This window comes from Stenotrophomonas maltophilia (assembly GCF_023518235.1).
GTDB lineage: Bacteria > Pseudomonadota > Gammaproteobacteria > Xanthomonadales > Xanthomonadaceae > Stenotrophomonas.
This window is the reverse complement of sequence record NZ_CP090423.1, coordinates 1,712,575-1,931,837: the sequence shown is the minus strand read 5'-3', so window position 1 is coordinate 1,931,837 and position 219,263 is coordinate 1,712,575. Positions and strand designations below refer to the sequence as shown.

The window sequence follows — 219,263 nt, the reverse complement described above, 5'->3', positions numbered from 1 at the left end:
CCAGGTGACTCTGAAGCGCGTGCGCGACGACTTCGCCCGCCGCAAGGACCTGGCCGCCACCGGCGCCATTTCCAACGAAGAACTGGCCCACGCCCGCGATGAGCTGGCCGCCGCCGAAGCGGCCGTGGCCGGTTCGCGCGAGACCGTCGAGCGCAACCGCGCGCTGGTCGACGACACCGTGATCGCCACCCAGCCGGACGTGCAGGCCGCTGCCGCGCAGCTGCGCCAGGCCTTCCTCAACAACGCCCGCGCTGGCATCGTCGCGCCGGTCACCGGCTACGTCGCCCGTCGTTCGGTGCAGGTCGGCCAGCGCGTGCAGCCGGGCAACGCCCTGATGGCCGTGGTACCGACCGAGCAGATGTGGGTGGAAGCCAACTTCAAGGAAACCCAGCTGCGCCACATGCGCCTGGGCCAGGAAGTGGAGCTGAAGTCGGACCTGTACGCCGGTGACGTGAAGTACAAGGGTCGCATCCAGAGCCTGGGCCTGGGCACCGGCTCGGCGTTCTCGCTGCTGCCGGCACAGAACGCCAGCGGCAACTGGATCAAGATCGTGCAGCGCGTGCCGGTGCGCATCGCCATCGATGCCAAGCAGCTGGCCGAACACCCGCTGCGCATCGGCCTGTCGATGAAGGCCGAAGTGAGCCTGCGTGACCAGAAGGGTGAAGTGCTGCCGAGCGCTCCGGCCAAGGGCACGGTGTTCGACACCGACGTGTATGCCAAGCAGCTGCATGATGCCGACGAGGTGATCCACACGATCATCCAGGGCAACCTGCCGCAGCAGCAGGCGAAGGTGGGCTGAGGTCGCCATGTCCGCACAAGCTCCAGCCGTGCCCGGCGCTCCGGGTGCACCGGCGGCGCCGGGTGCGGCCTCCGGGTTCCTGCCGCCCAGCGTCGCCCTGTGCACCGTGGGCCTGGCGATGGCCTCGTTCATGCAGGTGCTCGACACCACCATCGCCAACGTCTCGCTGCCGACCATCGCCGGTAATCTCGGCGCCAGTTCGCAGCAGGCGACCTGGGTCATCACTTCGTTCGCGGTCAGCACGGCCATTGCGCTGCCGCTGACCGGCTGGCTCAGCCGCCGCTTCGGCGAACGCAAGCTGTTCGTCTGGGCCACGCTGGCCTTTGTCATCACCTCGCTGCTGTGTGGCCTGGCGCAGAGCATGGGCATGCTGGTGCTGTCGCGTGCGCTGCAGGGCTTCGTGGCCGGCCCGATGTATCCGATCACGCAGTCGCTGCTGGTCTCGATCTACCCTCGCGAGAAACGCGGGCAGGCGTTGGCATTGCTCGCGATGATCACGGTGGTGGCACCGATCTGCGGCCCGATCCTCGGTGGCTGGATCACCGACAACTACAGCTGGGAATGGATCTTCCTGATCAATGTGCCGCTGGGCATCTTCGCCGCGCTGGTGGTGGGCAACCAGTTGAAGGGCCGCCCGGAGCAGATCGAGAAGCCGAAGATGGACTACGTCGGCCTGGTCACCCTGGTGATCGGTGTCGGCGCGCTGCAGCTGGTGCTCGATCTGGGCAACGATGAGGACTGGTTCTCGTCGATGAAGATCGTGGTACTGGCCTGCGTGGCGGTGGTAGCCCTGACCGTGTTCCTGATCTGGGAACTGACCGACAAGGACCCGATCGTCGACCTGAAGCTGTTCCGGCACCGCAACTTCCGCGCCGGTACGCTGGCGATGGTGGTGGCCTATGCGGCGTTCTTCAGCGTGGCCCTGCTGATTCCGCAGTGGCTGCAGCGCGACATGGGTTACACCGCGATCTGGGCCGGCCTGGCGACAGCACCGATCGGCATCCTGCCGGTGATCATGACGCCGTTCGTGGGCAAGTACGCCTCGCGTTTCGACATGCGCATGCTGGCCACGATCGCGTTCGTGGTGCTGTCGATGACCAGCTTCCTGCGTTCGGGCTTCAACCTGCAGGTGGACTTCCAGCACGTGGCCGGCGTGCAGCTGATCATGGGTATTGGTGTGGCGCTGTTCTTCATGCCGGTGCTGCAGATCCTGCTGTCGGACCTGGATGGGCGCGAGATCGCGGCGGGCTCCGGCCTGGCCACGTTCCTGCGTACGCTGGGCGGCAGCTTCGCGGCATCGCTGACGACCTGGCTGTGGGCGCGTCGGACCCAGGTGCACCATGCCGACCTGACCGAACACATCTCGGCCTATCAGCCGGGCATGCAGGACCAGGTGGCAGCGATGGGGCAGGGTGACCTGCAGCATGGCGCAGCGGTGCTCAACAACATGATCAACCACCAGGCATCGCAGATGGGCTTCAACGACATCTTCTTCCTGCTGGGCTGGATCTTCCTGGTGATCATCGCGTTCCTGTGGCTGGCCAAGCCGCCGTTCGGCGCCGGTGCCGGTGCGGCGTCTGCCGGCGGCCATTGATCGATCATTGCCGTTGAAACGCAAAACCCCGCCGCAAGGCGGGGTTTTTGTCTGGAGCGCATCCACGCATGGCGTGGATCTACTGCCGGTGCGTCATTTCCGAACGCCGGAAACGAAAAAACCCGCTTTCGCGGGTTTGATCATCTTGAGTCGTGGTGCCCAGGAGAGGACTCGAACCTCCACGGTTTTACCCGCTAGTACCTGAAACTAGTGCGTCTACCAATTCCGCCACCTGGGCGACTCAGGAGGTGAATTGTGCGGTACGGCAGAGAGTGTGTCAACAAGATTTCACAGTTTTTTCTGTGGCTGCACGCCCAGGTGTTGCAGCAGGCTGCGCATCGCCGGCGACAGCTGCGTCCACTCGGCAAAACAGGCGCATAGACGGCGTTGTGCCCACGCATCGGCAAGTGGCACCGCGACGGTGTGCGTGCTGCGCCGATGCAGGCGGGCAACTGTGCGCGGCACGATGCCGACACCAATGCCGTGGCCGACCATGATGCACACGCCTTCGAAGGTTTTCATGCGGATGCGCATGTCCAGGCGGTGGCCGATGTCGCGGGCCTGGTCTTCGATGTAGGTCTGCAATGCGTTGCCATCGGCCAGGGCAACGAAGGTCTCGCCGGCAACGTCGGTGAAGGACACGCTGCGGCGCGAAGCGAAACGATGAGCGGCCGGAAGCAGCATCACCAGCGGGTCCTCGGCGACCACATGCCGCTGCAGGCCCGCAGCGTCGATCGCGTCGCTGATGATACCGGCCTCGGCCTGGCCAGCGTAGATCGCGCGCACGACCTCCGGGCTGGTGCGTTCCAGCAGCTCCACGTGCAGGCGCGGGCGCTCGGCCAGCCACGGTGCGAGGCGTACGGGCAGGTAGTGGGTCAGTGCGGCGGTGTTGGCATACAGGTGCAGGGTGCCGCGCGCGCCGTGCGCGAATCCCTGCAGTTCGCCGCGCAGCTGCGCCTGCTGCTGCAGGATCAGGCGCGCGTGGTGGGCGAGGGCGGCGCCGGCTTCGGTCAGGCTGACGCCGCGCGGGTGGCGGTTCAACAGTGCGGTGCCGGCATCGGTCTCGATCATGCGCAGGCGCTCGCTGGCCGAGGCCAGTGCCAGGTTCGCCTGCGCCGCGCCGGCCGTGATGCTGCCGGCCTCGGCAATCGCCAGGAACAGGCGCAGGTCGGCGATATCCATCCGCATGGGGGGGCCCTCATCGAAACGCCGGCGCCTTCGGATCAGCCGAAGGCAGAGGCGGGAAGACCGCATTGTGCGCCGAGGGTCCGCCCGATCCAATGAGGGCATGAACGAGACAACGTATTTCTACGTGCTGTTGGTGGTGGTGTTCGTGCTGGCCGGCGTCGTCAAGGGCGTGACCGGCATGGGCCTGCCGACGGTGGCGATGGGCCTGCTGGGCGGTGCGCTGTCGCCGGTGGCGGCAGCCTCGATGCTGTTCATTCCCACCTTCGTCACCAATGCGTGGCAGCTGTTGTCCGGCCCATCGCTGGCCCACATCGTGCGGCGACTGTGGCCGATGATGCTGGCGGTGGTGGTGGTGACGCTCGGCTCCGCCGCGCTGCTGGTGCGGGTGGACCGCACCTGGTCGCGTGCAGCGTTGGGCATGGCGCTGGTGGTGTATGCACTGTACGCGCTGATCGCGCCGGTGTTCCGTGTGCCGCAGCGGCGCGAGCGCTGGCTGGGGCCGCTGGTCGGCGCGTTGTCCGGTGTGGTCACCGGCGCGACCGGTGTGTTCGTGATGCCGGCGGTCCCGTATCTGCAATCGCTGGGGCTGCAGCGCGAGGAGTTGGTGCAGGCGCTCGGGCTGGCGTTCACCGTGTCGACGATCTCGCTGACCTTCGGGCTGGTGCTGCATGGTGCGTTCGGCATCCAGCAGCTGGGCCTGAGCGCAGTGGCGGTGCTGCCGGCGCTGTTGGGCATGTGGCTGGGGCAGGTGATCCGGCAGCGCATCAGTGCGCGGGTGTTCCGCGCCTGTTTCCTTGGGTTCCTGCTGTTGCTCGGGCTTGAGCTGGTGCTGCGGCCACTGTTCTGATGCCGGATTCCGGGCATGAAAAAACCCGCTTTCGCGGGTCTTTTTCATGTCTCGACGTGGTGCCCAGGAGAGGACTCGAACCTCCACGGTTTTACCCGCTAGTACCTGAAACTAGTGCGTCTACCAATTCCGCCACCTGGGCGTCGAGGAGCGATATTATGGGGTGTTGTTACGGGGGTGTCAACACCTTTTGCAGCGCCGGGGTCGGATCCCGTTTCGCTTGCGAAAGGGGCTCTGACCCCAGGGCCAGAGCGCTGGATTGCAGGCAAAAAAAATCCCCGCCGAAGCGAGGAGTTTTTTCGTTGGTGCCCAGGAGAGGACTCGAACCTCCACGGTTTTACCCGCTAGTACCTGAAACTAGTGCGTCTACCAATTCCGCCACCTGGGCGTTCCAGAGGCGCAATTGTGAAGATGAATCCGGGGGCTGTCAACGACTTCCTGAAATTATTTCATCCAACGCCTTCAGGGTGCCCCCTGACCCGTTCTGCACGCCATCACCGGCTACCATGTAGGGCGATGACTACCAAAAAACCAAGCAAGGGCGGGAGCAAGTCCCGCAGCCAGGCCCCGAAGAAGGGCGCCAAGGCGGGCGCAGCCCGCACCACCAAGCCGGGCAAGCCGCTGCCGGGCTGGTTCCCGGAATTGAATGAAGGCGGTGCGCCGCCACGCGGCCGCAAGGTTCGCAGCGCAGAGGCCAGCGCACCGGGCCCGGCCCCGGGCCGCAAGCTGCCGCCGACCGGCAAGGTGATCAACGATCCCTATGCCGCCCGCGAAGCCGAGAAGTACGAACAGCCCATCGCCAGCCGCGAGGCCATCCTGGCGCTGCTGGAGCGTTGCGAAGGGCCGCAGACCGCCGAGGAACTGGGCGCGCGCCTGGGCCTGACCGCTCCGGACCGGGCCGAGGCGCTGTCGCGCCGGCTCGGCGCGATGGTCCGCGATGGCCAACTGGTGCAGAACCGCCGCGGCGGCTTCGCTCCGATCCAGACGCTGAACCTGGTCACCGGCGTGGTGATCGCCAACCCGGAAGGGTTCGGCTTCCTGCGCCCGGTCGAGGGCGGCGACGACCTGTTCCTGCCGCCGTATGAAATGCGCAAGGTGATGCACGGCGACAAGGTGCTCGCCCGCGTCAGCGGTATCGACCATCGCGGCCGCCGCGAAGGCAGCATCGCCCGCGTGCTCGAGCGCGGCATGACCCGCCTGATCGGTCGCTTCAGCGTCGAGATGGGCATCAACTACGTGGTGCCCGATGACAAGCGGATCCAGCGCAACGTGCAGGTGCCGCCGGACCAGACCGGTGGCGCGCGCGATGGCCAGCTGGTGGTCTGCGAACTGACCCAGGCCCCGGACAGCCGCCGCCCGCCCATCGGCCGCATCATCGCCGTGCTCGGCGACAAGCTGACCGCCTCGCTGGTGGTGGAAACGGCCATCCACGGCCATGAACTGCCGTTCGAGTTCCCGCAGGAGGTGCTGGACGAAGCCGCCTCGGTGCCGCTGGTGGTGGAGCCGGCGATGATCGGCAACCGCGTCGACCTGCGCAGCACGCCGCTGGTCACCATCGATGGCGAGGACGCCAAGGACTTCGACGACGCGGTGTACTGCGAACCGAACGCCGACGGCTTCCGCCTGGTGGTGGCCATCGCCGATGTCTCCAACTATGTTCGCCCCGGCACGCCGCTGGACGAGGAGGCACAGAAGCGCGCCACCTCGGTGTATTTCCCGGGCTTCGTGGTGCCGATGCTGCCGGAGACGTTGTCCAACGGCATCTGTTCGCTGATGCCCAAGGTCGACCGCATGTGCTTCGTCTGCGACATGCAGATCGACCGTGACGGCGTGGTCAGCCACTCGCGCTTCTACGAAGCAGTAATGAACTCGCATGCGCGCCTGACCTACACCCAGGTCTGGCAGGCGGTGGGTGAGGATGACGCCGGCGCCAAGGCCGTCATTGGCGATCTGCTGCCGCAGGTGCAGCGCCTGCACCAGCTGTACAAGGTGCTGGCCAAGGCACGCGCCAAGCGGGGTGCCATCGAATTTGAAAGCAGCGAAGTGCGCTTCGTGCTGGACAACCGCGGTGAAGTGACCCAGGCCGGCATGCTGGTGCGCAACGATGCGCACAAGCTGATCGAAGAATGCATGATCGCCGCCAACGTGGAGGCGGCCAAGTACCTGCTGTCGCGCCACGTACCGGCGCCGTACCGCATCCACGAGAAGCCGCCGGAAACCAAGTACGCCGACCTGCTCGAATTCCTCAAGGAGTTCAAGCTGAGCCTGCCGCCGTGGTCGAAGGTGCGCCCGGGCGATTACACCAAGCTGCTGAAGAAGATCCGCGACCGTCCCGATGCCACGCTGCTGGAATCGGTGCTGCTGCGCAGCCAGAGCCTGGCCATCTACAGCCCGGACAACCAGGGCCACTTCGGTCTGGCGCTGGAAGCCTACGCGCACTTCACCTCGCCGATCCGTCGCTATCCGGACCTGCTGGTGCACCGCGCGATCAAGCACGCGCTGTCGGGCAAGCCGCTGGACGCGTTCACCTACAACGCGCGCGAGATGGCTGCGCTGGCGCTGCAGTGCTCCGAGCGTGAGCGACGTGCCGACGAGGCCGAGCGCGAAGTGGACGAGCGTTACCGCGCGGCGTGGATGGAAAAGCACGTGGGCGGCCAGTTCGACGGCGTGATCAGTGGCGTGACCAGCTTCGGCCTGTTCGTGGAACTGGACGAGTCGAAGGTGCAGGGCCTGGTACATGTCACCCAGTTGCCGCAGGACTATTACAAGTTCGACGCGACCCGCAAGACGCTGACCGGCGAACGCCGCGGCAGCAGCTACCGGCTCGGCGACCGCGTGCGCATTCTGGTGCTGAAGGCCAGCATGGAAGAGCGCAAGATCGACTTCCGCCTGGTCGAGCACAAGGGAGAGGACGAAGGCGACGGCCTGCCGCCGCTGCCCGAGCGCGGCAAGCCGGCCAAGCGAACCAAGAAGCAGTATTGAAAGGTGTGCCGACCAACGGTCGGCACCCACCTCACCCGGTGGGTGCCAACCTTGGTTGGCACGCCGTTACGGAGGAACCCACCATGCAGGGCCAACCCGAGTACAGCGGCGGCTGCCAGTGCGGCGCGATCCGCTTCCAGGCGCGCGGTGAGCTGACCGACAGTTCGATCTGCCACTGCCGGATGTGCCAGAAGGCGTTCGGCGCCTATTACGCACCGCTGGTCTCGGTGCGCGGGGTGCAGTTCAGCTGGACCCGAGGCCAGCCGCGCTATTTCCAGTCGTCCAACGTGGTGCGGCGCGGCTTCTGCGCCGACTGCGGCACGCCGTTGACCTACGAGGCGCCAGACGGCGTGGCAGTGGCGGCAGGGGCCTTCGACCAGCCTGAACGCCTGCCGCCCACCCTGCAGTACGGGGTGGAGCGCAAGCTGCCGTTCGTCGACACCTTGGCCAGCCTGCCGGCCAGGCGCACCGAGGACGACGTCGCTGCCCTCGCGTTCCTGGCCACGATCGTCTCCCACCAGCACCCCGACCACGACACCCCGCACTGGCCGCCGCGCAGCCGATGACGCTCTGTAGAGCCGAGCCCACGCTCGGCTGGCGGGTCGCCGCAGCCTGAACCCAGGACAGCCGAGCGCTGGCTCGGCTCTACGGAGGGCCCGCCGCAGCGCCCGGCCCGCCGATGCTCTACCATAGCCACCCCCTTTCCGGTCCCCGCCCGCATGAGCAAGAACAGCCAGTGGATCGTCGGCGTCAACGCCGTCGCCTCCTCCATCGAGAACGACGCCGACAACGTCCGCGAAGTGCTGGTCGAGGCCGGTGCGAAGAACCCGCGCCTGACCGAAATCGAAGAGAACGCCCGCCGCAAGGGCATCGACGTGCGCAAGGTCAACAGCCAGGCGCTGGACGGCGTGGGCGGTTCGGTGCGCCACCAGGGCGTGGCCGCGCGTTATGCCGCCGCCCGCACCTACAGCGAGAACGAGCTGGAAGGGCTGGTGACCGCAGCAGAGGGCAAGGCCCTGCTGCTGGTGCTGGACGAGGTGCAGGACCCGCACAACCTGGGTGCCTGCCTGCGTTCGGCGGCAGCGTCCGGTGCCACTGCGGTGATCATTCCCAAGGACAAGTCGGCCACGGTGAACGCCACCGTGCGCAAGACCTCGGCCGGCGCTGCCGACCGCATTCCGGTGGTGGCGGTGACCAACCTGTCGCGCTGCCTGAAGGACCTGCAGAAGCAGGGCGTGTGGATCTACGGCCTGGCCGGCGAGGCGACCGCCTCGCTGTACGACCTGGACCTGAAGGGCAACATCGCGCTGGTGCTGGGCGGTGAGGCCGATGGCCTGCGCCGCCTGACCCGCGAGAACTGCGATGGCCTGGTCAAGATTCCGATGCCGGGCGAGATCGAAAGCCTGAACGTCTCCGTCGCCGCCGGCGTCAGCCTGTTCGAAGCCGTGCGCCAGCGTGGTTGAGCGCGGGGTCAGATCCCTTTCCCATGGAAAAGGGCTCTGACCCTTTTCTCATGCCGCGCTGCGCGCTCGCCGGGCATGGCCCGACGCTACCGAGTCGACCAAGGTCGACACCTACCGCGGCGGTGCATGACGCCATTCCGACAGCAGACGGGAAACGGTCAAGGGCGGGGTGGGTCCGGTGGCAGGGGTGTGAGCCGCATGGATGCGGCGACCAAGCCCCCAGGGATGGGTTCACGGCGTCCCCTGCCATCGGACCCGCCCCGCCAGTCAACGGAATGCCCCGTTGTTGAGGTTGATGTTGACGTTGTTCTGGCGGGTGCGGGGCGCAGCCCCGCATCGCGTTACCCCGCGCTGCCGCCCAGCGCCTTGAACAGGGTCACGTCGTTGTTCAACTGGCCCTGCCGCACGCGCGCCAGCGACAGCTCGGCATCGCGCCGGGTCTGCTGTGCTTCCAGCCAGGTGCGCAGATCGGTGGCGCCTACCCGATAGCGCACTTCCTGCGCGCGCTCCACTTCCACCGCTTCGTCGTACGAGGCCTGCGAGGCCGCCACCTGGCGTGCCAGCTGTTCGCGCGCAGACAGCGCGTTGTCCACTTCCGAGAGCGCGGTGTACAGCGTCTTGCGGAAGTTGGTCGCCGTGATCTGGTAACTGGTGCCGGCGATATCGGTGTCCAGCTGCGCGCGCTGCAGGTTGAGGAACGGCAGTGACAGGCCGGCGCCCAGGGTGGCCACCGGATTGCGCAGCACGTCGCCCAGCGAGGTTGCACTGGAGCCGAGGCTGCCGGTCAGGCTCAGCGCCGGGTAGTACTGGGTCGCGGTGACCTTGATGGTCTTCAGGCTGTTGCGCAGGCGCAGTTCGGCCGCGCGCAGGTCCGGGCGGCGGCCCAGCAGGTCGGTCGGCAGACCCTCCGCGATCTGCGGGCTGCGCGCGCCCAGCAGATCCTGCGGTTCGTCCTGCTGCGGCCACGGCATGCCGTCCAGCAGCACGGTCAGCGCATTGCGCACCTCCACCCGCTGCTGTTCCAGCGCGCTCTGCGAGGACCGCTGCGACTGCAGGTTCTGCAGTGCCTGGCGCACTTCCAGACGCGACACCGCACCGGCATCGAAGCGCGCCTGCACCAGTTCGCGGGTGCGTTCGAGCCGCTCCAGGTTCGCCTGCCCGGTGGCGATCGACTGGTTGAGATAGGCCAGGTTCCAGTACTGGGTGATGGTGTCGCTGATCACCAGCAGCGCAGTGTTCTGCCGGTCTTCTTCACTGGCCTCGGCTTCCCAGCGGGCGATGTCGCGCTGCGTGCGCAGGCGGCCCCACAGGTCCACTTCCCAGCCCAGCGAAACCCCCGTGGAATAGCTGCGGCGCCAGTCGTCGGCCTGGTCGGTGGCGCGGCTGGCGTTGCCGCTCACGCCGGACGAGGAAGGCTGCGGCCACAGCGCGTTGCTGGCCAGCCCGGCCTGCAGGCGCGAGCGCTGCACGGCCAGGCCGGCGGCGGCAAGGTCGCTGTTGGCGGCCAGCGCGCGGGCGACCAGACGGTCCAGGCGTTCATCGCCGAAGCCGGTCCACCAGGTGTCCTGGCGGATGTCGCGGCCGGGGGTATCCAGGCTGCTGCGCGGGTCGTCGGCCGGTGCATTGAGCGTGGCATCGCCACGCCCGTAGCGGGCCGCCACGTCGGGGTCCTGCACCGGATAGCGACCCACCGAGGCACACGCGGACAGGGCGAGCAGGACAGCGCCGGCCAGCAGCAGGCGCGAGGGAGCGGGGAAGGGCAGTGGGGTCATCATCGTCATTCGCGGGCCAGGGCCTCGACCGGGTCGAGCTGCGCGGCGTTGCGCGCGGGCAGGAAGCCGAACGCCACGCCGATCAGGGTCGAGCAGGCGAACGCGGCAACAATCGAGGCGGTGGAGAACAGCACCTGGAAGTCACTGGCGAAGCGGCCGATCATCGAGCCCAGCAGCAGCGCCAGGCCGATGCCGAGCACGCCACCGAGCAGGCACACCAGTACCGCTTCGATCAGGAACTGCTGGCGGATATCACTCTGGCGGGCACCGACGGCCATGCGCACCCCGATCTCGCGGGTGCGTTCGGTCACCGACACCAGCATGATGTTCATCACGCCGATGCCGCCGACCAGCAGCGCGATGGCGGCGATGGCACCGATCAGCAGCGTCATCGTGCGCGTGGTCTGCTCGATGGTGTCGCGGATCTCGGCGCTGTTGCTGAGGAAGAAATCCTCGGTGCCGTGGCGCAGGGTCAGCAGGCGGGTGATGGCTTCCTGCGCGGCGTCCATCGGCGTGCTGTCGTCCACGCGCACGGTGATGCTGGAGACATGGCTCTGGCCGAGCATGCGCGACATCACCGTGGTGTACGGCACCCACACGCTGAGGCTGGTACTGCCGCCGAAGCCGAAGCTCTGCCGCTTGGCCACGCCGACCACGCGCGCCGGCACGTTGCCGAGCAGGATCACCTGGCCGATCGGATCGACATCGGGGAAGAACTGGGTCTGGGTGTTCTCATCGATCACCGCCACCTGGCCAAGGCCCTTCACCGCATCGGCATCGAAGAAGCTGCCGCTGAGCAGGGTCACGCCCTTGACCCGGAAGAACTGCTCGCCGACGCCGCTGACCTGGGCAGTGGAAGACTGGTTGCGGTAGCGCGCGGTGACCGAACTGGACACGCTGGGCGTGGCGCTGTCCACATAACTCTGCCGGGACAGGGCATCGGCATCGCTGGCCTTTAGCGTCTGCACGCGTGCCGATCGCATGTCGCCGAAACCACGGCCGGGATAGACGTCGATGGTGTTGGTGCCCAGCGCGCTGATGTTCTGCAGGATCTGCTGCTGCGAGCCGTTGCCCAATGCCACCACCGACACCACCGAGGCAATGCCGATGATGATGCCGAGCATGGTCAGGAAGGTGCGCAGCCGATGCGCGTTCATCGCCAGCAGGGCCATGCGGAACGCTTCGGTGAAGCGGTCGCGGGCGGCGCGCCAGCTGTTGCCATGGGCGACGCCGGTGCTGGCTTCGCGCTGGGCGCGGTAGCTCGGCGCATCCGGGTTGGCGCGGTCGGCGATGATCTCGCCGTCGCGGATCTCGATGATGCGCTGCGCGTGCTCGGCCACGCTCATGTCGTGGGTGACGATGATGATGGTGTGGCCTTCGGCATGCAGCTCGCCGAGGATCGCCATCACTTCCTCGCCGGATTTCGTGTCCAGCGCGCCGGTCGGTTCGTCGGCCAGGATCACCTCGCCGCCGTTCATCAGCGCACGCGCGATCGACACGCGTTGCTGCTGGCCGCCGGACAGCTGGCCCGGCTTGTGGTGCATGCGGTCGCCCAGGCCCAGCCGTTGCAGCAGCTGCTCGGCGCGCGCGTTGCGCACCGGGCCGGGGCTGCCGGCATACACCGCGGGGACTTCCACGTTGCCACGTGCGTCCAGGTCGCCGAGCAGGTGGTAGCGCTGGAAGATGAAGCCGAAATGCTCGCGGCGCAGTTCGGCCAGCTCGTCCGGTTCCATCTGGCCGGTCTCGCGGCCGGCCACCTGGTAGCTGCCGCGGGAGGGACGGTCGAGGCAGCCGAGGATGTTCATCAGCGTCGACTTGCCCGAGCCGGACTGGCCGACGATGGCCACCATCTCGCCGGCGTGGATGTCCACGTTGACGTCGCGCAGTACGGCGATGACATCATCGCCGGCCGGGAATTCGCGTCGCAGGTCGCGCAGGCGCAGCAGCGGCGCCGTCGTGCTCATCGGCGCGGGCCCATGCCCGGGCCGCCGACCCGCATCTGCATGCCACCACGGTTGCCACCGCCGCTGCCGGCTGCAGCGGCACTGGCTTCACCCACCACCACACGCTCGCCTTCCTGCAGGCCGGACAGGATCTCGGCCGAAGCGCCGTTGTTGATGCCGACCTTCACCTTGCGCGGCTGCGGCTGGCCCTTGTCATCCAGCACCCGCACCATGCGCTCGTCGCCGCGACGCTTCGGCCCCAGCGCCACCGCCGGCACCATCAGCACGTTCCTGGCCTGCTTCAACAGCACCGAAACCTGCGCGGTCATGTCGATGCGCAGCGTGCCGTCCGGGTTTTCCACATCGAACAGCGCGTTGTAGTAGACCGCGCTGCTGGAGCTGGAACTGGACGAACTGCTGGAACTGGAAGAGTTCTCGTTGGCGATCGAGGCCGGCGCCGGATTGATCTGGCGCAGCGTGGCGTGGTACTTGCGGTCCGGGTCACCCAGGGTGGTGAAGTACACCGGCATGCCGGCCTTGATCTTGACCACGTCGGCCTCGGAGATCTCGGCATTGACGGTGACCACGTCCAGCCGGGCCAGCATGACGATGGTCGGCGCGGTCTGGTTGGCGTTCACCGTGCGGCCTTCCTCGGCCACCACCGCCACCACGGTGCCATCCATCGGCGCGGTGATGCGGGTGTAGGCCAGGTTGGCGCGGGCGGTGCCCAGTTCGGTCTGGCGGCCCTTGATCTGCGCCTCGTAGGACTGCAGCTGGGCACGGGCGGTCTTCAGCTGGGCCTCGGCGGCATCGTATTCCTGGCGCGAGGTGGCTTCGGCGGCCAGCATCTGCTGCTGGCGCGCGAATTCCAGTTCGGCCTGGCGCAGGGTGGCCTGCTGCACGGCGCGCTGGGCGGTAACCTGGTCCAGCGAGGCCTGCGCGTTGAGCACCTGGTTCTGCTGGGTGGTGGCGTCGATCTCGGCGATCAGGTCGCCTTCCTTCACCGTATCGCCCAGCTGCACCTTCAGCGACTTGATCTGGCCCGAAGCCTGGGCACCGACGCTGACCAGCTTGTAGGCGTCGATCACGCCGGTGGCGTCCACCGTCTGCTCGATGTCGCCGCGGCTGACCGCAGTGGTCGCCACGGCCGGGCCGGCGGGCTTGCGCAGCAGCCACCAGGCGGCCACGGCAACGATCAGGGCAAGCAGGGCGATCAGTATCAGGCGACCCCGGCGGGTCGCAGGCAGCAGGCGGAACGTCACGTCGTGGCTTCACTCTCGGGGCCGCGCGGGCGGCGTTGGTGGGCATTGTGAAGACCGGGCAGCGGGCCACTCAATCCTCGGGGTATGTCTGTATGTAACACTGTCGGTGAATACGCGTAACCACAGGTATCGCCCCCTTCGGCAGATACACTGGTACGCATTGCCCCGGATGCGGTTCAGCTGCCGACACGGGATGATCGCGCCATGGAGACCGAAAACCCGATGCACCGACTGCTGATCGTCGATGACGACAACGACATCCGCACGCTGCTGGCCGAACAGCTCGGCCGCGCCGGCTACCAGGTGAGCACCGCCGCCGATGGCACCGCCATGCGCCAGCTGCTGGACCGTGAGCATGTGGACCTGATCGTGCTCGACCTCAATCTGCCGCGCGAGGACGGCCTGACCTTGTGCCGCGACCTGCGCGCGCGCTCGAACACGCCGGTGATCATGCTGACCGCGCGCGCCGAGCCGATCGACCGCGTGCTGGGCCTGGAAATGGGCGCCGACGACTACCTGGCCAAGCCGTTCGAGCCGCGCGAGCTGCTGGCGCGCATCCGCAACGTGCTGCGCCGGACCGAGGCGCTGCCGGCCAACCTGGAACCGCTGGCGGTGCGCCGCGCGCGCTTCTCGCGCTGGGTGTTCGACCTGGAGCATCGCCACCTGGTCGATCCGGATGACCGCGTGGTGGTGCTGTCCGGTGCCGAATTCCGCCTGCTGCGGGTGTTCATCGCCCATGCCAACAAGGTGCTGTCGCGTGAGCAGCTGGTCGCGCTCAGCAGTGGCCGCAACTACGAGGCGCAGGACCGGGCGATCGACCTGCAGGTCAGCCGGCTGCGCAACAAGCTCGGTGACGATGGGGGCCCGGACGGCCTGATCAAGACCGTGCGCAACGAAGGCTACGTGCTGGCTTCTTCGGTGAACCTGGAATAAGCCACGATGAATCGCCTGCGCCATTTCCTGTCCTCGATGGTCGGGCGGTTGTTCGTGATCCTGCTGCTGGGCATGAGCGTGGCCGCGATCGGCGCGACCATGCTGGCGACGTCCAAGCGCCAGCAGGAATTCGAGCGGCAGAATCTGAACCGCATTGCCGACCGCTTGCAGGGCTACGTCAACCTGCTCGATGGCAACCCCGAGCTGCGCGAGCGCCTGCTTGAAGTCGGCGGGCCGAGCGTGCGCGCGCTGCAGCCGGGCGCGCGGCTGGGGCGTGCCGACACCGCGTTGATGGAAGTGCTGGAGGACCGGCCCGGCCCGGTGTCGCGTGCGCATGTGCACTTCGCCTCGTTCCGGTCCTGCATTCCCAAGCTGCAGGACCTGTTGCCGCCGCCCAAACCCGGCCATCGCAAGCCACCGCGCGAGCGCGATCCTGCGTTCATCCCGCCCAAGTGCCGCGCAGTTGACGTGACGCTCAACGATGGCACGCTGCTGAAGCTGGCGCTGGATTCGCCGGCGGTGGCGCACAACGGCATCCTCGCCGTCGACCCGTGGTTCCTGACCCTGCTGGTGCTGGCGATCGCCGTGCTGGCCTACATCGTGGCGCGCATCGCCAGTGCGCCGCTGCAGGAACTGGCCGCCGCCGCTGAAGACCTGGGCGATGACCTGCAGCGCGACCCGCTGCCATTGCGTGGGCCGCGCGAAGTGCAGCGTGCGGCCGAAGCCTTCAACGCCATGCAGCATCGCCTGCAGCGCCACCTGGCCGAACGCACGCAGATGCTGGCGGCGATCACCCACGATCTGCAGACGCCGCTGACCCGGCTGCGCCTGCGCCTGGAGAATGTGACCGACGAGGCCCTGCGCGAGCGCCTGATCGGCGATCTTGCCGCGATGCAGGCGCTGGTGCGCGAAGGCCTGGAGCTGGCACGCAGCGCCGAGAGCTCCGAGCAGCGCGCCGCGCTGGACCTGGATTCGCTGCTGGAAAGCATCGTCGAAGATACCGCCGAGGGCGGTGGCGACGTGGTGTTCGAAGGCGGCAGCGGCTCGGTGCTGATGCTGCGCCCACTGGCCATGCACCGGCTGTTCTCCAATCTGGTGGACAACGCGGTGATGTACGCGCAGCGGGCGCGGGTGCGCGTGGAGCGCAGCGGCGGCGCGATCACGGTGGTGGTGGCCGACGATGGCCCCGGCCTGGCCGATGAGCAGCTGGAGGCCGTGTTTGATCCATTCGTGCGGGTGGAAACCTCGCGCTCGCGCGAGACCGGCGGCGCCGGCCTGGGCCTGACCATTGCCCGCGCCTTGGCCGAGAAGGACGGGGCGCGACTGTGGCTGCGCAACCGCGCCGAGGGTGGGCTGGAGGCCGTTGTGCAGTGGCCGGCCAGTGCCCAGGTGGTGGCACCCGGGCGCGCCGGCTGAGCCGGGCAAGCGGGCAACGGTGACGCCGGGGCCTGGCTTTGCCCTATCATCTGCGTATCTCCCCAGCCTCCCCCCGATGAGCCAGCCCGTTCCCGCCGGCATGCCGCCCCGCGCTGTCCGGCTGTTCCCGCACGCTGCCGTGTCCTGCAGCCGCACCTGGCCACCGCTACTGCGGTGATGGGCGGTCAAGGGGACAACGGGCGCTGGGTGGAGCGCCGCGTAACGGCCGTCAGGCAGGCCCTGCGCCGCGGCCTGTTGTGGCTGCTGCTGGCCATGCTGCTGCCGCTGCCGGTGGCCGCGCAGGAAGGCGCGCCGCCGCTGCGTGACTACGCCATCGACGTATGGACCTCGCGCAACGGCCTGCCGCACAACTCGCTGCGCGACATCGCGCAGACGCCGGAAGGCCACCTATGGTTCGCCACCTGGGAAGGGCTGGTGCGCTACAACGGCCTGGATTTCACCGTGTTCGACCGCAGCACGCGTCCGGGCCTGCGCGACAACGGCATCGGCGCGCTGTTCGTCGATCGCCAGGGCGGGCTGTGGATCAGCGATTCGCGCGGTAATGTCAGCCATCGTGGCAGCGACGGCCAGTGGCGGGTCTGGGAACACCAGGCCGATACGCCGCAGGTGCTGATCCAGTCGATGCAGATGGACAGCCAGGGCCGCCTGTGGCTGTTGTATGAAGGCAAGGGCATCGGTTACCTGCTTCCCGACCGCGGCATGGTCTACCAGGCGCCAGCGGCCGATCTGCCGATGGCGATGAGCTTCACCAAGCTGGTGGTCGATGCGCAGGACCGGGTCTGGATCGGCACCCTCGACGGCCTGGTGCTGCGCGACAACGACGGCGTGCTCAAGCGCGCGCCGGCGGCGTGGGGGCTGGGTGCCGGCAGCGGCCTGTCGTGGCCGTACCGGGCGCCGGATGGTGCGCTGTGGATCGTCGCCGGCGAGCGCCTGTACCGGGTGGAGGATGACCGGCTGGTGCTGGTGCATCGCCTGCCGGGCCAGCTGCACATGACCGCGATGCTGCAGGATCGCCACGGCGATCTGTGGCTGGGCACCGAGAACCAGGGCCTGCTGCGCATTTCCGCGCACGGGCTGGAACGGCTGCCGGCCGGCCTGAACCTGCCGGGCGGGCGGGTGGTGAGCCTGCGCGAAGATGCCGAGGGCAGCATCTGGGTAGGCGCCAACGGTGGCCTGTACCGCCTGCGCGAAACGCTGTTCAGCAGCTATACCGAGCGCGATGGGCTCAGCGGCGACTATGTGCGCACGGTGTTGGAGGATCGCGACCGCCAGCTGTGGGTCGGCAGTGCCAGTGGCCTTGACCGGCAGACCGCCGACGGTCGTTTCCAGGCGATGCCGCTGCACAACCGTGGTGGCAAGGCGCCCTCGGTGCTGAGCCTGGCGCAGGGGCCGAATGGCGACCTCTGGGTCGGCACCTTTGGCGATGGCGTCTACCGGCTTGGCCGCGATGGCAGCCTGCGCCACAACTACGCCGCCGCCGACGGCATGCCCGGTGGCAACATCCGCGCAATCAGCGTGGATCCGCAGGGCGTTGTCTGGGCCGGCACGCAGAAGGGCGTGGTACGCATCGATGGCGACCGGGTGCAGGTCTCCAACGTGCCGGGGATGCCGGGCGGCCTGATCACGGCGCTGGAGCACGACCATCAGGGCAACCTGTGGATCGGCACCATCGAAGGCATCCGCGTACTGCGCGGCGACCGCGTGCAATCGATCAACCTGGCCCCGCTGGGCGGCGGCCGCAGCGTGTTCGGCTTCCACCAGCTGGGCGATGCGATGTGGATCAGCAGCGACCGCGGTCTGTACTGCTGGCAGAACGGGACGTTGGCACGGGTCGGCCTGGAACAGGGCATGCCGGTGGACGCGGTGTTCCAGCTGGTGCCGGACCGGCTCGGCAATGTGTGGATCAGCAGCAACCGCGGCGTGCTGCGCACCGACATGGCCACGCTCAATGCAGTGGCCGATGGACGCACGCCGCGAGTGGTGGTGGAGCGCTACAACGAGATCGACGGCATGGCCAACGCGCAGGCCAATGGCAGCTCCGGGCCGTCGGCGATCCTGCGCCAGGACGGCACGTTCTGGGTGGTCACCGCCGGCGGCCTGAGCACGGTCGACCCGCAGCGCCTGCAGCGTTTCCGCGAGCGCCCCTCACCACCGGCGGCGATCGAGAGCGTGCAGGTGGACGGCGCGCCGGTGCACTGGGAAGGCCCCGAACGCAACCACATTCCGGGCGGGCGCCGGCTGGCGGTCAGCTACGTCGGCCTGAGCTACCTGATGTCCGACCGGATACGCTACCGCACGCGGCTCGATGGCCTGGACAGCGGCTGGGTCGAGCGCGGCCCGCAGCGCAGCGTCGAGTTCGTTGGGCTGCCGCCGGGCGACTACACGCTGCATGTGGCGGCGGCACATCCGGGGGGCAGCTGGGGCCAGCAGGAAGCGGTGTGGAGCTTCAGCGTCGAGCCGTTCTGGTGGCAGCGACGCAGCGTGCAGGCGCTGGGCGGATTGTTGCTGCTGGCCGGCCTGGTGGCGCTGTACCGCCTGCTGCTGCAGCAGCTGAAGGCCAGCAACCTGCGCCTGGCCCGGCGGGTGGACGAGGCGACCTTCGACCTGCAGGCCAAGACCGTGCACCTGCAGGCCCTGAACCAGGAAAAGACCGAGCTGGCCGAGCGCCTGGCGCGGCAGGCCGAAGCGTTTGAGCGCCAGGCCCGCGAGGATGCCCTGACCGGACTGGCCAACCGCCGTGGCTTCGACGAAACGCTGGCCCGCGATTTCGCCCGTTCGCAGCGCAGTGGCCACTCGTTGTGCCTGGTGGTGCTGGACATCGACCACTTCAAGGACGTCAACGACCGGCACAGCCACAGCATCGGTGACGCGGTGCTGGTGCAGGTGGCGGCGGTGATCGGCGCGGCCTGCCGCGCATCGGATCTGCCGGCACGCACCGGTGGCGAAGAGTTCGCGCTGCTGCTCAACGACACCCGGCTGGAAGAGGCTGCACAGCTGTGCGCGCGCCTGCGCGGGTTGTTCCACGATCACCCGGACTGGGCCGGCGTGCCGGGCCTGCGGGTGACCTTCAGTGCCGGCCTGGTGGAACTGGATGCCGACGATCGCACGCCGGCCTTGCTGTACCAGCGCGCCGACCGTGCGCTGTACCGCGCCAAGAGCGACGGGCGGGATCGCACCTGCATCGGGTGAATTCATCCACGCATGGCGTGGATCTACCGCCCGGTGGGGGGCGGATCGTTGGTCCGCACTGCCTGATGGGATGCGCCGTCGCGGTTTACCGCGGCCAGGCGTTGGCGATGGTGCAGAACAGCCGCGCGGTCTGCTCGGTGTCATACACCGCGCTGTGTGCCTCGTTGGCGTCCCAGCCCAGCCCGGCGGCATGGGCCGCGCGCGCCAGCACGGTCTGCCCGTACGCGATGCCGGCCAGGGTGACCGTGTCGAACACGCTGAACGGATGGAACGGATTGCGCTTGTGGCCGGTGCGTGCCACCGCCGCATTGACGAAGCCCAGGTCGAAATGGGCGTTGTGGCCGACCAGGATCGCGCGCTGGCAGCCGTACTTCTTCATCGCCGCACGCACCGGGGTGAAGATGTGGTCCAGCGCCGCCTTCTCTTCCTTGGCCAGCCGGAACGGATGGTCGAGGATGATGCCGGTCACCTCCAGCGATTTCGGGTCGATCTCCAGGCCCTCGGCCGGCACCACATGGGCACTGGCGGTCTGGCCGGGGTAGAGCAGGCCGTTCTCGTCCATCTCGATCGGCACCGCGGCGATTTCCAGCAGGGCGTTGCGCTGGCTGTCGAAGCCGCCGGTTTCCACGTCCACCACCACCGGCAGGAAGCCGCGGAAGCGCTGGGACATCGCGCGCTGCGCCGGGGATGTTGCGGAATCGGGGGCGGCGGCAGGTGCGGGGGTGGGGTCAGTCATGGGTGAATTCTAGCAGAGCGGCCCCGAGTGCCCGGCCATGCTCAAGCGCCCACGCCGACCAAGGCCGGCGAGCCCGGTAGGTGCCAACCTTGGTTGGCACAACCCGCGCCGACCAAGGTCAGCATCTATCGAACCGCAGGCCGTGCCAGCACGGCGTCCACGCTCAGCTTGCCGGCGCCGGTGAACAGCAGCGGCAGCAGCATCGCCATGAACAGCGCGGGCAGCTTGAAGTTGCCGAAGCCCTGGTCGCTGATCGCATAGCCCATCGCCAGTTCGCCCAGCGTGTCCCATTGCATCGGCCAGTGCACGGCATAGGTGGCCACCACGGTCAGCACCAGCAGGCTGGCCGCCGCCAAACGCGTGCCGAAACCGAACAGCAGGCAGGCTGCGCCGACCAGCTCGAACCAGGTCGCCAGCTGCCAGTTCAGTGCCGCGGGTACCTGATCGAAGGGGAACGGGAAGGCGTCCTGCAGGTCGGCAAACCAGTTCTGGCCCTGCAGCTTCTCGCGGCCGGATTCGAAATATTCCCAGGCCAGCAGCAGGCGCAGGCCGAGCGGGGCCAACCAGGGGGCGAGACGGTCCAGCTGGCTGCGCGTGGCAGCCAGGATCGGCAGGTTCATCGGCGGAATCTCCGTGGAAGGGGTGTCAGCGCGGTGGAGCAAGCGGGCCGATCACGCCGGCGCGCAGGAACTGCTGCAGCAGCGCGGCACCGGGTTCGGCCAGCGCATCGGCGCCCAGGCCATGGTCGGTGGCGAGCTGCTGGAGGTAGCGATGGCCATCCAGGCCAGGCTGTTCGCCGATCCGGGACAGCAGGTGCACCGCCAGTGGGCTGAGCGCAGCGAACCGCACCTCACCGTCGGGGTCGCGGCGCACCAGCAGGCCAGTCGGTTCGGACGGCAACGCGCTTGGCGCATCCTCGGCACCCAGGCGATGGACCGGCCACCCGTACAGCAGTGGCCAGGCCAGCGGCGAGCGCTGCAGCGGCACCCGCAACGGATCGACATCGCCAGGCGCGGGCAGGGGTTCGGCGGACAACTGGTACAGGGCGGTTTCCACCCACTCGTAGTGGGCCAGTTCGGCCAGCGCCGGATGCGGCAGCGTGGGCTGCGCCTGCAGCCACTGCACGAACTCGGCGGCCAGTTCGGTGAACAACGGTGTCTGGCAGCGGTGGGTGGCGAAGTAGTGGCGCACCAGCGTGTTCCAGGCCGGTTCGCCGAGCAGGCGCATGCAGACCGGGAATCCAGTGCTCAACAGGCCGAGCAGGTTGTTGAACAGCAGGCGCTGATACACCGCCACCCGGCGCGGGTCCAGCCCGGCCGGTGCGGACACCGCCTGCGGGTCGCGCAGATGCGCGGTGAAGGCGTGCTGCTGTGCGCGCAGCGTGGCGGGAGCCTCAGCCATGTGCCGCTCCCGCGTGCATGGCCTGCAGGCGGCGGATGGTCTGCAGCTCGCCCTGCAGCTCGGCGTAGGGCGGGAAATTGAAATCGCGTTCGAGCAGGGTGGGGCGCGGACCGATGCGCGCATAGGTGCGCGCCAGCAGTGCCCAGACCGGGTCGATCACCGCGCTGCCATGGGTATCGATCTTCAGGTCCGGCGCTTCGTCCAGGTGCCCGGCAACGTGCAGGCAGACGATGCGGTCGGCGGGCAGGCCGGCGATGAAGGCATCGGCATCGTAGCCGTGGTTGCAGGCGTTGACGTAAACGTTGTTGACGTCCAGCAGCAGGTCGCAGTCGGCTTCGGCGAGCACGGCCGTGGTGAATGCCAGCTCATCCATCGCCGGTTCCGGCGCCAGGTAGTACGACACGTTCTCCACGGCGATGCGGCGACCGAGCAGTTCCTGTACGCGGGCAATGCGCGCGGCGGTGTGGCGCACGGCTTCGTCGGTGAACGGAATCGGCAGCAGGTCGTACAGATGACCTTCGTCGCTGCAGTAGCTCAGGTGTTCGCTGTACAGCGGCACGCGGTGTTTTTCCAGGAACTGGCCGACCTGTTCCAGCAGCTGCGTATCCAGCGCTGCGCTGCCACCCAGTGATAGCGACAGCCCATGGCAGCTCAGTGGATGGCGCTGTGCCAGTTCGGCCAGCGCATCACCGGCCGGGCCGCCAACGTGGATCCAGTTCTCCGGCGCACATTCGAGGAAATCGAAGTCGCCGGCCGGTGCATCGCGCAGGTCCTGCAGCAGCGCCCGGCGCAGGCCCAACCCCGCGGCCGCCGCGCGAAGCGGCGACCGTGGGTGGACGACGCTGGCGCGGACGTCAGTGCTTGCCACCGCACTTGCCTTCGCCGCACTTGCCTTCGGCTGACTTCTTGTCGCCGGTCTTGGCGGCGGCCGCACCGGCAGCCTTGCCTTTGTCGGCGCCGCACTTGCCTTCGGCGGTCTTGCCGTCGGCGCCACATTTGCCTTCGGCGTGCTTGCTGGCGTCAGCGGCCATCTTGGTGTCGGCGGCCTTGGCGTCGGTGCTGGCCTTGGCCGCCTGACCGGCCACCAGGTAGCCCTGGGCCAGGTCGCTCATGCTCAGGGCCGAGGCACTGGCGGTCATGCCCAGGCCGGCGGCCAGGGCGGTAGCCGTCAGCAGGGACAGGGTCTTGTTGGAACTGCTCATCGGTCGTGCTCCTGGGTGGTGTGGGCAGATGCCCGGGTGGCCGGCAGGAATGCCGGTGGAAGCGATGGTGCAGCGATCCTACTCAACGAATCCTCGCCAAGAACTCAAATTTTCGTGAGGTTTGTTACAGAAGCATCCGGAAGGTCCGTACCGGGCAAGCCCGGCGCCCACGATGCCGGGGGGAATACCCCAAAAAAGAAGGCCGCTGTCACCAGGACAGCGGCCACCTTGGAGTCAACTCCGGTGTTGCAGTGCAGCGTCAGATCTGGCCGGTGCTGGAGGTCTCATCGCGCTTTTCACGCGGCGGCAGCGGCTGCTCGCCGTGCACCAGGAACCACACGTTCTCGGCAATGTTGGTGGCGTGGTCGCCCACGCGCTCCAGGTTCTTGGCCATGAACAGCAGGTGGGTGCACGGGGTGATGTTGCGCGGGTCTTCCATCATGTAGGTCAGCAGCTCGCGGAACAGCGCGGTGTACTGCGCGTCCAGGCGCGCGTCGTCTTCGCGCAGCGCAAGTGCGGCGTCGGCGTCGTTGTCGCGGTAGGCGGCGATGGCGCGGCGCACCTGCTGCGCGGCAAGGCGGCCCAGCGCGCGCAGGCCCTGGATCTGCGGCAGCGGCGGCACCTTGCCCAGCGCGATCGAGCGCTTGGCCACGTTGGCCGCGTAGTCGCCGATGCGCTCGATGTCCGCCGGGATGCGCAGGCCGGCGAGGATCTCGCGCAGGTCGCGCGCCATCGGCCCACGCAGCGCCAGGCGCATCACGTCGTGGCTGATCTGCTGTTCCAGCGCGTCGATCGCTTCATCATTGGCAATGATGCGATGGGCAGCGTTCTCGTCGCGCTTCTCGATCACGTCCATCGCCGCTTCGAGCTGGGCGACGGCCATCTCGCCCATGCGGACGATTTCGGCCACCAGGCGCTGCTGTTCTTCGTCGTAGCTCTTGACGATGTGGTCGTTGGGAAGATTCATGGTTGTTCCACTCTGTAGAGTCGAGCCATGCTCGACTGCCGTTGTCTGTAGAGTCGAGCCACGCTCGACTGCCGTTTCAGCCGAAGCGACCGGTGATGTAGTCCTCGGTCTGCCGCTGAGACGGCTGCGAGAAGATCACTTCGGTACGGTCGTGCTCGATCAGGTCACCCAGGTACATGAAGGCGGTGTAGTCGGACACGCGCGCGGCCTGCTGCATGTTGTGGGTGACGATGACGATGGTGTACTCGTTCTTCAGCTCTTCGACCAGCTGCTCGATGCGGCTGGTGGAGATCGGGTCCAGCGCCGAGGTCGGCTCGTCCAGCAGTAGCACCGACGGGCGCAGGGCCACGGCACGGGCGATGCACAGGCGCTGCTGCTGGCCGCCAGACAGGCCCAGTGCGCTCTGCCCCAGCTTGTCCTTCACTTCGTCCCACAGCGCGCCCTGGCGCAGCGCCTGCTCGACGCGGTCGGCCATGTCGGCCTTGCTCAGCTTCTCGTGGTGGCGGATGCCGTAGGCCACGTTCTCGAAGATGGTCATCGGGAACGGCACCGGCTTCTGGAACACCATGCCGACCTTGCTGCGCAGGCGGTTCATCGGGTACTTCGGCGACAGGATGTTCTCGCCGTCCAGCAGCACCTCACCGCGCGCTTCCAGCTTCGGGTACAGCGCGTAGATGCGGTTGAAGATGCGCAGCAGGGTCGACTTGCCGCAACCGGAGGGACCGATCAGCGCGGTCACGCGCTTTTCCGGAATCTCCAGGTTGATGCCCTTCAAGGCATGGAACTTGTCGTAGTAGAAGTCCAGTCCGCGCGCGGCAAGCTTGACCGGAGCCGGCGTGTGCAGGCTCTCGTGCGAGGACGGCACGGCGATGCGCTGCATCGGCACGGCGTTGGAAAGGTCGTTCATGGCGTTATCCACGGAAAGGTCAGTCATGGGAGATACGGTTGCGCAGCAGGATGCCGCGGGCGGCAAGGCTGACCAGCAACACGAAGACGGTGAGCACCAGGGCACCGGCCCAGGCCAGCACCTGCCAGGATTCATACGGGCTGCCGGCGAACTGGTTCATCACCACCGGTACCGAGGCCATCGGCTGGAAGATGTTGTTGTTCCAGTACTGGTTGCCGAAGGCGGTGAACAGCAGCGGCGCGGTCTCGCCGGAGATGCGGGCCAGCGCCAGCAGGATGCCGGTGATGATGCCGGCCGACGCGCTGCGGTACAGCACCTGCACGATCACCTTCCACTGCGGGATGCCCAGCGACAGCGCCGCTTCGCGCATCTGCGAGGGCACCAGGCGCAGCATCTCGTCGGTGGTGCGCACCACCACCGGCAGCACGATGAAGGCCAGCGACAGCGCACCGGCGAAGGCCGAGAAGTTGCCGCCGGTCTGCATCACGTACAGCGTGTAGACGAACAGGCCGAGCACGATGGACGGGGCCGACAGCAGGATGTCGTTGACGAAGCGGACCACGGTGCCGGCCTTGCGGGCGTTGCCGTACTCGGCCAGCCAGGTGCCGGCCAGCACGCCCAGCGGGGTGCCGATGCCGATGGCCAGTGCACACATCACCGCACTGCCGAAGAAGGCGTTGGCCAGGCCGCCTTCCTGCATCGGCGGCGGTGTCATCTTGGTGAACAGATCCCAGTTGATGCCGGCCAGGCCCTTCGAGGCCAGGGTAAACAGGATCCAGCCCAGGAAGAACAGGCCGAACAGGGCGGTGGCGCAGGACGCCGCGATGGCAACGACATTGCCGATGCGGCGGCGCAGGTACAGTGAATCAGCGGTAGTGGACATCAGTTGCCCTCCTTGCGGGACAGGCGCATCAGCATCAGGCGGGCGATGGCCAGCACCACGAAGGTGACGATGAACAGGACGAAGCCGAGCAGCAGCAGGGCCGAACGATAGGTTTCAGTGGCTTCGCCGAAGTCGTTGGCGATCAGCGCGGCGATGGTGGTGCCCGGTTCCAGCAGCGACGGCGACAGGCGCACGCTGTTGCCGATCACGAAGGCCACCGCCATCGTCTCGCCCAGGGCGCGGCCGAGGCCGAGGAAGATGCCGCCGATCACCGCCGAGCGGGTGTAGGGCAGCACGATGTCCCAGCTCACTTCCCACTTGGTGGAACCCAGCGCATAGGCCGATTCCTTAAGGCGGGTCGGCACGGTCAGGAACACTTCGCGCATCACCGAGGAGATGAACGGGATGACCATGATGGCCAGCACGAAACCGGCGGTGAGCATGCCGATGCCCAGCGGCGGGCCCTGGAACATCGGGCCGATGATCGGCCATTCGCCCAGGGTTTCGTTGAGGAACGGGGTGACGTACTCGGTCATCACCGGCACCAGCACGAACAGGCCCCACATGCCGTAGATGATCGAGGGGATGCCGGCCAGCAGTTCGATGGCGGTGCCGACCGGGCCGCGCAGCCAGCGCGGAGCGACTTCGGTGAGGAAGAAGGCGATGCCGAAGCTGACCGGCACGGCGATGACCATCGCGATCAGTGCGGTGACCAGGGTGCCGTAGATCGGAGCGAGGGCGCCGAACTTGTTTTCGACCGGATTCCAGTCGGCCGAGAAGAAGAAGCTCAGGCCCTGCATCTGCAGGGCATGGCGGCCGCCCCACAGCATCGACAGCGCGGCGCAGGCCAGGGCGATCAGGACGAAGACGACGGTGCCGACCAGCACCCATCGGAACAGTTTGTCGTTGCGGGCATCACGCGCATCACGCGTGGACGGGGCGGCTACAGGCTGGGCGATGGCATTCATGGGGACGGCAGGGCCAGGAAGGGGCGGGGCGGTACGGCGTGGAAGCAGCGGTGCCCGCGCGGGGCGGGCACCGTCGTGTCCATCACTTCAGGTCGGTCGCCCAGTAGGCCTCGATCTGCTTGACCAGCTCGGCCGGCAGCGGCACGTAGTGCAGCTCGTTGGCCTGGGCCTGGCCGTTCTCGAAGGCCCACTTGAAGAAGGCCAGGGTGTCCTGGTTGCGCTTGGCGTCCTTCGGCTGCTTCTGCATCAGCATGAAGTTGGTGGCGGTGATCGGCCACGCCTGCTCGCCCGGGGCGTTGGTGATGACCAGGTTGAAGTCCTTGGCGCTGGCCCAGTCGGCGCTGGCTGCTGCGGCGGCGAAGGTTTCCGCGCTCGGCGCGACCCAGTTGCCGGCCGCGTTCTGCATGGCGGTGTACGGCATGCCGTTCTGCAGCGCATAGGCCAGTTCGACGTAGCCGATCGAGCCCTTGATCTGCTTCACGTACGAAGCGACGCCTTCATTGCCCTTGCCACCGACGCCATCCGGCCACTGCACCGAGGTGCCTTCGCCAACCTTGCTCTTCCACTCCGGGCTGACCTTGGACAGGTAGTTGGAGAAGTTGAAGGTGGTGCCCGAACCGTCCGAACGGTGGACCAGGGTGATCTTGCCGTCCGGCAGCTTCACGCCCGGGTTGGCGGCGACGATGGCCGGATCGTTCCAGGTCTTGACCTTGCCCAGGAAGATGTCGGCCAGCAGGGCGCCGCTCAGGCGCAGTTTGCCGGCTTCCAGGCCTTCGATGTTGACCACTGGCACCACGCCGCCGATGGCGGACGGGAACTGCGCCAGGCCGGCCTGGGCCAGCTCTTCGCTGCTCAGCGGCTTGTCGGAGGAACCGAAATCGACGGTGCCGGCCTTGATCTGGGCGATGCCGCCGCCGGAACCGATCGACTGGTAGTTGATCTTGGCGCCGGTGGTGGCGTTGTAGTCAGCCGACCATTTGGAGACCAGCGGGAAGATGAAGGAGGCGCCCGCGCCGGACACTTCAGCGGTCACCTTGGCACCGGCGGCGGCCGGAGCGGCGGCACCGTCGGCAGCCGGCTGCTGCGCGGCCTGCTTGTCGCCACCGCAGGCCGACAGGCCCAGGGCGATGGCCAGGGAAAGGGCGGCAAGGCCGGCCGAGTGCAGTTTCATGGTCACTCCATAGCGGGGTAGAGCCGACGTGGTCGGCGGATGCGGCTATGAAATGATGTTTTTGTTACAGCCGTATTACGACCATGACAGAGGTGTCCTGGATCACGTTCTGACAGGGGTTTCACGGGGTTGGCCCCATCCCGCAGAGCCCGGGATGCCCCGGATCTGCGCACCGATATGACGGCAAGCGCGCTGGGTAGAGTCGAGCCATGCTCGACTGCTCCCTGTCCTCGGTAGGTGCGGACCGTTGGTGGGCACGCTCCAGCACCCAGCCGAGCGTGGGCTCGGCTCTACAGAGGCAGATGCATCCCCAAAAACAAGAAGAGCGCGGGATCTCGAGGATCTCGCGCCCGGTTGGGGCCGGCGGGGGAGAGAGGACCCGCCGGCCCCGTTCCTGCGGGGGAACGCTTACTTCAGGTTCTGCGACCAGTAGGTCTCGATCTGGCGCACCAGGCTGTCCGGCAGCGGCACATAGTCCAGCTGGCGGGCCTGAGCGTCGCCGCTCTTGTAGACCCAGCGGAAGAATTCCTGGGTGGCCTTGCCATTGGCCGCATTCTTCGGCTTCTTGTGCACCAGAATGAAGTTGGTGGCGGTGATCGGCCAGGACTCGGCACCCGGCGCGTTGGTCATCACCAGGTAGAAGTCCTTGGCGCTGGCCCAGTCGGCGCTGGCGGCGGCCGCAGCGAACGAGGCGTCGCTCGGCTGCACGAACTTGCCGGCGGCGTTCTTCATCGCGGTGTACGACAGCTTGTTCTGCAGCGCGTAGGACAGTTCGACGTAGCCGATACCACCCTTGATCTGCTTCACGTAGGCGGCAACGCCTTCGTTGCCCTTGCCGCCGATGCCGGCCGGCCACTGGACCGACGTGCCTTCACCGACCGAGCTCTTCCACTCCGGGCTGACCTTGGACAGGTAGTTGACGAAGTTGAAGGTGGTGCCCGAGCCGTCCGAACGGTGCACGACAGTGATTTTGGCGCTCGGCAGGGTCACGCCCGGGTTCAGCGCGGCGATGGCCGGGTCGTTCCAGGTCTTGATCTTGCCCAGGAAGATGTTGGCCAGCACGGTGCCGTCCAGCTTCAGTGCGCCCGGGGCGATGCCGGCCACGTTGACCACCGGCACCACGCCGCCGATCACCGACGGGAACTGGGCCAGGCCCGAGGCGGCCAGTTCTTCCGGCTTCAGCGGGGCGTCGGAGGAGCCGAAATCAACGGTCTTGGCCTTGATCTGCGCAATACCGCCGCCCGAGCCGATCGACTGGTAGTTGACCTTGTTGCTGGTGGCGGCGTTGTAGTCGGCCGACCACTTGGACATCACCGGATAGATGAACGAGGCGCCCGCGCCGGTGATTTCAGCGGCGTTGGCGGCGAACACGGACGACGCTGCGAAGACGGCAACGGCAACGCGCGACTTGAAGGCGTGGATCACGGGGTGGCTCCTGGGTTGATTGGGATGCGGGGTTACCCGCCCGGCGCACATTCCATAACGATTCGATGACAGCGCAGGGACCGTTGTATGACGCAACCGTTACAGCGCTGGCCGCTGCGGTTGCGACGCAGTCCGTGAAGGTTTCGCGCGCGCTCCCAGGATGCGGGGAAGCGCACCACCACCCTCTATCTATATGTCGTCAACGGAGCATCTGGACCGACGCGTGCGCATCCCGGGAATGCGCATCCGGCAGCGATGCCAGCGCCACGAACGTGGCCGCACGGCGCCGCGCTGCAGGTTGAGGGCGATACATCACGCCCTGTACCGCAAGGCCTCGACACAGGCCACGACCGAATTGCGTCGTCCGCATGACCGCACGAAGAAACCTGTGTTTGGTGCGCAGTTTGTCATTCGACTGTCATGGTTTTAACGGAACGTTCGCAAAACGCTTGACCGGCCTGCCGGCGTGGCGTTCTGCCCAAGCCATTCCAACCCTCTGGAGAGATCCAAAATGCGTTCCCATTTGCTCGCCGCCGCGGTCGTTGCAAGCCTCGGTCTGGTTTCCGCCGACGCCTTCGCAGCCCCCGCCAGCTCGGGCGTTTCCCAGGCACAGCTGCAGCAGCTGCAGGCACAGATCGCCGCGCTGCAGGCCCAGGTCCAGCAGTTGCAGAACGATTCGCAGGCGCTGCAGGCGCAGTCCGACGCGCAGTCCGAAGTGAACATCACCCAGGCCCAGGCCCTGGAAACGGCGCAGAAGACCCAGACCAGCGTCGACAAGCTGGCCAAGCTGGTCAATGACAACAAGATCGGCGGTCGCATGTTCTTCGACCTGACCAACATCGACAAGACCAGTAACGGCAAGGACACCGCCGCCAGCGGCACCGGTCTGGACGTCAAGCGCTTCTACCTGACCGTCGACCACAAGTTCAACGATATCTGGTCGGCCAACCTGACCACCGACTTCCAGTACAGCTCGGCCATCGGCAACACCGAACTGTTCGTCAAGAAGGCCTACGTGCAGGGCAGCTTCGACCCGGCCTTCAACCTGCGCGTCGGTGCCGCCGACATGCCGTGGATTCCGTACGTCGAGAAGTTCTACGGCATGCGTTATGTCGAGAACACCCTGACCGACCGCCTGAAGTACGGCAACTCGTCCGACTGGGGCCTGCATGGCTTCGGCAACCTGGGCAACAACTTCAACTACGCCGTCTCGGTGGTGTCCGGCGCCGGCTACAAGAACCCGACCCGCAGCAAGGGCATGGACGTGGAAGGCCGCGTGGCCTACACCCCGAACGAGAACTTCGTGGTCGCCGTCGGTGGCTACAGCGGCAAGCTGGGCAAGGAAACCGACATCCAGAGCGCCGAGAACACCTACACCCGCGCCAACGCGATGGTGGCCTACGCCGACAGCGACTTCCGTGTCGGTGGTGAGTACTTCCAGGCCAAGAACCTCAACAACGTGACGACCGTTGCCACCGACAAGTCCAGCGGCTGGTCGGTGTGGGGCAGCGTGCGCGTGACCGACGGCGGCATCAACGTGTTCGGTCGCTACGATGACACCGACGTCAGCAAGACCCTGGACCCGACCCTGAGTGACAAGTACTGGAACGTCGGTGTCGAGTTCCCGGTCATGAAGAACCTCAAGCTGTCGACCGTGTACAAGTACACGCACCTGGCCAACGCCAGCGACAAGAAGAACGACAAGACCAAGGAATTCGGCGTCTGGGGCGACCTGTCGTTCTGATGGCCTGAAGCCTGGTTGTCTGCAAACGGAAACGGCGGGCCTTGTGCCCGCCGTCTTCGTTTGATCACACACCTGGTGCTGCGTCACGCCGGCGCGGTGGTCTTTTCCTTGAACCGGCACAGGTCGGCGATCACGCAGCCCGGGCAATCCGGCTTGCGCGCCTTGCACACATAGCGTCCGTGCAGGATCAGCCAGTGATGCGCGTCGAGCAGGAACTCGGCCGGAATCACCTTCACCAGCTTGTCTTCCACTTCGCGCACGTTCTTGCCCGGGGCCAGGCCGGTACGGTTGGCCACGCGGAAGATATGCGTATCCACCGCCATCACCGGTTCACCGAACGCGGTGTTGAGCACCACGTTGGCGGTCTTGCGGCCGACGCCGGGCAGCGCTTCCAGCGCGTCGCGATCGCGCGGCACTTCACCCCCATGCTTTTCCAGCAGGATCGCGCAGGTGGCGATCACGTTCTTCGCCTTGGCGTTGAACAGGCCGATGGTGGCGATGTACTGCTTCAGGCCATCCTCGCCCAGCGCGAGGATCTTTGCCGGCGTGTTGGCCACCGGGAACAGGCGACGGGTGGCCTTGTTGACGCCGACGTCGGTAGCCTGCGCCGACAGCGCCACCGCCACCAGCAGTTCGAACGGCGAGCTGTATTCCAGTTCGGTCTTCGGGTGCGGGTTGAGTTCGCGCAGGCGGGTGAACATCTCCACCACGTCGGCGCGCGGCATCGCGCCGGCACGGCGCGCCGGGGCGCGCAGGGTCTTTTTCGCGGTGGCCATTACTGCTCCTTGCCGCTGGCGCGGGCCTTGGCCCGGGCGAGGATGGCGGCCGCCGCAGCGGGCAGGGCGGGCTTCACATCCGGCGCCGGGGCCGGCGTGCGGCGTGCGTCGCGCTCGGCCTCGCGTCGTGCCAGGCGCACCGCACGGGCGCGGTAACGCTCGCGCGCGGCCCAGGCCGTATGCAGCTGCTGCTGGGCCTGCTGCAGGCGCTGCGGAAGCTCGGGGTGGCCGGGCAGCAACTGTTCGTCACCGGCACGGGCCACATAGTCCATCAGCCCGGCCTGCAGGGCGCCATCGAGATCGTCTGCCTGGACCCGGGCGAACAGCTGCGCGGGATTGGGTCGGGATGCCATGGCGTCAGCGGTTCTGGAAGGCCGGCGGGCGGCGCTGCAGGAAGGCGCTGGTGCCTTCGCGCATGTCCTCGGTGGCGAACAGCAGGCCGAACTGCGCGCTCTCGTATTCCAGGCCGGCCTCCAGGCTGCATTCGCCGCCTACGTGCACCGCATCGAGCAGGCCACGCAGGGCCAGCGGTGCCGAGCGCGCCAGCTGGCGGGCGACATCCTGGACGCGGTTGTCCAGCGCGTCGGCCGGCACCACTTCGTTGACGATGCCCAGTTCCAGCGCACGCGCGGCGGTGATCGGCGCACCCAGCAGGCACAGCTCCAGGGTGGCGGCGCGACCGCACAGGCGCAGCAGGCGCTGGCTGCCGCCGAAGCCGGGAATCAGGCCGAGGTTGATCTCCGGTTGGCCGACCTTGGCGGTATCGGCGGCAATGCGCAGGTGGCAGGCCATCGCCAGCTCCAGGCCGCCGCCCAGTGCAAAGCCGTTCACGCGGGCGATCACCGGCTTGGGCATGCGTTCAATCTGGCGCATCAGGGCCTGGCCCAGCAGCGAGAAATCACGTCCCTGAACCGCGCTGAGTGTGTTCATCTCCGTGATGTCGGCGCCGGCCACGAAGGCCTTGGGGCCGGCACCGGTCAGCACGACCACGCGCACGTCCGGGTCGGCGGCGGCCGCGCTGAACGCCTCGGCCAGGGCCTGCAGGGTCGCGGCATTGAGGGCGTTGAGCTTGTCCGGGCGCTGGACGGTCACGGTGCGGATGGCGCCGTCGTCGGCGACGGCGATCAGGGCATCGGCCACGGGGAAACTCCTGGAACGTTAAAAAAAAGTGATATTGAACTCTGCAAACGCAGACGGGTCATAGCCTGCATCGTGAGTAGCGGTTACACGTTGCGCCCGTTATCCTAACCCGTCGCCTCAGGGCGGCGCAGAACGTCCCTGAGTTACCACCCCTGGAGAACTGTTTGATGAAGTTGCGTTCTATCGCGGTCGCCGTCGCGGCCCTGGCCCTGACGGGCAATGCCTTCGCCCAGGACGTTTCGTCCGAAAAGGGCAAGCTGAGCTACTACTTCGGTTACGACTACGGCAACAACCTGGCGGAGCTGACCGGTCGCGGTGAGCAGCTGGACATCAACTCGGTGGTGAAGGGTCTGCAGGACGCCTACGCCAAGAAGCAGCCGGCGATCACCGCCGAGCAGCTGAAGCCGGCCGTTGAAGCGTTCCAGAAGCGCGAGCAGGGCCGTGCCCAGGCCGCCAAGGCCGAGTACGAAAAGGCTGCTGCCGAAAACAAGACCAAGAGCGATCAGTTCATCGCGGCGAACAAGGCCAAGGCCGGCGTGCAGTCGCTGCCGAGCGGCGTGCAGTACCGCGTGATCGAAGCCGGCAAGGGTGCCAAGCCGACCCAGGCGAGCACCGTGCAGCTGGAAGTGGCCGGTCCGTTCCCGTACGGCCAGCGCCCGACCGAAGCCCGCCCGGCCCAGCAGATCCCGTCGATCAAGGTCAGCGAAGTCGAAATGAAGGCCATGCGCGAGACCCTGCTGCAGATGCCGGCAGGCTCGAAGTGGGAAGTCACCCTGCCGCCGGACCAGGCCTACGGTGCCGACCCGCGCACCCCGTTCCCGCCGAACGTGGCTGTGCAGTTCGAGATCAAGCTGGTCAGCGTCAAGTAAATCGAAGCAGTAAACCCAACGCGCCGGTGATCTCACCGGCGCGTTTTTGTTTGCGCAAATCCCGCCCATTCGCGCTACTGTTGCCAGGTGCAAACAATGGAAGAATCGGCGCGTGTTGTCGCAAGTCCCTGCATCGGAGTGTGCACGCTGGATCCGCACCGGCAGTGCACCGGCTGCGGGCGGAACCTTGATGAGATCGCGCGGTGGTCGTCAATGAGCAATGACGAACGCAGCCGCATCCTGCATCGCGTGCAACCGTTGCGCGCGCAGCTTCAGCAGTCGCTGCACGGCTCGCTGGCCGACCATGAACGATTGATGCGCGCGCTGCATCCGTTGGCCGATCCCCCGGCCGGCGATGGCTGGAACCGCAGTGAACTGATCGATCTGTTGCCGCCGGGGCCCCCGGTGGAAGCGGCGGTGCTGGCCGGTATCGTGCCGCGCGCCAACGGCGCCCAGGTGATCCTCACCCGCCGTACCGAAACGCTGCGCACGCATGGTGGCCAGGTCGGCTTCCCCGGTGGCCGCACCGAACCTGACGACCGCGACGCGCTGGCGGCCGCACTGCGCGAAAGCCAGGAAGAAATCGCACTGGCGCCAGGCCAGGTGCAGGCACTGGGGTATCTGGATCCCTTCGTGACGATTACCGGCTACCGGGTCACCCCGGTGGTGGCGGTGGTCGATCCGGACTTCGTGCCGGTACCTCAGCCCAGCGAAGTGGCCGAGGTGTTCGAGGTACCGCTGGACTACCTGATGGCTGCCGACAATCTGCGCCAGGTCGAAATCAACCATCGCGGCCGCATCCGCCACGTCCTTGAATACAGCTGGCCGGGCCAGCGCATCTGGGGGGCGACCGCGGCCATTCTCTACAACCTGCGTCGCCGCCTGGAGCAAGTGCAATGAAGCCGATCGATCCGCCGTGGACCACCCTGGTCGATGTCGCTACCCTGGCCGCTGCAGTGGGCGAGGGCGTGCGCGTGGTCGATGCACGCGCTACCGCCAGCACCGCCGTGCGCGTGGTCGATGCGCGGGCCTCGCTGGCCGATCCGCAGGCAGGTGGTGGCCAGTATCTGGCAGGGCATGTGCCGGGTGCGGTGCATGCCGATCTCAATCGTGACCTGTCCGATCTGTCGCGCGTCGGCCATGGTCGCCATCCACTGCCGGACAGCGATGCCTTTGCCGCAAAGCTGGGGCAGTGGGGCATCGGCCCCGACACCCAGGTGGTGGTCTATGACGGCAGCGACGGCAGCATGGCCGCCTCGCGCCTATGGTGGCTGTTGCGCCTGATCGGTCACCGCCGGGTGGCCGTACTCGACGGCGGCATCGCCGCCTGGCAGGCGGCCGGCCATCCGCTGGCGACCGGCCAGCAAACGGTGACAGCGCTGCCCGCCTATCCAGGTCGTTTCGACACCGCACAGATCGCAAATGCCGATGAAATCAGCGCACGCCTGAAGCACGCACCGGGTTGGCTGGTCGATGCGCGCGCCGGCGAGCGTTTCCGTGGCGAGGTGGAGCCGCTGGACCCGGTGGCGGGCCACGTGCCGGGGGCGGTCAACCGCCCGTTCGCCTTGAACGTGCTCGACGGCCGCCTGCGCGATGCACAGGAACTGCGCGCCGAACTGCAGGGCGTGATCGGCAATCGCGATCCAGAGCAGGTGGTGCTGATGTGCGGCTCCGGCGTGACCGCCTGCCATCTGTTGCTGGCGATGGAAAGTGCGGGCCTGAGCGGCGCGCGCATCTATGCCGATTCCTGGAGCGGCTGGGTCAGCGACAGCAGCCGCCCGGTTGCCACCGGTGCCTGAGCGATCCGAGCAAAAAGCAGTCGAGCATCGCTCGACTCTACAAAGGCACCCTTCGATCGATTCGACCCCGTGCCGACCAACGGTCGGCACCCACCAACAGCAGCGGGAAACTATCGAAGGCGGAGTGGGTCCGGTTGTGAGGGTGTCCGCGGCATGGATGCCGCGGCCAAGCCCCCATGGACGGGTTCACGGCGTCCCTCGCAACCGGACCCACCCCGCCATCCCACGCAATGCCAGCGTTTGACGTTGACGTTGCCTCTGCGGGTGCCGGGCGCAGCCCTGCCGCTTACCCAACAGGCTGCAACGGCACCTTCGCCAGCACCCGCGCCCACGGGAACATCGGCCCCGGGTCACGCTTGCGGGCCACCGTCAGCGCCGGATCATCACTGGCCGGCACCTGCTCCCGGTCCAGCTGGTCGTGCCCGGCAATCCGCCGCAGCGACGGGTAGCGCGCCACCAGCGCCAGCAGCAGCCGCTCCAGCGCGTCCAGCTGCGCCTCGGTGTAGGGCTCATCCATCGCCTGATGGCGGCTGTCGAACCAGTCCGGGTAGCGCCCGCTATTGACCAGTTCGATGCCCAGCGTATGCGCGTTCATGCCGCGAACGTGGTGGGCGACCCGCTCCGGCGCCACGTACTGCACCACGCGGCCATCGCGGTCGATATAGAAGTGGCCACTGTTGCCGGCGCCGCTCTCGTACAGCACGCGCTCGCCGTACTCGCGGGCCATGGCCAGGTCGGGCAGCTCGGTGCAGTGGATCACCACCAACTCCAGCGTGGCCGGGTCGCGCAGCGGCAGGCGGTCGTGGTAGGGCAGGGGCTGCAGCTGCAGGCCGGGCAGGAGCGGGTTGGGCATCCGGCGATGCTAGCATTGCGGCATGAACCTGCCTTCCCTTTCCTCCTCGCTGCGCGCGCACGGAGCCTGTGCATGAGCCGCGGCCACTGCATCCTGTCCCACGGCTTCGAGAGTGGCCCGGAAGCGACCAAGGTCACCGCGCTGGCCGCGGTTGCGCAGCGCCTGGGCTGGACCCATGAGCGCCCCGACTATACCGACCTGGACGCGATGAGCGAGGTGAGCCGTGTGGGCGACGTGCCCACGCGCCTGCAGCGCCTGGTGGAACGTGCTGCTTTGGCCGCCCAACAGGGTCCGGTGGTGCTGGCCGGTTCCAGCCTGGGCGCCTACATCTCCGCCATCGCCTCGCTGCAGGTGCCGGTGGCCGGCCTGTTCCTGATGGTGCCGCCGACCACCATGGGTCCGATGCCGGCGCTGGATGCTGCTGCGGTGCCGACCACGGTGGTGCAGGCCTGGCATGACGACGTGGTCCCGGCCGCCGGGGTCATCGCTTGGGCGCAGGCGCGCGCGGCGCAGCTGCTGCTGGTTGACGATGGGCACCGCCTGGAGCGCCACGTGGAGGCCTCCGCACAGGCCTTCGAGCGCCTGCTGCGGCAACTGTGAAGCCCGGGCGCACGGCGCGCCCGCCCGCTTTGACTACAATGGCAGCCCCGCCGCCCCTGGCGCGGGCCTGCCGGCCGTGCTTGCGGCCCTCCTTTCCGACCGGCCCGGCCCCTGTGCCGCGCCCGACCACCTGCGAACCGATCCCGTGAAATTCTTCGTCTCCTGCGCCAAGGGCCTGGAATACCTGCTTGCCGATGAACTGTCGGCCCTGGGCCTTGGCAAGGCCACTGCCACCATTGCCGGCGTCAACGCCGAGGGCGAACTGGAGCAGGCGCTGCGGATCGTGATGTGGTCGCGCCTGGCCAGCCGCGTGCTGTGGCCGATCGACGAGTTCGACTGCCCGGACGAGCAGGCCCTGTATGACGGCGTGCGCGCGCTGCCGTGGCATGAGCACATCAAGCCGGAGATGACCCTGGCGGTGGACGCGCACGTGTCCGGCGACAAGATCACCCATGCGCGCTTCGCCGCACAACGGATCAAGGACGCCATCGTCGACCGCATGCGCGATGAGGGCCTGGAACGCCCCTCGGTCAACACAGACCTGCCGGACGTGCGCGTGAACCTGTCGCTGCGCAAGGGCCGTGCTTCGCTGTCGATCGATCTCGGCGGTGGCCCGTTGCACCGTCGTGGCTGGCGTGGTGCCGCCCACGAGGCGCCGCTGAAGGAAAACCTGGCCGCCGCGCTGCTGCTGCGCGCGCAGTGGCCGCGCCTGCACGCCGCCGGCGGTGGCCTGCTGGACCCGATGTGCGGCAGCGGCACGCTGCTGATCGAAGGCGCGCTGATGGCCGCTGACGTGGCTCCCGGCCTGATGCGCCATGGCAGCCTGCCGCCGAGCCGCTGGCTGGGCTTCGACAAGGCCGCCTGGAAGGCGATCCAGAGCGAAGCGCGCGATCGCGAGGCCGCGGGCCTGGCCGCGCTGAAGCCGGTTATCCATGGCAGCGACATCGACCCGACCGCGATCCAGGCCGCGCGCGAGAATGCGGAAGTGGCGGGCGTCGCCCACGCGATCCGCTTCACCCGTGCCGACGTGGCCGACCTGGCTGCGCCTGAACAGGAGATCGGCGCGGTGGTCTGCAACCCGCCATACGACGAACGCCTGGCCGCCGATCCGGCGCTGTACCGCGCACTGGGCAATGCCCTGCAGAAGGCGGTGCCGCAGTGGCGTGCCAGCCTGCTGTGCGGCAATGATGAACTTGCTTTCGCCACCGGCCTGCGCGCCGGCAAGAAGTACCAGATGTTCAACGGCGCGCTGGAGTGCGCGCTGATCGTCTGCGATCCGATCGCTGTGCCGGGCCGCGATCCGGCGCAACCGCGTGAGCTGAGCGAAGGCGCGCAGATGGTGGCCAACCGCCTGCGCAAGAACCTGAAGAAGTTCAAGAGCTGGCGCGCGCGCGAGGACATCACCTGCTTCCGCGCCTATGACGCCGACCTGCCGGAGTATGCGGCCGCCATCGACGTCTACGAGGAGGACGGCGGCAAGCGCCGTACCTTCCTGCATGTGCAGGAATACGCGGCACCGGCGGCGATTCCGGAGAACGACGTGCGCCGTCGCCGCAACGAACTGCTGGCCGCCGCGCGTGAAGTGTTCGGCGTGCCGCCGGAACAGGTCTCGATGAAGTCGCGCGAGCGCGGCAAGGGCGGCAGCAAGTACGGACGCTTCGAGCAGCGCGATGAGTTCATCGTGGTGCGCGAGAACAACGCGCTGCTGCAGGTGAACCTGTTTGACTATCTGGACACCGGCCTGTTCCTCGACCATCGCCCGCTGCGCCGGATGATGGCCGAGCAGGTGCGTGGCAAGCGCTTCCTCAACCTGTTCTGCTACACCGGCGTGGCCAGCGTACAGGCCGCCGTGGCCGGTGCCGCCAGCACCACCAGCGTCGATCTGTCGGCCACCTACCTGCAGTGGTGCTACGACAATCTGGCCTTGAACGGCCAGGGCGGCAACCAGCACCTGCTGGTGCAGGCCGATGCGATGGCCTGGCTGGAAGCGGACCGTGGCCAGTACGACGTGATCTTCTGCGATCCGCCGACCTTCTCCAATTCCGCGCGCGCCGACGACTTCGACGTGCAGCGCGAGCAGCTGAAGCTGCTGCGTGCGGCCGTTGCGCGCCTGGCACCGGGCGGCGTGTTGTACTTCTCCAACAACTTCCGCCGCTTCAAGCTGGAGGAGAACGCCATCGCCGAATTCGCCCAGTGCCGCGAGATCACCGCGCGCACCATCGGCCCGGACTTTGAGCGCAACGCGCGTATCCACCGCGCGTGGGAGCTGAAGCGGTTGGGGTGATTCCAGCCGAAACGGAATGCCGGCCAGCGGCCGGCACTACCCATGTGCGCGCAGAACGGTAGTGCCGGGCCATGCCCGGCGAGCGTGGGCCCGGTAGATCCATGCCCTGCGTGGACGGCTCTACAGCACCAACAAGCGCCCCGGCGCATGGGCCAGCGGCCAATGTCCCCGTTCGTACAGCGCAAGCACGGGTTCCCAGTGCGCCGGCAGGCCGAGGTGCGTTTCCGGCAGGCGTTGCCGGAAGGCGAACATCGCTCCATCGCGCGCCACCAGGTGCAGGTCATGCGCACCGCAGCGCAGTGCCGGCAGATCCAGTGCCGAAAGCGCGCGCATCAACCTCCGGTTGAGTTCGCGTCGGGCGTCGGCCAGCTCGGGCGGGCGGGGCAGGGCGCCGTGAAACGGATCCGAATCGCCCAGTGCTGTGGGCATCCATTCGAAACCACCGGTATCGATGGTCCGCAGTGCTTCGGCCAGCGATCGAACGGCGACGACGCCGGCCGTCGCGGGCAGTGTTTCACCCAACCGGGAAAAGAAGCCGATTCCAGCCGTCCGTTGCATCACGCTATCCATGCAGCCATTGTAGACCCACGTCATGCGTGGATGACGCAGACCCCGTCCTGCGGCTACAGCAACCCCACCACCAGCCCGACCACCGGCAACGCGATCGCCAGCGGGGCGATCCACTTCGGCCGGTACGGGTACAGACCGAACGACAGTGCCACGCCGCCCACGGTCATCGCGCCCAGCCACAGCACCGGGCCCATTGCCCAGCCGTGGTCTGCCACGCACAGCGCGAAGGCCACCGTCAGCAACGCCCAGCCCAGCACCCGCCATTGCGTGCGCCGTGCCGGTGCGGCAGCGGCCTTGCCATGCAGGTCGTGCTGGTGCTTTTCCATCGCCAGCGACAATGCGGTGAACGCGGAGAACGACAGCGTCAGTGCCAGCAGCATCATGCGCTGGCCTCCGCTCCGGTCGTTTCTGCAGCGTTCACCGATGCCTTCGGTGCAGCCGCAGCGGCAGCACGCTTCTTCTTCTCGGCCGCACTCAGCGGCGGCGTCCAGCGCTGCATGCGCCAGCCGCACATCGCCAGCATCGCGCCGAATGCAATCATCGACAGGTCGATGCCAGCCAGCACCCAGTCACCGTTGCGCAGGGTGACGCCGAGGTGCGCGTGTGTAGTCAGCGCGTTGACCACCGGAACCAGCGCGAACGCCGCTGCACCGAGGTACAACTGCCACGCCCACATCATCCGCTTGGGCCAGATGAAGGCGGCCAGCAACGCCGCGCCCCAGGCGTAGAAGAAGACGTTGGCCTCGGCACTGGAACGCTCGGCGATGTCCAGCGGCAGCAGGCGGTTGCCCCAGAAATAGGCCGCGAAGGCGATCGGAAGGCCGGCCACGGTGCCGATGTTCAGCGCATCGACCAGGCGCAGGCCGAAGCCGGTGCGCCCGCTCTTGGCATGCTTCGGCCGTTCCTTCACCGCCCACAGCACCACGCCACTGGCTACCATCAAACAGCCGACCAGGCCGGACAGGAAGAACAACGCGCGCAGGCCCCAGTCGGCGAAGCGGGCCAGGTGCAGGCCGTACAGCACGCCCCGAGTGGCGGTGGCGCCACCGGACGGCGGCGTTTCTTCCAGCAGCGCGCCGCTGACCATGTTGTAGCGCACGGCCGGGGTGTCGGTGGACAGGCGCTTGCCGTCGCGCTGGCGGATGTCGATCACCGCATTGGCCGCGCCCGGGTTGGACACAGTGAACCCGGCCACTTCCACGCCCTGCCAATGCGCGCGTGCGCTGTCCAGCAGCTGTGCGATCGGCAGCGGGTTGGCGCGTCCTTCGGCCGGCGCGGTCACTTCCGGCATGCCACCGAAGGCCTCGAAGAAGAACTTGTCCTCATCCTGCGGGTAGGCCACCTTCACGCCCCACGGCAGGTACATGATCATCAGGGTGACGATGCCGGTGTAGGTGATCATCGCGTGGTACGGCAGCGCCATCACCGCGCTGACGTTGTGGAAATCCAGCCAGGAGCGCAGGCCCTTGTCCTTGCGGAAGGTGAAGAAGTCCTTGAAGATCTTCTTGTGGGTGATGACGCCGGTGATGATCGCCACCAGCATGAACATCGCGCAGAAGCCAACCAGGTAGCGCGCCCACAGCACCGGGATGTAGTGCAGGTCGAAGTGCAGCCGGTAGAAGAAGTCGCCGCCGCGGGTCTCGCGCGCCTTCAATGCCTGGCCGGTGTTCGGGTCCAGCGTGGCATCGCCGAAGCCACCGCGGCGGCCACGGCTGGGGTCGGCCAGCTCCGGCGGCAGCCGCCAGAACATCTGCATGGCCGGGTTGCGCGGCTGCGGCAGGGTGACGAACCAGTTCTCGGCCTGGCTGGCATTGACCTGCAGGTAGTCCACCGCGCGCTGCGCGGCGACATCGATGCTGACCTTGTTGGCCGGCAGCTCCGGACGCATCCAGCGGCTGATTTCCTCGCGGTAGTAGCTGGCGGTGCCGGCCATGAAGATCAGCAGCAGCAACCAACCGACCAGCAGCCCGGTCCAGGTGTGCAGCCAGGCCATCGACTGGCGGAATCCGTTCTTCATGCCCAGGCTCCCATCAGGCGTGCGATGCCGGCCATCAGCAGGGCCGGGACGAGGATGCCGACCCAGGCGCGCAGCGCGCTGCGGGTGGCAAACGCCCACAGTGCGGCGCAGGCGGCAACCAGGATCGCCAGCAGCATGCCGGTCAGCACGGTCTGGCCGCGCGCGCCGGGCAACGCCACCGCGCAGAACACGCTGGTCATCGAGGCCAGCGCATAGCCGCCGAAGATCGCGGCCAGCGAACGTGACAGCACGCCCCAGCGCGGGTTGGAGAAGAAGGGGCGGGGGCTGGCGGTTGCGGGCGAGCGGTCCACGGCGATCCTGCAGGTTTCAAGGGAAGAAGGCCGGCGCACCGAAGCGCGCCGGGGTTGGCCATCCGTGGCCGGGTGCCGGTCGCAGAACCGGCGCCATCCATCGGGGTCAGAGCTTCCAGCGCAGCGTCACGGTGACATTGCGTGGTTCGCCCCAGTACACGCCGTTGTAGAAACCGACATTGTTGAAGTACTTCTTGTCCAGCAGGTTGTTGATGTTGAGCTGGGCGCTGAAGTTCTCATTGAAGCGGTAGCCGCCGGCGAGGTTGACCAGATGGAACGCGTCCTGGGTGATCCTGGCCTTGCTGCGGTCGGGCTTGGTGCTGGTGTTCCAGATGCGGCTCTGCCATGTCACGCCACCACCCAGCCAGAAGCGGCCGTCGATACCGCCGGGGCGCCAGCTGGTGTTGAGCCGGAAGGTGTCCTGCGGGGCGGTGGTCCGCTGCAGCACGCCGTCCTTGTTGCGGATGACGGTGTGGGCGAAGCCGGCCGAGATGTTCCACTGCTCGCCGATGCTGCCCTGGGTTTCGATCTCCCAGCCCTTGACCTTGTTGCCCTTGCCGGTGGAGCGGTAGGCCTGGCTGCCATCGGGCAGCGAGTTCACCGGCACCGAATCATCGATCTCGGCGACGTTGTCCTGCTTGCCCTCGAACACGGCGGCCGAGGCATTGAGCAGGCCGCCGAAGAACTCGGCCTTGACGCCGGCTTCGTACATGCTGCCGACCACCGGCTCGAGATAGTTGCCGTTGCGGTCGCGGTAGTTCTGCGGCTTGAAGATGTCGGTATAGCTGACATAGCCGCTGAAAATGGAGTTGAAGTCGTAGATCAGGCCGGCATACGGGGTGAGCATGTCGTCCGGCCGGTAGCCGGTGCGGGTGGTGCGGTTGCGGTTGCCATTGGCATCGTAGCCATAGGCCCAGCTGCGGGTTTCCCAGCTGCCATAGCGCGCGCCGACCACGGCCAGCAACGGATCGGCCAGGCGCAGGCGTGCGGCGGCATAGGCTGCGCGCTGGCGCAGTTCATTCTGCGACGACAGGCGGCCGAGGCGGGTGACGGGCAGCACCGGCACCTCGCCGGTCCAATGGCGCCAGTCCGGCACCACGGCATAGGCATCGTCATAGTCGAAATCCATGCCTTCCGATTCGCCCTTGCGCACCGCCTGGCCGAGCCCGAACACCAGTTCGTGCTCGCGGCCGAACAGCTGGAACGGGCCACCAACGTTGACATCGAACACGTCCATCGTGCTGTGTTCGTTGAAGTGCGAGATGTAGGCGGTGACGCCGCTGCCATCGGCGCGCGGGTTGCCGGCCGCGCCGTACCAGACGCTGCCATCGGTATCGCGCACGGCGTGGCTGAGGTTGCCCTTCACCGACCAGCCGTTGCCCAACTGCTGCTCCAGGCGCGCGAAGCTGGTCTTTTCCACGATCGGCCAGGCGCTCCACGAGGCCGACAGATTGGTCGAGCGTGGCAGGTTTGCCGGCGCGCCATCGGCGCCCCAATACGGCACCACGCCCCAGGTCACGCCGGTGGTGCGCGGCGACTGGTACTCGTAGCCCACCTCGAACAGCGTGCTGTCGCTCAGGTCGGCCTGCACGATGCCGTAGAACACGTCCTTGTCCAGCGCATAGACATCACGGAACGAATCGCTCTGCTGCTTGGCCGCGACCAAGCGCGCACGGATGCGTCCGTCCCAGGCGACCGGGCCACCCAGGTCGGCTTCCAGACGGCGGTTGTTCCAGCGGCCCACGGTGAGGTTGGCGCCCATCTGGAAGGTATCGGTGGGGCGCTTGCGGATCATGCTGATGGTGCCGGACGGATCGCCGGCGCCGGTGGTCAGGCCGGTGGCACCACGGATCACTTCGATACGCTCGTAGATCACGTTGTCGGTGTTGGTCTTGACCGAGCCACCGAAGGTGTTGAGCATGCCATCGATCTGGAAGTTCTCGATGGTGTAGCCGCGCGAGACATAGTTGATGCGCTCGCTGTCGGTGACCGACACGCTGACCCCGGTCACCTGGCCCATCACGTCCGACAGCGAGAACAGACCCATGTCGTCCAGGCGCTGGCGGGTGATCACCGTCACCGATTGCGGGGTTTCGCGCAGCGACAAGTCCAGCTTGGTCGCACTGCGCGCGCCCTTGACCGCATAGCTGTTGGGAATCTCGCCGTCGGCGGTCACCTTCACCGTATCGAGCGTGCGCGCGGAAGGATCGGCGGTGCCGTCGGCGTGGGCCAGCGGAGCGATCATCAGTGCGGTCACGGCCAGGGCCAGCAGAGTAGGACGGGGGGAGTTGAGCGGCGTTGCCATCGGTGCGGTTCCATGCAGAACGAAACAGGCGATGGAATGCGCAGACGCAGCGGCCGTGCGCTTCGCGCACGTCGCCCAGCGAGTCCCATCGACGGGGCGCCACCCGCGCAGTGCGGGCGACCCGGTAGTCGGGGGATGTACACGGGCGAAGGGGCGGGTGGGTGCGTGCTTCCGTGCCCCGCTTGGCTAAGCGTACAACCGATCAGCAAATGATAGGCATTCGCATTTCGTTAATCAAGCGTGAGGGTGGCACTCGTCGGCGCAGGGCGCATCTCAGAAGCGGAAGAGCACAGTCGCGGCGTGCAGCAGCAGGCCGATCAGACCGCCGACCAGGGTGCCGTTGAAGCGGATGAACTGCAGGTCGCGGCCCACGCTCAGTTCCAGCTGCTCCACCAGGTGCCGCTCGTCCCAGCCCTTCACGGTCTGCGCGATATGCGTGGTCACGCCCTCGCGCAGGCGTCCGGTCAGGCGTTGCGCACCTTCCAGCAGATGCTGGTTCAGCGCCTCGCGCAGGGCCGGGTCGGCCTGCAGGCTGGCACCGAGCGAACCCAGGCTGCGCTGCAGGTGGCCAACCAGTGCCGAATCCTCGCGCTGCAGGTCCGCGCGCAGGCTGGCGTGGATGCGCGCCCACAGGCCCTGCACGTACTCCTGCAGCGCGGGGTGGTCGATCATTTCCTGCTTGAGCTGTTCGATGCGCTCGGCCAGCGCCGGGTCTTCGCGCAGGCGCTGCACGTAGTTCTGCAGCCAGGTCTCGTAGTCCTGGCGCAGCGGGTGCTGCGGCTCGGCCAGCACCTGCTGCAGCTCTTCGAGCACCGCACGCGCCAGGCGTTCGGCCAGGCTGTCGCCGATCTCGTCGATCGGCTTGACCCAGTTCACCGTGCTCGACAGCGTCGGCCATTCGCGCTGGATGTAGCGCACGATCAGCTGCGAGGCGCGCTCCTTCACTTCCGGCTGCTCCAGCCAGCGCCCCAGTCGTTGCAGGCCTTCGTCCAGCACGCGCTGGTGGCGTCCATCGGCGGTCAGCAGGGCCAGCAGTTCGCCGGCGGTGGCGGCGGCATTCCACTGCCGCAGCTGCTGTACCACGAAGGCATGCAGCTGCCGGCGTACGGCCGTCTCATCGAAGAAATCCAGCGCCTGCAATGCCCAGCCGCGGGCCATGTCGGCCAGCATCCGCGAGCGCGCCGGGTCGGCCAGCCAGCTACCGAGGCGGCTGGCCGGATCGAACACCTGCAGCTTGGCCAGCAGCACACCCGGCTCCAGGAACTGGTCGCGCACGAACAGCGCCAGGCTGTCGCCGATGCGCTCCTTGCTGCGTGGGATGATCGCGGTGTGCGGAATCGGCAGGCCCATCGGCCGCCGGAACAGGGCAACGACAGCGAACCAGTCGGCCAGCGCACCGACCGCCGCGGCCTCGCAGAAGGCCGAGACCCAGGCCCAGATGCCGCGCTCGCCCTGCCAGTGGCTGACCGTGAAACCGGCCAGCATCAACAGCAGCAGGCCCAGCGCGAGGGCTTTCAGGCGCCGCAGCTGGGCGCGGCGCGGATCATTGGCAAGCGTCATGCCGGAAGTCTACCTGCCAGTAGTGCCGGCCGCTGGCCGGCAACTACAACGCACCGGGAACGTTCATGGGGTTGCCGGCCAGCGGCCGGCACTACCCAAAGGTTCAGAGCGCTTCGAGCTGCTTGCGCAGCGCGGCCAGCTGCGCACGCAGGGTATCGTTCTCGCGGGTCAGGGCGACCACGCGGCGGCGCAGCGCCGGTGCGTCCTCACCCAGCTGCTCCAGCGCCGACAGCACTTCGGCATCGCGGCTGGCGATCTCGTCCTCGTCTGCTTCCTCGAAGTCCATCTCGGCCGGTTCAGGCTTCGGTGCGCGCGGCTTGCGCTTGGACTCGCGCACGCGCTTGGCGGCCTGTTTCAGCTCGTCCTTGCCGCCGGCAGCGGCGGCGCGTTGCTCGTCTTCCGGCAGATCGGCCACGGCGGCAGCAGCGCTGATCGAGATCACACCGGCCTTGACCGCTTCCACCACTTCGGCCGCGGCCTGGGCATGAATGCGTTCGATCATGCCGACCTGGCTGGTGCTCAGCTTGGCTTCGCGGGCCAGCTCGGCGCGGCTGATCTTAGGTGCCGGTTCCCACGGCGGGCTGTCTTCGCCGCCCTCGTCGATGATGTCGGCAGTGCCGTCGCTTTCGCGCTGCAGCTGGGCCTGCTCGACCTGCTTGCGGGCGGCCAGGATGTCGCGCTTGCGCAACGCCAGCACGCCACGCTGGAAATCGGAGACGCTGCGCCGGCCCAGGTGCTGCTCGATCATCCACAGGTGCACGTCTTCCATGCTCTGGAAGCGGGTGTTCTGCACGGTGTTGAACGGCAGGCCGTGCTTGCGGCAGATACCGAAGCGGTTGTGGCCATCGACCAGCACGTCGCCCCACAGCACCAGCGCATCGCGGCAGCCTTCAGCCAGGATGCTGCGCTCCAGCGCGTCATGTTCGTCCGCGGTCAGCGGGTCGATATAGGCCTTGAGTTCTTCTTTGACGACGATATCCATGGGCGCGGCAACGAGCAGGAGCGGAACCGCCCATTGTACCTGCTCGCCAGCGCCGGTCCGGGCTCAGGCGGTGGCCCGGATCATCTCGCCCAGGGTGCCGGTGATCTGGTCGATCTGCGCCTTGTCCACGATCAGCGGCGGCGACAACGCGATGATGTCGCCGGTACAGCGCACCAGCAGCCGGCCGTCGTGGAAGCAGCGCCGGAACACCTCGTAGCCGCGGCTGCCGGGCATGTCCCGGCGTGGCGCCAGCTCGACCGCCCCGACCAGCCCGAAGTTGCGGATGTCGATCACATTGGGCAGGCCCTGCAACGCATGCAGCGATTCCTGCCAGTATTCGCCCAGTTCGATGGCACGTTCGAACAGGCGCTCCTCGGCGTAGACCTCCAGTGTGGCCAGGGCCGCCGCGCAGGCCAGCGGGTGGCCCGAATAGGTGTAGCCGTGGAACAGTTCGATGGCCTGTGGCGGTGCCTGCATCAAGGTGGCATGCACGGCGTCGCTGACCAGCACGCCGCCCAGTGGCACCGCGCCGTTGCTGACGGCCTTGGCGAAGGTCAGCAGGTCCGGCGTGACCCCGAAACGCTGCGCGGCGAAGGGCATGCCGAGCCGGCCGAAGCCGGTGATGACCTCGTCGAATACCAGCAGGATGCCGTGGTGGTCGCACAGCTCACGCAGGCGCTGCAGGTAACCCGGCGCGGGCAGGATCACCCCGGCCGACCCTGCGATGGGCTCGACGAACACGGCCGCAATCGTCGAGGCATCGTGCAGGGCGATCAGCCGTTCCAGGTCATCGGCCAGTTCAGCGCCCTGGCGCGGCAGGCCTTTGCTGAACGCATTGCGCTGCAGGTCCAGGGTGTGCCGCAGGTAATCAACGCCGCCCAGCTGCAGGCCGAAGGCCCTGCGGTTGTTGGACAGCCCACCCAGCGCCATGCCACCGAAACCCACGCCGTGGTAGGCCTTCTCGCGGCTGATGAAGCGTGTGCGCTGGCCCTCGCCGCGCTGGCGGTGGTAGGCCAGCACCGTCTTCATCGCGGTATCCACCGCTTCGGAGCCGGAGCTGGTGAAGAACACATGGTTCAGCGGCGTCGGCGCCAGTGCGGCCAACCGCTGCGCCAGCGCGAACGCCGGTGGCGAGCCCATCTGGAACGCAGGCGAGTAGTCCAGCGTACGCGCCTGTTCGACGATGGCGTTGACGATCCGTGGGCGCGCATGGCCGGCATTGCAGCACCACAGGCCGGCCGTGCCATCGAGGATCCGGTGGCCGTCCACATCCTCGTAGTGCATGCCCTCGGCCCGCACCAGCAGGCGCGGCGCGGCCTTGTACTGGCGGTTGGCGGTGAACGGCATCCAGTACGCCTCCAGTGACTCGGGGCGCTGGGTGGTGAGGTCGTGCAGGTCGCTTTCAGGGCGCTTCATGCCGGCTCCATCGGGTCCGATAGGGTGAATGTAGCGCAGCCGCGTCACGGCGGAGTCGCGGCCACGCCGGTATAACCGGGGACACTGTTCCAAGGAGCCCGACATGGCCGACTTCCCCGACCGCAGCTACTGGCAGGCGCTGTCCGAGCGCCTTTCGATGCCGGGCCAGGCCTTCATCGATGGCCGCTACGCCGATGCCGCCAGCGGCGCACGCTTCGACTGCATCAGCCCGATCGACGGGCGGATACTGGCGGCGGTCGCCGACTGCGACGCGCAGGATGTGGAGCGCGCGGTGCTGGCCGCGCGGCGCGCCTACGAGGCCGGCCACTGGTCGCAGGCCAGCCCGGCCCATCGCAAGCGCGTGCTGCTGGCGCTGGCGGCGCTGGTGGAAAAGCACGCCGACGAGCTGGCCCTGCTGGAAACCCTGGATATGGGCAAGCCGGTGCGCGACGCCCGCCGCATCGACCTGCCCGGCGTGGTGCGCTGCCTGGCCTGGACCGCCGAGGCGGTGGACAAGCTGTACGGCGAGATCGCACCCACCGGTCCGCATGAGCTGGGCCTGGTCACGCGCGAGGCCGCCGGCGTGGTGGCCGCGATCGTGCCGTGGAATTTCCCGCTGCTGATGGCCTGCTGGAAGATCGCACCGGCGCTGGCGATGGGCAATTCGGTGGTGCTCAAGCCCTCCGAGCGTTCGCCCTTGAGTGCGCTGCGGCTGGCGGCGCTGGCCGCCGAGGCCGGCCTGCCGGACGGCGTGCTGAACGTGCTGCCCGGCCACGGCGCGCGCGTCGGCGAGCCTCTGGCCCTGCACATGGATGTGGACGTGCTGGCCTTCACCGGCTCTACGGCCACTGGCGCGAAGCTGCTGGAGTACGCGGGCCGCTCCAATCTGAAGCGGGTCTGGCTGGAGTGCGGTGGCAAGAGCCCGCACCTGGTGTTTGCCGACGCGCCGGATCTGGACGCGGCGGCCAAGGGCGTGGCGCAGGGCATCTTCTTCAACCAGGGTGAAGTCTGTACCGCCGGCTCGCGGCTGCTGGTGCAGCGCTCGATCCGCGAGGACTTCGTGCGCCAGGTGGTTGCCTACGGCCAGCACATGCAGCCTCGTCATCCGCTGGACGCCGATGCGCCGATGGGGGCGCTGGTTGACGCCGCGCACGCGGACAAGGTGCTGGCCGACATCGCCCGCGCCGAGGGCGAGGGCGCCCGTCTGCTGCTGGGTGGCCATCGGGCGGAGGTGGAGGCTGGCGGCTGCTACGTGCAACCTACGGTGTTCGACCAGGTGCGGCCGGAGCAGGCGCTGGCGCGGGAGGAGGTGTTTGGCCCGGTGCTGGCGGTGCTCGGCTTCGATGACGAGGCCGAGGCGGTACGCTTGGCCAACGACAGCCGTTATGGACTGGCGGCAGGGCTGTGGACGCGCGATCTCGGCCGCGCCCATCGGGTAGCGCGCCAGCTGCGCGCCGGTAGTGTGTGGGTGAACGGCTGGGACGGTGGCGACATGACCGCGCCGTTCGGCGGTTACAAGCAGTCCGGCAACGGTCGCGACAAATCGCTGCACGCGTTCGACAAGTACAGCGAGATCAAGGCCACCTGGATCCAGCTCTGACCGCGCCCGGTTCTGCGCTGTTCCGTAGCGTCGAGCTTGCTCGACGGCCCTTCCTCAAAAGAGCAAACAGCCGTCGAGCAAGCTCGACGCTACGGAATGGCGCCCGCCCCCTTCTTCGGCATCGGTGTCGGCTGAAACCATTGGCCCGTGCAGCCACCGGCCCGTGGCAGAATCGAACGATCCACCGTTGCCCGTACTGCCGATGTCGACGATCACCGCTGCCGCGCCACCCGTGAATTCCCCCCGTCGTGTCCTGCTGGCCAGCCTGATCGGCACCACCATCGAATTCTTCGATTTCTACATCTACGCCACGGCGGCGGTGCTGGTGTTCCCGCACCTGTTCTTCCCGGACAGCAGCGAACAGGCGGCGCTGCTGCAATCGCTGGCGACCTTCGCGGTGGCCTTCATCGCCCGCCCGGTCGGCTCGGCGGTGTTCGGGCACTTCGGCGACCGCATCGGCCGCAAGGCCACCCTGGTCGCCGCGTTGCTGACCATGGGCCTGTCCACGGTGCTGATCGGCCTGCTGCCGACGCACGCGCAGATCGGCCTGTGGGCGCCGGCGCTGCTGGCGCTGTGCCGTTTCGGGCAGGGCTTGGGGCTGGGCGGCGAGTGGGGCGGGGCGGTGCTGCTGGCCACCGAGAACGCGCCGCCCGGCAAGCGCGCCTGGTATGGCATGTTTCCGCAGCTGGGCGCGCCCATCGGCTTCCTGCTGTCGGCCGGCATCTTCCTGCTGCTGGGGCGTTACCTGAGCCAGGACGACTTCCTGCAGTGGGGCTGGCGCATTCCGTTCGTGGCCAGCGCGCTGCTGGTCGGCCTTGGCCTGTGGGTGCGCCTGAACATCCACGAGACCCCCGACTTCAAGCAGGCGCTGGAACGCAAGGCGCCGGTGCGGCTGCCGATGTGGACGGTACTGCGCGATCATCCGGTGCCGATGCTGCTGGGCACGCTGGGCGCGTTCGCCACGTTCGTGCTGTTCTACCTGATGACGGTGTTCAGTCTCGGCCATGGCACCGCCGTGCTTGGCTACAGCCGCGAGCAGTTCCTGCTGATGCAGATGGCCGGCATGCTGTTCTTCGCGCTGGGCATCCCGCTGTCGGCGCGCTATGGCGACCGCTGGGGTACGCGCCGCACGATGATCGTCGCCAGCGTGCTGATCATCGGCTTCGGCGTGCTGTTCGCGCCGCTGTTCCAGCCGCACAGTCCGTGGCTGGTCACCGCCTTCCTGTGCCTGGGGTTGTTCCTGATGGGCCTGACCTACGGCCCCTGCGGTACCTTCCTGGCCGAGATCTATCCGGTGGAAGTGCGCTACACCGGTGCCTCGCTGTCATTCAACCTGGCCGGCATCCTCGGTGCGGCGCCGGCACCGTACCTGGCCACCTGGCTGGCCGAACGTTTCGGCCTGGTCGCAGTGGGCTACTACCTGTGCCTGACCGCGGTGGCGACCCTGTGCGCGCTGGTGGCCCTGCACCGTCGCGCGCTGTGGCTCAGCCAAAGAAGCGCTTGAGCGTGCGCCCCAGCCAACCGCCGCCCTGGTGTTCGCGGGCGAACTGGTTCAGGTGCGCCTTGACCTGCTCGGCATAGGCCTGGTCGTCGCCGCGGATGTGGTTGAACAGCCAGCGTGAGAGCATGGTGCGCAGCTCGTCGCTGATGTCCTCGCCGGCCTGGAAGCGCAGCCGGTACTCGGCCACGCGCTTGATGAAGACCTCATGCACGCGCTTGTGCGCGGCACAGAACGGGTAGCCCGCTTCCTCCATCAGTTCTTCCTCGAACGCGAAGTGCGACATGGTGTAGTCCACCACCTCGTCGATCACCTCGCCCACCGCCGCACGCTGCAGACTGGCCTGGGCCACGTGCAGGTGGTTGAGCATCTCGATGATGCGGCGGTGTTGTTGATCGATCACATCGATGCCGATGTTCAGATCGTCCTGCCAGACCAGTAGTGCCATCCCCGGCGCCCCTTCATGCGTATGTCGGGGCCGACTGTAGAACCGCCAACCGCAGGCGGCGTTGATCTGGATCAAAGCGCGGCAATCAGGACAGCGCAGGCTCGCGCGGGCGCAACGGGCTGGCCACCGTGGTGCAGCTGACCCGGTTGCGGCCGCCGGCCTTGGCCAGGTACAGCTGGCGGTCGGCTTCGGAGATCAGCCGGTGCAGCGCATCGCGCTGCGGGCGCAGGCAGCACAGGCCGATGCTGACGGTCATGCGCAGGGTGGCGGTGCCGATGTCCACCTCCAGCGCGGCGATGCGCTGGCGCAGTTCCTCGAAGTACAGCAATGCCTCGTCCTGCTCCATGTCCGGCACCAGCAGGCAGAATTCCTCGCCGCCGAAGCGCGCGATCAGGTCCTGGCTGCGCGCATGGGCGGCCACCGCGCCGGCCACGGCGCGCAACGCATCGTCGCCGGCCTCGTGGCCGTAGGTATCGTTGATGTGCTTGAAGTGGTCGATGTCGATCATTGCCACCGCCACGCACTGCCCGTGCAGCTGCAGCTGCGGCAGCTGGCGCTGGCTCTGCTCCAGGAAGCAGCGGCGATTTGGCAGGCCGGTGAGGAAATCACGGGTGGCCAGATCCTGCAGGGTGCCGATCAGCTCCAGCTGATCCACGTTCTGCGAGACGCGGCAGAAGAATTCCTCCCGTGAGAACGGTTTGCGCAGGAAGTCGTTGGCGCCGTTCTTCAGGAAGCGCGGGATCAGCGAGGCGTCGGTGTTGCCGGAAATGCCGATCACCGCGACCTTGTCGCGCGAGCGCAGGGTGCGCAGGCGGCGGGTGAACTCCACGCCCTGCATGCCCGGCATTTCCTGGTCGACCACCGCCAGCCGGATCGCCGGGTGGGCTTCGATCGCCGCCAGGCCCTCGTTGCCATCGGCGGCTTCATGTACTTCATGGCCGTACATGCGCAGCAGAGCGGCGGCATAGCCGCGCGCGGACGGCGAGTCATCCACCACCAGCGCGGCGATGCGCCGGTTGCGCTCCAGCCGTTGCACCAGCCATACCAGGTAGTCGATGCTGCCAGGGGTGTTCTTCAGTACGTAATCGATGATCTGCTGCTGCAGCACGCGCTTGCGCAGGTCCTCGTCATACACGCTGCTGACCACCACGGTCGGCAGGCCACGCTTGAGGAAGAACTCCACCACCGTGTCGCGGTCGCCGTCAGCCAGCACCAGTCCGGTCAGCACCAGGAACCAGCCGGCGCCTTCGCTCAGCAGACGGTCGGCCTCGGCCAGGGTGGGGGCAACCACAACGGGCAGCTCCAGGCGTTGCTCGATCGCCTCGCGCAGCATGCCGGTGAACGCGCGGGAGTTTTCGACCAGCAGGATCCGCTGTGGCAGTGGATCGGCGAGGTCGCCATCGACGGCGGCCTGCGGCAGCACGGGCATGATGCGGTGGCTCACGAGGGAGGGGCTCGGCACGGATAACGGCGGTTTCGGGTGAAACTTTAGCCGCGAATGCTGCGCACCTGGCCTGTTCCGCGATCAGGCTGCCGCCTGCGAAGCGTGCACGGCCGGCTCATGCAGGACCAGCCGCAGGCGATTGCCGCGGCAGCGCAGCGCTCCGCCATAGGCCAGCATGCGTCCGGACAGGCGTTCGACGGCCTGGTGGGCGGTACCGGCCGACAGCGTGCAACTGCGGTCGAGCAGGCCCACGACAACCACGATGCCACGGCGATCGCCTGCCCGGCCGCTGCGGGCACGCACGCGCACCTGCCCGCTCTCCAGCTCCAGCAGCAGCGAGACCGCTTCGATCAGCGTGCGGTAGATCGCCAGCTGCAGATCCACGGTCAGCAGGCAGGGGTTGCCCGCCAGCCTGGGTGGCGTCACGCGGTGCGTGCTGTTCCAGATCTCGCAGGCACCACCGGCCTGCAGCGCGATGTACAGGCCGACCTGCTCCAGCCCGGTGGGATAGACCAGACTGGCCTGCTCACGGAACAGGCGCGAGTGCACCGAGCAGGCGTGCTGCAGGCTGTTGGCCACCGCATGGTGGCCCTGCGCCCTGAGCCAGCTGACCATTTCGTTGAGCGAACTGTCCATGCCTTCACCCAGGTGCTTCAGATGGGTGGCGCGCTGGCGCAGCTCGCGCTCGCTGGTCTGGTGCGAACTGCGGGTCAGGCGCAACGTGGTTTCTTCGGCCAGGCCGCGGGACCGGGCGCGTTGGTGGTGATAGCTGATGCTCGATCCCAGTGCCAGCAGCGCGACACTCATCACCGCCATGTTCTGCTGGGTGGCGAACGTGCCCAGGTCGAACGAGGAGGGCAGGCCGGTGCTCGGCGTTGCGCCATGCAACGGCAGGTTCAGCAGGGGAATTGCGATGGCCGCGCCGCGCCATCCATGCATGAAAGTCAGGGCGATGGCGGGCAGCGCCGCCAGCAGCACCAGATGGGTTCGCGTGGTGTGGGCGCTGCTGGCTGTCAGCTGCATGCCCAGCCCCAGGATCAGCATCACCAGGATCGCTGCAACGGTCGGCAGGGCAAAACGGGTGCTCCATTCGGGATCGGCATGCCGCCGCGCCCACAGGAACGCCAACGGCACCAGGGTGATGATGGCGGCGAAGTGGCCGAAGATCGTCCGGTCGACCGCATCCAGCAGGTTGCTTGGCGGCGGGTTCGACCACAGCACATAGGAAATGCCCAGGTTGAGACCTGGTACGAACAGTGCCGTGCCGAAGATCAGCGACAGCAGCCAGAGACCGGTGGCGGCCTCGGAGGGCATTCTCATCCGATGCAGGTAGACCACCAGCATCGCCATCGGCATCAGCAGCGTCGAGGCCAGAATGACCCAGGCCAGGCCATAGCTGTCGATCATGGGGATGCGCAGCGTTGCGAAGTATGCGTACTCACCCAGCAGCAGGTAGGGCCACAGGCGGATCGGCACGATCAGCAGCGCCGCCACCCGGATCCCGGCCGGCAGGAAGAACTGGTCCAGCGAGAACTGGCGCGAGGCCAGGCAACTGGCCGCATAGAGTGCCGCCAACGCGAGCCCGACCGGCCGGATCCGGACGCTCAGTTCAACGACGTTCTTCAAACGATCCAAGTGCGAGCCTCCGTTGCCCGGGGCAGCGTGCCCGTGCCCCGGCCATGGACACTATCCATTGATGTGGGCAGGTGCAATCGTTGTGCATGCTTCGACTGCCGATGCGCAATGCGGCCGGAATCTGCGCATCCCCCGGCAGCGGACAGCATTATCCAGATCGTCTGATCACGTGTGCCGGTATGTATCAACGGCCGCCGTCGACATATAGTGGAGCTTGCATGTCCAGGTGGTGCTGCGACTTTCTGCAGGATGCATCAAGGGCGGCCCCCGGCCACAATCGGGGAAGTAGGTAATGGTGCTCTTCATTTTCCCTGCCGAGGAGGCAAACGTGCGAATAGTTAATGTTGGTGCAACGCTGGGTGTGGTCATCGCTGCCTGCCTGCCAATGTCGGCTTTGGCCCAGTCCGATGATCACGGCATCCGCAGCATGAGCGAGCGCGGTCTGGGCGAGGCCTTTCCGGCGTCGACCAATCTGAGTGAAGACCCGTCGTGGCTGGTCTACGGTTTCCAGCGTGATGGAATCTCGTACTTCCAGGTCAATGACCTCGCCGGTCGCGTGCAGGTCATCATCGGCAACGCCGATGCGACGTTCTGGGCGCTTCCGGCCGGCAATGTGCAGGTGCCGGTGTCGCTGCCGGGGCAGCCGCTGCCGGTGCCCGCCAAGGCGACCCGTTCGCTGGTCTATCGCGGCAATGGCTTCGTGCTGGTGCGCTACAGCGCCGGGACGCGCGTGTTCTGGGCCATTGAAGCGCAGTGATGAGCGATCGGCAGGGGACATGCGTCGCCTGCTGATCGTCTGACTCCACTGGGCCTGCGGTCAGGCGTGCGTCCATATGCAGGGCACGCCGGACCGTCGGTGGTCAGGCTTCGGCCTGCCGCCCGTCCCAGGCCGGAGAGGCGATGCTGGCGCCGAACACCGCGCCTTCGACCGACTCCCGTCGCGTCCTGGCGACCGGTTCCACCAGCACCATGACGATGCGGTTGTGGCGGCAGTGCACCGAGCCACCGAATGCCAGCGTCCGGCCTGCCAATCGTTCCCTGACCTTGCCTTCAGTGGCGGCGGATAAAGCGCGATGCGGGTCCAGCAACGAGACGGTCATCACGATGCCGCGTTGCTGCCCCGCGCGGCTGCACCGCGCCCGCACCACGATCTGACCTGGTTCGCTCTTCAACAGCAGGGACACCGCGTCGATGAGGGTGCGGTAGGCCGCCAGCTGCAGGTCCAGGCTGAGCCGGCAGGGATCGCCGGACAGGCGCGGCTCGACCACACGGTGGGTATTGACCCACGCCGCGTGTACGCCGCCTGCCTGCAGCGCGACATACAGCCCCAACTGCTCCAGTGCGGTGGGATAGACCATGCTGGCCTGTTCGCGGAACAGCCGGGAGTGCACGTTGGCCGTGTGGGTCAAGCTGTTGGCGATGGCCGAGTGGCCGTGGGTGTTGAGCCAGTTGATGACTTCCGAAAGCGACAGGTCGATGCCATCGCCGAGCTTGCGCAGGTGGATGGCGCGTTCGCGCAGATCCGATTCGCTCGCCATCTGCGAACTGCGTGCCAGATGGATGGCGTTCTTCTCGCCGACCTCGCGAAGTTGATAGCGGCGATGGTAGTGGCTGATGCGCGAGCCCAGCAGCAGCAGCGCGACACCGGTGATGGCCATGATCTGCTGCGTGGTGAAGGCCGATGCATCGAAGGCGGCGGCATACGGCTTGGGGGTCGTCAGGCCGATGATCAGATTCAGTGCGGGCACACCGATGGCAGCGCCACGCCAGCCATACTGGCAGGTCAGCGCAATCGCCGGCAGGCCCATCAGCAGCTGCAGGGAGGTCCTGAGTGCACTGGCCTCGGAAGGAATCAGGGTTGCGGTAATCCCGAGCAGCGACATCAACGACAAAGCAACTGCCGCCGGCCCGGTGAACAGGGTTTTCCAGCCGGCCTCGGCATCGCGTTTGGCCCACAGCAGCGCGAGCGGCGCGACGGTCAGGATGGCAATGAAATCGCCGACGCTGAAGCGGATCGCGCGAGAAACGAAGGCCAGCAGCGAATCGGCCGGCGGCGTCGGCCACAGCAGTTGCGAGAAACCTACGTTCAGCAGCGTGACCACGACTGAAGACAGCAGTGCGATGGCCAGCAGGCGGGCATTGACCGAATGCGCCAATGCCCTGCGGCACAGGTGGGTAATGAGCATCACCGCAGGCATCAGCGATGCCGATGCGAACACGACCCAGGCCGCGCCATATTTGTCGATCATCGGATAGCGCATCTGCGCGAAGTAGGCGTACTCGCCCAGCAGCAGATAGGGCCACAGCCGTGGCGGGCAGAGCAGCACGGCCGCCACGCGTATTCCTGCGGGCAGGTAGAACTGATCCAGTGACAACTGTCGCGTCGCCCAGCATGCGACCGCATAGAACGCCGCCAGGACCAACCCTGCCGGATGGATGCGCAACTTCAGTTGCAGGCCTTCATTCCACCAGTTCAATCGCACTTCTCCCTCGAGTACGTTCCCTGTCAGCATCCATTCGCCGCGGGACCCGGTTCCAAGGGACGGTATCGACATGAATTGGATAATGCAATTGCCGATTTGATCTTCCGATCAAATGTGAATTCCATCACGCCGTTGTGAATGAGCGGTCTTCACATCCTCGTATGATGAAATCGTCGATAACCGTCACCGGTTTCGTTATCCGGTCGTGGACAGGTCGCGCCGGGTCGGTCTCACCACAACGCATCGCGCAGCTTGTACCAGGACATCGCCGCCACCAGCAGCGGCGTACGCAGCAGCCGGCCGCCCGGGAACGGCGCATGCCGCAGGCGCTGGAACACGTCCAGGCGCTCGCTCTGGCCGGCAATGGCGGCGGCGATGACCTCGCCGGCCAGACCGGCAGCGGCCACGCCATGGCCGGAGAACCCCTGTGCGAAGTACAGGTTGCCGTCCAGCCGGCCCCAGTGCGGGGCACGGTTGCGGGTGATGTCCACGTAGCCGCCCCAGACCTGTTCCAGCGGCACGTCGGCCAGCTGCGGGAACACCTGGTGCATGCGCCGCTGCATCACCCCGCGCAGGCCCGGTGGTGGCAGCGCCGAGTAACTGGCGCGGCCGCCGAACAGCAGGCGGTGGTCGTGGCTGAGGCGGAAATAGTCCAGCGCCCAGGCGGTGTCGGCCACAGCCATGTCGTTGCCGATCAGGGCACGGGCGCGCTCGGCACCCAATGGCGCGCTGGCACCGATATAGGTGCCGACCGGCATGATCCGCCGTTCCAGCTCCGGCAACAGCCCCTGCAGCCAGGCGTTGCCGGCCACCACCAGCTGCTCGGCGCGCACGCTGCCCTGCGCGGTGCGCAGGGTTGGCCGTGGCCCGCGCTGGATGCGCACCACCGGCGAATCTTCGTGAATGACCACCCCCGCTGCCCGCGCTGCATCGGCCAGGCCGCGGGCATAGGCCAGCGGGTGCAGGTGCGCGCTGAGCGGATCGAACATTGCGGCCCGGTAGCGCGGGCTGTCCAGCTGCGCGCGCAGGGCATCACGGTCCCACCACTGCATGGGGTAGTCGTAGTGGCGCTGCAGGTGCTCGCAGTTGGCGCGCAGGTCACGCTCGTGGCGCTCGCGTATGGCGACGCTGGCGTGGCCTTCCACCCAGTGGCAGTCGATGTGGTGGCGGTCGATGCGCGTGCGCATCGCCTGTACCGCTTCGCGCGACCAGTCAAACAGATGGCGCGCATCCTCGCGGCCAAGCTGGCGCTCCAGTTCGTCCACCTCGCAGCCGTAGCCGACCAGCGCCTGGCCACCGTTGCGGCCGGACGCCCCCCAGCCGATCCGCTGCGCGTCCAGCACCACCACGCGGCGGCCGCGTGCGGCCAGCTCCAGTGCGGCGGTCAGGCCGGTGTAACCGGCACCCAGCACGGCCACATCGGCCTGCAGATCGCCGCGAAGTACGGGCAGCGCAGGCGGTTCAGGCAGGCTGGCGGCGTACCAGCTGGGTGGGAAGGCGGCGCTCACTGCGGGCCTCGCGGGCGCAGGGCAACGGGGCAGGGCGGGGCAGGACGATCAGCGTTCACATGCCTAGTTTCGCCGATGGGTGACGGCCGTGGTGTGACGGCGGCGACTTGTCGCCGTCGCACGCCGGCGGGTAACGTGTCCACACGCCAAGGAGCTCTCCATGCGTCGCCTGCCCTGGGTGGGGCTGCCCACCGACAGCACCGTGCTCGGCCATCACCGCTTCGCGGTGGCCGGCGAAAAGTACGTGCGTGCGCTGGTTGAGGCGGCCGAAGTCACCCCGGTGATACTGCCGAGCCTGCAACCACCGCTGCCGCCTGCCGACTGGCTGCACGGCCTCGATGGCCTGCTGTTGACCGGTGCGGTCAGCAACATCGAACCGCAGCACTACGAAGGTGGCCGCAGCTGGCCGGGCAACCCGCATGACCCGGCCCGCGATGCCACGGCCCTTGCGCTGCTGCACGAGGCATTGGCGCTGGATCTGCCGGTGCTGGCGATCTGCCGCGGTTTCCAGGAATTGAACGTCGCGCTGGGCGGCACCCTGCATCCGCAGGTGCACGCGGTGCCGGGCCTGTCGGACCATCGCGAGGACCCGCAGGCGCCGGTGGAGGTGCAGTACGGCCCGGCGCATCCGGTCACCTTGGCCGCCGAGGGATGGCTGGCGCAGTGGGCGGGCAGCGACCGCGCGCAGGTCAATTCCGTTCACGGGCAAGGCATCGCGCGCCTCGCGCTGGGGCTGCACGGCGAGGCCTGGGCCGAGGACGGGCTGGTCGAGGCGGCACGCAGCCTGCACCATCGGTTCGTGCTCGGCGTACAGTGGCACCCGGAGTGGCGTGTCATGCAGGCGCCGTTCTATCACGCTATTTTCCGTGCATTCGGCCAAGCTTGCCGAGAGCACCAACAGAACCGACTGGATTCCCGATGAGTTCCCGAACGCGCCCGCGCAAGACGGCCACGCCCCCCGCACCGCAGGAAAGCAGCCTGCTGCGCTGGCTGAAGGAGCGGCGCATCACCGAGGTCGAATGCCTGGTGCCGGACATCACCGGCAACGCGCGCGGCAAGATCATTCCCGCCGACAAGTTCTCGCACGATTACGGTACGCGCCTGCCCGAAGGCATTTTCGCCACCACCGTCACCGGTGAATTCCCCGACGACTATTACGAGCTGACCTCGCCGTCGGACTCGGACATGATGCTGCGCCCGGACCCGGACACGGTGCGTATGGTGCCGTGGGCGGCCGATGCCACCGCGCAGGTCATCCATGATTGCTACACCAAGCATGGCGAGCCGCACGAACTGGCGCCACGCAACGTGCTGCGCCGCGTGCTGGCCGGATATGCCGAACTGGGCCTGCGCCCGGTGGTGGCGCCCGAGCTGGAGTTCTTCCTGGTGCAGAAGAACACCGACCCGGATTTCCCGCTGCTGCCGCCGGCCGGCCGCTCCGGCCGCCCGGAAACGGCGCGGCAGTCGTACTCGATCGATGCGGTCAACGAATTCGATCCGATTCTCGATCTGATGTACGACTACGCCGATGCGATGAAGCTGGACGTGGACACCCTGATCCACGAATCCGGCGCGGCGCAGCTGGAGGTCAACTTCACCCATGCCGACGCCATGGATCTGGCCGACCAGGTGTTCCTGTTCAAGCGCACCATGCGCGAGGCGGCGATGCGCCATGGCGTGTACGCCACCTTCCTGGCCAAGCCGATGGAGAACGAGCCGGGCAGCGCCATGCACATCCACCAGAGCCTGGTGCGGGTGAGTGACGGCAGCAACGTGTTTGCCGGCGATACCGATGCCGAAGGCGAGTTCAGCCCGGTGTTCGGCCATTACCTGGGCGGCCTGCAGAAGTACGCACCGCAGGCGATGGCGTTCTTCGCGCCGAACGTGAATTCCTACCGCCGGCTGGTGTTCGGCGAGGTCTCGCCGAGCAACGTGCACTGGGGCTTCGACAACCGCACCTGTGGCCTGCGCGTGCCGCTGGATACGCCGGAAAACATGCGTGTGGAGAGTCGCTTCGCCGGTTCCGACGCCAACCCGTACCTGGCGATGGCCGCGACCCTGGCCTGCGGCCTGCTCGGTATCCGCGAGCGGCTGGCGCCGGATGCGCCGGTGACCGGCAGCGCCAAGGAACTGGGCTACAACCTGCCGCGCTCGCTGGGCGAGGCGCTGGACGGGCTGGAACAGTGCAGCGAGCTGCAGGCGCTGCTGGGCGAGCGCTTCTGCCGGGCCTACATCTCGGTCAAACGCAAGGAATATGAGACATTTTTCCGTGTCATCAGCTCGTGGGAGCGCGAGTTCCTGCTGCTGAACGTCTGAGCATCCGGAATAGAAAAATCCGCCGCCGGGGGGTAGGCTGGCATCCGTCGCCGGCCCCGCCGGCCCCCCTTCCCGCATTCTGGAGCACCCGATGAAGCTGCGTATCCTCACGCTCGGCCTGGCCTCCGCCATGCTTGCCGCCTGCAGCGGTGGCAATGGCGGCGCGCAGGACAGCCAGGTCCTGAACGTCTACAACTACAGCGATTACATCGCCGAGGACACCATTCCGACCTTCGAGAAGGAGAGCGGGATCAAGGTGACCTACGATGTGTTCGACAGCGATGAGATGGTCGAGACCAAACTGCTGGCCGGCAACAGCGGCTACGACGTGGTGGTGCCGACGCTGAACTTCTTCGGCCGCCAGATCCAGGCCGGCGTGTTCCTGCCGCTGGACAAGAGCAAGATCCCGAACCTGGCCAACCTCGATCCGGCGGTGATGAAGCGCATCGCCACCCAGGACCCGGGCAACCAGTACGGCGTGCCGTACATGATCGGCACCACCGGCATCGGCTACAACGTGGACATGCTGAAGCAGCGCTTCGGCGGCAGCACCGACATCGCCAACAGCTGGGACCTGGTGTTCAAGCCGGAGAACATCAGCAAGATGAAGGACTGTGGCGTGACCATCCTGGACACGCCGGCGGACATGATCCCGATCGCGCTGCATTACCTGGGCCTGGATCCGCACAGTGGCGACCCGGCCGAACTGCAGAAGGCCGCCGACCTGCTGAAGTCGATCCGCCCGTACGTGCAGAACTTCCACTCCTCGCAGTACGTCGGCTCGCTGGCCAACGGTGGCACCTGCCTGGTGGTGGGCTGGTCGGGTGACATCATCCAGGCCCGCGACCGTGCCGAGGAAGCCAGCAATGGCGTGCACGTGGCCTATTCGATCCCGAAGGAAGGCGCCCCGCAGTGGTTCGACATGCTGGCGATCCCCAAGGATGCCAAGCATCCGGAGGCGGCCTACCAGTTCATCAACTACCTGCTGCAGCCAAAGGTCGCTGCGGCCAACACCAACTTCATCCACTACGCCAACCCGGTGCCGACCGCGACCCCGCTGGTGGACGAGGCGATCCGTACCGACCCGACCATCTACCCGCCGGCCGATGTGGCCGAGAAGATGTTCACCTACTCGATCAATACGCCGGAGACCGACAAGCTCTACACCCGGCTGTGGACCGAGGTGAAGACCGGCCGTTGAGTGGCTCCAGCGGCGCCGGGCCTGTTCCGGCAGCCGCGACCTGGTAGCGCCGGGCCATGCCCGGCGAGCGCGGCGGTCGGCCCCCGGGCAAGGCCCGGCCTCCACCGGAGCCGCCCGCCAGCTCCCGTCATATCCCCTTCGGCCCCCGGCCGGTAGAATGGCGGCCGCTGTCCACCGCCCGCTCCCGGAGCCCCCATGCCCGTTGAAGCCCAGCCGGTAGCCGCCGTCGTCGACACGACCGGTGCGCCCGGCTATCTCTCCATTCGTGACCTGCGCAAGGAATTCGACGGTTTCGTCGCCGTCGACGACGTCAACCTGGACGTGCGCAAGGGCGAGATCTTTGCTCTGCTCGGTGGCTCCGGCAGCGGTAAATCGACCCTGCTGCGCTGCCTGGGCGGCTTCGAGACGCCCACCAAGGGCAGCATCACCCTGGATGGCCAGCGCCTGGACGCGCTGCCGCCGTACCAGCGGCCGGTCAACATGATGTTCCAGTCCTATGCCCTGTTCCCGCACATGACGGTCGAGCAGAACATCGCCTTCGGGCTGAAGCAGGATGGCCTGGGCAAGGACGCGATCAGCAAGCGTGTCGGCGAGATGCTGGAGCTGGTGCAGATGGGCCACCTGGGCAAGCGCAAGCCGCACCAGTTGTCCGGTGGCCAGCAGCAGCGTGTGGCGCTGGCACGATCGCTGGCCAAGGGGCCCAAGCTGCTGCTGCTGGACGAACCGATGGGCGCGCTGGACAAGAAGCTGCGCTCGCAGATGCAGCTGGAACTGGTCAGCATCATCGAATCATCGGGCGTGACCTGCGTGATGGTCACCCACGACCAGGAAGAAGCGATGACCATGGCCACCCGCATCGCGGTGATGGATGCTGGCTGGATCCAGCAGGTCGGCAAGCCCGACGAGGTCTACGAGCAGCCGGCCAACCGGTTCGTCGCCGAGTTCATCGGCTCGGTGAACCTGTTCGACGGGGTGATCGACGAGGACCTGCCCGAGTACGTGACCGTGCGCTCGCCGCTGTTCCCGGCGCCGATCTACATCGCCCACGGCATCACCGGTTATGAAGGGCAGCCGGTCGCGTTCGCGCTGCGCCCGGAGAAGGTGATGATCGGCAAGGACGAGCCGGAAGGGCACACCAACAAGGCGCAGGGCGTGATCGAGGACATCGCTTACTTCGGCAGCCACTCGGTCTACCACGTGCGCCTGCCCAGCGGCGCCAAGGTGCTGGCCAACTTCGCCAACTCGCAGCGCTGGGCCAGCGATGGCCTGACCTGGGGCGACAACGTGTGGGTGCACTGGCGCGACAACGACGGCGTGGTGCTCACCTCATGAGCATCGCTGGCCTGAAGCGCTGGCTGCCGGGGCTGCGTGCCACGGTGATCGGCATTCCGTACCTGTGGCTGCTGCTGTTCTTCGCAGTGCCGTTCCTGATCGTGCTGATGATCAGTTTCTCGCACAGCCGGGTCGGCTCGCCGCCGTACACCTGGCTGCTGCAGTACGTCGACGGCGCGTTTTCGCTGAAGCTGAACCTGGAAAACTACCTGGCGCTGTTCCGCGATTCGATCTACGCGCAGGCGTTCCTGAGCTCGATCAAGATCGCGGCGATCTCCACCTTCCTGACCCTGCTGATCGGCTACCCGATGGCCTATGCCATCGCCCGCCTGTCACCGGCCGCGCGCAACGTGGCGATGATGCTGGTGGTGCTGCCGTCGTGGACCTCGTTCCTGATCCGTGTGTACGCCTGGAAGGCGATCCTGGACCGCAACGGGCTGCTCGACCAGTTCCTGCAGTTCACCGGTCTGCAATCGCTGATGACCAGTCTGGGCCTGCCCAAGCTGCAGCTGATCGATACGCCGACCGCGGCCTACATCGGCATCGTCTACTGCTATCTTCCGTTCATGGTGCTGCCGCTGTACGCCAACCTGGTCAAGCATGACCACCGCCTGCTGGAAGCGGCCTACGACCTCGGCGCCAAACCGTGGCAGGCGTTCCTGCGCATCACGCTGCCGCTGTCCAAGGCCGGCATCATCGCCGGCTGCATGCTGGTGATGATCCCGGCCATCGGTGAATTCGTGATCCCGGAAATGCTGGGCGGCTCGGAGACGCTGATGGTCGGCCGCCAGCTGTGGAACGAGTTCTTCAACAACCGCAACTGGCCGGGCGCCTCGGCGATGGCGGTGGCGATGATCCTGTTGCTGCTGGTGCCGATCCTGCTGTTCAACCGTTCCCAGCAGCGCCTGCTGGAAGGGAAGCAGGCATGAGCCCGCGTATTGCCAAGGGTCTGGGGCTGGGCGTGCTGCTGCTCGGCTTCGCGTTCCTGTACCTGCCGATCCTGCTGCTGATGTTCTACTCGTTCAACAGCTCGCGGCTGGCGATGGTCTGGGCCGGGTTTTCCACCCGCGCCTACAGCGACCTGTTCGCCGACCGCGCGCTGATGGACGCGATGTGGACCAGCCTGGTGGTGGCGTTCTGGACCGCCTGTACCGCTACCGTGTTGGGCACGCTGGCGGCGATGGTAATGACCCGCTTCAAGCGCTTCCGTGGCAAGCCGCTGTTCGGCGCGCTGGTCACCGCACCGCTGGTGATGCCGGATGTCATCCTCGGTTTCTCGCTGATGGCGTTGCTGGCCTCGATGGGCGCGATTCCCGGTTTCCCGGCGCGCGGCCTGACCACCATCTGGATCGCGCACGTCACCTTCACCCTGTGCTTCGTCACGGTGGTGGTGTCTTCGCGCCTGCAGGAAATGGACCTCTCGCTGGAGGAAGCGGCGATGGACCTGGGCGCGAGCCGGTTGACCGTGTTCGGCCGCATCACCCTGCCGATCATCGCGCCGGCGCTGGTGGCCGGTTGGTTGCTGGCCTTCACCCTGTCGCTGGATGACGTGGTGGTCGCCAGCTTCGTCGCCACGCCGGGCTCGACCACGCTGCCGATGAAGGTGTTCGCTTCGGTGCGCATGGGCATCAGCCCGAAGATCAACGCATTGGCCACGCTGCTGGTGTCGGCGGTGTCGATTGCCGCGGTGATTGGCTGGTACATCAATGCGCGAGCGGAAAAGCGCCGCCAGCGCGACCTGCAGCTGGCGCGGCAGGACAACGGCTGACGCCGCAGCCACATCCGGCTCACGGTCGGCAGCGCACAATGGGGGTCACCCTGATGGAGATCCCCCATGACCGTCGAGATCGTCGACCCGGCCAGTGGCCAGGTGACCTACCGCCATGAATTGATGGACGCTGCCGACATCGAGCAGCGCCTGCAGGCCGCCGCCGATGCCTTCCCCGACTGGGCCGCGCGCTCGTTGCAGGAACGCGGCGTGATCCTGCGCCAGATCGCCGAACAGCTGCGCACGCGCCGCCACGACCTGCAGCAGGCGATGACCCACGAGATGGGCAAGCTCAAGGCCGAGGCGCTGGCCGAAGTGGACAAATGCGCGGCGGCCTGCGAGTTCTACGCCGACCACGCGGCCGACTACCTGAAGCCGCAGCTGATCGACACCGAGGCGCAGCGCAGCTACGTGCGCTACGAGCCGATCGGCTGCGTGTTCGCGGTGATGCCCTGGAATTTTCCGGTCTGGCAGGTGTTCCGCTTCCTCGCCCCGGCGTTCATGGCCGGCAACGTGGCCCTGCTCAAGCACGCCAGCAATGTGCCGCAGTGTGCCGACCTGATCCTGGCCGTGTGCCGTGACGGTGGCCTGCCCGACGGTGTGTTCGATGTGCTGCACATCGACAACGACCAGGCCGCCGACGTGCTGCGCGATGCACGGGTGAAGGCGGTGACGCTGACCGGCAGCGAGCGGGCAGGGCGCTCGATTGCCTCCAATGCCGGCAGCCAGTTGAAGAAATCGGTAATGGAGCTCGGCGGCAGCGATGCCTTCGTGGTGCTCGACGATGCCGACCTCGACAAGACCGTCGCCGCTGCGGTGAAGTCACGTTTCGACAACAGCGGGCAGACCTGCATCGCGGCCAAGCGCTTCATCGTGGTCGAGGCGGTGGCTGAAGAGTTCACCCGCCGCTTTGTCGAGGCGGCGGGCGAGCGCCAGTACGGCGATCCCGATGTGCGCGGCACCACGCTGGCACCGATGGCCCGGGCCGATCTGCGCGAGGAACTGCACAAGCAGGTGCAGGCCAGCGTGGCCAAGGGCGCGCGCGTGCTGATCGGCGGTGAACCGATCGCCGGCACCCATGCCGGCTATCCGGCCACGGTGCTCGATCAGGTCGGCCCAGGCATGCCGGCCTACGACGAGGAACTGTTCGGGCCGGTGGCGGCGATCATCCGGGTCAAGGACGAAGCCGAGGCCCTGCGCGTGGCCAATGACACCCGCTTCGGCCTGGGCGGCAGCGTGTGGACCGGCGACCCGGTGCGTGGCGAACGCTTCGCCCAGGGCATGGAGTGCGGCGCGGCCTTCGTCAATGCCATCGTCAAGAGTGACGCGCGTCTGCCGTTCGGCGGCAGCAAGCAGTCCGGCTTCGGCCGCGAACTGGCCGAGCACGGCATCCATGAGTTCATGAACATCAAGACCATCTACGTGGCTTGATGCCGAACGGTAGTGCCGGCCGCTGGCCGGCATTGCCGGATTGCCGGCCAGCGGCCGGCACTACCAGAAGCGGGTCACAACCACCTGGCGCGCTTGAACAGCCGGTACAGGCCCACACAGACGCCGCCCACGCCGACGATCATCAGCGGGTAAGCCCAGGGTTGGCTCAGCTCCGGCATATGGCTGAAGTTCATGCCATACCAGCTGGTGATCAGCGTCGGCGCGGCCAGCAGTGCGGCCCACGCACCCAGCCGCTTCACCGTCTCGCCCTGTGCCAGCGTCACCAGCGACAGGTTCACGCTCAATGCCGTGCCCAGCATCTCGCGCAGGGTATCGATCACGTCGCTGATGCGCACCGCATGGTCGTGCACATCGCGCACGTACAGCTTCACCTCGTCCGGAATCAGATCGCCCTGGTAACGCCGGATCTGCGCCAGCACGTCCTGAAGGGGCGCCACCGCCATGCGCATCTTGTTCAGTTCGCGCTTGAGTTCATACAGCCGCACCACCGTGCTGCGCTTGTAGTTGTCAGCGAAGATGTCCTTTTCCAGCAGGTCCAGGGTGTCGCGGAAGCGGTGCACGATCGGCAGGTAGTTGTCGACGACGAAGTCGGTGACCGCGTACAGGCAGTACGACGGGCCCATCTTCAACAGTTGTGGTTCGCGCTCGACGCGCGCGCGCACCGGCGCGTAGGACAGCGAGGCACCATGGCGCACCGTCACCAGGAAACGCGGGCCGAGGAAGGCGTGGGTTTCACCGTACTGGATGCGTTCGTCGACCATCTGCGCCGTGGTCACCACCACGAACAGCGAGTTGCCATAGGTCTCGACCTTGGGCCGCTGGTGCGCGTTGCGCGCATCCTCGATGGCCAGGTCGTGCAGGCAGAATTCCTCCTGCAGTTTCAGCAGTACATCGTCGTTGGGGTCGTACAGGCCGACCCAGACGAAGCCGTTGCCACTGGCGATGACATCGCTGATGGCATCCAGGCTGATGTCGTGGCGTCTGCCTTCGTCATCGTAGTGGACGCAGTTGATGACGCAGGTTGGGTTGGCCGAAGCGGGGGCCGAAGCAGTGGCGGGCAATGACATGCCCGCCATCGTGCGTCAGTGGCGTGTTTCGGACAAGTGAGGATGGCGCCCCAGCACCCAGGCTAACGCCACGTGGATCGGCAGCAGCAGCACGATCCACTGCACGTTGTACTGTGCCTGCAGGCTCAGCCAGTGCAGCACCAGCGCGGCCACGGCCTGCACCGCCAGCAGCCACAGCACGATCCTGAACATGCGCCCCGGCACGCGCCGGCGCAGCAGGGCGATGGCGCCCGGCAGCAGCAGCACCGCCAGCGGCGAAAGCAGCAGCAGGTTGCGGTTGGCCCAGGCCGCGTAGTGGATGCTGAAGCCCCACAGGAACACCAGCACGCCGCCGAACAGGGCACACAACAGCCAGAACGGCAGCGCCAGCCCCGCCAGCAGGCGTGGACGCCGCCGCAGCGCCAGCACACCGGCGGCGACGGCCAGGCCCAGCAGCAGCCAGGGCCACCAGCGGCGCGCAGTCTCCTTCGGTTCCGGATCGATGCGGTGCGGCAGCAGTTCCTGCTCGGACTGCACCAACGGCCGGCCATCACTGTTGCGCGCCTGGCGCAGTGCATCGGCCAGGCGCATCGGTACGAACGCTTCCTGCCAGCGCGACAGCGGCTGGTCGGCGAACGGCCCCAGACCAAGGTCGAAGCCCAGCCACATCCACGGTGCCGGCGAGGCCAGGCGCACCGACTCGCTGCGGTAGGTGTTGCCGCGCGAACGCCCGGCCAGCTGCGACTTCAGGCCGCCACCCAGCGCCTTGTCCAGGGTGTCGCGCACCATCGTGGCGCAGTTGGCGGTGTAGTAGTCGTAGTGGTAGCGCGCGTTTTCCGGCTTCGCGCGCTCGGCCAGATCGGCGGCCATCGCCCGCGCCTGGTCCGGGCGCAGGTCCAGCCACTGCACGCTGGCGCCTCGGCCGGTCTCGTCGTAGTACGACAGGTCCTGCTGCAACGGCAGCGCGACCAGGTAATACATCATCTCGCCGCGCACGAAGCGGCCGATGAAATCGTCCTCGGACGGATCGAAGTAGCCGAAGTTGTACGAAGTCGCCTGACCACTGACCGGATCGAGCACGACGATGGCGTCGTGGCCGAAGCGTTCGAAGAACACCGTGCCCGGCTGCATGGTCACCACGCCGATGCGCGGGGCGGGCGCCTCAGTGCCGGCAGGCGCCGCAGCGCCAGACGGGGCCGCCGCCGGCTGCGCGAAAGCGGCCAGCGGCAGGGCCATGGCCAGCACGCACAGTGCCAGCCAGAGGGTCACGATCAGACCGCGGCGCTTCAAGCGTCGTCCTGCGCGTCCGGCGGCAGCACGGTCACGTGGAAGGCCTGCACCCGGCGCGCATCGGCGCGGGCGACGCGGAACATGAAGCGGTCCAGTGCCAGCTCGTCGCCGACTTCCGGCAGATGGCCCACGGCCTCGGTGACCAGGCCGCCGATGGTGTCGTAGTCCTCATCGGAGAAGCTGGCCCCGAAGCGTTCGTTGAAGTCGCCGATCGGGGTCAGCGCATCGACCACGTACTGGCCGTCGGACTGGATGGCGATCTGCGCCGACGGATCCTCGGCCTCGTCATGCTCGTCGTCGATCTCGCCGACGATCTGCTCCAGCACGTCCTCGATGGTGACCAGGCCGGCAACACCGCCGTACTCGTCGACCACGATGGCCATGTGGTTGCGCGACAGGCGGAATTCCTTCAGCAGCACGTTGAGCTTCTTGGCTTCGGGAATCAGCACCGCCGGGCGCAGCAGCTCACGCACGTTGGCTGGCCCGTTGTCGGCCACTACGCCGCGCAGCAGGTCCTTGGCCAGCAGGATGCCAAGGATGTCGTCCTTGTTCTCGCCGTGCACCGGGAAGCGCGAATGGCCGGATTCGACCACCTGCTTCATCAGTTCCAGGAAGGGCGCCTCGACCGGCAGCGAGACCATCTGCGAGCGCGAGATCATCACGTCGCCCACGGTCAGCTCGGCCACCGAAATGGCGCCTTCCATCATCTTCAGGGTATCGGCGGCGATCAGACCCTCTTCCTGCGCGGTGTGCAGGACAGCGACCAGCTCGTCGCGGGTATGGGGTTCGCCGGAGAAGGCCGAGGTCAGGCGTTCAAGCCAGCCGCGCTTCTTTTCACTGGGCTCCTGTGCGGAGCTACTACTGTCGTCTTCTGACATCTCTGGAAAAAGGGCACCCGGCAAGCCGGGCGTTGGGCCCAGTCTAGCAGGATGTGGCGCCCTGTCAGTGACCGTCGCTGCCCGGGCCGGTGATCGGCGGTGGGGCCAGTTCAGGCCGGGCGGGGGCTTCTTCTTCGGGCAGGTCGAGGCTGTAGGTGCAGCCGGCCAGGGTCTTGCCGGGGTGGGAGGCCACGGTGGAGACGCTGAGGATGATCGACTCGATCTGGGCCTCGCCGGTCTTCGGGTCGGTCACGTCGCGGCTGACCAGCTCGCGCCCGGCCATGAACTTGCCATCCTGGTCGTAGCCGGTCTCCAGCTCCAGCCGCTTGGCCAGCGGCCGCGGGTCGGCCTGGTCGAGGATCGCCATGACGCTGGAACCGGCCACGGCCACATGCTCGGTGCGTTCCCCGAACACGCTGATCGGCTGCGCCAGCCGGTACTCGCTCATGAACTGGTTGCCCTGCGGCAGCGGCTGCAGGCCCTGGGCCACGGCCTTGAGCGGGTCGGCCAGCAGGGGCGCCAGCGCGGCCTGGTCGGTCACGCCCTGGCGGCATTCGATCAGGGCCGGCAGATCAAGCGCAGAGGCAGGGGCGGACACGGCAAGCAGCAGGGGCAGGGCAGTACGCAGCAGCACGAAAAGGTTTCCGTTGTAGAGCCGAGCGCCGGCTCGGCGTTGAAATGGCGCGTTCAGCGCTCGCCAGCGTAGGGGTCGGCGATGCCGAGCTCGGCCAGGATCTCGCGCTCCAGCTGTTCCATCGCTTCGGCTTCCTTGTCGTCCTCGTGGTCCCAGCCCAGCAGGTGCAGCACGCCGTGCACGGTCAGGTGCGCGTAGTGGGCATTGAGCGCCTTGCCCTGCTCGTCGGCCTCGCGGGCCACCACCGGCGCGCAGATCACCAGGTCGCCCAGCAGCGGGAATTTCACGCCCTTGGGCAGGCCTTCGGGCACTTCGGCCGGGAAGCTGAGCACGTTGGTGGCGTAGTCCTTGCCGCGGTAGTGGCGGTTCAGCGACTGTCCTTCCTTGGCATCGACCACGCGGATGGCCAGGTCGGCCTCGCGGATGCGGCCCTTCAGCGCGGCCGCCACCCACTTGCGGAAACTTACCGCCGACGGCAGGCCGGCACGGGGCAGGGCGTAACTGACGGCGACATCCAGTCGCACAGGACCACGAGTCATGGAGTCGCTCCAGGTTGGATCTGATGCAGGTCGCGGCGATCGTAGGCGCTGACGATGCGCGCCACCAGCGGGTGGCGGACCACGTCGCGCGATTCGAAGAAGGTGAAGCTGACGCCGTCGACGTCACGCAGCACATCGATGGCATCGCGCAGGCCCGACTTCACATGCTTGGGCAGGTCGGTCTGGGTCAGGTCGCCGGTCACCACTGCGGTGGAGCCGTAGCCGAGGCGGGTCAGGAACATCTTCATCTGCTCGATGGTGGTGTTCTGCGCTTCGTCCAGGATCACGAACGCATCGTTGAGCGTGCGCCCGCGCATGTACGCCAGCGGCGCGATCTCGATGACGTTCCGTTCCAGCAGCTTGACCACCTTCTCCACGCCCATCATCTCGTACAGCGCGTCATACAGCGGGCGCAGATAGGGGTCCACCTTCTGGCTCAGGTCACCGGGCAGGAAGCCCAGCTTCTCGCCGGCCTCCACCGCCGGACGCACCAGGATCAGGCGCTGCACCCGTGATTCGTTCAGTGCTTCCACCGCGCTGGCGACGGCCAGGAAGGTCTTGCCGGTACCGGCCGGGCCGATGCCGAAGTTGATGTCATGGGTGGCGATCTGGTGCAGGTAGCGGCCCTGGTTGGCGCCGCGGCCGCGCACCGTGCCGCGCTTGACCTTGATCGCCACGTCCTGTGCCTCATAGGAGCGCTCGGCGATCTGCTCGAGATTGGCCTGCGCCAGGCGCAGGTGGATGGCGTGGTTGTCGAAGGTGGTCTCGGCGGTCTCGGCGTACAGCGCCTCGATCAGCTTCTGTGCCTCGACGATGGCGTCCTTCGGGCCGCTGATGCGGAACACGAAGCCACGGTTGGCGATTTCCACGCCCAGTTTCAGTTCGATCTGTCGCAAATGACCGTCGAACGGGCCACACAGGTTGGCCAGCCGCTCATTGTCTTCCGGCGACAGGGTGAAGTCTCGATGCTCGATGCTTTTCATTGCTCGGGGTGGGGCGGACGCCTTCCACCGCAGTGTCTTCAAGGGGAAACAAGGGTAGCGCGCGGGTGCGCGGACGGCCAGCACGGGCGCGCGGGGAAGTTCTCCACACCGGGTGTGGACGGCACCTGCGCAAACCTGTGGATAGACCTCGCCACTGCTTGTGCCACAAGCGGTATGAGCCGGTGGTGAAAAAAGCGTCACGGAGATTGGCCGCCGGGGCGCCGGAAACTTGACGGCAGCCCCGTGCGGGGACGAGTATCGGCCCCGAGCCCCAAGGGAACAGGGTCTTCCACCCGGTCCTGCGCTGTGCGCGGACTGCCTGCCTGGCCACCTCCGGAATCCCGGCGGCGGTGCGGCCAGGTGCAGGGGGAAGCAGGCAGGCAAGCCATCGCCAGGACAGGAGTGCCTGGCTCAGGAGACGTCATGGATGCTTCACACGCGCGAGTCGCACTCGCTTCGCTGGCCGGGCTGGAGCCCGAGCGCCAGCTGCACCGTCTGCAGGCCGAGGGCCTGCCCCCGTTGCTCGTTGAACAATGGTGGGGCCACGAGCGCCTCGGTGACGGATTCGATTACTGGGTGGATGTGCTGCATGTGGATGCCGGCCTGCCCATCAGTGAGGGACCCGGGCGCAAGGCGACGCTGATCACCCGGCTGGATGACGGCCAGGACCATGTCCGTTGCGGTTACATCGCCGCGATGCGCCTGCTGGATACCGACGGGGGGCTGGCGCGCTACCGTCTGCACTGTGTGCCGTGGACCTGGCTGCTGGGGCATGCCCGGCACAGCCGTGTGTACCAGGCGCGCAGCGTGCGCGAGATTGTCGAGGACGTGCTGGGCGGGCATGCCGAACTGGCCCGCTGGCGCTGGAGCGATGATGCGGTGGCCGACCTGGCCGCCGCACCGGCGCGCAGCTACTGCGTGCAGTACCGGGAATCGGACCTGGCCTTCGTGCAGCGCCTGCTGGCCGAAGAGGGGATTGCCGGTGCCTTCCAGAACGACGCCGAGGGCGCACTGACGCTTGTGCTGTTCTCCGACAGCAGCGCGCAGCCGGAAAATCCGCAGTCGGCCCGCGACGGCGGTATCCGCTTCCATCGCCATGACGGCACCGAGCAGGCCGATGCTCTGCAGGCACTGGGCGCGCGTCGGCAGCTGGGCAGCAACCGGCTGTCACTGGTCACCAGCGATTACAAGGGGCCGGTCGTCCGCCATGCGCAGCTGCCGTTGCAGGGCGCCGGCCACAGTTCGCGCGAAGTCTACGATCCGGCTGGTGCGCATGCCTTCGCCGACGCCGGTGATGGCCAGCGACGGGCCCGGCTGGCCGCCGAAGCCCATGAAGCCGGGTTGGGCGGATGGTGGGGGGCGGGCACTGTCCGCAGCCTGCAGGCGGGCTGGTTCATCCGTGTGCTGGCTACGGGCACCGGTTCGGCGCCGGTGATCCTGCCCACCGAGATACTCCATCATGGCTGCAACCCGCTACCGGTCGCGCAAGGGCGCGATCAGCCGCGTGCGGCGCCGCCGGCCCGCTGGCTTTCCGCCAGCGTCGCGCTGCCCGGTGCGCCGCTGGAAGCAAGCCCGGCGATGGGCTACGCCAACCGGTTCCGTGCCGTCGACCAGCAGCAGCGCTGGCGTCCGGTCCTGCTCGACGGCACCGGGCAGCGGCTCAACCCGCGCCCGATCGCGCCCGGTCACCAGAGCGCCACAGTGGTGTCCGGCGCAGGCCGCGACGACGCCGACCTGCATGCCGACAGCCAGGGCCGGATACGGGTCCGCCTGCATCTGCAGGGGGCCTCCGATGCGGCTGCCACCTGCTGGATGCGGGTGGCACAACGCTACGCCGGGCCGGGTGTAGGGGCGCAGTTCCTGCCCCGCGTGGGCCAGGAAGTGCTGGTGGGTTTCCTGGATGGTGACATCGACCGGCCGCTGGTGCTCGGTGCCCTCTACAACGGCCGTGGCGACGCCGGTATCGCCCCCACGCCTGCCGGGGCTGCCGCGGCGGACAGTGGCAGCAGTATGTTCAAGCAGGCTGCCGACAACCGTCCGAGCGCGCAGGGCAACGCGGCCGGTGGTCACGCGCCGGCCTGGCACGCCATGGCCGCCGGCGACGACCAGCATCGGCACGCCGGTGCGTTGTGGGGCATCCAGTCACGGGAATGGTCCGGCAGTGGCTACAACCGCCTGGTCTTCGACGATACCGATGCACAGCTGCGCCTGCAGCTGGCCAGCAGCCAGGCCCACAGCGAGCTGAACCTGGGGCACCTGCTGCACCAGGCCGACAACCATCGCGGTTCCCTGCGCGGTGAGGGCGTGGAACTGCGCAGCGATGCCTGCTGGGGTGCGCTGCGCGCCGAACGTGGCGCCTGGTTGAGCGCACGCCCGCATACCGCGTTGTCGCCGGCCGGCGAAGCGGTGCCCGCAGGCGCGCTGCTGCAGCAGGCCACCACGCTGGCGGCCTCCAGTCACAACGTGGCCGCGGTCCACCGCACCGTCGGCCTGGCCAGCCATGCACCGCCGGACGACAGCGCCGGCCTGGCCGGCCTGCAGCGGATTGCCCGTGCCGTCGTGCCAGGGCAGAGCTATGACCAGGCCCGCGCAGGCAGCGATGACCGCGCCACGGCCGGCAACATCCCGCACACCCGTGAACCCACGCTGGGGCTGCATGGCCATGCCGGTCTGGCGATGGTCACCGGTCAGGGCCTGCACTGGAGCAGCGCCTGCCAGGTGGTCCTGGCCAGTGGCCAGCACAGTGACGCCAGCGTGGCCGGCAACGCGCGCCTGCACGCGACGCAGGCGGTCGGCCTGCTGGCCGCCAGCGGTCGGGGGTTTGCCGGCGATGCGGCATTGACCCTGGTAGCGGGGCAGGCAGCGCTGGACGTCCGCGCCCAGTCCGCTGCGATCACCGTGCAGTCGCGGGCGGCGTTGCGTGCCGCCAGCGCCCAGGCCGCAGTCGAGCTGGCCGCGCCGCGCACCCTGCACATCGCCACCGCCGGTGGCGCCAGCCTCACCCTGGAAGGTGGCAACCTGGTGGTGAACTGTCCCGGCACCATCACCGTCCATGCCGGACAGAAATCCTTCGTCGGGCCCGCGCAGCTCAGCTACGCGCTCCCGGACATGCCGACCAGCACCCTCAGCGAGCAGATTCCGAAGCTGGCCTTCCGCCTGCAGGACATTCCGGGACCACAGGGGCATCCGCTGGCAGGCCAGCCCTGGAAGATCGTGCGTACCCGCCAGGCGCTGGACGAGGACATGCGTGATGGCGCGCTGGTACCAGGCAACTGGGCCGAGACCGTTGCCGAAGGGCAGGCCGACGAGCAGGGCGAGGTCAGCCTGGATGACACCCTGTGCGCGAAGATCTGGAACGATGCCGGCCGGTTCCCGGGGCGCCTGTTCCTGGTGCATGGGATCGACGTGATTCCCCTGCAGCGTCCGCGCCCCTACAGCAGTTCGCCGGGCGTGCGCGCCACCATGGACACGCTCGAAGCGATCAACTACGGCAAGACCCTGGCCGACCTTCCCGATGACGCGGCGCTGCATGCCTACCGGCAGCGCGCCGAGTACGAATTCCAGTCGCACATCGACGCCGACCCGGCCCAGCGCAAGGAGATCCAGTGATGGCAGACGGCACCAAGCTGGGCAGCGTCCCGCATAACGCATTGACCTGCCTTGACGGGCAGAAGGGCACCACCAGCGGTGACTATTACGCGCCACCGGACCGGCAGTTCGCGCCGGTGCGGAGCGGCAACAAGGTTGACGCCTACACCGACGGCCGCTCGGCGATGAAGGCGATGGCCGATGCCATCCGCGGCGCGCAGAAGTTCATCTTCATCGCCGACTGGCAGATGAACTTTGACACCGAGCTGGACAGCCGCGGTGGTGCCCACGCCAGCCGCCTGAGCGAACTGCTGTTCGATGCCATCAACCAGCGCGGCGTGGACGTGCGGGTGCTGCTCTACGACAGTGTCGAGGCGGCGGCCTACACCCACGAGAACGAAGCGCGCACGGCCCTGTACAAGATGCAGGATGCCAACACCCCGGGGCAGGTGCAGGTTGGCCTGCACAACCCGGCCACCGGCCGCACCGATGCCTTCAACATCGCCTTCTCGCACCACCAGAAGATCCTGGTGGTGGACGGGAAGATCGGCTTCGTCGGCGGCCTGGACATCGCCCACGGGCGCTGGGACGACGGCAACTTCGACGTGGTCTGCGACCCGAAGCTGCATGTGCTCAATGACCACTACAACAACTGCTTGAGCAAGTTTCGGGGCATGACGAGTGCCGAGCAGGACCTGACCCTGGACAAGCCCGATACCAGCCCGGACGCGGTCGGCCGTGTCCGCCCCGGCTTTGCCCAGGCATACGTGCCGGGCCTGGCCATCGCGCTGGACCGGATGAAGGCGCAGTGGGATGCAGGCGCCGCACTGGCCGAACTGCAGGACTATGCGGACAAGCTGGGCGTTCCCGACGCGCTGGAACGCGAAGGCATCCGCAAGCTCGCCGAAATGGTCATTCCGGGCATGGAAGAGGCGGTCAAGGTACAGCGTTCGGTCGCCAAGACCTTCCTGGCCATTCAAGGGTGGTTGACCGAGATCGAAAAGGAATACGCCGACGTCATCGCCGCCTCCAACCGGGCCGCCGACGAAGCGGTCAAGCTGAACGTCGGCGAGGCGGCTGCCGCCGCCGGGCGTGCGGTGGAAGGCTTCACGAAGATCCAGGCGAAGAAGTTCGGCGAGTGGGTCGACGAGCGCAAGGCCGCGATCAAGGACGTCATTCTGGGCCCGATCAAGACGGCCACCACCGTTGTGGGATACGTGCGCGATCCTGACTCGCTGGTCAAGGATGCCAAGACCAAATATGACGAGATCGAGAACAAGTTCAACAAGGCCAAACAAGCGTGGGAATCGCTGGTGAAGTGGATCAACGAGCCGGTGGATCGCATCCAGCGCCTGCTCGACAGTGGCCGCCAGCCGCGCATGCCGTGGCAGGACGTGCACGCGCGCCTGCAGGGCCCGGCGGTGTTCGATATCTGCCGCAACTTCATGCACCGCTGGAACGCGATGGTCTGGCAGAACCAGCGCGGCGACCGTGAAATCGGCACGGCGGTGCGCAAGGTCCTGAACCGTGGCATCCGCGGCGCCAACGACTGGATGGGCGCAGGCCTGCCGGAGCAGACCACGCTGGCACGTGGCATGGAACTGACGCCGTTGAGCGATCAATGGCTGCAGTCGATGGGCGGCATGCAGGCTTTGTTCGGTGACCTGGCCCGGCCTGGCACGGCCGGCGACGTCACCGTACAGATCGTGCGTTCCTCGGGCACGGCATTGCATGCGCTGGAGAAGAAGGGCTGCAAGGAACTCGGCCTGAACCTGGACGATGCCAGTTGCCTGCAGCCGTACTGGGAGCGCAACCAGCCGATGCACTCCATCCTTGATGCGATGGTCAACTGCATCGCCTCGGCGCGTGCTTTTGTCTACCTCGAGACCCAGTTCCTGATTTCCGAATGCGGTTGGTCCGACGCTGAGGCGGGCAGTACAGTGGAGACGGCGATCAAGGGCGGTGAACGGCGGCCCATGACCAAGGCCGAAAAAAAGAAGGCCGGCTACGTCGACAAAGGCGTGGCCATGAGTGGGCCCATCGGGAAAACCGGCGTCGTGCAGGACCTGGTGAAGCGCAAGCAGGGCGTGAAGTCAGCGGCCAGCAACCCGCTGGTGGCGGCGATCGCCGCGCGCATCCGCCGTGCCATCGTGGCCGGACAGGGCTTCCATGTGTACATCACCTTGCCCGTGCATCCGGAAGGCAGCCTGTTCGACGGTGCCGTGCTGAAGCAGCAGTACTGGGTGCAGCAGACCCTGTTGCGTGGCGACGACAGCCTGATCCGGCGCATCTGCCGTTCACTGATCGCGCGCGACAAGGACATCCGCGAGGCGAGCGTGGAAGAGGCCGATCTGCAGGCAGAGGTGAAGGCCGGGCGCTGGAAGGAATATCTGTCGGTAATGAACCTGAGAAGCTATGGGGTCCTTGCCGACGTCAACCATAAGAACCACTACACACCGCATACGATCGGCGCGGATCAGGCCACCCCCTTGTACGTGGTGACCGAGCAGTGTTACGTACACTCCAAGCTGCTGATCGTGGACGACGCTGTGGCCATCATTGGAAGTGCGAACTGCAACGACCGCAGCCTGCTGGGCACGGGCGATACCGAGATCGCCGCCGTGATCGTGGATGGTGCGGCCAAGTCGATGGACCTGGGCAATGGCTTGCAGGTGATAACCCGGAAGTTTGCGCGGGATCTTCGGATGAAGCTCTGGAGGAAGTTCCTGGGGGAAGAGATCGAGGATGTTCCTGGAAAGCTGCAAGGTTACACCGCCGTGGAGGGCAACCCAAATCATCCTCCTTTCCGGAAAAAGTCGTCTCTTGTAGACGTTGGAAAACCTGCGTCTGGGGCAACTTGGAAGAAGGTGCAAGGGATCGCTGAGTTCAATGCTTCGTTGTATCAGCGTGTGTTTCCCAATGTGCCGCGAGACGCAATGAGTCGCTACGATGCAGTATTCAGTGGCTTTCCGTCGGCAGGGTTGGTTGACGATGGGAATAAGGTAGGCAGGATGCTCTATGCGCAGCCCTCGGATCTTTCGCCAGAGTTCATGCGCGAAGTGAGTGAGGTCGTCAACGCGCGTACGTTGAAGGTAGGGCGCCACAATGTGGAGAAAGTGATGTCATTTTTGGGTCCCAGCAACCTGGAGGGTGGTTTGAAGGGATTCTGGGTGGCAATGCCTTTGATGTGGGGGCATGGAATGGACGATCCGGCGGCTCTGATGCCAACGGAGATCATCGCGAACGTGCGAGTTCCAGCGGGCCCAGCATCGGGTACGCTGATGGCAAGTCGCCAAGACGGCAACGACGAAGGGCATCAGGCATGAAAGTTGGGTGCATCTCTGCAACATTACTCGTAGTCGGCACGCTCGCCGCCAGCGCGACTGCTCGCGCTGCCTGTAACGATGTTGAAGCTCCCTTGGTGGCACCTGCAGCCGGAATGGAAATGCGGCTGTCGCCATCAAACGCGGAAAAGGTCACTTACCGGCTTCCAAGGATTACTGAGGACAGGAGGGTGAGTCTTCCGGAAATTGTGCCGGATGCTTCTCTGGTTCGTAACCGAGGGTTTGATCGGGATGGTGGACAGATCATCTATCTTGAGTCGGACGGTAAGGGCGGGAAGCGTGTTTGCCGGGTTGAGAACTGGGCAAGAAGATCGGTAGCAGATGCAGGTGCGTCCTCTCCAGCGGGGAAGGAGTTGCCGCCAGAGAATCCAGTTGTGATGAAGGTTTTTCCCTACTTCTACCTCGATGAAGTTCGTGCATATTCATACGATTCAGCGGGTAGGCTGGGGGAAGTCCGGTTGTCCCGACCGATGTTTCAAGGCGGGCGGGAGGACAGTGTCCGGGACTTCTATCGAATGAGTGTTCCAGAAGCCTGTGTTCGTTATGACAACGCTGGTCGCGTAATCATGGTTTCTGGGTCGCCGGGGGCGGAGGTGTCATTGAAGCCCGGTTTCCAATGTTCGAATCTCAGCATGGAATTGGTGCCGTCTCAGGTCACCGGGTACACCTACTATCCAGATGGTCGCGTTGAAGTCATGGATATGCGCAAGCCAAATTCAACTGCTGCACAGAAGGGCACGCCGCTCGTTCTGCCAGCGGGCGGCGACGAGCGCAATGGCACTTGGTCTGGGCAGGGGGTGGTCTACTTGAAGGACGGCAGCGCTGATCAGATTCTTCGTGAAGTTCACTTCGATTCCAACGAAAAGCATGGATTGGTTCGCTTGAAGAGCTATTCTGCGACCATTGCGCCCTTCGACGTGACGCCGATTTTTTCGCAGAGAGCCTCCACACAAAGCGAGGTGCTTCGCTACACGTTTCCCGCCGAGGCCGTACCATTGAGTGCCGCAGGTGCGCAGTTCAGTGGAATTGGTGGTTACACACGTGTGCGCAGTTATCAGCATCGCACCGGGGGCGAGATCTATGAGATCTTCGCTCCCAGCGCGAAGTATCCCCGTGAACGCCAGTGGCGTACGCTGGACCTGAATCGTCAGGAGAACTACGACGCAAATGGCAAGCTCACGCGCGTGATCCTGTCCGGTCCGGTATCCGATGACGACGGCTACACCGAAAACCTGCGCGCCTACGCCGAGAAGGGCATATTGAAGCTCACGCCCCTCACCAGCGGTTACAGCTCTTACCGCGTGTATGACTACGACGCTGCCGGCAAAGAGACCCTGTCGTTCGTGTGCTGGCGCTATGAAGTCTCGACCAACAAGCCCTACGCCCATTTCCCTTGGTGGGAGCCTGATCCTCGGCCTAAGCGCAGTCGTGAAGCCGAACTGCAGTACGGCAGGACGCAGGTCGGTACACGCTGCGGTACGCCAGACGGCAAGATGAGCGTGGAGGGCATGGGCCCGGTGAAGAAGCTGATGGAAACCAAGTACGGGTTTGGGACGACCAAGCTGGGGTTGCCGGGCGAGTAGGGCGAGACTTCCATCTCGAACTCGTGACAGGTGCCGGCCTGCCGGAGCAGACCACGCTGGCACGTGGCATGGAGCTGACGCCGTTGAGCGATCAATGGCTGCAGTCGATGGGCGGCATGCAGGCGTTGTTCGGTAACCTGGCCCGGCCGGGCACGGTCGGCGACGTCACCGTACAGATCGTGCGTTCCTCGGGCACGGCATTGCATGCGCTGGAGAGGAAGGGCTGCAAGGAACTCGGCCTGAACCTGGACGATGCCAGTTGCCTGCAGCCGTACTGGGAGCGCAACCAGCCGATGCACTCCATCCTTGATGCGATGGTCAACTGCATCGCCTCGGCGCGTGCTTTTGTCTACCTCGAGACCCAGTTCCTGATTTCCGAATGCGGTTGGTCCGACGCTGAGGCGGGCAGGACAGTGGAGACGGCGATCAAGGGCGGTGAACGGCGGCCCATGACCAAGGCCGAAAAAAAGAAGGCCGGCTACGTCGACAAAGGCGTGGCCATGAGTGGGCCCATCGGGAAAACCGGCGTCGTGCAGGACCTGGTGAAGCGCAAGCAGGGCGTGAAGTCAGCGGCCAGCAACCCGCTGGTGGCGGCGATCGCCGCGCGCATCCGCCGTGCCATCGTGGCCGGACAGGGCTTCCATGTGTACATCACCTTGCCCGTGCATCCGGAAGGCAGCCTGTTCGACGGTGCCGTGCTGAAGCAGCAGTACTGGGTGCAGCAGACCCTGTTGCGTGGCGACGACAGCCTGATCCGGCGCATCTGCCGTTCACTGATCGCGCGCGACAAGGACATCCGCGAGGCGAGCGTGGAAGAGGCCGATCTGCAGGCAGAGGTGAAGGCCGGGCGCTGGAAGGAATATCTGTCGGTAATGAACCTGAGAAGCTATGGGGTGCTTGCCGACGTCAACCATAAGAACCACTACGCACCGCATACGATCGGCGCGGATCAGGCCACCCCCTTGTACGTGGTGACCGAGCAGTGTTACGTACACTCCAAGCTGCTGATCGTGGACGACGCCGTGGCCATCATTGGAAGTGCGAACTGCAACGACCGCAGCCTGCTGGGCACGGGCGATACCGAGATCGCCGCAGTGATCGTGGATGGTGCGGCCAAGTCGATGGACCTGGGCAATGGCCTGCAGGTGATAACCCGGAAGTTTGCGCGGGATCTTCGGATGAAGCTCTGGAGGAAGTTCCTGGGGCAGGCGCTTGAGACGAAGCCTGAGAAGGGGGGGGGAGCAGTTCGTCTTTTCTAGTGCAACCGAAGACTACTACCCTTGGTTCAGCGAAAAAGTTCCAACCCTGGAGGTCGACAAACCGGCAAATGCCAAAACTTGGACGGGAATCAGGGAACTCGCGGATGCCAATTCGGAAGCCTATCAGCGTGTCTTCACGAATGTCCCCCGCGACTCATTCCCTCGCTACGACTCTGTGTTTCATGGATTCCCGGCGGCAGGTCTTAGTGACAAAGGGCACGTGCGGCGCATGCTCTACGCGCAGCCGGCAGATCTGCAGCCAGACTTCATGCAGGAGCCAAGTGTTGTGAACGACTACGTGACCGGTGCAGTGGGGCGGCATGACGTGCGTAAGGCGACGGATTTCCTCAGAGGTACCCAAACGCGCCGCGGGATTCAGGGCTTCTGGGTGACCATGCCACTCCTCTGGGGGAGTGAGATGGATGATCCGGCTGCAGCGATGCCGAACGAGATCATCGCGGTCGTACCTATTGAGGGAAATCGGTCAACTGAACTAGCGTACTCCGGTCGACATGGTTCTTGGGGACACGGAGAGCAGGTATGAGTGGGCATCTACTGTTGAGGGCGATGGTGGCCTTGGGGGCCCTGTGTGGAGTGCAAACCGCGCTTGCAGACTGCGGTTCGTCAAATGAGAAGGACCTCCGGTTTCAGGATGGTGGGATGGTGATCAAGTTCAGGCCAAGCCCATCGGACGAGGTGGATGCGGTAGGCGCCAGCCTTAGTCGCGCGAATAAAGTTGCCCCCTACGTACGGATCAGTGTCGAACCAAACCTCGGTGAGTTGCACAACAAGCCGTTCAACTCGAACGGCGGTGCTATTTATTACTTGGAGGAAAGCGCTGAAGGGCAACGGCTATGCCGCGTTGAAGAGTGGAAGAGGCGGGAATCCAAATTGATTGGGCAGGTGCCACCTGAGAGCCTGCATCCTGCGGTGAGGCCGGTGTATCCCTATTTCGAGCTGAGCAGGAGCTATGAGCTCCATTATGACTCGGCTGGTGGATTGACTTCGATTCAGAATATGGATGCGAAAGGGCGTAGGGTCACAACGTTCTGTGCACTCTACGACAAAAATGGTCGCATAGAAGTGGCAAATGAGAGTTCTGGGTTGATTGTCTCGGATAAGCCAGAGTTCCAGTGTTCGCAGCTGCGCGATATGCCATCCCGCGTTACCACTCGGTACTTCACTTATCGGCCGGATGGATTGCGCGCTTCCGATGTAGTCAAGCAGGCCACCCGTAAGCCAGGTGAGGATCCCTACCGCGAGGACACCGGCCTTGGAACGGAGGTGACCGATGGTGCCTGGACTGTGGGCGGCTTCGTCAATGTCGACGATGCTGAATTGAAACGGATCGTTGGCATTCGCTTCTATGGCAGCGAAAAGCGAGGGCTTGTAGGGGTGCAAAGCCCTTCCGCTACGCTGGTTCCATCTGACGCCACTCCAGTTTTCGCAGAGCGCAGTCGGAGCGTGTCGCAGGAAGTGCGGTACACGTTCCCGGGTGAGCGTGTTCCTCCAGAGGTCGCCAAGGGGTACTTTGAAGGAGTCACAGGCTATACCCGTGTGCGTGAGTATCTGCACCGTTCGGATAGCAGGATTTTCGAAGTATTCGGACCGCAGGCAAAGCACCCTCGGGAACGCCAGTGGCGCAGGCTGGATCTGAATCGTCAGGAGAACTACGACGCAAATGGCAAGCTCACGCGCGTGATCCTGTCCGGTCCGGTATCCGATGACGACGGCTACACCGAAAACCTGCGCGCCTACGCCGAGAAGGGCATATTGAAGCTCACGCCCCTCACCAGCGGTTACAGCTCTTACCGCGTGTATGACTACGACGCTGCCGGTAAAGAGACCCTGTCGTTCGTGTGCTGGCGCTATGAAGTCTCGACCAACAAGCCCTACGCCCATTTCCCCTGGTGGGAGCCCGATCCTCGACCCAAACGCAGTCGTGAAGCCGAACTGCAGTACGCCAGGACGCAGGTCGGTACACGCTGCGGTACGCCGGACGGCAAGATGAGCGTGGAGGGCATGGGCCCGGTGAAGAAGCTGATGGAAACCAAGTACGGGTTTGGGACGACCAAGCTGGGGTTGCCGGGCGAGTAGGGCGAGACTTCCATCTCGAACTCGTGACAGGTGCCGGCCTGCCGGAGCAGACCACGCTGGCACGTGGCATGGAGCTGACGCCGTTGAGCGATCAATGGCTGCAGTCGATGGGCGGCATGCAGGCGTTGTTCGGTAACCTGGCCCGGCCGGGCACGGTCGGCGACGTCACCGTACAGATCGTGCGTTCCTCGGGCACGGCATTGCATGCGCTGGAGAGGAAGGGCTGCAAGGAACTCGGCCTGAACCTGGACGATGCCAGTTGCCTGCAGCCGTACTGGGAGCGCAACCAGCCGATGCACTCCATCCTTGATGCGATGGTCAACTGCATCGCCTCGGCGCGTGCTTTTGTCTACCTCGAGACCCAGTTCCTGATTTCCGAATGCGGTTGGTCCGACGCTGAGGCGGGCAGGACAGTGGAGACGGCGATCAAGGGCGGTGAACGGCGGCCCATGACCAAGGCCGAAGAAAAGAAGGCCGGCTACGTCGACAAAGGCGTGGCCATGAGTGGGCCCATCGGGAAAACCGGCGTCGTGCAGGACCTGGTGAAGCGCAAGCAGGGCGTGAAGTCAGCGGCCAGCAACCCGCTGGTGGCGGCGATCGCCGCGCGCATCCGCCGTGCCATCGTGGCCGGACAGGGCTTCCATGTGTACATCACCTTGCCCGTGCATCCGGAAGGCAGCCTGTTCGACGGTGCCGTGCTGAAGCAGCAGTACTGGGTGCAGCAGACCCTGTTGCGTGGCGACGACAGCCTGATCCGGCGCATCTGCCGTTCACTGATCGCGCGCGACAAGGACATCCGCGAGGCGAGCGTGGAAGAGACCGATCTGCAGGCAGAGGTGAAGGCCGGGCGCTGGAAGGAATATCTGTCGGTAATGAACCTGAGAAGCTATGGGGTCCTTGCCGACGTCAACCATAGGAACCACTACGCACCGCATACGATCGGCGCGGATCAGGCCACCCCCTTGTACGTGGTGACCGAGCAGTGTTACGTACACTCCAAGCTGCTGATCGTGGACGACGCCGTGGCCATCATTGGAAGTGCGAACTGCAACGACCGCAGCCTGCTGGGCACGGGCGATACCGAGATCGCCGCAGTGATCGTGGATGGTGCGGCCAAGTCGATGGACCTGGGCAATGGCTTGCAGGTGATAACCCGGAAGTTTGCGCGGGATCTTCGGATGAATCTTTGGAAGAAGTTCCTGGGACAGGCGATTCAAGAGCTGCCTGAGAAAGAGAAGAAGCCGTACTCTGCAGCTGGAGCCGCGGGGGCGTATCTGCCTTGGTTCCTTATGGTAGATCCAGCTCAGCAGATCGAACAGCCGGCGAGCGCCAGTACTTGGCGGGGGATCAGGGAGATTGCTGACGCTAATTCGGATGCCTACCAGCATGTCTTCACCAATGTCCCACGCGATTCGTTCCCCCGCTATGATTCCGTGTTCCATGGGTTCCCCGCAGCAGGCCTGAGTGACAAGGGACACGTCAAGCGCATGTTGTATGCGCAACCACCTGACCTGCAGCCAGACTTCATGCAGCAGCCTAGTGTTGAGAAGGACTATGTGACCAGTGCAGTCGGTCGGCATGATGTGCTCAAGGCGACTGACTTCCTCAAGGGCGAGCCGGGAAGTCCGCGAATTAAGGGCTTTTGGGTCACCATGCCGCTGCTTTGGGGGAGCAGCATGGACGATCCGGCTGCCACGATGCCGAGCAAGATCATTGCAGCTGTGCCTGTTTAGGGGGATAGGTCCAGTGAATTGGCATACTCGATTCGACATGCTGCCTTGGGTCAAGGGGAAAAGGTGTGAGTGAGTATTTGCTGCTGAAAGCGCTGATTGCGGTGAGTGCTTTGTGCGCCGTGCAATTTGCGCATGCAGGTTGTAGTCAAGTAAATGAAGGCGATGCCCGCTTTCATGGCAACGGCATGGTGGTCAAGTTTACGCCGTGGTCGGCTGGCGGAGGAGATGCCGTGGGCGCCAGTCTCAGTCGCGCGAACGAGGTGGCACCTTACATAAGGATCAGGTCCGGTCCTGACCTAGCTAAATTGAAGAATGAGCCATTCGACTCGAATGGCGGTTCGGTCTACTACTTGGAAGCAAGTGGCCAAGGGCAGCGGATCTGCCGTGCTGAGCAGTGGAGGCGGCGTGAGTCCAAGCTGATTAATGAGGCGCCTCCCCAAAGCCTGCATCCTGCAGTCAAGCCGCTGTATCCGTACTTTGAACTGTATAAGGTGAATGAGCTTGATTACGATGCGTCAGGTCAATTGACATCGATTCGACGTATCGACAGGTTGGGCCGTAAGGTCACAACTTTCTGTGCGCTCTACGACGAAAATGGTCGCGTAGAGGTGGCAAATGAGAGCTCTGGGTTGATCGTCTCGGAAGATCCGGATTTTCAGTGCTCGGAGCTTCGAAATACGCCTGTAAGTGAAGTTACAAGATACTTTTCTTATCGGTCTGATGGATTCTTGGCTTTGGATATGACCAAGAGGGCTACACGCAAGCTTGGGGAGAGCGCAGAGCAAGAGGACGTCGACTTCGGAACCGAGGCGACTGATGGGGCTTGGTACGCCCAAGGGGATTTTTTCTTCAACGGTGCCAACTTCCACCACCGCGTCGGTGCATCGTTTCAGATGAGCGACAAGCGCGGGCTTACCGGTATTCAGAGTGAATCCTTTGCCATCGCTTCGTCCGACGCGACGCCCATCTTTGAGCAACGCAGTCGAGATGTGGGTAAGGAGTTGAACTATACCTTCCCTGGAGAGCGTGTATCTCCAGATGTGTTGAAGGGGCAGTTTGACGGCGTGATTGCGTATGCGCGTGTTCGTGAGTATTTCCACCGCACTGGGCAGCGCGTATTCGAGATTTTCGCTCCGGGCGTAAAATACCCTCGGGAACGTCAGTGGCGCACGCTGGATCTGAATCGTCAGGAAAACTACGACGCAAATGGCAAGCTCACGCGGGTGATCCTGTCCGGTCCGGTATCCGATGACGACGGCTACACCGAAAACCTGCGCGCCTACGCGGAGAAGGGCATATTGAAGCTCACGCCCCTCACCAGCGGTTACAGCTCTTACCGTGTGTATGACTACGACGCTGCCGGCAAAGAGACCCTGTCGTTCGTGTGCTGGCGCTATGAAGTCTCGACCAACAAGCCCTACGCCCATTTCCCTTGGTGGGAGCCTGATCCTCGGCCCAAGCGCAGTCGTGAAGCTGAGCTGCAGTACGCCAGAACACAGGTCGGCACTCGCTGCGGCACGCCGGACGGAAAGATGAGCGTGGAGGGCATGGGCCCGGTGAAGACGCTGATGGAAACCAAATACGGCTTTGGTACCACGAAGCTCGGTTTGCCGGGCGAGTAACGAGTAAAACGCTCTACGTACAAGGGTGCATGCCAGGAGGCAGTCAAATGAAGTCGATAGGTACGAAACATCAGCAGAAGCGCGGGTGGTCGGCGGCGGGGCGGCGGGCAGGGGGCGTGATGCTGGCGTGTGTCGTGCTTAGCTCCTCGGCCTGGGCCTGTGGGGATAAGGTGGCAGACGATCCCTGGGTTTCCCCTTGGAAGATGGAGTACATCAGCGTTCTGACGTCCCCTCTGATTGATGACTATGCAACGGAGCTGAGAGAAGCATCGCCCATGGCGGATGGTCGGCTCTCGCTTCCGCAGATCAGGCTCAGTCGTTCGAATTCGGCCTCACGCACGCTTCCCTTCTCGCTGTTGGGTGGGAGCATTGTGTACGTCCAGTCGGAAGGCGGGGCCGGTGAGCGTGTCTGCCGCGAGGAGCTGTGGCGGAGCCGAGGATCTGATAGCTGGAATTCCGAAGCGGCCGGCCTGGTGTCCCGCGAGGTGCCTTTGTCCCCTCCTACCGACGTCGAGATTGATCCTTCAGCGAGAACGGCGGCTGCCGGACTTCTCCGGACGATATCCAAGGACTTCGTGCTCGCCGAAGCACGTGATTATCTCTACGACGACCAGGAACGCCTTGTCGAGATCCGCAAGCACGGGCGTGGATCGGATGGCATGTTGTTCAGCCAGACATTGAACTGCATGAAGTATGACAAGCACAGTCGACCGACATGGTCGGCGCAGCCAACCTCGGCCAGTCTGCGTCAAGGTGGAGAGGGATTGACCTGTGATCAGATGGATCAAGGCAACGCACTGGTGCAACGATATCTGCTCGATGATGATGGCCGGATGTATGCCTCCGTCAGATCAACGCCGCCGTCGCCATCGATGGGGCGGAATGTCATGGCATCGGTCAGGGGTACGTCCGGGTGGACCGGCGTTGCGGAGTACATAAGGCCGTCCGAGCGGAGCGTCTACGGATATGAGACCTATGCGATGGCCCGGATGGATCAGCAACTGGGGGTTTACGCGATCAACAGCATCGAAGGGGATCTGTTGCCGGCCGATGCGCAGCCTCTCTATCAGGATGCCGTCACCCGGCTGGGCGTGAAGGGTGCAGACCTGCGGTACGACTTCGTCAACGTCACCATTCCCGCCGAGGTGGGAATGAATGGGTTCTCGCAACTGTCGACCTATCCCCGGATCCGTAGTCATCGCGTTGCGGAGAAGATGCGGGTTCACGAAGTGTTTGATGCAGATTCCCACGCGCTGCGTCGGCGGGCCTGGGCCAGCGATTCCGGGCCGGTCTATCGCCAGGAAGATTACGATAAGGCTGGACGCTTGGTGCAGGTCATCAATGGCGGGGTGAATCCTGACGTACCGATGCCGGAAGACGCCATCGCTGCAGACGGATTCGATGCACGCGTGCTCCAAGGGTCGGGCAAAGGTTACAGGGTGTTTCACTTCGACCGGCGAGGACGTCCCGAGCGCGTGCTGGTGTGCGGGAAAATTGCAGCAGGCGCGGAAGCTGGCGATGAAATGCACTGCGGCAAAGGTGATCGTAGCGTTGTCGTCTACCAGAACAACGAGGTCACTGGTTTCCTGAAGGATGCCTATGGATGGCGTGACCGGCCTCTGGCCGCAGGCTCTCCGCTCTGACGTCGCAGCTTTTCCACATCCGCTGTGGCTTCCCGTGCTGGTGGGATCGGCGCTCCAGCGGGCTCCGATCTGGGCAATCAGGCCACCACAACGGGCGCGCAGCGGGGTGCTCAGCGTTTCGGTGATCACCCCACCGCGCGATCCATCCTGCCGCCGGCGCACGTTCCATTGCCAGGCGAGCAATCCGGCCATCCTCCTGCCGCTTTTCCACACCCGCTGTGGAATGATGCCGAATCAACCTGTGGATAGGTGGACCAGACCCTGACGGCACAAGGCCTGCCAGGGTGTGGTGAAAAAACCGCCAGGGCGGATCGGCATCATCGCGGGTGCACGGGGCAGATGGCACCGTAGCGCCGTCGCTGGAGGGGATGGACATGGGCAACGGCATGCGTGGGTTCGTACTGGTGGGCCTGGCCCTGCTGGCAGGCTGTGGCCAGGCGCCACCGACTGCACTGGGAACGCTGGAATGGGACCGGGTCACCGTGCCGGCCCCGGCGGCCGAAGTGATTGCAGCGGTGGAGGTGCGCGAAGGCCAGCAGGTCAAGGCCGGCACCGTGCTGATGCAGCTGGACCCGGCCCGCGGTGATGCCCAGTTCGCCGCCGCACAGGCCGACACCGCGCGTGCGCAGGCGCAGCTGGAAGAACTGAAGATCGGCCCGCGCCAGGAGCAGATCGCGCAGGCCCAGGCACAGCTGGCCGCGCTGCGCGCGCAGGCCGCCGAGGCCAGTGCCTACTACCGGCGGGTGCAGCCGCTTGCACGCCAGCGCCTGATCGCCGCCGCCGAGCTGGACCGCGCGCGGGCGGCCGCCGGCAATGCCGAGGCCAGCGTGCGCGCCGCCGAGCAGGCCTGGCTGGAGCGGGTGCATGGCAGCCGCGCGCAGGACATCGCGCAGGGCCAGGCGGCGGCGGACGCTGCGCAGGCGCAGCAGGTGGTGCAGGGCGTCAACCTGCAGAAGCTGCAACTGCGCGCCCCCCGCGATGGCGTGGTCGACGCCTTGCCCTATCGGCAGGGCGACCAGGCCCCGGTGGGCGCACCGCTGGCGGTGATGCTGGTCGGCGAGCGTCCCTATGCGCGCGTCTACCTGCCGCAGCCGCTACGCTTGCAGGTCAAGGTCGGGCAGGCCGCGCAGGTGCATCTGGAAGGGCAGGCCGCTGCGTTGAAGGGGCATGTGCGCTCGATCCGCAGCGAGCCTTCATTTACGCCGTACTACGCGTTGACCGGTGACGACGTCGCGCGGCTGAGCTACCTGGCCGAGATCGAAGTGGACGAGGCGACCGACATGCAGAAACTGCCGGCCGGGTTGCCGCTGCGGGTGAGCTTCTGAACACCGGCGACGACATTGCCGTGCATGCGCAGGGCCTGACCCGCCGCTTCGGCGATCTGCTGGCCGTGGACAATGTCGACCTGACCGTGCCTCGCGGCCAGGTCTACGGCTTCCTCGGCCCGAACGGCTCGGGCAAGTCGACCACCATCCGCATGCTGTGCGGCCTGCTGGAGCCGAGCGCGGGGCAGATCGAGGTGCTGGGCCTGTCGGTGCCGGAACAGGCCGAAGCGCTACGCCGCCGCATCGGCTACATGACCCAGCGCTTTTCGCTGTACGAAGACCTGTCGGTGCGCGAGAACCTGGAGTTCCTCGCGGCCATCCAGGATCTGCCGCGCGCGCAGGCCCGGCAGCGCGTCGATGCACTGTTGCAGCAGTATCGGCTGCAGGATCGGCAGCCGCAGTTGGCCGGCACGCTCAGCGGCGGGCAGAAGCAGCGCCTGGCCCTGGCCGGTGCGGTGGTGCATGGGCCTGAACTGCTGTTCCTGGACGAGCCGACCAGTGCGGTCGACCCGGAATCGCGCCGCGATTTCTGGGAGGCGCTGTTCGAACTTGCCGACGCCGGCACCACCGTGCTGGTCTCGACCCACTACATGGACGAGGCCGAGCGCTGCCACCGGCTGGCGATCCTCGATCGCGGCGCGCTGGTGGCCGATGGCACGCCGGCCGAACTGTGCGCGCGGTTGCAAGGGCGCACGCTGCAGGTCACCTCTTCGCAGCCACGCCAGGCCAGCCGCGCGCTGGCCGAGCTGCCCGGGGTGCTGAGCGTGGCGCAGATCGGCACGCAGCTGCGCGTACTGTGCAGTGAAGACGCGGCCGACATGGCCGCGTTGCAGCGTGCCTTGGCCGCTGCCGATCCCCAGGCGCGCATCGAGGCGGTGGCGCCGAATCTGGAAGACGTGTTCGTCGCCGCCACCCGCGGTCGTGGCCGGGAGCCGGCGGCATGAACCTGCGCAGGCTGTGGGCGATCATGCTCAAGGAGCTGCGGCAGCTGCGCCGTGATCGCATCACGCTGGCGATGATCGTCGGCATTCCGGTGATGCAGTTGCTGCTGTTCGGTTACGCGATCAATCTCAACCTGCGCCACCTTGATGCGGGTGTGGCCGACCAGGCCAACAGCGCGGCCTCGCGCGCGCTGGTACAGGACATGGTCGCCACCGGTGTGATCACCCCGCGCAGCGATGCCTACAGCCCGGACCAGCTGATGCAGGCGCTGCGCCGCGGCGAGATCAGTGTCGGCATCGTGGTGCCGGCAGATTTCGAGCGTCGCCGTTTCGATGGGCGCGAAGCGGTGCAGGTGCTGGTCGATGGCAGCGACACCGTGGTGCAGAGCGCGGCGATCCAGCTGGCGCAGGTGCCGTTGGATACGCGCCCGACCAGCAACACACGGCCGCTGCGCGAAGGCAGCATCGCCAGCGGCCAGGTCAGCGTGACCAGTTTCTACAACCCGCAGCGGCGCTCGGCGGTGAACATCGTGCCGGGGCTGATCGGGGTGATCCTGACCATGACCCTGGTGATGTTCACGGCGGTGGCGGTGGTGCGCGAACGCGAGCGCGGCAACATGGAGCTGCTGATCGCCACGCCGGTATCGCGCAGCGAACTGATGGTGGGCAAGGTGCTGCCCTATGCGGCCATTGGCCTGCTGCAGACCACGCTGGTGCTGGTGCTGGGCACCTGGCTGTTCCAGGTGCCGATCCGCGGCAGCCTGCTGGATATCTACCTGGCCGCGGTGCTGCTGGTGCTGGCCAACCTCGCGCTGGGTCTGTTGATCTCCACGCGCGCGCGCTCGCAGTTCCAGGCGATGCAGATGACGTTGTTCCTGTTCCTGCCGTCGATCCTGCTGTCCGGCTTCATGTTCCCGTTCGCCGGCATGCCACGACCGGTGCAGTGGCTGGCCGAAGTGCTGCCGCTGACCCACTTCCTGCGCCTGGTGCGCGGCATCATGCTGCGCGGTGCTTCGCTGTGGGAGCTGTGGCACGACGCGCTGGCGCTGCTGGCCTTCATCGTGGTGATGATGACGCTGGCGATCCTGCGTTTCCGCAAGCGCCTGGATTGAAGCCTGTCATTCGGTAGTGCCGGCCGCTGGCCGGCATCAATGCCGGTAGGTGCCGACCGTTGGTCGGCACGCCTTATTCGGCCACCACCCGCGCGCGCAGCGAATTGGTCAGTGCTTCGGTAATCACCACATCCACGAACTGGCCGATCAAGCGCGCCGGCGCCGGGAAGTTCACCGACCGCATGTTCTCGGTCTTGCCGGTCAGTTCGTTCGGGTTCTTGCGCGAGGGTCCTTCCACCAGCACCGTCTGCACGGTGCCGACCATCTTTTCGGAGATGCCGGCGGCGTGCGCATTGATGCGCTCCTGCAGGCGCGACAGGCGCGCGTGCTTCTCGGCATCGCTGATCGTATCTTCCAGATCCGCCGCCGGCGTGCCCGGGCGGCGCGAATAGATGAAGGAGAAGCTGTGATCAAAGCCGATGTCCTCGATCAGCTTCATGGTCTTCTCGAAGTCGGCGTCGGTCTCGCCGGGGAAGCCGACGATGAAGTCCGAGCTGATCGAGATGTCCGGGCGCACCGCGCGCAGCTTGCGGATCTTCGACTTGAATTCCAGCGCGGTGTAGCCGCGCTTCATCGCCGACAGCACGCGGTCGCTGCCGGCCTGCACCGGCAGGTGCAGGAAGTTGGCCAGCTGCGGTACGTCGCGGAATGCATCGATCAGCGAATCGCTGAACTCCAGCGGATGTGAGGTGGTGAAGCGGATGCGGCCGACGCCGTCGATCTCGGCGATGGTGCGGATCAGCAGGCCCAGGTCGGCGAACTCACCGTCGCCATACGGGCCGCGATAGGCATTGACGTTCTGGCCGAGCAGGTTGATCTCGCGCACGCCCTGCGCGGCCAGCTGGGCCACTTCCACCACCACGTCCTCGAACGGGCGGCTGACCTCGGTGCCGCGGGTGTAGGGCACCACGCAGAACGAGCAGTACTTGGAACAACCTTCCATGATCGACACGAACGCCGAAGCACCTTCGGCGCGCGGCTCCGGCAGGCGGTCGAACTTCTCGATCTCGGGGAAGCTGATGTCCACCTGCGGGCGCTTCTGCTCGCGACGGGCGCGGATCAGTTCCGGCAGGCGATGCAGGGTCTGCGGGCCGAACACCAGGTCCACGAACGGCGCGCGCTTGATGATCGCCTCGCCTTCCTGCGAGGCGACGCAGCCGCCGACGCCGATGATGACCTCGCGGCCCTTGTTCTTCAGGCCCTTCCACACGCCCAGCTGGCTGAACACCTTCTCCTGCGCCTTCTCGCGGATGGAGCAGGTGTTGACCAGGATGACGTCGGCGTCGTCCGGGGTATCGGTCAGTTCCAGGCCATCACTGGCAGCGAGCACGTCGGCCATCTTGGCCGAGTCGTACTCGTTCATCTGGCAACCGTGGGTCTTGATGTACAGCTTGCCTCTCACCTGGTCGGGCTTGCGCGGACCAGTGGGCAGGGCAACGAGCGGGGTACCGCCCGGCGTGGCGGGCGGAAAGACGTCTGGCGTCCCGGTCATGGCGCTTAATCCATTCGGGTGGCGGGAAAGGCAGCAATTCTACCCGCATCCCGAGCCACCCGCCGCGCTGTGCGCTCGCGGGGCACGGCCCCGCGCTACCCGCATCCCGGCGGCCCGGTAGCGCCGGGCCGTGCCCGGCGGGCGTCCTTACGCCGCCGCCAGCTCCGCATCGATCTGCCGCGATCGGTCGAAGGCGGTCATCGCGCTCATCCGGGCGATGTAGTCGGCCGTTGCTGGCGCCGGCTGCACCAGGCCGAAGGCCGTGGTCCAGGCCAGCGCATTGCCCCACAGCACGTCGGCGGCACTCATCACCTCACCCAGCAGGTACGGCCCCTGCGCCAGCTGGGCCTCGATCACCTGCAGCACGGTCTCGGCGTCGTTGTAGGGCGACATCGACTGCGGCGGCGGGTCGCGGCGCATCGCGCGGTCGATCATCGCCGGCTCGAAACAGGCGCCGTAGAAGGCCATCCAGCGCAGGTAGGGGCCGCGCAGGGCATCACCGATCGGCGGCGCCAGCCCGGCTTCCGGGTACAGGTCGGCCAGGTACAGATAGATGGCCACCTGCTCGGTCACCAGCGCGCCGTTGTGGACGATGGCCGGCACCTTGCCCATCGGGTTGATGGCCAGGTAGGCCGGGGCCAGGTTGGCGCCGGCCTTCAGGTCCAGCACCTGCATGCGGTAGTCGGCACCGAGTGCTTCGAGCAGGGCCACCGCGCCGCTCGAGCGCGAACGGGCGGCGTGGTACAGGGTGATCTGGCGTGAGGTCATGGCAGTGCTCCTTGCAGTGGGTGGTGAACTGGAGCCCATCCTGAGGCACTATTGCGGACGACTTCTGTCCTCGATCCTTCATGCGCCATACCGCCCATCGCCTGCTGCGCCTGATCTCCCTGTTGCAGGCCCGCCGCCAGTGGTCGGGGGCCGAACTGGCCGAACGCATGGGCGTGGACCGGCGCAGCATCCGCCGCGACGTCGAGCGCCTGCGCGAACTCGGCTACCCGGTGCAGGCCTCGGCCGGGGTCGGCGGCGGCTATCAGCTCGGGGCCGGTGCGCCGGTGCTGCCGATGCTGCTGGACGAGGAGGAGGCCACCACGCTGGCCATTGCCCTGCGTGCGGCCTCGGCCACCGTTGCCGGCATCGATGACACCGCGCGCGGCCTGCTGTCCAAGCTCGACCCGCTGGTGCCGACCCGCCGTCGACAGCAGGCGGGCGAGGTGCATGCGGCCACCGCCACCCTGTCCGATCTGCCCGCCACCGATGCACGCCTGCTCGGCCGGCTGGCCCAGCACTGCCGGCAGGCCTCGCGGCTGGCCTTCGAGTACCGCAGCGCGCAGGACGCGGTCACCCAGCGCGAGGTCGAGGCCCAGCACCTGGTCAACTATGGCCGGCGCTGGTATCTGCTGGCCTGGGACCTGGGGCGCCAGGACTGGCGCACCCTGCGCGTGGACCGGATGGGCGCGGTGCGCGAGTGCACCGAGCCGGGCCTGCATCGGCGCACCCCGGCACCGCCGGACGTGATGGTGCGGCAGGCGGTCAGCCAGGCGCCGTTCGCGTTGCAGGCCATCGTGCGCCTGGCCGGCAGCCGCGCCGAGCTGGAAGGCCGCATCCCGCCGTGGTGTGGCCTACTGGAAGCGGATGGCCCCGACCACTGCCTGCTGCGCATGGGCGCCGAGAGCCGCGGCATGATGCTGGCGCAGATTCTCAGCCTGGACCGGGTACCGGTGGCGCTGTGGACCACGCCGCCCAGCCTGCGTGAGGAGCTGGCGCAACGGCTGGCCGGGCTGGGGCAGGTACTGGCTGTGCCGCCGGTCACAGGCTGAGCCGCGCGGCTTGGCAAGTTCCGGCGAAGCTGGGACACTCGCGGCCATGAAGGGGATACTGGGGACAACGGCGATCATCATCGCTGCGCTGACCGCTGCGCCGGCCAGCGCCGGTACCCTGTTCAAGTGCCAGGGCGCCGATGGCGTCACCAGCTATGTCAGCAAGCGCGTGGCCGGGGCCCGTTGCAGCACGATCAGCTACAGCCGCGACACCCGCCCGGCGCCGCGTCCCATGCTGGCGGCGCCGAAGCCGGTGACGGCCACGGTGGCCAGCATCGAGCGCAATCCGGTCGCGGTCGCCGCCAGTGCCGCCGCGCCGGCCATGGCCGCACCCGCGCCGGCAGCGTCTCGCGGCGGACGCATGGTCAGTGGCCAGGTCTATTCCTTCATGAAGGATGGCGTGCGTCACTACACCAGCGCACGCCCGACCCAGGTCGCCAACCTCGGCCCGGTGCGCACCATCCGCTACAGTTTCATGGAGCGCTGCTATGCCTGCGGGGTCAACCCGCGGGTCGACTTCGGCACGGTGCGTCTGAACACCACGGCCTTCCAGAGCGAGATCACCTCGGCCGCGCGCGAGTTTGGCGTGGACGAGGCGGTGGTGCGCGCGATCATCCATGCCGAGTCGGCCTACAACCCGACCGCGCTCAGCCGCGCCGGCGCGCAGGGCCTGATGCAGCTGATGCCGCCCACCGCCGCGCGGTTCGGCGTAAGCGATTCCTACGACGCCGGGCAGAACATCCGCGGCGGCGTGCAGTATCTTGCGTGGTTGTTGAAGCGCTTCAACGGCGATCTGACCCTGGCCGCAGCGGGTTACAACGCAGGAGAGGGTGCGGTCGACCGTCATGGTGGCGTGCCGCCGTACAGCGAGACCCAGTACTACGTGCGCCGGGTCGGCCAGCTGGCCGAGCGTTACCGAACCGCCCTGAGTCACCAGTAGGTGCCGACTGTCAGTGGACACACCCTCGAACAGGTAGGTGCCGACTGCCAGTCGGCACGATTTTGAAAGAGTTGTTGCAGTGCGTTGTGTGGCGCGCGACGGTTCCGCTACACTCGTCCAGGATTCAATGCGGCTCTGGCCCCCACCGGAACCGCTGGCAGCCTTAAAGCTACCTAATCAATATCGGAGTGCCGGATGGCCAACGATGGGGTACACGATCCAGTCAACACCGGACGTCGGCGTTTTCTTTCTGCCACCACAGCTGTGGTGGGCGCCGTCGGCGTCGGATTCACCGCAGTTCCTTTCATCAAGTCCTGGAACCCCAGTGCCCGCGCCAAGCTTGCCGGCGCACCGGTGGTGGCCGACATCAGCGCCCTGCAGGAAGGCCAACGCCTGATCGTGGAATGGCGCGGCCAGCCGATCTGGATCGTCAAGCGGTCCAAGGCCATCCTCGATGCGCTGCACGGGCTGGACGGCCGCCTCAAGGACCCCGAGTCCGGCGAGAAGGACCAGCAGCCGGACTACGTGCTCAAGCAGAATCCCGAGCTGCGCTCCATCAAGCCGGACATCTCCGTGCTGGTCGGCCTGTGCACGCACCTGGGCTGCTCGCCGGAAATGGTCGCCGAGATCCGGCCCGAACCGTATGACCCGCAGTGGAAAGGCGGCTACTTCTGCCCCTGCCACAAGTCGCGCTTCGACATGTCCGGCCGCGTCTTCAAGGACGTGCCGGCACCCATCAACCTGAAGGTGCCTGCGCACCACTACCAGGACGACAACACCATCATCATCGGTGTCGATCCGCAGGGGGCTGCCTGATGGCCAATATCCTCAGCCGTACCGCCAGCGGCGTGGCCGACTGGGTCAACGCCCGTGCGCCGGGCCTGATGCCGGTGTACCGCAAGCACGTCAGCGAGTACTACGCGCCGAAGAACTTCAACATCTGGTACTACTTCGGTTCGCTGGCGCTGCTGGTGCTGGTCAACCAGATCGTCACCGGCATCTTCCTGACGATGCACTACAAGACCAACGCCGCCGAGGCGTTCGGCTCCATCGAATACATCATGCGTGATGTGGAGTGGGGCTGGCTGATCCGCTATATGCACTCCACCGGTGCCTCGCTGTTCTTCATCGTGGTCTACCTGCACATGTTCCGCGGCCTGCTGTACGGCAGCTACCAGAAGCCACGCGAGCTGGTGTGGATCCTGGGCATGCTGATCTACCTGGTGCTGATGGCCGAAGCCTTCATGGGCTACGTGCTGCCCTGGGGCCAGATGTCGTTCTGGGGCGCCAAGGTGATCATCTCGCTGTTTGGCGCGATACCGGTGATCGGCAACGGCCTGACCGAATGGATCATGGGCGACTACCTGCCGAGTGACGCCACGCTCAACCGCTTCTTCGCGCTGCACGTCATCGCCCTGCCGCTGGTGCTGTTGCTGCTGGTGGTGCTGCACCTGGGCGCACTGCACGAAGTGGGGTCGAACAACCCCGATGGCGTGGAGATCAAGAAGGGCCCGAAGGGCAACCGCTGGTCGCCGAATGCGCCGGCCGATGGCATTCCGTTCCACCCGTACTACACGCTCAAGGATGGCGTTGGCGCCGGCTTCCTGCTGATCATCGCCGCCTTCATCATCTTCTTCGCGCCCGGTTTCGGCGGCCTGTTCCTGGAGCATGACAACTTCACCGAGGCCAACCGCCTGGTGACCCCGGAGCACATCAAGCCGGTCTGGTACTACACCCCCTACTACGCGATGTTGCGCGTGGTGCCGAACAAGCTCGGCGGCGTGCTGGTGATGTTCTCGGCCATCGCGATCCTGTTCCTGGTGCCGTGGCTGGACAAGGCACGGGTGAAATCGGTGCGTTACCGCGGCTGGATCTCGAAGGTGATGCTGGGCGTGCTGGCGGTGTGCTTCGTGTGGCTGGGCGTGATCGGCTCCGGCCCGGGCACCGACGTGCACGAGACCTACATCGGGCGGGTGCTGACCTTCCTGTACTTCGCCTTCTTCATCACCATGCCGCTATGGACAAGGCTGGACAAGACCAAGCCGGTACCGGAGAGGGTGACCACGCATGACTGAGCGCTGGATGGTCCGGCTGGCCCTGGCGGCCACCCTGATGCTGGGCAGTTTCCTGGCCTCCGCCGCCGAAGGCGGCACCAAGCTGCTGCAGGCCGGCAACGACCTCGGTGACCGGGCGTCGCTGCAGCGCGGCGCGCAGCTGTACATGAACTACTGTTCCGGCTGCCATGCGCTGAAGTACCTGCGCTATTCACGGATGGCGGAGGATCTGGGCCTGACCGAGGAAGAGGTGATGAACAACCTCAACTTCACCGGCTCGGCGATCGGTGATCCGATCCCGGTGGCGATGCCCAAGGAAAACGCCGAGAAGTGGTTCGGCAAGATGCCGCCGGACCTCAGCCTGATCTCGCGTGTACGGGGCAGCGACTGGGTCTACACCTATCTCAAGTCGTTCTACCTGGACAGCAGCCGCCCGCTGGGCTGGAACAACGCGCTGTTCGCCAATGCGTCCATGCCCAACCCGCTGTGGGAGATGCAGGGCCTGCAGCACGCGGTGCATGGCAAGCCCGAGGCGCCGGGGATGGACCCGCCGGTGACCGGCCTGAAGATCGAAACGCCCGGTGCGGTCGATCCGGGCCAGTACGACCAGGCGGTGCGTGATATCACCAACTTCCTCGAATATGCCGGCGAGCCGGCCGCGCTCAAGCGCCAGCAGCTGGGCGTGTGGGTGATCCTGTTCCTGGCGCTGCTGACCTTCCTGCTGTATCTGCTGAAGAAGGAATACTGGAAGGACGTTCACTGATTCTGCCGCCGGCGATCACGCAAGCCTATTGGCTTTTGTGATGGCCGGTTGCACACTCGGGGAGGAGTCGACCGCTGGCACGGTGCCGGCGGCGCCGATGCGGCAGGCGGTCTCCTGTCGTAGGAGAGCCTTTGATGGCGGCGAGCGTACGCATGCGCAATACACTGACGCTGTTTTCCTCGAACGACGACGTACTGTGCCACCGCGTACGCCTGGTGCTGGCGGCCAAGGGGGTGTCTTTCGATTTCGTTCCGGTCGATCCGCAGAATCCGCCTGAAGACCTGATCGACCTCAATCCCTATCACTCGGTGCCGACCCTGGTCGAGCGGGAGCTGGTGCTGTACGCCGCGTCGGTGGTCAGCGAGTACCTGGACGAGCGCTACCCGCATCCGCCGCTGATGCCGGTCGATCCGCTTTCGCGTGCGCGCATCCGCCTGGCGATGCTGCGCATCGAGCACGACTGGGTGCCACAGGTGCAGGCCATCCAGCTGGGCAACAAGACCCAGGCCGAGGCCGGGCGCAAGCGCCTGAAGGAGCTGCTGACCGCGTCGTTGCCGCTGTTCAAGGCCAGCAAGTTCTTCCTCAATCCGGAAATGAGCCTGGCCGACTGCGCGATGGCGCCGATCATCTGGCGCCTGCAGTCGCTGGATGTGCCGCTGCCGAAGGACGGCAAGGCGATCGAAGACTACGGCAACCGCATCTTCCGCCACCCGGGGTTCGTCCGCAGCCTGACCGACCAGGAAAAGAAGCTGCGCGACCTGCCGGTCTGATCCGGCGGTGGTCTACCCGTCTGCACGCCGACCGGTGTGCAGGCGATCCGCCCCGCCGAGGGCGCCGGGCGCGTACACTTCACGCATGACCGAAGACTTCTTCCACATGACCAGCCACCGCCCGTACCTGCTGCGGGCGCTGGTGGAATGGATCAACGACAACCAGCTGACCCCGCACATCCTGGTCGACGCTGGCGTTCCCGGCGTACAGGTGCCGCCTTCGGCGGTGAAGGATGGCCGGGTTGTGCTCAACATCGCCGAACGTGCCGTCGTGCGGCTGATGATCGACAACGAGATGGTGAGCTTCTCGGCGCGCTTCTCCGGTACCAGCTACCCGGTGCAGGTGCCGATCAGCGCCGTGCTGGCTGTCTACGCCCGTGAGACCGGGCAGGGCATGGCACTGCCGGATGACATTCCGGGCAACGAGACTGCGCCGACCAGTGACGAGCTGCTGCATGACGACAGCACGCCGCCGGACGATACGCCGCCGTCCAGCCCGCCGCCGAAGGGGCGCCCGACCCTGCGCGTGGTCAAATAACGGTAGGTGCCGACCGTTGGTCGGCACACCTTCAGCGCTTACACATCCTCGGCATCATCCACATCCGGCCGGATCTGGCTGATCCGCGCCGCGCCCGGCCCTGTGAATGAAATCAGCTGGTCGCCGCGCAGCACCATGCGGCCCACGTGGCGATCGATGCCGTCGTAGGAATACTCGAACTTGAAGGTGCGCTCGAAGCCGAGCCGGCCATCCTCGCCGCGCGACAGGCGCAGGCCGGTGGCGTGCACCGCCTGGTCCAGCCACTGCACATCGGCGGCGCGGCAGGCATTGCGGCCCAGTTCGACGGCGCGCTCAGCGGCCGAACGTGCCGCGTTCCAGAAGAAGTAGATGATTCCGCCGGCAATCAGCAACAGCAGCAGGGTAGGCATGGCGTCAGCCGTCAGGTGTCGATCCGGCAAAGATGGCGGCGAACGGGCGCTGGATCAAGCGCCGGCATCACCGCGTTGGTTGCGGCGGAACGACCACAGGTTGCGGCGTTGGAGCCGGCTGCACCGGTGTGGCGCCCGATGACGGCGTCAGCAGCGGCGCCGTTGCCGTCAGCTGCAGCAGCGCTGCCCAGTCCTGGCGGTTGAAACTGCACTCGTCCTCGCGGCCCGGCGTGCAGCTGGGATCGATGCCGGTGCTGTTGCGCTCGCGTGCCGGCGGCAACTGGATCAGCCCGGTGCGGTCCAGCTGCAGCAGCCGCATCGCCACGGTGTTCATCACGTTGCCGCCGACCAGATACAGGGTCTGGTCGCCGCCGAGATTGGCGGCCACCACCACCTCGCAGTGAGATTTCCAGTGGCCCACCGAGCCGTTGCCCAGCGCCTGCACCAGGCCGCTGTAGCTCAGGGTGGTACTGCGGTCGCGCAGGAAGCACAGCAGGTCACCCGGCGCCGGCTTGGCCGTGGCCGGGTCGACCAGCCGATACGGCACGCCCGAAGGGCCCGCCTGATAGGCGGCGCGGATGTAATCGATGTGGCGTGGCGAGGTGTTGAAACCCGGCACACCCGCGCGGACCATCACCCAGGAAATGAACGCTGCCGACCACGGGTTGTCGACCAGGAACGCGCGGCAGTCGCTGTCGGTGTAGCGCGTGCCCAAGGGCGCCAGGCAACTGCTGGCGCCGGCGATGCTGCCCATTGCATTGAGCGTGCCGCTGTCACGCCAGTAGCCGGCAACGCGTCGCCAGGCGATCAGGCCGTTGTCGGCCAGATGATCGCTTTCGGCTTCGGTGACGCTGAGGCTGGCGGCGCGGCCATCGCGATCGATGAAGGGGCGGAACCACAGCCGGTGTTCGTTGCAGGCGGTGTTGCGGATGGCCACCGCCAACGGGCTCAGGCCGAAGCGGGGCGGCACGTCGCAGGCTTCTGCGGCGGCAGCGGACAACGGCGCGCCAGCCAGCAGCAGGCAGACAGGCAAGAGCATCCGGCGCATGCACGGCTCCTGTGAGGGATGACCGCAGCGTCGCAGCGCCGTCGTGAACGCCGGGTGTGAGAGCGGGGTCAGATCCCTTTTCCATGGGAAAAGGGATCTGACCCCAAGCCCGGCCTCAACCCGGCGTCGGGCCCAGCTTCAACGACAGATCAATGGCCTGCACATGCTTGGTCAGGCCACCAATGGAAATGCAGTCCACGCCATCCTCGGCAATCGAACGCAGCCCGCCCAGGCCCACGCTGCCGGACACCTCCAGCGGGATGCGGCCGGCGGTGATGCGTACTGCCTCGCGGCGCAGATCCGGGCTGAAGTCATCCAGCAGGATGCGCTCGCAGCCGGCTTCCAGCGCCTGCCGCAGCTGCGCCAGATCTTCCACTTCGACCACCAGCGGCAATGCCGGCCATTGGCGGCGCGCGGCAGCCACCGCCGCCGCCAGCGAACCGGCGGCGCGGATGTGGTTCTCCTTCAGCATCACCGTGTCGTACAGGCCGAAGCGGTGGTTCTCGCCGCCGCCGCACCGCACCGCGTATTTCTGCGCCAGGCGCAGGCCGGGCAGGGTCTTGCGGGTGTCGAGGATACGCGTGCCGGTGCCGGCCACCGCGGCCACGTAGCGGGCGGTGGTGGTGGCGGTGCCGGACAGGGTCTGCAGGAAGTTCAGCGAGGTGCGCTCGGCACTGACCAGGCTGCGGCTGCGCCCGTGCAGCAGGGCCAGCACGGTGCCGGCGGTGACCGTGTCGCCCTCGGCAACGCGCCACTCGATGCGCACCTCCGGATCGAGCGCGCGGTGGGTGGCGTCAAACCAGGGGCGACCGGCGATCACCGCGTCCTGCTTGCACAGCAGATAGGCGCTGTCGGCCTGGTCGGGCAGCAGGGCGGCGGTGACGTCGCCACTGCCCAGATCCTCGGCCAGCGCGCGCGCGACATCGGCGGCGACCACGGCCGCATCCGGCGCCGGATGCGTGCTCATGCGGCCGGGAAGTCGGCGATCTGCGCGGTCGGGATGGCTTCCTCGGCCAGCAGCACCGGGATGCCGTCGTCGACGCGGAACACCTGCTTGCGGTCGCGGGTGACCAGCGCCTCGCGCAGCGGCTGCGCCAGCGGGTTGCCATCGGCCTTGTTCACCGCGCCGGCGGAAATGGCCTTGTTGAGGGCTTCCAGGCCCTTGCCATCCAGCAGGGACAGGGGCTGGCGGGTGTCCGGCGACACCAGCAGGTCGAGCAGCTTGCGATCCATGGTTCTTCGTCTTGCGTGGAAGACGGCTAGAATACGTCTTTAAGGCAGGTGACGGCCAATGACCCCCAACCCGATCGCGCCGCTTGTCGGCATCGTCATGGGTTCCCGTTCCGACTGGGAAACCATGCAGCACGCCGCCCAGAAGCTTGAAGCCCTGGGTGTTCCGTTCGAAGTGAAGGTGGTGTCCGCGCATCGGACGCCGGATGTGTTGTTCAGCTACGCCGAGCACGCGGGCCCGCGCGGCCTGCGCGCGATCATCGCCGGTGCCGGCGGGGCCGCGCACCTGCCGGGCATGATCGCCGCCAAGACCGCCGTGCCGGTGCTGGGCGTGCCGGTGCAGTCCAAGGCCCTCAACGGCATGGACTCGCTGCTGTCGATCGTGCAGATGCCGGCCGGCATCCCGGTCGCGACCTTCGCCATCGGCAATGCCGGCGCGTCCAACGCCGCGCTGTTCGCCGCGGCGATGCTGGCCAGCGACCAGCCGGCGATCGGCCAGGCGCTCGATGGCTTCCGTGCGCGCCAGACCGAAGACGTGATGGCTCACGACGATCCGCGCCAATGAGTCTGACCGTCGGCATTCTGGGCGGCGGCCAGCTCGCCCGCATGATGGTACTGGCCGGTGCACCGCTGGGGCTGCGCTTTGAGCTGTACGACCCGGCCGCTGACGCCTGCAGCGGGCCGCTGGCCCCGCTCACCGTCGCCGCCTTCGACGACCGCCAGGCGCTGGCAGATTTCGCCGCCAAGGTGGATGTGGTCACCTTCGATTTCGAGAACGTGCCGGCCGACAGTGCGCAGTGGCTGGCCGAACAGGTGCCGGTCTACCCGCCGCCGTCGGCGCTGGCCGTGGCCCAGGACCGGTTGAGCGAGAAGACCCTGTTCCAGCAGTTGGGCATTCCACTGCCCGCCTTCGCCGATATCCGCAGCCGTGACGAACTGGCCGCCAAGGCCGCCGAGTTTGGCCTGCCGTGCATCCTCAAGACCCGCCGCCTGGGCTATGACGGCAAGGGCCAGTTCCGCCTGCGCAGCACGGCCGACATCGACGCCGCATGGGAGGCGCTCGGAGCCCAGGTCGAGCGCACCGGGCTGATCCTGGAAGGCTTTGTCGCCTTCCAGCGCGAAGTCAGCGTGGTCGCCGTGCGTGGCCGTGATGGCAGCTTCCTGGCCTGGCCGGTGACCGGCAACTGGCATGTCGACGGCGTGCTGTCGGCCAGCGTGGCGCCGGCGGTGCTGTCCGCCGCCGAGCACGACGCCGCGGTCGGCTATGCGCGTCGCGTCGCCGAGCATCTGCAGTATGTCGGCGTGTTCGCGCTGGAGCTGTTCTGCCGTGATGGCGAACTGCTGGCCAACGAGATGGCGCCGCGCGTGCACAACTCCGGCCATTGGACCATCGAAGGCAGCGAGACCTCGCAGTTCGAGAACCATCTGCGCGCCGTGCTGGGCCTGCCGCTGGGCAGCACCCGCATGCTCGGCCACGCCTGCATGCTGAACTGGCTGGGGGCGATGCCCGATCCGCTGCCGGTGCTGGGCCAGGCCAGCGGCCATTGGCATGACTACGGCAAGCAGCCGCGCGAAGGCCGCAAGGTCGGCCACGCCACGCTGCGCGACGACGATGCCGCTGCACTGGCAGACGCGCTGGAGCAGGTCGGGCTGGAGCTGGACCGGCAGGCGCAGGTGGCGCCGGCGGTGCACGCGCTGCGCCACCGCTGAGCCCGCTAGTGCCGGCCGCTGGCCGGCATTGCAACGCTGTGACGCGCCGGTGCAGGCATCGGCGCAACACTGCCGGTGATAGCGTGGAGCTCCTTTCACAGGAGTCACGACCATGCTTGACTGGAATGCCTACCGCAAGGAACTGAAGGGCCGCATCGGCGAGATCGGCAAACTCTCGCCGGATACGCTCAAGGGCTATGCCACCCTGTCCAACGCGGGTGCCCAGACCAATCACCTTGATGCCAAGACCCGTGAACTGATCGCGCTGGCGGTGGCGGTGACCACCCGCTGCGATGGCTGCATCACCGTGCACGTGGATGCGGCGTTGAAGCAGGGCGCCAGCCGCGAGGAAATCGCAGAAGCGTTGGGTGTGGCGGTATCGCTCAATGCCGGTGCGGCGCTGGTGTATTCGGCGCGGGTGATGGACGCGGTGGCGGCGCACGAGAACGCGTGAGGCACCGTTCTGTTTTCCGGTAGTGCCGGCCGCTGGCCGCTGGCCGGCAGATCCGCCTTCTCTGTGCGCCTACGGGGTTGCCGGCCAGCGGCCGGCACTACCTGATGGCGGGCTTCGGTGAACTCCCGGCTGACCCGTTGTCAGAACGCGTCCAGACCGTGCGCGTGGATTCCGCGTTGAAACAGGGCGCCAGCCGCTGCTTTCCGATAGAGCCGGGTTGTTGCCTCAGCGCAGCTGGCTCTCTGCGAATTCCCAGTTGGCCAGTTGCCAGAACGCGTCCAGATAACGCGCGCGGTCGTTCTGGTAGTCGGTGTAGTAGGCGTGTTCCCACAGATTGCAGCCCAGCAGTGGCGTGCTTTCGCCGGTCAGTGGGGTGCCTGCATTGCGGGTCGCCTGGATGCCCAGCTGCCCGCCCGGGTGCTGCACCAGCCATACCCAGCCGGAGCCGAACAGGCTCAGTGCGGTGCGGTTGAACTCTTCGCGCAGTCGCTGCAGGTCGCCGAACTGGCGCTTGATCAGCTCGCCGAGGCGGCCCTGCGGCTCGCCGCCGCCCCGCGGGCGCAGGCATTGCCAGTAGAAGCCATGGTTCCAGGCCTGCGCCGCTGCGTCGAACAGCGCGCCCTGGCTGTGGCGGACGATGTCTTCCAGGGGGGCTTCTTCCCATTCCGTGCCGAGGATGGCGGCATTGACCGCATCGACATGGGCGCGGTGATGCCGGCCGTGGTGCAGCTCCACGGTCTGGGCGGACAGGTGCGGCTGCAGGGAGCCGGAGAGGTAGGGCAGGGCGGGCAATTCGACGGGCATGGACAGGTTCGTGGCCAGGGGGCGGCGGCAGCTGGTTCCATCGGCTTACAATGGCGGCTACCGTGGGCAGTCTAGCCGACCATCACGGTCGGTTTGTCCGGCGAAGCAAGGAGTGAGGTTGTGGCGGTAATGCAGCAAATCCAGGCCGAGGTCGATCGTTACCCGCTCGTGTTGTTCATGAAGGGCTCTCCGCAGTACCCGATGTGCGGCTTTTCCAGCCGCGCCGTGCAGGCATTGATGGCCGCCGGTGCCGTGACCCTGCGCACCGTCAACGTGCTCGAAGAGCCGGAGATCCGTGCCAACCTGCCGCGCTTCTCCAATCTTCCAACCTTCCCGCAGCTGTTCATCAACGGCGAGCTGATCGGCGGCTGCGACATCGTCATGGAGCTGTTCGAATCCGGCGAGCTCAAGCGCATCGTCGAAGAGGCCACGCAGGGATGAGTGCCAAGCCATCGACGTCACCGACGGAGGGGGCGCTCGATGGCCGCCCGTTGCAGGACCGTGTGGTGCTGGTGGCCGGCGCCGGCGGCGGCCTGGGCAGCGCTGCGGCGGTCGCGGCCGCCGCAGCCGGCGCGACCGTGGTGCTGCTGGGGCGCAAGCCGCGCCGGCTGGATCGCGTCTATGCCCAGGTCCAGGCCGCTGGCCCCGAACCCCTGCTGTACCCGCTGGACCTGGAAGGGGCCGGACCCGATGACTATGCCGAGCTGGCCCAGGCCCTGCAGCGTGAGCTGGGGCGGCTGGACGGCGTGCTGGTCTGTGCCGCCCATTTCCCGGGGTTGACGCCGTTCGAACTGGCCGATCCGGCCAGCTTCGCCCGTGCCCTCCATGTCACCCTGACCGCCCCGGCCTGGCTGGCGCAGGCCTGCCTGCCGCTGCTGCGGCAGCGCGAGGATGCGGCCCTGGTGTTCGCGGTGGATGCGCCCGAACGGGTCGGGCAGGCCTACTGGGGCGGCTACGGCGTGGCCCAGCACGGCCTGCGCGGGTTGATCGGCAGCCTGCATGACGAACTCGGGCGCAGCCCGGTGCGGGTCAGTGGCCTCTATCCCGGCCCCCTGCGCACGGCCCTGCGGGCCCGCGCCTACTCGGTCGACCAGGATCCGGCTGCGCAAGGCCCGGAGGCCGCCGCAGCGGCGGCTGTGACCCTGCTGTCCGGCGCCGGTGGCGCCTGGCGGGGGCAGATCCTCGATGCCAGCGGTGACCCGGCCGCTGTGTGAAGGTGGCCGTAAGGCGGAATGAAGATCCCGTCACGATTGCGTTGCGATCCGGTGCCGTTTGTCGCACAACCGTCACATTGAAGGCGTAGCGTGTTAATCTAGTGTTAACCGTTATGGCTGCCTTCAGCCAGGCGGTAGGGAACCCCAGATAACTCTCCGACCAGCCACCCGCAGGGCTGTTTGGATGCGCTTTTTTTCCGCCATCGCCAACTCGCATCGAGGCTACCGAAAAATGACCCACCCACTCCGGATGTCCAAGCTTACCCTTGGTCTCGTGGCTGCACTTGCTGCCGCTCCCGCCTTCGCCCAGAGCACCTCTGCCGGTGTCGGCGGCCAGGTCGTGACCCGCGGCGGCCAGCCCGTCGCTGGCGCTGAAGTCACCATCACCCATACCGAGTCGGGCACCGTTTCGCGTGCGACCACCGATGCGGCCGGTCGATACAACGCGCGCGGCCTGCGCGTGGGTGGTCCGTACAGCATCACCATCACCAAGCCGGGTGAAGGCACCAAGACCGAAGATGGCGTCTACCTGGGCGTGAACCAGACCGGCACCATCAACGCGACGCTGACCGGCGATCTGACCGGCGCGACCAACCTGGACACCGTGCAGGTCACCGCTGTCGGCGGCGGCTCGGAAGTGTTCAGCGCCACCAAGATGGGCTCGGGCACCAACATCAGCCAGCAGCAGATCGAAGTTGCGCCGTCCATCGGCGGCAACATCCAGGATCTGATGCGCCTGGATCCGCGCGTGACCTTCATCGATCGCGCCTCGGGCTCGATCTCGGCCGGCGGCCAGAACCCGCGCTTCAACTCGATCAACATCGACGGCGTGTCGGCCAGCGACACCTTCGGCCTGGAAGGCAACAACATGCCGACCCGCCGTCAGCCGGTCGCGATGGAAGCCATCGAAGCGCTGGACATCAACCTGTCCAACTACGACGTCAGCATCGCTGCTGCCGCCGGCGCCACCGTCAACGCGGTGACCAAGTCGGGTACCAATGAATTCCACGGTTCGGTGTACGGCACCTACCGTGATGGCGACTGGTTCGGCGACAACCCGGAAGGCCAGCCGTTCAAGGGCTTCACCAAGGAAAAGACCTACGGCATGACCCTGGGTGGTCCGCTGGTCAAGGACAAGCTGTTCTTCTTCGCCAACTACGAGAAGTTCGAGCAGGCCGCTCCGGGCGCCGACATCTCCGGCACCGCGCTGGGCAAGGCCAATGCCAACTTCAACGCCGCTGATGTGGCGCGCGCGCAGCAGATTGCCCGGGACGTCTACGGCTTCGAGGCCGGCGGCACCGAGAGCAACGGCGACACCACCATGGAAGAGTACGCGCTGAAGCTGGACTGGAACATCAGCGACAACCACCGTGCCAACATCCGCTACAGCAAGATCGACCAGAGCAAGCTGCGCATCAATGGCATGAACTCGACTTCGGCCGCGTCGCTGAGCTCGTACTGGTACCAGCAGGGCAAGACCAACGAGAGCTACGTCGCGCAGCTGTTCAGCGACTGGACCGACACCTTCTCGACCGAGCTGAAGGCCTCGTACCGCGAGTTCTCCTCGATCCGTGACGTGCCGACGAATGCCCCGAGCATCCGTATCTACTTCCCGCGTAATGCCACCACCCCGCAGGGTGACTCGCTGTACCTGGGTACGGAAGCCAACTCGCAGGACAACATCCTGAAGACCAAGGCGTGGAACTATTACGCCGCAGCGACCTGGACCCTGGGCGACCACGACCTGAAGTTCGGTGCCTCCTACGACACCAACGACATCTACAACTACTTCGGCGCCAACTCGTGGGGCACCTACACCTTCTACGGCCTGGACAACTTCCAGAACGGTGTCTGGCAGACCTACCTGTACAACAAGGAAAACCAGCCGGGTTCGATCGCTGCTGACTACAAGTTCAGCAACCTGGCGCTGTTCGTGCAGGACACCTGGTATGTCAACAGCAACCTGACCCTGACCATGGGCGTGCGCGCTGACCGTCCGGACACCAGCCCGTCGCCGACCTTCAACCAGAAGGCGCTGAACGCCTTCGGCTATGACAACAGCAAGGTGTTTGGTGGCAGCTTCCTGATCCAGCCGCGCCTGGGCTTCAACTACACCTTCGACACCGAGCGTCCGACCCAGCTGCGCGGCGGCGTGGGCCTGTTCCAGGGTGACGCTCCGCAGGTGTGGCTGAGCAACAGCTACTCCACCACTGGCTTCAACTACACCACCTACAACCTCACCCGTTACAACGGGCAGCAGTTCAACGCGGACAAGGACAACCAGCCGGTCCCGTCCACCCCGGGTCTGGCGCGCCAGAACGTCAGCTTCGTCGGCAAGGACTTCAAGCTGCCGTCGATCTACAAGGCCAACATCGCGCTGGATCACGAACTGCCGTGGTACGGCATCGTGGCGTCGGCTGAACTGCTGGTCACCAAGGTCAAGGACGGTCTGTACTACCAGCACCTGAACCTGGGCCAGGGTCGCCAGGTCGGTGCCGACGGTCGCGTCAACTACTACAACCCGGCTGCCGACGGCCGCCTGTGGGCCACCGGTGACGTGCGCAACCGCGCCAACGGTGACTTCGACGCGGTTTACCTGATCAACAACACCGACAAGGGTCGCACCTCGCAGGCCACCTTCTCGCTGGCCAAGCCGTGGAGCAATGACAGCGACTGGTCCTGGAACATCGGCTACACCTATACCGATGCCAAGGAAGTGGGTTCGCTGACCAGCTCCACCGCCGGTTCCGGCTGGGGCTACCAGTACGCCTTCGACGCCAACGCCGATCAGCTGACCACCTCGCGTTACCAGATCCGTGACCGCCTGTCGGGCTCGCTGAACTGGAAGCACAAGTTCTTCGGCGACTACGAAACCAAGGTGGGCCTGGTGTATGAAGGCCGCAGCGGTCGTCCGTTCAGCTACATCTATGCCAACGATGCCAATGGCGATGGCCGTTCGGGCAATGACCTGTTCTACGTGCCGCAGCGCGGTGAAGTGCTGTTCGGCGCGCTGAACGCCAGTGGCCAGTTCGTTGCCGATGCTGACATGGAGAAGAAGTTCTTCGCCTGGCTGGCACAGAACCCGCAGCTGGAGAAGTACGCTGGCAGCGTGGCACCGGCCAACGGTTTCCGTACCGGCTGGATCAACACCTTCGACGTGCGCATCAGCCAGCAGCTGCCGGGCTTCATGAAGGGGCACAAGTCGGAGATCTGGGTCGACATCCAGAACGTCGGCAACATGCTGAACAAGAAGTGGGGCAACATCTACGACTACGGCTTCTACGCCAACAGCCGTGTTGCGACCCTGCAGGGTCTGTACCAGGGCAAGTACGTGTACAACTTCACCGGCGCGGACACCCCGAGCGTGGCCAACCAGGATGCCGACGGCTTCGATGCCGGTGTCTCGCAGTGGTCGCTGCAGCTGGGCTTCCGCTACCAGTTCTGATGCACTGATGTAGCCACGCTGTAGACGGAAACGGCCGGGGAAACCCGGCCGTTTTCCTTTGCGCCGAAAGTCCTTGCAGGTCGGTGGGCAACGGCGTAGCATCCAGAAATGTGCGCGGCGCCAACGCCGCAGAGCGGTCCCGGAACGGTGAGCGCGGTCGGCACACATCCAACGGTCGGGCTTCCCGACCGTTTTGCTTTTTAAGGGGGCGGCAGTACAGTCGGAAACCTTGAAGGAAGCGAAAAATTGGACATGACCACGAACGAAAAGGCGGCCCGTGCGCTGCCGGTGCAGGATGCACGGATCTACCCGCGCGGCGGGCTGGACGTACTCTCGCGCGCTGAAGTCGCACGGCTGCGCGATGCCTCCGCCGGCGGCATGCACGAACTGCTGCGCCGCTGTGCGCTGGCGGTGCTGACCAGCGGCAGTGCCTCGGACGATCCGCGCGCGGCGCGCGATCTCTATCCGGATTTCGACATCCAGGTGGCGCAGCAGGATCGCGGCGTACGCATCGATCTTTCCAACGCGCCGGCGATGGCCTTCGTCGATGGCGAGATCATCCGCGGCGTGGCCGAGCTGCTGTTCGCGGTGGTGCGTGACCTGGCCTACATGGCCATCGAGATGGGCCCGGCTTACGCGGCCGAGCTGGAATCGTCCGAGGGCATCACCAACGCGGTGTTCGGCCTGCTGCGCAACGCACGCATCCTCAACCCGGGTGACCCGAACCTGGTGGTGTGCTGGGGCGGCCACTCGATCTCGCGCGACGAATACCTGTACACCAAGCAGGTCGGCTACGAGCTGGGCCTGCGCGGTCTGGACATCTGCACCGGCTGCGGCCCGGGCGCCATGAAGGGCCCGATGAAGGGCGCCACCATCGCCCATGCCAAGCAGCGCAGGACGGTCACCCGCTATATCGGCCTGACCGAACCGGGCATCATCGCCGCCGAGTCGCCGAACCCGATCGTCAACCACCTGGTGATCATGCCGGACATCGAGAAGCGGCTGGAGGCCTTCGTCCGCATCGGCCACGGCATCATCGTGTTCGCCGGTGGCGTCGGCACCGCCGAAGAGATCCTGTACCTGCTCGGCATCCTGCTGCGCGAAGAGAACAAGGATCTGCCGTTCCCGCTGATCCTGACCGGACCGACCGTGGCGGCGCCGTACTTCGAGCAGATCGATCGTTTCATCCGCCTGACCCTGGGCGATGCGGCCGCCGAACGCTACGAGATCATCATCGGCGATCCGGTCGCGGTGGCCAAGAAGATGGCCAGCGGCATCAAGCGCGTGCGCGAGCACCGCCTGGCGCAGAAGGATTCGTTCTTCTTCAACTGGTCCATCGAGATTCCGTGGGAGTACCAGCAGCCGTTCGTGCCCACCCATGAGGCGATGGCCGCGCTGGACCTGCACCACGGGCGTGCACCGCATGCGCTGGCGGCCGACCTGCGCCGGGCGTTCTCGGGCATCGTGGCCGGCAACGTGAAGGAAGATGGCATGCGCCGCATCGAGCAGTTCGGCCCATTCCAGATCCATGGCGACACGGACATGATGCAGGCGCTGGATGCGCTGCTGCGCGCCTTCGTCGAGCAGCGCCGGATGAAGATCTCCGGCGAATACCAGCCCTGCTACCAGGTGCTGGCCTGACACGCCAGGGGTCGGATCCCGCCGGGCTCCGACCCCATCGCGGGCGGCCTGCAGGGCAGGGTCTGTCAACCCTTTGACGCCTGTCGCCCCGGATTGACCGTTCGTCCTGCCGCCGCTTGCCGGGGGCAGGGGGATGGCCCATCGTGGCCATCAACACGCTGGGGAGCGTCCAATGTCTTTGCGCCGGGAAAACGGCTTCACGCTGGTTGAGCTGATGGTGACGGTCATGGTTCTGGCCGTGCTCGCCACGATCGCCTTTCCCAGCTTCCAGAGCACGATCCGCTCCAACCGCATCGCGACCACCAGCAACGAGCTGATTGCCTCGCTGTCGCTGGCCCGCAGCGAGGCGGTGCGCAACCGCCGCGGCGCCGGCGTCTGCGCCTCCACTGCCGGCAGCGCCTGCGACGGCAAGAGCTGGGCCGAGGGCTGGCTGGTCTGGGAAGACCGCAATGGTGACGGTGGCCTGAGCGCCGGCGAGACCGTGCTGCGCTACAGCGCCGGCAAACCGGGCGTGAGCGCAGTGGGCACGCCGGACCTGTCGGTGAGTTTCGATCCGCGCGGGCGCAACCGCGCGGACGCCAGCCTGGATCTGACCCTGCGCCCGGACACCTGCGGCAAGCAGCCGCTGCAACGAACGCTGCGCATCTCGCCGACCGGGCAGGTCCGGCTGCTGAAGGAGGACTGCAAGTGAAAGCGCCCCGTTTCCGTTCGCCACGTGCCGCGCAGGGTGGTTTCAGCCTGATCGAAGTGCTGATCGCCATCCTCGTGCTTGGCGTCGGCCTGCTGGGCTTTGCCCTGATGCAGACCATGAACGTGCGCTTCGTGCAGAGCGCCAATTACCGGACCCAGGCGACCAACCTCACCTACGAGATGCTTGACCAGCTGCGCGTGAACCGCGCGCGGGCGCCCTCCTATGTGGGCAACTATGCGGCGACCACCTCGACCAAGAACTGCCTGCCGCCCACCGGCAAGGACATCAGCCGCGACGCCTTCACCCTGGACTGGCGCTGCCGCCTGGGCAAGGCGCTGGGCGAGGGCGCCAGTGGCAGCGTAGTGCGCAACGGCGATCAGTACACGGTCAGCGTGAGCTGGGGTGACGAGCGCTGGAAAGCCGATGCCGGGGATACCACCTTCACTGCCAGGAGTGGCCTGTAATGCGCGCGCCGTCCTTCCCCCGGTCTGCCACCGGCCTGTCGATGGTCGAGTTGATGATTGCCCTGACCATCGGCCTGATCGTGATGCTGGGTGTGGTGCAGGTGTTTGCGGCGTCACGCGCGGCCTATCAGCTGTCCGACGGCCTGGCGCGTGTGCAGGAGAACAGCCGCTTCGCGATGGACACGCTGCAGCGTGAAGTGCGCATGGCCGGCCATTTCGGCTGCGTCAACGACCAGGCGCGCAATTCGCCGGACAACCCTTCGCTGTTCTCCACGTTTGCGGCCGCACCGCATCCGGCTCTGGATTTCCAGACCTCGATCCAGGGCTATGAAGCGACCGCGACCGGGCCGGGCGACGCGGTGACCCTGAGCGCCACGCCGGGGACCGGCGGCACCGACTTCAAGCCGGCGCTGCCGGCCCAGTTCGCCGCCGCCACGCCCAACCGCGTCAATGGCAGCGACATCATCGCTCTGCGTTACCTGATGCCCGACGGGGTGCCGATCACCGGCAACGCAGGCAGCGACGGGCAGCCGGTGTTCACCTTCGACAAGGCGCGGCTGGCGGTACTCAAGAGCGGTGTTTCGAACCCGGGCCTGTATGGCGCGGCCGACTGCGCCAGCGCGACGGTGTTCCAGGCCCGCGCGGTGGATGCGGCCGCCGGCACCATCACCTTCGGCGAGACACCCAACAACGTCGGCAACTTCACCCGTCCGGTCACGGCCGGCCAGGCGATGCTGCACCGTGCCGAGAGCGCCCTGTACTACGTCGGCTACGACGCGGCGAGCGCGCGTTCCTCGTTGTACCGCGTGCGCTTCAGTGCCGTGCCCAATGGCGCGCTGGTGGCCGGCGCGCCGGAGGCGCTGGTCGATGGCGTGGAGAACATGCAGCTGCTGTATGGCCAGGACCGTGAACTCACCACGCCGTACCCTACCGGTTTCATCGACCGCCAGGGCACCGCGGAAACCGTGCAGGCCTCAACCATTCCTTCCGGCAATGGCTGGCGCCGCGTCGGCGCGGTGCAGCTCGGCCTGGTGATGGCCAGCCCTGATCCATCCGCCGCACCGCAGGCCGACCAGAACGCTTCGCTGATCTCGATGGGGGTGACGTTCACTGCCCCGACCGACGGTCGCATGCGCACGGTCTACCAGACCACCATCGCCCTTCGAAACCGCCTCTTCGGCAACTGAGGCCGCCATGCACCCGCGCCCACGCATTCCTTCCTTCGCATCGCCCCGCCAGCAGCGTGGCGCGGTGCTGTACTTCGCACTGATCATGCTGATCCTGCTGGCACTGATCGGCATTGCCGGCATGCAGGTCACCGGCATGCAGGAGCGGATGGCGGCCAACTACCTGCGCTCCAACCAGGCCTTCCAGAATGCCGAATCCAGCGCGCGTGCGCAGGAGGCAGTTATTCAGGCCGCGATCGGCAGCGGCAACATCTACGAAGCCAACCAGGAAGAATGCAGCCCGGTATTCGATCCGGCGACCTGGGCCGACGGCAAGACCACGGCCACCGCCATCAACACCCGGCGCCTGGACAAGTGCGTGACGCGCGGGCCGATCAAGGTCGGTGTCCCCAAGAACGAAGAAACCGAGAACATCTACCAGATCACCGTGTTGGCCAGTGACGACCCGGCCAATCCTTCTTCCAGCGCCGTCATCGACACGATCTACATCCCATGAACACTCCGCGCCGCTTTTCCCGCATCGTCTCGACACCCTGGCTGCGCCGGGGCGCGGCTGTGGCCGTGCTGGCCGGCGTCGGGGCCCTGATGTACCCACTGTTCGCTGCGCTCGGTGACTACGACATCGCGCAGGAGCCGCTGTACAGCAAGAAGACGCAGCCGCCGCTGATGATGATGGTGATGTCGCGCGACGAGCAGCTGTTCAACAAGGCCTACAGCGATTACAGCGACCTGGACGAGGACGGCACGCTCGATACCACCTACCAGGACAAGTTCGACTACTCGGGATATTTCGACTCCAACCTCTGCTACACCTACAGCAGTGGCCAGTTCAAGGCCAGCGCGCAGGCCACCGGTACGCTGAAGCACACCTGCGGCGGTACCTGGTCGGGCAACTTCCTGAACTGGGCGACGATGAGCCGCCTGGATGTGATGCGCTACGTGCTGTACGGCGGCCATCGCATCACCGATTCCAACAGCAGGACCGTGCTGGAGCGAGCCCAGATTCCCAACGATCTGCATGCCTGGGTGAAGGTCTACAGCGGTAGCGACATCGGCAACTTCACGCCGTACAAGACCACCACCTCGTTCTGCAACGCCACCATCGCCAGCGGTGGTGCGCCGCTGATGCGCGTGGCCAGCGGCAGCTGGAGCGAGTGGGCCTCGACCGCCAGCCGCCAGTGCATCGCCGGGCGCTCGGATGAAGGCAAGGACGACTCGCCGCGTTCGGTCGTGGCCGACCTCAATGTGCGCGTGGAAGTGTGCGCGTCCGGCAGCGGCACGTTCCAGGAAGCGTTCTGCCGCAAGTACAACGATGGCGCCAACGACTACCTGAAGCCGGCCGGCCTGCTGCAGTCCTATGGCGAGAGCGGGCGCCTGCGCTTCGGCCTGGTCACCGGTACCTATGCCAACCCGCGCGATGGCGGCGTGGTCCGCCGCAACATCGGCAAGATCGCCGGCAACGGCACCTCGTTCTGCGCGGCCGGTGATGAGATCAATCTGTCCAATGGCCAGTTCTGCAACTCGCTGACCGGTGGCGCCGAAGGCATCATCAATACCATTTCCAACTTCCGCATCGACCAGTGGAACTGGAGCAACAACTGGAACGACTGCAACGCCTACAGCATCCTCAATCGTCAGGGCTTCGGCGGCAACGGCAACCTGACCGATCCGGGCAATGCGTCCAAGACCTGCAGCGCATGGGGCAACCCGCTGGCCGAGATGTATGCCGAGGCGCTGCGTTACATCAAGGGCGAGACCAAGGGCATCTACAGCGCCAGCGGCGACCTGAGCGGCCTGCCCAATGCCGTGTCCTGGAAGGACCCGTACCGTTCGCCGAATGATGGCGGCAACTCCTACTGCGCCACCTGCAACATCCTGGTGATGTCCTCGGGCCTGCCGTCGTTCGACAGCGACAACATCGGCTCGGTCAGCGGGCTGCCGACTGCAGCAAGCTCGACCGACGCCATCGGCAATCTGGAAAACATCACCGGCGGCAACTACATGGCCGGGCGCATCGGCCTGACCGAGCGCTATGCCTCGATCAACACGCACGAAGACATCTGCCGGGCGGCCAAGGTGACCGGACTGTCGCTGGTGCGCGGCATCTGCCCGGACGTGCCTTCCACCGAAGGCAGCTACCTGATGGCCGGCTTGGCCAAGTCGGCCGCCGAGAACGACCTGCGCCCGCGCGTGCAGGACAAGCCGGATTCGTACAAGCTGACCGCGACCACCTATACCGTGGCCATGGCCGAGAGCCTGCCGAAGTTCGAGATCCCGGTGGGCAATGGCAAGATCACCCTGGCGCCGCTGTGCCAGGCCAACAACACCGGTACGGCGAAGATTTCCAGCACGGGCTGGCGCAGCTGCTTCCTGGGCTCGGTCGGCATCGGCACCAAGACGTCGACGGTGTCGCCGAACTTCGTCTACGGGCGCACCTATCGCGCCGACGGCAAGGCCGGCAGCTTCTCGCTGGTCTGGGAAGATTCGCTGTGGGGCAACGACCACGACAATGACGTGGTGTCGATGCTCAGTTACTGCGTGGGCGAGACCTGCAACGAGGGTGACAACACCACCTTCCGCAACATCTGCTGGCGCTCCACCAGTGGCGAATGCAACAACAACGCGGTGCGCAACACGGTGGCTGCCGATGAAGTGCTGGTCCGCATCGAGAACCTGTCGGCCTACGCCGGCAACGCGATGCTGACCGGCTACACCATCGTCGGTTCCAATGCCGCTGACAACGTGCAGCGCCTGGTGCTGCGTCCGGGTGACAAGAACGGCTCGGTGTTGACCACCTCCTCGGCGCCGCCTGCGGAGTGGACCGGTGCGATCGTGGCCCGCTATCGCCTGGGCAGCGGCCAGGCCGGCCAGCTGGAAAGCCCGTTGTGGTACGCCGCCAAGTACGGCGTGCCGGCAGGCAAGAAGTGGGACAGCAAGGTGGCTGGCGTGCCGGACAACTACTTCCTGGCGCGCAATCCGGCCAAGCTGAAGTCGGCACTGGAGGCGATCTTCGACAGCGCCGCGGCCGGTGAGGCACCGGTGGGCGGCAGCGCGACCGGCGCACGCGTCAATGCGGGCTCCTTCACCGTGTCCGCGCACTATGCCGTGGCGTCCGGCTCCAACGACTGGACCGGTGATCTCATCGCCAGTCAGGTCACTTCCACGGGCGGCATCGGTGCGGAGCTGTGGCGTGCATCGACCCGGATGAGCGCCTCCGGCCGCACCATCGTGATGTCGACCGCACCGACCTATGTGAACAAGTCCAACCAGCTGGTGGCGGCCGCGGCGGCGGATTTCACCGCTGACAACGTGCCCGGCCGTGATCGTGCCGAGAAGCTGGGCAACATGGGCCTGAACACCATCCCCAACTGGTTCGGTTCGCATACCGTGGCCGACCTGGTCAGCTACCTGCGTGGTTCGCCGGTCAGTGGCTTCCGCCCGCGCAGCGTGCTGCTGGGCGACATCGTCAACTCCAGCGTGGAGATCGTGTCCACCAAGAACGACTACGGCTATACCTCCTGGAAGGCGCAGGGCGGGGTCGGCTGGAAGACCACGCTGGGCACGCGCTATGAGGCCTATCTGGCTGCCAAGAAGGCCTCCGGCGGCCCGCCATCGATGGCGTACGTCGGCGCCAATGACGGCATGCTGCACGGGTTCAATGCCAGTACCGGCACGGCCGCAGGCACCGAGCAGTTCGCCTTCATTCCCTCGGCGTCGCTGCAGCACATGGCCGAGCTGGCCAACCCGGCCTACGGCCATCGCTACTACGTCGATGGCGGCCTGACCTCTTCCGACGTCTACTACGGCAACGCTTGGCATACCGTGCTGGTGGGTTCGACCGGTGGTGGCGGTGCCAGCCGCGGTCCTTCGGCAACCTCGGTCGGCAATGGTTCGGTGTTCGGGCTGGATATCACCAATCCCACCGGATTCACCTCCAGCAACGTGCTGTGGGAGATTTCCGGCAAGACCGAGTCGGACATGGGCTTCGCCTTCGGCAAGCCGGTGGTGGTGCCGGTGGCCGGCTCCGATCCGGACGGTCCGCCACGCTTCGTCGCCCTGTTCGGCAATGGCGTCAATTCCAGTACCGGTCGTCCGGTGCTGTACGTGGTGGACATCCAGACCGGCCAGGTGCTCAAGCGCCTGTATCCGGCCGGCACCAAGTACGCGATCGCCAACGGCCTCAATCACGTGACCGCGGTGGGCCTGTACAACAGCAGCGGCCTGGCCGACACCGTGTACGGTGGCGACATGCAGGGCAACATCTGGCGCTTCGACCTGCGTGGTGGCGACACCACGGCCTGGAACGTGGGGCTCAGTGGTTCGCCGTTGTTCACCGCTATCCGGAGTGCTGTGGCGCAGCCGATCACCGGTGCGATCGAAGCCTCGGCCGGTCCGGGCGGTGGCGTCAGCCTGTTCTTCGGCACCGGGCGCTACTTCACCGCCGATGACAATGCGGTGACCCGCAATTCGCCGGTGCAGACCCTGTATGGCATCTGGGACAATCTCTCCAGTGCCGTCAGCGGCCGCGATGTGCTGGTGGGCCAGACCGTCAGCTCTGCGGGCGGCGGCTTCCGTGACATCTCCGGCAATCCGGTCGATTACGCGACCCAGCGCGGCTGGTATGTGGATCTGATCGTCGGTACCGACGTCGAAGGCGAGCGATTCTTCGGCTATCCGACGCTGCAGGGCGGCAACGTGATGTTCACCACCTACGTGCCGGGGCAGACGGTCTGTGGCACCGGCGGTGGCGTCAACTGGCGCTACCGGCTGAACATGCTCACCGGCCAGCCGGCCATGAGCGGGTTGACCGATAAGCCCGATGGCGGCAACCCACTGTGTGGCGCGAACTGCGGCGCCGGTGCGTTGACCCGCGGTGGTGACGTTACCAACGGCGCGCCGGTGCTGGGTACCCAGGTCAACAGCACCACGCTGAAGGGGTGCGATGCCAGCGATCCGAAGTGCTCGGTGGATGGCTCGATGGAACGCTGCATCGTGGCGTTCAACAATCCCGGCGCCGATACCGCCTACGGCCAGCGCGCCTGCGGCCGGCAGTCCTGGCGCCAGATCCGGTGACCCTCTTGAACATGAGAATGCCAATGCGCACCCCTGCATCGCGTCGTTCCACCGCCGGCTTCACCCTGATCGAGCTGATGATCACCGTGGCGGTGATCGCCGTGCTCGCGGCCATCGCCCTGCCGTCGTATCAGCGCCATGTGCTGAAGACCAACCGGGCGCTGGCCAAGGCCGATCTGGTGGAGGTCGCGCAGCTGCTCGAGCGCTACCACACGGTGCAGAACAGCTATGACGGTTTTTCGCTGCCATTCAACCAGTCGCCGCGGCAGGGCGCCAAGCGCTACACGCTGTCGCTGAGTGGCAAGGCCACCGCCAGCACCTACACGCTGCAGGCGGTGCCGGAAACCGGCCAGGACAAGGATGTGTGCGGCACGCTGACGCTGGATCAGGCCGGGCGCAAGACCCCGGACAAGAAGACCAATGCGGAGTGCTGGTAAGGCGTGGCCATCGCGCGTGAAAAAAGGGCTTGCGCTGGCCGCCAAACGCTGGCTAAAATGCGCACCCCGCCCGAATAGCTCAGCCGGTTAGAGCACTTGACTGTTAATCAGGGGGTCGTTGGTTCGAGTCCAACTTCGGGCGCCAGATTCGAGAAAGCCGCGAGAAATCGCGGCTTTTTTCGTTGTGGCCGGCCGCTCAGCAGGCGGCGGGCTGTCGGGGCCGTTCGCTGCGCACCCGCCCCGGGACATTGATGATCACGCGGCTGTGCTCGTAGCCGTCCACGCACAGCACGATGGACTGGTTGGTACCCGCGTTGCGGCCATCCGGCCGGAACTCCACCTCGGGACGATGATCGCTGGTGCGCAGCTCGACCCGGTGTTGGCGGCTGGTATGGGTGCGCAGCAGCCGGCCGGGGCCTTCGGTGGCCGTGCGTGGCTCGATCCGCACCCGCCAGCCCCGGCTCCAGGCCTGGTCACACTGCTGGCCATCGGACGAGCCACAGACGGACACGCGGCGGCGTTCGGTGATGGCCGTGCTGCGTGCCAGCGACAGGCTGGCGACCAGCTGCCGGCGCAGGCTTTCGGCCTGCAGGTGGCGCAGCGCGCGTTGCCAGGGGCTCCAGCCCAGTGCCAGCGCCACCGCCAGCAGCATGACGATCAGCAGCAGTTCGATCAGCTGGAAGCCACGGGCGGGCCGGGCGGTGGGGGCAGGGAGGCGGCGAGGCATGGGCCCAGCCTCCGCCTGGGCGCGTTCGGCCGCCATCGGCCAACGCCGTCCTGGCATGCCGGTAAACCCCTCAGCCTGCCGTCACCCCTTGCCTCGTATACTCACGTTTCCCGGGAACTGGCAACACCATGAGCGACCGTTTTGAACTCGTCTCGCCGTACTCGCCGGCGGGCGATCAGCCCGATGCCATCGCGAAGCTGACCAGCAACTTCGAAGCCGGCATCGCCAAGCAGACCCTGCTCGGCGTGACCGGTTCGGGCAAGACCTACACCATCGCCAACGTCATCCAGAACGTGCAGAAGCCGACGCTGATCATGGCGCCGAACAAGACGCTGGCCGCGCAGCTGTATGGAGAGTTCAAGGCGTTCTTCCCGCACAACGCGGTGGAGTACTTCGTCAGCTACTACGACTACTACCAGCCCGAGGCCTACGTGCCCTCGTCGGACACCTTCATCGAAAAGGACAGTTCGATCAACGAGCACATCGAACAGATGCGGCTGGCGGCGACCAAGACCCTGCTGTCAAGGCCGGATGCGATCGTGGTGGCGACGGTGTCGGCGATCTACGGCCTGGGTGCACCGGAAGACTACCTGTCATTGCGCCTGATCCTGTCCAAGGGCGAGCGCATCGACCAGCGCGATCTGATCAATCACCTGACCCAGCTGCAGTACACGCGCAACGAATATGAACTGCAGCGCGGTACGTTCCGCGTGCGCGGCGAAGTGATCGACGTGTTCCCGGCCGAATCGGACAGCGAGGCGCTGCGCCTTGAGCTGTTCGATGGCGAAGTCGAAAAGATCACCCTGTTCGATCCGCTCACCGGCGAGACGCTGCGCAACATGCAGCGCTTCACCGTGTACCCGAAGACCCACTATGCAACCACGCGCGAGCGTGTGCTGGCGGCGATCGAGACGATCAAGGTCGAACTGAAGGAGCGCCTGGAGCAGCTGTACGCGCAGAACAAGCTGGTGGAGGCGCAGCGCCTGGCGCAGCGTACCCAGTACGACATCGAGATGATGGCCGAGGTGGGTTTCTGCAACGGCATCGAGAACTACTCGCGGCACCTGACCGGCAAGAATGCCGGCGAGCCGCCGCCGACCCTGTTCGACTACCTGCCGGCAGATGCGCTGCTGGTGATCGACGAATCGCACGTGACCATTCCGCAGATCGGCGCGATGTTCAAGGGTGACCGTTCGCGCAAGGAAACCCTGGTCGAGTTCGGTTTCCGTCTGCCGTCGGCGCTGGACAACCGCCCGCTGCGCTTCGAGGAGTGGGAGGAGCGCTGCCCGCGCAGCATCTATGTGTCGGCAACGCCAGGGCCGTACGAGTACCGCGAGGCCGGTGACGAGATCACCGAACTGGTGGTGCGCCCGACCGGACTGATCGATCCGGTGGTGGAGATCCGCCCGGTGGGAACCCAGGTTGACGACCTGATGAGCGAGGCCAACGAACGCATCAAGGCCGGCGACCGCGTGCTGGTCACCACGCTGACCAAGCGCATGGCCGAGAACCTCACCGAGTACCTCACCGAACACGGCATCCGCGTGCGCTATCTGCACTCGGACGTGGACACGGTCGAGCGCGTGGAGATCATCCGCGATCTGCGCCTGGGCAAGTTTGACGTGCTGGTCGGCATCAACCTGCTGCGCGAGGGCCTGGACATGCCGGAAGTGTCGCTGGTGGCGATCCTCGATGCCGACAAGGAGGGCTTCCTGCGCTCCACCGGCTCGCTGATCCAGACCATCGGCCGCGCCGCCCGCAATGTGCGCGGCAAGGCGATCCTGTACGCCGACAAGATCACCCGTTCGATGCAGGCGGCGATCGACGAGACCGACCGCCGCCGTGCCAAGCAGGTCGAGTACAACCAGGAACACGGCATCGTGCCGCGCTCGGTGGCGCGCCCGATCGTGGACGTGCTGGAGGGGGCCCGCTCGGATGCAGCGGAGAAGGAGGCCAAGAAGGGCAAGGGCAAGGGCAGGGCGGGTGTGGCCGAGGAGGGTGCCGACTATCGTTCACTCAGTCCGGCCCAGCTGGCGGCCCGGCTCAAGGCGCTGGAGCAGCAGATGTACCAGCACGCCAAGGACCTGGAATTCGAGGACGCCGCACGCGTGCGCGACCAGATCCGGCAGCTGAAGGAGGCCAGCCTCGGCTGAACGCGGCAGTGCAGCATCATCTTCACAAAAGTGTTGCGCTTCACGGCCGGCGTCCGTAATATACGCGGCCTGCACCGACGCAATCGCGGCCTTGCAGATGCAAAACGGGCGGTTAGCTCAGCGGTAGAGCACTACCTTGACATGGTAGGGGTCACAGGTTCGAACCCTGTACCGCCCACCACGAAATCTCCGGAAGGAGGTTGTCGTGAACTGCAAAGCCCGGCCCTGGCGCCGGGTTTTTACGTAGCAAGGCCAGCCTTTGGGCGGCAAGAACAAGATGGGCGGTTAGCTCAGCGGTAGAGCACTACCTTGACATGGTAGGGGTCACAGGTTCGAACCCTGTACCGCCCACCACGGCATCCTCGGCGAGGATCGACGTGAATAGAAAACCCGGCCATGGCGCCGGGTTTTTTCGTTGCAGCGTCCGCTTTCCGGGCGCTTGACATCGCGTATGGCGTGGCGAGGACGACAGATTGCGGTGCGGCTGTCCCGGATAGGTTTCGAACTACCGCCCAGCGGCCAACATCTCGACACGGATTGCACGCTGCATCCGCCACTCGCCATCCACACGCTGCCACAGCTGCGCCACATAGGCGCGCTCGGCCGGTCCGTTCGTGCGGCCCTGGCATCCAAATCGCAGCACCCGGTCCTCGCGCAGCGGCAAGAGCTGCAGCGCGGACGCGGTGTCATCACGCTGTGGCGTCGCGGTGGCCGTCTCGTTGAGTTGGATCTGTTGACGCACTGCCACTTCGGCGGGCCCGCCGTGGTCGCCGAACAGGCCGGTGAACAGCAGCATCAGGGCAAGCATCGGCATGGCACGGTGCTCCAGCGGGAAAGTGCACGCAGGCTGGCACGCCGCCGCCGGGGGCGCAGCCGGCCTGCGACGAACAGCGGGATTGCGCCGCCAAAGCCAGCCAGGTGGCGATGAATCCGGGCCGGGCAGGCGTAGACTTGCCCCTACCGCGCAATCGCGGTCATCACAAGGAGCAGCTGAATGAGCGATCACGTTCCGGTTTCCAGGCCCAACCCGCTGTTCGAACTGCTGTTCGGCGGCAACATGCTGCAGGGCACGTTCAAGGCCGTGATCTGGGTGGCGCTGTTGTCGGCGGTGCTGGCCTGGAGCACGCTGCGCTGACGACGGCCGCCTGCGCTCAACGCCCCGTGCTGCGGGGTGTCTGCGGGGTCAGGCGCTGAAGGCCTGGCGCAGGCTGTGCAGGGTGGCCTGGCGGTGTTCCTTCGCGCTGGCCTCGCCCATCTCCAGCTCCTGCAGGCGCAAGCCGACCAGGGTCATCGACAGCGCGTAGCCGCGTGCCGCATCGGCGGCGCGCGACAGGCCCAAAGCGCGGCGCGCCAGCGCATTCACGTGCTCAAGATCGGGCATCAGGCCCAGGTAGGCACGCTCGGCGCTGTCCAGGTCGGGTGCACGCAGGATTGCGTGCGCTTCGCTGGTGGGGGAGACGGAGGCCATGGGGGTGTCCTTGTCCGTGGGCGACCACTGTGCGGGGATGGCTGTGCATGGTGCACGCGCAACATTGTCAGAACATTGCGCCAGCGAGGCCGGCTGCGATCGGCGCAAAATTACGGCGCCAGGCACTATGATCGGCACCGTTTCCGGTAGCCGAGCTCCTCATGCGCATCCTCCTGGTCGAAGACGATCCCGATCTGTCCCGTGCCCTGCAATCGGGCCTGGAGCGGCAGGGCGTGGTCGCCGACGTGGTCGCCAGCCTGGCCGAAGCCGCCATCGCGCTGCGCGAGCCGGTGCACCAGCTGATGCTGCTCGACCGCCAGCTGCCCGATGGCGATGGTGCCGGCTTCGTTGCCACAGCCCGTGCGCTGCGGCCGAACCTGGCCGTGATCATGCTGACCGCCAAGGGCACGCTGTCGGACAAGGTTGAAGGGTTGGATGTCGGCGCCGATGACTACCTCGTCAAGCCGGTGGCGATCGAAGAGCTGATGGCGCGCATCCGCGCGGTGTCGCGGCGTCCCTCGGCGATGGTCACGCCCAGCCTGCGGCTGGGGCGCATGGAATTCGACTTCGAATCGTTGCAGGCGCGGGTCGAAGGCCAGCCATTGCCGTTGCCACGCCGGCAGGTGCTGGTGCTGCAGGCGCTGGCGATGCGGCAGGGGCGCACGGTCACCCGCAGTGCGTTGGAGGCGGCGGTGTACGGTTTCGATGATGAGATCCAGTCCAACGCGCTCGATGCGCATATCTCCAAGTTGCGCAAGGCACTGCAACAGGCCGGTGCCGGCGTGGAGATCCACGTGATCCGGGGCGTCGGCTACCTGCTGGCGGAGGCCTGAGATGGCCCGTCCGATCCGTTCCATCACCCTGGGCCTGGCCTGGCGCCTGTTCCTTGCGCAGGCGTTCACCGTGTTGTTTGCGGTGGTTGCGCTGATCCTGACCTGGGGTGACAAGGACACCTGGGGCATGGACATGTTCATGGCCGAGGCGGTGGCCAAGGCGGTGCATAGCGAAGACGGCCGGCTGGTGCTGGACCAGGCGCGCTGGAACGCTCTCGATGCGCAGGCCGGCGGCAACCTGTGGTTCGCTGCGGTCGATGACAAGGGTGTCTGGCTCGAGCGTGGCACCCTGCCGGCAGTGCACGCGCCACTGCTGGCCCGCTTGCCGACGCTGGGCGCCACCGAGCTCGGTTCACTGGTACCGCCCTATCTGGACGTGGCGCGGGTGATGATCCGCAACGAGGAGGGGCGCCGCATCACGGTGATGGTGGGCGGCGCGCCGAAGGGCGGCTTGCTCGATGGCGCGCTGATGGTGCTGCGGCTGATCGGCCTGTGGTTCTTCCTGCCGCTGATCGTGGTCACGTTGCTGGTGATGCCGACGGTGATCCATCGCGCGATGCGTGGCGTGCGCCGTTCCGCGCAGCAGGCCAAGGAGCTGGATATCGGCCAACCGGGCGCACGCCTGGATGCGCAGCTGGTGTCCACGGAAGTGGCGCCGCTGGTGGAAGCGTTCAATGATGCGATCGACAAGGTGCAGCAGGGCTACGCGGCGCGTGACAAGTTCCTCGCCGATGCGGCGCACGAACTGCGCGTCCCGATCGCGGTGGTGCAGGCGCGCCTGTCGCAGCTGCCACAGGGAGAGCTGAAGTCGCAGTTGCTGACCGACGTGGCGCGGCTGGGCAATGTTGCCGAGCACCTGCTCGACCTGCAGCGGCTGGATCGCAACGTGGGCGCGCTGCAGCGGCTCGACCTTGCGTTGCTGGTGCGTGAGGCGGCCGCCGATCTGGCGCCTCTGGTAGTGGGTGCCGGCTACGGGTTCGAGGTCGATGCGCCGGACGTTCCGGTCTGGATCCATGGCGATGGCCTGGCCCTGGGGCGGGTGATCGCCAATCTGGTGCACAACGCGATCGTCCACGGCGGTGGTCGCGGCATCATCTGCGTGCGGTTGGATACCCGCGCGCTGCTGGAGGTCAGCGACCAGGGCGCCGGCATTCCCGTGGGTGACCGCGAGGCGATCTTCGAGCCGTTCCACCGCTTGCGCGCGGCCGGCAGCGGCAGCGGCCTGGGCCTGCATCTGGTGAAGGAAATCGTGCAGCATCACGGCGGATCGGTGAGTGTCGGCGAAGCCGCCGGCGGCGGTGCCAGTTTCCGGGTCAACTTCCACCGCGGCAGCGTTCGGCGCTGACCCCTGGACGGGGCAATCGCTGATAGGCAGGCGACGGTCGGTGGCCGCAGGCTGCGGCCATGGCTGTCGATCGATCCGGTGCAACGGTGTTGGGGGGCGGCTGCGCCGCCGGCCTGGTGCTGGGCGCGCTGGCCTGCGTGCAGCTGCCGACACTGCCGCCACTGTGGCTGTGTGCCGTGGCGGCGGCGTGCGCGCTGTGCGCCTGGATCCTGCGCTGGCGAGGACGGGTGCCGGCGGCTGCGCTGTTCGGCCTGGCCTGGACCGCGCTGCACGGGCACTGGGCAATGCAGCAGCAGCTTGCGCCGGGCGCTTCGGCGCAGGATGTCGTGGTTCGTGGGCGGATCATCGACCTGCCGCAGCATCGCTCCGGCCAGACCCGTTTCCTGCTGCGCGTGGACGATGACGACCGTCTGCCGTTGTTGCGGGGCAAGCGCCTGCAGGTCAGCTGGAATGATCCGTGGCGGGGTACGGCCGCAGGCCACCGTGGTGGACGCCAGCAGCTGCGGGCCGGCGCGCGCTGGCAGCTGGCATTGCGGGTGCGGCCACCGCGCTCGAGGATCAATCCCGGCGGATTCGATGGCGAGCGCCATGCGCTGCTGCAGGCCATCGCCGGCACTGCCACGGTGCGCGACCCCGCTGGCGCACGCGAGCTGCAATCCGCGTTTGGCCTGCCAGCCTGGCGCGAGCGCAGCAGCGCCGCCATCGCCACCCAGGTGGCCAGCTCTGGCGCGCGCTTCGTGCAGGCGCTGGCGCTGGGTGATACGCGAGGATTGTCCGATGCCGACTGGGAGCAGCTCCGCGCGCTCGGCCTGACCCATCTGATCGCCATTTCCGGATTCCACGTCGGCGTGGTCGCGGGGCTGGGTGTGCTGCTGTGCCGGCTGCTGTGGTGGCTCTGCCCGCAGCTGGGCCGCCACTGGCCCCGACAACAGGCGGCGGCCGGCGCTGCGGCGGTGGCCGCTGCCGGTTATGCGGTGCTGGCTGGCGGCGCGCTGCCCACGGTGCGTACGGCATTGATGATCGGCCTGCTCGCGTTGGCGCGCGGCGGCCGGCGCCCGCTTGGTGTGGCGCACGGGGTGTCGCTGGCAGCGTTGGCGCTGCTGCTGCCGTCGCCACTGTCGGTGCTGTCGGCCGGCTTCTGGCTCAGCTTCGGCGGGGTGCTGTGGCTGCTGTGGTGCCTGCCGCAGGCGCCACCGCAGGGGCTGCGCGAACGGCTGCACGGCCTGCTCGCCGCGCAGGGGGTGGCCAGCCTGGGGCTGTTGCCGTTGGGCATCGCGTTGTTTGGCGGCACCGCCCGGCTGGGCCCCCTGGTCAATCTGCCGATCATTCCCTGGTGGAGCCTGCTGGTGGTGCCGCTGTCGTTGCTGGGTACCGGCCTGCAGGCGTTGCATGAGGGCGCGGGGCGCTGGGCATGGCGGGCTGCGGCGTGGGTGTTCGACCTCAGCTGGCGCGTGCTGCAGCCGCTGGCGGTCCATCCAGAGGCGATGTGGTGGCTGGCCGAGGCACCCGCCTGGGCGGTACCAGCGGCGCTGCTGGGTGTTATCTGGTGGTTGCTGCCGCGCGGCGCAGGCGGTGGCCTGGCGGGCGTGTTGTTGTGCCTGCCGCTTCTGTGGCCGGCACGTGAAGGGCCGCGGCAGGGCGAGCTGGAACTGCTGGTGCATGACGTCGGCCAGGGCACGGCGGTGCTGCTGCGCACGGCGCGGCATGCGCTCTGGTACGACGTCGGGCCACCGGCCGGGGGCGACAGCAATGAACGCACCCTCGTGCCGGCGCTGCGTGCGCTGGGCCAGGCCATGCCGCAGCAGGCGGTGCTCAGCCATGACCACCAGGATCACACCGGCAATCTGCCCGCTGTGCGCCGGCAGCATCCGGGTCTGGCGCTGCTGGCGCCCGACGGCAGCGCCATCGCCGGGGCCCGGCCCTGCCGGGCAGGCCTGCGCTGGCACTGGGATGGCGTCGACTTCCAGGTGCTGCATCCCGCCGCTGGCAACCGGCAGGCCGTGAATGAGGGCAGCTGCGTGCTGCGCGTGGCGGGAGCCCATGGCGTGGTGCTGTTGCCCGGCGACATAGGCCGGGTTGCCGAAACGGAGCTGTTGGCAACCTCTTCGCCGCAGTTGCGTGCGGATGTGGTACTGGTCCCCCATCACGGCAGCGGCGGCAGTTCCAGCGCGCTGTGGGTGGCGGCGGTGGAACCACGGCTGGCGCTGGTCTCGGCCGGGCACCAGAACCGCTTCGGCCACCCGCGGCCGGAGGTGGTGCGGCGCTGGCGGGCGCAGGGGGCCGAGGTGGTGGCCACCGCCGAGTCCGGAGCGATCCGCGTATGGCTTGGCGCACAGGGGCTGCAGCTGCGTGAACAGCGTATCCACGCGTCCCGGTGGTGGGATGCCGCTGGGCGGGCACGGTCGGCTGCTATCCTATCGCCGATCGAACAAGCGGCCGTTGGGCCGGAGGGTTGAAACGTGTGGGAACTGGTCAAGGCCGGTGGCTGGCCGATGGTGCCGCTGCTGCTGTTGGGCGTACTGGCTTTGGCGATCATCCTGGAGCGTTTCTGGTCCCTGCGGCGGACTGAGGTGCTGCCGCCGGGCCTCGGCCAGGAAGTGCGCAACTGGGCCGCGCGCGGCAAGCTCGACCCGGCGCACCTGCAGACCCTGCGCGCCAACTCGCCGCTGGGTGCGCTGCTGGCGGCCGCGCTGGAAGCGCGCAACCGTCCGCGTGACCAGATCCGCGAGCGGATCGAGGACACCGGCCGCCATCTGGTGCACCGCATGGAGCGCTTTCTCAATGCGCTGGGCACCATCGCCTCGGCCGGCCCGCTGCTGGGCCTGCTCGGCACCGTCATCGGCATGATCCAGATGTTCCTGGGCATCCTCGACCATGGCGTGGGCGACGTGAACCAGCTGGCCGGCGGCATCGGCAAAGCGCTGGTGTGCACCGCCACCGGCATGATCGTGGCCATTCCGGCGCTGATGTTCCATCGCTATTTCAAGGGCCGCATCCATGGCTATGTGGTGGAGATGGAGCAGGAAGCCAGCGCGCTGCTGGACACGCTCGACGGCCGCCCCGGCGTGATGAATGCCGCGCCGGCAGCGCGTGCGGCCAGCTCTGCCACGGCCAAGGCCTGATCGATGCGTATCGGCAACGACCGATCCCAGGATGAGCCGCATATCGATCTGGTTCCGCTGATCGATGTGATCCTGGTGCTGATCATCTTCTTCGTGGTCACCACCACCTTCGACGCGCGTTCCACGCTGCAGGTGCAACTGCCGACCGCCAGCCAGCAGCCCAACAACGAGCCGCCGCGTTCGCTCAGCGTACTGATCAACGCCGAAGGCCGCTATTTCATCAATGACCAGGAAGTGCTGCGCAGCGACGTCGAGTCGGTCAAGCAGACCATCGCCGCCGTCGCCGGCAGTGATCGCAGCCAGCCGGTGCTGCTGCGCGCCGATGCACGCACTCCCTACCAGGCCGTAGTGACCGCGCAGGACGCGCTCGGCCAGCTCGGTTTCCGTCGTATCGCCATTGCAACTGCGCCAGAGGTGCGTCCATGAGTTCCCATCACGCGCCGGTGTGGCCGATCTACAAACGTCTGCTGGGCTACACCCGCACCTACTGGGTGTTCATGGTGGGTGCGGTCATCGCCATGGTGGTTGAAGCCCTGGCCGGCTATCACTTCACCAAGCTGATGGAGCCGCTGGTCAACCGCGGTTTCGTCAACCCCGAACCGCGCATGGCGGTGATCCTGCCGCTGACCATCCTGGGCCTGTTCCTGATGCGCAGCGTGGCCACCTGGGTCAGCGACTACACGCTGGCCAAGACCGGCCGCAGCGTGGTGCGCGACCTGCGCGAGCAGGTGCTGCAGAAGTACCTGCACCTGCCGTCGTCGCACTTCGATACCGAAGCGACGCCGGTGATGGTCAGCCGCCTGAACTTCGATACCGAACAGGTCACCCAGGCCAGCGCCGATGCACTCAAGACCGTGGTGGCCGATACCCTGACCATCATCGCGATGCTGGCGGTGATGCTGCAGATGAGCGTCAAGGTCACCCTGGCGATGCTGCTGGTGGTGCCGCTGATCGGTGGCATCGTGTCCTATGTGGGCAAGCGCTACCGCCGCATCAGCCGTGGCATCCAGGATGGCATGGGCACGATGGCGCAGACCGCCGAGCAGTCGCTGGCGGCACAGCAGGAAGTGAAGGTGCACGGCACCCAGCAGCACGAGATCTCGCGCTACTCGCGCCTGGCCAACCGCATGCTGGCGCTGAATATGAAGGTGGAAGTCACCCGCGCCGCCGCCTCCAGCGTGGTGCAGTTCCTGGCGGCACTGGCGCTGGCGGTGATCGTCTGGGTGTCCACCCGCGAAGCGCTGGCTGGCAAGCTCAACGCGGGCCAGTTCATGGGCCTGATGACCTCGATGATGGCCATCATTCCGTCGCTGCGACGCTTGACCAGCGTGCAGACCTCGATCTCGCGCGGTGTGGCTGCCGCCGAGCGCCTGTTCGGCATCCTCGACATGCCGGTGGAGCGCGACCAGGGCCGCACGACGGTGCAGCGCGTGCGGGGTGAGCTTGCATTCGACCACGTCATGCTGCGCTACCGCGAAGACAGCGGCATCGCCCTGGACGACATCAGCTTCATCGCCCGGCCGGGCACCGTCACGGCCATCGTCGGCCGCTCCGGCAGCGGCAAGACCAGCCTGATCCGGCTGGTGCCGCGCTTCTATGAGCCCAGTGGCGGTGTCATCACTCTCGATGGCGTGGCCCTGGACGATTACCCGCTGGCCGACCTGCGCCGGCAGGTGGCGATCGTCGGGCAGAAGGTGATGCTGTTTGACGACACCATCGCCGCCAACATCGCCTATGGCATGGAAGCAAGTGATGAACAGATCCGTGCCGCGGCCGAAGCCGCCAACGCCTGGGAGTTCATCGCACGCATGCCGCAGCAGCTGCAGACCCCGGTCGGCGAGAACGGTGCGCTGCTGTCCGGCGGCCAGCGCCAGCGCCTGGCGATTGCCCGCGCGATCCTGCGTGATGCCCCGATCCTGATCCTCGATGAAGCCACGGCGGCGCTGGACAACGAGTCCGAGCGGCTGGTTCAGGATGCATTGCAGCGCCTGATGCCGGAACGCACCACGCTGGTCATCGCTCATCGCCTGTCGACCATCGAACATGCCGACCAGGTGCTGGTGATGGACCACGGCCGCATTGTCGAACGCGGCACCCACCGCGAGCTGCTCGAGATGGGGGGGCTGTACCAGCACCTGCACAGCATGCAGTTCCGCGAAAGGCAGGACTGATGGCAGGCAAGGGTACCCAGACCCCGCCGTACTGGTATGACGGCACGCCGGTTCCGTGGGCGATGCGCCTGCTGGCACCGCTGTATGCCGGCGTCACCGCGCTGCGCCGTCGTGCCTACCGGCGCGGTTGGCGCAAGCGCCACGCATTGCCGGTACCGGTCATCGTGGTCGGCAACATCACCGCAGGGGGGACCGGCAAGACGCCGCTGACCATCGCCCTGGTTGAACGCCTGCGTGCGGCCGGCTGGAAGCCGGGTGTGGCCAGTCGTGGCTATGGCCGCGAAGACGCCGACACACCGCTGTGGGTGCAGGCCGATACGCCGACCGCCAAGGGCGGCGATGAGCCGGTGCTGATCGCCTGGAAGACCGGCGTGCCGGTACGCGTGGACCGCGACCGGGTGGCGGCTGGCAGGGCGTTGGTCGAGGCCGGCTGTGATGTGATCGTCTGTGATGACGGCCTGCAGCACTACCGCCTGGCGCGCGATATCGAGATCGAAGTTGTCGATGCGCAGCGCCGCTATGGCAACGGCCTGATGATTCCAGCCGGACCGCTGCGTGAACCGGTGAGCCGCGCCAGCGAATGCGACTTCCGCGTGGTCAACCTCGGCCAGGCCGAGGCGGAAAGCGCGGCCCAGGCCTGTGGTTTCGGGCAGTGGCCGATGGTGTTGCAGATCGACAGCGCGCAGCCGCTGGCCGGTGGTCGCGCGCGCCCGCTGTCCTACTTCAAGGGCCAGCGCGTGCATGCAGTGGCCGGCATCGCGCACCCGCAGCGCTTCTTCGACATGCTGCGTGCGCGTGGCCTCGGCGTGGTGCCGCATGCCTTTGCCGACCACCAGGCCTACCAGCCGCAGGATCTGTCCTTTGGCAGTCAGCTGCCGGTACTGATGACCGAGAAGGATGCGGTGAAATGCCGTGCGTTCGGCAACGATTGGCACTACGCGGTGCCACTGCGCGCCGAGCTGCCGGCCGCGTTCTGGGTGGCGCTGACCGATCGCCTGGACAAGCTGCGACCGAACTGAGTAACGCGGCGGCGCTTGCATTCACACGCCGCCGGCCGCATTCCCGTTGTAACGAGCCTGCCGAGTACCGCCCGCATGACCGAATTCGTTGTTGCCATTCCGGCCCGCTATGCCGCTTCGCGGCTGCCGGGAAAACCCTTGCGCCTGCTGGGCGGTGAGCCGCTGGTGCTGCACGTGGCGCGCCGCGCGCTGCAGGCCGGCGCAGGCCAGGTGTGGGTGGCCACCGACGATCAGCGCATTGCCGATGCGCTGTCCGGGCTGGCCGAAGTGAAGGTGGCGATGACTGCTGCCTCACATGCGTCCGGCACCGACCGCCTGGCCGAGTGCGCGCGTATGGCCGGCTGGGCCGATGACACCGTCGTGGTCAACCTGCAGGGTGACGAACCGTTCGCGCCGGCGGCAGGCATCCGCGCCGTGGCCGAGGCACTGGTCAACGGCACTGCGCCGATGTCGACCCTGGCCACCACCGTCGAGGATGCGCCTACGCTGTTCGACCCGAACGTGGTCAAGCTGGTGCGCAACGCGCGCAACGAAGCGATGTACTTCAGCCGTGCCCCGATCGCCTGGCACCGCGATGGCTTCGCGCGCAGTCGTGAGGCACTGCCGGAAGGTCATGCCTGGCTGCGCCACATCGGCATCTACGGCTACCGTGCCGGTTTCCTGCAGCAGTTTGCCGCCATGCCGCCAGGGCAGCTTGAACAGGTCGAATCGCTGGAGCAGTTGCGCGTGCTGGAGGCCGGCTACCCGATCAGCGTAGCGATCTCGCCCGAGCCGTTCCCGCCGGGCATCGACACGCCCGAAGACCTGGAGCGCGCCGAGGCGCTGTTGCAGGCGCTGGCCGCACGATGAGACTGCTGGTCGTCTGCCTCGGCAACATCTGCCGTTCGCCGATGGCCGAAGGCGCATTGCGCGCCCGCCTGGACGCCTCGCCGCTGGCCGGGCGGGTAGAGGTCGATTCGGCCGGCACCGGTGACTGGCACGTGGGTGAGCCGCCGGACCGGCGCGCGATCACCTGCGCGGCCGGTCATGGTGTGGACATCGGCGGGCTGCGTGCACGCCAGTTGCAGGCCCGCGATTTCGACCGGTTCGACTGGATCCTGTGTGCCGACCCGGCCAATCTGCGCGATGCCGGGCGCTTGGCATCGCCCGCCCAGCGCGAGCGCCTGGCGCTGTATCTGCCGTGGTCGGGCGGGCGGGGAGCGGGCGCGATCCCGGACCCCTACACCGGGGGCAGCGAGCAGTTCGAACAGGTCTGGACGCTGGTGGACGAAGCTACAAAACGTGCAGTGGCACGACTGTTGCATGACGCCGACTCCGGCATAATCGGGTCATGAACGTCCAGCCCGTCCCGGACCTGCCCGAGTTTGCCGCCTGGCTCAATGCCACGCCCTGCACGCTGACCGAACTGCGCGGTCGGCCGGTGGCCCTGTTGTTCGTCAATGCCGCCTCCGCGTGGAGCGCGCAGCGCCTGGCCGAGTTTGGCCAATGGTTGTCGCGACACCCCGGCAAGCTGCAGCCGCTGGTACTGCAGGTGCCGCGATTCGATTTCGAGCGCGAGGCCGATGCCGCACTGAAACTGCTGCGCCGGCAGGGGTTGTCGATGCCGGTGCTGCTCGATACCGACTGGGATGGCTGGCGCCGCTTCGGCATCACCGCGTGGCCGACGCTGGTGCTGCTGGATGCGCAGGGCCGCGAACAGCAGCGGCTGGTCGGGCAGGGCGCCCCCGGGGACCTGGAGCGCGCCTTGAACGCGCTGTGCCAGGGCGCGCCTCTGGCGCCACCGCGTGGCGGCAGCGAACTGCATCCGGAGCCGCGCCATCCGCTGCGCTTCCCGCTCGGCCTGGCAGTCAGCACCGAACGGCTGTACATCGCCGACAGTGGCCATCACCGCATCCTTGAATGCAGCCATGGCGGGCGCATCCTGCGCCAGTTCGGCCTTGGTACTGCCGATTTCATGGACGGCAACCTGGCTGAGGCGGCGTTCCACCGTCCGCAGGCGCTGGTGCTGGAACGCGATTCGCTGTACGTGGCCGACACCGGCAACCATGCCGTGCGCCGCATCAACCTGCTGACCGGTATCGTTGACACGTTGTGCGGCAACGGTCGTCCCGGTGCGCCGGTGGAAGGGCCGGTCGCGCAGGCGCGACAGGTCTCGCTGGACCATCCGACCGGCCTGGCCATTGCCGACAACCAGCTGCACATCGCCATGGCCGGCGACAACCGCATCTGGAGTTTCCATCTGGGCCAGCGCAGCCTGCAGTGGCGCGCCGGCAGTGGGTCGATCGATGAGCGTGACGGCAGTGGCCACCTGGCCGCCTTTGCCCAGCCGACCGCGTTGGCCGTGGTGCAGCAGGTGCTGTACGTGGCCGATGCGCTGGGCTCGTCGATCCGCGCGCTGCAGCTGCGCGGTGATCTGGTGCAGACCCTGGTCGGCCAGGGGGCCTGGCGCTTTGGCCATGAGGACGGCCCGCGCGCGCAGGCCAGCCTGCAGTTCCCGCAGGCGATCGCGCTGAGCCCCGAGGCCCCCCTTCTGTGGATTGCCGATACCGGCAACGGCCATCTGCGCACGTTGCGCCTGGGCGGTGGTGAACTGACCACCCAGCCATTGCCGCGCCGGCTGCATGGCCCGGCGGGCCTGGCCGTCGGTGCGGGCGCGGTGTGGATCGCCGAGACCGATGCGCATGCCGTACTGCGGTTCGACCCCGACAGCGGCGTGCTCAGCGAAGTACCGATCAGCGAATGACCGACGCTTCCGCCCCGGCCTTCGACGGCAAGGCCTTCGCGGCCCATCTGAGCACGGCCCCCGGCGTGTACCGGATGTACGCCGCCGACGACACCCTGCTGTATGTCGGCAAGGCGCGCGCACTGCGCAACCGTGTGGGCAGCTACTTCAACGGCAGCCCGAAGAATGCGCGGATCATGTCGATGATCTCGCAGATCGCGCGCATGGACGTGACCGTGACGCGCTCGGAAGCCGAGGCGCTGCTGCTGGAGAACCAGCTGATCAAGTCGCTGTCGCCGCGCTACAACGTTTCGCTGCGCGACGACAAGACCTATCCGCATGTGCTGCTCACCCGCGAAGACTGGCCGCGCATCGCCCTGCATCGCGGGCCGCGTGCCATTCCCGGCCGCTATTTCGGGCCATACCCGGGCGTCACCGCAGTGCGCGAGACGCTCAACCTGATGCACAAGCTGTTCAAGCTGCGCAGTTGCGAGGACAGCGTGTTCCGCAACCGTTCGCGGCCGTGCCTGCAGTACCAGATCGGCCGCTGCAGTGCGCCCTGCGTGGAACTGGTGGCGCCGGCCGAGTACGCCGAATCGGTGCGCCGCGCCGCACTGTTCCTGGAAGGCAAGAGTGATGAGCTGACCCGCGAGCTGGGTGAGCAGATGCAGGCCGCCAGCGAGGCGCTGGAGTTCGAACAGGCCGCGCGCCTGCGCGATCTGATCTCCTCGTTGCGCAGCATGCAGACCCGGCAGTATGTGGATGGCCGCGCCGCCGATCTGGACGTGCTGGCGGTGGCCATGCAGGGTTCGCAGGCCTGCGTGCTGCTGCTGGCGTTCCGCGACGGTCGCAACCTCGGCACCCGTCCGTTCTTTCCACGCACCAATGGCGAGGACAGCGCGGAGGAAGTGCTGGCCGCGTTCGTCTCGCAGTACTACATCGAGTTCGAGCCACCGCGCGAGATCCTGCTGGACCGCGAGATTCCCGACGCCGACCTGCTGGTGGCGGCGCTGTCGGCCTCGGCCGAGCGCAAGGTGCAGCTGAAGTGGAACGTGCGCGGCGAGCGCGCCGGCTACGTGGAACTGGCCAGCCGCAACGCGCAGTTGACGCTGGCCACGGAACTCAACAGCCGCAATGCCCAGCACGCGCGCAGCGATGCGTTGCGCGACATGCTGGGGCTGGCCGAGCCGGTCAAGCGGGTGGAATGCTTCGATATCAGCCATACGCTGGGCGAAGCCACCGTGGCCTCGTGCGTGGTGTTCGACGCGGCCGGGCCGGTGCGCGCGCAGTACCGCCGTTTCAACATCAGCGGCATCGAGCCGGGCGATGACTATGCCGCCATGCGCCAGGCCATCGACCGTCGCTTCCGTCGTGCGGTGGAAGAGCAGGGCGTGCTGCCGGATGTACTGCTCATCGACGGTGGTGCCGGCCAGCTGGCCCAGGCCCAGTCCGCGCTGGCCGACCTGGGCGTGGAAGGCGTGCTGCTGGTGGGCGTTGCCAAGGGCGTGGAGCGCCGTGCCGGCCACGAAGCGCTGGTGATGCCCGATGGCCGTGAGTTGCGCCCGGGGGCCGCCAATCCGGCGCTGCAGTTCATCCAGCAGGTGCGCGACGAGGCGCACCGGTTCGCCATCACCGGTCACCGCGGCCGTCGCCAGAAGGCCCGGATGACCAGCAAGCTGGAGGACATCCCCGGCATCGGCCCGCGTCGCCGTGCCAGCCTGCTCAAGCATTTCGGCGGTCTGGTCGGCCTCAAGGCCGCCGGCGAGGCGGAAATCGCCAAGGTGGAAGGCATCAATGACGCCCTTGCGGCGCGTATCTACGCTAACCTGCACGGGTTGGCCACGCCCGATGCGGCCGAGTAGAGAGAGAAGCACGCAAGCATGAAGTTGACCCTGCCCACCTGGCTCACGTTGTTGCGGATCGTGATGATCCCGGTGCTGGTGCTGGTGTTCTACCTGCCCTACACCTGGACCAACTTCGCTTCGGCGGCGATCTTCGGCCTGGCCGCGATCACCGACTGGCTCGATGGCTGGATCGCCCGCCGCTACCAGCTGGAGTCGGCATTCGGCGCTTTCCTCGATCCGGTGGCGGACAAGTTGATGGTGGCGGTGGCGCTGTTCCTGATCGTGCAGGGCCACCCGACGCCGTGGATGGCCTTCTGGGCGGCGGTGATCGTCGGCCGCGAAATCGCGGTGTCGGCGCTGCGCGAATGGATGGCCGAGCTGGGCCAGCGCGCCAAGGTGCGCGTGGCGATGATCGGCAAGATCAAGACCACCGCACAGATGGTCGCGCTGTTGTGCCTGCTGTACTCGGTGGCGCCGAACGTACCGGTGGAAGACATCTGGATGGGCTGGCCGGTATTCCACATTGGTGATTGGACGCTGGCCATTGCCGCAGTGCTGACCCTGTGGTCGGGCCTGCAGTACCTGCACGCCGCCTGGCCGAGCCTGCGCGAAGACGAGCGCGCCGCGCGCGAGCGTTCGCGGCAGAAGAAGCTGGGCAACTGAGTGCCGGGGTCGGACCCATTTCCCAGGGAAAGGGCGCTGACCCCAACGATGATGTTTCCATCCACGCCATGCGTGGATGCGTAATGCAGGTCGACTTGCAGACCCGAAAAAAGCGCTTGACGCCATCCTGAGAACGGGTAGAATTTCGCCTCCCAAGCGGGAATAGCTCAGTTGGTAGAGCGCAACCTTGCCAAGGTTGAGGTCGCGAGTTCGAGTCTCGTTTCCCGCTCCAGATTCAAGAAAAACGCTCCCGCAAGGGGGCGTTTTTCGTTTGCGGACAACGCGCTGCACGGTACCGGCGTTCCATGGCAAGCGGCGCCTGCACAGGGGATGGATCATCTGCCGGGCGATTGACCGCTCAACGTCGGGCTGCACACCGGGGAACGTAGCCTGGGGGCTGAACGCTGCCCGGCCATGCAGGTGAAATTTCCTGTTGACGCCGTGCAGCAATATCGACACAATAGCGCTCCTTCGACGCAGGTCGAACGGAATCTGCGGGAATAGCTCAGTTGGTAGAGCGCAACCTTGCCAAGGTTGAGGTCGCGAGTTCGAGTCTCGTTTCCCGCTCCAGATTCAAGAAGAACGCTCCCGAAAGGGGGCGTTTTTCGTTTGCCACTCCGGGTGCGCCATCGCCCCGTCAGCGCGCGTCCCGTGGCCTGGGCATCGCGCACGGTTCGAACGTGAAGATCTAAGATTCACCGGGAATGACGTTGCTGTGCTCCATCAGGAGCAGTACGGCGTTCGAGGCCAGTGGGGTGCTCAACGCGACCGCGAGTGCGGCGACAATCAGTGTGGTGATCAAGCCAGTCACTCGCCAGCGGCAATACACCGTGAAAGTCGTCCAGTGTTCCGTGCCGGGAACGCATTGAAAGCGGAGTGAAAGGCTCGGGTCGCGCTGCCTGAACCGCACGCGTGCTGTGACCTTTTTCGGACCATTTCTCCATGTTCGCTCCACAATCACACGGTAGCCTGCGTGCTCCCTTAACACGTTGGCAGGCCGGTGGTCAGGCGTATCACTCCAGTGGCAGTGCCCAGGACCGGGCGCGGACTTACCTTGCAGGGGGTGCTGCGTCCGGGTGCATTGCTGGCCAGCCTGGCGCTGGCCGGTTGCATGTCGGTGCCCGTTCCAGAGCTGCCTGACCGTACGCCGAGCGCCTGGACCCAGCCGCCACCGGGAAGCGGCGTGGCGGTGGATGCGCGGCAGTGGTGGAAGGCACTGTCCGACCCGGCACTCGATGGTCTGGTCGACCAGGCCATCGCCGACAACCTCGACCTGCAGCAGGCCACGCTGCGCCTGCAGGCAGTGCGGATCACATCGGGCACCGCCGATTCGCGCTTCCTGCCGGAGATCTCGGCCAGCGCCAAGCAGGTGCAGGACGCCGCCGCCGTCGATACCTATTTCCATGCTGGCATTGAAGCGATCTGGGATCTGGGTCTGTTCGGTGCCGCCGAAAGTGCGCATCTGGCGGCGCAGGCCTCGGCCGGCAATGCCGAAGCACTGCGCAGCGCCGCGCAGGTGGCGGTGATTGCCGACGTGGTGCGCAGCTATCTGGATCTGACCGTGGCGCAGGCGCAGCAGGACCTGCTGGCCCGTCAGCAGGCCGTGGACGATCGCGGCGAGCAGTTGGCCCGGGTGCGGCAGCGCCTGCGCCTGGATGAACCGGGAGAGCTGGAACGCCTGCAGGCGCGCCAGGCGGCCACGCGCGCGGCGTCGGCGCAGGCGCGTGAGAATGCAGACAGCGCAGCGCGTGCACTGGCGCTGTTGCTCGGCCGCGATGGCCCGGACCCGGCGTGGCGCGCCTGGCGCACGCCGCCCAGACTCGGTGTGTTTGCCTTGCAGCAGGTGCCAGCGGACCTGCTGCGGCATCGCCCGCAGATCCTGCTGGCCGAATCGGCGGTGCTGCAGGCTGCGGCCGACAAGGGCACCGCGCGCGCGGCGATGTACCCACGGGTCAGTCTGGGCGGCTCGATCCTGTACGCCTACAACCTCACCCAGAATGCGCGCTCCAACTCTGATTCCAGCCCCTCGATCGGCCCCTACATCGACATACCGCTGTGGGACTGGGGCCAGCGCCGTGCGCGCTTCCAGGCCGAGGACAAGCAGCTGGGCGCCGCGTTGCTGGGCTACCGCAAGGCGGTGCTGGAAGGCGTAAGCGAAGTGGAAGGCGCACTGGGCAGCCTGGCCCGACAGGACAGCAGCATCCAGTCGCTGCGTGCGGCCAACGAGGCCGCCAGCCAGCAGGTCAGGCGCCAGGCACGGCAGGTGCAGCTGGGCCTGTCCAGCGAATTCGAGGGTCTGGACACACAGCGTGCCGCACTCGCCGCGCAGGCTGATCTGATCGGTGCGCAGGGCGCGCGCGTGCTGGCGTTTGCGTCGCTGTACCGCGCGCTTGGCGGCGCACCGTTGCCGGTCGAGACCGAGGATGCGGCGCAATGATCGCGCTGGCCCGCAAGACCCTGGCCTATGAGTGGCGCCGGTTCCTGCCGGTGGTGATGGCGATGTGCTTCGCCGGCGTGCTGCTGATCGTGCAGGCGGCGCTGGTGCTGGGCATCTTCGGCACCGCTGCGATTTACGTGAAAGCGTCGTCGGCCGATATCTGGGCCGGTTTTCCCGGGACACAGAGCGTCAACTACGGTCATGCCATCAGCGCCGATGTGGAAAGCCACCTGCGCATGGACCCGGATGTCACCCGCGTCGAACCCTACGAGTGGGTCGATGGCGAGTGGCGCTCCAGTGCGCCGGGCACCGGCAACGTGTCGGTGTACCTGTCCGGCATCGCCACCGCCGACGACGCGATGATGTTCGCGCGCATCCTGCCGGCTGACCTGCGTGCGCAACTGCGCGAGCCGGGCGCGGTGATCGTCGACAGCGCCGATCTGGATACGCTGGGCGTGGACCTGCAGAACAACCGTGCCTGGATCAACGGCAAGGCCGTGCGTGTGGTCGCCGCACAACCCGGCCTGCGGGGTCTTGGGGGTGTCAACGTGCTGGCCTCGCTGGATACTGCGCGCGCCATTGCCGGCACCGATCCGCATGAAGGCAGCACCTATTTCGTGGCGGGCCTGCGCTCGCCGGAGCTGGCCGATCGCGTACGCGATCGCCTGTCGGCCTCGATGGGCCAGGCCACGCCGGTCGAGTTCTGGACGGCGCCCGAGTTCGCCAGCCGCTCGCAGCGGTACTGGCTGTTCGATACCGGCGCCGGCATCGCGGTGCTGTTCATGGCGGTCATCGTCTGCTTCGTCGGCGCGGTGATCACCAACCAATCGTTCGCCTCGGTGGTGGCCGGTTCGGTGCGCGAGTACGCCACGCTCAATGCACTCGGTGCCGGTCGCTATGCGCTGGCGCGGGTGGTGTTCGAGCAGGCGCTGCTGATTGGTGGTGTGGGCATGTTGCTGGCGGCGGCGTTCAGCACCGTGGTGCTGTTGATCGCGCAGACCCAGCGCGTGCCGGTGCAGCTGACGCCGATGGTCATCCTCGGCTGCGTGGCGCTGGTCGCGGTGATGGCCATGCTGTCGAGCATCATGGCGGTACGCAGCGTCGTCCGCTCCGATCCATCGTTGCTGTTGCGCTGAGGGCTGGCCGATGACATCCACGCGCGCCGTTGCGCCAACTCTGCAGGCCGACGCACTGGAGAAGGGCTTCCTGTCCGGCGATGTGCAGGTGCCGGTGCTGCGAGGCCTGTCACTGGACATCTATCCCGGTGAACTGACCCTGGTCTCAGGACCGTCCGGCTGCGGCAAGAGCACGCTGTTGTCGCTGCTGTCCGGCCTGTCGTCGCCCGATGGTGGCCGCGTACATGCGCTCGGCCAGGATGTGGGGCACATGAGCCGCAGCGAGGTGGAGCGATTCCGGCTGCATCATGTCGGGTTCGTGTTCCAGGGCTTCAATCTGTTCCCGGCGCTGACCGCGCTGGAACAGGTGCAGCTGCCCTTGGGCTACCGGGGCATGCGCAATCGCGATAGCGAACCGTTGGCGCGCAGAGCACTGGAAGAGGTCGGCCTGGGCCATCGCAGCCATATGCGCCCGGCGCAGCTGTCCGGCGGAGAGAAGCAACGCGTGGCGGTGGCTCGCGCCTTCGCCAAGTCGCCGACGCTGATCTTCGCCGACGAACCGACCAGTGCGCTGGATGCCGAGAATGGCCAGCGCGTCATCGACATCCTGCATCGTTACGCGCGTGCACATGGCGCCACTGTGCTGTGCGTGAGCCACGATCCACGCCTGATCCGGCATGCCGATCGGGTGATCGCCATGGAAGACGGCATGGTCCGTGATGACCGCCGCCAGAATGAAACCGTAGAGTCCGCCCCATGATCAGAACATCGCACCTGTTTTCGCTCGGCCTGGCTTTGTCCGCAGCGTTGCTGCTCGGCGCCTGCGCCAGGGAGGCGTCTGCGCCTGCAACCGCTCCTGCGGGCAAGACCGGCGATGCCGCCAACAAGGTCGCCGTTGCGCGCGGCATCATTGATGTGGAGGGTGGGCTGATTGCGCTCGCACCGCCGATGGACGGCTCGATCAGCGCAGCGCCGGTGAAGGAGGGTGCGCTGGTGAAGAAGGGACAGCTCCTGCTGTCGTTGGATGGTGCATTGCTGCAACAGGAGGTGGCGATGGCCAGCGCCGATCTGGCCTTGGCCAATGACCGGTTGAAGGGCAGCCAGGCGCAGTTGCGCGAACTGGAGCGTAACGCCGCCCGCCTGGCCACCGGCGCCAGCGAAGGCGTGTCGTCCAACCAGCAGGCTGACGCGGCCAAGCAGCAACTGGCGAGTGTGCGCGTCGACGTTGACGTGGCCGCTGCGCAGGTCGACATGGCCCAGCACAAGCTGGAGCACGCCAAGCTGAAACTGCAGCAGATGTCGCTGACCGCGCCGGACGCCGGCACTGTGGTCGGCCAGGTGCCGGGCCCCGGTGCATTCGTGCGGGCCGGCAAACCGGCGATCTCGCTGCTGCCGGCGCGCCCGCTGCAAGTGCGCGCCGAACTCAGTGCCGCCTACGCCGATGCGGTGCAGGTGGGCATGCAGGCCACCGTGGTGCCGGACAGCGATGGCGCCGGCAACGCCGCCCCGCTGCCACTGGCGCGCGTGGTGCGCATCAGCCCGGTGTTCGCGCAGGCGCGCCTGCCTGAAGACGCAGGCCGTGGCGTAGCCAAGGTGGTGGAGTGCGTGCTCGAGTTCGATGGCGAGGCCAAGGCGCGCTTCGGCCAGCACGTGCGGGTGGAGTTCCGGAAGCAGGCGCAGTCAGCGGCTGAGCCAACGCCGTAGCCGAGGGCAGGCGGAGACTGGCTCGATCACAAGCAGCGCCAGCAGCAAGGGTGCGCAGGCGGCCAGCAACCAGAGCATGTGCACGCCACGCACGGGCGATTGATGCATGGCCGACGCGCCCCACAGCAGGGTCCAGCCCAGCCACGGCAGGATGCCGATCAGCATGCGCAGCCACAAGCGATGGAATCGCCAAGCTTGCACCATCAGGCCCAGCGCGACGTTCTCTTCAGCGATGATCAGTGCGAAGGTAATGACTGAGCCGGTGGGGTAGGGCCCTGTGCCGGAGTCGGTGTGGTGCAACTGCCAATGATCGGGTTGAAATCCTGCATGGACGAGCGCGCAGAAAGGCAGCGGCCAGATCAATGATGCGAGCAGCCAGAAGACATGGGAGTCGCGGAGTGCGTTGGGCAGGAGCACGACTCGGGCGTTCTTCGCTGTCGGACACTCAACCTTGCCGCTCAGGTCGGTAGCAATCCATGCAAGAGATCCGAAAATGAGCTGGCGAAGCCCTTGGATCGAATGCGCTACGGAGCGGTCCTCCCGGCCTTCTTCCCGTCGCGAATTCTTCGCATGAGACTCACCGCCGACACCAGGCACAGCGCCAGCAGCAGGCCGACGTCCAGCAGCAGCAACCACAGCAGGTGCATGCCGTGCACGGGCGGTTGATGCATCGCCGACAGCATCCACGGCACCGACCATGCCAGCAGCAGGACAAAGGCGATCAGCAAGCGCAGCCACAGGCGTTTCAACCGCCAGGGCCGCACGATCAGCGCGGCCACCACCAGTTCAACGGTACCCAGCAGCGCGAACAGGACCACGGTGCTGGTCGGGTAGGGCAGTTCGGCGCCTTCCAGGCGGCGCAGCAGCCAGTAGTCGGGCGTGAAGCCGGCATTGACCAGTGCGGCGATCAGGGCGAGCCAGGTCAGTGCGACCAGCAGCCAGAACAAGCGGATGTAGCGCCTAGGCATCTGCGGTGTCCGTGCTGGGCAGCGAAGGTCCGGGTGATGAAAGGCGCCGGCTGGCGAAGATGGCAGCCAGTGTCAGCAGGCCAGGCCCGAAGGTGAAATAGAGCATGCGCAGCGGATGGTTGTGCATCAGCGTCCAGGTGGCGAAAGCCAAAGGAATTGCCAGCACCAGCAGCTTGGCCCACAGCGGTCGCAGCACGGCGATCAGCGGCTGGACGCCGATGAGCATCCAGAAGACATGGAACTGCGCGATGCCCAGGCCGATGTCGCGATGCGACGTGAAGCCGATGGTGTCGCGATACCAGCTCATGCCCAATGGAATCAGTGTCCACAACAGCAGCGCCACCAGCAGTTGCAGCAGCAGGGCGATCAGCAGGGGCATACCGCGAAGGAACATGGGTGAACCGGGCCGGGCGGGGCAGCGTACCCCACGGCGCAGGGCCATGACGGCATCGTGTGAAGACTGTTGACGACGTGAAGGAATTTGGACACAATAGCGCTCCTTCGACGCAGGTCGAATGAATCTGCGGGAATAGCTCAGTTGGTAGAGCGCAACCTTGCCAAGGTTGAGGTCGCGAGTTCGAGTCTCGTTTCCCGCTCCAGATTCTACAGGGCCCCGACAGGGGCCTTGTTTTTCTCCCGCCACGGCAAGGCGGGGCACGTTGAGCCACAAGGCTTTGCGCGCAGTCAGAAAGGTGAAATCGCTGGTGTGTGTTCCGGATTTCCGGTACCATGTCGGCTTATGCGGGAATAGCTCAGTTGGTAGAGCGCAACCTTGCCAAGGTTGAGGTCGCGAGTTCGAGTCTCGTTTCCCGCTCCATGTTCCGACAGGCCCCATCTTGGGGTTTTGTCTTGTCAGGGCTACGTTCCTGACGCGCAGTACGTTGGCCTCATGGCAGAGTGGCTATGCACCGGATTGCAAATCCGTTTACAGCGGTTCGATTCCGCTTGAGGCCTCCAATTGAAAAGCCCTGACTCCGGTCAGGGCTTTTTTGTTTTGTCCGGATGCCGCGCTCGTGCAGCACTTGTCGATCGTCGACCTACGGCTGCGCCTGCATCGCGCAAGCGTCCAGCAATGGCAGCAGGCCGTGCGTACTGAATGTGTTGCGTGCAACGCTGTCGCGCGCGGTAATGTGCTGGCCACCGGCACGGATCTGTTCGAGGATCACGGCGGTGTCGCGATCCAGGATGATTCTTCGATCATTTGCTTCCGGATGAGCATCCACCCTTACACCGATCCCGGTGTTGCCGACCTCACTGAATGACACGCCGATGGTGGGCGCCAGCCCCGGCTCGAAGATGAAGAATGGATAGGGGCGTGACGGGGCACGCGGAAAGATCGCGCATCTGCCGGCACTCTCGTCGGTGGCCTCCTTCCGCACCAGAGTCCACGCCGATGATGCGCCTGCGGGCGTACCGTCCTCTGCGCGAACCGGTTGCATGCCGAGAACGGCAACGATGGAGGCGGCCGTGATGAGCAGGAGGTAGCGATGCATGACGATCCTTGTCGTGGCGGCAGGCGATGGCCGCGGCCGAGTGGGCGTGCAGCATAGCCCGGCGGGTGCCCACAGGCCTGCTTTTCAGTCTCATTTCCCCACGACATGGCAAGGCGCTATGGTCAGGTTCCAAGTCTTAGGGAGCTGCAATGGCGAGCAAGGACATGAACGACCGTGGCATGCAGCCGGCAGGCCGGCAATGAACAAATCCTCTGCGGAAGTACGCTGGCTGACATTCCGGCTGATGAACGGCCAGTCGATCGGGCCGGACCGTTTGAAGGACGGATGGGTGGTCGCATCGGAAACCCGCCATTGCGGCGTGCGCCGCGAGGCCATCGAAGGTGCCGGCGTGGTCTACGCGCTGTATGCCCCGGCCAACCTGGCCTCGCCGCGACGCGCGGAAATGCGCATGCGCGAATTCCTGATGAGCTCCGGCTACACCTTCACGATGGGCACGCTGGGCGGCTGAGGCCGCCCGCTACCGGTTACGGACGCACGGTAAGGGCCTGGGCAAGCGTCCCGATCGGGCCGCGTGCATCGTGCAGCACCGTGCTGGTCAGGCCCAGGCCCTGCTGGCCGAACGACACCGGGGTGTCAAAGCCCAGCCATTCGCCTTCAGGCACGCCGAACAGGTGCGCGGTCAGGTCCAGGTTGGGGAAGGCCACAGTCCTGGGGTCGGCGCGCACCGCCATGCCGTTGGACAGGTCGAACTTGGTCGGCAGGTAGCGGGTGTCACTCAGTCGTTCGAAGAAGGCCATCGTGTGCGTTGCTTCAGCAGGGAGAGACGGCGGCAGGGGCGCTACCGGTCTCTGTATCGTAAGCGTTTGCCAACGTGGCGGGCTGAGCCGGCTCCCGCAGGAGCCGGCCGGACGCCGGTCAGGGAGACGGGCAATCCGTTTCACGGCACAGGCGGTACTCGGCGTCGCACTGCTCGGAGGTCTTGCCCAGCGGTCCATGCGTCGCACGCAGGCATTGTTCGTACTTCAGCGTGCAGAAGTCGCAGGAATCTGCGGCGAAGGCCAGGCCGGTCACGGCCATGCCAAGGAGCATCACGGTCTTCAAGGTCGTCTTGATCATCACGTCAGTCCTTTGTCTGCCCGTCAATGGGCCAGGCCACCATAGCAGTCGGTGCCGCGCTGTCCCGCCGCACTGCGGCGCGATGCTGCGCTCAGCGCTGCACCGCTTTCAGCGCCTCGACGACCTGGGCATCGGAGAAGCCACAGTGACCTTCACCCACCGCAGGCAGCACCTGCGGCAACGGCGCAGCGCCGGCACTCTTGGCCAGTTGCGGATACAGCGTCTGCATGTGCGGCACGATGGTGGGATCGTTGTGGTTGAACTGGATCACCAGCGGCCGCTTCAGGGCGCCGGTCAGCGCCAGCGTGCTGCGCACCTTGGCCTGCGCGGCAGGCACCGCATCGAGGCGCTGCACGCCGGCATTGAATGCTGCGTCGTCACCGAAACCGCTGTAGTCCACGTTGCGGTTGCCGACCGGCAGGCCGCCGCTGCGCGTGGCCAGCTCGTGCAGGACCAGCGCATGCAGGCTGATGGTGCCGGCCAGTGCATCGGCGGAGACCTGCAACCGCTGCGCCAGCACTGCCGCGCGCGCGGGATCGCGTTGCAGGGCAAGGGCGATGCCTTGGTACAGCGCGCCCTGCGGCAGCGCTGCCGCTTCCCGCGAAACCAGGCCGCTGCGCGGCAGGCCTTCGGCGGCGGGGAAAAAATAATCGAATGCGACCAGTGTCGCCAGCAGGTCCGCCGCGATCTGCTCGCCGCTGAGGTTGGCGCCGCACAGCGAAACGCCGCCGGCGTAGTGCTGCGGGAAGCGCTCGAGGCTGCCGATGGTCACCGCACCGCCCATCGAGAATCCCAGCATCCAGGTATGGCGCACGTGCTTGAGTTCCCGCGCGGCGTGTTCGCGCAGGCGTTCGGTGTCATTGATCGCTTCGGCCACTGCCCAGCCCTGGTTGGAATACGCACTCTGCGCGACGGCGTAACCTGCGCCCAGCAGCGCTGTGGTGCTGTCATTGGCGGTCATCGGTGTGGTGCGTGGCACGCCCACGGGTTCATAGCCGTGAGCCAGCATCACCAGCTCGCCATTCCAGGTTGCAGGCACATCCAGCCGCCACGGCGCCCCCTGCAGTTCACCACTGAGTGTGCGTGGTGCCGTGGGCGGTGCCGCCAGCAACGATGTCGCAGGCAACAGCAAGGCGAGGGCTAGGGCATGTCCAAACGAGCGACGCATCGTAATCATTCCATCCGGGAATGGCGCCGAGCATAGATCGCGGCGCAACCTTGCGCGCGCTGCACTGCCGCAGGGATCGCAGCTCCACCATACGCGATGGACACGAGGATGGAGAAGGTCAGCGCGCCGGCACCGGTCCACCACAGGCAACGCGGTGCATCGGGAAATCCACCGCCTGTGCCGGGTTGTCCTGCGCGACCTCGATGCGCGCGTGCGCGCGCTGTTCGTCCAGGCGGCGGTAGCGGATGCGCTGCGGGAAGTCGTTGGCCGGATTCTCGAACACGGCCTCGGTGTCATCGACGTGGGTGGCGTTGAAATCGGTGGGGTTCTGGCCGGAGGGCAGGGCAGTCAGCACCAGACGACCATCATCGTGCTGGCGCAGCTGCATGAACTCGAAGCCGACGGTGCGCCCGTCGCGCACGCTGCGGCTGCTGCCGAACAGGGTGCCGCCGGCCAGCGTGGACCACTGCTCGCCGGCGCCTTCGGGGTGACCATCAAGCTGCCAGCATCCGGTCAGCCAGGCCAGCTGCGCGATCTTCGGCGGCGAGGCCGCCTGCGTGTGGGCGGACGCGGCCAACAGCAGCAGCGGCAGCAGGATCAGGGCGATGCGGTTCGACATCGGTGCCTCCGTGCGTGGGATGTCCGGCGTGTATAGCGCCTGATCCATCGCCAGGCCAGTGTCGCCCCATACGGCGCTGATTCCGATACGATTTGTCGTATTGAACGCCATCTGCGTGATCTGGAGTCCTGTCATGGTTGACCGCCTCGCCATCCTGCTGGAGCGTTTCGCGGTCACCGCCTCGGTGTTCCATGCCGGTGCGTTGTGCGGCATCAACAGCCTGGAGGGCGAGGACGAGGCCGGTCAGTTGCACCTGGTAAGGAGGGGGCCGCTGCATGTCCGCCACGGCCAGCAGACCGTGCAGGTCGATGTACCCAGCCTGCTGCTGTATCCGCGCCCGATGCCACACCGTTTCAGCACCGATCCGCAGCGAGGCGCCGACATGGCCTGCGCGAACCTGCATTTCGAGGGCGGCCGGCTCAACCCGATCAGTGCGGCGCTGCCCGATTTCATCTGCCTGCCGCTGGCCGAACTGTACGGCGGCAATGCGGCACTGGAGTTGTTGTTCGAAGAAGCGTTCGAGCAGCGCTGCGGGCGCGCGGCGATGGTCAACCGCCTGTTCGAGGTGGTGATGATCCAGGTATTGCGCCAGTTGATGGAGGGCGGCGAGATGCGCGGCGGCCTGTTCGCCGGGTTGGGCCATCCGCGGCTGCGATTGGCGCTGGTGGCGATGCACGAAGCGCCAGCGCAGGCCTGGACGCTGGAGGATCTGGCCGAAGTAGCCGGGATGTCGCGCAGTGTGTTTGCGGCCAGCTTCCGCGAGGCGATGGGCACCACGCCGGGCCAGTACCTGCAGGGCTGGCGGGTGGGATTGGCGCAGCAGGCATTGCGTCAGGGCCGGCCGCTGAAGCGGATCGCCGATGAGGTGGGCTACGGCAGCGAAGCGGCACTGTCGCGGGCCTTCAAGGCGCATACCGGGCAGTCACCCCGGCAGTGGCGCGGGCAGGACCGCGCCAGCGCTGCCTGAGCCTCAGCCCAACGCCAACCGGGCCAGCTTCATGCCGCCGAACAGGCCGGCCACGCCCAGGGCCACCGAGCCGCCGGCATACAGCGCGGCCAACCCATGCTGGCCACGTTGCAGCAGCAGGCCGATTTCAAGCGCATAGGTGGAGAAGGTGGTGTAGCCGCCCAGGATGCCGGTGGCCAGCAGCAGGCGCAGCTGCGGCGAGGCGCCATTGCGCAGTGCGAAGGCCTCCACCACCACGCCCATCAGCAGTGCACCGCTGAGATTGATCAGGAACGTGGACCACGGCCACGGACTGCCCACGGCCACCCGTGCGCCGATCAGGTTGCAGGCGTGGCGCAGGCAGGCGCCGACACCGCCTCCGACGAAGACCAGAAGATAGTTGTTCAGTGATTGCATCGCATGCCTCGAGAGCGGGTTCGCGGTGTTGATGGCGAACGCCGAAGGCAGGCACGGCCTGCCATCGACGAACGCCACGTTCGTCCTGGCAGGAGCCATCAGCCTTCTCAGGCGGTTATCGGGGGAGCCCCATCCCCATCGCGGCCCATGCTACCAGCGCCGGCGTGCAAGCGTCAGCGCGTTCAGGACATCGAGGTCTTCAACACCCGGGCCACCTTGCTGCGGCTGAAGCCGTCCATCAACAGCTCGAACGCCAGCAGATCGAGTGCGGCGTGGCGACGGTGGTCCATCTCCAGGCCGTTCTCCTCGACCAGGTGGCTGACCAGTTCGTAGGCGTCCTGCCAGACATCCAGATGGGCCTGGCTGGGCATGTAGGCGTTGCCGCGTTCACCGACCCCACCGCCGCTCACCCCGTACAGCAGTTCGCGCGCGTCCAGCTTGGCCGCATCGGCGATGCGGAACAGCTGTTCGGCCTTCACATGGGCTGGGCTGACATGGTCGTTGAGCCAGTTGCTGATGGTTGCCGTCGTTGAATCGGCGGCACGGGCCAGATCGGCCGGGCGCGGGTGCCCGGCTTTCTTCATGGCAATGGCGAGTCGTTGGCCGAGAGTATTCATCTATGCAAGCCAGCTTAACGCCTGGATCGTAAAGAGGCCTTGTCGCAAGAATCGGTCTGATTAGCAGAAGGACCGATCATGACTGGATTCTGGAGCAAGCGGCAGGTGCGCGACCGGCTGGGCTTCCATACGGACGCCGAACTGGCGCACTTCTTTGGCATAAGCCGATCCGCAGTGTCGCAATGGCCCAAGGATGGCCCGATTCCTGCGTTGCGGCAGTACATCCTTCATCAGCAATACCCGAACCTGTTCCCGGTCGTCGAGGCCGCCGAACCCGAATTCGAGTGAGCTACGCCACAAGATGTCGTCTTTAGCGCGCTAAGCGTGAAACGCAAAGCATGCTTAGCAAAGTAGAGAAATTCGATGGAACTGGCTCTGCCCATTGGCAGTGCCTACTGAATTGGGGCCACCGGGTGACGGGCGTCGTGTCGGGTCTGGCCCATCCGGAGCCATGGTGCTTCCGTATGCAGTTTTGTGAACGATTAATAATTTCGATCACGAAAGCGAGCGGATGTAATTGACCTGTCGTGAAATCTATGACTAATTGGAGTCAACCGGTCGTGAAACCCGGGAGTCTTTCAGTAGCACGCAAGTGAGTCGGTAGACCGTCAACGATGCAGAACAAGTCCAACGGAGGTCGTATGGAATACGGCATGCATGGCTTGGCTGAACGGGTACGCCGCGAACTGGAAGCCAGCTATCACAAACACGGATGCGGTCCGGCGTTCTGGGATACCTACCAGCAGGTGCTGGACCGCTTGGTTCCGCAGGGGACCGAGCGTACCGAGGTCACCAACGAAATGGCGCTGATCATCGAACAGCTGGGCATCGTCCGACGTGCGCAGCTGGTTCCGCCGCACGCCAACGGGTCGCTTTGAAGCGTTGATTCAGAGCAGGCGCCAGGCGCCCCAGGCCAACAGCGCCAGCAGCATCGACAACAGAACCAGGGTACGGGGCCGCCATCCGCGCCGCGGCTGTCCTGCCATCGCCTGTGGACTGCAGTAGCGCACCAGGCCGGGACCGAAACCGGCCTGGTGCTGCTGCTGTGCGCAAGCTTCCAGGCAGGCGCCACAGGCCAGGCAGTCGGCCTGCGGGCCCTGGCGGATGTCCAGCTGCATCGGGCAGGCGCGGACACAGGCCAGGCAATCGGTGCAGTCGCCCAGCCGGTTGTCGCTGAAGGTCGGCGTCGGCCCGGCCAGCAGCGGGTGCGCTGCACGGAATACGTAGTCCTGTGCGGTGGTCGGGTCGAGCAGGCCGCGACCACGGCCGAGCACGCCGCCCAGACCGGACGGGCGGGGCCCGCGCGGTTCCCCGCGCCGGGCGTCATACAGCATGCGCGGCGTGTACGGGTCGGTCAGCAGCGGCTGTGCGCGCGCGAACGGGCACAGCGAGCGGCAGACCTGTTCGCGCAGGAAGCCTGCATTGCCCCAGGTGGCAGCGGCGTAGAACAGCACCCAGAACGTTTCCCAGCCGCTCCATGCAGCGCGGGGCAGGGCGGTGACCAGTTCCGCGATCGGGCTGAACAGTCCGACGAAGGTGATGCCGGTCCAGAGTGACAGCAGCGCCCAGGCCAGTTGCGTGGCCGGGCGCGTGGCCTGGGCCGGCAGCAGCCGGCCCAGGCCGTGGGCGATCCAGTCGAAGGCGCGCCGCCACAGCGTCTGTGGGCAGGCATGGCCACACCACACCCGCCCGGCGAGGTGGGTGAGCAGGGCCAGGCCAACGGCCAGCACTGCCAGCAGGCCGATCAGCACGCCGACGTCACCGGGCCAGAGGGTCCAGCCGAACAGGTCGAAGCGTCGCGCATTGATGTCCAGCAGCAGGGCCTGGCGACCGTCCCAGCGCAGCCACGGCAGCGCGTAGAACAGCACCAGCAGGGCGGCACTGAGCGTGCCCCGCCAGTGCCAGGGACGGGATGCAATGGCGCAGGTCGTGTTCATCCCAGCGGCAGCTCGTCGTCGTCGTCGCTGGGCAACGGTCGTTGCAGGTACCAGGTGACGGCGCTGGACAAGGCGGTCACCGCCCAGAACATGAAGAAGCCTGCGGTATAGCCCAGCTCGCGGCTGATGGCCGTCCCCGGGAAGCTGATGGCCTGCAGCCGCAGCGGATCGACGAAGGCAAAGAACACCACGCTGGCCAGGCCGGCGGCGATGAAGCTGGGCCAGAGGATGGCGCCCCAGTGCTGGATCAGTTGCTGGCGGCGGTTGGGAGGAGGTCTGTTCATGCTGTCCCGGATCGAAAAGTGGGCGGCGCGTATACTTCGCCCAGGTTGGTGCCGCATCCGCAGGGCATGCTTCCTGCAAGCATGGCAGCCTAGGTGCAGCCGAGTGCGCCGACATTGATCTGGATCAACGGCGATGCTGCTCTGCTGCGGCACACTGCCGGCACGCCTTGGGTACCCCGATGAACGCAACACCGCCGCCTGTCCTTCCTGTCGCCTCACCCGAGCTGTGCACCGAGCAGGAAGTGACCCGCCTGGTCCACGACTTCTACGCCCGTGTGCGCGAAGAGGAACGATTGGGTCCGGTGTTCGAGGCGCACGTGCATGACTGGCCGGAGCACCTGGCGCAGCTGGTCGACTTCTGGTCGGCGATGCTGCGCGTCACCCGCCGCTTCAAGGGTTCGCCGATGTCCAAGCACATGGCCATCGAACTGGACAAGGACCTGTTCGACCGCTGGCTGGTGCTGTTCCGGATCACCACCGCCGAGTGCGGCAACCTGCCCATGCAGGAGCTGGCCAACGACGTGGCCGCGCGCATCGGTGACACTTTCTGGAAGCGCTACCAGATGCTGCGCTGGCCGCAGGTCGGGCTGCCGGTGCTGGGATTGCCTGGCCAGGATTGATCTGGGTCAAGGCGCCGCCGTCCGTCCGGCGCGATGCTGGCGGCATGGACACGTTCTCTCCCGCTGCCGGCGGCCTGGCCTGGACCTTCGACCCCGATCTGCTGCGCCGGCACGACCGGCCCGGGCCGCGCTACACCTCGTATCCGACCGCGCCGCACTTCCATGAGGGCTTCGACGCCCCGGCGCTGCGCCAGGCAATCGCCGACAGCAACCGGCAGGCCCGGGCCTTGTCGCTGTACGTGCATGTGCCGTTCTGTTCCAGCCCCTGTTTCTACTGTGGGTGCAACCGGATCATCACCCGCGACCGGGGGCGCGGGCACAGCTACGTGTCGCGTGTGCTGGCCGAGGCCGATCTGCTCGCATCGCAGTTCGAGGACGGCCGCGAAGTGATCCAGCTGCACCTGGGCGGCGGCACCCCGAACTTTCTCGATGCCGACGCGATGACCACGCTGGTGGAAGGTCTGCGTCGCCGCTTCGACTTCAGTGATTCGTCACAGCGCGATTTCTCGATCGAGCTCGATCCGCGCTTCATCGACGCCGGTGACGTGGCCATGCTGGCACGGCTGGGCTTCAATCGCGCCAGTCTGGGCGTGCAGGATTTCGATCCGCAGGTGCAGGCATCGATCAATCGGGTGCAGGGCGTGCGCCAGACGCTGGATATCCTGCGCGCCTGCCGCGATAGCGGCATGCGCTCGGTCAATGTCGACCTGATCTATGGCCTGCCCGGACAGACCCTGCAGGGATTCGGCCTCACCCTGGAACAGGTGTTGGCGCTGCGCCCCGATCGCCTGGCGGTCTACGGCTATGCGCACCTGCCGCATCTGTTCCGCGCGCAGAAGCAGATCGATGAAAGCCGCTTGCCCACCCCGGAAGACAAGCTGGCGTTGCTGGGCCTGGCGGTGGAGAGGCTCTCGGCGGCCGGCTACCAGTACATCGGCATGGATCATTTCGCGCTGCCGGAAGAGGATCTGTCGCGCGCGCAGCGGGCCGGGCAGCTGCATCGCAACTTCATGGGTTACACCACGCACGCCAATACCGATCTGTTGGGGCTGGGCGTCAGTGCAATCAGCCACATCGGTGCCAGCTACAGCCAGAACCCGCGTGATCTGGCGTCGTGGGAGGAAGCAGTAGACCAGGGCCAGCTGCCGGTCTGGCGTGGCGTTGCGCTGAGTGCGGATGATCAGTTGCGCGCGGAACTGATCCAGCAGCTGATGTGCCAGGGCGAAGTGGACCTGCATGCGCTGGGCCAGCGCCATGGCATCGATGCCGGGCAGTACTTTGCCGAGGATCTGCGCTCGGTCTGGCAGTTGCAGGCCGATGGTCTGGCCGAGTGCCACGACGGCGTGGTGCGTGCCAGCGAGCCGGGACGGCCGCTGCTGCGGCTGCTGGCCATGTGCTTCGATCCTTACCTGCGCAGCGCGCACGAACAACCGCGCTATTCGCGTGCGATCTGAGCGTTTGCCGGTTCCCCGTGCGATGTCCCGAAGCGCGGACACCCTGCTGCGTTGCCATGTTGGTGCCCGGAGCCGGAATCGAACCGGCATGACCTTGCGGTCGGCGGATTTTAAGTCCGAACCATAATCCTTGTGGCACAAGTGTTGTAGCCTGATTCCCGCTCCGCAATGGGTCGGTTTGCAGGCGCCTGAAACCATTGGGGCACTTGGGGCGGATACGGATTGCGGAGCGCAGTCTTAGCGCGTCGGCGTGGACTTGTGCCCACGGCGTTTGCGCGTGTAATGCTCGGTCATCGAGACCGTAGTGTGCCCGAGCTGATGCTGGGCTTTGCGGATATCGCCCGATGAATCAGCCTTGTCGGTGGCTGCCTTGGCGCGAAGGTCGCGAAAGTGGATCCCGTCGACATCAGCGCCAACAGCTGCACGCGCTGCTGCCCAGATTTCGCTCATCCGCCGGACGCTCACGGGCTTCCCTCGCTCGCCAATGATCAGGCTGCTACTTCGAACCTTCCGACCATCCTTCCGCCGCCTGAGTCGTTCCAGAAGCTGCTCCAGTTCGCCCTCAACCGCGATCCGCAGTTTCGTCTTGGTCTTCCCTTGCCGGATGTGAATTGCGCCATCCCGGACGTCCTGCTCGGTCAAGCTCAGCACATCGGCCGGCCGCTGGCCGATCAGATATGCCAGGTCCATGGCGTCCTGAAGTGACCAGTGGGCAACCGCGCGCATCGCCTCGAATTGGTCATCCTCGATGTAGATGTCCCGGCCCGTTTCCTTGAATCCTTTGATGCCGGCGCATGGGTTTGGCAGTGCGGTGTATCCCTTGTCGCGCGCGAAGTTCCAGATGTGCGACAACAGCGCCTTCTCGCGGTTGGCCCGCACCATGCCCTTGCCGCTCTTTGTGCGCCAGGTCATGTACTTCCGAACCGTCACCGGTTGTATTGCATCCAGCGGCGCCGGCGGGTCGTCGAAGTATTCCAGCAGCTTGGTCAACTCTTTGGCGTTGTCCAGCTGCGTGCGCGGTGCCTTGTGGATGATCACCTCCTTCCGGTAGGCCTCGCTCACGTGGCGGAAGGTGATGACGGCCACGGCCTGGGCCTCGCGGGTGCCCTCCAGCTCGGCCCACTTCTTGATCGCCAGCGCGTAGTTGCTGCCCAGCGGCAGCTCCTTGCGCGGCTTGCCGCCCAGGTCGTAGTAGTAGTGCACCACGCCCGACTTCTGTTTGCGCGGCCGGAACCGCGGAATCGCGCCCGGCTTGTTCGGCTTCCGCCCCATCGTCATGCCGCCTTGTTCGATTTCCAGACAGCGACGACCGTCGCCTTATCGGTTTCCACGTCGCTATCCCCTTCGAGGGTGGCCCACAGTACGCGCGGCCAGCCGTCCAGACCCTTGAAATGGGGGATGCCGTTCAGCACCAGGAACGCAAGCTGACGATCCTTGTACGGGGTGTCGCACAGTTCCCGCATCGTTTCCCGGGACAGGCACAACGCCCCCGCGCCCGGGGCGGCCTTGTTCTTCTTGGCCATGGTGTCCTCCTTCAGTTCGTGGCCAGCGCAGCGCGCAGCTGCTCTGTGGCTTGGTAAATCTGGCCCCGCAGGCGCAGTACTTCAGCGCGCAGGCGGATCACTTCATCGGCCGCGACCACCAGCTGCTCGCGCAGCACGTCCTTTGCCGGCTGCTTCATGCGGCGTGGTTCGCGGGGGAAAAGCTGGGGGTTCATCGTCGCTCCTTGTGCCGCACGGAAGGGTCGAGGCCATAGGTGTCGGCGAGGGCGCTGGTGAGCCGGTACGCCGTCGCGCGACTCACTCGGAACCGGGCGATCACCTCTTCGATGGTCGGAAACTTCTCCTGCTCGTGCGCCCACTTCATGAAGAGCATGATTGACCGCATGTAGCCGTATCCCGCGAGGTCATGCTTGATCCTGCGGACCTTGACCACCGGCGGCATCGAGGCGTCGGCGGAGAAGTCCCGCGCGCCGAGTCCCATAGACGGTGAGAGGTTCATGCGAACAGGTCCAGTTGGGCCGGCGTGGCCGGCGGTGGTGCGGGTTCATCACGCAGCAGATCGGCCATGCGAAACGTAACGGCCCACGCGTCGGTATGTCGGATCAGGTACTGGTTTTCCTGGCACACCGAGATCTTTCCCGCCGAGATCAGGTAGCCGGCGTGCGCCGGTCCCGTGAATCCCTCGAACTCGATGCGCAGGATTTGGTCCCGGCGCCAGCCGGCACGCAGCTTTCGTTCGAGGATCGAACGAGCGAACGCCCGCAACTGATCGGGCGCCATCACGCTGCGCACCTCCGCCAGCACCAGCGCAGCCCATTGCGCGCGGCGCGGCATGCGCGGCTGATCGCCCACAGGGTGGCGATGCCGGCCAGGAACGCGGCCAGGGCGAACACGTGGACCATTGCAGCGGTGAGCAGCTGGTCAGCCATTTCCGAATCCTTCCTCACGCCTCGCCGCTGCACCATCGGCCACACAGGTGGGGCAGTAGTCCAGACGGTCGTGATTCTTCCAGCCGTACTCCCGTATGCGGCGACGGCACTCGGCTGCCGACTCATTGGGCGCGTCCGCAGTCTCTGTCTCGCCGCACCCGTCGCAGGTGTACTGCAGCCATTTCTCGATCATTTGCCCACCACCTCGCTGTCTACCTGGCGCGCGTAGTTCGGTGCGAAGTGCTTGGTAACGCGCCAGTCGATCGCTTCGACCGGCCCGCCTTCTCCTTCCCGGGCCAGGCGCTTCGCTTCGGCAGCGCTACGTGCTTCGACGTGAAAGAACTGCACGGCTTGGAACGGCATTTCCACGAGGTACTTAGCCATTGCCCACCGCCTTGCCGTCGAGAACACGGCGCGCAGCCTGCAGGTCTACGTCGTTGGCTTCCATCACATCGACCGGATCGCAGGTGCCGCCGAGGTCTTTGATGCGATCCCTGCCAGATTCAAGCAGGCGCACATACGCGCGATACAGGGCCTTGAAGTCGGCCAGGTCCACGGCCTGCGCGGGCGGGGCGGCGGCGTTGCCCGGCAGCGGCGTGTCGAAGTGCAGGGCGTTCTTTGCCTCCTGCTTGGCCCGGATCTTCGCCATCACCTCCGGATGGCTGATGCGAGCAAGCTCGGCGTGGCCGTGGACGTGCATGTCCAGGCCTGCCACCCAGCAGTAACCGGCGAGCGTGACCATCACCCCGCCGACTTCTTGTGCAGGATCGCCAACCGGACGACTGAACACGTAGTCGACCAGCGTGGGCACGCGCGCCTTGTCGTAGCCGTGAGCCTGCAGCAGCTCCAGCACTTCCTCCAGCAGTCGGTCGCCGCGCTCGGTCATGTTGCTGTAGAGCGACGGCAGGAAGCACTGGCCCATCCATTCGGCCACGCCAGCCTGGAAGGTTTGTCCCACCGGCTGTCGGGCGGCGAGGGCTGCTTCCAGCAACTGCAATGCGTGGCGCGCCTCGATGTGGATGTTTGCAGCGTCCAATCTGCTGATGGAATAGTCCTCCGGCCTGCACAGCCGCATGATGCTGCGAAGGTTGGCGCCGATCATTCCCAGAGCATCCTGACCACCCGGGGAGGGCTGGGCGGAGAGGGCGGCTTCGATGGCTCGCAACGCGCGCTTGTCGGAGTCAGTCAGCGACTTGTGATTGATGCGAATGGCCTTCGCCTTATCACCGTCGTCTCGGTACTGCGCCGCGAGTAAGGCGCGCGCCGCGTCGGACGGCATCACCTGCACCCTCCCACCGGGCCGCACGTCCGCCAGGGTCTTCTTGTCGTTGCTCATGCCTGCATGTCCTTGCTGTTGGTGGAGCGCGCGCCGCGCGCCCTGGCTTCAAGTTGCTCGGCAACGCCGAGGTAGTAGGCGTGCCGTTCCAGACGGATCGATTCGGGGAACTGGAAGTGCCTCAGCGACTCTTCCGCCTGCACGCGCCAGGCGGCTGCCTCGCGCGCTGGGTCGTCGTCGAAAATGTCCATCTGGACCGGCTTGGCCATGGATCAGTGCTTATCGACCGCGCGATGGCGGCTGTAGCCCATGCCTTCGATGGGGATCCCGCACCAGGTGAGGGTTGCGCCCGGGATCGGCTCCGGCTTCGCATCGCGCCAGGGCTGCGTGGAGCCGGCCTTACGCTTTTCCTGCCACTCTGCCTTCGCCTTGGCGCGGTGGGGCTTCTGCATGCGCGCGAGGATCCGGCGCACGCAGTGCTTGAGGTCTGAGGACTGCAGCACGATGCGCGGAGGCCGATTGCCTTTGGCTGTCGTGTAGCCGGAGACGAAGCCGGCGACCTGTTCGCGGATAAGTTCGATGCGGGGCAGCTCGCCGTTTTCCTTCTTGGCGAACTCGGGTTCGTGCTGGAAATCGACAACGACGGAGTCGGTCATGGCGGATCTCTGGGGAATAGGTTGCCGGCTGTGTGGAAGTCCCGCCGGCTTGGGAGGCCGGTTGCGCCGGCCGGGCGGTTGCTCAGTGCGTGTCGTCGGCGGGCATGGCCCGGCGGCGGCGCTCGTCGGTGCGGCGCTGCATTTCGGCTCGGAAGGCAGGCCAGCCGCGGCGGGCGTCGTTCCAGCCGTGCCAGCCGAAGTAGGCGATGCCGGCCAGGGCGATCAGGACGAAGGAGGCGGCGCCGGTGTAGATGGCGCGCGCGAGCAGCGCCATCAGGGCACCGACGATCACGGCGCAGTAGAAGGGCAGGGCCAGGTGGCGCATTACTCGGTCTCCTGTTCGGTGGTCGGCTCGGCCGGTGCGGGCGCCGGTCAGACGGGCGGGGTGATGGGCGGGATGCCGACGGCCATGGCGGCGAAGAAGTCGTGGTCGGTCACGCGGCAGCGCCTTTGACGCGGGCGAGGGCGGCATCGAGTTCCGCAGTGCGTGCGTGGATGATCGACTCCGGTCCGCGCATGTGCTGCATTGACATGCGTGCTACCCGAGCCGCCTCGATCAGCTCGGTAAACGCGTAGCGCAGCGAGTTAACCTCGCGATACTCGGCTGGGTCACCGGAAGCCGCCCGTTCGCAAAGGGTGTCCAGCACGGCCAGCACATCGACAGGGGCGGTCATGCAGCACCTGCCTGCGCGCGCGCTGCCGTCGCCGGCTCTTCGACCTTGCGATACGGGTACTTCGCCGGGAACGGCTTGATGTACTGCCCGAAGTGTTTGCCCAGAGACTCCGAGTCGCGGAACGCAGCGAACTCTGCTGCATCGAAGTTGGCGTAGTGGTACAGGCTGCCGGGTCCGATCACGCCTCCACGACGGCTGGTGAAGCGGATTGCCAAGGTGCTGGTCTCTGCATCGTGGCCGATGCTGTGAATCTGGGAGGACTCGACGTCCTGCATGTCGATGCGGATTGCCATGGTGGTCTCCTTCGGAATAGGGGCCGGTCTTTCCCGACAGTCAGCGGCGTTGCATCCGCATCACTCGTTCACCCATGAGCTTTCGCTGGGGCGGGTTACGTCTCCCGCGCGGCCCGCTGCTGCAGCAGCCCCGCCGTGTAGGTTCGATCAGGCCGCGAGCGGATAGCTCTGGCCGTTGGCTGCCGATTGCAGGACGCGGATTGCGGCGGCGAGGATCGCCGGCACCTGGTCGGCGGCGTAGAGCTTGGCCCCGCGTTCGGTCGCCACCGGATCGAAGCCGAGCCGACGCAAGCCATCTGCATCGATCTTGAGTGGCGCGATCAGATCCACGATCTCGCCGAGCTTCAGCCTCTTTCCCTCAGCCACCCAGGGCGCGCGGTCCTCCGTCGCTACCGGATCCGGCCCTGCCTGGACGGCTGGCTGCGGCTTCGCCTCGGGCTTGGGCTCCTGCGCCGCGGTTGGCTGCGCGGCCGCAACTACCCGTTCCCGCGCGCGCTCCTCCTCCTGTTTGCGGATCTGCTCGCGCTCTGCGTCGAGGCGGGCCTGCTCCGCCAGCTGGTGCTGGGCGATACGGGCGGCGATCAGGTTGCGCAGATCCTCCGCCGACTTCGTGGAGCACAGCTGCACGCGGTCATGGAACAGAGCGGCATGGGTGCCGACCTCCATTTCCATCACGCGGATGTTGGCGCGGATCCGCTCGGCCGACTGGCTGGCATCGACCTTCGCGTTGGCGGCGACGGCATCTACCGCTTCCTGCATGCTGGCGAAAGAGCGCTTGCCCTTCATCGCGTCGCCGATATCGGCAATCAGCGCTGCCGGCATGGGGATGGCGTGCTCACCCAGCGTCTCGTTGATGGCCAGCACGTGCTGCTGCACGGCGCGGCGGGCAGCGTTGCCGATCTCGGAGCGGCGCTCGTCCTTGCGGGTCTTGACGCGCTTCTCCAGCGCCAGGCGCTTGGAGCGGGCCTCCTCAGCGATCGCGTCGATGGTCTTGAACAGCTGGTCGATGCTCTGGGTCTGGCTGAGGGCGTGCTGTTTGGCCGCCTTAAGCTGGTCCTCAATGTCGCCGCACCACTTCACGGTCTTCTCCGCATCGGCGAAGTCCTGGTCGGTGATCAGCTCCGTGCTGATGCCCTGGAACACGGCGATGGCCTGTTCCTTCCACTCGGCAAGGTTCGACGCCGTGACCATTCCGGTCACCTCAATGCGCAGTGCGGGCATCTGATCCGGAGCGCGGCCAGCGGCCACCGGCTCCGCGACCGGCGCCGGCTCGTAGGCAGCTACGTCCGCCTCGAACTGCGCCCAGCCGGCCACGATCTTGGCCCGCAGTTCCGGGTTCGGTGTGTACCAGCAGTGCCGCTCCTCGACCAGCTCGTCGCCGTCCCACTTCGAGGCCATGAACAGCACGCGCTCGGCGCCGCTGACCATGGCCTGATGCTCCATCTGCACCTGGTAGTGCAGCGGCAGGCAGGCGTCGGTGCCGTCCACCGGCATGGCCAGACGCAGGTCGTCGTTGAGCGACTTGTGCTCGAACGCCTTGTCCTCCAGCAGGGTCAGGCCGTCGAAGCTGGCCGAGTACTTGCCGTCGACACCGACGCAGGGATACAGCTCCTCGCCGATGATGCGCTCGGCCAGCGGCCGGGCCAGATCCTCGAAACGGTGGCCGTCGGCGAAGCGCTGCAGCGTCGCTGCGTCGTGCTCGATGGTCGCGCCGGTGGCGAACTCGCGCACCAGCTGACTGCGGGTCTTGTACGGGCTGCAGCCCATCATTGCCGGCGCGTCGCTGGCGTTGAAGTGGCTGGCGCGGTGGGCATGCCATTCCGGGGTGCCTTGGATCAGGTTCACGGTGCGCATGCTCAGCCCTCCACCGCAGTCTGGGCCTGGGCGTCGGCGTCGGTAGCGACGTCGCTCTGCGGTTTGCCTTCGCCATCCGTGTCGTCCTTGGGCGGGTTGCGGATCTTCTTCAGCTGGTCTGCGGTGAAGCGCGCACGCGTCTGCAGCGTGGCGATCAGGTCCTCGGCGGACTTCTTGCCGCTGGCGATGATGTCCAGCCACTTCGGCAGGTTGGCCGCGAAGTCGGCTTCGGAGTACAGCGGCAGCTGCTTGTCGGCCTGCCCCTCAATGGCGCCGCGCGCCTGCTCCCCGCTAGCAGCGCCGGCCTGAGGGATATCCATGACTTCTTCGGCGATGGGCATGCCGCGCAGGACGTCCGGGAAGACGTCTCGCAGGGCGAAGGCGCGGGCGCGCATCTGGCGCATGCGCTTTGGGTACTGGGTCCAGGGTCCGGTCTTACCCAGCAGGCCTGCCACCTTGGCGTCCTCCATGCTGAAGGTGCGTACCTCCTCGGATTCACCGCGGCGCTTGACCCGGCACACGGCCGTGCTGCCGTCGTCGGCCTCTGTGATGTACTCACACAGCGGTGAGCTGCGCACCAGCGCAATGACCGCGTCACCCCAGAGGGCAGGGCGACCGTTGATGATGGCGAGGTTCTGCAGCGCCTGCAGCGGCTTCAGGCCGAGCTCGGCACCCCACTGGATGGCGATCAGGCAGTTGCCGGGCTTGCCCTTGAAATCCTTCGGGACGAAGTCGCTGTCAGCGAGGTAGTCGCAGAACTGCAACGCCTGGTCAAAGGTCTGCGGGCTGAGGTCGAACTGCTGGCGGGGCTGGGTGGAAAGAGCGGTTTGCTGAGCAACGGCGTTCATCGAATGTCGTCCTTGGGGAAGTTGATGCGGGTGAGCGGAGCCGCGCGGCGAATGGCGCGGCGCTGAGCGAGACCGGTGACGAATGGGTGCCATGCTTGTCGGGCCTCAACCACGGCACGGAGGGCAAAGAACCCCGCACATGCGAGCCCCAGCACCACGAAGGAGTCGGCGCCGCGCGGGTACGCGGCCGTTGCCAGCGCTATGCAGAATCCGACCAGCATCGCGTTGAGGGCGGCGGGCACCAGTAGTGCAATCGGATGCCGGATAACGGGGCCACCGCCTTTGCCAGGTCCTGGACCAGCAGGACGCCGATGGCGCCAAGCCCGGTCGTGCAGGCAGCCATGCCCAGGTAGATCGCCAGATCTTTCAAGACTTCGAGATGCAGCTGGATGGTTTCCCGCTTCACGCTTCACCTCCAAAGGTCATGACCATGCGCGCCCGACGGCAGCGCTCGCTGATTTCGTTCTGCTTCGGGCGGGAGAAGCCCGCCTCGATGAACTCGCGCTCGACCGCCTTGACGTTCAGGCCAGCGCGACGTGCGGCCATCCGGACGGTCTCCAGCTGGTACTTCTGGCTGTCGGTCTGGATGGGGAAGAGGGCGACGGCGCTCATGCGGCACCGCCTTTGACGCGGGCCAACTCGGCACGCAGCTCGGCAATGCGGCGACGGTCTTTCGCGGCGTCACCTTGGTAGCCGGCGGCGACGCGGGCAGATGCGGCGCGGTTCGGATTGCGGGGATTGTTTGCCCGGCGCTCGAAGTACCGAGCCCGGCGGCTGGCGCCGCGCTCCAGCCGCAAGTGCCAGGCAAGGGCGTCACGCAGGCGCTGCACATCGACAGGGGCGCTCATGCCGCACGCTCCGCGTCGATCGACAGTGCGAACGGGTTGGGCAGGGCACGGTAGGTGTCGATGAGGGCCTGACGGCGCTTCCGCATGGACTCGACCTTGCTCAGGTCCATGCCGGTTTCGGAGAGCTCGTCCGGGAACCCGATCATGGTCAGGGCGTGGCGGCGTGCCGCCTCCCAGGCCATCTCTTCGGTGGCGCCAGCAAACAGCGCTGCGCGATAGGCGGTCTCCACGCCGGGCATGCCCAGGCCAGAGTTCTTCAGGTTCCCGATCAGCACCGGCACGTTCCGGCGCTGGCGGCGGACCTCGGCTTCGGGGTGCAGTTCCGTGACGGCGGCCATGGTCAGCACTCCAGGCCGAACAGGCGGTGGCCGAAGGCCAAGCCGGCCGCCGCGGCGAACACGGTCCCGGCGTACACGGCACCGATCCAGATCCACAGGGGGCGACGCTTGATGCGCATCTCGGGGTCTCCTTGCCCCAGAATTGGGGCGCAGGAGTAGTAAACACCACGTTTCCCTGTAACGCAACCGCGATGTGTACTGGTCGATATCGGTACGTGTACTGGTTAAGCTGGCGTTTATGTATCTGGAGGGGCAAAAAAAAGCCCCGCAGGAGCGGGGCCGTTACGCAGTTACCGAGACTTCAGGCTACTGAATGGTGCAGTCTCCAGCGCTGGGGAAGCCGATGACTTCGCCTTGCCCTGTGCAGCTCACGGTCACCGACTGCCCCTTCGCAAGCGCGCCGGCTGCCTCCTTCGATATCCCGTGCAGTTGCACCCACTCAAAGTCGCCCGCAGCAAGTTGGACGACCGGAGAGTCGGAGAAGTCGGACTGGATCGACTCCACCTTGCCGCTGATCAGGAGAGCCTTGCCCTTGAACTGCGCGTCCGCGGCGATTTCATTGGCGCTATAGGCTCTGTAGAGCTCTCCGGCTGTGATTGCGATTGGGCCGGCCTTGATCTCTGCCGAAGATGACTCGCTGACCGGCGATGTCCCGGACGTAGATGCTGCGGCTTTCTGTCTTGCGTCCGCTGCCTGGCCAGCAGCGCCAACCGCACCCGCGAAGAGCACGAACCCTACGAAGTACACGATTGGCGACACCACCAGCGAACAGATCAGCTGGAACACGCCCTTCATCGCGCCACCCTTGGCTATCGCGACGATCGCCAGGATGAATGCCACCAGGTTGAGCGGCCATCCCAGAAAAAGGCCAAGGCCTGGGATCGGGACCAGGAAGCAGATCCACGCGATCACGAGCACGATCCACGCTGCTTTGCCGGCAGGGTTAGCCTGCACATTCCCTGTTGCTATCGCGTTCAAATTACCCCCCATCAATGAAGTCTATCGGCCGAAACAGCGGCGTCGGCCATTGGCGCCGTTACTGAAAGCCTTCCGCACCGGGCCGCACGAGCCCTGGAATCTCGGTGAAGGCCACACCTTCCTCTCGGCACTCCTGGGCCCTTTGCATCTTCGATAGCAAGCCCAACAGCTCGGAATCGCTAAGAGTCTCCATCACGCCGTGCACATGCATGGTCTCCTGCCGTATCAGCCAGTTCAACCAGAAGAGGTTCCCGAGGTCACGGATGCGGCGATAAAGAACGTCGCGCTGCAGCGCTGACATCCTGTGTTCGTCCCCTTGGGCGCCCACGACTCGAAGAAGTCCCTCCTTCGCCCTCGGCTTCAGGCCCATGGACGAAGAAATCATCCTAGCCATCTCCTGCAGCTCCACATCGCTGATACCCATTGACCCCCTCCTCATCTAGATTGAACGTGCGCGACCAGCTCCAATGCAGCCTTGTAGGCATCCAGTTCAGTGGGAAAGCCATTGGCCCATCGATCCGCGACCATTGCCACGGCCCGATCTGACAACTCTTCCTTTTGCTGATCGGTGAGCGGGATGTTCCCGTCCAGCACGAGCCGCACCAGCTTCGTCGCGTCGCGCAGTATCTGGCGCTGTTGTCTTGCAGATTGAGACTGAACAGCAGGGGACTCTGCGCTTGAGACGAACATTGGCAGCTGGCCGTGAAGGATCCAGTCCACATTGATTCCCAGCACGCGCTGCGCATCGATCGCACCCTCCTTGGACACGCCTCGCGACTTCCAGTTGGTGACCCGTTGCTTTGACACAGACAGCGCTGCCGCCAGATCCGTGGACGCGGTGATCGGCGGGTCGAGTTTGGCGGCGGCCGCAAATAGGCGGCTGGAGGAGTCACGGAGTTCGGCCATGGGGCGATTATCCGCACCCCCACGATTCGCGGTACACGCGGGGTTGACTAATTGGCATTTCATGGTGTGTACTGTCCGCCATGGACACCCCGCACCCCGACTCCCGCGTGATCGACAGCTTGGGAGGGCCAGTCAAGCTGGCCCGCAGGCTTGGCATCGACAACCGTCAGCGCGTCCAGAACTGGAAGGCGCGCGGCATACCTGCCGATGTGCTCCTGGCGCACCCCTGGCTGCGGCGAAAGGTCCTTCTGGCCCGCGCTGAGGCCGAGAAGGCCGGCGAAGAGATGGTCCGTGCGGCGTGAATTGCTCATGGCCCGATTCCGCCCCAAAGCCACATGACCTTGCCTCCTTCTTCGGGGACGGGGCCCAGGTCGGGCAGGGGTAGGGGGCGGACCTTGAGCTCGCCATTGATTCGACGGAGCGCGAAGGCTTTCCCGCACAAGCGGACCAGCGTCACCACGCCATCCCTGGCGCTGCTTTCTGAGTAGTTCATCTCCATGGCGCAGATGCTGCGCCGGCCCACCAGCCCGATCCACGTTCACGAAACGGTCCAATGAACATCACCGACGCTGCGCATAAGACTGTAAAGGACTCACCCGGCGGCGCCGAAGCGCTGGCAACGCGTTTGATCACTACCAACGACAAGGGCGAAGAGAAGCCCATGTCGGGGGCGGTCCTTCGTAACAAGGTCAACCCGAACAACACCACGCACAAGCTGGGCTGGGAAGAAGCCAGCGAGATCATGGGGCTGACCGGTGACCACCGGATGTTGTTCGCGCTGGCGGCCGAGCACGGCTACGGCGTCCACCGCCTGGAGCTTCCGGACGAGGTCGGCTGCTTGACCAGCACCATTCTCGAGACTGCTGCGGTCAAGGGGCAGTTCGCTGAGCTGCTGCACGAATGCCTGAAGGACAAGCTGATTACCGAGAACGAGTTCTCTGGCCTGCAGACAGCTGCGGCAGCAGTGCAGTCGGCCCTGATAGTACTGATGTCCCGCCTGCGCGAGGCCAAGGGCCAGGGGCAGGTGCTTTGAGGAACGCGAACACTCCGAGCGCGTAACTGCCTATCAGATCGCGGCAGTTAGAGCGCATCGCCGCACATCTCTGCCATCACGATGAAGGCACCACAGCGAGGCTCAACCATGAATCTTCCCGCACGCAACACCGATCCCGACACCAGCCATGAGGCCGCGCGCCACATCGTGGATTCTGGCGCACGCAAGGCCCAGCAGCAGCGCGTCGCCGCGGCGGTCCGACAGCATCCCGGGCTGACCAGTCGTGAACTGGCCGACGCTACCGGCCTTGATCGCCACATGGTCGCCCGCCGGCTGCCCGAGCTTGAAGCGGACGGCGTCGTTGTCCACGGTGCGCCGCGCAAATGCCGTATCAGTGACATGCGTTGCCAGACCTGGCTGCCGGTGTTGAACGACAACGAGACGCCGCTGGCAGCCTGACATGGATCCTTTGGTCTCCCCCGACGTGGACCTGCGCGGCATGCCATTCATGCCGCTAGACGTGTCGAGACTGCGCGATAGCGAGCTGGCGATCATGGCGACCGGCGACGAGTTCAGGGCAGCCGTGCTGCTCTGGTGCGCCGCATGGAATCAGTTGCCGGCAGCCAGCCTTCCGGACAACGACCAATCGCTGGCCGCGTATGCCGGCTTCGGGCGGGATGTTCGCGGCTGGCTGGCCGTGAAGTCAGGCGCGATGCGTGGGTTCGTGCTGTGCAGCGATGGCCGCTGGTATCACCCGGTCGTCGCTGAGAAGGCCCTAGAGGCTTGGGCCGAGCGGCAGGAGTACCGCGCCGGCAAGAGCAATGAAGCCGAACGGAAGAAGCGCGAGCGCGAGTGGCGCGGCTTGGCGTTCGACGCCTTGCGCGGTGTGGGTGTAACTCCTCCCTGGAACATCAAGACCGGAGACCTGCGGAAGCTGCTCGAGCGCCACGAACTGCAGGTTTCTCTGGTCGATGCTCGAGGGAATGGGAGCAAGGCTGGGGGCGAGGAGGGCGGTCAAGACTCGGTCGATTCCGGAGTTCCGCCAGTCACAAACAATGTCACACGACCTGTCACGGTGACAGGTCACGGACGTGTCACGGCTAAGACAGGGACAGGGACAGGGACAGGGACAGGGATATCTACTCCAGATACATCACTGCAAGCCTCAGAGATTCCTGAGGGGTTCACCGCTGCGGGTTGGGCCAGCGTGCTGATGCGGGGTGCCGGTTGCCACACTGCCAGTGCCAGCCATCCCGACCTGATCGCAGCCGTGGAGGTCGAGGGCGTGCCGTTCCAGATGCTTGTCGACCTGGTCGAGGAGGGCAGGGCGCGCGCCCCGCCGCCGAAGAGCCTCTTCATCTGGGCCGTCGCCGCCGCGCGAGGCCGACACGCCGAGGGCGCCAAGCCCGTCAACTCGAGCAACGGATCGAACCATGGAACACGTCGCCTCTCACCTGCCGAACGCACCGCGCAGCTTGCCCTCGAAGGTGAACTCGCCGACGCCGCCGACGCCGCCGCCTTCCCAGGCACCGGCCACGGCTATGCGGACGCTTTGGGTGCGGATGGCTGAAATCTACGGTTTCAAGTGGTCCAGCGCATACGGCGAGAACCCGAACATCGGCGCCGCGGTGACGTGGGCGAAGGGCCTGGCCGGCTTGAGCGGCCGGCAGCTGGCCGACGGCCTGGCTGCCTGCATCGCCAGCGCAGAGCCGTGGCCACCGACGCTGCCGCAGTTCCGGATGATGTGCCTTGGCATCCCGCCGTTCGACGCCGTGCGTGCCGACACGGGCAAGCAGGACGGATTCACCCGACTGGTGTGGCAGTACCTGGATGGGCATCGCTACCGGCTGGCCAGTGCCGACAAAGCCGACAAGCTGCTGCTGGCGGCCTACAACCGGGCCAAGGAGGCCGTGATGCGCGGCGCGGAACTGCCGCCGGCGCCCGAGGCCCACATCGCGCACGAGGTGGCCCGGTCCGCACCGGCAACGCGCGAGCAGGTGGCACGGCACATGGATGACATCGCCCGTGAGCTCGGTATCGGCATGGCCGCTGATCCGCAGCCTGCAGCCGAGGAAGAGACCACTCGCGACCGGGAGGGCGTGCGCCATGCCGCGTGAGCTCCCGCGCCTGGTCCTGCAGCTGCGCGATGCAGCCGAGCCGGTATCTGAGGCGGGCTGGTACGTCTGCTACGGCTACGGCGAGAAACCCCTGGTCATCTACGCCACGCGCGGCCAGACGCAATGGCGGCTGGGAATGCGGCTGGTGCCTATCACGCACTACGCCGGGCCGCTGACGAAGAGGGAAGCAGCGTGACCTCCATTCGACCTGAAGACTGGAAGCAGCGCGGCGAAGGGATGATGACTCCCAAGCAGCAGCGCATGCTCAACGCCATCTGCGGCGACCTGGCCGAGGGCCTGTCCTGGCACGGCCAGCGCCTGACTAAGGACGACTGGCGGCACATGGTCGCCGGCACGATGCTGGGCTGGCGCCTGATGCCAGCTATCGACCGGGGGCAGGGCGCCCCCGGAATGATCATGCTCGGCGGTTCGAGCCTCAAGTTGACCAGGTCGATGGCATGCGACGCCATCACCGTGCTGGTGCAGATCGGGGACCATCCAGACGAGCAGGGGCTGCGTGCCAAGCCTGTCCGCTGGTCGGACACGGTGCTGTTGGGACTCGGGTTCAACCCGCACGATTTTCAGGAGGTTGCTAGTGCAGCTTGAACGCCCCGCGCAGCGTGTTAAGCAGGCTGCTCCAGATCCTCTTTGGTACTCGTCGGTGCCACGGAAGCAACTCAATACTGATATCCGCTGCATCCATGAAACACTGCAGAAGGATCGAAGCGCCTTCCTCGGCGTCGATGAGGTTCAGGCGACTGACCGCAATACCGGTGTTCATGATCTTGTCGCAGTTGGTATCAAGCATATGGCAAGCGTCAGCTGCATCGCGAATGATGCTGATAAGGCGGTGGTCAGGTGCATCGTGGAATTGGATTGCTTTCAGGTTCGCTCCAAGAGCCTCAAATCCATAGATATCGCCGCCAGCAGCGCTACTGCGCGCGCTCGCGCCTTGCAGAAGATGCACAGCGTGTTCTGCTTCTTGGGACGCTATCGCGATAATGCGGACATAGGTCTGGACCTTCTCACGCTTAGCAGCTCGGGCTTGATTGAAGGCCAAGCGGCCGGAGTACCAGATCGCGAGCGCGGACATGATTGCTTGGGCCCACGCAGCCCATTCGCTTTGCGTGGCACACATCGAAGGCAACAGCCAGCTGCAGTAGTTGTCCGGATCCGCCACGTCACATCCCCTGTGTCTGATCGCGCGATTGTATGCGGGAGAAATACCTAATGCACGGCAATTACCGCGACCGGGACCTGCTGGACCTGGCTTACCGCATCGAGTGCACGCTCCTCATCCCTGACGTTTGCGTGGGTGGGTACGGCGAGCCCTGCCACAGCAACCAAAGTCGCCACGGCAAGGGTGGGGCGATGAAGGCCCACGACTGCTTCTTTGCCAGTGGCTGCCGGGCCTGCCACCAGGAGTTGGACCAGGGCCGGCGCTATACCGAGGAAGAGAAGGCGCTTATCTGGCAGGCAGGCCACGAGCGCACTGTCTTGACGCTCTGGCAGGACGGGCTGGTCATGGTGGCCGCATGACCATCGTGATTGTGGTCTACGGATCGCCGGCGCCCCAAGGCAGTAAGTCGTTCAAGGGGCTGGCCAACTCCGGCCGCGCTATCTTGGTCGAGTCGTCCAAGAAAGTTCGCCCTTGGCGCCAAGACGTGAAGCTTGCGGCGGAGCAGGTGCGCGCTGATCTGGGCCTACAGGTGCTGGACGAGCCGTTGCTCGTGCGGATGACCTTCACCCTGCCCAAGCCTGCGAGTGCGCCGAAGACCCGCCGCGTCTACCCCAGCAAACTGCCGGACTTGTCCAAGCTGGTGCGGTCGACCGAGGACGCGCTGACCGATTCCGGCATCTGGCGCGACGACGCGCGAGTGGTCGAGTGCACCGCGGCGAAGCGCTACCCAGGCGAGGGGCACCTGGCCCTGGACGCGCCGGGCTGCGTCATCGAGATCAAGAGGATCGACCCATGAGCCTCGCCGCCGCTGTCCGGTTCTGGATGGGAGAGCACCCGGGCTGGCACCTCGCTTCCGAGATCGCCGACGGCATGAAGGCGTGCGGCATCAACAGAAAGAAGGCGATCAAGGCGCTCTGCAACACGGCCGACGGTGGGCTTGTCCAGGTCGCTGGCAGCCGCCGACACATGCGCTACACCATTGACCGGCCAAGCCGGGACCATACACAACAGGAGAGAGAAGATGGCTGACCGACGCGAACTGCTGGCACGGCTCAACCCCCAGACCTGCAGGTTTGATGTCGGGCAGGGCGGCGCCACGCCTTCTCTGCAGACGTCCGACATCGCCGCAGCGCTGGGAATGGTTCCGCCCGGCCTTGGCCGTGAGGTCATGGAGGCCGTCTACCTGCCGGACGGTGCAATGCGCCATCGGTCTAAGTTGGCCGAGGCAGTGCTTGCAATCGTGCGTCCAGAGTTCACCCGTCGAGCACGTGCACTGGCCGAGGCCGAAGACGATCTGAGCTTCTCCAAGGAAATGGTCAGCCTGAGCCGGCGCAGTCTGTCCGACGCCCAGCGGCGGATCCTCCGGGAGCGGGAGGCAGCGGTGGCGAGCGCACGCGCCAACGCCTGGCCGAGGAACACCTACCAGCACCTCTCGCGCATGGTCGACGCAGTAGTGGCAGAGCTGGCCAGCGGCAACCGCTGCCCCAACTGCAAGGGCACGGGACTGGTGAACGACAAGGGCTGTCCCGAGTGCAGGCGCACCGGTATCGAGCCGTTACCGGATCGTCGGCGTGCGATCGCTATGGGGACCGACTCGCCAGCCTACATGCGACGATGGAAGCCAGTTTATGAGTGGCTTCTGGCTGAATTACATCAGTCTGGCGAGGTGGCCGCTAGGCAGTTTTCTCGTGCCTTAAGCGATACAGATGTCGTCCCCAAACTGCTTGCCGCGTAGCATCAGGAGCATTGTCTTGCTGAGGCAACGCTTTGGCCTGTAGTTTTGTCAGTATCGCGAGACTTGGCCATCGGCCAAAGCCGACAAAGCCCCGCCCGAAAGCGGGGCTCTTTGCTGTACGTCACCTGCGTCTGTCATGTCTTCCTGGACGCGGCCTCTAGGCAAGCTTCGTGCTCAAGCTCGGCCTCAAGGAGGGTATCGAACGGTCCGGCTAGCCAGCCGCCCGTTTTGGTCTCGACACCAAAGATGAATTTGCCTCTCGCGTCTTTAACGATGTTGGCTACGTCGGTGATCTGTTCGTAATCACGCTTTTTCATGGTTGAGTCCCTATTGGGTGGGATGCAGACCAATTATCAGCTGCGGGTGAAATTAGTCGCTCGCGAATTCGCCTATGCCCGTATCTCCCGACCGGATCAACCCTCGCGCTCAGCCGGCAGCGGGGCGGGCACCCATCAGCAGCGTAGAGAAGTGGCATCTCGCCGGGCTCATAACCCGGAGGTCGCCCGTTCGAGTCGGGCCGCTGCTACCGCCATACTGAGGACCCCATGGTGAGCATCGAGACGGTCGCCGCCGGCATGGGGTTTTCCCCGGCGCTGGCGCTCGCGCTGGAACAGGCCTGCATCCGCTTCGGCATCAACACCGAGCTGCGGGTCTGCCATTTCCTCTCCCAGGTGGCGCACGAAAGCGGAACCGGCCGCTGGCTTAAGGAACTGTGGGGGCCGACTCCGGCTCAGTCACGCTACGAAGGCCGAAGGGATCTGGGCAACACCCAGAGCGGGGATGGATTTCGCTTTCGCGGGCGCGGCGCCATCCAGCTGACTGGCCGTGACAACTACGCCCGCTACAGCCAGACCATCTACGGCGATGATCGGGCCGTACGCAATCCGGATCTGCTGGCCAGGCTTCCGGACGCGGCGCTGGCCGCGGGCTACTTCTGGCAGCGGGACGGGATCAACGCAGTCGCAGACCTGGACGACGTGCTGGCAGTGAGCCGCGCGGTAAATCTGGGTAATCCCGACAGCAAGGGCCTGCCGAACGGTCTGGAAGACCGAAAGGCCAAACTCAAGCTGGCTAAGTCGCTCTACGCGAAAGTGGTGTCCCGATGACCGAGCCAGTGAGCGCCCTCAAGACCATCGTGGGCATGTTCACCGCTGCGGTGGTGGCGCCCGCAACCGCGGACGCTCTTCGGGAGGCCGAGCGCATCATCCTGGGCGTCCCACAGTCGGTGCTGCTGGTCGCCATGGCCGGCGCGTTGATCGGGGTCCTGCTACTGCCTGAGAAGGACGCCGAGAGGGTTGCAGCCGACGCTAATCGCCGCCGCGGCCATCGCCTGCTACAGACCGCAGCTCGCTGGGCGGCCCTGGCAGTCGCTGTCGTGGCCTACGCCATTGTGGCTGCCTGGGTCATCGCTGTGGCGGCCTCGATCTGGCCGACCCTTGCCGGAGCACCGCAGCTGCCCCTGGCCGGCCTGTCAGGTGTTCTCATCCGCCGGCTGCTGCCCGGCTACGTGCGCATGGTGGAGAAAGCCACCGGCGCCATCGGAGGCGATAAGCCATGAGCGTCCTGGTTCGATTCCTGTTGGCGGTCTGGAACCTGGTGATCGGTGCCGCGGCCGATGGGCTCCAGTGGCTACGGCGTCCAGGGAGCAAGATCAAGCTGGTGTGCGCTGTCCTGGCGTTCGGGTGCATGGTCTCGGGCCTGACCGCCTACGAGAAGGAGCAACGGATCCGCGACTTGAGCGCCCAGGTGATCAAGGTCCGGGCTGACTGGAAGGCCGATGCCGCCCGACTGCAGGCGGACGTGGACACCCGCGATCAGCGCCTGGCCGAGGTCGCCGCCGCACTGAGGACGGAGGCCGAGAAGCTGGAAGCCCTCCGGAAGGAGAGCGCTGAGGCACTGCGGGCATTGGCCGGCAAGGTCGAAGCATCCGAGAAGGACGCCGCGACGTGGCGCGGCCGCTACGAACAACGGCCCGACACCTGCAAGGCAGCACTGGAGCTGCTCGATTCCGCCTGCCCGGCACTGAAGGGGTACTGAGGATGAAGCAGTGGGCGCTACAAGGTGCGCTATTTACCGGGCTTGTCATCGGGTTCGTCGCCGGTTTCAACACCGATCGGCCCTTTGACGTTGGTGACTATCTCGCGCAGAAAGGCGTGGTCGGTAACTCTCAGGCTGGCCAGCACGGCGGCGCCGAGGCAGAACCAGACCAATCCGCTTTCCGCGCGGGTGGCCCCAAGAATACCCAAGACCTGGTTCAGCGCTGTCGTATCACTTGCGAGCGCAGTCATGACCTTCGGTGCGACAGCGTCCAGAGCAGTGTTCCAAGCGAGCTGCCAGAGAGCCACTGCCCAAGCCGCGAAGGTCAGGAGGCGCCCGATTTGGCGCTTGGCGCCAGATCGAATGGGCAGGGCAAGGATGGCGAGATAGATCGCAAGCACAGCCGTAAGGGCACCTATGAGCGCCATGTCAGTCCTCCATGTGAGTGGGCGCAGCATAACCGAGGGTGACGAACATGATCCGAAAGGCCCCATTCCTGGCCGCAATGCTGCTGGCCGCGTGCCAGGCCGCACCCACCAAGACGAACCCGCCGGCAGCTGCCGTCATCAAGGTTCCGGTGGCCACCTATGTGCCTATCGACGCCAAGCTGCGTATGCGCTGCAAGTGGGTGAAAGAGGCAGCGCCGTCCGCCGTATTCGAGGTGAGCAACGGCCGGAAGCGTTGCCTGGACCAGTACGAAGCCCAGTTTGACGCAATCGACCAGGTTCAGGGAAAGCCGGTGCCCTGAAGTGGGACTGGCACTCGGGGGCAGTGTGGCAGAAGGCGTTACGCGCCCATCAGCTTCCACCCTTCATTGGTGATCTCGACCTCGTCACCGTTGACCAGAGCGACATAGCCCTGCTCGATTGCCCAGCGCAGCTGTTCGACCGTGACGTCATTGCCGTTGCTGATCGCCAGAACAATAGCCTGCTGCTCGGCTGGTGCGTATTGCATGAGTTCGCTCCTTGTTTATTCAGGATGGTAGCTGATGAGTCGCCCAATGCCGCCCTCAGGCATGCTGGACATAGACCTTGAGGACCTGACCCAGCAGTTCAGGCCAGCGCCCGAGGTCTGGGCATGGATAGAGGGGGAGGTCCTGGACGAAGGGGGTAACCTCCACAACCCGGATCACCAGCACCTCCAAGGCGCAGACGTTGGAGTCCTCTGGGCGTCCTCATCGTTCACCAAGCAGGGCAGGGCCGTGGTGGGGCAGGCCGAGCTGGTCGCCTTCCGGGCCGGTGGGTGGCAGAAGGCCCGTATGGAGCGCCAGATGGTCGACTGGTTCGGCCGGGTGCCGGATGCAGTCATCACCCTGGCCGCCGACTACTGCGCCGAGTGCAGCGATACCGACTTCTGCGCGCTGGTCGAGCATGAGCTCTATCACCTGAGCCAGGAGACGGATCAGTACGGTGCCCCGAAGTTCCACAGGGACGGCGCCGCCTGCCTGGCCATGCGAGGGCACGATGTGGGCGAGTTCGTCGGCGTGGTGCGCAGGTATGGAGCCAGCGAGGAGGTCCAGCGGATGGTAGACGCAGCAAGCAGGCCGCCCGAGGTGGCCAAGATCAACATCGCCCGGTCTTGCGGGACCTGCCTCTTGAAGGCGGCATAGACACGACCGGGCACGACAAGGCTCAACAGATATGCCCGCCCTAGACGCCCAGGTGAAGACCTTCATCGTCCAGCAGCTGGCGTGCTTCGACACGCCCAGCACGGTAGTGGAGGCGGTCAAGAACGAGTTCGGCCAGACGGTCAGTCGCCAGACGGTGGAGTCACACGCCCCGACCAAGCACGCTGGCCGGAAGCTGGCGCAGCGTTGGGTTGACCTCTTCAACAGCACCCGAGAGCGCTTCAAGGCCGAGACGGCGGAAATTCCAATCGCGAACCGGGCGGTGCGCCTTCGGGCGCTGAACCGTATGGCGGCCAAGGCCGAAAGCATGAAGAACATGGCCTTGGCGGCCCAGCTGATCGAGCAGGCGGCCAAGGAGACCGGCGGGGCCTACACGAACCGCCAGCAGATTGAACACAGCGGCCCCAACGGCGGGCCGATCCAGAGCGCCGACATGACCCCCGGCCAGTTCCGAGAGGAGGCGAAGAAGCTGCTGCAGGAGGTGTGAAGTGCCCGAGCTGACGGCTCAGCAGAAGCTGGTTGCGGCCGAGCTGGCGCGTGAGGACTTCTACTTCTTCAGTCGCTACACCTTCCTCCGCAAGAAGGGCTTTCAGTGGATGCGCGCCCGGCACCACGCCGAGCTCTGCGCCGCCCTGGACAGGGTCTATCGCGGCGAGTGCAAGCGGCTGGTGATCAACCTGCCGCCGCGGTACTCCAAGACCGAGCTGGCGGTCGTGAACTGGATGTCCTGGTGCCTGGGCAAGGTGCCGGACTCCGAGTTCATCCATATCAGCTACGCCGCACCGCTGGCACTGAACAACAGCGCCAACACCCGCGAGCTGGTACAGCACGAGGTCTACGGGGAGATCTTCCCCGAGGTCGAGCTGCGCAAGGACAGCAGCGCCAAGGGGGACTGGCGGACAACCAAGGGCGGAGTGGTCTACGCCACCGGTGCCGAGGGCACTGTCACCGGCTTCGGCGCGGGCAAGGCTCGGCCTGGCTTCGGTGGCGCCATCATCATCGATGACCCGCACAAGCCGGGTGAGGCTGACAGCGACACCGTCCGCCAAGGCGTGCTGGACTGGTTCAACAATACCCTGCAGTCGCGAGTGAACAGCGCTGACACGCCGATCATCGTGATCATGCAGCGCTTGCACGAACGCGACCTCGCTGGCTGGCTGCTGGGTCGCAAGCCCGGCGAACCGGCATGCCCAGGCGGCAACGGCGAGGTCTGGGAGCACGTCTGCTTTGAGGCGCTGTCGGAGGACGGAGAGGCGCTGTGGCCTGAGAAGCACACCGCCGCCGACCTCAATCGCATGCGCGAATCGATGCCCTATGTGTTCTCGGGTCAGTACCAACAGCAGCCATCTCCAGGCGACGGCGGGATCATCAAGACCGCCAAGATTGAAACGGTCGATGCGCTTCCCGCTGGCCTGCAGTGCGTGCGCGGGTGGGACTTGGCCGGAACAGAAGCCAAGATGAAGCGAGGTGATTGGACGGTAGGCGCAAAGCTTGGCCGAAGTCAGGACGGTGTCATTTACATCGCTGACGTTCTGCGCGAGCGCATGGGTCCGGACGAAGTGGAGACGGCGATCGGGAATACCGGCAAGGCCGATATGGTCCTCCAGTCCATCCCGCAGGATCCTGGGCAGGCGGGCAAGGCGCAGGTCATGCATCTGAGCCGCAAGCTCTACGGGGTTCCCGCCACCTTCTCGCTTGAGAGCGGGGACAAGGCTACCCGAGCGGCAGGCTTCGCCGCCCAGGTCAACGCCGGCAACGTGAAGATGCTCCGCGCGCCGTGGAACGAGGCGCTGCTCAACGAATTCAAGATGTTCCCCAACGGCCACTTTGACGACCAGGTGGACGCGTGCTCGCGCGCCTTCAACTCCCTGGACGATGAACTGGCCCTCTTCATGGCACAGGCCCAATGAGCACCCACCTGCAGCAAGACGGATACATGGATGCGGTGCTGGGCGCCAACAGCCTCGGCGCGGTTGTCTCCGCCGCGCTGGTCAGCGACTCCCATCTGTACGCCGAGGGCGGGCTGCCCGCTCGCGTCGTGGATCTGCCGGCCGACAACGCGGTCAAGGGCGGCGTGACCATCACCGGCGACACTGCTGGCATCGTCCAGGCAGAACTGGAGCGCCTGAGCGTGCTGCCATTGCTCGCCGACGCCGCGCGCTGGTCTCGCCTCAGAGGCGGCGGGTGCCTTGTCGTGATTGCCGCTGACGGCGGATTGCTGCGGGATCCGCTCAAGCCTGACAGCCTGGACACCGTCGAGGAATTGCGCGCCTTCGACATCGACGATGTGTCGATTGATCGGGCCTACGACGACCCGAACGCCCGCAACTACGGGCAGCCGGAGCTGTACCGGCTGCGGCTGCGAGGTGCTGGCACTCAGGTGTTGGTGCACGAGTCGCGGCTCATCGAGGTTCCGGGCGAGCCGCTGCCGGCGCAGATGCGGCAGGACAACATCCCATGGCGGGGCAGGGCGGCAGCCACCCGAGCCTTCCGCCGGATCCGGGACTACGTCGAAGCGACGAACCTGGCAAAGGAGATCCTGCGCCGTAAGCAGCAGGCCGTGCACAAGATGAAGGGGATGGCCGCCGCCATCGTCGCGAAGCAAGAGGAGGCCGTCCAGAAGCGCCTGACGATGGTGGACCAAGCGCGCGGTGTCCGAAACAGCGTCGCTGTTGACGCGGAGGACGATTACGACATTCGTGACACCAACGTCGGCGGCGTGAATCAGCTCCTGCAGGAGTTCCAGATCGCGCTGTCGGCGGAGACCGGCATCCCGGTCACTCTGCTGTTCGGCCGCTCGCCGGGCGGTCAGAACGCCACCGGCGACGCCGACTTCGAGGGCTACTACAACCTGGTCGAGCAGCTGCGCAGCCTGAGGATGCAGCCGGCGCTAGAGCGCGTCATCGCGCTGATCTGCGCGCAGCGATCGCTGGCGGGCAAGGCGCCCGACAACTGGAAGGTCCAGTGGGCGCCGCTGAAGCAGCTCACGGAAAAGGAGTTGGCCGACATCGCGAAGACCAAAGCCGAGGCGCTGAAGATCGAGGCCGAGGCGGTGGTGGCGATCACCGGCACCAGTGCGGTTTCCGAGGATGACGCTCGAAACTACGTGGAACAGCGCGGCCTATTTGGCCTGGTCCCCAAGGACAACACACCGGGGACCGCGGCGAGCTATGCGGGCGGCCTGTGAGCAGGCGCGCGCGCAAGCCCCGGCGTTGGCTCTACCCGGCCGGCGTCGAACGGGACTATGAGCGGATGTTGACCGCCCTCGCTACGGAGCTGACCGAGACAGTTGGCCCTACTGTTATCCGGGCCTTGGGGTATCGAAGCGACGTGGCTGATCCGTCGATCGACACCGGATGGTACGAATCACTGGTACAGGCACTGTCCGCAGCCACCTCGATGTCGTCAGTGCAGGACCAGGTGCTTGGCCCGCTGGTAGCCGAGTTCGCGCGACGCACGACCGCGTTCAACAAGCAGCAGTTCCACGCGGTGCTGCGCTCTGCGTACGGAGTCAACATCCTGACTGCCGATCCCGATCTACGGGACCTGATGCGCGTCTGGGAGGCAGAGAACCTCTCATTGATCAAGTCGATACCGACGCAGTACGTGGAGCAGCTACGCGGGCGAGTGACGGCGGCGGTCCAATCCGGCCGCAGCCTCAGGGACGTGGCCAAGGTGGTGCGCGACACCTACGACCTGCCGAAGCACCGGGCCGAGCTGATTGCTCGGGACCAAATCGGCAAGTTGAACGGCGATATCACCCAGGCCCGACAGCAAGGAATCGGGGTCGAAGAGTACCGATGGCGCGGTGTCTTGGACGGTCGGGAGCGCTCCGAACACGTGGCCCGCGAAGGAAAAACCTATCGCTGGGACCAGCCGCCAGACGACGGCCACCCGGGACAGCCCATTCGTTGCCGGTGCAGCGCAGAAGCGGTGCTACCGGATCTGGATGACCTCGCCGCACTCATTGTTCACTAGGAGGGCAGCATGCCCGCACAACGCTTTGATCGGGTGGAGCTGAAGGCGACCACCACCGTCGAGGGATTCATCCAGGACGCCCCGATCCTCACCCGCACGGGCATCTTTGATTACCGAGGTCCTGACGGGAAGCTGCGCCGGGAGTACCGGCCGCCGGAAGAAGTCTTCCACGCGGATTCCCTGTCCAGCTACCGCGGCAAGCCGATCACGGACGGGCACCCCGGTCTGGTCACTGCCAGCAACGCCAAGGTGCATACCGTTGGGACTCTCCTGACCGAGGGCCGGCGGGATGGCGACGACGCGCGCGGTGACGTGGTGATCTACGACACGGCGCCCATCGCGGCCGGCAAGAAGGAACTGAGCCTGGGCTACACCCTCGACATCGAGGAGACGCCCGGCGAGATCAATGGCAAGCGCTACGACGCTATCCAGCGAAACATCAGGGTCAACCATCTGGCCCTGGTCCCCCGTGGCCGTGCGGGCAACGCCCGGCTCAATCTTGACGCGGCAGACGCCGACACTACCGAGGAAGACACCACCATGACCATGGTCAAGGTTCGCCTGGACTCCGGCATCACCTACGATGCCGCGCCCGAGGTCGCCAACGCCCTGCAGGCAACGCAGGATGCGCTCACTGCCGCCCGCTCCGACATCGACAAGGAAAAGGCCCGCGCCGATGCTGCCGAGGCCAAGCTGGGCGACGCCGAGAAGGCGGCCGAGCAGATCCGCGCCGACGCCGCTGCGGCCGCGAAGGCCCGAATCCTGCTGGAAGACAACGCCACCAAGGTCGGCGCCGCCTTCAAGCCCGACGCCACCGACACCGAGATCCGCAGCGCGGTGATCAAGAAGGTGCGCGGTGACAGCTTCGACCTGACCGGAAAGACCGACGGATACATCGAAGCCGCCTACGACTTGGCCGTCGCCGAGAAGGGCCAGCGCCAGGACGCGGCCGCCAGCCAGCGGCAGGACCTGGCCGGCCAGCGCCCCGCCGGCATCAACCCCGAAGTCCGCCAGGACGCCCGTTCCGCGCGCGAGCGCATGATCGCCCGCAACAGCGGCGAAACCACCGAGGAGTGATTCCCCATGTATGAGGACTACCAGTCCCGCGCGTTTGCGGGCATGAAGGGCGATTCGGGCGACGACCGCGTCGAATCGTTCCCGGTTGGCGCTGCTGGCCTCGGCCTCGGCCTGGTCACTGGCACGGACGCGAGCGGCGTGCTGGTCGCAGGGGCTGGCGCAAAGGTGCGCGGCATCAGCCTGCACAGCCACACCATCACCGGTGCCGGCTATGTCCAGTACGACTGCGCTTCGGTCATGACCAAGGGCCATGTCTGGGCACAGGTAGCCGCAGGTGGAGCCGTGACCGTCGACGGTCCGGTCTCCTTCGCCGCAGATGGCCGGGTGGCCAACGCTGGCACGGCCCTGCCCAACGCGGTGTTCCGCAGCGGCATCGTCGCCGTCACGGATCCGGCTGGCGTTTCGTCCAACGTCGCCCTGGTCGAGCTGCACAACCCGTTCGCGGTGCCGCCGGCCGCTCCGTAATCCGGTCTGCAACCGACACCCCTCCCAAGCCGCCTTCGCGCGGCTTCTGCATATCAGGAAACCACCATGCACGAGCACTACGACGAGGCTGACCTCTCGGCAGTGGCGCAGTTCCAGCAGAACACCGGAGCCAATCTGGTCCGGCAGGACGCTGGCATCTTCACTGCCCGCCAGCTGGACTACGTCCGCACCCGCACCTACGACCGCAAGCTGCCGCCGATGAAGGGGCTGATGCTGGTCCCGCCGTCGAGCGACGTCCCCGAATGGGCCGAGACCGTGACCTACTCGGTCTACGACTCGGTGGGCATCGCCAAGGTCATCGCCAACTACGCCGACGACCTGCCGCGCGCCGACGTGGCCCGCGTCGAGAAGACCATCCGGGTCAAGACCATCGGTGACAGCTACGGCTACAACGTCAACGAGCTGATCGCCTCGAACGCCACCGGCGCCAATCTCCCGACCCGCAAGGCCAACGCCGCGCGCCTGGCGGTGGAAATCAAGCTGAACCTGATCGGCATGGTGGGTGATGCCGACTACGGACTGTTCGGCCTGACCAACCACCCGAACATCGGCACCACGACCATCACCGGCGGTTGGACCATGGCCACCGATGCGGACGTGATCCTGGCCGACCTGGACGCGATCTACAACGCGGTGCGCGTGCAGTCGAAGGGTGTGCACACCCCGAATCGCTTCGCGATGGCCACCGAGCCGCTGTCGATCATCAGTTCTAAGCGCCTGCCGGACTCGAACGGCCTGACCGTGGCCGAGTTCTTCCGTCGCAAGCATCCGGGCCTGGTGTTCGAGGAGATGGCCGAACTCTCGGGCGCTGGCCCGGGCGGCGATGATCTGATCATTGCCGGCGAGTTCGCGCCGGACAACATCACCCACGACGTGCCGATGCAGTTCAACCAGCTGCCGGCGCAGGCCCGCAACCTGGAGCTGGTGGTGCCGTGCATGGCCCGCAGCGCCGGCGTCTCGGTCTTCTACCCCCTCGCGTTCACCAAGGCGGTGCTGTGATGGCGACCTACAAGAACAAGTCCGTGGGCGCCCACGTCCACGACGGCAAGGTGATCGCCCCCGGCGGCACCTTCGACGCCCAGCCGACGAAGAACCTCGGCAAGCTGGTCAAGGCGAATCTGCTGGAGGTGGTATCGGGCGCAGCCAGCGCGCAGGCCGGCACGGGCGGCGACGGCGAAGACAAGGCCGCGTTGGTCGCTCGCGCCAAGGAACTGGGCGTTCCCAACGCTGGTGCCAACTGGGGCGTCGAGAAGCTGAAGGACGCCATCGCTGAGGCCGAGAAACAGGCCGGTGCCGACGGCGACGGCGACAAGAAGGACGCCTGACGCATGGCTACCGTCATCGAGATCCTGGACTTCCTCGCCCCGGGCCTGACCGCCACGCCGGAAGAGAAGGCCACGGCCATCTCGATGGCGGAGGCCTACAGGCCGGCCTGCCTCACAGAACAGAAGGCTGACGAAGCAGTCGCGTGGTACGCCGCGTGGCTGCTCTACAGCCGCCAGCAGCAGAAGGAAGCTGCGGAGAACGGCGAGGTCGTCCCGCTGGGAGTGAAATCCCAAACGGACGGCGACCTCAGCCGAACCTACTTCGACGGCGCCACCGGTGGTGGCGTCGTTGACCCGGCGGGCTTCTACGCTCGATGGGCTGCTCTCAACGACATCTGCGCGAGGCTCGGCGCCATCACGGTGAGCCCAGCGCCAATGGGGTGCTGCGGATGGCCGCGATAACCAAGAGCAGCGGCGATGGCCTGGCGCAGTACCTGAAGCAGGTCGATGCGCTGGATGGCCGGGGGATCAAGGTCGGGGTGCAGGCCAAAGCCGGCACCCAGGACGGGGTCAGCCTGCTGGACATTGCCATCTACAACGAGCTGGGGACGCAGGACATCCCCGCCCGACCCTTCATCCGCGACTTTGCCCAGAAGAACGAGCGGGTGCTCGGGATGGCCATGGACAGAGTCGCTACACGTGTGGAGCAGGGCGCTCCTATCGACACCGCGCTGGCGCAACTGGGCGAGTTCGCCCAGCAGCAACAGCAGGCCCACGTCAGGGCATCGAAGAGCTGGGCCGTGCCCAATGCGCCATCCACCGTCGCCCAGAAGGGCAGCGATGTGCCACTGGTCGACCACGGCACCCTGGTCAACGCCATCCGCTGGGAGAAGGTCTGATGGGCATGCTCGGGGAACGGACGCATCCGCGAATCACCCGGGGCGAAGGCGCCTACATCGATGGGCGCTGGCAGGACGGCCAGGAGACGCAGACCGACTTTCGGGCCAGCATTCAGCCGGCCAAGAAGGAGGACTACGACCAGCTGCAGGCGCTGGCCGAAGGCCGTCGCGTCGAGTCGGCTGTTCGGATCTACACCCGGACGCAGTTGGCTGTTGCAGGCGACACCGACAGCAACGGCGACATCGTCATCTACCGCGGCGATCGCTACCTGGTCACCGCTGGCAGTGACTGGAACATGGGCATGCGCGGCGTGAACCACTACCGCTATCTGGCCGTCCGGCAGAAGCTGTCGAGCGAGGAGGGCGCATGATCGAAGATGAAGTCCGTGCCCTGATCGCCAAGGCAACCGCCCTGCAGGTGATCTTCGCCAACCAGAATGGTCCTCGCCCCAAGCTGCCCTACATCACTCTTCGGGTTGATACGGCGCCGCGCGCGCCGCTGTTGGAAGCAGACCTGAGCGACGACGGGGTTCAGACCTACGCCGCCCACCGGGATGCCACCGTCGAACTGCAGTGCTTCGGAGATGGATCCTTCGATGCGCTTGACGATCTGTCTCAGCGCCTGAAGGGACCACACATGGTCGCGGCAGGGTATGCGGCCAACATTGCTGTCTACGCCACCGACTTGGTGCAGAACATACCGGTCCTGCGCGATGGGGCGAAGTACGAGCCCCGCGCAGTGCTGGATATCGGCATCCGCTACACCAAGCAGCACGACGAAGAGGTCGGGCTGATCAAGACTGTGCAGGGCGAGATGACCCTGCAGGACCACGGCACAGACCTGGTCGACACGTTCGACGCCACCAGCGCCACCTGAGCGCCCGGCATCTGCACCACGCCCTCCCGCGCCGCCAGGCGTTCGTTTCCATGCCCAGGAGCAACCTGCAATGGCATCCATTGACCGCATCGCCAAGGTCGAGATTTCGCTGGCGACCACCTCGATCAATCAGCAGTCCTTCAGCGACTTGCTATTCCTCGCCCCGCTTCCTGCGTCGGCTGACCGTGTGTTCCTGGTCACCTCCGCCGACGAGCTGCTGGAGCATGGCGTCGCACTGACCGATCCTCTGTACAAGGCCGTCCAGACTGTGTTCCAGCAGGATCGGGCGATCGATCAGGTGTACGTCGGCCGCCGCACGGTGGACGAAGACGGCGACCCGACCGAGACCATCACCGAAGCCCTGGTGGCGATCCGGGCCGCCCATTCCGGTTGGTATGGCCTGATCCAGCTGTCGCGAGTTGCGGCCGAAATCATGGAAGCCGCCGCCTGGGTGGAGGCAAACGACAAGCTGCAGCTGGCTAGCAGCGGCGACGCCGGCATCATCACCGCCGGCGACGCGGATATCGCGAGCCAGCTGAAGGCCCTGAACTACAACCGCACGGCGCTGTGGTATCACGCCAGCGCCGGCACGGAGTGGGTGGAAGCTGCTCTCGCCGCCAATCGATTCACCTATGACCCTGGTGCCGAGACTTGGGCGAACGTGCGGCTGAGCGGTGTGCAGACTGACCCGCTGACCGAGGGGCAGTCGCAGATCGTGCGCAGCAAGAACGCGAACACCTACGAACAGTTCCGCAATCTGGGCCTGAGCCAGTACGGGACCGTCGCCAGTGGCGAGTGGATCGATATCATCCGCTTCCGCGACTGGCTCAAGGATCGCGTGCAGACCGGAATCGTGGACGTCCTGGCGAAGGCCGACGGCAAGATTCCGTACACGAGCGCGGGCATCCAGGTGATCGTCACCGCGCTGCGCGCGGCACTGGACGCTGGTGTCACCGCCGGCGGCATCGCACCGCGCGAAACCGACGCCAACGACAACGTGCTGGAGTCGTACCGGATTACCTATCCCGGCCTGGCCGAGATTGCCGACAGTGTGAAGTCGCAGCGGCTGCTGGAGGGCATCAAATTCTCCGCGCGTCTGGCTGGCGCGATTCACACGACCGAGATCACCGGCACCCTTTCCTACAGCATCTAAGGACCTCGAGCATGAGCGTCAAAACCTACGATTCCTCGCAGGTGATCATCACCTTCGGGCCACACATCATCACCGGCTACGCCGAGGACACGTTCATCTCGGTGGAGGAGATGGGGGACGGCACCACCTCGGTGGTGGGCGCCAACGGCGAGAAGGGCCGTTCGATGTCGCAGAACCGGTCCTTGCAGATCACGCTGACCTTGTTGCAGACCAGCAAGAGCAACGATGCACTGTCGGCTGCGGCCGACTTCGACCGGGCCTCGCACGGGCAGGGGACGCTGCCGCTGGCCATTACCGACCTGACCGGCCGCACGCTGATCGCCGATCCCAGCTCGTGGGTCGTCAAGAAGCCGAACACCGAGTTCGGCGCCGCCATCGGCAACCGCGAATGGACCATCGAAACGTCCAATGACGCGACCTACCACGTCGGAGGCGCGCGCTGATGGCCAAGAAAGAAGTGCAGATCGGGAAGACCACGTTCTACCTGACGACCTTCGCCCCGCGCGACCAGCTGCGCATCTTCGGCGACCTGCAGAAGGAGCTGCTGCCGGCGGTTGGCACCCTGCTGACCGCTGCCGCCGGCAAGACCGACGCGGACGACGGCGAACTCGATGAAGCGGTCCTGGTGGGGGCGATCCGCTCTTTCTCTGCATCGCTGGACGGCAAAGGGTTGGACGCGTGGTGCGGCCGGTTGATCGACTCCGAACGCGTCACCTATGAGAAGGGCGGGCGTGATGCGAAGAAGCTGACGTCCAACCAGATGGATGACGCGTTCGATGACTTCGGCGAGATCCTGGAACTTCTGTTCGAGATCATCAAGCTGAACTTCGCCGGCCCTTTGGGGCGATGGCTCGGCCTCTTTGGGTCGGGCCTCGGGGAGAAGCTGGGCGGGCTGTTGGACGGTTCGAGCCCGAACTAGAGTGCGAGTTCCTGATTTTCCGGCCGGTGATGGCCGGCATCGTCACCATGACCGAGGTCAACCAAGGAACGGTTGATCTGATGGACCTAATCAAGCTCAACGCCTTGCTGGATGCCCGCGAGGCATCGGAGGCCGCGAGCAAGAAGCCAAAAGGGAAGTAGCCATGGCCTTGCGTGAGCTGGTCACCGTCCTGCGCTATGAGCTGCGGGAGGGAAACCTCAAGAAGTATGTCGACGGCTACCGCCGGGCGGAGAGGGCGGTCAACACGGCCGCCAAAGCCGCGAACGACCAGCTGAAGCGCGGCGTACAGGTCGCCAATCGCGAGCTGGCCAGCATGAACCGCACTGGCAACCAGCTGACCCGCACGATGGGCCGGCTGACCCGTGAAGCCCGGGAGTTCGGGATTGGCTTGCGGCAGGGGGCCCGTCAGGGATACGGCGAGGTCCTGCGTCAGATGGATCGGGTGGAGGCCAAGCAGCGGCGTCTGAATCGTGAAGCAAGGTCTTCGCGCAGCCGCTCAGTAGGCGCCGACTTCGGGAGCGTCGGCGGCATGATCCAAGGCCTGATCGGCTTGGCCACGGGAAAGGCATTCGCCGACGCATCGGACGATTGGGCTGGCACGAACGCACGGATCGGCCTGCAAACGCCTGACGACTACACGCGCAACCGATCTCGCGACTTTCTGTTCCGAACTGCGCAGAGGACGGGGCAGATGTTCCCCTCCCTGGCGGATACCTTCGTCTCGATGGCCAGAGGACGCGATTCCCTCGGATTGAGCAATGATCAGACCCTGCTGCTATCGAGCAACGTCAGCAAGCTGATGACCATCGGTGGCGGGTCGGCAGCGTCGCAGGACGCTGCGCTGGTGCAGTTCGGACAGGCGATGAACACCGGATTTCTGCGCGGTGAGGAGTTGAACTCCATCCTCGAGCAGGCGCCGCGTCTGGCCAAGGCGATTGCGGATGCTCTCGGCACCAGTGTCGGAAATCTTCGACAGCTCGGTCAGGACGGAAAGATCACGTCCAAGGCCATCGCAGATGGCCTTTTGCGCCAGACCCAGCAGATCGACAGCGAGTTCGAGCGTCTGCCTATGACCTTCTCCAGGTCCATGACGCAGATCCGTAATAGTTTCATGCGGCGCGCGGGCGAGCTGAATCAGCAGTATCGGCTTGCTGAACGATTCAACGTCGTCGCTCAGTCTGTGATCGAGAACATGGGCAAGATCGGTGCCGCTCTGGCAGCGATAGCCGGAAGCTACGCTGCGGTGAAGGTGTTCCGTGCGCTTGGAACCGTGCTCGGCTTCCTGCAGCGGACGGGCAGAGTCGCGATCCTGTTCTTCTCGCGGTTGGCTAGCGGGCGAACGGCACAGGCCTTCGCGAAGCTGGGAACTGTGGGCCTGCGCTTCCTGCGGGTCATTCGGTCGATCTCCACTGCGATGGCGGCGATCGGATCCATCGGTGCCGGCCCGGTTCTCATTGTGGTCGCGGCCATCGCAGCCGCAGCCGCGGCCATCTACAAGTACTGGCAACCCATCAGCGCGTTCTTGATCGGTGTGTGGGAGGGGTTCGCTTCGGTCATTGGTCCCGCGATGCAGGAACTCGTCGCAGCTTTCCAGCCCCTCGCGCCTGTGTTTGCGGAGCTGGCGGTGCTGCTCGGCCGGGTCTGGCGGTGGTTCATGGAACTGCTTGCTCCCGTGATCGCCACGCAGCAGGAGCTAGACAACGCGACAGCGAACGGGAGGGTGTTCGGCCAGGTACTGGCATTGAACCTTAGGCTCGTGATCGGCCTGGTAACCATGCTGGTACGCGCGTTTTCCGCCGTGAGCCAGGCGGCGCTATCGGTGCGAACGATGGTCGCTCAGGCTTGGAACGCCATTGTCGGCACATTCCAGCGCGGCTGGGCCGCTCTCACCGGAGCGATTCCCAGCTGGGCAATGAGTGGCCTAAACATGGCAGCGAGCACGGCTGGCATCTTCGGCGGTGTGTCGCCTGGCTCTGTAGTGAATGCGGGCCGCTCTGCGGTGAACCAGACAGTAACCCAGACCGCGAGCGTCCAAGTTACCGCGCCGCCAGGTGCCAACCCTGCCGCCTACGGCGCGGCCGCTCAGCGCGGCACCAGCAAGGCCATGACCGGCTTCCAGTACCAGCTGCCGACGCCGGTCGAGAGCTTCTAAACCACTCGGCGCGCGCCATGGCTTTGGCCGTGGCCGTGCCCGCAACATGAGGCCAGACGGCGCATGGAATTCTTCCAAGGTTTCACTGTCACCTGGGCGGTAGACGGTCCGGTCGCCGATTTGACCGAGCAGGCTGTACGGGCAGGGTGGGGATTCATCGGGCAGGTGCCGCCGGCGGTGGAGCAGTTCAACGCTGTGCACCGCGGCGATGGCCTTCGACAACAGTGGCTGTTCAACCAAGTCAAGGGTGTCACCGACGCGGCCGGGCTCACGCTGACTGCCGAAAACACCGACACTCTGCAGGCGGCCATTGCTCATCAACTAAGTCCGATTGCCGCGTCGGCAGCGCCTAAGTCGGTTACGTCCGCCTCAGGGAACCATGCGGATCAGGATGGCCACACGCACGCGCTCGACAACACCGGCGTGACCGCAGGAATCTACGGTGCGTCGAACCGTGTCGGCCGCTTCCAGGTTGATCAGAAGGGCCGAATCGTCGATGCAGTGCAGGCAGATATCAACCTGCCTGATCTGGCCGGCATCCTACCGGTGAACAAGGGCGGGACAGGCGCAGATGATGGCGCTGGCGCCAGGTCCAATCTGGGAATGGACGCGTTTCTCTATGCTGCTCAGCATGTGATGGGCGACGTGGGCCACTTCGAGTTTCTGTCGAACGACGATCAGGCTCGATTGATTATTCAGTGGGGCGTGGTTGGAGTGCCTGGTGATAGCGCGAGGAATTTCAACTTCCCAAGGGCTTTCCCTAATGCTTGCCTTGCTGGGGTCGCCTGCCTCGGCGGTTCTTTCAGTCCGACTGCCGACGCAGGCTGTGCCATTTACAACCTCAGTGCCACTGGAGCCACCATTATGGTGGGCACGGCCGTCGAGACGGCAACCCGCTGGATCGCGATTGGATACTGATCATGGCGCTCACTGCACTGACCTTCAGTTCCGTTTTCGGAACGCGCGCCGCTGTTGGGGCGCTGGAGCTTGATGCCCTCATCAGCGAAGACACGGTGCTCGACAGCTATGCGACTGTCTACCCAGTCGAGGATGGCACCACCATCACCGACAATGTGTCGAACGATGCCGAGAAGCTGTCGCTGTCGGGCGTGGTGACCTCGGCACAGATCACTGTCTTCGGCGCCAATGGCTGGCAGAAGCTGGTGCAGGCGAAGGACATCCTGCGCCGCCTCCACAAGGCGCGGGAGCTGATCACGATCAGCACCGGAATGGATACCTACACTGAAATGGTGATGGAGCGCTGCCGTATCGGTCGCACCAACGAGGGCGATCACTTCTCCATCGATTGCGAATTCCGGAAGATCGTCAAGGCGCAGCTGATAACGGAGACTGTGCCTGAGGACAAGGCGTCGCCGAAGGCTAAGGGTAAAGCAGGGTCTACCCGTACCAGTGGAGGAAAGGCCAGCACAGACGATATGGCCGAGCAGGAGCGCCAGAAGGCTACCAAGTATGTCAACGAAGGGCTCGGTCTTGGCGGCGATGGTATTTCTCCGGGGGTGATCTGATGTTCAAGATCAGCACGATCGATGCCAACGATCAGCTATTGGAGGTCGAGCTCGACGGCGAGACGTTCTTCATCCGACTCAGCTGGAATAGCGAAGCCGAACAGTGGGCCATGGAGGTCCAGAACTACAACCAGGAGACTCTTGTAGCTGGCATCGTCGTAGTGCCGAACGTCCTTCTGCTCGCTCGATTTCACTACCTACCGCTGCCTGCCGGAGAGTTGATGGCGCTGGTACTCGGCGACACCGCCGGCATTCCGCGCGAAGGCTTCTTGAATGGCTTGGCCAGCCTCATCTACGTTCCCGCTGCAGAGATCCGTTGATGCCACGATTCCGCCGAACCTACCGCCTGGTCGTTGGGCCTCCGGGTGGGCAGGGCACGACCATCCTGCCGCCCATGCAGATCCAGTTCGACGTGCAGAAGGATGCTGAAGAAGATCCCAATGTGCACTCGATCCGAATCTACAACCTCGCTCCGTCGACACGAAAAGCACTGGAGAAGCCAGACCTTCGCGCCTATCTCTACGCGGGATACGAGGAAGAGAGTGGGGCCATCCTGCTGGCGGCTGGTACGGTGGTAGATGCCTTCACTCGCTTCGATTCGCCCGATGTGGTCACTGAACTTGCTATCGCCGATGGATATGGAGAGCTGCGCGACAGCGCAGTGAGCCTGAGCTATGGGGAGGGAGCAACTTCGGCCACGATCATTCAAGACGTGGCGGGAAAGATGGGACTGGTGCTGAACATGCCTCGGTCTCTTACGGCGAGGGCATGGGAGCACGGGTTCAGCTTTTACGGGCCTGCCCGAGCCGCACTGCACAAGCTATGCAGGGGAGCCGGCCTGGAATGGTCAATCCAGAACCAGACGCTGCAGGTGGTGGCCACCAAAGGTGTAACCGAGCGCAGCGTGGTTGTACTGAACGCTGCATCCGGACTTATCGGGTCACCGGAGCGCGTGCGCGAGGCCAGCCGAGAGAAGGATGCCGGCGGTGGAAGGACTGTCCGATCCGAGCGGCAGCGTCGCGACGGGTGGCGCGTCAGGTCGCTGCTGCTTCCCTGGTTGAATCCGGGCGACCGGGTACGCATGGACAGCCGGCAAGTTAAGGGGATCTGGCGCGTCGAATCAGTCTCGCACAGTGGCGACTACCACGGCGGTGACTGGACAACCGACCTGCACATCGTGGAGATGTTATGAGTCAGGCATCCGACCTTCGGCGGCTGATCGCCACCGAGCTGGCAGAGGTACACACATGCCTGCCCGGCAAGATCGTGAGCTTCGACGGGCATGCTGCTGTCGTTGCGCCCGCGCTCAGCAAGGCACTGTCCTCAGGCGAGGCGCTGGCGGCGCCCAGCATTGTGAGCGTCCCCGTGCACTTTCCGCGCGGAATGGCTGGCCAGGCAACCATCTCGGTGCCGCTGGCGGCTGGCGACGACGTGACGCTCCATTTCTCCGAGCGGGCATTGGAGAACTGGCTCTCCGGGACGGACGGAGAGCCGGGAGATCCCAGGATGTTCGATCTCAGCGACGCATTTGCGACGCCAGTCTGTCGGCCTGGCGTGCAGCAGGTCGACACCGAGAACCTGGTGGTCCAGTTCGGCTCGGCCAGCATCACCATATCACCCGCAGGCGATATCACCATCACGGCAAGCGGTGCAGCTAGCATTTCTGCTCCTGCGGGCCTGACCATCGATGCGGACGTTCTGCTCAGAGGAAAGCTGGACGCTACGGGCGATGTCACCGCAGACGGCGTGAGCCTGATCGAGCACATCACGACCGGTGTCACGCCGGGCACTGGTACTTCTGGGAAGCCGCAGAAATGAGTTTGGACCTCAAGCTTAATGCGGCTCACGACCTTGCCGTGGACGGCACCAACGTTGTGCTCGTGGACGGCGCTTCCCGGGTACGACAGCAGATCAAGGTCACCCTGATGACGTGGTTCGGGGAGTACTTCCTCGACGTCACGTTCGGCGTCCCCTACCTGGAATCCATTCTGGTCAAGCGGCCAAACCGCAGCGAGATCGAGGCGGTGCTCCGACAGCGGATAAACGACGTTCCCGGCGTCACAGGGGTAACCAGCATGCAGTTGAACATCGATCGCGAGCGCCGGCAGCTGGAGGTGAGCTTCCAGGCCAACACAGACGAAGGCCTCATCGCCGACACCATCACACTGGAGTAGCACATGGCCGAATTCGGCGTGACCCCGGCCGGGTTCATCCGCAAGCGTCTGGCGGATATCAGGCCCGAAATCATTGCAGCGCTGCGGAACAACTTGCAGGCGGCCGGACTCTCCGGCGACATCGAGACGCGACCCGACTCGGTGATGGGGATTCTGATCGATACGTTCGCCGAGCGCGAGGCGGCTCTCTGGGAACTGTCCGAGGGGATATATGGAGCAACCTACCCGAGCTCGGCGAGCGGCGTGAACTTGGACAATGCGGTCTCCCTGACTGGGGCTGAGCGAGAGGGCGCCACCCCCTCGCGTGGGTACGTGGTGCTCTATGGGGAGGGAGGCACTGTGGTTCCGGCCGGCAGTCGTATCCGGAGTGCGGTTAGCGGCGAGCAGTGGGGTCTGGCGCAGGAGGGCAGGATCACCAGGTCCAACACCGCCGACGCTACGGTCAGCCTGAGCGGCCCGCCTGTTGCGCAGGCCTACACGGTCTACATCGACGGCGTCGGGTACACCTACAACGCGGCGGGCGGGGCCACCGAGGCACAGATCCTCAACGGACTGGCCATGGCCATCACCGATTCCACCGTTGCGACGTCGGTGGATGGAGCACAGCTGCGACTGATCGCCGCTGATGGAACAGGATTCCCTCTCGGCTTCACGCCGAACCTGATGTTGGGCATCCTGGGCAGTCCTGCCTTGGCTGAGACGCTTCAGCCATCGACGTTGGGAGCTGATCCGGGAACGCTGACTGTGATCGATACAGCGGTAGCCGGGTGGGCGTCGGTAAACAACCCGTCGCCGGCTGCAGCAGGGGCTCCAGCGGAAAGCGATTCCTCTCTGCGCAATCGGTACGGGAAAGGCTTGTACCGGATGGGAGGAGCGACCCTCCCGGCAATCGCTGCACGGGTGCGGGCAGACGCCGCCGGCGTTACCAATGTCGTCGCGTATGAGAACACCAGCGACTACGCGGATATGGCAGGCAGGCCGCCGCACTCGGTGCATGTCATCGTGGAGGGGGGGCTGGACCTTGAGATTGCTGAGGCGATCCGAGATTCCAAGGCGGCCGGAATCGCCACACATGGCGCGCTCGCTGTTCCCGTGGAGACCGCTTCCGGACTGCAAGCGGTCATCCGGTTCGACCGACCTGTGCCGGTCTACGTATGGATCAAGGCATCGATCACCCTGCTTGACCCGCAGGAACAAGCGTTCCCGGATGCAGGACTGAACGAGATCGCCGCCGGCCTGGCCGCCTTTGGCGGGCAGCTGAGCATCGGAGGCGACGTGGTGTGGCAGTCGTTCTATCGTCCCGTCTACGGCGTACCTGGAGTGGCCTACGCCACGTTGTTGTTTGCCACGTCGACCAGTCCGGCAGTTCAGCCGGCGCCCGGCGCATATCAGGCCGAGAACATCACGATTCATCCGCAGCAGCGGGCGATGTTTGACCCCTCGCGCATTGAGGTGACCTGATGGACCTTCAGCAGGACCATGGGTCCATCGCGTGGTCGAACTGGACGGCACAGTTCCAACAGTCCCAGCGGCTACGCTCACTTGTGCTGGCGCTGATCCAGCCGATGACAACGCTGCAAGGAGCGCTCAGGCAGCTGCGGGACGACCGGTGGCTGGATACGGCCGTGGGAAGGCAGCTGGATGGCCTGGGCGAACTGTTGGACCGGCCGAGGCAGATCAGCAACACGCGAGCCATCTGGCACTTTGGCTTCCAAGGACAGCCAAACGTTGGCGGCTTCGGAGAGTTTCCAATGTACCGGGTCGGGTCGGGGCTCTACACCGGTGGTTCGACGCTGGATGACGACAACTACCGGCGTTTGCTGCGTTGGAAGGTCCTGGTAGACAGCGGTTTCGGTACTGCACCGCAGATCGAAGCTGCACTGAGGGTCTTGTTCGACGTGGCGCGGATCGCAGTGGAAGACATCGGGACCGCGCGTATCCGCATCCACATCGGTCGCAAGCCTACTGAAGACGACTTCTTCCTCGGCAACGTTGGGCAATGGGTGCCATCTGCTGCGGGCGTCGCCCTTGAGTTTCGGACCTATGAACCGGACGAACCCTTCGAGTTCGAGCCCGGCAACAACCTGCAGCTGCTGATCGGCAGCGACGGCGCGCCTTTGCTGGGGCGCGACGGCTATCAACTCATCGGAAAGGGGTAACACCGTGGCAGAGAAAGAACTTAGCCAGTATCCGGACATCGCGGTGATTGGATCGGGCACGAAGATTGCCGTGCTTGAGAGCGGGATGAACGCTCAGGCACCAGCTTCGGTACTTGGCACCTTCGTTGATGGGAAGATCGATGCAACGGGCTTACCGTCTGAGGTGGAGGCGTTGAAGGCTGGACAACAGACGCAGGCGATCTATGCGAATACCCTGGCCGATCTGCAGGCGGTGCCCGGCTCATACGTTGGGCAGGGCGGGTTCGCGCTGAACGGCACGGGCGCTGGTCAGTACCGCTGGACTGGATCCGCCTGGGAGTTTCTCCGCGCTGACATGCTGACTCAGAAGGCAGACCAAGCAGACCTTGTCCAGACCCAGCAGTACCTTTCCGACTCCTACTCAGTGCCGTTGATGCGCAGAATTCCGATTGCCGGAACCACTAATACTGTCGGCGATGTGGTCGGGAACGTGATGTATGACGTCGACATGAGGACGGTCTTGGTGAATGGAACTCCATTGCTTGACGGTCCAGCGGCGGAAATGCAGATCAACGCAAACCTGGCCGGCACGATGGGGACGGATACCTACTCGGCACCTGCATCGCGGCGGATTCCCCTGGTGGGAACGACCAACGGTGGGGGCAGCGTAGTGGCCAATGTCGAGTACGACGTGGACACCAAGTCGCTGCTGGTGAACGGAGAAGATCCTTCCAGTCGGTCGTTGCGTTGGGCGGCTCCTGTCCCCGTCGAGCCAGTACCAGTGACGGGAGTCATGCACTTGTTGAGCTACGGCCAGTCGCTGAGTAATGGGGTGAACAGCATTCCGCCCGTCAGTACCAGCCAGCCGTTCTACAACCTGACGTTCTCCCAAGGGCCGAGGTCGACCAAGGCCGGAAGCGTTGGCCAGCTCCCGGGCATGGATTCACTGGTGCCTTTGATCGAAAACACCCTGACCGGTGACGGTGTGGCCAGCCCACAGCACGGCGAAACACCGTGCTCGGCGTGGGCGAACGGCCTGACGCGACGCCTCGCGCTGGGTGGTGTGGATTGGCGTTCCGCCGGCCCGCGCTGGTTGGCCACAGCCAATGGCAAGGGTAGCGCCAGCATCAACAACCTGTTGCCGGGTGGATCATCGGACCTCGGCGAATGGTTCCAGGTGTTGCGCGACGCCGTTGACCAAGGGCGCGCGCTCTCTATGGCGGCTGGCATGACCTACAGCCTGCCGTGCTGGCTCTACCTGCAGGGCGAGGGCGACAATGCGGACGCCGCGATGGCTGGGGGCGTCTATCTGGCAAAGCTCCAGCAACTGCACGAAGCGGTATCGGCAAAGGTACAGGCAGCGACTGGATCCAGTTTTGTTCCATGGGTGGGTGTCTACCAGACTTATGCGCGGACGCTTCGCGAGCGCCCACACGCAACAATGGACCAGATCACCTTCTGCGAGCAGACGCCTGGCGCGTTCCACCTCACTGCGCTGTACCACTTGCCGCTCGCCTCCGATGGACACCTGACTGCATTGGGAAGCTACTGGGTTGGAGAGTACGCGGCGAAGAAGGTAGCGCAGATCCTGGACGGTTACCGTCCTACCTGGCTGCGCGTCGGTTACGCCATACTCAGCGGCAGGGTTCTGAGGTACAAGCCGAAGGAAATCCCGGTGGCACCCCTCCGGCTTTTGGTTGACGGCAACCTGCGCCAGACCACTGACTACGGTTTCCTGGTGCGTGATGCCAACGGTAGCTGCGCGATCGAGAGCATCGGCATCAACAAGGCTGGCGATGAAGTGGTGATCACCCTGGTGTCCGTTCCGACCGGAGCAGTCCAGTTGCGCTACGGCCTCGATTACCTGCCGACCGGTCAGGTGAACTACTCGGGCTCCGCCGGCGGGAACCTGGTCGATAGCGATCCTGCGTCCTTCACGTTCGCGGGTAGCGACTACCCGCTCTACAACGTCTCTCCTCACTTCCAGTGCGACGTGATTCCGGCCTAAAGGAGCTTGATATGCCTTACATCTTCCCTGTTTACCCGCTCGGTCAGGACACTCCTGGCGCGCCTATCATCAATGGAGCAACCCAGCTGTATCCGTATACACCAGCGCCTGAGCCTGGATACGCGCACTGGCTGCTTGGAGGCGACGGGTCGAGCCTTGTCCCATACGGCGGCGATGCGACGCTCACCGCACAGGGGGTGTCGCACACGTGGGGACCCAACTACGTCAACCTGCCGAGCTACCAGAATGCGCTGATTTCCAGTGTTGCCGATGCCACCGTCCAGACCTTCTATGCGGCCGTGCGCTATGCCCCAGTCGCTGGTAAGAACGTGATCGTGGTAGGAAACATCAGCCTCGCGAGCCAAGGCGCCGGCATCTGGATCGACGGCAACGGAAACGTGTGTACGATTCTGCGCAACTCGAGCGGAACCGTTCTGGTGAACCACGGCGTGCCGGCTGATACGGCGGTGGGCGACTGGATATTCCTGGGCCTCTCAAAGCGAGTGGAGGCAGGGGTCTCGAAAACCCTGACCAGCGTCGGCAGCGTGGTCTACGAGGTCGCGTGGCCGGCGGTACAGGCGGTCTCCGGGACCAATCACATTGCCATCGGCAATCCGCTCAACAGCTCCAGCACCTACACGCCCGCAGACTTGCGAGTGGGCGAGCTGCTGGTAAAGCCCAACCTGGCCGACTCTGCAGCCCAGATGATGAGCGTCTATTCCCACAGCCGCGCGCGGTTGGCACCGCGCGGCATCTCGCTGAAGTGAGGTAGATGGCCGGGTCGAGGTCGATGCGACCCGGCCTCATTCCACCGGCTGAAGCAAGTCTTCGCGGTTGTTCCTCGGCGTGTTCACTGCCCGGCTGACCCGGTAGGCCTCCATGGCCGGTGCCTCGCTGGCCAGGAGCATGGCCATGGCGTCGTCGGCGCCGGCGGCCATCCAGTCATCGATCTGGCCGGCCTGCAACCAGACCGGCATGCGGTCGTGAATGTCGGCAGAGACGCCGCTACTGTCGCCGGTGATTATGGTGAAGGTGCCAAGGTTGCCGTCGGGCAGCAAGGGACTGGTGTCCTCCCACAGGCCAGCGGCGAGCAGCGGCCCGGCTGCGTGGATGAACCACGGATCCTTCTTGCCGTCCTCGGGGCTGACCGACCACTCGTAGTAGCCGGCCATCGGGATGACACAGCGGCGCTTCTTGAACGCTGACCGGAAGGCTGGCTTGGTGGCCACCGTCTCGATGCGGGCGTTGATGGTGGATCCCTGCAGGCCCTTGGCCTTTGCCCAGAACGGCAGCAGGCCCCACGCCAGCCGGGTGACCTGCCTGCCTTCGCCGCGGTCCAGGATCACCGATGCGCGCTGTGTCGGCGCCAGGTTGTAGCTGGGCTGGATCTCGGCCAGGCCGGGGGCAAGGTCAGCCAGCCCCGGCTGGCCGAAGTCGATCACTGGGAGCTGGACGAATCGGCCGCACATGGCCGGAGGGTAGCCCGGCCGGCTGTGCCCGGGGCGTGTAGGGACACCCCGACCCGACAGGGCGAGGTTGGCTGATTTTGTCGAGTTTTGGTAGCAAGCCCGTTGGAGACGATCTAGCGCAGGGGGGATTCAAGGGCCCGGAGTTGGCTCAGTCGCCGCAACTGCAAAATCGGGGAAGGAGTTAGGCTTGGCACGCTGGGCTTCGATTTTGTCGATCTTTTGCTGGAAGTACTCTTTCGGGTCCCATTGATAGGCCTTTGACCTGGCGGTCAACTTCGCGTGTGCGCGCAAACGATCGGCAATATCAATGCAGTGCAGTCCTATTCGCGCGAACTGGTATTGCCGCTCCTCAAAGAACTCCTCATAGTCTGGCGGCGTTGCGGCGTACTCACTGGCAGCGCCGATAGCCCCTTCGGCGAAAAGCAGCTGGTAGGGCAAATCTTGAATGTCGAACAAGAGATCCGGCGGAATGGTGCGCCACTCAACGTCTAGTTTTAGCGGATCGAACTGGGGATGCTCGGTTCTTGGATGACTGTATCCTTCGGAATCCACCTGGCCGCTATCACCGACCACGTCGCTGCAACCGGAAATAAGAGTGTCTAATGCTCCTCCAACGATTGCCGCTAGGTACGCACCGTCGCTTTTGCTCTTACGCTTACCGACGAGGTACTCCCGAAGTGCAGTGATGCCCGCGCCGACGCAGACGCCCGCAAAGCCAATTAGCGCCGGGGTTATTGTCTGAATGAACTTCCAGGTTTGGGTCGATTCCATTGCGCGCCTTGGGTCGGGGAGGAGAGGCGTTAAGCCGCCTCGTCCTCAATATCCATTGCGGTCATCTTTTCCGCGACGTCGTCGGTGAAGTCCAGCACCATGTTGATCGGCTCTTCATCTGCATGGACGCGGTTCCAATGGGTCGCATCAAAGGTCAGCTGAAGAGCGTCACCAATCATCTGATCGCGGCGCTGGGTGAACGAACGATGCGCGACATGGCGCGGAGCTTCGTCGATATCAGTCCAGAAGGTGAACTGCGTGCCGTCGGGCTTGTTCGTCGTGACTGCAAGATTCGCACGATAGGGACGGCCGGTGACCTCATCCTTTCGGATCTCTTCTCGAGCGGCCTTGGACAGTTCCTCGGCCAGGAGATCGATAGGATCTTTAGGCTTGGGAAGCTGCCAGCCCATCTCGGCAGCGAACTTCGCTACGTCCTGCATGACGACAGACGAGTTGCCCGTACGCTGCTTGTAGAGCTTGATGATGTTCTGTAAGCGCTGACTCTTTGTAGACATAGAGCTACCTCCTACTGACCCAAGGGCGCGACGTCGCCCCACCCGTCGGTCGATGCGCCCGGGAGGACGATCGAACGAATTTTTACTAAGTGGCTCCGAAAACGATCGTACTTCCCAGTAGCGTGCTGTAGCTGTCCAGCTACGAGTCCGGGATGAACACCTAGGAGCGCGGAGAACCCAACAATGTCGCGTTCCGAAAACAGAGGCGACTTGCGCGCGATGAATCCGGCCAGCTTCTCGGGCGGCACCATAAATGCAGATGCCGCCAAATTCGCCGCCCGCTCCTCTTCGGCGACCGCGGCGTCCGTTCTACCGTCCATCTCAACATCGAGGGCAGGCGTGTGCTTCCCGTCGCCACGAAGGACATGCTCGAGCTCGTGGCGCAGCACGAACCAGAAGTTATCGATTCGATCGAAGCGCATGGACATGCCCACGACGGGCGCATCATCAGCCAGCCAAGTACATACGCCATCGATCTTTGCCGATGGCAGCGTCTCGACGACTACGAAACGAATACCCGCTTCCGCAAGGATGCGAGGGACCTTGCGAGCTTCTTCGGCGGAACGCAGGAGCGGCTTGAGTCTCTCGATCGCGGCCTTCCCTGTCGTTGGTGTGTACTTCGGCACCAACATTTCAGCGGCAATTGACTTCACTCGGTGAATCCATGCGAGCTGCGCAGGCGTAGCAGTCGCTGCCACCTGAGTCCGCTTTGCGGCATGAGGCATGAACTCAATGTCGGGAACAGCTTTGACATCGAAGAATCGCGCGACTTCCGCTTCAACAGCGGCCACGTCTCGCGGATTCTCCACATTCAGCCACCCCCGTTTGATCATCTCGGAGATCGGAAGGGAGCCGAAGATCTCGGCTCGCATCGCTCGTTCGGGACTTGGCTGAAATGCGATTCGAGCCAGGGCCAAGTCATAGTCTTTCTGAAGTGCCAAAAAGCGCTCCGCCGGGACGTGGAAAAGCTCTTCCAGCCCGAGCGCCAGATCGGCGGTAATCGGCTTCTTGTCTGAAGCAATTCGTGTGATGACCGACTCGTCGACCGACAGAACGATCGCCAAGGTTCGTTTGGTCCAGCCCTTCTCTTTGAGGAGGGCGGTAACGAGCTGTCCGGGAGTACGTGGTTCCATAGATCTGAGATTCGGACAAATTGACGTTTTTGTCAAATTGCCGAAGCAGGATTTAACAATTCGAGTTTGTTGTTCTCCGAAGCGGTTCCGCCAGGTCGCCGCCGTGTTCGCAGGATCTGCGACGGCCGGTCGTATCCTTCCGGCCATGCTTCCATCGCACGGCTACCAAGGCTTTCGCGCCGCCCCGATCCCCACCGGCTGGGCCCAGCTGGGCGATACGTGGGTGTTGTGGTGGAACGGCAGTCAGATCGTCAACGTCTCGCCGGCCAAAGATGGCGGTGTGCGCGTCCGCCTCAATGCTCGGAAGATGTGGGATACCAAGGACGTGCGTGCCGCCAGCATCGCGCAGGGCAAGCGCTACGCCGAGCGCTGGTGCGCAGTCCGGCTCTACCCGGAGATGCGCCTGCGCGCGGCTGTGGCCCGGCTGCTGGACACCACGCCAGCCGAACCGCTCGAACCGCTGCCCGGCCTGCCGCCGACACCTGAGCAGCAGCAACAGGCCCGGCGCTTGGCCGACGCCACAGTCGCCGCCACCGCACGGGTCAAGGAAGCACTGGAACCGCCGAAGCCGCTGCCGGCGACAAAACCCAGGCCAAGGGACGCCCGCAAGGCCTGGGTGAGGGCAGGGCTGCAGCAGATGCAGCGGGGCGTCTGATCTACCCGCGACATCGCGACGCATGCGCTGTCCGCTGCTCGATTGGCATCATGCGCATTGAGCTGATTGCGGAGCGGCGAGAAAATTGCGGAGCGAAATTGCAGTTGTGGAATGTCTCGAAAGCCTTGGTGCCCGGAGCCGGAATCGAACCGGCATGACCTTGCGGTCGGCGGATTTTAAGTCCGATGCGTCTACCAGTTTCGCCATCCGGGCGCGCAGCGCGGCGCCGATTGTAGCCCACCTGTGGCGGGCCGGCTGGTTCGACGCGGGGCGGTGACATGCTTAACTGCCGCTCCTATTCATGTCATAGTCCCGGCCATCGTTCCCAGGGGGGGAGCCACCTCATGTCGCTGCACGCGATTGCCTACGCCAGCCAGGCCCATGCCGAACTGCGGACAACCGACCTTGACCGCTTGCTGGCCGATGCCACGGCGTTCAATCGTGTAGCCGGCGTCACCGGCGTCCTGATGTTCGACGGCCGACGGTTCCTGCAATACCTGGAAGGCCCGGAAGACGGCATCGATTCGGTGTTCCCGCGCATTGCCAATGCGCGCAGCCACGGGCAGCTGCAGCTGCTGTGCCGCGCGCCGGTGGCGCAGCGAGCATTCCCGCGCTGGTCGATGGGCACGCGCCGGATCGACCCGGATCTGCTGACACAGATCGTCAATGCGGCCTGGCCCGGATTCCTGCACGGCAGTGGTGGCTTCGAGCGCCTGCGCCAGGCCTGGACCGGCGCCGATGGCGAACTCGAGCCGGCGGCGGTCGCACTGGGTTCATGAGGCCGCCTTGGCGGCAGGGCGCTGGGGCCGTTACGCTGTAGCCTTTCTGGCCTGGGTTTCCCCGGAGTGGTGCAGCGGATGAGTGTGTTGGTCGGAGCCATGGCAACGCGCGTGTCACCCCGCTGGTTGTGCGCGGTGCTTCGATGAGCGCGCCGCTGGCGGCGTCGGTCGCTCCTCGCTTCGCAGTGATCGGCCTGGGCTATGTCGGCCTGCCGTTGGCGGTGGCCTTCGGCCGGCACTGGCCGACGCTGGGGTTCGACATCGATCCGCAGCGCATCGCCGAACTCGGCCGCGGGCAGGACCATACGCTGGAGATGGAGGCCGACGAGCTGTCCGGCGCACAGCAGCTGCAGTTCGGCAGCGATGCCGCGCAGCTGGACGCGGCCAATGTCTACATCGTCACCGTGCCCACGCCGATCGACGCCTACGAGCAACCCGACCTGGAGCCGTTGCGCTCGGCCTCGCGGCTGATCGCCAGCCACCTGCGCGCCGGTGATCTGGTCATCTACGAATCGACGGTCTACCCCGGGACCACCGAGGAAGTGTGCGTGCCGCTGCTGGAGCAGGGCTCGGGGCTCCGCTTCAACGAGGACTTCTATTGCGGCTACAGCCCGGAACGGGTCAGCCCCGGTGACCGCCAGCGGCGCCTGGCCGATATCCGCAAGATCACCTCCGGTTCGACGCCGGAGGTCGCCGCTGTCATCGATCAGCTGTACCAGCGCATCATCCCTGCCGGTACCTTTCCGGCACCGTCGATGCGGGTGGCCGAGGCGGCCAAGGTGGTCGAGAACATCCAGCGTGACGTCAACATCGCGCTGGTCAACGAGCTGGCCCTGATCTTCGACCGGCTCGGCATCGACACCCAGGACGTGCTGGACGCGGCGGGCAGCAAGTGGAACTTCCTGCCGTTCCGGCCCGGCCTGGTCGGCGGTCACTGCATCGGCGTGGATCCGTACTACCTGCTGCACAAATCGGAGAGCGTGGGCTACCACCCGGACCTGATCCACACCGCACGCCAGGTCAACAACCGTGTCGGCGCCCATGTGGCGGCGCGCGTGTTGGCGATGCTGGCAGAGCGCGGCCGTTCGCCAGCGCAGTCGCGCATCCTGGTACTGGGCGTGACGTTCAAGGAAGACTGCCCGGACCTGCGCAACAGCCGTGCGCTGGAACTGGCGCAGCGCCTGGGCGAGGCCGGGGCCGCGGTGGACGTCAGCGACCCCTGGGTGGGCCCGGCGGCGCTGGCGCAGGCCGGTGTGCAATGGCTGGCCGAACCGGTTTCCGGCCGCTATGACGCGGTGGTGCTGGCGGTGGCGCATGCCCGCTTCAAGGCCATGGATGAAGCAGCCATCCGTGGCCTGCTGGCACCGGGAGGCCTGGTCTACGATGTGAAATCGGCCTGGCCGCGCAACGTGGTTGACGGTCGGCTGTAAGCGCGCGCGACGGGCCGCGCGGTAGACTCGGTGGCAGCTGCAATCGAGGAACGCCATGCACCGGTATATCGTCTACCTGCTCGCCATCCTGATGTTTCCTGTCTGCCTGTGGTTGGCCACGTTGTGGCCGGCCTGGTACTGGGGCGTCGGCCTGACCGCCGCCATGGTGGCACTGGGAACCTGGGACCTGCTGCAGAAGCGCAGTACGCTGCGCCGCAACTATCCGGTGATGGCGCACTTCCGCTACGGGCTTGAATCGATCGGCCCGGAGATCCGCCAGTACTTCGTGCAGAGCGATCTGGAAGACGTACCCTTTTCGCGGCAGCAGCGCGCCTTGATCTATCAGCGCGCCAAGAACGAAATGGACACGGTGCCGTTCGGTACCCTGCGCAGTACCTACGCGGTGGACTACGAATGGATCAACCATTCGCTGGCGCCGACCGCCATCGCCAAGCACGACTTCCGCGTGCTGATCGGCGGCAACTGCGCCAAGCCCTATTCGGCCAGCGTGTTCAACATCTCGGCGATGAGTTTTGGCTCGTTGTCGGCCAATGCGATCCGCGCGCTGAACGAAGGCGCACGGCGCGGCGGCTTCTATCACGATACCGGCGAGGGCTCGATCTCGCCGTACCACCGCGAAATGGGCGGTGACCTGGTGTGGGAAATCGGCTCGGGCTACTTCGGTTGCCGCGATGAGAAGGGCGGCTTCAGCGAGGAGCGCTTCGTTGCCAACGCCACCCACGACCAGGTCAAGATGATCGAGATCAAGCTGTCGCAGGGCGCCAAGCCGGGCCACGGCGGCGTGCTGCCGGCGCCGAAGGTGACGGCCGAGATCTCGGTGACGCGTGGCGTTCCCATGGGCGTGGACTGCGTGTCGCCGTCGCGGCATTCGGCCTTCTCCACGCCGGTCGAACTGCTGCAGTTCGTGGCCCGCCTGCGTGAGCTGTCCGGCGGCAAGCCGGTTGGTTTCAAGCTGGCCATCGGCCATCCGTGGGAATGGTTCGGCATCGCCAAGGCCATGCACGAAACAGGACTGCTGCCCGACTTCATCGTGGTCGATGGGGCCGAGGGCGGCACGGGTGCGGCGCCGGCCGAGTTTGTCGACCATGTCGGCGTGCCGATGCACGAGGCGCTGCTGCTGGTACACAACACCCTGGTCGGCCTCGACCTGCGCGAGCGCATCCGCATCGGTGCGGCGGGCAAGATCACCAGTGCCTTCGACATCGCGCGCACCATCGCGCTGGGCGCGGACTGGTGCAATGCCGGGCGGGGCTTCATGTTCGCGCTGGGGTGCATCCAGTCGCTCAGCTGCCATACCGACAAGTGCCCGACCGGTATCGCCACCCAGGATCCGGCCCGCTGGAAACACCTGGATGCCCCGGACAAAGCCACCCGCGTGCACAGCTTCCATGAGCACACGCTGCATGCATTGAAGGAACTGTTGTGTGCGGCGGGGTTGAACGATCCGGCCGAACTGGGGCCCGAACACATCCTGCGCCGGGTATCGCCGGTGGAGATCCGTTCGCTGGCTTCGCTGTACCGCTATCTGGAGCCTGGCGAACTGCTGCACAAGGTGCCGGACCACGCGGTGTTCCATGCATTCTGGGCCGACGCACGCAGCGATTCGTTCCAGCCACCGCCGAAGATCCAGGCCCTGCGCGCCAGCAAGTCGCGATGACGTGTTGTTGCAGCGCCGAGCCCACGCTCGGCTGCCTTTCGGCAGCGTCGAGCTTGCTCGACTGTACAAGGAGACATCATGCAGTTCAGGACCGGTACCCTCGACGATGTGCCTACGCTGTGGGCGCTGCGCACGCGCTGCGTGCGTGAGACCTGCAGCAGCCACTATCCGCCGGAGGTCATCGCGCCGTGGTCGACATCGCCGCCACCGTCGCAGTACGCGCGCCTGCTGGGGCAGGGCGGTTGCGTGGTGGCCGAGGATGCGCAGGGCGTCCTGCTCGGATTCGGCGTCTTTGACTGCGACGCCAATGAAGTCGACGCGTTGTTCGTCGATCCTGGTCGTGGTGGCCAGGGCATTGGCCAGGCGCTGATGCTGCGGTTGCTGGCACTGGCCGATCGCGGGCGTGAGGTGGTGCTGTCGGCCTCGCTCAACGCAGTGCCGTTCTACCAGCGGCAGGGCTTCATCAGCGTGCGTGAGGAGAGCTACCCGCATCCCAGCGGCGTCGCGCTGGCGTCAGTGAGCATGCGCCGGCCGTGGTGACGTAGCGTCGAGCCTGCTCGACTGCTGTTGATTCAAGCCGAGCATGGGCTCGGCTCTACCGCGCGAAGCAGTCGAGCAAGCTCGACTCTACCGGGCCAGTCCTACCGCCGGGCCAGCCACTCGATCACACCGTCGGCCGCACGCAGGCCGCTGGCATAGCAGGCGGTCAACAGGTAGCCGCCGGTCGGGGCTTCCCAGTCCAGCATCTCGCCAGCGCAGAACACGCCGGGCAGGGCACGCAGCATCAGGCCTTCATCCAGCGCCTCGAGGCGCACGCCACCGGCGGTGCTGATCACCTCGGCCATCGGCCGTGGCCGCTGCAGGCGCAGTGGCAACCGCTTGAGCGTGGCGGCGACGGCAGGCAGGTCGTTGCCCGCTTCCTTGCCGAGGATCTCAAACACCAGCGCGGCCTTCACCGCATCCAGGCCCGCCTGGCGGCGCAGGTGTTCACCGAAGCTGCGGCCCTTGCGCGCGCGCGACAGGTCGGCCAGCAGCCGCGCCTCGTCACGGCCGGGTACCAGATCCAGCCACAGCATGGCGTGGCCGTCGCGGTTGATGGTTTCGCGCAGGTCGGCGGCCAGGGCATAGACCAGGCTGCCTTCAATGCCGTAGTCGCTGGCCACGCATTCGCCCTGCAGCGACTGCGGTTGGCCGGCCAGGTCGATCCAGTGCGCGACCACCGGTTTCATTGGGGCGCCGGCATTGCGCTGGGCGAAGAACGGGGTCCAGTCCACGTCGAAGCCGCAGTTGGCCGACTGCAGCGGCGCGACAGCCACGCCATGCGCCTGCAGGGGCACGACCCACGCGCCGTCACTGCCCAGCTGCGGCCAGCTGCCGCCGCCCATCGCCAGCACGGTGGCATCGGCGTGGACAAGGATCTCCTGCGCTTCGGTGGCAAAGCGCAGTGCACCGTCATCGCTCCAGCCGATCCAGCGGTGGTTGGCATGCAGGCGCACACCCTGTTCCTTCAAGCGGCGCACCCAGCCGCGCAGCAATGGTGCGGCCTTGCGGTCGACCGGGAATACGCGGCCAGAGCTGCCCACATAGGTCTCTACGCCGAAACCGGCGGCCCAGTCGCGCAGTGCCTGGGCGTCGAAGCCGTCCAGCCAGTGGCCCACGGCCGCGGCCTGCTCGCGGTAACGGCTGTCGAACAGCGGGCGCGGATCGGAATGGGTGAGGTTGAGCCCGCCCTTGCCGGCGATCAGGAACTTGCGGCCGGGAGAGCCCTTGGCCTCGTACAGATCCACGTCCAGCCCGGCCGCGCGCAGGCGCTCGGCCGCGAACAGTCCGGCCGGGCCGCCGCCAACAACGGCAACCCGGCGCGGCGGGGTGGAATTACGGTTTGACATCGAGCAGCTCGACGTCGAACACCAGTGACGAGCCAGCCGGGATCGGGCCGACGCGGCGGTCGCCATAGCCGTAGTCAGGCGGGATCATCAGCGTACGCTTGCCGCCGACCTTCATCCCGGCCACGCCTTCATCCCAGCCGCGGATGACCTGGCCGGCGCCCAGCGCGAAGGTGAACGGCTCGCCACGGCTGACCGAGCTGTCGAAGGTCTTGCCGTGCTTGTTCCCGGTGCGGTTGTCGTATATCCAGCCGGTGTAGTGCACGGTGACCTTGTTGCCGGCGACGGCTTCGGCGCCGGTGCCGGCAACGGTATCGATGCGCTCGAAGGTGGTCAGGGTGCCGCCCGGCGGAGGGCCGGCCGGTTCGCTCGAACAACCAGCGGCGGTGAGGGACAGCAGCAGGGGAAGCAGCAGGCGGCGCATCGGGCGTCTCCGGGAGGGCGCAGGGCGAGGGCGGCAAGGGTAGCGCATCGGCGCCGGGTATCATGGGCGCATGGCAAAACTCCTGCTCAATCTGCGCAATGTCGGTGACGATGAATATGCCGATGTCTGCACCCTGCTGGACCAGCACGGCATCGCCTGGTACCGCACTGAACCCAGCCCCTGGGGTATTTCCAACGGCGGCCTGTGGCTGCGCGAGGATGCCGATCATCCCCGCGCCAAGGCGCTGATGGCCGACTACCAGGCCGAACGCGGCCCGCGCATCCGCGCCGAGCGCGAGCAGGCGCTGCGCGATGGCACTGCCGAGACCTTCGGCAGCCTGCTGCGGCGACGCCCGCTGTATGTAGTGCTGGTGCTGCTGGCGATGGCGGCCGCGGCGGCGCTGGTGCTGCTGCCGTTCATGCTGCTGCGCGGGTAAGGGGTCGGATCCCTCTGCTGGGCAGAGGGCTCTGACCCCTGAATTCGTGAACGCGGAATCTGACCCCGGCGCGCTCTGGCGCTAAAATGGCAGGATGATCGCCAATACCGCCGCCTACCATTTCGCCGTCATCGACGCTCCCCAGGCCCTCTGCGACCAGCTGCTGGCGCGTGCCGAGGCGGCGGCGCTGCGCGGTACGATCCTGGTGGCGGGCGAGGGCCTGAACCTGTTTCTGGCCGGCGCGCCGGACGCGATCGAAGGGTTCTATTCGACGCTGCGCGAAGACGCGCGCTTCGCTGACCTGCGGGTCAAGACCAGCCTCAGCGAACACCAGCCGTTCGCGCGGCTGAAGGCCAAGGTGAAGGACGAGATCATCAGCTTCCGCCGCGATGACGGCCAGCCGCTGGACTATCCGCGTGCGCCGGCGGTCGATCCGGCCACCGTGCAGCGCTGGCTGCGGCAGGGCCATGACGACGCCGGCAAGCCAGTGGTGATGCTCGATACGCGCAACCTGCAGGAGATCGAGTACGGCACCTTCAAGGATGCGCTGGTGCTCCCGATCCACAAGTTCACCGACCTGCCCGAGGCGCTGGCGCCGCATCGCGAGGCGCTGAAGGGCAGCACCGTGGTCAGCTTCTGCACCGGCGGCATCCGCTGCGAGAAGGCCGCGCTGTGGATGGTCAACGACGGCATGGACAACGTGCTGCAGCTCGACGGAGGCATCCTGGGCTACTTCGAGGAAGTGGGCGGCGAAGGCTACGAGGGCCGCTGCTTCGTGTTCGACGAGCGCGTGGCACTGGATGCCGAGCTGAAGCCGATGGTCGACCAGCCGCTGGCCGAGCCGCGCCCCAGCGCGTTCTGACGCTTCTGCGGTAGAGCTGGCTGCTGGCCGGCTGCCACGGCGCCCTGCCTGCCGGCCAGCGGCCGGCACTACCGGATCAAGCGCTGCGGGCGCTGAGCCCGTCCCACGGGAATCAGCATCCCGCCACCGTCACTGGCCGTTGCGCCCGGCCGACCCCATCACAAGGGGAAACCTGTGACGGAATACCGCCTGATGATCCCGTTGTCGATCCTTGACCTGGCCCCGGTCTGCGAGGGCAGTGACACCACTGCCGCCTTTGCCAACATGCTGGAACTGGCCCAGCACGCCGACGCGCTGGGCTATCGCCGCTACTGGCTGGCCGAACACCACAACATGCCCGGCATCGCCAGTGCGGCCACCGCCGTGCTGATTGGCCACGTCGCCGGTGGTACCCGGCGCATCCGGGTTGGTGCCGGCGGCATCATGCTGCCCAACCATGCACCGCTGCAGGTGGCCGAGCAGTTCGGCACGCTGGCCTCGCTGTATCCGGACCGCATCGACCTCGGCCTGGGCCGCGCGCCGGGCACCGACCAGCCGACGGCGCGGGCCCTGCGTCGCTACTTCGACAGCGCCGACCAGTTCCCGCAGGACGTGCGCGAACTGCTGCACTACTTCGAACCGGTGCAGCCGGGCCAGGCCGTGCAGGCTGTTCCCGGTGGCGGCCTGCGCGTACCGACGTGGATTCTCGGTTCCAGTCTGTTCGGCGCGCGCATGGCCGCGTCGATGGGCCTGCCGTACGCGTTCGCCTCGCACTTTGCGCCGGATGCAATGGACGAAGCACTGGCGGTGTACCGCCGCGAGTTCCGCCCCTCGGCCACGTTGAAGCAACCGCATGCGATGCTGGCCCTGAACGTGGTGGCCAGTGACAGCGAGGCGGAGTCGCGCCGCCTGTTCACCAGCCAGCAGCAGAGTTTCGTCAACCTGCGCCGTGGCCGTCCGGGCAAGATTCCGGCACCGGTCGACGACATTGAAACCTTCTGGGAGCCGCACGAGAAGCTGGGTGTGGAACGGGCGCTGGCCTGCACCGTACTCGGCGATCCGCAGCAGGTCGCTGAGGGCATCGCCGCCTTCGTTGAACGCCACAGGCCCGACGAGCTGATGCTGACTGCCAACCTGTTTGACCACCGCGCGCGCCTGCGTTCGTTCGAACTGGCCATGCACGCCTGGCACGCCCGCCACGCGGGCTGAACAATTGCGTCACGGTCCATTGCGCTCAAAGCGCGTCTGATGGGGGCCCCACACCGATGGAGCCCCCCATGGCCGACACCCGCGCCGAACACATCGCCCAGCTGGCCGAGCTGATCCAGGACGTGGAGGTGGCGATGTTCACCACCACCGGTGTCGATGGCCGCCTCTACAGCCGGCCGCTGGCCACCCAGCAGGTCGCCTTCGACGGTGACCTGTGGTTCGTGATCACCGCCGACAGCCCGAAGGTGGCCGAGATCGCGCTCGATCCGCAGGTGAATGTGGCGTATGCCTCGCCCTCGAAAAACACCTATGTGTCGGTGGCAGGACGAGCGCGCGTGGTCGATGACCGCGCGAAGATCGAAGAGCTGTGGTCGCCGGCGATGAAGCTGTTCTTCCCTGGTGGGAAGGATGACCCCAACCTGCGCCTGATCCATGTGTGTGCCGACAGCGCCGAATACTGGGATGGCCCGGGCACGCTGCTGGGCAAGGCGCTGACGTTCGTGTTGTCGGCGGTGCAGGACGAACCAGCGGCGTTGGCCGACAACGGGTTCATTGATCTGCGTGGATGACGGACGTCCGGTGTTGGTGGTGCCGGCCGCTGGCCGGCAATCCCGGAAACGTGGCAGCCGGCCAGCGGCCGGCTCTACCGGGTGCCGGTTCAGAACCAGCGCTGGAACAGATCCACCGTGTAGCCCACCAGCTGCCCCGAACTGAAGCCGAAGAAGGTGATCGCCGCCAGCGCGGCGATCCAGTTGAACAGCATCAGCGCGCCATCACGCTCCAGCAGCGCCAGCGAGAACAGCAGCAGCTGGAAGCCGAACAGGAAGTTGGTGAATGGAATCGGCAGCGACAGCAGGATGCCCAGCAGTACCAGCAGCAGGCCGGTGAAGGCGTGCGCCGGCAGCGGTGTCAGCAGCTGCGGCAGGCGTGGCTTCAGCATCCGGTCCAGGCGCCGCAACGGCCGGTCGATGCGGTCGAGGAAGCGGTGCATGGTGCCGCGCTTCGGCCCGCGCCGGGCGATGAAGCCCGGCAGCCACGGGCGGCGCAGGCAGCACAGCATCTGCAGCCCGATCAGGATCACCAGCGGGCCGCTGAGCGCGCCGCCCATGCCCGGAATCGGAATGAACGACGGCAGGATGGCCACGAACAGGAACACGCCGAACGCGCTCTGCTGCAGGTTGCGCAGGATCTGGCCGAGCGGCATGTGCTCGGCCGGGTCGCCGGAGGCGAACATCTCCAGCAGGGCGCGGATGCCCTCGTTGCGATAGGCCGGGCGCTCGTGGCCCGTGCCCGGGTCGGCCTCAGGCGGTGAGCTCATCGGCCTGCTCGTCGGACAACGTACGCAGCAGCAGCTTGTCCACGCGCGCACCGTCCAGGTCGACGATCTCGAAGCGCCAGCCGGCCCAGTCGAAGTATTCACCGGCGTGCGGGATGCGGCCGAAATAGTGGATGCACATGCCGGCCAGCGTGTAGTAGTCGCCGTCCTCTGCATCGGGCAGGTCGTTGCTGCCGATCAGCTCGCGCAGGTCTTCGATCGGCAGCGAACCGTCCACCAGCAGCGAGCCGTCCTCGCGGGTCACCACCAGCGCGTCCTCATCGGCGTTCTCAACGGCCTGCAGGCGGCCGACCACCGCGCCCATCAGGTCGCTGATGGTCACCAGGCCCTGGATTTCGCCGTACTCATCCACCACCAGCGCCATCGACTGCTGTTCCTCGCGGAAGATCTCCAGCAGCTTCATCGCATGGGTCGATTCGGAGACATACAACGCTTCGCGCAGGGTCTGGAACAGCGCGTTGTCACCGCGTGCCATGCGGGTGGCCAACGATTTCAGCTCCAGCACACCGACCACGTCCTGGTCGTTGTCGCGATACACCGGATAGCGCGAGAACTCATGCTCGGCCATGATTTCCAGGTTCCGCTCCAGCCCGGCCTGGGTATCGAGCCAGGCGATGCGGTTGCGCGGGGTCATCAGGCTGTCGGCGGTGCGGTCGCCCAGGCGCATGACGCGGTTCATCATGTCGCGCTCATGGGCATCGATCACGCCGGCCTCGTGGCTCTCGGCCACCAGCATGCGGATTTCTTCTTCGGTCACCTGGGCGGCCTCGTCCTTGCCCAGGCCGAGAATCTTCAGTACCAGCTGGGTGGTCTTGGACAGCAGCCAGACAAACGGCAGGGCCAGCTTGGCCAGCCAGCTCATCGGCATGGCCACCAGTCCGGCGATCGCCTCCGAGCGGGTCAGCGCCAGGCGCTTGGGCACCAGTTCGCCAAAGATGAGCGTGATGAAGGTGATCAGGCTGACCGCCAGTACCGTGCCGATCTTGCCGGCATAGGCGAAACCGGGCATCAGGCCCTGGATCCAGCCGGCAAAGGCGTCGCCCAGCGCTTCACCGCCGAGATAGCCGGTCAGCACGCCGATCACGGTGATGCCGATCTGCACGGTGGACAGGAAGCTCTCCGGCTTCTCCGACAGCTCCAGTGCCTTGGCAGCGCGCTTGGAGGTGGCGGCCATCTGCTTCAGGCGGCTCTTGCGCGAGGTCATGACCGACATCTCGGACATGGCGAAGAAGCCGTTCAACAGAACAAGCGCGAAGACAATCAGGATCATTTCAAACACGGGCGTCGTCCCCGGTTGGTGGCAGGGAGGGCGGGTGCTGGCGATGGCGGCAAGCGCTCAGGAACGGGGTCCGGCGCGGCGCAGGGGGGTAAGGGTCGTCGTCCATAAGGTGCGCCCGAAGGCGCGCTGGCATCTTAGCAAAGGGGCATGGCCGGGTGGCAACCGCCTGTTCAGGTTGAGGCGGGCAGGGGCCCGGATTGGGGCAGGGATACCCGAGATGGTCATCTAGCCGTCATAATTCGCCTTGGTGCCGTCCTTCCCGCGACGGCTGACAGGTTTCTCAATGTTCTCTCTGCAGACCATTTTCGGTTCCGGCAAACAGTTCTACACCCTGCTCGATGAGGCTGCCGTCGCGGCCAATGACGCCGCCAAGGCGCTGCATTCCATGCTGCGCGAGGCCGACCGCCAGCCTGCGCTGGACGCTTTCAAGCTGGCCCGCCTGCGCGAACGCGCGGCCTCGGACAAGATCAGCCAGGCGCTGGTGGACAGCTTCATGACCCCGATCGAGCGCGAAGACATCGAAGCGCTGGGTTCGGCGCTGTACAAGATTCCCAAGCAGATCGAGAAGTTCGCCGATCGCTATTCGCTGGCCACGACCCATCTGGAGCACATCGACTTCGCGCCGCGCGCGGCGATGCTGGAGCAGGCGGCCGGCGTGGTGGTGGAAATGGTGGCCGACCTGCGCCACATGAACCTGGACCGGATGACCGCGCTGAACGAGAAGCTGCGTTCGCTGGAAAACGAGGCCGACCGCCTGATGCTCGAGCTGTACCGCGACATCTATTCCGGCCGCCTGGACAACCTGCAGATGTTCCTGTTGAAGGAATTCTTCGAGATCCTGGAAAAGGCCATCGACCGTTGCCGCGAGGCCGGCGTGGTGGCGTACCAGATCGTGTTGAAGAACAGCTGACGGACGCCGCCGCATGTTGACCCTTGTCCTGGTGGTGATCCTGGCCGCGCTCGTCTTCGAGTTCATCAACGGCTTCCACGACACCGCCAACTCCATTGCCACCGTGGTCGCGACCAAGGTGCTCTCGCCCGGCTGGGCGGTGATGCTGGCCGCCTTCATGAACCTGATCGGTGCGCTGACCGGTACGGCCGTCGCCCTGACCATCGCCTCCGGCCTGCTCAACACCAACGTGGTCGATGTCACCCCGCAGGTGATCCTGTGCGCGCTGCTGGGCGGCATCATCTGGAACCTGATCACCTGGTGGAAGGGCCTGCCGTCGTCCTCCTCGCACGCGCTGATCGGTGGCCTCTGCGGCGCCGGCCTGGCCGCCGCCCACAACAACTGGGACGCGCTGATCTGGTCCGAGCGCCTGGGCAACTGGGCGCAGAACAAGGGCCTGCTGTGGAAGGTGTTCGTGCCGATGATCACCTCGCCTATTGCCGGCTTCCTGCTGGGCATCGTGGTGATGGTGCTGCTGTGGGCGCTGATCGCCGGCCTGGCCAAGGTTGGCGGCGCCATCGGCCGTCTGGCCCGTCCGCGCATCGTCAACGCCTTCTTCGGCAAGGCGCAGATCGCCTCGGCGGCCTACATGGGCTTCGCCCACGGCCACAACGACGCGCAGAAGACCATGGGCATCATCGCCATGACCCTGATCGGCGCTGAAGCCACCGGCGCGCTGGACAACCTGCCGTCGTGGCTGGCCTTCATGCACCCGGATGCGCATGCCGGTGATGGCATCGCGATGTGGATCGTGCTGACCTGTGCGGTGGTGATGGCTGCCGGTACCGCCTCGGGTGGCTGGAAGATCATCAAAACCCTGGGCCACAAGATGGTCAAGCTGCATCCGATCCACGGCTTCGCCGCAGAGACCAGCTCGGCCACCATCCTGACCCTGGCCGCCCACTTCGGCATGCCGGTGTCGACCACGCACAGCATCTCCACTGCGATCATGGGCGTTGGCTTTGCCAAGAACCCGCGCTCGCTGAAGTTCGGCGTGATCGAGCGCATCATCTGGGCCTGGATCCTGACCATTCCCGCTGCCGGCGGCTGTGCGTACCTGATCCTGAAGCTGTTTGAAGTGTTCGGCTGGACCTGATGCCAGCAACCCTGGGGTCAGAGCCCTTTCCCTGCGGATAGGGATCTGACCCCGGAAATGAAAAAGCCCGCCGGATTCCGGCGGGCTTTTTTCATGGGAAAAACATTATTTCTGCACCCATCGTGTCGACCAAGGTCGACACCTACCAAAGCAGAACGCCGTTCGGACAGGCCGCCGGAATCTGTCGAAGGCGGGGTGGGTCCGGTTGCGGGGGTGTCCGCGGCATGGATGCCGCGGCCAAGCCCCCATGGACGGGTTTACGGCGTCCCCCGCAACCGGACCCGCCTCGCCAACCCTCGGAAATCCGGCTTTTGACGTTGGACGTTGCCGTTGCCGTTGCTGGTGCCGTTGCCGCCAGCGGGTGCCGGGCCGCAGGCCCGGCCCGAACCCCCTCAGTTGCGCTGGAACAGCGCCTGCACATCCCTGCGGAACGCCGCCTGGCTGTCCGCCCGGCTGTAGAACATGTGGCCGCCCGGATAGCTGCGCACCTGCACCCGGTCCGGGTTGCTGCCCATCGCCGGCATCTGGTCCACGGTCAGGATCGAACCCATGAACGGGCAGGACAGGTCATTCCAGCCGTGCACGATCAGCACCTGCAGGTGCGGGTCGATCGCCACCGCCTGGCGCAACTGGGTCACCGCGCCCTGACGCAGTTCGCCGTTGCGGTCCCACAGCCGGTTCACCTCGTAATTCAGCGCCTGGTAGCGCGCATCCACCTTCCAGCCGACCACGCGCGTCACGAAGTCGACCATCGCGGTGGTGGTCGGCGCGATGATGCTGTCCAGCAACGGATCGTTGGCGCGCTGTTCCGGATCGTTCGGGAACGGATCGAACGCGGTCACGTTGGAATCGTAACGGCTGCCGAGCGTGCCCTTGTCGCGGAACACTTCGCGCAGGTAGGCCTGGGTCTCCAGGCGGCCGCCGGCACGGCGCACGAACTGCGGGTCGAGCCCGGTCAGTTCGGTTACCCGGCGCAGCATCGCCTCGGTGGCCTGCGGGTCGCTGCGGCCCTTCATCAATGCGGTGGCGTAGTCGCCACGGGTGTATTCGACCACCTCGCGCATCGCCGCATCGGTCAGCTTGCCCTGGCGCTCCAGGTGCGCTGCGGCGATCGATGGCAGCGTCTGCATCCACGCCATCGGCGAGACGTCGGCGTTGTCTTCCAGCGTCGGGCTCAGGTACGGCGACACCAGCACCAGGCCGTTCATCGCCACACCCAGCCGGGTCTGCAGGAAGTGGGTGATGCGCGGGCCGCGATAGCCACCATAGCTCTCGCCGGTCAGGTACTTGCGCGAGGCCATGCGCTGGTTGCGCAGCAGCCAGTCGTAGATCGAGCGCGACAGGTATTCGATGTCGGCGCCGGGGTTGTACAGCTGCTTCTTGGCTTCATCGTCGCCGATGCGAGCGCGGCTGAAGCCGGTGCCGACCGGGTCGATGAACACCAGGTCGGTGAAGTCCAGCCAGGTGCCCGGGTTGTCGTGCAGGGTGGCCGGCGCCGAGGCACTGTCGCCCTCCGATCCGAAGGTCACCACCTTCGGCCCGATCGCGCCCATGTTGAGGTAGACCGACGACGCGCCGGGGCCACCGTTGAGTGCGAACGTTACTGGCCGGTCCTTGCCCGGCATCGTGTAGGCGGTGAACACCACATCGGCAATCACCTTGCCCGACGCATCGCGCACCGGCAGGGTGCCGACGGTGGCGGTGTAGTCGAGCGTGCGCCCGTTCAGGCGCATGCTCTGGCGGGCCGAGGCGTCGGCCGGCAACGCGGGCGCTTCGCTGGCGTCGCCTTTCGAATCAGGCTGAGCGGCGGGCGCGGCCAGCACGCTGGCAGGGGCGATGAGCAGGCCGACGCAGAGCGCGGCAGTATGCAGCAGGGACTTCATGGCACCGGATCGGCAGCGGAAGGGGATTCCGATGCTAGGCCGCCCGGGCCCCGCAACGAATGTGTCCAAAGGCATGCCCGCGCGCGCTGGCCGGTTGTGGCCAGATTGGGTCAAGCGGGCAGGGCGTTGGCCGCGTCGTCGTGCGCCAGCAGGCCGTACACGGCCGAGTCCGAGAGCTCGCCCTGGATGCGCCAGCGCTGGCGCAGGATGCCTTCGCAGTGGAAGCCCAGGCGTTCGAGCACATGTGCGGAAGGCGCATTGCGCGGATCGATCTCGGCTTCGATGCGGTGCAGGTGCAGGGTGCGGAACAGGTAGGCCAGCACCTGCTGCAGGGCTTCGTGCATGTAGCCCTGGCCCTGGCGGTCGGGCGCCAGCAGGTAGCCGATCTCGGCGCGTGCGGCGTCGCGATCGACGGCGAACACCACGCAGATGCCCAGCAGCGGGCCGTCCAGGGTTTCCCGTACAGCCAGCTTGAGCTGGGTGCCGATGGCATGGGCGGCCAGGTCGTCGTCGATCTGTTCGCGGGCTTCGGCCGGTCGGGTCCAGGCCGGATGGTTCCACCAGCGCATCACGTCCGGATCGGACTGCAGCGCGAACAGCGCGGAAGCGTCGTCACGGCGGATCGGGCTGAGGACCAGCCGCGCACTGTGCAGGGGCAGGCCGGGGAACAACTGCGAGTGGCTGGCCAATAGGGTGGTCCACACGGATGGACGCGCATTATGGCGCCGCCGGGTTTGCCGATGGCGGCGGATGGGACCCGGCGCCCAAACCGGTAGTGCCGGCCAGCGGCCGGCACTGCCGTGGATCCAGGGTCAGACTTCCAGCGAGGCCAGGTCGCCCTTGGCTTCCAACCAGCCCTTGCGGTCCGAAGCGCGCTTCTTGGCCAGCAGCATGTCCATCAGCGAGCGGGTCTGCTCGCCATCGTCCACGGTCAGCTGCACCAGGCGGCGCGTATCCGGGTGAATGGTCGACTCGCGCAGCTGCGGCGGGTTCATCTCGCCCAGGCCCTTGAAGCGGGTCACGTTGATCGCGCCCTTGATCTTCTCGCGTTCGATCTTGTCCAGCATCGAGCGCTTTTCTTCCTCATCCAGGGCGTAGAACACCTGCTTGCCCACGTCGATGCGGAACAGCGGCGGCATCGCCACGAACACGTGGCCGGCATCGACCAGCGCCGGGAAGTGCTTCAGGAACAGCGCGGTCAGCAGGGTGGCGATATGCAGGCCGTCGGAGTCGGCGTCGGCCAGGATGATGACCTTGCCGTAACGCAGGCCGCTGATGTCATCCTTGCCCGGGTCGCAGCCGATGGCGATGGCCAGGTTGTGCACTTCTTCCGAGGCCAGCACGCTGTTGGACGACACTTCCCAGGTGTTCAGGATCTTGCCGCGCAACGGCATGATGGCCTGGAAGTCCTTGTCGCGGGCCTGCTTGGCGCTGCCGCCTGCCGAGTCACCTTCCACCAGGAACAGCTCGGTGCGCGACAGGTCCTGGCTGATGCAGTCGGCCAGCTTGCCGGGCAGGGCCGGGCCCTGGGTGACCTTCTTGCGGACGACCAGCTTCTCGGTCTTCAGGCGCGCGCTGGCGCGCTCGATGGCGATCTGCGCGATCTTCTCGCCCAGCTCCACGTTCTGGTTCAGCAGCAGGCTGAAGGCATCATGCGCGGCGCCTTCGACGAAACCGGCGGCTTGGCGCGAGGACAGGCGTTCCTTGGTCTGGCCGCTGAACTGCGGGTCGGTCATCTTCAGCGACAGCACGAACGACACGCGGTCCCACACGTCTTCCGGGGCCAGCTTGACGCCGCGCGGCAGCAGGTTGCGGAAGTCGCAGAACTCGCGCAGCGCTTCGGTCAGGCCGGTGCGCAGGCCGTTGACGTGGGTGCCGTGCTGGGCGGTGGGAATCAGGTTGACGTAGCTTTCCTGCACCAGTTCACCTTCCGGCAGCCAGGCCACGGCCCAGTCCACCACCTCGGTGTCCTTCTTCAGATTGCCCACGAACAGGTCGGCCGGCAGCGATTCGCGCTCGCCCAGCTCCAGCTTCAGGTAATCGCGCAGGCCGTCTTCGTAGTACCAGGTATCGACTTCACCGGTGGCCTCGTCGGTCAGCTTGACGGTCAGGCCCGGGCACAGCACGGCCTTGGCGCGCAGCAGGTGCTTGAGCGCACGCACCGCAAATTTGGGCGTGTCGAAATACTTCGGGTCGGGCCAGAAGCGCACGCGGGTACCGGTATTCTTCTTGCCGACGCTGCCGACCACTTCCAGCGGGGTGGCGCGATCGCCGTTGCGGAAGGTGATGCGGTGTTCGGCACCTTCGCGCTTGATGTGAACTTCCACCAGAGTGGACAGCGCATTGAC

Annotated in this window: 231 protein-coding genes, 13 tRNA genes and 1 riboswitch (2 of these 245 only partly in view); of the genes, 143 read left to right on the top strand and 101 right to left on the bottom strand. The window is 66.1% G+C overall.

Going from position 1 to position 219,263, the window contains the following annotated elements:
• On the top strand, positions 1–799 hold the 3' portion of the coding sequence (gene emrA / locus LZ605_RS09175; RefSeq protein ID WP_249844566.1) for a multidrug efflux MFS transporter periplasmic adaptor subunit EmrA. The gene continues 383 nt to the left of window position 1, outside the view; the window shows 799 of its 1,182 coding nt (coding positions 384–1,182); its start codon lies beyond the left edge, outside the window; it ends in the stop codon at positions 797–799.
• A 7-nt stretch (positions 800–806) separates the two neighbouring features.
• Positions 807–2,393, top strand: coding sequence for a multidrug efflux MFS transporter permease subunit EmrB (gene emrB, locus LZ605_RS09170; RefSeq protein WP_249844565.1), 1,587 nt, complete (start codon positions 807–809; stop codon positions 2,391–2,393).
• A gap of 153 nt (positions 2,394–2,546) precedes the next feature.
• On the opposite strand, the gene LZ605_RS09165 is transcribed toward emrB, so the two are convergent.
• A tRNA-Leu gene (locus LZ605_RS09165) sits at positions 2,547–2,631 on the bottom strand.
• A gap of 50 nt (positions 2,632–2,681) precedes the next feature.
• Positions 2,682–3,581, bottom strand: coding sequence for a LysR family transcriptional regulator (locus LZ605_RS09160; RefSeq protein WP_249844564.1), 900 nt, complete (start codon positions 3,579–3,581; stop codon positions 2,682–2,684).
• A 100-nt stretch (positions 3,582–3,681) separates the two neighbouring features.
• Between LZ605_RS09160 and LZ605_RS09155 the strand changes: the two genes are divergently transcribed.
• Positions 3,682–4,428, top strand: a complete 747-nt coding sequence (locus LZ605_RS09155) for a sulfite exporter TauE/SafE family protein (RefSeq protein WP_249844563.1) — start codon at positions 3,682–3,684, stop codon at positions 4,426–4,428.
• Between the two features lie 57 nt (positions 4,429–4,485).
• Here the strand turns inward: LZ605_RS09155 and LZ605_RS09150 are convergent.
• Positions 4,486–4,570, bottom strand: a tRNA-Leu gene (locus tag LZ605_RS09150).
• Positions 4,571–4,731: 161 nt separating this feature from the next.
• Positions 4,732–4,816 (bottom strand) — tRNA-Leu (locus tag LZ605_RS09145).
• 128 nt (positions 4,817–4,944) lie between these two features.
• Between LZ605_RS09145 and rnr the strand changes: the two genes are divergently transcribed.
• The 3 genes from rnr (at position 4,945) to rlmB (ending at position 8,873) form a co-directional block, all read left to right on the top strand.
• Positions 4,945–7,410 carry a ribonuclease R gene (rnr, locus tag LZ605_RS09140; RefSeq protein ID WP_249844562.1) on the top strand — a complete coding sequence of 822 codons (2,466 nt, stop codon included), beginning with the start codon at positions 4,945–4,947 and terminating at the stop codon, positions 7,408–7,410.
• An 83-nt stretch (positions 7,411–7,493) separates the two neighbouring features.
• Positions 7,494–7,976 (top strand): GFA family protein, encoded by a 483-nt coding sequence (locus tag LZ605_RS09135; protein ID WP_249844561.1) that lies wholly within the window; start codon positions 7,494–7,496, stop codon positions 7,974–7,976.
• A gap of 153 nt (positions 7,977–8,129) precedes the next feature.
• Entirely contained in the window at positions 8,130–8,873 is a 744-nt protein-coding gene (gene rlmB, locus LZ605_RS09130) for a 23S rRNA (guanosine(2251)-2'-O)-methyltransferase RlmB (protein ID WP_107230358.1), read from the top strand.
• A gap of 341 nt (positions 8,874–9,214) precedes the next feature.
• Here the strand turns inward: rlmB and LZ605_RS09125 are convergent, their stop codons facing one another.
• Genes LZ605_RS09125 through LZ605_RS09115 form a run of 3 tightly spaced genes read right to left on the bottom strand, consistent with a single transcriptional unit; the run spans position 9,215 to position 13,850 of the window.
• Positions 9,215–10,654, bottom strand: a complete 1,440-nt coding sequence (locus tag LZ605_RS09125; protein ID WP_249844560.1) for a TolC family protein — start codon at positions 10,652–10,654, stop codon at positions 9,215–9,217.
• Complete coding sequence (locus tag LZ605_RS09120; protein WP_249844559.1) at positions 10,651–12,609, bottom strand: MacB family efflux pump subunit; 1,959 nt, start codon at positions 12,607–12,609, stop codon at positions 10,651–10,653. Before LZ605_RS09120 ends, LZ605_RS09125 begins: the two co-directional genes overlap by 4 nt.
• Positions 12,606–13,850 (bottom strand): efflux RND transporter periplasmic adaptor subunit, encoded by a 1,245-nt coding sequence (locus tag LZ605_RS09115; protein WP_249844558.1) that lies wholly within the window; start codon positions 13,848–13,850, stop codon positions 12,606–12,608. Before LZ605_RS09115 ends, LZ605_RS09120 begins: the two co-directional genes overlap by 4 nt.
• Before the next feature lie 204 nt (positions 13,851–14,054).
• Between LZ605_RS09115 and LZ605_RS09110 the strand changes: the two genes are divergently transcribed.
• The 3 genes from LZ605_RS09110 to LZ605_RS09100 all read left to right on the top strand — a co-directional run bounded on the left by LZ605_RS09110 (position 14,055) and on the right by LZ605_RS09100 (position 19,409).
• A complete protein-coding gene (locus LZ605_RS09110) occupies positions 14,055–14,783 on the top strand; it encodes a response regulator (RefSeq protein ID WP_057498358.1) in 729 nt (242 codons plus the stop codon).
• A 6-nt stretch (positions 14,784–14,789) separates the two neighbouring features.
• A complete protein-coding gene (locus LZ605_RS09105) occupies positions 14,790–16,199 on the top strand; it encodes an ATP-binding protein (protein ID WP_249844557.1) in 1,410 nt (469 codons plus the stop codon).
• 177 nt (positions 16,200–16,376) lie between these two features.
• A complete protein-coding gene (locus LZ605_RS09100; protein ID WP_249844556.1) occupies positions 16,377–19,409 on the top strand; it encodes a ligand-binding sensor domain-containing diguanylate cyclase in 3,033 nt (1,010 codons plus the stop codon).
• An 85-nt stretch (positions 19,410–19,494) separates the two neighbouring features.
• On the opposite strand, the gene rnt is transcribed toward LZ605_RS09100, so the two are convergent.
• The 11 genes from rnt to pstS (LZ605_RS09045) form a co-directional block, all read right to left on the bottom strand.
• Positions 19,495–20,079 carry a ribonuclease T gene (gene rnt / locus LZ605_RS09095; protein ID WP_107230365.1) on the bottom strand — a complete coding sequence of 195 codons (585 nt, stop codon included), beginning with the start codon at positions 20,077–20,079 and terminating at the stop codon, positions 19,495–19,497.
• Positions 20,080–20,270: 191 nt separating this feature from the next.
• Positions 20,271–20,765 (bottom strand): HvfX family Cu-binding RiPP maturation protein, encoded by a 495-nt coding sequence (locus tag LZ605_RS09090; protein ID WP_249844555.1) that lies wholly within the window; start codon positions 20,763–20,765, stop codon positions 20,271–20,273.
• Between the two features lie 25 nt (positions 20,766–20,790).
• The gene (locus tag LZ605_RS09085; protein ID WP_249844554.1) at positions 20,791–21,546 is read right to left on the bottom strand and encodes an HvfC family RiPP maturation protein; all 756 of its coding nucleotides are present in this window, start codon (positions 21,544–21,546) and stop codon (positions 20,791–20,793) included.
• Positions 21,539–22,414: an HvfB family MNIO-type RiPP peptide maturase gene (locus tag LZ605_RS09080; protein WP_249844553.1), complete on the bottom strand. Its 876-nt coding sequence runs from the start codon at positions 22,412–22,414 to the stop codon at positions 21,539–21,541. Before LZ605_RS09080 ends, LZ605_RS09085 begins: the two co-directional genes overlap by 8 nt.
• A complete protein-coding gene (locus tag LZ605_RS09075) occupies positions 22,401–22,748 on the bottom strand; it encodes an HvfA family oxazolone/thioamide-modified RiPP metallophore (RefSeq protein ID WP_249844552.1) in 348 nt (115 codons plus the stop codon). Before LZ605_RS09075 ends, LZ605_RS09080 begins: the two co-directional genes overlap by 14 nt.
• Before the next feature lie 259 nt (positions 22,749–23,007).
• Positions 23,008–23,715, bottom strand: coding sequence for a phosphate signaling complex protein PhoU (gene phoU, locus LZ605_RS09070; protein WP_006428132.1), 708 nt, complete (start codon positions 23,713–23,715; stop codon positions 23,008–23,010).
• A gap of 76 nt (positions 23,716–23,791) precedes the next feature.
• A complete protein-coding gene (gene pstB, locus LZ605_RS09065; protein ID WP_057498350.1) occupies positions 23,792–24,622 on the bottom strand; it encodes a phosphate ABC transporter ATP-binding protein PstB in 831 nt (276 codons plus the stop codon).
• Between the two features lie 19 nt (positions 24,623–24,641).
• Positions 24,642–25,505 carry a phosphate ABC transporter permease PstA gene (gene pstA / locus LZ605_RS09060; RefSeq protein WP_057498349.1) on the bottom strand — a complete coding sequence of 288 codons (864 nt, stop codon included), beginning with the start codon at positions 25,503–25,505 and terminating at the stop codon, positions 24,642–24,644.
• Entirely contained in the window at positions 25,505–26,473 is a 969-nt protein-coding gene (pstC, locus tag LZ605_RS09055) for a phosphate ABC transporter permease subunit PstC (RefSeq protein ID WP_249844551.1), read from the bottom strand. The genes pstA and pstC overlap by 1 nt, the downstream gene beginning before the upstream one ends.
• An 82-nt stretch (positions 26,474–26,555) precedes the next feature.
• The gene (gene pstS / locus LZ605_RS09050) at positions 26,556–27,644 is read right to left on the bottom strand and encodes a phosphate ABC transporter substrate-binding protein PstS (protein WP_107230370.1); all 1,089 of its coding nucleotides are present in this window, start codon (positions 27,642–27,644) and stop codon (positions 26,556–26,558) included.
• A gap of 408 nt (positions 27,645–28,052) precedes the next feature.
• A complete protein-coding gene (gene pstS / locus LZ605_RS09045; protein WP_014036550.1) occupies positions 28,053–29,069 on the bottom strand; it encodes a phosphate ABC transporter substrate-binding protein PstS in 1,017 nt (338 codons plus the stop codon).
• A gap of 511 nt (positions 29,070–29,580) precedes the next feature.
• Here pstS (LZ605_RS09045) and LZ605_RS09040 point away from each other — a divergent pair.
• Entirely contained in the window at positions 29,581–30,813 is a 1,233-nt protein-coding gene (locus LZ605_RS09040) for a porin (RefSeq protein WP_249844550.1), read from the top strand.
• Between the two features lie 83 nt (positions 30,814–30,896).
• Here LZ605_RS09040 and nth read toward each other — a convergent pair whose 3' ends face one another.
• From nth to LZ605_RS09025, 3 genes are read right to left on the bottom strand one after another with little or no spacing between them, the layout of a single operon-like run.
• The gene (gene nth / locus LZ605_RS09035; protein ID WP_249844549.1) at positions 30,897–31,589 is read right to left on the bottom strand and encodes an endonuclease III; all 693 of its coding nucleotides are present in this window, start codon (positions 31,587–31,589) and stop codon (positions 30,897–30,899) included.
• A complete protein-coding gene (locus tag LZ605_RS09030; protein WP_249844548.1) occupies positions 31,589–31,942 on the bottom strand; it encodes a hypothetical protein in 354 nt (117 codons plus the stop codon). Before LZ605_RS09030 ends, nth begins: the two co-directional genes overlap by 1 nt.
• Positions 31,943–31,946: 4 nt before the next feature.
• Positions 31,947–32,729 carry an enoyl-CoA hydratase/isomerase family protein gene (locus LZ605_RS09025; protein WP_249844547.1) on the bottom strand — a complete coding sequence of 261 codons (783 nt, stop codon included), beginning with the start codon at positions 32,727–32,729 and terminating at the stop codon, positions 31,947–31,949.
• Between the two features lie 167 nt (positions 32,730–32,896).
• On the opposite strand from LZ605_RS09025, the gene LZ605_RS09020 reads away from it, so the two are divergent.
• From LZ605_RS09020 to LZ605_RS09010, 3 genes are all read left to right on the top strand, one after another.
• Positions 32,897–33,598, top strand: coding sequence for an FKBP-type peptidyl-prolyl cis-trans isomerase N-terminal domain-containing protein (locus LZ605_RS09020; RefSeq protein WP_005408797.1), 702 nt, complete (start codon positions 32,897–32,899; stop codon positions 33,596–33,598).
• 96 nt (positions 33,599–33,694) lie between these two features.
• Positions 33,695–34,498, top strand: a complete 804-nt coding sequence (locus LZ605_RS09015; protein WP_249844546.1) for a CoA pyrophosphatase — start codon at positions 33,695–33,697, stop codon at positions 34,496–34,498.
• Entirely contained in the window at positions 34,495–35,397 is a 903-nt protein-coding gene (locus LZ605_RS09010) for a sulfurtransferase (RefSeq protein ID WP_249844545.1), read from the top strand. Before LZ605_RS09015 ends, LZ605_RS09010 begins: the two co-directional genes overlap by 4 nt.
• A 286-nt stretch (positions 35,398–35,683) precedes the next feature.
• Here LZ605_RS09010 and LZ605_RS09005 read toward each other — a convergent pair whose 3' ends face one another.
• Positions 35,684–36,250, bottom strand: coding sequence for an N-acetylmuramoyl-L-alanine amidase (locus LZ605_RS09005; protein ID WP_249844544.1), 567 nt, complete (start codon positions 36,248–36,250; stop codon positions 35,684–35,686).
• Between the two features lie 72 nt (positions 36,251–36,322).
• Between LZ605_RS09005 and LZ605_RS09000 the strand changes: the two genes are divergently transcribed.
• The gene (locus LZ605_RS09000; RefSeq protein WP_249844543.1) at positions 36,323–36,850 is read left to right on the top strand and encodes a hypothetical protein; all 528 of its coding nucleotides are present in this window, start codon (positions 36,323–36,325) and stop codon (positions 36,848–36,850) included.
• Positions 36,851–36,995: 145 nt separating this feature from the next.
• Positions 36,996–39,134, top strand: coding sequence for a bifunctional 23S rRNA (guanine(2069)-N(7))-methyltransferase RlmK/23S rRNA (guanine(2445)-N(2))-methyltransferase RlmL (rlmKL, locus tag LZ605_RS08995; RefSeq protein ID WP_249844542.1), 2,139 nt, complete (start codon positions 36,996–36,998; stop codon positions 39,132–39,134).
• 120 nt (positions 39,135–39,254) lie between these two features.
• Here rlmKL and LZ605_RS08990 read toward each other — a convergent pair whose 3' ends face one another.
• From LZ605_RS08990 to LZ605_RS08955, 8 genes are all read right to left on the bottom strand, one after another.
• A complete protein-coding gene (locus tag LZ605_RS08990) occupies positions 39,255–39,704 on the bottom strand; it encodes a hypothetical protein (RefSeq protein ID WP_249844541.1) in 450 nt (149 codons plus the stop codon).
• A gap of 53 nt (positions 39,705–39,757) precedes the next feature.
• On the bottom strand, positions 39,758–40,087 hold the full coding sequence (locus tag LZ605_RS08985) for a DUF3325 domain-containing protein (protein ID WP_249844540.1): 330 nt from the start codon (positions 40,085–40,087) through the stop codon (positions 39,758–39,760).
• Complete coding sequence (locus tag LZ605_RS08980) at positions 40,084–41,721, bottom strand: PepSY-associated TM helix domain-containing protein (protein WP_249844539.1); 1,638 nt, start codon at positions 41,719–41,721, stop codon at positions 40,084–40,086. The genes LZ605_RS08985 and LZ605_RS08980 overlap by 4 nt, the downstream gene beginning before the upstream one ends.
• Positions 41,718–42,032, bottom strand: a complete 315-nt coding sequence (locus tag LZ605_RS08975; RefSeq protein WP_249844538.1) for a DUF3649 domain-containing protein — start codon at positions 42,030–42,032, stop codon at positions 41,718–41,720. The genes LZ605_RS08980 and LZ605_RS08975 overlap by 4 nt, the downstream gene beginning before the upstream one ends.
• A gap of 106 nt (positions 42,033–42,138) precedes the next feature.
• Entirely contained in the window at positions 42,139–44,337 is a 2,199-nt protein-coding gene (locus LZ605_RS08970; RefSeq protein ID WP_249844537.1) for a TonB-dependent siderophore receptor, read from the bottom strand.
• Between the two features lie 273 nt (positions 44,338–44,610).
• A complete protein-coding gene (locus LZ605_RS08965) occupies positions 44,611–45,897 on the bottom strand; it encodes a DUF445 domain-containing protein (RefSeq protein WP_249844536.1) in 1,287 nt (428 codons plus the stop codon).
• A 103-nt stretch (positions 45,898–46,000) separates the two neighbouring features.
• Positions 46,001–46,879: a plasmid replication/partition related protein gene (locus LZ605_RS08960; protein WP_249844535.1), complete on the bottom strand. Its 879-nt coding sequence runs from the start codon at positions 46,877–46,879 to the stop codon at positions 46,001–46,003.
• Positions 46,880–46,942: 63 nt separating this feature from the next.
• Positions 46,943–48,295, bottom strand: coding sequence for an aspartate aminotransferase family protein (locus tag LZ605_RS08955; RefSeq protein WP_249844534.1), 1,353 nt, complete (start codon positions 48,293–48,295; stop codon positions 46,943–46,945).
• Positions 48,296–48,398: 103 nt separating this feature from the next.
• On the opposite strand from LZ605_RS08955, the gene LZ605_RS08950 reads away from it, so the two are divergent.
• Both LZ605_RS08950 and LZ605_RS08945 read left to right on the top strand, forming a co-directional pair.
• Positions 48,399–49,895 (top strand): aldehyde dehydrogenase, encoded by a 1,497-nt coding sequence (locus LZ605_RS08950; RefSeq protein WP_249844533.1) that lies wholly within the window; start codon positions 48,399–48,401, stop codon positions 49,893–49,895.
• Between the two features lie 202 nt (positions 49,896–50,097).
• The gene (locus tag LZ605_RS08945) at positions 50,098–51,399 is read left to right on the top strand and encodes an MFS transporter (protein ID WP_249844532.1); all 1,302 of its coding nucleotides are present in this window, start codon (positions 50,098–50,100) and stop codon (positions 51,397–51,399) included.
• Here LZ605_RS08945 and LZ605_RS08940 read toward each other — a convergent pair.
• From LZ605_RS08940 to LZ605_RS08930, 3 genes are all read right to left on the bottom strand, one after another.
• Positions 51,380–51,841 carry a bacteriohemerythrin gene (locus tag LZ605_RS08940; protein WP_053509854.1) on the bottom strand — a complete coding sequence of 154 codons (462 nt, stop codon included), beginning with the start codon at positions 51,839–51,841 and terminating at the stop codon, positions 51,380–51,382. The two genes, LZ605_RS08945 and LZ605_RS08940, sit on opposite strands and share 20 nt — an antisense overlap.
• Before the next feature lie 85 nt (positions 51,842–51,926).
• A complete protein-coding gene (locus LZ605_RS08935; RefSeq protein WP_249844888.1) occupies positions 51,927–53,270 on the bottom strand; it encodes a diguanylate cyclase in 1,344 nt (447 codons plus the stop codon).
• 96 nt (positions 53,271–53,366) lie between these two features.
• Positions 53,367–54,920, bottom strand: a complete 1,554-nt coding sequence (locus tag LZ605_RS08930) for an MASE1 domain-containing protein (RefSeq protein WP_249844531.1) — start codon at positions 54,918–54,920, stop codon at positions 53,367–53,369.
• Positions 54,921–55,212: 292 nt separating this feature from the next.
• On the opposite strand from LZ605_RS08930, the gene LZ605_RS08925 reads away from it, so the two are divergent.
• Positions 55,213–55,677 (top strand): hypothetical protein, encoded by a 465-nt coding sequence (locus tag LZ605_RS08925; RefSeq protein WP_249844530.1) that lies wholly within the window; start codon positions 55,213–55,215, stop codon positions 55,675–55,677.
• Between the two features lie 103 nt (positions 55,678–55,780).
• Here the strand turns inward: LZ605_RS08925 and LZ605_RS08920 are convergent, their stop codons facing one another.
• On the bottom strand, positions 55,781–57,403 hold the full coding sequence (locus LZ605_RS08920; protein WP_249844529.1) for an MASE1 domain-containing protein: 1,623 nt from the start codon (positions 57,401–57,403) through the stop codon (positions 55,781–55,783).
• 230 nt (positions 57,404–57,633) lie between these two features.
• The gene (locus LZ605_RS08915) at positions 57,634–58,911 is read right to left on the bottom strand and encodes an FAD-binding oxidoreductase (protein ID WP_306803893.1); all 1,278 of its coding nucleotides are present in this window, start codon (positions 58,909–58,911) and stop codon (positions 57,634–57,636) included.
• A gap of 160 nt (positions 58,912–59,071) precedes the next feature.
• Between LZ605_RS08915 and LZ605_RS08910 the strand changes: the two genes are divergently transcribed.
• The 7 genes from LZ605_RS08910 to LZ605_RS08880 all read left to right on the top strand — a co-directional run bounded on the left by LZ605_RS08910 (position 59,072) and on the right by LZ605_RS08880 (position 66,959).
• Complete coding sequence (locus LZ605_RS08910; RefSeq protein ID WP_249844528.1) at positions 59,072–59,833, top strand: gamma-glutamyl-gamma-aminobutyrate hydrolase family protein; 762 nt, start codon at positions 59,072–59,074, stop codon at positions 59,831–59,833.
• A complete protein-coding gene (locus tag LZ605_RS08905) occupies positions 59,830–61,227 on the top strand; it encodes a glutamine synthetase family protein (protein WP_249844527.1) in 1,398 nt (465 codons plus the stop codon). The genes LZ605_RS08910 and LZ605_RS08905 overlap by 4 nt, the downstream gene beginning before the upstream one ends.
• Positions 61,228–61,318: 91 nt before the next feature.
• Positions 61,319–62,428 carry a polyamine ABC transporter substrate-binding protein gene (locus LZ605_RS08900; RefSeq protein ID WP_154262979.1) on the top strand — a complete coding sequence of 370 codons (1,110 nt, stop codon included), beginning with the start codon at positions 61,319–61,321 and terminating at the stop codon, positions 62,426–62,428.
• Between the two features lie 195 nt (positions 62,429–62,623).
• The gene (locus LZ605_RS08895) at positions 62,624–63,760 is read left to right on the top strand and encodes an ABC transporter ATP-binding protein (protein WP_249844526.1); all 1,137 of its coding nucleotides are present in this window, start codon (positions 62,624–62,626) and stop codon (positions 63,758–63,760) included.
• Positions 63,757–64,689, top strand: coding sequence for an ABC transporter permease subunit (locus LZ605_RS08890; RefSeq protein WP_107230397.1), 933 nt, complete (start codon positions 63,757–63,759; stop codon positions 64,687–64,689). Before LZ605_RS08895 ends, LZ605_RS08890 begins: the two co-directional genes overlap by 4 nt.
• Positions 64,686–65,528 carry an ABC transporter permease subunit gene (locus LZ605_RS08885; protein ID WP_249844525.1) on the top strand — a complete coding sequence of 281 codons (843 nt, stop codon included), beginning with the start codon at positions 64,686–64,688 and terminating at the stop codon, positions 65,526–65,528. The genes LZ605_RS08890 and LZ605_RS08885 overlap by 4 nt, the downstream gene beginning before the upstream one ends.
• A gap of 66 nt (positions 65,529–65,594) precedes the next feature.
• Entirely contained in the window at positions 65,595–66,959 is a 1,365-nt protein-coding gene (locus LZ605_RS08880) for an NAD-dependent succinate-semialdehyde dehydrogenase (protein WP_249844524.1), read from the top strand.
• A 74-nt stretch (positions 66,960–67,033) separates the two neighbouring features.
• Here the strand turns inward: LZ605_RS08880 and LZ605_RS08875 are convergent, their stop codons facing one another.
• The 6 genes from LZ605_RS08875 to LZ605_RS08850 all read right to left on the bottom strand — a co-directional run bounded on the left by LZ605_RS08875 (position 67,034) and on the right by LZ605_RS08850 (position 72,350).
• Positions 67,034–68,056 carry a magnesium and cobalt transport protein CorA gene (locus tag LZ605_RS08875; RefSeq protein ID WP_249844523.1) on the bottom strand — a complete coding sequence of 341 codons (1,023 nt, stop codon included), beginning with the start codon at positions 68,054–68,056 and terminating at the stop codon, positions 67,034–67,036.
• 6 nt (positions 68,057–68,062) lie between these two features.
• On the bottom strand, positions 68,063–69,316 hold the full coding sequence (locus LZ605_RS08870) for a DUF4105 domain-containing protein (RefSeq protein ID WP_249844522.1): 1,254 nt from the start codon (positions 69,314–69,316) through the stop codon (positions 68,063–68,065).
• Positions 69,313–70,194: an HlyC/CorC family transporter gene (locus LZ605_RS08865; RefSeq protein ID WP_107230401.1), complete on the bottom strand. Its 882-nt coding sequence runs from the start codon at positions 70,192–70,194 to the stop codon at positions 69,313–69,315. The genes LZ605_RS08870 and LZ605_RS08865 overlap by 4 nt, the downstream gene beginning before the upstream one ends.
• Before the next feature lie 64 nt (positions 70,195–70,258).
• Positions 70,259–70,825 carry a hypothetical protein gene (locus tag LZ605_RS08860; RefSeq protein WP_409461431.1) on the bottom strand — a complete coding sequence of 189 codons (567 nt, stop codon included), beginning with the start codon at positions 70,823–70,825 and terminating at the stop codon, positions 70,259–70,261.
• Positions 70,826–70,881: 56 nt separating this feature from the next.
• Positions 70,882–71,367, bottom strand: a complete 486-nt coding sequence (gene ybeY, locus LZ605_RS08855) for an rRNA maturation RNase YbeY (RefSeq protein ID WP_107230403.1) — start codon at positions 71,365–71,367, stop codon at positions 70,882–70,884.
• Entirely contained in the window at positions 71,364–72,350 is a 987-nt protein-coding gene (locus tag LZ605_RS08850; protein WP_249844520.1) for a PhoH family protein, read from the bottom strand. The genes ybeY and LZ605_RS08850 overlap by 4 nt, the downstream gene beginning before the upstream one ends.
• A gap of 423 nt (positions 72,351–72,773) precedes the next feature.
• Here LZ605_RS08850 and LZ605_RS08845 point away from each other — a divergent pair, with 423 nt between their 5' ends.
• From LZ605_RS08845 to LZ605_RS08790, 12 genes are all read left to right on the top strand, one after another.
• Positions 72,774–75,959, top strand: coding sequence for a type VI secretion system Vgr family protein (locus tag LZ605_RS08845; protein WP_249844519.1), 3,186 nt, complete (start codon positions 72,774–72,776; stop codon positions 75,957–75,959).
• Positions 75,959–79,264: a phospholipase D-like domain-containing protein gene (locus LZ605_RS08840; RefSeq protein WP_249844518.1), complete on the top strand. Its 3,306-nt coding sequence runs from the start codon at positions 75,959–75,961 to the stop codon at positions 79,262–79,264. Before LZ605_RS08845 ends, LZ605_RS08840 begins: the two co-directional genes overlap by 1 nt.
• Before the next feature lie 113 nt (positions 79,265–79,377).
• Entirely contained in the window at positions 79,378–80,865 is a 1,488-nt protein-coding gene (locus LZ605_RS08835; RefSeq protein ID WP_249844517.1) for a hypothetical protein, read from the top strand.
• Between the two features lie 23 nt (positions 80,866–80,888).
• On the top strand, positions 80,889–82,124 hold the full coding sequence (locus LZ605_RS08830; protein ID WP_249844516.1) for a phospholipase D-like domain-containing protein: 1,236 nt from the start codon (positions 80,889–80,891) through the stop codon (positions 82,122–82,124).
• Positions 82,078–82,668: a hypothetical protein gene (locus LZ605_RS08825; RefSeq protein ID WP_249844515.1), complete on the top strand. Its 591-nt coding sequence runs from the start codon at positions 82,078–82,080 to the stop codon at positions 82,666–82,668. The genes LZ605_RS08830 and LZ605_RS08825 overlap by 47 nt, the downstream gene beginning before the upstream one ends.
• 116 nt (positions 82,669–82,784) lie before the next feature.
• Positions 82,785–84,221 (top strand): hypothetical protein, encoded by a 1,437-nt coding sequence (locus LZ605_RS08820; protein ID WP_249844514.1) that lies wholly within the window; start codon positions 82,785–82,787, stop codon positions 84,219–84,221.
• A 68-nt stretch (positions 84,222–84,289) separates the two neighbouring features.
• Positions 84,290–85,954 carry a phospholipase D-like domain-containing protein gene (locus LZ605_RS08815; protein WP_249844513.1) on the top strand — a complete coding sequence of 555 codons (1,665 nt, stop codon included), beginning with the start codon at positions 84,290–84,292 and terminating at the stop codon, positions 85,952–85,954.
• 65 nt (positions 85,955–86,019) lie between these two features.
• A complete protein-coding gene (locus LZ605_RS08810) occupies positions 86,020–87,576 on the top strand; it encodes a hypothetical protein (protein ID WP_249844512.1) in 1,557 nt (518 codons plus the stop codon).
• A 47-nt stretch (positions 87,577–87,623) separates the two neighbouring features.
• Positions 87,624–89,219: a hypothetical protein gene (locus LZ605_RS08805; protein ID WP_249844511.1), complete on the top strand. Its 1,596-nt coding sequence runs from the start codon at positions 87,624–87,626 to the stop codon at positions 89,217–89,219.
• A gap of 368 nt (positions 89,220–89,587) precedes the next feature.
• Positions 89,588–90,544 carry an HlyD family secretion protein gene (locus LZ605_RS08800; RefSeq protein ID WP_249844510.1) on the top strand — a complete coding sequence of 319 codons (957 nt, stop codon included), beginning with the start codon at positions 89,588–89,590 and terminating at the stop codon, positions 90,542–90,544.
• A gap of 20 nt (positions 90,545–90,564) precedes the next feature.
• The gene (locus LZ605_RS08795; RefSeq protein WP_249844509.1) at positions 90,565–91,488 is read left to right on the top strand and encodes an ABC transporter ATP-binding protein; all 924 of its coding nucleotides are present in this window, start codon (positions 90,565–90,567) and stop codon (positions 91,486–91,488) included.
• Complete coding sequence (locus LZ605_RS08790) at positions 91,485–92,597, top strand: ABC transporter permease (RefSeq protein ID WP_249844508.1); 1,113 nt, start codon at positions 91,485–91,487, stop codon at positions 92,595–92,597. Before LZ605_RS08795 ends, LZ605_RS08790 begins: the two co-directional genes overlap by 4 nt.
• A gap of 73 nt (positions 92,598–92,670) precedes the next feature.
• Here LZ605_RS08790 and miaB read toward each other — a convergent pair whose 3' ends face one another.
• Both miaB and LZ605_RS08780 read right to left on the bottom strand, forming a co-directional pair.
• Positions 92,671–94,089, bottom strand: coding sequence for a tRNA (N6-isopentenyl adenosine(37)-C2)-methylthiotransferase MiaB (gene miaB / locus LZ605_RS08785; protein ID WP_249844507.1), 1,419 nt, complete (start codon positions 94,087–94,089; stop codon positions 92,671–92,673).
• A 147-nt stretch (positions 94,090–94,236) separates the two neighbouring features.
• Positions 94,237–94,857: a glutathione S-transferase family protein gene (locus LZ605_RS08780; RefSeq protein ID WP_107233026.1), complete on the bottom strand. Its 621-nt coding sequence runs from the start codon at positions 94,855–94,857 to the stop codon at positions 94,237–94,239.
• Between the two features lie 80 nt (positions 94,858–94,937).
• Between LZ605_RS08780 and LZ605_RS08775 the strand changes: the two genes are divergently transcribed.
• The 7 genes from LZ605_RS08775 (at position 94,938) to LZ605_RS08745 (ending at position 100,971) form a co-directional block, all read left to right on the top strand.
• Complete coding sequence (locus tag LZ605_RS08775; RefSeq protein ID WP_249844506.1) at positions 94,938–95,906, top strand: helix-turn-helix transcriptional regulator; 969 nt, start codon at positions 94,938–94,940, stop codon at positions 95,904–95,906.
• A gap of 46 nt (positions 95,907–95,952) precedes the next feature.
• Positions 95,953–96,846 carry a lytic transglycosylase domain-containing protein gene (locus LZ605_RS08770; RefSeq protein ID WP_249844505.1) on the top strand — a complete coding sequence of 298 codons (894 nt, stop codon included), beginning with the start codon at positions 95,953–95,955 and terminating at the stop codon, positions 96,844–96,846.
• 195 nt (positions 96,847–97,041) lie between these two features.
• Positions 97,042–97,662: a ubiquinol-cytochrome c reductase iron-sulfur subunit gene (petA, locus tag LZ605_RS08765; RefSeq protein WP_004151998.1), complete on the top strand. Its 621-nt coding sequence runs from the start codon at positions 97,042–97,044 to the stop codon at positions 97,660–97,662.
• Positions 97,662–98,921, top strand: coding sequence for a cytochrome b (locus LZ605_RS08760; RefSeq protein WP_006429450.1), 1,260 nt, complete (start codon positions 97,662–97,664; stop codon positions 98,919–98,921). Before petA ends, LZ605_RS08760 begins: the two co-directional genes overlap by 1 nt.
• On the top strand, positions 98,914–99,663 hold the full coding sequence (locus LZ605_RS08755) for a cytochrome c1 (protein ID WP_249844504.1): 750 nt from the start codon (positions 98,914–98,916) through the stop codon (positions 99,661–99,663). Before LZ605_RS08760 ends, LZ605_RS08755 begins: the two co-directional genes overlap by 8 nt.
• 134 nt (positions 99,664–99,797) lie before the next feature.
• Positions 99,798–100,433 (top strand): glutathione S-transferase N-terminal domain-containing protein, encoded by a 636-nt coding sequence (locus LZ605_RS08750; RefSeq protein WP_107233030.1) that lies wholly within the window; start codon positions 99,798–99,800, stop codon positions 100,431–100,433.
• 85 nt (positions 100,434–100,518) lie between these two features.
• Positions 100,519–100,971, top strand: a complete 453-nt coding sequence (locus tag LZ605_RS08745; protein WP_249844503.1) for a ClpXP protease specificity-enhancing factor — start codon at positions 100,519–100,521, stop codon at positions 100,969–100,971.
• A gap of 38 nt (positions 100,972–101,009) precedes the next feature.
• Here the strand turns inward: LZ605_RS08745 and LZ605_RS08740 are convergent, their stop codons facing one another.
• The 4 genes from LZ605_RS08740 to LZ605_RS08725 all read right to left on the bottom strand — a co-directional run bounded on the left by LZ605_RS08740 (position 101,010) and on the right by LZ605_RS08725 (position 103,641).
• A complete protein-coding gene (locus LZ605_RS08740; RefSeq protein ID WP_049436544.1) occupies positions 101,010–101,360 on the bottom strand; it encodes a DUF3301 domain-containing protein in 351 nt (116 codons plus the stop codon).
• 67 nt (positions 101,361–101,427) lie between these two features.
• Positions 101,428–102,408 (bottom strand): DUF2272 domain-containing protein, encoded by a 981-nt coding sequence (locus LZ605_RS08735; RefSeq protein WP_249844502.1) that lies wholly within the window; start codon positions 102,406–102,408, stop codon positions 101,428–101,430.
• A 115-nt stretch (positions 102,409–102,523) separates the two neighbouring features.
• Complete coding sequence (nadC, locus tag LZ605_RS08730) at positions 102,524–103,375, bottom strand: carboxylating nicotinate-nucleotide diphosphorylase (protein ID WP_249844501.1); 852 nt, start codon at positions 103,373–103,375, stop codon at positions 102,524–102,526.
• Positions 103,372–103,641 carry a Trm112 family protein gene (locus LZ605_RS08725; RefSeq protein ID WP_005408847.1) on the bottom strand — a complete coding sequence of 90 codons (270 nt, stop codon included), beginning with the start codon at positions 103,639–103,641 and terminating at the stop codon, positions 103,372–103,374. The genes nadC and LZ605_RS08725 overlap by 4 nt, the downstream gene beginning before the upstream one ends.
• Before the next feature lie 58 nt (positions 103,642–103,699).
• Between LZ605_RS08725 and purE the strand changes: the two genes are divergently transcribed.
• From purE to LZ605_RS08710, 3 genes are all read left to right on the top strand, one after another.
• Positions 103,700–104,203, top strand: a complete 504-nt coding sequence (gene purE / locus LZ605_RS08720; protein ID WP_249844500.1) for a 5-(carboxyamino)imidazole ribonucleotide mutase — start codon at positions 103,700–103,702, stop codon at positions 104,201–104,203.
• Positions 104,200–105,348: a 5-(carboxyamino)imidazole ribonucleotide synthase gene (locus LZ605_RS08715; RefSeq protein ID WP_249844499.1), complete on the top strand. Its 1,149-nt coding sequence runs from the start codon at positions 104,200–104,202 to the stop codon at positions 105,346–105,348. Before purE ends, LZ605_RS08715 begins: the two co-directional genes overlap by 4 nt.
• A gap of 112 nt (positions 105,349–105,460) precedes the next feature.
• Entirely contained in the window at positions 105,461–105,802 is a 342-nt protein-coding gene (locus LZ605_RS08710; RefSeq protein ID WP_107233037.1) for a carboxymuconolactone decarboxylase family protein, read from the top strand.
• 225 nt (positions 105,803–106,027) lie between these two features.
• On the opposite strand, the gene LZ605_RS08705 is transcribed toward LZ605_RS08710, so the two are convergent.
• Positions 106,028–106,606 carry a superoxide dismutase gene (locus tag LZ605_RS08705; RefSeq protein WP_249844498.1) on the bottom strand — a complete coding sequence of 193 codons (579 nt, stop codon included), beginning with the start codon at positions 106,604–106,606 and terminating at the stop codon, positions 106,028–106,030.
• A 120-nt stretch (positions 106,607–106,726) separates the two neighbouring features.
• Between LZ605_RS08705 and grxD the strand changes: the two genes are divergently transcribed.
• The 11 genes from grxD to LZ605_RS08650 all read left to right on the top strand — a co-directional run bounded on the left by grxD (position 106,727) and on the right by LZ605_RS08650 (position 120,903).
• A complete protein-coding gene (gene grxD / locus LZ605_RS08700) occupies positions 106,727–107,047 on the top strand; it encodes a Grx4 family monothiol glutaredoxin (protein WP_057495823.1) in 321 nt (106 codons plus the stop codon).
• Positions 107,044–107,820, top strand: a complete 777-nt coding sequence (locus tag LZ605_RS08695; RefSeq protein WP_249844497.1) for an SDR family NAD(P)-dependent oxidoreductase — start codon at positions 107,044–107,046, stop codon at positions 107,818–107,820. Before grxD ends, LZ605_RS08695 begins: the two co-directional genes overlap by 4 nt.
• A 250-nt stretch (positions 107,821–108,070) precedes the next feature.
• Positions 108,071–111,265 carry a TonB-dependent receptor gene (locus tag LZ605_RS08690; RefSeq protein WP_249844496.1) on the top strand — a complete coding sequence of 1,065 codons (3,195 nt, stop codon included), beginning with the start codon at positions 108,071–108,073 and terminating at the stop codon, positions 111,263–111,265.
• A gap of 252 nt (positions 111,266–111,517) precedes the next feature.
• Positions 111,518–112,906, top strand: coding sequence for a nucleotide 5'-monophosphate nucleosidase PpnN (gene ppnN / locus LZ605_RS08685; RefSeq protein WP_249844495.1), 1,389 nt, complete (start codon positions 111,518–111,520; stop codon positions 112,904–112,906).
• A gap of 172 nt (positions 112,907–113,078) precedes the next feature.
• Positions 113,079–113,597, top strand: coding sequence for a GspH/FimT family pseudopilin (locus LZ605_RS08680; RefSeq protein ID WP_249844494.1), 519 nt, complete (start codon positions 113,079–113,081; stop codon positions 113,595–113,597).
• Positions 113,594–114,061, top strand: coding sequence for a type IV pilus modification protein PilV (pilV, locus tag LZ605_RS08675; protein WP_249844493.1), 468 nt, complete (start codon positions 113,594–113,596; stop codon positions 114,059–114,061). Before LZ605_RS08680 ends, pilV begins: the two co-directional genes overlap by 4 nt.
• Complete coding sequence (locus tag LZ605_RS08670) at positions 114,061–115,248, top strand: PilW family protein (RefSeq protein ID WP_249844492.1); 1,188 nt, start codon at positions 114,061–114,063, stop codon at positions 115,246–115,248. The genes pilV and LZ605_RS08670 overlap by 1 nt, the downstream gene beginning before the upstream one ends.
• A 7-nt stretch (positions 115,249–115,255) precedes the next feature.
• Positions 115,256–115,744, top strand: coding sequence for a pilus assembly PilX family protein (locus LZ605_RS08665; RefSeq protein WP_249844491.1), 489 nt, complete (start codon positions 115,256–115,258; stop codon positions 115,742–115,744).
• Complete coding sequence (locus tag LZ605_RS08660) at positions 115,741–120,321, top strand: pilus assembly protein (RefSeq protein WP_249844490.1); 4,581 nt, start codon at positions 115,741–115,743, stop codon at positions 120,319–120,321. Before LZ605_RS08665 ends, LZ605_RS08660 begins: the two co-directional genes overlap by 4 nt.
• Before the next feature lie 23 nt (positions 120,322–120,344).
• Complete coding sequence (locus tag LZ605_RS08655; RefSeq protein WP_249844489.1) at positions 120,345–120,758, top strand: type IV pilin protein; 414 nt, start codon at positions 120,345–120,347, stop codon at positions 120,756–120,758.
• A 68-nt stretch (positions 120,759–120,826) separates the two neighbouring features.
• Positions 120,827–120,903, top strand: a tRNA-Asn gene (locus LZ605_RS08650).
• Between the two features lie 51 nt (positions 120,904–120,954).
• Here the strand turns inward: LZ605_RS08650 and LZ605_RS08645 are convergent.
• On the bottom strand, positions 120,955–121,485 hold the full coding sequence (locus tag LZ605_RS08645) for a GspH/FimT family pseudopilin (protein ID WP_249844488.1): 531 nt from the start codon (positions 121,483–121,485) through the stop codon (positions 120,955–120,957).
• A gap of 128 nt (positions 121,486–121,613) precedes the next feature.
• Here LZ605_RS08645 and uvrB point away from each other — a divergent pair, with 128 nt between their 5' ends.
• From uvrB to LZ605_RS08630, 3 genes are all read left to right on the top strand, one after another.
• Complete coding sequence (uvrB, locus tag LZ605_RS08640; RefSeq protein WP_249844487.1) at positions 121,614–123,638, top strand: excinuclease ABC subunit UvrB; 2,025 nt, start codon at positions 121,614–121,616, stop codon at positions 123,636–123,638.
• 106 nt (positions 123,639–123,744) lie between these two features.
• A tRNA-Val gene (locus LZ605_RS08635) sits at positions 123,745–123,819 on the top strand.
• Between the two features lie 98 nt (positions 123,820–123,917).
• Positions 123,918–123,992: transfer RNA gene (locus LZ605_RS08630), tRNA-Val, on the top strand.
• A gap of 151 nt (positions 123,993–124,143) precedes the next feature.
• Here LZ605_RS08630 and LZ605_RS08625 read toward each other — a convergent pair.
• Positions 124,144–124,452 carry a hypothetical protein gene (locus LZ605_RS08625; protein WP_249844486.1) on the bottom strand — a complete coding sequence of 103 codons (309 nt, stop codon included), beginning with the start codon at positions 124,450–124,452 and terminating at the stop codon, positions 124,144–124,146.
• 180 nt (positions 124,453–124,632) lie between these two features.
• Between LZ605_RS08625 and LZ605_RS08620 the strand changes: the two genes are divergently transcribed.
• A complete protein-coding gene (locus tag LZ605_RS08620) occupies positions 124,633–124,773 on the top strand; it encodes a hypothetical protein (protein WP_181358754.1) in 141 nt (46 codons plus the stop codon).
• Positions 124,774–124,821: 48 nt separating this feature from the next.
• On the opposite strand, the gene LZ605_RS08615 is transcribed toward LZ605_RS08620, so the two are convergent.
• On the bottom strand, positions 124,822–125,106 hold the full coding sequence (locus tag LZ605_RS08615) for a hypothetical protein (RefSeq protein WP_249844485.1): 285 nt from the start codon (positions 125,104–125,106) through the stop codon (positions 124,822–124,824).
• Between the two features lie 161 nt (positions 125,107–125,267).
• Between LZ605_RS08615 and LZ605_RS08610 the strand changes: the two genes are divergently transcribed.
• The 18 genes from LZ605_RS08610 (at position 125,268) to LZ605_RS08525 (ending at position 144,081) form a co-directional block, all read left to right on the top strand.
• Positions 125,268–125,939: a response regulator transcription factor gene (locus LZ605_RS08610; protein WP_249844484.1), complete on the top strand. Its 672-nt coding sequence runs from the start codon at positions 125,268–125,270 to the stop codon at positions 125,937–125,939.
• 1 nt (position 125,940) lies between these two features.
• Positions 125,941–127,284, top strand: coding sequence for a sensor histidine kinase (locus tag LZ605_RS08605; RefSeq protein ID WP_249844483.1), 1,344 nt, complete (start codon positions 125,941–125,943; stop codon positions 127,282–127,284).
• 59 nt (positions 127,285–127,343) lie between these two features.
• Positions 127,344–129,740 (top strand): DNA internalization-related competence protein ComEC/Rec2, encoded by a 2,397-nt coding sequence (locus tag LZ605_RS08600; RefSeq protein WP_249844482.1) that lies wholly within the window; start codon positions 127,344–127,346, stop codon positions 129,738–129,740.
• Positions 129,741–129,743: 3 nt separating this feature from the next.
• Positions 129,744–130,406: a MotA/TolQ/ExbB proton channel family protein gene (locus LZ605_RS08595; protein WP_249844481.1), complete on the top strand. Its 663-nt coding sequence runs from the start codon at positions 129,744–129,746 to the stop codon at positions 130,404–130,406.
• Between the two features lie 3 nt (positions 130,407–130,409).
• Entirely contained in the window at positions 130,410–130,832 is a 423-nt protein-coding gene (locus tag LZ605_RS08590; RefSeq protein WP_014036620.1) for an ExbD/TolR family protein, read from the top strand.
• Positions 130,829–132,577 (top strand): lipid A export permease/ATP-binding protein MsbA, encoded by a 1,749-nt coding sequence (gene msbA / locus LZ605_RS08585; protein WP_249844480.1) that lies wholly within the window; start codon positions 130,829–130,831, stop codon positions 132,575–132,577. The genes LZ605_RS08590 and msbA overlap by 4 nt, the downstream gene beginning before the upstream one ends.
• Positions 132,577–133,596: a tetraacyldisaccharide 4'-kinase gene (gene lpxK / locus LZ605_RS08580; protein WP_249844479.1), complete on the top strand. Its 1,020-nt coding sequence runs from the start codon at positions 132,577–132,579 to the stop codon at positions 133,594–133,596. Before msbA ends, lpxK begins: the two co-directional genes overlap by 1 nt.
• Before the next feature lie 75 nt (positions 133,597–133,671).
• Positions 133,672–134,445, top strand: coding sequence for a 3-deoxy-manno-octulosonate cytidylyltransferase (gene kdsB, locus LZ605_RS08575; protein ID WP_249844478.1), 774 nt, complete (start codon positions 133,672–133,674; stop codon positions 134,443–134,445).
• Positions 134,442–134,930: a low molecular weight protein-tyrosine-phosphatase gene (locus tag LZ605_RS08570; protein ID WP_249844477.1), complete on the top strand. Its 489-nt coding sequence runs from the start codon at positions 134,442–134,444 to the stop codon at positions 134,928–134,930. The genes kdsB and LZ605_RS08570 overlap by 4 nt, the downstream gene beginning before the upstream one ends.
• Complete coding sequence (locus LZ605_RS08565; RefSeq protein WP_249844476.1) at positions 134,927–136,339, top strand: hypothetical protein; 1,413 nt, start codon at positions 134,927–134,929, stop codon at positions 136,337–136,339. The genes LZ605_RS08570 and LZ605_RS08565 overlap by 4 nt, the downstream gene beginning before the upstream one ends.
• Complete coding sequence (gene uvrC / locus LZ605_RS08560; protein ID WP_249844475.1) at positions 136,336–138,180, top strand: excinuclease ABC subunit UvrC; 1,845 nt, start codon at positions 136,336–136,338, stop codon at positions 138,178–138,180. Before LZ605_RS08565 ends, uvrC begins: the two co-directional genes overlap by 4 nt.
• A gap of 18 nt (positions 138,181–138,198) precedes the next feature.
• Positions 138,199–138,825: a CDP-diacylglycerol--glycerol-3-phosphate 3-phosphatidyltransferase gene (gene pgsA, locus LZ605_RS08555; protein ID WP_021203601.1), complete on the top strand. Its 627-nt coding sequence runs from the start codon at positions 138,199–138,201 to the stop codon at positions 138,823–138,825.
• 156 nt (positions 138,826–138,981) lie between these two features.
• Positions 138,982–139,057: transfer RNA gene (locus LZ605_RS08550), tRNA-Gly, on the top strand.
• Between the two features lie 262 nt (positions 139,058–139,319).
• Positions 139,320–139,395 (top strand) — tRNA-Gly (locus LZ605_RS08545).
• A 541-nt stretch (positions 139,396–139,936) separates the two neighbouring features.
• Positions 139,937–141,262, top strand: a complete 1,326-nt coding sequence (locus tag LZ605_RS08540) for a TolC family protein (protein ID WP_409461432.1) — start codon at positions 139,937–139,939, stop codon at positions 141,260–141,262.
• Positions 141,259–142,398, top strand: coding sequence for an ABC transporter permease (locus LZ605_RS08535; protein WP_249844474.1), 1,140 nt, complete (start codon positions 141,259–141,261; stop codon positions 142,396–142,398). The genes LZ605_RS08540 and LZ605_RS08535 overlap by 4 nt, the downstream gene beginning before the upstream one ends.
• Positions 142,399–142,408: 10 nt before the next feature.
• Positions 142,409–143,137 (top strand): ABC transporter ATP-binding protein, encoded by a 729-nt coding sequence (locus tag LZ605_RS08530; protein WP_107233067.1) that lies wholly within the window; start codon positions 142,409–142,411, stop codon positions 143,135–143,137.
• Positions 143,134–144,081 (top strand): HlyD family secretion protein, encoded by a 948-nt coding sequence (locus tag LZ605_RS08525; RefSeq protein WP_249844473.1) that lies wholly within the window; start codon positions 143,134–143,136, stop codon positions 144,079–144,081. Before LZ605_RS08530 ends, LZ605_RS08525 begins: the two co-directional genes overlap by 4 nt.
• Here LZ605_RS08525 and LZ605_RS08520 read toward each other — a convergent pair.
• The 3 genes from LZ605_RS08520 to LZ605_RS08510 form a co-directional block, all read right to left on the bottom strand.
• Positions 144,058–144,498 carry a hypothetical protein gene (locus LZ605_RS08520; RefSeq protein ID WP_249844472.1) on the bottom strand — a complete coding sequence of 147 codons (441 nt, stop codon included), beginning with the start codon at positions 144,496–144,498 and terminating at the stop codon, positions 144,058–144,060. The two genes, LZ605_RS08525 and LZ605_RS08520, sit on opposite strands and share 24 nt — an antisense overlap.
• 107 nt (positions 144,499–144,605) lie before the next feature.
• Entirely contained in the window at positions 144,606–145,049 is a 444-nt protein-coding gene (locus LZ605_RS08515; protein WP_249844471.1) for a hypothetical protein, read from the bottom strand.
• The gene (locus tag LZ605_RS08510; protein ID WP_249844470.1) at positions 145,042–145,491 is read right to left on the bottom strand and encodes a hypothetical protein; all 450 of its coding nucleotides are present in this window, start codon (positions 145,489–145,491) and stop codon (positions 145,042–145,044) included. The genes LZ605_RS08515 and LZ605_RS08510 overlap by 8 nt, the downstream gene beginning before the upstream one ends.
• An 81-nt stretch (positions 145,492–145,572) precedes the next feature.
• Here LZ605_RS08510 and LZ605_RS08505 point away from each other — a divergent pair.
• From LZ605_RS08505 to LZ605_RS08495, 3 genes are all read left to right on the top strand, one after another.
• Positions 145,573–145,648 (top strand) — tRNA-Gly (locus LZ605_RS08505).
• 142 nt (positions 145,649–145,790) lie between these two features.
• Positions 145,791–145,866 (top strand) — tRNA-Gly (locus LZ605_RS08500).
• 66 nt (positions 145,867–145,932) lie between these two features.
• Positions 145,933–146,006 (top strand) — tRNA-Cys (locus LZ605_RS08495).
• Positions 146,007–146,086: 80 nt separating this feature from the next.
• On the opposite strand, the gene LZ605_RS08490 is transcribed toward LZ605_RS08495, so the two are convergent.
• On the bottom strand, positions 146,087–146,542 hold the full coding sequence (locus LZ605_RS08490) for a hypothetical protein (RefSeq protein WP_249844469.1): 456 nt from the start codon (positions 146,540–146,542) through the stop codon (positions 146,087–146,089).
• Positions 146,543–146,741: 199 nt separating this feature from the next.
• Between LZ605_RS08490 and LZ605_RS08485 the strand changes: the two genes are divergently transcribed.
• Positions 146,742–147,011: a hypothetical protein gene (locus tag LZ605_RS08485; RefSeq protein WP_057495854.1), complete on the top strand. Its 270-nt coding sequence runs from the start codon at positions 146,742–146,744 to the stop codon at positions 147,009–147,011.
• 16 nt (positions 147,012–147,027) lie between these two features.
• Here LZ605_RS08485 and LZ605_RS08480 read toward each other — a convergent pair whose 3' ends face one another.
• The 4 genes from LZ605_RS08480 to LZ605_RS08465 form a co-directional block, all read right to left on the bottom strand.
• On the bottom strand, positions 147,028–147,300 hold the full coding sequence (locus LZ605_RS08480; protein WP_249844468.1) for an acyl-CoA thioesterase domain-containing protein: 273 nt from the start codon (positions 147,298–147,300) through the stop codon (positions 147,028–147,030).
• Between the two features lie 118 nt (positions 147,301–147,418).
• Entirely contained in the window at positions 147,419–147,619 is a 201-nt protein-coding gene (locus LZ605_RS08475; RefSeq protein WP_249844467.1) for a hypothetical protein, read from the bottom strand.
• A gap of 91 nt (positions 147,620–147,710) precedes the next feature.
• Positions 147,711–148,787 (bottom strand): alpha/beta hydrolase family protein, encoded by a 1,077-nt coding sequence (locus LZ605_RS08470; RefSeq protein ID WP_249844466.1) that lies wholly within the window; start codon positions 148,785–148,787, stop codon positions 147,711–147,713.
• 118 nt (positions 148,788–148,905) lie between these two features.
• Positions 148,906–149,406, bottom strand: coding sequence for a DUF6265 family protein (locus LZ605_RS08465; RefSeq protein WP_249844465.1), 501 nt, complete (start codon positions 149,404–149,406; stop codon positions 148,906–148,908).
• 133 nt (positions 149,407–149,539) lie between these two features.
• Between LZ605_RS08465 and LZ605_RS08460 the strand changes: the two genes are divergently transcribed.
• Entirely contained in the window at positions 149,540–150,373 is an 834-nt protein-coding gene (locus LZ605_RS08460) for an AraC family transcriptional regulator (protein WP_249844464.1), read from the top strand.
• Between the two features lie 3 nt (positions 150,374–150,376).
• Here the strand turns inward: LZ605_RS08460 and crcB are convergent, their stop codons facing one another.
• Both crcB and LZ605_RS08450 read right to left on the bottom strand, forming a co-directional pair.
• Positions 150,377–150,769, bottom strand: a complete 393-nt coding sequence (crcB, locus tag LZ605_RS08455; RefSeq protein ID WP_107233120.1) for a fluoride efflux transporter CrcB — start codon at positions 150,767–150,769, stop codon at positions 150,377–150,379.
• 82 nt (positions 150,770–150,851) lie between these two features.
• Positions 150,852–150,915, bottom strand: a riboswitch (Fluoride riboswitch).
• Between the two features lie 36 nt (positions 150,916–150,951).
• The gene (locus tag LZ605_RS08450; protein WP_306803895.1) at positions 150,952–151,353 is read right to left on the bottom strand and encodes a helix-turn-helix transcriptional regulator; all 402 of its coding nucleotides are present in this window, start codon (positions 151,351–151,353) and stop codon (positions 150,952–150,954) included.
• 111 nt (positions 151,354–151,464) lie between these two features.
• Here LZ605_RS08450 and LZ605_RS08445 point away from each other — a divergent pair, with 111 nt between their 5' ends.
• Both LZ605_RS08445 and LZ605_RS08440 read left to right on the top strand, forming a co-directional pair.
• Entirely contained in the window at positions 151,465–151,674 is a 210-nt protein-coding gene (locus LZ605_RS08445) for a Cro/CI family transcriptional regulator (protein WP_249844462.1), read from the top strand.
• A gap of 353 nt (positions 151,675–152,027) precedes the next feature.
• The gene (locus LZ605_RS08440; RefSeq protein WP_249844461.1) at positions 152,028–152,264 is read left to right on the top strand and encodes a hypothetical protein; all 237 of its coding nucleotides are present in this window, start codon (positions 152,028–152,030) and stop codon (positions 152,262–152,264) included.
• A gap of 9 nt (positions 152,265–152,273) precedes the next feature.
• On the opposite strand, the gene LZ605_RS08435 is transcribed toward LZ605_RS08440, so the two are convergent.
• Together LZ605_RS08435 and LZ605_RS08430 are read right to left on the bottom strand one after the other, a co-directional pair.
• Positions 152,274–153,323, bottom strand: coding sequence for a 4Fe-4S dicluster domain-containing protein (locus tag LZ605_RS08435; protein WP_249844460.1), 1,050 nt, complete (start codon positions 153,321–153,323; stop codon positions 152,274–152,276).
• Positions 153,320–153,607, bottom strand: coding sequence for a hypothetical protein (locus tag LZ605_RS08430; protein WP_249844459.1), 288 nt, complete (start codon positions 153,605–153,607; stop codon positions 153,320–153,322). The genes LZ605_RS08435 and LZ605_RS08430 overlap by 4 nt, the downstream gene beginning before the upstream one ends.
• 179 nt (positions 153,608–153,786) lie before the next feature.
• On the opposite strand from LZ605_RS08430, the gene LZ605_RS08425 reads away from it, so the two are divergent.
• Both LZ605_RS08425 and hemN read left to right on the top strand, forming a co-directional pair.
• Positions 153,787–154,227 (top strand): group III truncated hemoglobin, encoded by a 441-nt coding sequence (locus LZ605_RS08425; protein ID WP_249844458.1) that lies wholly within the window; start codon positions 153,787–153,789, stop codon positions 154,225–154,227.
• A gap of 44 nt (positions 154,228–154,271) precedes the next feature.
• A complete protein-coding gene (hemN, locus tag LZ605_RS08420; RefSeq protein ID WP_249844457.1) occupies positions 154,272–155,681 on the top strand; it encodes an oxygen-independent coproporphyrinogen III oxidase in 1,410 nt (469 codons plus the stop codon).
• Between the two features lie 237 nt (positions 155,682–155,918).
• On the opposite strand, the gene LZ605_RS08415 is transcribed toward hemN, so the two are convergent.
• From LZ605_RS08415 to LZ605_RS08310, 22 genes are all read right to left on the bottom strand, one after another.
• Positions 155,919–156,953 carry a site-specific integrase gene (locus tag LZ605_RS08415; RefSeq protein ID WP_249844885.1) on the bottom strand — a complete coding sequence of 345 codons (1,035 nt, stop codon included), beginning with the start codon at positions 156,951–156,953 and terminating at the stop codon, positions 155,919–155,921.
• A gap of 2 nt (positions 156,954–156,955) precedes the next feature.
• Entirely contained in the window at positions 156,956–157,204 is a 249-nt protein-coding gene (locus LZ605_RS08410) for a DUF4224 domain-containing protein (protein ID WP_249844456.1), read from the bottom strand.
• A gap of 11 nt (positions 157,205–157,215) precedes the next feature.
• Positions 157,216–157,398, bottom strand: a complete 183-nt coding sequence (locus LZ605_RS08405; protein ID WP_249844455.1) for a hypothetical protein — start codon at positions 157,396–157,398, stop codon at positions 157,216–157,218.
• Positions 157,395–157,682 carry a hypothetical protein gene (locus LZ605_RS08400; protein WP_249844454.1) on the bottom strand — a complete coding sequence of 96 codons (288 nt, stop codon included), beginning with the start codon at positions 157,680–157,682 and terminating at the stop codon, positions 157,395–157,397. Before LZ605_RS08400 ends, LZ605_RS08405 begins: the two co-directional genes overlap by 4 nt.
• Positions 157,679–158,017: a hypothetical protein gene (locus tag LZ605_RS08395; RefSeq protein WP_249844453.1), complete on the bottom strand. Its 339-nt coding sequence runs from the start codon at positions 158,015–158,017 to the stop codon at positions 157,679–157,681. The genes LZ605_RS08400 and LZ605_RS08395 overlap by 4 nt, the downstream gene beginning before the upstream one ends.
• A complete protein-coding gene (locus tag LZ605_RS08390; RefSeq protein WP_249844452.1) occupies positions 157,963–158,112 on the bottom strand; it encodes a hypothetical protein in 150 nt (49 codons plus the stop codon). The genes LZ605_RS08395 and LZ605_RS08390 overlap by 55 nt, the downstream gene beginning before the upstream one ends.
• Positions 158,113–158,301: 189 nt before the next feature.
• Positions 158,302–158,496, bottom strand: coding sequence for a hypothetical protein (locus tag LZ605_RS08385; RefSeq protein WP_249844451.1), 195 nt, complete (start codon positions 158,494–158,496; stop codon positions 158,302–158,304).
• Positions 158,489–159,448: a hypothetical protein gene (locus LZ605_RS08380; protein WP_249844450.1), complete on the bottom strand. Its 960-nt coding sequence runs from the start codon at positions 159,446–159,448 to the stop codon at positions 158,489–158,491. Before LZ605_RS08380 ends, LZ605_RS08385 begins: the two co-directional genes overlap by 8 nt.
• On the bottom strand, positions 159,445–159,657 hold the full coding sequence (locus LZ605_RS08375; RefSeq protein ID WP_161771697.1) for a hypothetical protein: 213 nt from the start codon (positions 159,655–159,657) through the stop codon (positions 159,445–159,447). Before LZ605_RS08375 ends, LZ605_RS08380 begins: the two co-directional genes overlap by 4 nt.
• Positions 159,658–159,660: 3 nt before the next feature.
• The gene (locus LZ605_RS08370) at positions 159,661–160,044 is read right to left on the bottom strand and encodes a hypothetical protein (protein WP_249844449.1); all 384 of its coding nucleotides are present in this window, start codon (positions 160,042–160,044) and stop codon (positions 159,661–159,663) included.
• 82 nt (positions 160,045–160,126) lie between these two features.
• Positions 160,127–160,369, bottom strand: a complete 243-nt coding sequence (locus tag LZ605_RS08365) for a hypothetical protein (RefSeq protein WP_249844448.1) — start codon at positions 160,367–160,369, stop codon at positions 160,127–160,129.
• 109 nt (positions 160,370–160,478) lie between these two features.
• Positions 160,479–160,718, bottom strand: coding sequence for a hypothetical protein (locus tag LZ605_RS08360; RefSeq protein WP_249844447.1), 240 nt, complete (start codon positions 160,716–160,718; stop codon positions 160,479–160,481).
• Entirely contained in the window at positions 160,715–161,011 is a 297-nt protein-coding gene (locus LZ605_RS08355) for a KTSC domain-containing protein (protein ID WP_249844446.1), read from the bottom strand. Before LZ605_RS08355 ends, LZ605_RS08360 begins: the two co-directional genes overlap by 4 nt.
• 147 nt (positions 161,012–161,158) lie before the next feature.
• Positions 161,159–162,865: a YqaJ viral recombinase family protein gene (locus tag LZ605_RS08350; protein ID WP_249844445.1), complete on the bottom strand. Its 1,707-nt coding sequence runs from the start codon at positions 162,863–162,865 to the stop codon at positions 161,159–161,161.
• Between the two features lie 2 nt (positions 162,866–162,867).
• On the bottom strand, positions 162,868–163,713 hold the full coding sequence (locus tag LZ605_RS08345; RefSeq protein WP_249844444.1) for a hypothetical protein: 846 nt from the start codon (positions 163,711–163,713) through the stop codon (positions 162,868–162,870).
• A 199-nt stretch (positions 163,714–163,912) separates the two neighbouring features.
• Positions 163,913–164,119, bottom strand: coding sequence for a hypothetical protein (locus LZ605_RS08340; protein WP_249844443.1), 207 nt, complete (start codon positions 164,117–164,119; stop codon positions 163,913–163,915).
• On the bottom strand, positions 164,116–164,325 hold the full coding sequence (locus LZ605_RS08335) for a hypothetical protein (protein WP_111185492.1): 210 nt from the start codon (positions 164,323–164,325) through the stop codon (positions 164,116–164,118). Before LZ605_RS08335 ends, LZ605_RS08340 begins: the two co-directional genes overlap by 4 nt.
• Positions 164,322–164,561 carry a hypothetical protein gene (locus LZ605_RS08330; protein WP_249844442.1) on the bottom strand — a complete coding sequence of 80 codons (240 nt, stop codon included), beginning with the start codon at positions 164,559–164,561 and terminating at the stop codon, positions 164,322–164,324. The genes LZ605_RS08335 and LZ605_RS08330 overlap by 4 nt, the downstream gene beginning before the upstream one ends.
• On the bottom strand, positions 164,558–164,899 hold the full coding sequence (locus LZ605_RS08325; protein ID WP_249844441.1) for a hypothetical protein: 342 nt from the start codon (positions 164,897–164,899) through the stop codon (positions 164,558–164,560). The genes LZ605_RS08330 and LZ605_RS08325 overlap by 4 nt, the downstream gene beginning before the upstream one ends.
• A 306-nt stretch (positions 164,900–165,205) precedes the next feature.
• Positions 165,206–165,817 (bottom strand): OB-fold putative lipoprotein, encoded by a 612-nt coding sequence (locus tag LZ605_RS08320; protein ID WP_249844440.1) that lies wholly within the window; start codon positions 165,815–165,817, stop codon positions 165,206–165,208.
• 118 nt (positions 165,818–165,935) lie between these two features.
• A complete protein-coding gene (locus LZ605_RS08315; protein WP_249844439.1) occupies positions 165,936–166,301 on the bottom strand; it encodes a hypothetical protein in 366 nt (121 codons plus the stop codon).
• Positions 166,302–166,312: 11 nt separating this feature from the next.
• On the bottom strand, positions 166,313–166,783 hold the full coding sequence (locus LZ605_RS08310; protein WP_249844438.1) for a helix-turn-helix domain-containing protein: 471 nt from the start codon (positions 166,781–166,783) through the stop codon (positions 166,313–166,315).
• A gap of 80 nt (positions 166,784–166,863) precedes the next feature.
• On the opposite strand from LZ605_RS08310, the gene LZ605_RS08305 reads away from it, so the two are divergent.
• From LZ605_RS08305 to LZ605_RS08275, 7 genes are all read left to right on the top strand, one after another.
• Positions 166,864–167,085, top strand: a complete 222-nt coding sequence (locus LZ605_RS08305) for a hypothetical protein (RefSeq protein ID WP_171955615.1) — start codon at positions 166,864–166,866, stop codon at positions 167,083–167,085.
• Positions 167,086–167,336: 251 nt separating this feature from the next.
• Positions 167,337–167,816 carry a phage regulatory CII family protein gene (locus tag LZ605_RS08300; protein WP_111185500.1) on the top strand — a complete coding sequence of 160 codons (480 nt, stop codon included), beginning with the start codon at positions 167,337–167,339 and terminating at the stop codon, positions 167,814–167,816.
• Between the two features lie 108 nt (positions 167,817–167,924).
• Positions 167,925–168,236, top strand: coding sequence for a winged helix-turn-helix domain-containing protein (locus tag LZ605_RS08295; RefSeq protein WP_249844437.1), 312 nt, complete (start codon positions 167,925–167,927; stop codon positions 168,234–168,236).
• A 1-nt stretch (position 168,237) separates the two neighbouring features.
• Positions 168,238–169,347, top strand: a complete 1,110-nt coding sequence (locus LZ605_RS08290; protein WP_249844436.1) for a DUF1376 domain-containing protein — start codon at positions 168,238–168,240, stop codon at positions 169,345–169,347.
• Positions 169,340–169,894, top strand: a complete 555-nt coding sequence (locus LZ605_RS08285; protein ID WP_249844435.1) for a hypothetical protein — start codon at positions 169,340–169,342, stop codon at positions 169,892–169,894. The genes LZ605_RS08290 and LZ605_RS08285 overlap by 8 nt, the downstream gene beginning before the upstream one ends.
• Positions 169,884–170,090, top strand: a complete 207-nt coding sequence (locus tag LZ605_RS08280) for a hypothetical protein (RefSeq protein WP_249844434.1) — start codon at positions 169,884–169,886, stop codon at positions 170,088–170,090. The genes LZ605_RS08285 and LZ605_RS08280 overlap by 11 nt, the downstream gene beginning before the upstream one ends.
• On the top strand, positions 170,087–170,500 hold the full coding sequence (locus LZ605_RS08275) for a recombination protein NinB (protein ID WP_249844433.1): 414 nt from the start codon (positions 170,087–170,089) through the stop codon (positions 170,498–170,500). Before LZ605_RS08280 ends, LZ605_RS08275 begins: the two co-directional genes overlap by 4 nt.
• Here the strand turns inward: LZ605_RS08275 and LZ605_RS08270 are convergent.
• The gene (locus LZ605_RS08270) at positions 170,487–170,987 is read right to left on the bottom strand and encodes a hypothetical protein (protein WP_249844432.1); all 501 of its coding nucleotides are present in this window, start codon (positions 170,985–170,987) and stop codon (positions 170,487–170,489) included. The two genes, LZ605_RS08275 and LZ605_RS08270, sit on opposite strands and share 14 nt — an antisense overlap.
• A 137-nt stretch (positions 170,988–171,124) precedes the next feature.
• Between LZ605_RS08270 and LZ605_RS08265 the strand changes: the two genes are divergently transcribed.
• Genes LZ605_RS08265 through LZ605_RS08250 form a run of 4 tightly spaced genes read left to right on the top strand, consistent with a single transcriptional unit; the run spans position 171,125 to position 172,809 of the window.
• Positions 171,125–171,433: a hypothetical protein gene (locus LZ605_RS08265; RefSeq protein WP_249844431.1), complete on the top strand. Its 309-nt coding sequence runs from the start codon at positions 171,125–171,127 to the stop codon at positions 171,431–171,433.
• The gene (locus tag LZ605_RS08260; RefSeq protein WP_249844430.1) at positions 171,430–171,870 is read left to right on the top strand and encodes a RusA family crossover junction endodeoxyribonuclease; all 441 of its coding nucleotides are present in this window, start codon (positions 171,430–171,432) and stop codon (positions 171,868–171,870) included. The genes LZ605_RS08265 and LZ605_RS08260 overlap by 4 nt, the downstream gene beginning before the upstream one ends.
• Positions 171,867–172,103, top strand: coding sequence for a hypothetical protein (locus LZ605_RS08255; RefSeq protein WP_249844429.1), 237 nt, complete (start codon positions 171,867–171,869; stop codon positions 172,101–172,103). The genes LZ605_RS08260 and LZ605_RS08255 overlap by 4 nt, the downstream gene beginning before the upstream one ends.
• Positions 172,096–172,809, top strand: coding sequence for a hypothetical protein (locus tag LZ605_RS08250; protein WP_249844428.1), 714 nt, complete (start codon positions 172,096–172,098; stop codon positions 172,807–172,809). Before LZ605_RS08255 ends, LZ605_RS08250 begins: the two co-directional genes overlap by 8 nt.
• Before the next feature lie 134 nt (positions 172,810–172,943).
• Here the strand turns inward: LZ605_RS08250 and LZ605_RS08245 are convergent, their stop codons facing one another.
• On the bottom strand, positions 172,944–173,126 hold the full coding sequence (locus LZ605_RS08245; RefSeq protein WP_249844427.1) for a hypothetical protein: 183 nt from the start codon (positions 173,124–173,126) through the stop codon (positions 172,944–172,946).
• A gap of 137 nt (positions 173,127–173,263) precedes the next feature.
• Between LZ605_RS08245 and LZ605_RS08240 the strand changes: the two genes are divergently transcribed.
• The 4 genes from LZ605_RS08240 (at position 173,264) to LZ605_RS08225 (ending at position 174,846) form a co-directional block, all read left to right on the top strand.
• Positions 173,264–173,335 (top strand) — tRNA-Met (locus LZ605_RS08240).
• 19 nt (positions 173,336–173,354) lie between these two features.
• The gene (locus LZ605_RS08235; protein WP_249844426.1) at positions 173,355–173,915 is read left to right on the top strand and encodes a glycoside hydrolase family 19 protein; all 561 of its coding nucleotides are present in this window, start codon (positions 173,355–173,357) and stop codon (positions 173,913–173,915) included.
• Positions 173,912–174,367 carry a hypothetical protein gene (locus tag LZ605_RS08230; protein ID WP_249844425.1) on the top strand — a complete coding sequence of 152 codons (456 nt, stop codon included), beginning with the start codon at positions 173,912–173,914 and terminating at the stop codon, positions 174,365–174,367. The genes LZ605_RS08235 and LZ605_RS08230 overlap by 4 nt, the downstream gene beginning before the upstream one ends.
• The gene (locus tag LZ605_RS08225) at positions 174,364–174,846 is read left to right on the top strand and encodes a hypothetical protein (RefSeq protein ID WP_249844424.1); all 483 of its coding nucleotides are present in this window, start codon (positions 174,364–174,366) and stop codon (positions 174,844–174,846) included. The genes LZ605_RS08230 and LZ605_RS08225 overlap by 4 nt, the downstream gene beginning before the upstream one ends.
• A gap of 29 nt (positions 174,847–174,875) precedes the next feature.
• On the opposite strand, the gene LZ605_RS08220 is transcribed toward LZ605_RS08225, so the two are convergent.
• Positions 174,876–175,274, bottom strand: coding sequence for a hypothetical protein (locus tag LZ605_RS08220; protein ID WP_249844423.1), 399 nt, complete (start codon positions 175,272–175,274; stop codon positions 174,876–174,878).
• A 47-nt stretch (positions 175,275–175,321) separates the two neighbouring features.
• Here LZ605_RS08220 and LZ605_RS08215 point away from each other — a divergent pair, with 47 nt between their 5' ends.
• Positions 175,322–175,594, top strand: coding sequence for a hypothetical protein (locus tag LZ605_RS08215; protein WP_249844422.1), 273 nt, complete (start codon positions 175,322–175,324; stop codon positions 175,592–175,594).
• A 38-nt stretch (positions 175,595–175,632) separates the two neighbouring features.
• Here the strand turns inward: LZ605_RS08215 and LZ605_RS08210 are convergent, their stop codons facing one another.
• A complete protein-coding gene (locus LZ605_RS08210; RefSeq protein WP_170929481.1) occupies positions 175,633–175,800 on the bottom strand; it encodes a hypothetical protein in 168 nt (55 codons plus the stop codon).
• Between the two features lie 34 nt (positions 175,801–175,834).
• Here LZ605_RS08210 and LZ605_RS08205 point away from each other — a divergent pair, with 34 nt between their 5' ends.
• The 27 genes from LZ605_RS08205 to LZ605_RS08075 all read left to right on the top strand — a co-directional run bounded on the left by LZ605_RS08205 (position 175,835) and on the right by LZ605_RS08075 (position 197,913).
• A complete protein-coding gene (locus LZ605_RS08205; RefSeq protein WP_249844421.1) occupies positions 175,835–176,455 on the top strand; it encodes a putative metallopeptidase in 621 nt (206 codons plus the stop codon).
• A 52-nt stretch (positions 176,456–176,507) separates the two neighbouring features.
• Entirely contained in the window at positions 176,508–176,960 is a 453-nt protein-coding gene (locus LZ605_RS08200) for a DUF2280 domain-containing protein (RefSeq protein ID WP_249844420.1), read from the top strand.
• Position 176,961: 1 nt separating this feature from the next.
• Complete coding sequence (gene terL, locus LZ605_RS08195) at positions 176,962–178,383, top strand: phage terminase large subunit (protein ID WP_249844419.1); 1,422 nt, start codon at positions 176,962–176,964, stop codon at positions 178,381–178,383.
• Positions 178,380–179,660, top strand: a complete 1,281-nt coding sequence (locus tag LZ605_RS08190) for a DUF1073 domain-containing protein (RefSeq protein ID WP_249844418.1) — start codon at positions 178,380–178,382, stop codon at positions 179,658–179,660. Before terL ends, LZ605_RS08190 begins: the two co-directional genes overlap by 4 nt.
• Before the next feature lie 65 nt (positions 179,661–179,725).
• Positions 179,726–180,451: a phage minor head protein gene (locus LZ605_RS08185; RefSeq protein ID WP_249844417.1), complete on the top strand. Its 726-nt coding sequence runs from the start codon at positions 179,726–179,728 to the stop codon at positions 180,449–180,451.
• A gap of 9 nt (positions 180,452–180,460) precedes the next feature.
• Positions 180,461–181,528 carry a DUF2213 domain-containing protein gene (locus LZ605_RS08180; protein WP_249844416.1) on the top strand — a complete coding sequence of 356 codons (1,068 nt, stop codon included), beginning with the start codon at positions 180,461–180,463 and terminating at the stop codon, positions 181,526–181,528.
• 6 nt (positions 181,529–181,534) lie between these two features.
• Positions 181,535–181,993 carry a structural cement protein Gp24 gene (locus LZ605_RS08175; protein WP_249844415.1) on the top strand — a complete coding sequence of 153 codons (459 nt, stop codon included), beginning with the start codon at positions 181,535–181,537 and terminating at the stop codon, positions 181,991–181,993.
• A 66-nt stretch (positions 181,994–182,059) separates the two neighbouring features.
• On the top strand, positions 182,060–183,013 hold the full coding sequence (locus LZ605_RS08170; protein ID WP_171955592.1) for a DUF2184 domain-containing protein: 954 nt from the start codon (positions 182,060–182,062) through the stop codon (positions 183,011–183,013).
• Positions 183,013–183,339, top strand: a complete 327-nt coding sequence (locus tag LZ605_RS08165) for a hypothetical protein (RefSeq protein ID WP_249844414.1) — start codon at positions 183,013–183,015, stop codon at positions 183,337–183,339. Before LZ605_RS08170 ends, LZ605_RS08165 begins: the two co-directional genes overlap by 1 nt.
• Before the next feature lie 3 nt (positions 183,340–183,342).
• Positions 183,343–183,741, top strand: coding sequence for a DUF4054 domain-containing protein (locus tag LZ605_RS08160; protein ID WP_249844413.1), 399 nt, complete (start codon positions 183,343–183,345; stop codon positions 183,739–183,741).
• Complete coding sequence (locus LZ605_RS08155) at positions 183,729–184,178, top strand: hypothetical protein (RefSeq protein ID WP_171955589.1); 450 nt, start codon at positions 183,729–183,731, stop codon at positions 184,176–184,178. Before LZ605_RS08160 ends, LZ605_RS08155 begins: the two co-directional genes overlap by 13 nt.
• Complete coding sequence (locus LZ605_RS08150; RefSeq protein WP_080375266.1) at positions 184,178–184,549, top strand: phage collar protein; 372 nt, start codon at positions 184,178–184,180, stop codon at positions 184,547–184,549. Before LZ605_RS08155 ends, LZ605_RS08150 begins: the two co-directional genes overlap by 1 nt.
• Complete coding sequence (locus tag LZ605_RS08145) at positions 184,546–185,055, top strand: phage neck terminator protein (RefSeq protein WP_249844412.1); 510 nt, start codon at positions 184,546–184,548, stop codon at positions 185,053–185,055. Before LZ605_RS08150 ends, LZ605_RS08145 begins: the two co-directional genes overlap by 4 nt.
• Positions 185,056–185,125: 70 nt before the next feature.
• Entirely contained in the window at positions 185,126–186,208 is a 1,083-nt protein-coding gene (locus tag LZ605_RS08140) for a DUF3383 family protein (RefSeq protein WP_249844411.1), read from the top strand.
• Positions 186,209–186,219: 11 nt separating this feature from the next.
• Positions 186,220–186,651, top strand: coding sequence for a phage structural protein (locus LZ605_RS08135; RefSeq protein WP_249844410.1), 432 nt, complete (start codon positions 186,220–186,222; stop codon positions 186,649–186,651).
• Entirely contained in the window at positions 186,651–187,127 is a 477-nt protein-coding gene (locus LZ605_RS08130; protein ID WP_249844409.1) for a phage tail assembly chaperone, read from the top strand. Before LZ605_RS08135 ends, LZ605_RS08130 begins: the two co-directional genes overlap by 1 nt.
• Before the next feature lie 163 nt (positions 187,128–187,290).
• Positions 187,291–189,300, top strand: coding sequence for a tape measure protein (locus LZ605_RS08125; protein WP_249844408.1), 2,010 nt, complete (start codon positions 187,291–187,293; stop codon positions 189,298–189,300).
• Between the two features lie 63 nt (positions 189,301–189,363).
• Positions 189,364–190,218, top strand: a complete 855-nt coding sequence (locus LZ605_RS08120) for a gp53-like domain-containing protein (protein WP_249844407.1) — start codon at positions 189,364–189,366, stop codon at positions 190,216–190,218.
• A 2-nt stretch (positions 190,219–190,220) separates the two neighbouring features.
• A complete protein-coding gene (locus LZ605_RS08115; RefSeq protein ID WP_249844406.1) occupies positions 190,221–190,826 on the top strand; it encodes a phage baseplate protein in 606 nt (201 codons plus the stop codon).
• Positions 190,826–191,146: a phage baseplate plug family protein gene (locus LZ605_RS08110; RefSeq protein WP_249844405.1), complete on the top strand. Its 321-nt coding sequence runs from the start codon at positions 190,826–190,828 to the stop codon at positions 191,144–191,146. The genes LZ605_RS08115 and LZ605_RS08110 overlap by 1 nt, the downstream gene beginning before the upstream one ends.
• Complete coding sequence (locus LZ605_RS08105) at positions 191,146–192,018, top strand: phage protein (protein ID WP_429001139.1); 873 nt, start codon at positions 191,146–191,148, stop codon at positions 192,016–192,018. Before LZ605_RS08110 ends, LZ605_RS08105 begins: the two co-directional genes overlap by 1 nt.
• Complete coding sequence (locus tag LZ605_RS08100) at positions 192,015–192,644, top strand: Gp138 family membrane-puncturing spike protein (protein ID WP_111185572.1); 630 nt, start codon at positions 192,015–192,017, stop codon at positions 192,642–192,644. Before LZ605_RS08105 ends, LZ605_RS08100 begins: the two co-directional genes overlap by 4 nt.
• On the top strand, positions 192,641–193,000 hold the full coding sequence (locus LZ605_RS08095; RefSeq protein ID WP_249844403.1) for a hypothetical protein: 360 nt from the start codon (positions 192,641–192,643) through the stop codon (positions 192,998–193,000). The genes LZ605_RS08100 and LZ605_RS08095 overlap by 4 nt, the downstream gene beginning before the upstream one ends.
• A gap of 3 nt (positions 193,001–193,003) precedes the next feature.
• A complete protein-coding gene (locus tag LZ605_RS08090) occupies positions 193,004–194,461 on the top strand; it encodes a hypothetical protein (protein ID WP_249844402.1) in 1,458 nt (485 codons plus the stop codon).
• Entirely contained in the window at positions 194,461–195,159 is a 699-nt protein-coding gene (locus LZ605_RS08085) for a DUF2612 domain-containing protein (protein WP_249844401.1), read from the top strand. The genes LZ605_RS08090 and LZ605_RS08085 overlap by 1 nt, the downstream gene beginning before the upstream one ends.
• Positions 195,160–195,163: 4 nt before the next feature.
• Positions 195,164–197,146, top strand: coding sequence for a hypothetical protein (locus LZ605_RS08080; protein WP_249844400.1), 1,983 nt, complete (start codon positions 195,164–195,166; stop codon positions 197,144–197,146).
• A gap of 11 nt (positions 197,147–197,157) precedes the next feature.
• Complete coding sequence (locus LZ605_RS08075) at positions 197,158–197,913, top strand: hypothetical protein (RefSeq protein ID WP_249844399.1); 756 nt, start codon at positions 197,158–197,160, stop codon at positions 197,911–197,913.
• Positions 197,914–197,949: 36 nt separating this feature from the next.
• On the opposite strand, the gene LZ605_RS08070 is transcribed toward LZ605_RS08075, so the two are convergent.
• From LZ605_RS08070 to LZ605_RS08055, 4 genes are all read right to left on the bottom strand, one after another.
• Complete coding sequence (locus LZ605_RS08070; RefSeq protein ID WP_249844398.1) at positions 197,950–198,615, bottom strand: SOS response-associated peptidase; 666 nt, start codon at positions 198,613–198,615, stop codon at positions 197,950–197,952.
• A 129-nt stretch (positions 198,616–198,744) separates the two neighbouring features.
• Positions 198,745–199,386 (bottom strand): hypothetical protein, encoded by a 642-nt coding sequence (locus LZ605_RS08065; protein WP_249844397.1) that lies wholly within the window; start codon positions 199,384–199,386, stop codon positions 198,745–198,747.
• 29 nt (positions 199,387–199,415) lie between these two features.
• Complete coding sequence (locus LZ605_RS08060) at positions 199,416–199,901, bottom strand: hypothetical protein (protein WP_111118821.1); 486 nt, start codon at positions 199,899–199,901, stop codon at positions 199,416–199,418.
• 11 nt (positions 199,902–199,912) lie between these two features.
• A complete protein-coding gene (locus tag LZ605_RS08055; protein WP_249844396.1) occupies positions 199,913–201,034 on the bottom strand; it encodes a helix-turn-helix transcriptional regulator in 1,122 nt (373 codons plus the stop codon).
• A gap of 145 nt (positions 201,035–201,179) precedes the next feature.
• Between LZ605_RS08055 and LZ605_RS08050 the strand changes: the two genes are divergently transcribed.
• Complete coding sequence (locus tag LZ605_RS08050; protein ID WP_249844395.1) at positions 201,180–201,689, top strand: hypothetical protein; 510 nt, start codon at positions 201,180–201,182, stop codon at positions 201,687–201,689.
• A gap of 126 nt (positions 201,690–201,815) precedes the next feature.
• On the opposite strand, the gene LZ605_RS08045 is transcribed toward LZ605_RS08050, so the two are convergent.
• Positions 201,816–201,902: transfer RNA gene (locus LZ605_RS08045), tRNA-Leu, on the bottom strand.
• Positions 201,903–202,033: 131 nt separating this feature from the next.
• Here LZ605_RS08045 and LZ605_RS08040 point away from each other — a divergent pair.
• The 4 genes from LZ605_RS08040 to LZ605_RS08025 all read left to right on the top strand — a co-directional run bounded on the left by LZ605_RS08040 (position 202,034) and on the right by LZ605_RS08025 (position 206,116).
• Positions 202,034–202,468, top strand: a complete 435-nt coding sequence (locus LZ605_RS08040; RefSeq protein ID WP_107233088.1) for a BLUF domain-containing protein — start codon at positions 202,034–202,036, stop codon at positions 202,466–202,468.
• A gap of 143 nt (positions 202,469–202,611) precedes the next feature.
• Positions 202,612–203,898 (top strand): nucleotide sugar dehydrogenase, encoded by a 1,287-nt coding sequence (locus LZ605_RS08035; protein ID WP_249844394.1) that lies wholly within the window; start codon positions 202,612–202,614, stop codon positions 203,896–203,898.
• 55 nt (positions 203,899–203,953) lie between these two features.
• Complete coding sequence (locus tag LZ605_RS08030) at positions 203,954–205,576, top strand: FMN-binding glutamate synthase family protein (protein WP_249844393.1); 1,623 nt, start codon at positions 203,954–203,956, stop codon at positions 205,574–205,576.
• Positions 205,577–205,654: 78 nt separating this feature from the next.
• Complete coding sequence (locus LZ605_RS08025; protein ID WP_249844392.1) at positions 205,655–206,116, top strand: GNAT family N-acetyltransferase; 462 nt, start codon at positions 205,655–205,657, stop codon at positions 206,114–206,116.
• A gap of 101 nt (positions 206,117–206,217) precedes the next feature.
• Here LZ605_RS08025 and LZ605_RS08020 read toward each other — a convergent pair whose 3' ends face one another.
• Positions 206,218–207,465 carry a TIGR03862 family flavoprotein gene (locus tag LZ605_RS08020; RefSeq protein ID WP_249844391.1) on the bottom strand — a complete coding sequence of 416 codons (1,248 nt, stop codon included), beginning with the start codon at positions 207,463–207,465 and terminating at the stop codon, positions 206,218–206,220.
• Positions 207,452–207,886 (bottom strand): FKBP-type peptidyl-prolyl cis-trans isomerase, encoded by a 435-nt coding sequence (locus LZ605_RS08015; protein WP_249844390.1) that lies wholly within the window; start codon positions 207,884–207,886, stop codon positions 207,452–207,454. The genes LZ605_RS08020 and LZ605_RS08015 overlap by 14 nt, the downstream gene beginning before the upstream one ends.
• A 70-nt stretch (positions 207,887–207,956) precedes the next feature.
• Between LZ605_RS08015 and LZ605_RS08010 the strand changes: the two genes are divergently transcribed.
• The 4 genes from LZ605_RS08010 to LZ605_RS07995 all read left to right on the top strand — a co-directional run bounded on the left by LZ605_RS08010 (position 207,957) and on the right by LZ605_RS07995 (position 210,941).
• The gene (locus LZ605_RS08010) at positions 207,957–208,322 is read left to right on the top strand and encodes a DUF6164 family protein (RefSeq protein ID WP_249844389.1); all 366 of its coding nucleotides are present in this window, start codon (positions 207,957–207,959) and stop codon (positions 208,320–208,322) included.
• Between the two features lie 94 nt (positions 208,323–208,416).
• Positions 208,417–209,184 carry a sulfurtransferase gene (locus LZ605_RS08005; protein WP_249844388.1) on the top strand — a complete coding sequence of 256 codons (768 nt, stop codon included), beginning with the start codon at positions 208,417–208,419 and terminating at the stop codon, positions 209,182–209,184.
• A gap of 192 nt (positions 209,185–209,376) precedes the next feature.
• On the top strand, positions 209,377–210,372 hold the full coding sequence (locus tag LZ605_RS08000) for an LLM class flavin-dependent oxidoreductase (RefSeq protein WP_249844884.1): 996 nt from the start codon (positions 209,377–209,379) through the stop codon (positions 210,370–210,372).
• A gap of 68 nt (positions 210,373–210,440) precedes the next feature.
• Positions 210,441–210,941 carry a pyridoxamine 5'-phosphate oxidase family protein gene (locus LZ605_RS07995; protein WP_249844387.1) on the top strand — a complete coding sequence of 167 codons (501 nt, stop codon included), beginning with the start codon at positions 210,441–210,443 and terminating at the stop codon, positions 210,939–210,941.
• 89 nt (positions 210,942–211,030) lie between these two features.
• Here LZ605_RS07995 and LZ605_RS07990 read toward each other — a convergent pair whose 3' ends face one another.
• Both LZ605_RS07990 and LZ605_RS07985 read right to left on the bottom strand, forming a co-directional pair.
• Positions 211,031–211,690 carry an exopolysaccharide biosynthesis protein gene (locus tag LZ605_RS07990; RefSeq protein ID WP_249844386.1) on the bottom strand — a complete coding sequence of 220 codons (660 nt, stop codon included), beginning with the start codon at positions 211,688–211,690 and terminating at the stop codon, positions 211,031–211,033.
• The gene (locus tag LZ605_RS07985; protein WP_107233098.1) at positions 211,674–212,978 is read right to left on the bottom strand and encodes a hemolysin family protein; all 1,305 of its coding nucleotides are present in this window, start codon (positions 212,976–212,978) and stop codon (positions 211,674–211,676) included. Before LZ605_RS07985 ends, LZ605_RS07990 begins: the two co-directional genes overlap by 17 nt.
• Positions 212,979–213,270: 292 nt before the next feature.
• Here LZ605_RS07985 and LZ605_RS07980 point away from each other — a divergent pair, with 292 nt between their 5' ends.
• Together LZ605_RS07980 and LZ605_RS07975 are read left to right on the top strand one after the other, a co-directional pair.
• Positions 213,271–213,897, top strand: a complete 627-nt coding sequence (locus LZ605_RS07980; RefSeq protein ID WP_079221423.1) for a DUF47 domain-containing protein — start codon at positions 213,271–213,273, stop codon at positions 213,895–213,897.
• Between the two features lie 13 nt (positions 213,898–213,910).
• Complete coding sequence (locus tag LZ605_RS07975) at positions 213,911–215,032, top strand: inorganic phosphate transporter (RefSeq protein WP_249844385.1); 1,122 nt, start codon at positions 213,911–213,913, stop codon at positions 215,030–215,032.
• Between the two features lie 392 nt (positions 215,033–215,424).
• Here the strand turns inward: LZ605_RS07975 and LZ605_RS07970 are convergent, their stop codons facing one another.
• The 3 genes from LZ605_RS07970 to parE form a co-directional block, all read right to left on the bottom strand.
• Positions 215,425–216,915: a S10 family peptidase gene (locus tag LZ605_RS07970; RefSeq protein WP_249844384.1), complete on the bottom strand. Its 1,491-nt coding sequence runs from the start codon at positions 216,913–216,915 to the stop codon at positions 215,425–215,427.
• A gap of 110 nt (positions 216,916–217,025) precedes the next feature.
• Positions 217,026–217,604 (bottom strand): GNAT family N-acetyltransferase, encoded by a 579-nt coding sequence (locus tag LZ605_RS07965; protein WP_249844883.1) that lies wholly within the window; start codon positions 217,602–217,604, stop codon positions 217,026–217,028.
• A gap of 123 nt (positions 217,605–217,727) precedes the next feature.
• A protein-coding gene (gene parE / locus LZ605_RS07960) for a DNA topoisomerase IV subunit B (protein ID WP_249844383.1) crosses the window boundary here: on the bottom strand, positions 217,728–219,263 show its 3' portion. 354 nt of this gene lie beyond the right edge of the window; the window shows 1,536 of its 1,890 coding nt (coding positions 355–1,890); its start codon lies off the right edge, out of view; the stop codon is at positions 217,728–217,730.

Excerpts from the sequence above, each read along its gene's own strand:
- uvrB (WP_249844487.1), top strand. The coding sequence starts at position 121,614 with ATGAGCGACCGTTTTGAACTCGTCTCGCCGTACTCGCCGGCGGGCGAT.
- LZ605_RS08925 (WP_249844530.1), top strand. The coding sequence starts at position 55,213 with ATGGTGCTCTTCATTTTCCCTGCCGAGGAGGCAAACGTGCGAATAGTT.
- LZ605_RS08035 (WP_249844394.1), top strand. The coding sequence starts at position 202,612 with ATGAGCGCGCCGCTGGCGGCGTCGGTCGCTCCTCGCTTCGCAGTGATC.
- LZ605_RS08625 (WP_249844486.1), bottom strand. The coding sequence starts at position 124,452 with ATGCCGATGCTTGCCCTGATGCTGCTGTTCACCGGCCTGTTCGGCGAC.
- LZ605_RS08725 (WP_005408847.1), bottom strand. The coding sequence starts at position 103,641 with ATGGATCGCAAGCTGCTCGACCTGCTGGTGTCGCCGGACACCCGCCAG.
- LZ605_RS08660 (WP_249844490.1), top strand. The coding sequence starts at position 115,741 with ATGAACACTCCGCGCCGCTTTTCCCGCATCGTCTCGACACCCTGGCTG.
- LZ605_RS08070 (WP_249844398.1), bottom strand. The coding sequence starts at position 198,615 with ATGTGCGGCCGATTCGTCCAGCTCCCAGTGATCGACTTCGGCCAGCCG.
- LZ605_RS08140 (WP_249844411.1), top strand. The coding sequence starts at position 185,126 with ATGGCATCCATTGACCGCATCGCCAAGGTCGAGATTTCGCTGGCGACC.
- LZ605_RS08515 (WP_249844471.1), bottom strand. The coding sequence starts at position 145,049 with ATGCCTAGGCGCTACATCCGCTTGTTCTGGCTGCTGGTCGCACTGACC.
- LZ605_RS08310 (WP_249844438.1), bottom strand. The coding sequence starts at position 166,783 with ATGGCCGAACTCCGTGACTCCTCCAGCCGCCTATTTGCGGCCGCCGCC.
- LZ605_RS08620 (WP_181358754.1), top strand. The coding sequence starts at position 124,633 with ATGAGCGATCACGTTCCGGTTTCCAGGCCCAACCCGCTGTTCGAACTG.
- LZ605_RS08025 (WP_249844392.1), top strand. The coding sequence starts at position 205,655 with ATGCAGTTCAGGACCGGTACCCTCGACGATGTGCCTACGCTGTGGGCG.
- LZ605_RS08770 (WP_249844505.1), top strand. The coding sequence starts at position 95,953 with ATGAAGGGGATACTGGGGACAACGGCGATCATCATCGCTGCGCTGACC.
- LZ605_RS08210 (WP_170929481.1), bottom strand. The coding sequence starts at position 175,800 with ATGCAATACGCACCAGCCGAGCAGCAGGCTATTGTTCTGGCGATCAGC.
- LZ605_RS09010 (WP_249844545.1), top strand. The coding sequence starts at position 34,495 with ATGAAGCCGATCGATCCGCCGTGGACCACCCTGGTCGATGTCGCTACC.
- LZ605_RS08535 (WP_249844474.1), top strand. The coding sequence starts at position 141,259 with ATGATCGCGCTGGCCCGCAAGACCCTGGCCTATGAGTGGCGCCGGTTC.
- LZ605_RS08680 (WP_249844494.1), top strand. The coding sequence starts at position 113,079 with ATGTCTTTGCGCCGGGAAAACGGCTTCACGCTGGTTGAGCTGATGGTG.
- LZ605_RS09030 (WP_249844548.1), bottom strand. The coding sequence starts at position 31,942 with ATGGCATCCCGACCCAATCCCGCGCAGCTGTTCGCCCGGGTCCAGGCA.
- LZ605_RS08090 (WP_249844402.1), top strand. The coding sequence starts at position 193,004 with ATGGCCGAATTCGGCGTGACCCCGGCCGGGTTCATCCGCAAGCGTCTG.
- LZ605_RS08955 (WP_249844534.1), bottom strand. The coding sequence starts at position 48,295 with ATGAAGCGCCCTGAAAGCGACCTGCACGACCTCACCACCCAGCGCCCC.
- LZ605_RS08845 (WP_249844519.1), top strand. The coding sequence starts at position 72,774 with ATGGATGCTTCACACGCGCGAGTCGCACTCGCTTCGCTGGCCGGGCTG.
- LZ605_RS08130 (WP_249844409.1), top strand. The coding sequence starts at position 186,651 with ATGGCCAAGAAAGAAGTGCAGATCGGGAAGACCACGTTCTACCTGACG.
- LZ605_RS09020 (WP_005408797.1), top strand. The coding sequence starts at position 32,897 with ATGAAGTTGCGTTCTATCGCGGTCGCCGTCGCGGCCCTGGCCCTGACG.
- LZ605_RS09015 (WP_249844546.1), top strand. The coding sequence starts at position 33,695 with ATGGAAGAATCGGCGCGTGTTGTCGCAAGTCCCTGCATCGGAGTGTGC.
- LZ605_RS08375 (WP_161771697.1), bottom strand. The coding sequence starts at position 159,657 with ATGGCCAAGCCGGTCCAGATGGACATTTTCGACGACGACCCAGCGCGC.
- LZ605_RS08285 (WP_249844435.1), top strand. The coding sequence starts at position 169,340 with ATGGCTGAAATCTACGGTTTCAAGTGGTCCAGCGCATACGGCGAGAAC.
- LZ605_RS08360 (WP_249844447.1), bottom strand. The coding sequence starts at position 160,718 with ATGACCGCCCCTGTCGATGTGCTGGCCGTGCTGGACACCCTTTGCGAA.
- LZ605_RS08255 (WP_249844429.1), top strand. The coding sequence starts at position 171,867 with ATGAGCCTCGCCGCCGCTGTCCGGTTCTGGATGGGAGAGCACCCGGGC.
- LZ605_RS08085 (WP_249844401.1), top strand. The coding sequence starts at position 194,461 with ATGGACCTTCAGCAGGACCATGGGTCCATCGCGTGGTCGAACTGGACG.
- LZ605_RS08325 (WP_249844441.1), bottom strand. The coding sequence starts at position 164,899 with ATGGCCGCCGTCACGGAACTGCACCCCGAAGCCGAGGTCCGCCGCCAG.
- LZ605_RS08670 (WP_249844492.1), top strand. The coding sequence starts at position 114,061 with ATGCGCGCGCCGTCCTTCCCCCGGTCTGCCACCGGCCTGTCGATGGTC.
- LZ605_RS08060 (WP_111118821.1), bottom strand. The coding sequence starts at position 199,901 with ATGTCTACAAAGAGTCAGCGCTTACAGAACATCATCAAGCTCTACAAG.
- LZ605_RS08475 (WP_249844467.1), bottom strand. The coding sequence starts at position 147,619 with ATGATCAAGACGACCTTGAAGACCGTGATGCTCCTTGGCATGGCCGTG.
- LZ605_RS08380 (WP_249844450.1), bottom strand. The coding sequence starts at position 159,448 with ATGAGCAACGACAAGAAGACCCTGGCGGACGTGCGGCCCGGTGGGAGG.
- LZ605_RS08935 (WP_249844888.1), bottom strand. The coding sequence starts at position 53,270 with ATGCCCGTGCTGCCGCAGGCCGCCGTCGATGGCGACCTCGCCGATCCA.
- LZ605_RS08015 (WP_249844390.1), bottom strand. The coding sequence starts at position 207,886 with ATGCGCCGCCTGCTGCTTCCCCTGCTGCTGTCCCTCACCGCCGCTGGT.
- LZ605_RS08110 (WP_249844405.1), top strand. The coding sequence starts at position 190,826 with ATGTTCAAGATCAGCACGATCGATGCCAACGATCAGCTATTGGAGGTC.
- LZ605_RS08370 (WP_249844449.1), bottom strand. The coding sequence starts at position 160,044 with ATGACCGACTCCGTCGTTGTCGATTTCCAGCACGAACCCGAGTTCGCC.
- LZ605_RS08230 (WP_249844425.1), top strand. The coding sequence starts at position 173,912 with ATGACCGAGCCAGTGAGCGCCCTCAAGACCATCGTGGGCATGTTCACC.
- LZ605_RS08900 (WP_154262979.1), top strand. The coding sequence starts at position 61,319 with ATGAAGCTGCGTATCCTCACGCTCGGCCTGGCCTCCGCCATGCTTGCC.
- LZ605_RS08405 (WP_249844455.1), bottom strand. The coding sequence starts at position 157,398 with ATGAACCCCCAGCTTTTCCCCCGCGAACCACGCCGCATGAAGCAGCCG.
- LZ605_RS08290 (WP_249844436.1), top strand. The coding sequence starts at position 168,238 with ATGGATCCTTTGGTCTCCCCCGACGTGGACCTGCGCGGCATGCCATTC.
- LZ605_RS08005 (WP_249844388.1), top strand. The coding sequence starts at position 208,417 with ATGATCGCCAATACCGCCGCCTACCATTTCGCCGTCATCGACGCTCCC.
- LZ605_RS08960 (WP_249844535.1), bottom strand. The coding sequence starts at position 46,879 with ATGGATATCGTCGTCAAAGAAGAACTCAAGGCCTATATCGACCCGCTG.
- LZ605_RS08145 (WP_249844412.1), top strand. The coding sequence starts at position 184,546 with ATGATCGAAGATGAAGTCCGTGCCCTGATCGCCAAGGCAACCGCCCTG.
- LZ605_RS08120 (WP_249844407.1), top strand. The coding sequence starts at position 189,364 with ATGGAATTCTTCCAAGGTTTCACTGTCACCTGGGCGGTAGACGGTCCG.
- pstA (WP_057498349.1), bottom strand. The coding sequence starts at position 25,505 with ATGTCCACTACCGCTGATTCACTGTACCTGCGCCGCCGCATCGGCAAT.
- LZ605_RS08450 (WP_306803895.1), bottom strand. The coding sequence starts at position 151,353 with ATGAAGAAAGCCGGGCACCCGCGCCCGGCCGATCTGGCCCGTGCCGCC.
- LZ605_RS08835 (WP_249844517.1), top strand. The coding sequence starts at position 79,378 with ATGGAAATGCGGCTGTCGCCATCAAACGCGGAAAAGGTCACTTACCGG.
- LZ605_RS08190 (WP_249844418.1), top strand. The coding sequence starts at position 178,380 with ATGAGCACCCACCTGCAGCAAGACGGATACATGGATGCGGTGCTGGGC.
- LZ605_RS08905 (WP_249844527.1), top strand. The coding sequence starts at position 59,830 with ATGAGTTCCCGAACGCGCCCGCGCAAGACGGCCACGCCCCCCGCACCG.
- LZ605_RS08215 (WP_249844422.1), top strand. The coding sequence starts at position 175,322 with ATGATCCGAAAGGCCCCATTCCTGGCCGCAATGCTGCTGGCCGCGTGC.
- LZ605_RS08435 (WP_249844460.1), bottom strand. The coding sequence starts at position 153,323 with ATGAACACGACCTGCGCCATTGCATCCCGTCCCTGGCACTGGCGGGGC.
- LZ605_RS08815 (WP_249844513.1), top strand. The coding sequence starts at position 84,290 with ATGGAGCTGACGCCGTTGAGCGATCAATGGCTGCAGTCGATGGGCGGC.
- LZ605_RS08345 (WP_249844444.1), bottom strand. The coding sequence starts at position 163,713 with ATGAACGCCGTTGCTCAGCAAACCGCTCTTTCCACCCAGCCCCGCCAG.
- LZ605_RS08385 (WP_249844451.1), bottom strand. The coding sequence starts at position 158,496 with ATGGCTAAGTACCTCGTGGAAATGCCGTTCCAAGCCGTGCAGTTCTTT.
- LZ605_RS08690 (WP_249844496.1), top strand. The coding sequence starts at position 108,071 with ATGTCCAAGCTTACCCTTGGTCTCGTGGCTGCACTTGCTGCCGCTCCC.
- LZ605_RS08175 (WP_249844415.1), top strand. The coding sequence starts at position 181,535 with ATGTATGAGGACTACCAGTCCCGCGCGTTTGCGGGCATGAAGGGCGAT.
- LZ605_RS09000 (WP_249844543.1), top strand. The coding sequence starts at position 36,323 with ATGAGCCGCGGCCACTGCATCCTGTCCCACGGCTTCGAGAGTGGCCCG.
- LZ605_RS08525 (WP_249844473.1), top strand. The coding sequence starts at position 143,134 with ATGATCAGAACATCGCACCTGTTTTCGCTCGGCCTGGCTTTGTCCGCA.
- pstS (WP_107230370.1), bottom strand. The coding sequence starts at position 27,644 with ATGAAACTGCACTCGGCCGGCCTTGCCGCCCTTTCCCTGGCCATCGCC.
- LZ605_RS08105 (WP_429001139.1), top strand. The coding sequence starts at position 191,146 with ATGCCACGATTCCGCCGAACCTACCGCCTGGTCGTTGGGCCTCCGGGT.
- LZ605_RS08740 (WP_049436544.1), bottom strand. The coding sequence starts at position 101,360 with ATGCCTACCCTGCTGCTGTTGCTGATTGCCGGCGGAATCATCTACTTC.
- LZ605_RS08445 (WP_249844462.1), top strand. The coding sequence starts at position 151,465 with ATGACTGGATTCTGGAGCAAGCGGCAGGTGCGCGACCGGCTGGGCTTC.
- LZ605_RS09005 (WP_249844544.1), bottom strand. The coding sequence starts at position 36,250 with ATGCCCAACCCGCTCCTGCCCGGCCTGCAGCTGCAGCCCCTGCCCTAC.
- LZ605_RS08840 (WP_249844518.1), top strand. The coding sequence starts at position 75,959 with ATGGCAGACGGCACCAAGCTGGGCAGCGTCCCGCATAACGCATTGACC.
- phoU (WP_006428132.1), bottom strand. The coding sequence starts at position 23,715 with ATGAATCTTCCCAACGACCACATCGTCAAGAGCTACGACGAAGAACAG.
- LZ605_RS08780 (WP_107233026.1), bottom strand. The coding sequence starts at position 94,857 with ATGACCTCACGCCAGATCACCCTGTACCACGCCGCCCGTTCGCGCTCG.
- LZ605_RS08755 (WP_249844504.1), top strand. The coding sequence starts at position 98,914 with ATGACTGAGCGCTGGATGGTCCGGCTGGCCCTGGCGGCCACCCTGATG.
- LZ605_RS08715 (WP_249844499.1), top strand. The coding sequence starts at position 104,200 with ATGAGTCTGACCGTCGGCATTCTGGGCGGCGGCCAGCTCGCCCGCATG.
- LZ605_RS08460 (WP_249844464.1), top strand. The coding sequence starts at position 149,540 with ATGGTTGACCGCCTCGCCATCCTGCTGGAGCGTTTCGCGGTCACCGCC.
- LZ605_RS08945 (WP_249844532.1), top strand. The coding sequence starts at position 50,098 with ATGTCGACGATCACCGCTGCCGCGCCACCCGTGAATTCCCCCCGTCGT.
- LZ605_RS08400 (WP_249844454.1), bottom strand. The coding sequence starts at position 157,682 with ATGAACCTCTCACCGTCTATGGGACTCGGCGCGCGGGACTTCTCCGCC.
- LZ605_RS08800 (WP_249844510.1), top strand. The coding sequence starts at position 89,588 with ATGGACATGGGCAACGGCATGCGTGGGTTCGTACTGGTGGGCCTGGCC.
- LZ605_RS08965 (WP_249844536.1), bottom strand. The coding sequence starts at position 45,897 with ATGACGCTTGCCAATGATCCGCGCCGCGCCCAGCTGCGGCGCCTGAAA.
- LZ605_RS08980 (WP_249844539.1), bottom strand. The coding sequence starts at position 41,721 with ATGAAGAACGGATTCCGCCAGTCGATGGCCTGGCTGCACACCTGGACC.
- LZ605_RS08570 (WP_249844477.1), top strand. The coding sequence starts at position 134,442 with ATGAGACTGCTGGTCGTCTGCCTCGGCAACATCTGCCGTTCGCCGATG.
- LZ605_RS09090 (WP_249844555.1), bottom strand. The coding sequence starts at position 20,765 with ATGAACCTGCCGATCCTGGCTGCCACGCGCAGCCAGCTGGACCGTCTC.
- pstB (WP_057498350.1), bottom strand. The coding sequence starts at position 24,622 with ATGAACGACCTTTCCAACGCCGTGCCGATGCAGCGCATCGCCGTGCCG.
- LZ605_RS08220 (WP_249844423.1), bottom strand. The coding sequence starts at position 175,274 with ATGGCGCTCATAGGTGCCCTTACGGCTGTGCTTGCGATCTATCTCGCC.
- LZ605_RS09105 (WP_249844557.1), top strand. The coding sequence starts at position 14,790 with ATGAATCGCCTGCGCCATTTCCTGTCCTCGATGGTCGGGCGGTTGTTC.
- LZ605_RS08170 (WP_171955592.1), top strand. The coding sequence starts at position 182,060 with ATGCACGAGCACTACGACGAGGCTGACCTCTCGGCAGTGGCGCAGTTC.
- LZ605_RS08235 (WP_249844426.1), top strand. The coding sequence starts at position 173,355 with ATGGTGAGCATCGAGACGGTCGCCGCCGGCATGGGGTTTTCCCCGGCG.
- LZ605_RS08135 (WP_249844410.1), top strand. The coding sequence starts at position 186,220 with ATGAGCGTCAAAACCTACGATTCCTCGCAGGTGATCATCACCTTCGGG.
- LZ605_RS08225 (WP_249844424.1), top strand. The coding sequence starts at position 174,364 with ATGAGCGTCCTGGTTCGATTCCTGTTGGCGGTCTGGAACCTGGTGATC.
- LZ605_RS08470 (WP_249844466.1), bottom strand. The coding sequence starts at position 148,787 with ATGCGTCGCTCGTTTGGACATGCCCTAGCCCTCGCCTTGCTGTTGCCT.
- LZ605_RS08600 (WP_249844482.1), top strand. The coding sequence starts at position 127,344 with ATGGCTGTCGATCGATCCGGTGCAACGGTGTTGGGGGGCGGCTGCGCC.
- LZ605_RS08265 (WP_249844431.1), top strand. The coding sequence starts at position 171,125 with ATGCACGGCAATTACCGCGACCGGGACCTGCTGGACCTGGCTTACCGC.
- LZ605_RS08205 (WP_249844421.1), top strand. The coding sequence starts at position 175,835 with ATGAGTCGCCCAATGCCGCCCTCAGGCATGCTGGACATAGACCTTGAG.
- LZ605_RS08150 (WP_080375266.1), top strand. The coding sequence starts at position 184,178 with ATGGGCATGCTCGGGGAACGGACGCATCCGCGAATCACCCGGGGCGAA.
- LZ605_RS08865 (WP_107230401.1), bottom strand. The coding sequence starts at position 70,194 with ATGTCAGAAGACGACAGTAGTAGCTCCGCACAGGAGCCCAGTGAAAAG.
- LZ605_RS08895 (WP_249844526.1), top strand. The coding sequence starts at position 62,624 with ATGCCCGTTGAAGCCCAGCCGGTAGCCGCCGTCGTCGACACGACCGGT.
- LZ605_RS08970 (WP_249844537.1), bottom strand. The coding sequence starts at position 44,337 with ATGGCAACGCCGCTCAACTCCCCCCGTCCTACTCTGCTGGCCCTGGCC.
- LZ605_RS08415 (WP_249844885.1), bottom strand. The coding sequence starts at position 156,953 with ATGGGGCGGAAGCCGAACAAGCCGGGCGCGATTCCGCGGTTCCGGCCG.
- miaB (WP_249844507.1), bottom strand. The coding sequence starts at position 94,089 with ATGACCGGGACGCCAGACGTCTTTCCGCCCGCCACGCCGGGCGGTACC.
- msbA (WP_249844480.1), top strand. The coding sequence starts at position 130,829 with ATGAGTTCCCATCACGCGCCGGTGTGGCCGATCTACAAACGTCTGCTG.
- LZ605_RS08990 (WP_249844541.1), bottom strand. The coding sequence starts at position 39,704 with ATGGATAGCGTGATGCAACGGACGGCTGGAATCGGCTTCTTTTCCCGG.
- LZ605_RS08565 (WP_249844476.1), top strand. The coding sequence starts at position 134,927 with ATGAACGTCCAGCCCGTCCCGGACCTGCCCGAGTTTGCCGCCTGGCTC.
- LZ605_RS08735 (WP_249844502.1), bottom strand. The coding sequence starts at position 102,408 with ATGCGCCGGATGCTCTTGCCTGTCTGCCTGCTGCTGGCTGGCGCGCCG.
- LZ605_RS08875 (WP_249844523.1), bottom strand. The coding sequence starts at position 68,056 with ATGGCGGGCATGTCATTGCCCGCCACTGCTTCGGCCCCCGCTTCGGCC.
- LZ605_RS08940 (WP_053509854.1), bottom strand. The coding sequence starts at position 51,841 with ATGGCACTACTGGTCTGGCAGGACGATCTGAACATCGGCATCGATGTG.
- LZ605_RS09135 (WP_249844561.1), top strand. The coding sequence starts at position 7,494 with ATGCAGGGCCAACCCGAGTACAGCGGCGGCTGCCAGTGCGGCGCGATC.
- LZ605_RS08705 (WP_249844498.1), bottom strand. The coding sequence starts at position 106,606 with ATGCCCGTCGAATTGCCCGCCCTGCCCTACCTCTCCGGCTCCCTGCAG.
- LZ605_RS08180 (WP_249844416.1), top strand. The coding sequence starts at position 180,461 with ATGCCCGCACAACGCTTTGATCGGGTGGAGCTGAAGGCGACCACCACC.
- LZ605_RS08885 (WP_249844525.1), top strand. The coding sequence starts at position 64,686 with ATGAGCCCGCGTATTGCCAAGGGTCTGGGGCTGGGCGTGCTGCTGCTC.
- emrB (WP_249844565.1), top strand. The coding sequence starts at position 807 with ATGTCCGCACAAGCTCCAGCCGTGCCCGGCGCTCCGGGTGCACCGGCG.
- LZ605_RS08050 (WP_249844395.1), top strand. The coding sequence starts at position 201,180 with ATGCTTCCATCGCACGGCTACCAAGGCTTTCGCGCCGCCCCGATCCCC.
- LZ605_RS07985 (WP_107233098.1), bottom strand. The coding sequence starts at position 212,978 with ATGATCCTGATTGTCTTCGCGCTTGTTCTGTTGAACGGCTTCTTCGCC.
- LZ605_RS08165 (WP_249844414.1), top strand. The coding sequence starts at position 183,013 with ATGGCGACCTACAAGAACAAGTCCGTGGGCGCCCACGTCCACGACGGC.
- LZ605_RS08530 (WP_107233067.1), top strand. The coding sequence starts at position 142,409 with ATGACATCCACGCGCGCCGTTGCGCCAACTCTGCAGGCCGACGCACTG.
- LZ605_RS09100 (WP_249844556.1), top strand. The coding sequence starts at position 16,377 with ATGGGCGGTCAAGGGGACAACGGGCGCTGGGTGGAGCGCCGCGTAACG.
- LZ605_RS08075 (WP_249844399.1), top strand. The coding sequence starts at position 197,158 with ATGCCTTACATCTTCCCTGTTTACCCGCTCGGTCAGGACACTCCTGGC.
- nadC (WP_249844501.1), bottom strand. The coding sequence starts at position 103,375 with ATGAGCACGCATCCGGCGCCGGATGCGGCCGTGGTCGCCGCCGATGTC.
- LZ605_RS08055 (WP_249844396.1), bottom strand. The coding sequence starts at position 201,034 with ATGGAACCACGTACTCCCGGACAGCTCGTTACCGCCCTCCTCAAAGAG.
- lpxK (WP_249844479.1), top strand. The coding sequence starts at position 132,577 with ATGGCAGGCAAGGGTACCCAGACCCCGCCGTACTGGTATGACGGCACG.
- LZ605_RS08695 (WP_249844497.1), top strand. The coding sequence starts at position 107,044 with ATGAGTGCCAAGCCATCGACGTCACCGACGGAGGGGGCGCTCGATGGC.
- LZ605_RS08950 (WP_249844533.1), top strand. The coding sequence starts at position 48,399 with ATGGCCGACTTCCCCGACCGCAGCTACTGGCAGGCGCTGTCCGAGCGC.
- LZ605_RS09155 (WP_249844563.1), top strand. The coding sequence starts at position 3,682 with ATGAACGAGACAACGTATTTCTACGTGCTGTTGGTGGTGGTGTTCGTG.
- LZ605_RS08790 (WP_249844508.1), top strand. The coding sequence starts at position 91,485 with ATGAACCTGCGCAGGCTGTGGGCGATCATGCTCAAGGAGCTGCGGCAG.
- LZ605_RS08440 (WP_249844461.1), top strand. The coding sequence starts at position 152,028 with ATGGAATACGGCATGCATGGCTTGGCTGAACGGGTACGCCGCGAACTG.
- crcB (WP_107233120.1), bottom strand. The coding sequence starts at position 150,769 with ATGCAATCACTGAACAACTATCTTCTGGTCTTCGTCGGAGGCGGTGTC.
- LZ605_RS08305 (WP_171955615.1), top strand. The coding sequence starts at position 166,864 with ATGGACACCCCGCACCCCGACTCCCGCGTGATCGACAGCTTGGGAGGG.
- LZ605_RS08820 (WP_249844514.1), top strand. The coding sequence starts at position 82,785 with ATGGTGATCAAGTTCAGGCCAAGCCCATCGGACGAGGTGGATGCGGTA.
- LZ605_RS08030 (WP_249844393.1), top strand. The coding sequence starts at position 203,954 with ATGCACCGGTATATCGTCTACCTGCTCGCCATCCTGATGTTTCCTGTC.
- LZ605_RS08160 (WP_249844413.1), top strand. The coding sequence starts at position 183,343 with ATGGCTACCGTCATCGAGATCCTGGACTTCCTCGCCCCGGGCCTGACC.
- LZ605_RS08095 (WP_249844403.1), top strand. The coding sequence starts at position 192,641 with ATGAGTTTGGACCTCAAGCTTAATGCGGCTCACGACCTTGCCGTGGAC.
- LZ605_RS08115 (WP_249844406.1), top strand. The coding sequence starts at position 190,221 with ATGGCGCTCACTGCACTGACCTTCAGTTCCGTTTTCGGAACGCGCGCC.
- rnt (WP_107230365.1), bottom strand. The coding sequence starts at position 20,079 with ATGTCCCAGCGCTTCCGCGGCTTCCTGCCGGTGGTGGTGGACGTGGAA.
- LZ605_RS08040 (WP_107233088.1), top strand. The coding sequence starts at position 202,034 with ATGTCGCTGCACGCGATTGCCTACGCCAGCCAGGCCCATGCCGAACTG.
- LZ605_RS09040 (WP_249844550.1), top strand. The coding sequence starts at position 29,581 with ATGCGTTCCCATTTGCTCGCCGCCGCGGTCGTTGCAAGCCTCGGTCTG.
- LZ605_RS09125 (WP_249844560.1), bottom strand. The coding sequence starts at position 10,654 with ATGACGATGATGACCCCACTGCCCTTCCCCGCTCCCTCGCGCCTGCTG.
- LZ605_RS08615 (WP_249844485.1), bottom strand. The coding sequence starts at position 125,106 with ATGGCCTCCGTCTCCCCCACCAGCGAAGCGCACGCAATCCTGCGTGCA.
- LZ605_RS08065 (WP_249844397.1), bottom strand. The coding sequence starts at position 199,386 with ATGGAATCGACCCAAACCTGGAAGTTCATTCAGACAATAACCCCGGCG.
- LZ605_RS08760 (WP_006429450.1), top strand. The coding sequence starts at position 97,662 with ATGGCCAATATCCTCAGCCGTACCGCCAGCGGCGTGGCCGACTGGGTC.
- LZ605_RS08745 (WP_249844503.1), top strand. The coding sequence starts at position 100,519 with ATGACCGAAGACTTCTTCCACATGACCAGCCACCGCCCGTACCTGCTG.
- LZ605_RS07995 (WP_249844387.1), top strand. The coding sequence starts at position 210,441 with ATGGCCGACACCCGCGCCGAACACATCGCCCAGCTGGCCGAGCTGATC.
- LZ605_RS08280 (WP_249844434.1), top strand. The coding sequence starts at position 169,884 with ATGCCGCGTGAGCTCCCGCGCCTGGTCCTGCAGCTGCGCGATGCAGCC.
- ppnN (WP_249844495.1), top strand. The coding sequence starts at position 111,518 with ATGACCACGAACGAAAAGGCGGCCCGTGCGCTGCCGGTGCAGGATGCA.
- LZ605_RS08850 (WP_249844520.1), bottom strand. The coding sequence starts at position 72,350 with ATGAAAAGCATCGAGCATCGAGACTTCACCCTGTCGCCGGAAGACAAT.
- pgsA (WP_021203601.1), top strand. The coding sequence starts at position 138,199 with ATGAAGTTGACCCTGCCCACCTGGCTCACGTTGTTGCGGATCGTGATG.
- LZ605_RS08710 (WP_107233037.1), top strand. The coding sequence starts at position 105,461 with ATGCTTGACTGGAATGCCTACCGCAAGGAACTGAAGGGCCGCATCGGC.
- LZ605_RS08350 (WP_249844445.1), bottom strand. The coding sequence starts at position 162,865 with ATGCGCACCGTGAACCTGATCCAAGGCACCCCGGAATGGCATGCCCAC.
- LZ605_RS08270 (WP_249844432.1), bottom strand. The coding sequence starts at position 170,987 with ATGTCCGCGCTCGCGATCTGGTACTCCGGCCGCTTGGCCTTCAATCAA.
- LZ605_RS08480 (WP_249844468.1), bottom strand. The coding sequence starts at position 147,300 with ATGGCCTTCTTCGAACGACTGAGTGACACCCGCTACCTGCCGACCAAG.
- rnr (WP_249844562.1), top strand. The coding sequence starts at position 4,945 with ATGACTACCAAAAAACCAAGCAAGGGCGGGAGCAAGTCCCGCAGCCAG.
- LZ605_RS08100 (WP_111185572.1), top strand. The coding sequence starts at position 192,015 with ATGAGTCAGGCATCCGACCTTCGGCGGCTGATCGCCACCGAGCTGGCA.
- LZ605_RS08805 (WP_249844511.1), top strand. The coding sequence starts at position 87,624 with ATGAAGTCGATAGGTACGAAACATCAGCAGAAGCGCGGGTGGTCGGCG.
- LZ605_RS08655 (WP_249844489.1), top strand. The coding sequence starts at position 120,345 with ATGCGCACCCCTGCATCGCGTCGTTCCACCGCCGGCTTCACCCTGATC.
- LZ605_RS08540 (WP_409461432.1), top strand. The coding sequence starts at position 139,937 with ATGTCGGTGCCCGTTCCAGAGCTGCCTGACCGTACGCCGAGCGCCTGG.
- LZ605_RS08020 (WP_249844391.1), bottom strand. The coding sequence starts at position 207,465 with ATGTCAAACCGTAATTCCACCCCGCCGCGCCGGGTTGCCGTTGTTGGC.
- rlmB (WP_107230358.1), top strand. The coding sequence starts at position 8,130 with ATGAGCAAGAACAGCCAGTGGATCGTCGGCGTCAACGCCGTCGCCTCC.
- LZ605_RS08510 (WP_249844470.1), bottom strand. The coding sequence starts at position 145,491 with ATGGCCCTGCGCCGTGGGGTACGCTGCCCCGCCCGGCCCGGTTCACCC.
- pstC (WP_249844551.1), bottom strand. The coding sequence starts at position 26,473 with ATGAATGCCATCGCCCAGCCTGTAGCCGCCCCGTCCACGCGTGATGCG.
- LZ605_RS08125 (WP_249844408.1), top strand. The coding sequence starts at position 187,291 with ATGGCCTTGCGTGAGCTGGTCACCGTCCTGCGCTATGAGCTGCGGGAG.
- ybeY (WP_107230403.1), bottom strand. The coding sequence starts at position 71,367 with ATGACTCGTGGTCCTGTGCGACTGGATGTCGCCGTCAGTTACGCCCTG.
- LZ605_RS07990 (WP_249844386.1), bottom strand. The coding sequence starts at position 211,690 with ATGAGCTCACCGCCTGAGGCCGACCCGGGCACGGGCCACGAGCGCCCG.
- kdsB (WP_249844478.1), top strand. The coding sequence starts at position 133,672 with ATGACCGAATTCGTTGTTGCCATTCCGGCCCGCTATGCCGCTTCGCGG.
- LZ605_RS08330 (WP_249844442.1), bottom strand. The coding sequence starts at position 164,561 with ATGAGCGCCCCTGTCGATGTGCAGCGCCTGCGTGACGCCCTTGCCTGG.
- LZ605_RS09085 (WP_249844554.1), bottom strand. The coding sequence starts at position 21,546 with ATGGCTGAGGCTCCCGCCACGCTGCGCGCACAGCAGCACGCCTTCACC.
- LZ605_RS08335 (WP_111185492.1), bottom strand. The coding sequence starts at position 164,325 with ATGAGCGCCGTCGCCCTCTTCCCCATCCAGACCGACAGCCAGAAGTAC.
- uvrC (WP_249844475.1), top strand. The coding sequence starts at position 136,336 with ATGACCGACGCTTCCGCCCCGGCCTTCGACGGCAAGGCCTTCGCGGCC.
- LZ605_RS08430 (WP_249844459.1), bottom strand. The coding sequence starts at position 153,607 with ATGAACAGACCTCCTCCCAACCGCCGCCAGCAACTGATCCAGCACTGG.
- LZ605_RS08250 (WP_249844428.1), top strand. The coding sequence starts at position 172,096 with ATGGCTGACCGACGCGAACTGCTGGCACGGCTCAACCCCCAGACCTGC.
- LZ605_RS07980 (WP_079221423.1), top strand. The coding sequence starts at position 213,271 with ATGTTCTCTCTGCAGACCATTTTCGGTTCCGGCAAACAGTTCTACACC.
- LZ605_RS08355 (WP_249844446.1), bottom strand. The coding sequence starts at position 161,011 with ATGGCAATCCGCATCGACATGCAGGACGTCGAGTCCTCCCAGATTCAC.
- LZ605_RS09075 (WP_249844552.1), bottom strand. The coding sequence starts at position 22,748 with ATGAGCAGTTCCAACAAGACCCTGTCCCTGCTGACGGCTACCGCCCTG.
- LZ605_RS08295 (WP_249844437.1), top strand. The coding sequence starts at position 167,925 with ATGAATCTTCCCGCACGCAACACCGATCCCGACACCAGCCATGAGGCC.
- LZ605_RS07975 (WP_249844385.1), top strand. The coding sequence starts at position 213,911 with ATGTTGACCCTTGTCCTGGTGGTGATCCTGGCCGCGCTCGTCTTCGAG.
- LZ605_RS08645 (WP_249844488.1), bottom strand. The coding sequence starts at position 121,485 with ATGCCTCGCCGCCTCCCTGCCCCCACCGCCCGGCCCGCCCGTGGCTTC.
- LZ605_RS08485 (WP_057495854.1), top strand. The coding sequence starts at position 146,742 with ATGAACAAATCCTCTGCGGAAGTACGCTGGCTGACATTCCGGCTGATG.
- hemN (WP_249844457.1), top strand. The coding sequence starts at position 154,272 with ATGGACACGTTCTCTCCCGCTGCCGGCGGCCTGGCCTGGACCTTCGAC.
- LZ605_RS08000 (WP_249844884.1), top strand. The coding sequence starts at position 209,377 with ATGATCCCGTTGTCGATCCTTGACCTGGCCCCGGTCTGCGAGGGCAGT.
- LZ605_RS08590 (WP_014036620.1), top strand. The coding sequence starts at position 130,410 with ATGCGTATCGGCAACGACCGATCCCAGGATGAGCCGCATATCGATCTG.
- LZ605_RS09120 (WP_249844559.1), bottom strand. The coding sequence starts at position 12,609 with ATGAGCACGACGGCGCCGCTGCTGCGCCTGCGCGACCTGCGACGCGAA.
- LZ605_RS08465 (WP_249844465.1), bottom strand. The coding sequence starts at position 149,406 with ATGTCGAACCGCATCGCCCTGATCCTGCTGCCGCTGCTGCTGTTGGCC.
- LZ605_RS08665 (WP_249844491.1), top strand. The coding sequence starts at position 115,256 with ATGCACCCGCGCCCACGCATTCCTTCCTTCGCATCGCCCCGCCAGCAG.
- LZ605_RS08245 (WP_249844427.1), bottom strand. The coding sequence starts at position 173,126 with ATGAAAAAGCGTGATTACGAACAGATCACCGACGTAGCCAACATCGTT.
- LZ605_RS08410 (WP_249844456.1), bottom strand. The coding sequence starts at position 157,204 with ATGGCCAAGAAGAACAAGGCCGCCCCGGGCGCGGGGGCGTTGTGCCTG.
- LZ605_RS08880 (WP_249844524.1), top strand. The coding sequence starts at position 65,595 with ATGACCGTCGAGATCGTCGACCCGGCCAGTGGCCAGGTGACCTACCGC.
- LZ605_RS08910 (WP_249844528.1), top strand. The coding sequence starts at position 59,072 with ATGCGTCGCCTGCCCTGGGTGGGGCTGCCCACCGACAGCACCGTGCTC.
- LZ605_RS09110 (WP_057498358.1), top strand. The coding sequence starts at position 14,055 with ATGGAGACCGAAAACCCGATGCACCGACTGCTGATCGTCGATGACGAC.
- LZ605_RS08260 (WP_249844430.1), top strand. The coding sequence starts at position 171,430 with ATGACCATCGTGATTGTGGTCTACGGATCGCCGGCGCCCCAAGGCAGT.
- LZ605_RS08365 (WP_249844448.1), bottom strand. The coding sequence starts at position 160,369 with ATGCGCCACCTGGCCCTGCCCTTCTACTGCGCCGTGATCGTCGGTGCC.
- LZ605_RS07970 (WP_249844384.1), bottom strand. The coding sequence starts at position 216,915 with ATGAAGTCCCTGCTGCATACTGCCGCGCTCTGCGTCGGCCTGCTCATC.
- LZ605_RS09160 (WP_249844564.1), bottom strand. The coding sequence starts at position 3,581 with ATGCGGATGGATATCGCCGACCTGCGCCTGTTCCTGGCGATTGCCGAG.
- purE (WP_249844500.1), top strand. The coding sequence starts at position 103,700 with ATGACCCCCAACCCGATCGCGCCGCTTGTCGGCATCGTCATGGGTTCC.
- LZ605_RS08185 (WP_249844417.1), top strand. The coding sequence starts at position 179,726 with ATGTTGACCGCCCTCGCTACGGAGCTGACCGAGACAGTTGGCCCTACT.
- LZ605_RS08155 (WP_171955589.1), top strand. The coding sequence starts at position 183,729 with ATGGCCGCGATAACCAAGAGCAGCGGCGATGGCCTGGCGCAGTACCTG.
- LZ605_RS08775 (WP_249844506.1), top strand. The coding sequence starts at position 94,938 with ATGCGCCATACCGCCCATCGCCTGCTGCGCCTGATCTCCCTGTTGCAG.
- LZ605_RS08490 (WP_249844469.1), bottom strand. The coding sequence starts at position 146,542 with ATGCATCGCTACCTCCTGCTCATCACGGCCGCCTCCATCGTTGCCGTT.
- LZ605_RS08395 (WP_249844453.1), bottom strand. The coding sequence starts at position 158,017 with ATGCCGCGCCGCGCGCAATGGGCTGCGCTGGTGCTGGCGGAGGTGCGC.
- LZ605_RS08890 (WP_107230397.1), top strand. The coding sequence starts at position 63,757 with ATGAGCATCGCTGGCCTGAAGCGCTGGCTGCCGGGGCTGCGTGCCACG.
- nth (WP_249844549.1), bottom strand. The coding sequence starts at position 31,589 with ATGGCCACCGCGAAAAAGACCCTGCGCGCCCCGGCGCGCCGTGCCGGC.
- LZ605_RS08610 (WP_249844484.1), top strand. The coding sequence starts at position 125,268 with ATGCGCATCCTCCTGGTCGAAGACGATCCCGATCTGTCCCGTGCCCTG.
- LZ605_RS08985 (WP_249844540.1), bottom strand. The coding sequence starts at position 40,087 with ATGATGCTGCTGGCACTGACGCTGTCGTTCTCCGCGTTCACCGCATTG.
- LZ605_RS08605 (WP_249844483.1), top strand. The coding sequence starts at position 125,941 with ATGGCCCGTCCGATCCGTTCCATCACCCTGGGCCTGGCCTGGCGCCTG.
- LZ605_RS08750 (WP_107233030.1), top strand. The coding sequence starts at position 99,798 with ATGGCGGCGAGCGTACGCATGCGCAATACACTGACGCTGTTTTCCTCG.
- petA (WP_004151998.1), top strand. The coding sequence starts at position 97,042 with ATGGCCAACGATGGGGTACACGATCCAGTCAACACCGGACGTCGGCGT.
- LZ605_RS08390 (WP_249844452.1), bottom strand. The coding sequence starts at position 158,112 with ATGGCTGACCAGCTGCTCACCGCTGCAATGGTCCACGTGTTCGCCCTG.
- LZ605_RS08425 (WP_249844458.1), top strand. The coding sequence starts at position 153,787 with ATGAACGCAACACCGCCGCCTGTCCTTCCTGTCGCCTCACCCGAGCTG.
- LZ605_RS08010 (WP_249844389.1), top strand. The coding sequence starts at position 207,957 with ATGGCAAAACTCCTGCTCAATCTGCGCAATGTCGGTGACGATGAATAT.
- LZ605_RS08300 (WP_111185500.1), top strand. The coding sequence starts at position 167,337 with ATGAACATCACCGACGCTGCGCATAAGACTGTAAAGGACTCACCCGGC.
- LZ605_RS08315 (WP_249844439.1), bottom strand. The coding sequence starts at position 166,301 with ATGGGTATCAGCGATGTGGAGCTGCAGGAGATGGCTAGGATGATTTCT.